Origin of the sequence: Sphingomonas sp. PL20 (genome assembly GCF_017875905.1) — a bacterium.
Taxonomy (GTDB): domain Bacteria; phylum Pseudomonadota; class Alphaproteobacteria; order Sphingomonadales; family Sphingomonadaceae; genus Sphingomonas; species Sphingomonas echinoides.
The window spans coordinates 2,501-233,186 of record NZ_JAGINH010000002.1; the positions used below are offsets into that span (position 1 = coordinate 2,501).

The following is a 230,686-nucleotide window of genomic DNA, read 5'->3' on the forward strand; positions in this document are numbered from 1 at the left end:
GCACCAAGATACTGTGACTTTGCTGCTCTGCCGAGTTTTGGTCAGCCTTCGGGCTGTCCCAGCATTGTCATTGGTGGTGCGGACTCTCAAGCGTGAGGTAAGGGCAATTCGTGGATGCCTTGGCGCATACAGGCGATGAAGGACGTGGCACGCTGCGATAAGCTGCGGTGAGGTGTGAGCAACCTTTGACCCGCAGATTTCCGAATGGGGAAACCCACCTATCCCGTTTAACTTCGTATCGAGGCAACTCGGTACGACGCTAAATGGGGCTAGGTATCACATAGCTGAATACATAGGCTTCGTGAAGCGAACCCGGCGAACTGAAACATCTCAGTAGCTGGAGGAAAAGACATCAACCGAGATTCCGTTAGTAGTGGCGAGCGAACGCGGACCAGGCCAGTGCCTGAATTTCAACTAGCAGAAGCCTTTGGAAAGAGGTGCCATAGCGGGTGACAGCCCCGTATGCGAAAGTGAGAATTCAGGACTTGAGTAGGGCGGGACACGTGTAATCCTGTCTGAACATAGGGGGACCACCCTCTAAGCCTAAATACTCGTATGCGACCGATAGTGAACTAGTACCGTGAGGGAAAGGTGAAAAGCACCCCGATGAGGGGAGTGAAACAGTACCTGAAACGGATTGCCTACAAGCAGTTGGAGGGTCCTTGAGGCCTGACAGCGTACCTCTTGCATAATGGGTCTGTGACTTAATGTATCAAGCAAGCTTAAGCCGTTAGGTGTAGGCGCAGCGAAAGCGAGTCTGAATAGGGCGCCAGAGTTTGATGTATTAGACCCGAAACCCGGCGATCTAGGCATGACCAGGATGAAGGTGCGGTAACACGCACTGGAGGTCCGAACCGATTAACGTTGAAAAGTTACCGGATGAGTTGTGTTTAGGGGTGAAAGGCCAATCAAGCCGGGAAATAGCTGGTTCTCCGCGAAAACTATTGAGGTAGTGCCTCGAGCGAATACCGTAGGGGGTAGAGCACTGGATGGATGCGGGGGTCGCGAGACCTACCAACTCTAACCAAACTCCGAATACCTACGAGTACTACTCGGGAGACAGACGGCGGGTGCTAAGGTCCGTCGTCAAAAGGGAAACAGCCCTGACCTACAGCTAAGGTCCCCAAGTCATCACTAAGTGGGAAAGCATGTGGAACTTCCAAAACAACCAGGAGGTTGGCTTAGAAGCAGCCATCCTTTAAAGAAAGCGTAACAGCTCACTGGTCTAAATAAGAGGTTCTGCGGCGAAGATGTAACGGGGCTAAAGTGATGCACCGAAGCTTAGGGTGTGGCGTAAGCCACGCGGTAGCGGAGCGTTCCGTAAGCCTGTGAAGCGATCTGGTAATGGGTCGTGGAGGTATCGGAAGTGCGAATGCAGACATGAGTAGCGATAAAAAGGGTGAGATGCCCTTTCGCCGAAAGACCAAGGGTTCCTGCGCAAGGCTAATCCGCGCAGGGTGAGCCGGCCCCTAAGACGAGCCCGAAGGGGGTAGTCGATGGGAACCACGTTAATATTCGTGGGCCTGGTGGTGTGTGACGGATCTCGTGTGTTGTTCTCCCTTATTGGATTGGGAGGGCTTCGAAGAGGTTCCAGGAAATAGCCCCACCGTATAGACCGTACCCGAAACCGACACAGGTGGTCAGGTAGAGTATACCAAGGCGCTTGAGAGAAGTGTCCTGAAGGAACTCGGCAAATTGCCTCCGTACCTTCGGAAGAAGGAGGCCCTCATCGTGCGCAAGCATTTTGAGGGGGCACAGGCCAGGGGGTAGCGACTGTTTAGCAAAAACACAGGGCTCTGCTAAGTCGGCTTCAAGACGACGTATAGGGCCTGACGCCTGCCCGGTGCCTGAAGGTTAAGTGGAGGGGTGCAAGCTCTGAAATGAAGCCCAGGTAAACGGCGGCCGTAACTATAACGGTCCTAAGGTAGCGAAATTCCTTGTCGGGTAAGTTCCGACCTGCACGAATGGCGTAACGACTTCCCCACTGTCTCCAGGACATGCTCAGCGAAATTGAATTCCCCGTGAAGATGCGGGGTTCCCGCGGTTAGACGGAAAGACCCCGTGCACCTTTACTGCAGCTTCAGAGTGGCATTAGGAAAGAACTGTGTAGCATAGGTGGGAGGCTTTGAAGCGTTGGCGCCAGCTGACGTGGAGCCATAGGTGAAATACCACCCTGTTGTTTTCTGATGTCTAACCTCGATCCATGAAACTGGATCAGGGACCCTCTGTGGCGGGTAGTTTGACTGGGGCGGTCGCCTCCTAAAGAGTAACGGAGGCGCGCAATGGTGGGCTCAGGACGGTTGGAAACCGTCTGTTAGAGTGCAATGGCATAAGCCCGCCTGACTGCGAGACTGACAAGTCGAGCAGAGACGAAAGTCGGTCATAGTGATCCGGTGGTCCCTCGTGGAAGGGCCATCGCTCAACGGATAAAAGGTACGCCGGGGATAACAGGCTGATAACCCCCAAGAGCTCATATCGACGGGGTTGTTTGGCACCTCGATGTCGGCTCATCACATCCTGGGGCTGGAGCAGGTCCCAAGGGTTTGGCTGTTCGCCAATTAAAGTGGTACGTGAGCTGGGTTCAGAACGTCGCGAGACAGTTTGGTCCCTATCTGCCGTGGGCGTCGAAATTTGAGAGGAGTTGACCCTAGTACGAGAGGACCGGGTTGAACATACCTCTGGTGTACCTGTCGTTCTGCCAAGAGCGCAGCAGGGTAGCTATGTATGGACGGGATAACCGCTGAAAGCATCTAAGCGGGAAGCCTCCCTCGAGATAAGATTTCATAGAGCCGTCAGAGACCATGACGTTGATAGATCGGATGTAGAAGCGCGGTAACGCGTGGAGCTAACCGATACTAATTGCTCTATTCGCGCTTGAGAGTCCCACCATCAATGACAATCCTGGGTAAAACCAGCATGTCGCAGATGGCGGATGATCAATTGCAACGCCTGATTGAACAAACACCATCATCACACAGGTAAAGCGTGCATCGATTTTAAGATCATAGAACCCCTTTGCTGTTCACCGGCTCCATTGCTTGGTGGCTATAGCGTCAGTGCCCCACCCGATCCCATCCCGAACTCGGCCGTGAAACCTGACTGCGCCGATGGTACTATCACTTAAGTGATGGAAGAGTAGGTCGTCGCCAGGCATTGAAGCCGGTGAGCAGCGTAGCGGTCCCCTGATCCACAAGAACCCATTCACATGTCACCTACCCTTTCGTTCCGCGGCCCCGCGGAACTGGCGCGGGGTGGAGCAGCCCGGTAGCTCGTCAGGCTCATAACCTGAAGGTCACAGGTTCAAATCCTGTCCCCGCAACCAAACTCACATATACCAAACCGTCTCAGGTCCGCCCGGGGCGGTTTTTTTGTGCCTTTTTTCTATGGCTTACGCCCGAGTCGCGCGCCACCAAGTCGGCTCACCAGATCCCCCGGAATGCCACTACGTCGATTTGCATTTGGGGGTATTTTGGGGGGTAATCTCCGCACACCTCAGCGGAGTACCCCCAGATGGCGCTCAAGGAACTCGAAGTCCGCTACGCGACCAAGCGGCAGAAGGACTATAAACTCGCCGACGGCGAAGGCCTGTATTTGCTCGTCCGGCCCAATGGCTCGAAGCTCTGGCGGATGAAGTATCGGTTCGACGGCAAGGAAAAGCTGCTGTCGCTTGGCCGCTATCCCGATCTTAGCCTGGCAGAGGCGCGGCTACGCCGCGCTGAAGCCAAGGTTGCGCTTGGGCAGGGCAGGGATCCCGGCGCTCGGGCTGCGTTTGCGCCGATCACGACGTTCGAAGCCGCGGCGCGCGCCTGGCATGAGAACCGGGAGGCCGTTCTCGATCCGGGCCATGCTTCTCGGTTGCTGACCAGGCTCGAACGCGACGCATTCCCTGCGTTTGGGGCTCGCGATCTGCGCTCGATTACCAGCGCCGACGTGCTGGCGATGGTGCGCACGGTCGAAGCGCGCGGCGCGCTCGACGTCAGTCGCCGGCTCAAGCAGCACGTCAGCCAGATCTACCGGTTCGCGATTCCGCACGGTTGGGCCGATGTCGATCCGGCCGCGCATCTCTCCGATCTGCTCAAGCCCAAGCCGCGCGTGCGGCACATGGCCCGGATCGGCATGGATGAACTGCCTGAACTCGTCCGAGCCGTCGAAAACTATGATGGCGAGGAAAACCCCAAGCGTCGCGCCGTGACGCGCGCCGCGCTCATGTTCACGCTGCTCACCTGGGCGCGCACCAACGAAACCCGGCTCGCAACCTGGGACGAGTTCGAGGGGCTCGATGGCCCTGAGCCGCTCTGGCGGGTGCCCGCCGACAGGATGAAGATGGAGCGCGAGCATCTCGTGCCGCTTTCGAAGCAGGCGATTGCGGTTCTGACGGGGCTAGGCGCTGTCAGTCGATCCGGGTTCTTGTTCCCCGGCGACAAACTCGGCCAACCGATCTCGCAGAACACCATGATCTATGGTTGCTATCGCATGGGCTATCGTGGCCGTCAGACCGTTCACGGGTTCCGCGGTATCGCGTCCACCTGGGCGAACGAAGCCGAATGCTATCGGCCCGACTGGATCGAACTCGCGCTTGCGCATGCCGAGCGGGACGAGGTGAGGGGTGCGTATAACAGCGCGCTGTATCTCACGCCACGTCGGCGCATGCTTGCGGACTGGGGGGGCTTCATCGCCGCGCTTACGACGCCTACCGCGACCGGTGAGTGCGTCGCCGATATATGGCCTGAGGTGGCGTAAGGTTAATGCTTGGGATTCCCGGGATTTTGCATGACAGGGCTGCTTTTGTAGGCCCAGTCAACACCCGGACTTATTCCGGCTATAGTCTGTCGGGTTCTGGGCAAAAAAAGCTCGAATATGGCTCACTAAGCGAACCCGGGCGATCGGCAACTGGCGACCAACTTGAGCCATTCCAATGCCACCACATGGCGTCCGGATCCCTGGCGGAAGCGGTCATTTTCTTGCTATCGAGCGGCGCGGCGGTAATGGTATCGACCGCGTTGGTCCGCAAAAGTGATCGGTGGACTCCGCGTTGCTGGATTGATCTTGCGCCCCGAGCGAAAAATGCCAACACTCAGGGATGGCGAACGGGCAAGTGAACGACACAGAGGGCACTGGGACGAATCCGCGCTTAGCAATTTTGCGCCGTGATGTTGACCGTAAGATCATTCAGCCGTTGCAACAGCACGGCTGGACCGCAGTCATCGATCAGGAAGTCGAACACGGCGAATATCTGATCCTGTCGGCTGAGCGAGCCAGCACCAGTCACCGGATTGCAGTCTTCTATACCTCGGCCACGGACAATGCCTCATATCGGCGAGCAGCGGCGGTGGTCGAGCATATCTTCTTCAACGGCGCGCCGTACATGGTCGAGTCCTTTGCTGGCGGCATCAACAGACCAGTGGAGCCGATCGACGCATTTCCGGCTCTGATGTTTGGGTGGAATGCAGCCACCACTCAGGGAAAATTTGCGCCGTCCAACGAGCAACTGGCGAACACGTCAAGGCCCGTGACACGGCGTGCGTTTCGAATGCTGGTATCGGAACAGCCGATAGATTCGATTTGGCTTCGGCTGCGTCAGCTGCAAAGTGTGACTCTTGCAAAGCGTCTGATCGAGGATCGCGCTCTCCGCGCCGGGCTCGAATTGGATTCCAATACGATTAAATCAAAGGCAGACGGGTTGGCCTATGCACTGCGCAACGCAAGTGATTATTTTCAGGCCTCGGACCACCGCAACGTCAGCCAGCGCGTTCTCAATCTCTACTATGGCACCTTGGCGTTCGCGTTCGCTGAGATGCTTGCTTTGCCAAACGGCGCGATTAGTGTCGCCGACCTTGAGAAGAGCACGAAGCAGGGGCACGGCCTTTATACTGCCGACGGCCAAGCAGACGGGTTAGAGGATCTTGTTGTTGGCATCATCTCGAGCGGTTTCTTTCCAGTATGGATGCGAGCCATGGGCATGGACATGGCGCATGTGCCCGCCAAAAAGCCTCGCCAATATTCAGATCTCTCTGCCATGGCGGAAGCACCTTGGACGACCACGGAACGCTTGTTCGCGGTCATTCCGGAGATAGGCGACCTTTACGCCGACATCTTTCCTGGCGCGGCAGCTTGGTTAGAGCCGCGCGGCGACATGGAGGCCAACATTGCGGGCGGAGCATTGGCGTCGGCCAAACTCGGCCGCAGCTACATCCGGCTCGTCGATGAGTTTGGTAGGCTAAGCCTTAGCGATATTGCGGAATTTTCCGGTCCCATTAGCGAGATCAGCGAAGTGGATTCGAAAGGGGACGGACGTCACTTCCGGGTGCTGGTCGACCATGTCGGCAAACCGAATGCGTGGGAGGCACTCGATCTTCATAATAGCCCATTCAAGCGCTCAGCACTCATCAAGCCGGTCCTTGCCGGCGTTACGGCGTACCGTGCGAATTGCCTTGTACTCCTATACACTCTCTCAATCGTGGTTCGCTATCGCCCCGGATTGTGGCGGCGGGTGCAAGAGGGCGATCTCGATCATCTCCGCGTCTTGATTGAAGCCTTTTTGGTGGTAGTGGAACGAATCCTGCCAGAGCAGTTCCTGGAGAGCGTGTTGGGTCAACGCATCTACGCGAAGCAGCCGGGTGGTTTTTGAGCCCGACCTACGTCCGGCTACGACCATCATGCGCCGTTCCGATGCGGATTCGGGAATGTCGGCTCTCGCAGGAACCGGCCATTCGAAGGTTTGATAGCCGGCGGGCAGCAAAGCGCCCCATAATTCGGTTGTTCTCGACAAACAGCTTAATCACCGGAAGCGGTCGGCGCCTCCCAAGGTTACGGTGAAGTTCCAGCTGTGACCTGTTGCCGGGTGGGTGACAGGAAGAATCAGCGCCGCTGCTGGCTTTTTGTCCGGTCCGTCGGCAATGACGGTTGGCGATGCCGCGACCCACTCCCCCAGCGCCCAACTCGACCGACGACGCCATCCTCGACGATCTGGCGGACGCGATGCTCGCGGAGGCAACCTCGGAAGCATCCAATCGCATCTTGTCCGCCACCGGGTTCGCCTCGGAGAACATCTCGATCGTCCATCAGCAGACGCGGACCGCCAACCTCGCCTGGGCGCTGACGCGCCGTGGGAAGGTGAGGGCCGGCGACGTCGTGGCCGTAGTCGGCGGATCGTTCTCGGGCATGATGGCCGCTGTAGCGCTGGCGCTTACCACGGGCGCGATCGTCTACATCTTCGAGAAGGGCCCACACCTGCTCCCCCGTTTCCGTGATAAGGGCCACCGCCACTTATCGCCGCTGCTAAATTCCCGTGGCCTGGGCGAACATTACGACCCGAGCTACGCGCGCCCGACATTCCGTTCACCGATCTTCGCTTGGGACAAGGGGCCGGCGAGCGAGGTTGCCGCACAGTGGCTGCGGGAGTTCGCAGACTACGACCGGGCGCTACCGATCTTCACCGTCTGCAACACGCCCGTCGGCCGGGAGAACCTGAAGCCGCACGCCACAGCCGTCGAGATCGCGTGGAATCCCGCGACGTCGGTGCGTGTGCCGATCACGGTGGACTTGGTCATCGACGCCACCGGCTTCGGCGAGGAGGCGAACCCGCACGGCCTGATCGACTTCAGCTACTGGGAGTCCGGCCACCGTCTGATCTACGACCACGTCGGTGCGCCGGCCGAGGTGCTCATCTCAGGATGCGGCGACAGTGGCGTGATCGAGGCGCTGCACTACGCGCTACGGGACTTCAAGCACGAGGAGGTGGAGGCGTTCTGGCCGCCTTATCAGAGCTTCGGTCTGGTTTTGGACCAACTGGTCGACCGCGCCCGGCTACCTGACATTCTTCAGGCCGAACCTAACACTGACTTCGACGATCCGCTCGTCTCAGAGGTCTGCTGGTGGCTGGACATCAGCTACCACCTTAGGGCGAATCCCGATCCGGTTTGGCCGCTCGACAGCGAACCGCACATCAGGCCAATCTTCGAGGCAATCGGCAAGGCGCTAATAGGTGATCTCGAAACGGCCTTTCCAGGCCGACGGGTCGCCGATCTGACATACGAGGAACTTGAGGATTTCGCGAAGGAGCTTCCCCGCGACCGCCAGTTCTACGTGCGTGACGCGGCCCGGCCGGTGATCGAGAATTGGATCAGCCGCAGGCTGGAGCAGGAGATCGGCAACATCGATCTGCCTTCCAACATGCCACAAATCCACGCGCTTGAGCGAAAGGGAGTGACCCTGACTCTCAACGGATTGACGCCGACACCCTACACGCGCCAGCTTTCGCCGTACAACGTCTGGGTGATGCGCATCCTGATGAGTTTCCCGAACGTGCGCTACCTTCAGGGCGCGATCACATCGGTCGCATTGCGGCCCGACCGGCGATCCGGAAAGACTAAATCAGCGACTGACGGCCCATGTGCCTGCGGCGACCAACTGGCGCGCCGCTACGGGCGGACGCTAATGAGCGTTCCTGTTGTAAGCCGTCTGCGCAGCATCTTCACCTGGATGACTTTCAGCTTCGGACGTCGTCTCGTCGCAGGATTTGCGGACGGCAACCGGCGCGGCTTCGACCGGCTGTTGACCCGTTACGGCGCAGGCGGTGGCGTTGCTGTTACGACCGCGGCGCGGCGCGACACGCTCGCCGGCGACGTCCTGCTGACCACCCCGCACTACACTGCGATCGATCCTCGGGACGGCAAGGGGAAGTACTGGTTCCCGGTGCGGGAAAGTCTGCTCGCCGGGCTTGACGCGCTCGTGCCAGTGCAATCGTCCGGCTTGGACATCTCCAAGCGCCATTATATCCAGAGACTTGTCTACGGAGCGGACGCCGTTCCCGCGGCCGCCGGCCTGCCGGCCGACCCTCAGGCGGCGCTCGTCGCTCATCTGCGCAGCGGCAAGCGCCCGACCTACGGGACGGATGCACTGACGCAGCGCGCGATACTCTAAGAAGTTCGCGCTGCCCGCGGCAGCGTGCCAATTGCGACCAAGTGGGTCCGCAACCACCCGCCGTGCAGATGGCCTGGTTTTAGACAGTCTACGATGCCGGTCGGGTTGAGCGTTGAACGTCAGCTTATGGAGGAACAAGCCCTTCGACCCGTCACATGCGAATGACGGCTTCGTCCCACGAACGGCCGGCAGCAGTCGACCAGAGCCGGTCATTCAAATCAGCTTCGGTCAACGTCTGGTGCTGACGGAAGCTGCCGATCGGGCTGCGCGGAGCGGCCGGTCGGCAGTCCGCCCGGTATCGCCGCTCCCATGTCATATTTGAAGTCCCAGAAGCTGTCGTAGTAAGCGCTCACGGTACTGCCGGATCATCCGCTCAATCAGCTTTGGTCTGTCGGAACCTCGGTCTATGGACGCTGGCGGAGGGCACGCATTTGAGAATTGCGATTGTCGATGAAAGTGCTGCGCGCGCAGCCGTGATCGAGGAAGGTCTGCGCGATGCTGGCCTCAGCGATGTCACGATCTTCGTCGATCGCCGCGGCATAGCCGCACGGCTCGAGTCGTTGTCGCCCGACGTCGTGCTGATCAACCTGGCGAATCCGCACCGCGACGAGCTCGAGGAATCGTTCGCCTTGTCGAAGGCCATGGCGCGGCCGGTCGCGATGTTTGTCGACCAGAGCGACGTCGCCGGGATCGAGGCGGCGATCGATGCGGGCGTGTCGGCCTATGTGGTCGACGGGCTGAAGAAGGAGCGGATCCGTCCGATCCTCGAACTCGCGATCCGGCGATTCCGGGCTTTTTCGCGGCTGCGCACCGAACTCGACGAGGCGCGCAGCGCGCTCGCGGAGCGCAAAGCGATCGACGAGGCCAAAGCGCTGCTGATGAAGAAGCGTGGGATTGACGAGCCGGCGGCTTATGCCGCGCTGCGCAAGGCGGCGATGGATAGCGGGCGGCGGATCGGTGATGTCGCAGACGCGATCGTCACTGCCAACCGGCTGATGGGGGACCTATGACGACCACGCCGTTCCGCATCGGTTTCCTGCCGCTGGTCGACGCCGCCTTGCCGATTCTCGCGCGCGAGCTTGGCTTTGCCGAGGCCGAGGGGATCGCGCTCGAGCTCGTGCGCGACATGAGCTGGGCGACGGTCAACGACCGGCTGCTTTATGGCCATAGCGATGCCGCGCATCTGCTGGCGCCGCTGGCGATTGCCACGACGCTAGGGCTGGGGCGGCCGGCGACGCCGCTGTCGGTGCCGTTCGTGCTGGGGCTCAACGGCAATGCGATCACGCTGCGGCCCGATCTTGCGGCGCAGATTACGGCAGTCGGCGCGCCGGGCGATGTTGCGGCGATCGGCGCGCGGCTGGCCGAGGTTGCGCGCGCGGCGCGGGAGCGTGGAGCGCCGCTGCGCTTCGGTGTCGTGCACCGCTATTCGAGCCACAATTACATGCTGCGCTATTGGCTGATCGGTTGCGGGATCGACCCCGATCGCGACGTCTCGATCGTCACCGTCGCGCCGCCCTTTGCTGCGGACGCGCTCGCTGCAGGCGAAATCGACGGGATCTGCGTTGGCGAGCCGTGGAACAGCGTCGCGGTCGACCGCGGTGTCGGGGTGATCGTCGCGGTAACCTCGCAAATCTGGCTGCGCGGCGTCGAGAAAGTGCTGGCGATGCGCACCGCGCGGATGGAGGAGCATCCCGAGCTCACGCATCGGCTGCTGCGCGCGCTGTACCGGGCTGGCGTTGCTTTCGTCGATCCGGCGCGGCGCGAGGAGATTGCCGCGATCCTGGCCGGCCCCGACTATCTCGACGGGTCAGCGACGCTGATCGGCCATGCCATTTCGGACCGCATCGTCTTCGCGCAGGGCGCTGCGCCCATCGACGTGCCCGACTTCATGTTCCAGCATCGCGAGGCGGCCAATTTCCCCTGGGTCAGCCAGGCGGCGTGGCTCTATGCACAGATGTGCATCGCGCATCACGCGACCCCGAACCCGACCGATTATGATGCGGCGCAACGCGTTTTCCGTCCCGACGTTTATCGCGCCGCGCTGCGGCCGCTGGGCGTGCCTCTGCCGGGGGCAAGCTCGAAGCTTGAGGGTGGCATCGTCGAAGCGCTTGGCGTCGGCACCACGCAGGGGCGCTTGATTCTGGGTGCCGACCGATTCTTCGATGCGCGAAGCTTCGATCCGGCTGACCTAACGGGCTATCTGGGCGGATTCGAAGCATAGACCACCGCGCTGCAAAAAATTGTTGCGTTGCGGCGCAAATCGAGGCAGCTTTCGGTCATCGCCGAGACGCTGCAACGGGGTAGCATCTTCGGCATCACCAAAAATCTGGCAAAGTCGCCGTCGCGTCTCGCATGATCGAGCGCCGCGGCGGCTTTTTTGCGTTTGCTCGAGGGGAATCGGGACGATGGCGCAACTGCAGACAGAGTTTGACGCGGGGCTGGTGGGGACCAGCGCGCGACCCAAGGCCAAGCCCAGCGTAGCGGGCGGCACCGGCTTCTGGCAGAGCGGGCACCGCCCGACGCTGATCGCTGCCTTCCTCTATTTTGATCTCGCCTTCATGGTGTGGGTGCTGCTCGGTCCGCTCGCGCCGATCATCGCCAAGGAGCTATCGCTGTCGCCCGCCGAGAAGGGGCTGATGGTCGCCGTGCCGACGCTCGCCGGCGCGGTGCTGCGGCTCGTCAACGGGCTGCTGGTCGACAAGATCGGACCGAAGAAGACCGGTGCGATCGCGCAGATCATCGTCATCGTTGGCCTGTCGATCGGCTGGCTGTTCGGGGTCAACAGCTTCGCGGGCACACTCGCGCTGGGCGTCGTGCTCGGTTTTGCTGGTGCAAGCTTTGCGGTCGCGCTGCCATTGGCCTCGCGCTGGTATCCGGCCGAGCATCAGGGCAAGGCAATGGGCATCGCCGGCATGGGCAATTCGGGCACCGTACTCGCCTCATTGTTCGCGCCGCTGCTAGCCAAGGCGTTCGGGTGGAACGCGGTGCTGGGGCTCGCGGTGATCCCACTGGCGATCGTGTTCGTGCTCTACATGGTGATGGCGAAGGATTCGCCGAGCCAGCCCGCGCCCAAGCCGTTCACCGCCTATCTGTCGGTGCTCAAGGAAGCCGACACCTGGTGGTTCATGCTGTTCTACGGCGTCACCTTTGGCGGGTTCGTCGGGCTTGCCGCCAGCCTGCCGGTCTATTTCACCGACCGGTTCGCACTGACCCCAGTGATGGCGGGCTATTGCACCGCGGCATGCGTCTTCACAGGATCGCTAGTGCGGCCGATCGGCGGCGCGGTAGCGGACAAGATCGGCGGGATCAGCACGCTGACCGCGGTCTATCTGCTGGCGGCGCTCACGCTCGTCGCGATCAGCACCGCGCCGGCTTCGCTGGCCGTCTCGCTCGGGCTGTTCCTGCTGGTGATGGCGACGCTCGGCTTCGGCAACGGCGCGGTGTTCCAGCTCGTGCCGCAGCGCTTCCGCAGCGAAATCGGCGTGATGACCGGGCTGGTCGGCTTTGGCGGCGGGATCGGCGGCTTTTACCTCGCTTCCTCGCTTGGCTTTGCCAAGCAATGGACCGGCAGCACCTCGCCCGGCTTCCTGATCTTCGCCGGGCTCGCGGTCGTCGCCTTGCTCGGGATCCTCAAGGTCAAAAGCCACTGGCGCGGCAGCTGGACCGCGGCGAACGGAGCGCGGATCTGATGCGCGCGCTGTCGCTCCTCGCACTGGGAGGGCTGGTGGCGACACCGGCCCTCGCCGACCCGCTCGAACTTACCCCGCTGATCGATGCGCGGCTGCGCTACGAACATGTCGAGCAGGCACCGCTCGCCAAGGATGCCGACGCGGTCACGCTCAGGCTCCGCAGCGGGTTTGAGGCGAAGCTCAGCGATTTCAGCTTTCTAGCCGAAACCGAGGCAACGCTGGCGATCAACCCGGCATACAATAGCGGGGTCAACGGCAAGACCGCTTACCCGATCGTGCCCGATCCGCAAAATGTCGAGCTCAACCGGCTGCAGTTGCAATATCGCGGGCTCAAGCAGACCGTCGTCACCGTCGGGCGGCAGGCGATCAATCTCGACGACCAGCGCTTCGTCGGCGCGGTCGCGTGGCGCGACAATGAGCAGACCTTCGATGCGGTGCGCGTCGAATGGGCGGCGATCAAGAACCTCAAGGCCGATGTCACCTATGCGAACAACGTCCGCACAATCTGGGGCATCGACGGCGGCAATCGCTTTGGTCCGGCGCGGTTGGGCGAGATCGGCGGCGACAACGTCTTTGCCAATCTGGCTTACAAGAGCAGCATCGGTACGCTGACGGGCTTTGCCTATCTGGTCGATCAGGACCAGCGGCAGGTGTTGGTCAATTCGAGCCAGAGCTATGGGGGCCGTTTCGTCGGTGCCTATCCGCTCAGCAAGACGGTCAAGCTGAGCTACCTCGCGAGCTTTGCGTCGCAGCGCGACTATCACCGCAACCCCAACCGCTATCATGCAGACTATTATGCCGGCGAACTCGGCATCGCCGTCAGGGCGCTGTCGCTAACCGGCGGGTATGAAGTGCTCGGCGCGGACAAGGGTGTTGCGGTCACCAGCTTCCAGACCCCGCTCGCCACGCTCCACAAGTTCAACGGCTGGGCCGACAAGTTCCTCGTCACCCCGCCCAACGGTCTGCGCGATGCGTATGGCTCGGTCGGCTATGGCTGGAAGAAGGTCGCCGGGCTAGACGCGATCGGCCTGATCGCGAGCTACCATCGCTTCGACAGCGACCGGCTCGGCCAGCATTATGGCAATGAGGTCGACGCGCAGCTCAGCGTCAAGAAGGGCAAATACACCGCGCTCCTCAAATATGCCGACTATCGCGCCGATCGCTTCGCGACCGACACCAGGAAACTCTGGCTCTCGCTGGATTGGGCCTTTTCATGACCAAACCGCATCTTATCGTTATCGGCAACGGCATGGCAGGCTGCCGCGCAGTCGAGGAAATCCTCGCGCGCGATGCGGACCGCTATCGCATCACGATCTTCGGCGCCGAGCCGCATGTGAACTACAACCGCATCATGCTCTCGCCGCTGCTCGCCGGCGACAAGGCGTTCGATGACATCGTGATCAACGATCTCGCCTGGTATGCCGACAATGCGATCGAACTGGTGGCAAGCGACCCCGTCGTCGCTATCGACCGCAAGATCCAGACCGTCACCGCGCGCTCGGGCCGGGTCGAAGCCTATGACAAGCTGATCCTCGCGACCGGTTCGGACCCGTTCATCATTCCGGTGCCAGGGCATGACCTGCAAGGCGTCGTCACCTTTCGCGACATGGACGATGTCGGCGCTATGCTGCGCGCGGCGGATGCCGGCGGAGACGCGGTGGTGATCGGTGGCGGGCTCCTCGGGCTCGAGGCCGCGCATGGCCTGTCGCTGCGCGGTATGAAGGTCACCGTGCTTCATATCATGCCGACGCTGATGGAGCGCCAACTCGACGAAGCGGCCGGGTGGCTGCTCAAGGAAGCGCTCGAGGCGCGCGGCCAGACGATCCTGACCGGTGCCGACACCTCCGAAATCTACGGTCAGGGCAAGGTCGAGGGTGTGCGCCTCAAGGACGGACGCGACATCCCCGCATCGCTGGTGGTAATGGCGGTCGGCATCCGTCCCAACGTCAAGCTCGCACGTGCCGCCGGGCTGGCGATCGGGCGCGGCATTCATGTCGACGATCATCTCGTCACCTCGGACGCCAACATTCTCGCGGTCGGCGAGTGCGTCGAGCATAATGGGCTCGTCTATGGCCTCGTCGCGCCGCTGTGGGAGATGTGCCGCAGCCTTGCCGACGGACTCGTGGCGACGCCCTCGGGCTATACCGGCTCGGTTACCTCGACCAAATTGAAGGTCTCGGGGATCGACGTCTTCTCGGCGGGCGATTTCTCGGGCGGCGAAGGGTGCGAGGACATCGTCATGCGCGATGCGGCGCGCGGCATCTACAAGCGCGTCGTGGTCAAAGACGACCGCGTCATCGGCGCGGTGCTCTATGGCGATACGCAGGACGGAAACTGGTATTTCGACCTGCTCAGGAAGCAGCAGGACGTCGCCGAAATCCGTGACGCGCTAATCTTCGGCCAGGCGTTTGCCAGCGGAGGAGCGGCATCGGCAAACCCTAATGCGGCAGTCGCGGCTTTGGCGGACGACGCCGAGATCTGCGGCTGCAACGGCGTCAGCAAGGGCAAGGTGGTCAGCGCGATTGTGGACGGTGCCTGCACCCTCGATGCAGTGCGCGCCTGTACCAAGGCCTCGGCCTCGTGCGGGTCGTGCACCAATCTGGTCGAAGGGCTGCTCGCGGTCACCTTGGGCGACGCGTTCGACGGCGAGCGGGCCGCGCCGACCGTGTGTAAATGCACCAGTTTCACGCATGAAGACGTCCGTCGACTGATCCTCGAGAAAGAGCTCAAGGCGATCCCGCAGGTGATGCAGGCGCTGCACTGGACGACCCCCGACGGCTGCTCGTCATGCCGCCCCGCGCTCAATTACTATCTGCTGTGTGCGTGGCCAGGCGAGTTCGTCGACGACAACCAGTCGCGCTTCGTCAATGAACGGATGCACGCCAACATCCAGAAGGACGGCACCTATTCGGTCGTCCCGCGGATGTGGGGCGGGGTCACCAACCCCAAGGAACTCCGCGCGATCGCCGACGTCGCCGAGAAATACGAGGCGCGGATGGTCAAGGTGACCGGCGGCCAGCGGCTCGACATCTTCGGGATCAAGAAGGAGGATTTGCCCGCGGTGTGGGCTGATCTCAACGCGGCCGGAATGGTCAGCGGCCATGCCTATGCCAAGGCGCTGCGCACCGTGAAGACCTGCGTCGGATCCGAATGGTGCCGCTTCGGGACGCAGGATTCGACCGGTCTCGGGATCAAGACCGAGCAGATGACCTGGGGCAGCTTCATGCCGCACAAGTTCAAGATCGCGGTGTCGGGCTGTCCGCGCAATTGCGCCGAGGCGACGATCAAGGATTTCGGCGTGATCTGCGTCGACAGCGGATACGAACTGTCGATCGGCGGCAATGGCGGGATCAAGCTGCGCGGCACCGATTTCCTGTGCAAGGTTGCGACCGAGCAAGAGGCGCTCGATTATTGCGCGGCGTTCATCCAGCTCTACCGTGAGGAAGCACGCTATCTCGACCGCACCGCGCCGTGGGTCGAGCGCGTCGGGCTCGACTATATCAAGCAGCGCATCGTCGAGGATGTGGAGGGCCGCGTGGCGCTGACTGCCCGCTTCCACCATTCGCAGCGCTTCATGCAGGACGACCCGTGGGCGAAGCGCGCGGCGGGCGACGACTACAAACTCCACCAGCATCTCGCCGAAATCCGCCCTCTCGCGACGCCTTCGCTGGTGGCCGCGTGAGCGCGGTCGGCGAATGGCTGGACATCGGTCCGGTCGACCAGCTTCCCGCGCTCGGTGCGCGGACGCTGCCAGTGCGTGGCGGGCGCGAGATTGCGATCTTCCACACCGCCACGGGCGAGGTCTATGCGCTCGCCAACCAGTGTCCGCACAAGCAGGGGCCGCTCAGCCAGGGAATCGTCCACGACACCACGGTGACCTGCCCGTTGCATAACTGGCGAATCTCGCTGGTGACGGGCGAGGCGCTGGGCGAGGACAAGGGCTGCGTGCCGGTGATCCCGGTCAAGATCGACGGCGGCCGCATCCTGATCGGCCGCGCAGCCGCGCTGGAAGGCGTGGCTTGACCACGGTCAAGACCACTTGCGCCTATTGCGGCGTCGGTTGCGGCGTGCTCGCCACGCCCACCGGCGCACGCTCTGCGACGATCGCGGGCGACCCGGCCCATCCGGCGAATTTCGGCAAGCTGTGCTCCAAAGGCACGCATCTCGGCGAGACGATCGGCCTCGAAGGCCGCTTGCTCCACCCGATGATCGGCACCCGCCAGGCCAGCTGGGACGATGCGCTGGACCACGTCGCGCAGCGCTTCGCCGCGACGATCGCCGAATATGGCCCCGATAGCGTGGCGTTCTACGCCTCGGGCCAGATGCTGACCGAGGATTATTACGTCGCCAACAAGCTGATGAAGGGCTTCATCGGTACCGCCAATATCGACACCAATTCGCGCCTGTGCATGGCGAGCGCGGTGGCGGCGCATGTCCGCGCGTTCGGCGAGGATGTCGTGCCGTGCAGCTATGATGATCTCGATGCCGCCGATCTGATCGTGCTGGTCGGATCGAACACCGCCTGGTGCCATCCCGTGATCTGGCAGCGGATTGAGGCGGCGCGGGCGGCGCGCGGCACCAAACTCGTGGTGATCGACCCGCGCCGCACCGAGACCGCCGAGCGCGCCGACCTCCATCTCGCGATCGCCCCCGATAGCGACGTCGCACTGTTCACCGGACTGCTCGCACACATGCGTTCGAGCTGGCGGCTCGACGGCAAGGCGCTGGCGGAGCGCGTGCACGTTCCCGACGGCTTCTGGAAGTCGCTGCCGAAGCCAGATGTCGCGCGAGTCTGCGACATCACCCCCGCCGACCTGCAGGCGTTCTACGATCTGTTCGCGGATCACCCGCGCACGATCACTCTGTTCAGCCAGGGCGTGAACCAGTCGACCAGCGGGACCGACAAGGCGAACGCGATCATCAACCTTCATCTCGCCACCGGCCGTATCGGGAAACCCGGCGCGGGGCCGTTCAGCATCACCGGCCAGCCCAATGCGATGGGCGGTCGCGAGGTCGGCGGACTCGCCTCGACGCTCGCCGCGCATATGGGATTCTCGGATGCCGAGCGCGACCGCGCGCAACGCTTCTGGCACTCGCCGACGATTTGCCCCGGTCCCGGTCTGAAGGCGGTCGACATGTTCGAGGCGATGGCCCAAGGCAAGATCAAGGCGGTGTGGATCATGGCGACCAACCCCGCTGTGTCGATGCCCGATGCGCGCATGGCGCGCGTTGCGCTCGCCAACTGCCCGTTCGTCGTCGTGTCGGACTGCATCACCGAGACCGATACGCTGCGCTTTGCGCAGGTGAAGCTTCCCGCGCTCGGCTGGGGCGAGAAGGACGGTACGGTTACCAATTCCGAGCGCCGCGTGTCGCGCCAGCGCGCGTTCCTGCCCGATCCGGGCGAGGCGCGCGCCGACTGGTGGCAAATCGCCGAGGTTGCGCGGCGCATGGGCTTTGCCGGCTTCGATTTTCCGAGCGCCGCGAGCGTCTTCCGCGAATTTGCCGCGCAGACCGGGTTCGAGAATGATGGCGCGCGGCTGCTCGACATTTCCGGCCAGGCGGCGATCTCCGACGCCGACTATGCCGGCATGGCACCGTTCCAATGGGGCGGCGCCTCGCCTTTCGCCGGGCGCGCTTTCCCGACCCCCGACGGCAAGGCGCGGCTCGTTCCCGTCGTCCACAACCCGCGCGACGATGCCAGCCGCGCCTATCCCTTGCGGCTCAACACCGGCCGCTACCGCGACCAGTGGCATACGATGACGCGCACCGGGCTGTCGCCCAAGCTGTCGCAGCACCGCCGCGAGCCGCTGGTCGAGGTCCATCCCGATACCGCGCAACGTCTCGGCCTAGCCGACGGAGCGCTCGCCCGGGTCGAGACGCCGAACGGCGCGAGCATCTTTCGCGTGTCGATCACGCCTGAGCAGCGCCGCCGCGAACTGTTCGTGCCGATCCACTGGACCGACCAGACCAGCGCCGGCGGCCGCGCGGGGCTGCTGCCGGGACAGGATCGTGATCCGATCTCGGGCCAGCCCGGCTTCAAGAACACCCCCGCACGCGCCGGATCATACAAGCCCGACTGGACCGGCTTCCTCGTCTCGCGCGAGCGGCCGGGCATCCCGGATTGCGCATATTGGACACGAATCCGCACCGCGCACGGTTGGCTGGTCGAACTGGCGGGCGAAGGCGATCCAGCGGCGATGACCGCGCTGATACCCACGGGCGAGCGCGCCGAGATGATCGATGCGCGCCGGGGCGTGGTGCGCTCGGCGGTGATGGCGGAGGGACAGTTGCAGGCGGCGTTGTTCGTCTCGCGCAGCGCCGGCCTGCCGCCACGCGACTGGTTGCTCGATCAACTTGGCGTGCACGATGCGTCGTCGTTCGAAGTGCTTGCCGGGCGCCCGGCTACGCCGGTGCCCGATCGCGGGCCAATCGTCTGCGTGTGTTTCGACGTCGGACTCAACACGCTGCTCGGTGCGATCAAAGGGCAGCGGCTGGTGAGTGTCGAAGCGGTCGGCGCGGCGATCAACGCCGGCACCAATTGCGGGTCGTGCCGTCCTGCCATCGCGAAACTACTGTCCGTCCAGGAGAGTGTCCATGTCTGAACTGATCGCACCCGGCGACGTCTGGCTGGTCGGCGCCGGCCCGGGCGACCCCGATCTGCTCACGCGCAAGGCCGAGCGGCTGATCGGTGCGGCGAGCATTGTCTTCTACGACGCTCTGGTCGGGCCGGGGGTGCTCGACCTGATCCCGCCGCACGTCCGGCGCGTCTCGGTCGGCAAGCGCTCGGGCCGCCATTCCAAGACCCAGCCGGCGATCGACGCACTGCTGGTCGCCGCGGCGCGCGCCGGGGAGCGGGTGGTGCGGCTGAAGGGCGGTGATCCGTCGATCTTCGGCCGCTCGACCGAGGAAATTGACGCGCTTGCCCGCCACGGCCTTCGCGTGCGGATCTGCCCCGGCATCACCGCGGCGAGCGCCGCAGCGGCCAGCGCCGGCGTGTCGCTGACGCTGCGCGGATCGGCGCGTGAACTGCGTTTCGTAACCGCCCACGCGCGTGCTGGCGAGCCGCTGGATCTTGACTGGGCGGGGCTTTCGGATTCCTCCGTGACCCTAGCCTTTTACATGGGGCGAGGTGCGGCGGCAGATATCGCCAGCCAGCTTATTGCAAACGGCCTCGCGCCGGTCACCCCGGTGCTCATCGCAAGCGATGTCAGCCTTCCGTCGGAACGTCTCGTCCATACCCGACTCGATTTGCTGGCGCTGGTGATCGATCGTGCCTCGGGTGCCGGCCCCGCGTTAATCTTGGTCGGAGAAGCAATGCGCGCCCAAACCGTGCCGAGACTTGTCCGGGCTGCGTACGAGGCTAGCGGCAGCGGCACTCTCGCCGTCGGTATGCTCGCAGTGTCGTCAGCAGCGATTTGATCACTCGATGGCTAGCGGTCACTCATTTCTTTGCCATGCCGTGGGTTGCATGCAGCTTTGATGTCCGGTGTGGTTTGAAGCTGCCGTTCGCGGGGCGAGCAGCGAATGGCGGCAAAGTCCCAGGTCCGGACCTTCTCTGGCGTGTGGCGACGTCCAATGAGCAGCAAGATCTGGGGAAACCGCTCGACGTGCCGAACAGTGGGAATAAAGGCAGCTTAACTGCCGTACTTGCTGGAATGCGGAACAAGAACGGCCAGTGTCACGTCACAGCACCGGTGGCTCGACACCCGTCGCGTTCTGCGGCACCTTCGGGGCCATGGCCGACCCTGATCCGTATCTGCGCCGCTTTGTCGCCGATACCGCTCTGCGGGGCTTCGACGTCGTCTCGACTGGGAAGAGCTGACGATGTGCAACCTTTACCGCCTGCGCCCGTCGCGTGCCGAGTATCAGGACTATTTCGCCGCGAGCGACGACGACTGCAACGAGCTGCTCGTCGAGAAGGATTATGCCGCGCCTGGAAAACCGGGATATGTCGTGCGGGACGAAGAGGGGCAGCGCGTCGTGTCGACGATGAAGTGGGGTTTTCCGACCCGCAAACCGCGCAAGCGCCCCGCCAAAGCAGGCGAGCTTCCCTTTCTGTACGACTGGTGGACCAACTGCCGCAATCTCGGCAACTCGATGTGGAAGCCGTCGCTGCTCAAGCCGGAACAGCGTTGCCTGGTGCCGTTCACGCAGTTCTCGGAGCCAAAGGCGGCGGCGGATCGCAGCGGTCCTGGTGACACCGCCTGGTGGTTTAGCGTTGAGAACCAGGACGTGCCGTGCTTTGCCGGGGTGTGGAAGGTCGATCAGGACCACAACCGCGTGTACGCCTTCTGCACCACCGAGCCGAACCCGCTGGTGGCACCGAAGCATCCCAAGGCGATGCCGGTAATCCTGCTGCGCGAGGATCACGATCGGTGGCTGCAGGGATCGTTCGAAGACGTGCTGGCGTTGCAGGCGGCCTATCCGTCGCAGCTGATGAGCGTCGCCTAGCTCCTGAATCGGTTCACCGCGCGCGACCACTCCTGCGGCGGCGGCAGCGTCAGGCAGATATCGGCCGCGCTCTCTGCCACAAGCTCGAGGAGTCGCGGGCGCACGCGCTGTCCGATCGCTTTTCCACACTGCCGACACCAGAACCGCGCCCGCGCGTCACGCAGATTGTCGCTCCAGCCCTTGCGCTGGAAATGCCACCATAGCGCATGCGGATGAAAGGTCGCCGTATGCGGGCATCGGCTGCAGACCGGTTTGACCGCATAGTGCCAGGCGGCCGCCTCGAAGATCGTCGTCGCAATCCGGCCGCCGTCTCTGTCGAAACGCGCCATAGTCAGTCCTTGCGGCTGATATCCACTGGCAAGGGCGGATCGCTATATGCTGCGCGCGAGAACAGATCGATGTCCTCTGGCAAGGGCGTATCCGACAGGACCTGATAGCGCGCAAGTGCGGCGACGATCTCCTGTGACACGATCTGCTCCGCCACGTCGCGCTTGCCGCGCTCGTTCGAGGCCAGGTCCTTTTTGCGCGTCGTGCTCGCGCGCCGCAGCGCATATTTGACGTTCCAGACCATCTCTGCCTCGTTCACCTGTCGCATCTCGTCCTCCGAATCGCATGAGGCTGGTGCCTGCATCTGGCGACACCATGAGCGCGAGCAGGCTCGATCGACAAGAACATTATAGGAACAAACAGATGGCATATAACAGTTCGGTCGCCGACGCTTCCCGAACGACAACATAGCAAAAGCCGGTTTCTTCGATAGAAACTGAGCGCCGATCACAGAGGGTGAGCGCCGCAACGTGGCCGCCCGCCTCACGTTTTCCGCGATGGCGCGATCACCGCGCTGGTACACATCTCGGCGTGCTCGAACACTTTGGGCACACCGCTGACCAACCGCTCTTGCTCTCAGTCTTTGGCCTCATAGAACATTGGATTGCGCATCCAGTCATTGACGGCCGACTCCCGCCAACCGGCGCAGCGAGCTGCGATGCGGATTTGCTTCGGAAAGGTGCCCGCCTGCACTTTTCGATACAGCGTTGCCCGGCTGAGGCCAGTGCGGTCGAGCACAGTGTTGAGGCGGAGAATACGGTCGGGGGTATCGGTGGTCATGGCATGATCCTGTCTCGCGTGTGATCCAATGGCGTGCTGCGATCAGGATTGAGATGGCCTGGGCGCAGGACAAGGGGGCGGGGGCCGAGGTGCACTAGGCTGCACCAGACAGGCCCGAACAGCCCCCATAAAGTCAGGGAGCATTCCGGCTTGTGGCGTCCCGCACCGACGCGCGGTCGAGTTCTATGGCGCTGTCCGCCACCGAGTCGCCTTTGGCGTTTCGGCCCCGGGTGGGTGACGATCTTTGTCGGAGGATCGATCGCGCGCGATCGATCGGAGCCGGGCAGGTCGCCCGGCCTGCGGTCATCGCGCTTTGGGCGCGATGGCGTTTGCGCCTCCGGCGTCGATCTGGCGGGGGAGCGTCGCTGTCCCTTAGGCCCGTCGCGGCAGGCCGCAACTCAGGCTGTGCCTGAGTGCTCCATTACATTCCGCCCCGTTCGGGTGCGGCCTGCCTCTGCCGACGGGCCTGCCGGTCCGCTCCTGCCGCTCCCCCGCCATTCCGGCACCGGGTGCGGTGTTTGAAGGAGTGGTACCCATGGAACTCAAGCATATCGACATCGCCAACCTGTCCGTCTCGTCCGCCAACATGCGGGTGAAGGGCAAACCCATCGATCTGGCCAGCATCCTGCCATCGGTGCGCGCACGCGGCGTGCTGGTGCCGCTGATCGTGCGGGCCAAACCCAGTGCTGAACCCGTGGAAGGCGGCAGTCCCGACACCTATGAGATCGTGGCGGGCAAGCGGCGCTATCATGCAGCGCTCGCGGTCGCGCAGGAAAGCGGTGAAGCCGAGCCGCTGCCGTGCGCGGTGATGGCGGCGGGCGATGATGCCGCCGCGCTCGAAGCCTCGCTGATCGAGAATATCGCACGGGTCGATCCCGATGAGGTGGCGCGCTGGGAGAGCTTTACCCGGCTGGTGCGCGAAGGCCGAACACCGGAGGAGATCGCGCTGACCTTTGGCCTGACCGAGCTACAGGTGAAACGCACGCTGGCGCTCGGCAATCTGCTGCCCCGCATTCGGGGGCTCTACCGCAAAGGGGAGATCGATGCCGCGACCGTGCGGCATCTGACGCTGGTCTCAAAGGCACGGCAGCGGGAATGGCTGGATTTGTTCGACGATCCAGCAGCCTATTGCCCGACCGGCCATAATGTGAAGGCGTGGGCATGTGGAGGCGCGTCGATCCCGGTACGGGCCGCGCTGTTCGACCTTGACCGCTACACCGGCCAAATCGTGTCCGACCTTTTCGGCGAGGATCGCTATTTCGCCGACCCGCAGGCGTTCTGGGCTTCGCAAGAAGCAGCGATAGCCGAACGCGCCGAGGCCTACACCCAGGCAGGCTGGTCCGATGTCGTAATTCTGCCGACCGGCGACCCCTTCCACGCATGGGAGCACGAGCGCACACCCAAGCGCAAGGGCGGCAAGGTGTTCGTGGCGGTTGGACCACGCGGCGATGTCGCGTTCCACGAAGGCTATCTGACCACCAAGGAAGCGCGCAAGCTGACACGCAGCGAAACTCCCATGGCGCAGCCCGTTCGCCCCGAGATCGGTTCGGCGATCCAGAACTATGTCGATCTTCACCGGCACGCCGCCGTTCGGTCGGCGGTGGTGGCAAATCCATCGGTGGCGCTGCGTCTGATGGTAGCGCACGCGATTGCCGTATCATCGCTATGGCGCGTGTCGGTCGAGCCGCAGCGTTCGGCGAACGATGCCATCGCCGAGAGCGTCGAGAATTGCGCCTCCGAAGCCGCGTTCGATGTACGACGGCGCGCCGTGCTGGCGTTGCTTGGCTTCGATCCCGACACCCCCACCGTCACCGGCGGCTATGACGGTGATCACGGCATTGCGGGCCTGTTCGTCCGGTTGCTGGAACTGACCGATAGTGCGGTGCGCGATGTGCTTGCCATCGTCATGGCCGAGACGCTGGAGGCGGGCAGTGCGCTGATCGAACTGCTCGGTGTCCATCTTGGTGTCGAGATGCGCGGCGTGTGGGAAGCCGACGACGCGTTGCTCGACCTGATCCGCGACCGCGAAGTGCTGGGCTGCGTCCTGAGCGATGTCGCGGGTGCGGGCGTTGCCACCGCCAATGCGGGGGCGACGGGCAAGGTAAAGCGGCAGATCATCCGGGATTGCCTGACCGGTGCCAATGGTCGCGCCAAGGTCGAAGGCTGGGTGCCGCGCTGGATGGCGTTTCCGCCTGCTGCCTATACGCTGCGCGGCGGGGTGCAGACGGTCAGTCGCAGCATGGCGTTGGGCGGCCTCGTTGAAGCGGTGACCCCGCACATCACGCCGATCGCGCGTGCTGCATGAGCCGATGACCGGCGGTGCCTATCGGTGCCCCCGGTCATCTTCCAGCCTAAGAAACGGTGGCATCGTACCGGTTGGCGATGACTCAGGTGCGACGCCCAACAGCGGAAAGTTATAGATCAAATCCGGGGTCCCGAAGGACATCTCGCACGAATGTGGCGGGATCGATGCCGAGGGCCGTAAGCCACTCAACGACTTCAACAAAATCGAGGCGCCGCTCGCCATTTTCCGATTTGGAGATGAAGGACTGAGCTCTGACGAGGCGAGCGGCCAAGTCGGTTTGGGTCAGCCCCGCTTGCTTTCGTCGATCAACGATATGGCGCAAGAACACTCGATACCGATCAGAGAAAACCGACTTCGACATGTGCTTTCTTTCGGTAAAGCACAGTCTGCTAAATCCGCTTTTGGAATAACCCATATTGGGATATTATGCTGTCGGTGCAGCCTGATCGCGGATCGCTCTGCACCACGTCGTGGGATTTGACGGAGCTGTCGTGGTGAGGCTCGTAAAAGATTTTGATGCCCAAATGACGAAATCGCGGGAACGCGAGACCTCCGGAGTCGATGATTTATTTCGACTGCATGGAAGTTGGCTCCGCATGTATCTTCTGCGACGGCTTCGTGCGCAGCCAGCCGATGTGGAGGACATTGTGCAGGAAACGTACCTTCGCGCAGCAAGCCAGCCCGGCAGGATGATCGTTCATCCTAAGGCGTTTTTATCGCAGACAGCACTCAATCTTTTCCGGGACGGAAAACGTCGCGAGTCGGTTCGGGCGCGGCATCGGAATTCGGTTGAGCAGTTGAGAGCAGGGGCTGGCGCAGGACCGCCGGGCTTATTGGAGCAGGAGGCGACGGTCGAGCTGGAGCGGATCGTGCTCGACTTGCCCGAGAAGATGCGCGACGTTTTCGTGCTCAGCCGTTTCCGGCATATGAGCAATGTCGAGATTGCGGCGGCACTCGGGATTTCGGTCAAGACCGTCGAATGGCGGATGGGCAAGGCGTTGGCATTGTGCATGAGCAGTTTGCGCGACTAGACGGCGGCACAGTCTCATGAATGACAATGAGGTGGACGGCGATGACGCCGCTGCGCAAGCCGCGCATTGGTATGCGCGGTTGCAGACGCTTCCCGTGTCCGCGCGAATGCTCGAACAGTTTTTCGAATGGCGCAAGATCCCCGGCAATCGCGAGGCGTTCGACGCGGTCGATCTTTTCTATCGCGAGACCGGCACGCTTGCTGGTCGGCCCGCTATTGCCGCCGCGACAGCGCAAGCGCTGACGCGATCTGCTCCATCCAACAGGCAATCGCTCCGCGTTGGCGCAATGGCGGCGGTAGGGATTGCGGCGGTTGTCGCAAGCCTCACGATCTTCGGCGCATGGCCCTTAAGCGGCGACCGATACGCAACCGCGATCGGCGAGCAGCGCACGATCCGGCTGGCCGATGGGTCGAAGGTCATGCTCGACACCGATACAGTGCTGACGGTGGCTTTTGAGGAAAAAGCGCGCCGCATTTCGCTGGCGCGCGGACAGGCGTATTTCACAGTCGCGCACGATGCCGCGCGACCGTTCACCGTCGAGGCTGGCGATGCGCGCGTTCTGGCGACGGGCACGCAGTTCGATGTCCAGCGCAGCGGCGACCGTATCGACGTGACGCTGGTTGAGGGAAGGGTGCGGGTCAGCTCGGGCGAGCAGCCCATTGCACAGTTGCGGGCAGGGCAGGGACTGACCCTCGACGGCGCGCAGCGGAGCGCCGTTCGTACAGTGGAGACCACACCTGCGCTCGCATGGACCCAAGGGCGCATCGTGCTCGACGGCATGACGCTCGAACACGCGATCGCCGAGGTCAATCGCTACGTCAAAACGCCGGTCCGGCTCGACGCGCCGGACTTTGCCCGGGCGCGGATCAGCGGATCGGTCGAAACCGGCGATGTCGGCAGTTTCACAGCAGCCGTCACCACGGTGCTGCCGCTGAAGGCGCAGACCAATAGCGACGGCTCGATCACGCTGCATTCGTGACGTTCACGCCCGCGCGATCTCGGATCGCGCGGGCGCAGACTTTCCATCACGCAGCTTGCGTGGCCTTCGGCCGTCCGCGCTTTGCGGGCGTCGCCACTGGCGCGGCGGGGGGTGCCTTGGCCTGGCGGCCCTTTGCGCCAAGGCCAATCTTCACCGCCATGGCGCGACGCGCTTCCGAATAGGTTTCGGCGACCATCGGATAGTCGGCCTTGAGATTATAGCGTTGGCGATATTGCTCTGGCGTCATCCCGTGCGTCGAAAGATGACGGCGCAGCGTCTTGTACGGTTTGCCGTCGATCATCGAGAGGATGTGGTCTTTCGACGCCAGCGATTTGCGCACCGTGACGGCCCGGGAGAACTGTTCAGCCTCTTCTGCTTCGTCGCTCGTGGTGTCTGCCGCCCCGCTGCTTGCGCCGAGGTCAGTGATCGTCGCGTGCATGGTGCGCAGGAAGGCCGGAACATCGTCTGCAGCAGCGCGATTGTTGGTATTGCCGAGCCAGGCGATGGTCAGTTCAGTGGCGAGTTCGACGGCATTCAGTGTTGCTTCGTCAGTCATTCGAGTCCTGTCCAATGGAAGTTTGCGCTGGCGTCAGTAGCAAGCTGGCGGTGCAATAGCCATTCCGGGCAATTACGCGCGCGTTTGAGGGACATTCTTATCGGCGGCTGATGTCTCGAACATGTCTCCAAAGGCGCGTATCCCGCGTCGTCGCCACAGCACTAGAATCTGTTCTTGATCGTCGCACCGCAGACGCGCGGCGGCTTCGATCAATAGGCCGAAGATCGCCGCACGATCGTCATCGGTCAGCTCGATCAGTCCTGCTTTGGCGATCAGACCACCAAGCTCGATCAACTGGCGCGTGCGTTCGCGGCGTTTCACTTGCCAATCGCGCATGTCATGCCGGGCGCGCATCAACAGCAGACGATTGCGCGCCGCCATTGTCCGCCGCAGCGCCACCTGCATCCCGATCAGCGTTGATCGCAGCGCTGCGTGGCGTCCGTTGAAAGAAGGCCGCGCCGCTTTTCCGCCACGCCTCCTGTGTCGCGCCGTCGTTCGCCTTTACAGCGGCGAGCAGCGCGCCTGCCAGGGTTTCGATCGGCAAGGTATCGGCACCGGTTGCCACGACCAGCTCGCCCAATTGTACCAGCTTGCGGTCGCGCAGCAGCTTTGCTTTGCTGCTTAGCGCTTTCAGTTCAGCATCGAAATCGCGGGGTTTGCGCATCACACAGTCCTCTGCTTGTATGTGGAGGACGAACCAAATATCGCTGCAGTCGATCAGCGGCAATGCGTTGAAATGTCTTGAGACTTCGGCGTCCCGAAATACATGAAATGTTTTGAGGGCGCGCTTATACGTCGTGCCGACGTCGCTTCTGAAGTGTAAGTGGGCTGCCGTCATGGCGATTTACCACTTCTCGGCGAAAGTCATATCCCGCGCCTCAGGATCGAGCGCGGTTGCTTCCGCTGCCTATCGTTCGGCTTCGCGGCTGCACGACCAGCGGCTCGACCGCCATCACGACTTCTCGAACAAGGCCGGCGTCGTTCACTCCGAAGTGCTGCTGCCCGAGGGCGCGCCGGAGCATTTGTCCGACCGCGAAAAGCTGTGGAACGAGGTCGAAGCGGCCGAGAAGCGGATCGACGCGCAACTCGCCCGCGAGATCGAGTTCGCGATTCCCAGAGAAATGACCCAGGAACAAGGCATCGCGCTCGCCCGCGACTTCGTGCGCGACGAGTTTGTCGACCGCGGCATGATCGCCGATTTGAACGTGCATTGGGATGTCGGTGCCGACGGCATGGCGAAGCCGCACGCGCATGTCATGCTGACGATGCGCGAGGTCGGCGAGGACGGGTTCGGCAAGAAGAACCGCGACTGGAACCGCACCGACCTGCTGGAGAAATGGCGCGAGCGTTGGAGCGAGCACGTCAACACGCGTTTGGCCGAACTGGATATCGATGCACGGATCGATCACCGCTCGTTTGAGGCGCAGGGCATCGACTTGGAGCCACAGCACAAGATCGGCCCAGCGGCATCGCGCAGGGCGGCGCAGGGTCTGGCATCCGAACGGCTCGACGAGCATCACGAGATCGCCCGCGCGAATGGCGAGAAAATCATCGCGCAGCCTGGCATCGCGATTGATGCGATCACCCGCACGCAAGCGACCTTCACCAATCGTGATCTCGCGATGTTCGTCCACCGGCATAGCGATGACAAGGACCAGTTCGACCGGGTGATGGCGGCGGTAAAGGCCGCGCGCGAGCTGGTCGCGCTCGGCAAGGACGGGCGCGGCGAAGCGCGCTTCACGTCACGCGCGATGATCGAGACGGAGGAGCGGCTAGAGCGTGGAACCAGCGTCATCGCCAATCGTGAGCGGCATGGAGTGTCGGAGCGACAACGCGATGTCGCGCTGGCGCGCGCTGCGGCGCGCGGCATGTTCCTGTCACCCGAGCAACGCAGCGCGTTCGATCACGTCACCGAGGCGAAAGGACTTGGTGTCGTGATCGGCTATGCCGGTACCGGCAAGTCGGCGATGCTCGGTGTTGCCCGTGAGGCATGGGAAGGGAATGGTTACGCGGTTCGCGGCGTTGCGCTGTCCGGCATCGCTGCTGAAAATCTCGAAAGCGGATCAGGCATCGCGTCGCGCACGATCGCCAGCCTCGAACATCAATGGGAACAGGGGAGGGAGCTCCTCACCAACCGCGATGTGCTGGTGATCGACGAGGCCGGGATGATCGGTACGCGCCAGATGGAACGAGTCATATCCGAGGCCGAAAAGCGCGGCGCGAAGGTCGTGCTGGTCGGTGACCCAGAACAGCTTCAGGCGATCGAAGCTGGCGCGGCGTTCCGGTCGATTGCCGAGCGACACGGAGGTGTCGAGATCACCCAAATCCGCCGCCAGCGCGAAGACTGGCAGCGTGATGCGACGCGCCAACTTGCCACCCGCCGGACCGCTGAAGCCGTTCGCGCCTATGACGACGCTGGGCATGTGCACGCGGCCCAAACGCGAGAGCGGGCCAGCGCCGATCTGATCGACCGCTGGGACCGTGATCGTCAGGCGCATCCCGACGCCAGCAGGATCATCCTCACCCACACCAATGACGCCGTGCATGACCTTAACCTTGCAGCGCGCGACCGGCTGCGCGCGGCGGGCCAACTGGGCGAGGCCATCACGATTGCAGCAGAACGCGGTCGCCGTGCATTCGCGCCCGGCGACCGGATCATGTTCCTGAAAAACGAGCGCAGCATGGGCGTGAAGAATGGATCGCTCGGCACCGTCCAGACCCTCACGCAAACACGCATGGCGGTGATGCTCGACGATGGGCGCTCGGTCGCGTTCGACATCAAGAACTATAACCAGATCGATCACGGCTACGCCGCCACGATCCACAAGGCGCAGGGGGTAACCGTCGACCGCGTCCATGTGCTCGCGACGCCGGGGCTCGATCGCCATGCTGCCTATGTCGCGCTGTCACGGCACCGCGACCAGGTCGACCTTCACTATGGTCGCGATGACTTCGCCGATCCGGGCAAGCTGGTCCGCACGCTCAGTCGAGAGCGTGGTAAGGATATGGCTTCGGATTATGCCCGAGCGCCCGCTCACGAAGCCGCGCAGCCAACGCCACCCCGCAGTCGGTTCGCCGGGCTGAAGCTCAAGCCGATGGCCGTCGAGCCACAGACGACGCCGCTCGAAAAGGCGGTCGAGCGCTATGGGCGCGCCGCCGCTGACATCGTTCGGATGCGCCGGATGGACCTCGGGCCGCTGGAGCACCAGAAGACCGCATTTGCCGAAGCCGGCAAGGCGCTCAATGCGCTGAGGCCAGAGGGCGCACGTGATCTGCTCAATGCGATGAACGCCGACCCGGCGCTGATCGACCAGGCGGCCAGTGGCAAGACCGCCGCCGCCATCCGCGCGATGACGCTGGAGGGGGAAATCCGCGTGGACATGGCGCAGCGCGCCGACCGGTTCGTCGCCGAATGGCAGCAGAAGAGCAGGCAGCTGCAATCGCTCAATCGCACCGGCGATTACGACGCCATCCACCGCGTCCAGGACAGCATGGTCGGCATGGCGAAGAGCCTCCACCGTGACCCGCAGCTCGAGTCGCTGCTTCGAAATCGGCTCAAGGACCTCGGAATCGGCAGTTCGACCGGAGCATCATTGTCTCATGACCTCCAGCAACTACCCAGCCTCTGGCGTGGTCGGGGATTGGGGAGATAGGCTTCGATTCATGACCGAAAATCTCAACCCAACTGCTCCAGCAGAGGACATCGATCAGGCCTTCGAAGCGCTGCGCGGCGAGATCAGTCTCACGCGCCGCGCGGTCGAAGGGCTGACGGCGGCACGCGAGCGCATACCGGACTACAGCGCAACGCTCGGCCAGATGGCGGAGACGTTGAAGCGATCAGCCGAAAGCATCGACCGTGTCGAGCAAAGTCCGGCCGTCCGACTGACGCCAGCGGCGCTGACCGATGAAATCGTCAAGGCGAGCGCAGACGCTCGAGCCGAGGATCGCGCGCTGTTGCGGGAAACGCGCGACGCGTTGACGCGATCGATCGGCCGTATCGACGGGATCGTCGAGCGCGGGCAGGCGGCGGATGTCCAGATCCGGTGGCTTATCTGGACCGGCGCTGGCGGCGCACTCGGCGGAATGTTGCTGATGGCAATCTTGCCTGGCGCCGTTGCACGGTCGCTTCCTGCCAGCTGGCATGTTCCTGAGTGGATGGCTGCCCGCACCATCGGATTGGATCAGCGCGCGGCGGGCGAGCGGATGATCGCTACTTATGCTCCGAAGCCACCATCTGACGCCGAGTAAGCGATTCAATTTCTGCCGGTCGCGGTCAGCCGACCAGACCAAAATGTCTCTATCGCTTTCAGTATCGACGACTTAACCGCGCCGTTGCCGCCGATGAACGCTGTATGCCCGCCGAAGCCGACTTCGATATCTCGAAGCGATCTAAAGTTTTTGATCCGCGCGCGCTCGAGCTGCATCGGCCCCCTCTTCCAGTACCCCAACTTTCAGCTTCGATCGATCGAATGAAAGGGCAATCAGACCATCCGGACCGGCACTTCACAAAGTGGCGTGGCCGATGCACGCGCATTGGTCGTGTGCAACCTTAGACCCGCTAGGCCCCTCCTTCGACGACCGTACCGAGCAGCGGTCCTCGACGACTAAAGCGCTGTGCACGCCGCCTCCAACACGCCTGGGGTTGTCGCATTGCGCGCCGCGCTAAAATTTCAGCCGCGTTATTTCCGCGCGCGAAGCGAATTTCCCCTCATGAAACGATCCGCATCGAATGGTGCGGGAACGCACGTCGACGGCGATGCCACGACCATGTGGCACCCATTTTCTGCTCTTTTGAAATACGACGCTGTCCATTTCTCCGAGATAGAAATCGCAGTCGAGATCCGGTTCGGCCACAGGCGCGGAACTCCGATTCAGAAATTCCCGATAGCCGAGCGAGGGGCGAGCCTCTACCCAATGCCCGGCGATATCCGCAGTGTCTGGGAAGCTGTAGACACCCCTCGGGCCGAAGGAACGATCATCGCTCCGGCCACACCAAAGGGCAAGCGATGCAGGGGTAAGATCCCGGTCTTCGGGATAGATTTTGTAGATGCCCAGTCCCGTTTCGATGCCTTGCCGAGCTTCGCCAAGATATTCGTCTCCTGTCGACCACAGTCGAGCCATGACGCTTCGGCCGGAATAGCTGAACTGCAATTTTATCTCGGTTCGATGTTTTGTTTGGCCAACAGTCCGCTTCTTTGGCTTCAATCGCTCGTCGACCAGCTTCTCTCCGAGCCTCTGCTCGACCTCTTTGGCCAACCTCTCGGCTGACTCACAGTCCTGATATCCCTCCATCGCCGCGTTATATGCGAGCTCGAAGCTTCTCGAAAAATGAGGCGCTTCCCGCTCAATAATCGCGCCGATCTCCTTAACGAGGCCGCTAGAGTTCCGACGCATGCGCCAATTTGCTGCGGCGGCGACGGTGTGTTTCTCTTCTGCTGGCGCTCCGCGCGCGCTCATGCGCCCCACCAGAAATCGTTCCAACACCTCCGCCGACGCCTTTGCCGCGAACGGCTTGAAGCGATCGTCCTTCTTTGGGTCCGCGTGATCCATCACGCCCTTGATCACCACCCACTCAGGGACTTCCTGCGTGCGCGACACGACGCCGATTGTCGCCGCCTCCATCTCGAGCCCGATGACGGTTCGAATACCTCCCGCCTTCAACATATCCCATGTGAGGCCGTCCTTGACGACAATGTCGCCGCTCGCCATCGGACCCGCAAGCACGTCGAAGGGAAGCTGCTCAGGCGGATCGACATTATAGACCATCGACCTCTCGACAGTGTCCCGTCCGACGTCGGTCAACTCGAGTGTGGTTCCGGTCCTTTTTACGAAGTTACTGGTTTCGAGGCGGGCGAGGGTACTTTCCCAAGAGCCCGACCGTTCAGGAAAATAGCGTTGGCGAGCGGGGTGGCGCCGCGGATCAGCGCCATTGTATAGTCGCTCCATAAGCCAAAAGGCTGCGTCATCTTCGGAGGGCGCTCCATAGCTTGGAAGGCCTTGGGGGGTGAGCGTTTGAGCTGCGCGTTGCCAAATCGGGGACAGATCCCGAGGATGCAGATCGCGCTGGAAATCTGCGGTCGTGGTCTTCCCTTCGTGATAATTAAAGGTTCGATCGGCGATCAAGACATCGCCAAGCGCGGCGTCGTCTGGGTTTCCGGCACAGACGCCGCACATGACGAGCGCGAATGGCTTGAGCTTCTCCGTCAATGCCGAAGCGACGGAGCCGGTCTCGTCACCGCCCATCCGGTTCGGACGGGCGAAGGCAATCCGAAAGCTCTGAGAATCATCCATCTGATAGACCCCCCAGATGTAGGGGTTCGGCTTGTCTTGGTCGACAGAATGCCATTCGGCGACACCACCCGGGCGTGTATCCGACGCGCTGAACACCTGTTGAGCCGCATCAAGCTCCATCTTCAATGCCGCGATAAGAAGCACGTCAATTTTGACGGTCACAAAAACAATCTCCCGTTCGCCCTATGTACCGAGGGCGTGCCGCTAACTAGCGAAGATGGATATTGCAACCGTGAGCCGCAGCCCATTGGGGAGTCGGTCGGCCGACCGATCGTCATGCCGGTGCGGAGCCGTTGACCGCCCTTGCTCACCGCACCCGTGAGCTTGAGCAGCAAACGATATGGCCGTGCGACGCCGACATGAGCCGGCGCGAGGATCTCCTTGCTGCGGTCGCCGATCGCGCTGGAGGAGAAGAGGATCACCGCCTCCTCGGCCACCGGCGGCAGGATACCCGAATAGGCGTCGTTCTTTATATCCGTGCAGTGCTGAGGCCCGAACGGCTGCTTCTGCCATAAGCGGCCATCCATAGTTTGATGCGCGAGTGTCCGGGCCTGTGAAGGATATCGGATGCCGGCAGGCGAACGATATCCTCCAAAGCAGGAAGCCGCGGACCACGAGCGCTTACCTATGGGGATTTCGGTTTTCGCCCTGTCGTGCGGTGGTCGCATCGGCGTGCGGGACTCGCATCGGCGGTCGGAACGTAGGGTGCAGGGGCGATGTACCGCGTAGCTGGTAACCAGGGTTGGGGCTTGAGATCGGCGCCGGCTCGGCTGGCGTTGTTGCCAGCGCGAGCGACATCGCCGCCGGAAGCACGGGACTTTCGGAGCACGGTTGGGCTGAGCCATGCCGGGTCATGGCGCGGTGGTCCCGGTCGATGCGGTGGAGTGTGGCGGTGCGCGCGGCTGGCGCCAGCGCTCGAAGGTCTCGATGATGACCATGTGCCCGCCACAGCAGGGGCATGGTGGGCGGACATCGGTCGGCTCGTCGGGCGTCTCGTTATCGAGCGGCGGCGCGACGCCGAGCAACTGGCGGGCGTGTTCGAGATGCGCCTTGCGGGTGGCGCCGGCGAGCAGGCCGTAATGGCGGATGCGGTGGAACCCGCGCGGCAGGACATGGAGCAGGAAGCGGCGGATGAACTCGTCCGTCGCCAGCGTCATCACCTGCTGCCGATCGGCACCGTCGCGGCGATAGTCTTTGTAGCGCATGGTGACGCCGGCCCCGTCGAAGGCGAGCAGCCGACTGTTCGAGATCGCGACCCGGTGGGTGTAGCGCGACAGATAGGCGAGCACTGCTTGCGGCCCAGCGAACGGCGGCTTGGCGTAGACCACCCAGTTCTTTTTGCGGATCGGAGACAGGTGGCGAAGGAACGCACGCCTATCGGCCAGCTGCGCGAGGGTGCCGTAGAACGCGAGCCGCCCCGCCGCGTGCAGCGCCATCAGCCGGGTCAGGAACAGGCGGCGGAACAGCTTGCCCAACACCTTGACCGGCAGCAGGAACGCCGGCCGTGAGGATATCCAGCGCGTGCCGTCCCGCGCGATGCCGCCGCCGGGCACGATCATGTGGACATGCGGATGGTGGGTCATCGCGGACCCCCAGGTGTGCAGCACCGCGGTGATGCCGATGCGGGCGCCGAGATGCTTCGGGTCGGCGGCGATCGTCAGCATCGTCTCGGACGCGGCCTTGAACAGCAGGTCGTAGACCAGCGCCTTGTTGTGGAACGCGATGTCAGCGACCTCGGCGGGCAGCGTGAACACGACATGGAAGTATCCGACCGGCAGCAGGTCGGCCTCGCGCTCTGCGAGCCAGGCGCGCGCGGCGGCACCCTGGCACCTGGGACAATGCCGGTTACGACAACTGTTATAGGCAACCCGCCAATGCCCGCAGTCGGTGCAGGCCTCGACGTGCCCGCCCATGACGGCGGTGCGACAATGCTCGATCGCCGACATGACCTTGAGCTGGTGCAGGCTCAGATGCCCGGCATGGGTTGCCCGGTACGCAGGCCCGGCAGCACGGAAGATGTCGGCGACCTCGAGCGAGGCGCGCACCGGTTCAACCGGCCGGTGTCTTGCCCTCCATCAGCGCCATCAGCCGATCGAGCGGACTGGTGACCGCGCGGATCGTGCGGGTGGCGACCTTGGTGTAGAGCGCGGTCGTCTCGAGCTTGCTGTGCCCGAGCAACACCTGGATCACGCGGATATCGACATCCTGTTCGAGCAGGTGGGTGGCGAAGCTGTGCCTCAGCGTGTGCGGGCTCACGCGCTTGCGGATCCCGGCCGCCTCAGCTGCCTCGCAGACGGCGCGGTGGAGCTGCCGCGTCGAGATCGGATCGGTGTAGCTGCGCCCGGGGAACAGCCAGCCGTGCGGCAGCAGGACGCTGCGCCGCTTGCCCTCGCGCCACCACAGCCGCAGCAGCTCGAGCAGTTGCGGCGACAGCATCGCGTTGCGGTCCTTGCGCCCCTTGCCCTCCTCGATCCGGATCAGCATCCGCTTGCTGTCGATATCGTCGGCCTTGAGATGCGCGACTTCCGACACGCGCAGGCCGGCGCCATAGGCAACGCCCAGCGCCGCGCGGTACTTGATGCCCGGTGCCGCCTCGAGCAGCTTGGCCACCTCATCAACGCTCAGCACGTCGGGGAGCTTCCTGGGACGACGCGCCAGCACCAGCCGCCGCGACAGATCAGGTCGCTCGAGTGTCACCTCGAACAGGAAGCGCAGCGCCGACACCGAGCCGTTGATCGAGCCTTCCCCGACACCATGCTCGCGCTGGTGAAGCTGGAAGCGGCGTACATCCTCGGCGGTCGCGGTGTCGGGCGAACGTCCGAGGAAGGCCGCGAAGGCGCGGACGTGACGGACATAGTCGTGCTGGGTCCGCGCGCGCATGGCACGCATCGCCATATCGTCGAGCATGCGCTGACGCAGCGGGGTGAAGGGTCGCTTGGTCGGTTGAGGCGTCATAGCGAAGTTCCTCTTGTTGAAGGAACTCCATCGTCCGCCACCGCTCCCGCGCGGCCAAACCTCAGCGCCGGCGCGCTACCTCACCGCCAACACCACTGCCGCGCAGCGGCTTCGTGCATTGGGCCGGGAGCAGCCGGTCCGCTAAGTGGCCCAAGTCGGGTCGTTCGCGCCGCTGACCGGCGAGCCCGAAACAAGCCGTTCATTAATTTTCATGGGCGACATGGTCGGAACAGCCGCCATTGGACTAAAGTCGATATTCCCATTAGCATGGTTCAACCGTCACTTCTGCCGGAAGCGGTCGTAGCGATAGTGGGCGGTGAGACTCGTGGTCCAGCTTCACGAGCTGACAGGCGAGCGAGCCACTGATTTTGCCGGATCCTTTGGTTCAATCTTCATTTTCAGATTTTTTATAGTCGGCGCCGACGCTTGAAGACGCCGGCGCCGGGATGGTTTCGGCGCACTGACCCGCTCAAAGCCGGTAGGGCCAACCGAAGACCCAGATTTGCGAACTTTTCACCGTTCACGAATGCTGATATCTCGCGAACCATCCTTGGCTCGAGGATAGTCCGGCATGGATTAAGATCTCGCGAGAGGATACGATGCTTCTTCGGCTAAGGGTTCTGCAAGTCGGCGACGTCCATCTTCCTTCCGCGATGAAGAGCGGAAGGAACATTGATCAGAAGGACGCCGCTTTTTCGGTCGAGCTCCGAAACTTGATTTCTTCTTTGCCGATCAAAGTTGTTTTTCGACAAATCTATAAAATTCTCGAGGAAGGCGATGTCGGTGGCATCGTTTTCATGGGCGACCTCACCGATGCGGGAGATCTCGAGGGTTACGACAGGACTTGCCAGTTCATTGCGAATTCCCTGCAGTTAGGCGAAGGTCGTCGCCATGCCGCCATTCCCGTCGGTGTCGTTCCGGGCAACCACGACATCAATCGGCCCCTGGCCCTTGAGCCTGGGATCACCACAAAATTTGATCCCTTGAACGCGGCGCTTAAGCGAGCGTCTCTCCCACCTTTGCCGGTCGAGCAAAGCTTAACCCTCCCGATCGTCAGTGGTTCGGCGAAGGTCTCGATCAATCTTATGAACAGTTGCTGGGGCTGCGGCGCGCGCGAATACATTCCGGAGGATTTCCGCGAGGGCATTGGCAGGGCGATCGAAGAAACCTTGGAAAAAGGCGGCGAAAAGGCTCTCAAGACCTATTACGATCGCCAGTTTGACACCCCAGCTTTTTCAGAGCCTAGCATCACGCATCTCGTTCAATCCGGGCGGATGACAGATGCCTCGACCCTTTTGGTGGTGGCGGCACACCACAACCTTCTTCCCCAGCGGCAACCCCGGATCGCTCAATATACTGAGTTGGTAAACTCAGGCGCGATTCGTGGCTCGCTTGGTGAGCTTGATCGGCCGGTCGTATATCTGCACGGCCATATCCATGTTGATCCGGTTGAAACCATAACAGCCCCGAAAGCTTCACCGCTAATTTGCATCTCGGCGCCGGCGGCCGAGGACGGCTTCAATGTGTTGGATTTTGTGTTCACGCGCTCCGGGATGCCACTCTCCTGTCAGATCACGCCCTGGCGCTTCGACGCCTCAGGCATTCTCCATCCGGCTGAGAGGGTGGCGGTGTCGCTCCTCGGCAAACGCCGCCGCTCTCACGACGCCACGCTGAACAAGATCTATTCGTACATGCTCGAAAAGCGAGAACTCTACTGGAACGAGCTGATAAATGTCGCCCCGCCTATCTTCACCACTGATGTCGAAGAACAAACTCGAGAGGCGATCGAGCTTCTAATCGCAGACGAATCCGTTCTAGTGGAAAATTACGATTCCTCACCGAGCGCTTGGATCATCAGGGCCAACATCTAATGACCGACGTCACAAACCCATTCCGCCCGACACGGTGGGAACATCATCGAGACGGCAAGCCACTTTTGTGGTTTACGAATGCTGCCAAGGAACTCGCAGCGCCTAAATCGGTGTTTATATATGGCAGCCGCGGTAGCGGAAAAACCTCTCTCCTCAAGAGCATATGTTGGGAAGATCTGGCCGGAAACGATTCCCTTCGGCTGCAGCGCGATATTGCCGACTTTGAGCATATCGGAATTTACATTCGCTTTCCTGACCACATCTCGCAGTCTCTGAACTACGATGAATGGCGAGTTCAGTTCCCTCAGGTCGCCAATCCGGCGCTACTCTATCATCGCTTTTTCTCTCTCGCTGTCGAACTGGTCTGTGCCGAGAGAACGCTGGAAGCACTACATGCACTTCGCGTGCAAGACATGGTCACCTATGCACCCGGCCAAGAACTGGAGATGGTCGAAGATTTTCTCGCAGAGTATGAGGCCCTCAACCATTTCGCCAGCAGGCCTCCCCGTACGTTTCTCGAGCTTGCCAGGCTCCTCCGAAACATAGTCCCCCGAATGAGTGAGGCCTGCACCAGCGGCACCGCCGTCGCCCTGATGGAACGTCTCCCTCCCCGCGAACCCAACCAACTGCTTGCGTATCTTTCTGAGCGCCTGATTTCGGTAGTCCGTGTTAAAGGCGACGACGAGCCTCGACAGACCAGCCTCAAGTTCTGTCTCGACGACTGCGAGGTATTGAGCGAGGTTCAACGCCGCAGCTTGAACACATTGGTTCGGTTGTCAAAGAGCCCCGTCTCCTGGGTCATCAGCTCCGTCGGTGAGGCGGCCGAGGCGAGCGAGACTTTTCTGGAAGCTCAGCCGCTCACCGATGCCGACCGCCTCGTTCGCTCCCTCAACGATCGAAACGACAAAGACTTCTTCGAGCTCTGCCAGTCTGTGGTCAGCTTGCGGCTGTATTTCGCGCTGCCCGTCGAACAGCGGCCAGATACCTCGGAGGATCCCAAAGCGATATTCGAGTTGGTCGAGCGCCTAGGGGAAGCAAGCGTAAACAGTCTCATCCAGCAACTCCTACGACGCTCGAAGAACCCAGCGGCAAGATTAGTCGAGGAGGGCGCCAAGGAGTTGCATCGAGCAATGGGAAAGGTAGGCCGGTCTATTTCGATCCCACGCCGTTACACTTCGGAGGCAGTCCCTCCCTATTATGAAGCCTATCTGCTCATGCACTGGCAAGGCATTGAAGACGCGTTTAAGACCGACATCGGGCCCGACGACGTTAAACGCATCGGCACTTTCGCGAGCCAGGTTCTGGATGACTCTTTCAACGCTTGGCTGCGCCGCAAGCAGTTGGGCAGCCTCCTTCACCTCGCGCAGTCGCTTCGAATGAGGAAAATCCCCCTGTTCGGCAGCAACACCATCATCTCACTCGCCGACAGCTCGATCCGAGATTTCCTTGAGATCATGGCTGAGGTGTTCGATCGCTTCCAGACCAGCACTCAAGGGAGCGGCAAAAGTGTGATTGAGCGCTTCGCGACCGCGCGTACGCAGCTCGCGCTGCCGCACCAAAGCGAAGCAATTCACTCCGCAAGCCAAGACTACTACAACGGCGTCGCTAACAACGCCGAGTCGGATGCCGACACTATGTCTCGACTGGTCAGCGGCCTCGGTGCCTTGACCTCGCTCCTTCAGTCCAATCCTGCCGATCCTCGTGTGTTTGCGACGCCCGAGCGCGGTGTGTTCGTCATCGAATTCGAAACGGGTGATGCGAACGTCAATGATGAGGCGGCGTTCGTGAGCAGTATAGTACAGCAAGGTCTTCTCGCCGGATATTTAAGGAATGAACGGGTACCCAAGGCAATGCGATCGCAGGCTGATGCGAATGCACGTCTGATAGCCTTCAGACTCCATCGACGGTTCGCTCCTCATTTCACCTTTTCATACCGCGGCGCATATGCGCCCGTTCGGATTACCCAAGCTCACATTTCAGCTCTCTGCCGGCGGGTCGACGAGCAGAGTCCGTTCGCTTGGGCAAAGACGCTCGCCGGCATCGTTGGAAAGGTTGGTGACCGCCAGATCAAACTGCCATTAGGGGGGAGCAACAATGGGTGAACCCGTTGCGATCGGCCCTCTCGCCGTCCGTCAGAGTATCATTGATGCGTCTTGGCGGCCTGAGCGCAAATACGACCTCTTCTTCACCGCCTTGAGTTGGGAAACTCGTGGAACAACGTTCCTCGAGCAATCGGCTGAACACCTCCCCCCGGTCACGATTTTGAGATTTGCCTCCAGCGATCAGAAGATTGATGACGCTAAGGACGCCTGCCTCGCTAAGGTCCGAGCTCAAGGGGAGATCTCCGAGATCGTGCGCCTGCAAACATCGACTAGCCTACTGGATAACTATAAAATCATCGAGGCGCTGCTGCGCGATAGAGCTTCCAAAACCGCTCGCCCGTTGCGCGTTTTAGTGGACATAAGCTGCATTCCAAAAGCCTACGTCATGTTCTTCGTCGGGGCCGGCTTCTCGCGCGATTATCTCGCTGTCATGGACTGCGTCTACGTGGCTGGGACTTATGATCATACAGATGCCGATGTCGCAAAGAGCACATCTGCGAACGGAAATCGAACGCTTGTTTCCGCCGGCGACTGGCGGCCAGAGCTGATCCCTTATCTCAAGGCAGCGGAGCTCATGCCGGCCAGCAATGACCTCTTGGTGGCCCTAGGCGGAGAGCTCGGCATGGCGCGTTCCTTCATGGATCGTATCGAGCCGGATCGCACGATGCTGATCTTCATTGCGGAGGATGCTCCTGGGCCCGAGCGCGACATGGTCCCCAGCGAGCGCATCGCATTCAAACATCTGGTGAGCGACACCCAGTCACAGACCCGTGAGATTTCTCTTGGAGATGTGATCGGCGTCGCCGAACAGGCGATCTCATTCGTAAGGTCGTCGAACTGCGGGGGCGTTTCGGGTATGGCGCTAGGTGCAAAATCTCACGCCCTTGCGCTCGCCATCGCCTCCCTATCCGAGAGTCGTCTGGAGGTGGTTGTTAGGGTACCTACAAGCTACAAAGGCCTCGACGTTCGGCCGTCAGGACCAATACATCTTTTCGAACTGTCAGACAGGTTCGAGCCCTGCAGCTACATCGAAACGTAGATCATGCGTTGGCTGACTCCGGCAGCTGATCGTCTGATCGCAATGTGGGACGCGTTTGCAGAGCTAGTTGTGCATTGTCTCAACGAGTTGTGCCCAAGTGCAATTTGGCTCGCCTTTTCAAGTTGGGGCTGGATTGTCGCTTTGGTAGCGCGAGAATAGCGCCGTAGATCTTCACTAACGCGGTTGCCGTGGTGACAATGAGGCTGGCGAGATGGAGGTCGAAGCCGACATCGACGTTCGCCATATTTGCCATTCGGATGATCGCGGCGGCTGCCTCGAGGAACTTGACTAAAGCCTTCATGTGGAACTCCTGTGGTGCGCTCCGATTGCGCCAGAAGTGTCCCTCAAAGGCGGTTTGCTGATATGCGGTTGACGGGCGGTAGCTGCGCGGAACAGATGCGGAATCATGACCAATGACAGCTTCGGTAAGGCGCTCGGCGCGTTGATTTTGGAGAAGCGGCGCGTCCAAGGGCTGTCGCAGCTACAATTGTCGGAAGATGCCTTCGGCACTTCGGCCAAGGTGCGCCGTATCAGCGAGCTTGAGACGGGGCAGGTGAACAGCCCCCATCCAAAGACGATCGACCCGATCATCGCCACCCTCGGTATCACCGACGAAGAGATCGAGGCGTGCGCCCGCGCCACGAATACCAACGTCGATCCCGATCTCGATCGCGCCTACCGGGAGGCTCGTAACCTGATTGATGCGCTCGCCTATCAATTCGATCACGCGCGGCCTGATGCTTCGCTCTCTGAACTTGAGGATTTCCTGCGGTCGAAGGCGAAGGAATGGAGGCAATTGCAGGCGCGGGTCGAACAGATCGGTGCGGCCGATGCCGAGATTGAACGTCTGAAAACCGAGGCAAATGCCGCGCTGGGGGACGGCGAATTTGAAAAGGTCGATGGGCTCCTGGCCCGCATCGAAGAGAGCTTCCAGCAACAGCATACTCTTGCCGAAATATCGAAGCAGGCGGAGATTCGCATAATGCGCGGTGACACATGCATGATGCGTGAGGATCCGGACGGGGCGCTCGCGCATTATTTGCAGGCAGCTCGATTCTTTCAGCCCTTCGACGAAGAAGAGACCGTGCGCATCCTCTATGACAATGCGCACAAGATGTATGAGTCAGGGCTACGAACGCTTCGACCCCGATTCCAGGTTGGAGTTCGCTTGCTGGAGGAGATGCTCCAGCTCGATCCCGTAAAAGCCGATCCAGTTCGAGAAACCCGGACCCATTATCAACTCGGGCTCATCCTGCGAAACGCGGCAGGCCAGCAATCCGGTGGCGAAAAGAGAAGCCTCCTCGAACGCGGGCTGGAACATGCACGAAGGGCCGCCTCGCAAATCGTCAGTGCGGGAGACGCATTTCAACTGGTCTCGTCGAAGATCGCGCTTGCAAATTGCCTGCTTGATAAAGGCACTTCCTATGGCGATCGCAGCGATTTGGACGAGGCGCTAGCGACACTGGCATCGGCCAGAGTGATTGCGCTCGAAGAGCCAGACGCGAACTCGCTGCTGTGCCACGCCAGCAATGGCCTTGGTTCAACGACGTTGGCCGTCGAGCAGCTGACAGGCGTCAGGCTCTCGGATGCGAGGGTCCGCGACATACTCGCCCATTTCAACGAGGCGATTGAAAATGCCGAGAAGCATTTCAATCTCGATGTCTGGGGTGGAACCAGGATCAATCGGGCCCGCTTGTTCGAGCGGCAAGCGCGCCAACCGGAGCGGCCAATGGGTGAGCGCATTTTTCTGCGCATCCAGGCGATCTCCGATTATCAGGCGAGCATCGAGACTTACCCGGAAACCATCTTTCCGTTGCGTTTCGCCCAGGCTCATTTCGAACTCGCGAACATCCTGTTCCAACACGGATTGACCGTCGATCGCTCGCAAGATGAGGTTTATTTGGTGCGGGCCATTCAATCCTACGAAATCGCGAGCGTGATTCTTGAGTCGGAGGCCGCGCTAGGCCGCTGGGCGGAATGCCAGATGTATATTGGATCTGTGTTTGCGCATCACGCCCGCTTGGACGGGATCCAGACGAAGCAACATGACTTCAACGAGGCGTTGCAGCGCTTCGAGGCTGCGTTGAAGGTGTTCAGGCAAGAGGGCAGGCGAAAAGAGTGCCGTTCGTGCGAGCGGTCGATTGCTCGACTCCGCGATGAGTTGGGCCAATCTTTGGATTCCGCGCCCTAGACGTGAGAAATACACTCCAATTGCGGCCTCCCTTAATTGAATCGTGCACAGTTTTTTCGTCGCCCGCCTCTGCGGAGCACATTGACGGCAGAAATAGACGTACCGCTCAGATCATGCTGGCGTCTGGAGTAATAATTATGTCGTCATCGACGATGTTTGAATTCAGTGTCGGCGTCAGCTGATCGTTGGCGGCGCGATCAGCAACGTCGAGACGCGGACTAGAAAGTTGTAGCCAAGTTCTTCCCTCGCGCGCGATCAATGCGGAAACCACGACCGCGCGAGCGAAGGTTGTCTGCGTTGCGATCCTACACCATAGATCTGCTGGCACAACGAATGACGGTCGTTCTCGGCTCGTTACCCTAGAGCGGAAAAGCTGCTTCCGGCCCGGCTCAAGCGAAATCAGGTGTGAATAGGCGTCCGGTTTCGGTGAGCAATTCAGTCAACTTGAGGACCGCGTAAAGGTCAATGCCTTCATGATGGCGGACGTCCTAACACGGTTGAAACTGCCGCTCTCGACCTGTCCCAAAATACCCCCACTTTGCCGCAATGAACGGTGGGTGGGGTATCGATGGGGGTATCTGAGAATTTTCGTAGGAAAAAGTGTCTTTAAGTCAACAGGTTGAGATTATGCGGTGAGGGGAATGGTTCCTGTCCCCGCAACCAAACCCACATACACCAAACCGTCTCAGGTCCGCCCGAGGCGGTTTTTTTGTGCCGTTTTTCTGGGGCTTACGCTCGAGTCGCGAGGTACGCGCCCCCCGCCTTTCAACCAGCGGCAACCAGAGACCGACCTTTGTTGTCGCGCAGGAGCGCCGCTGAAGCGCCGGGCGGGTTTAAACCCGCCCGGCGCTTTTCGAGTTGGGCGGCGAATGCCGCTGGTGTGGCGTAGCAGAGCGAGGAATGCGGCCGCTCGGTGTTATAGTCATCAACCCAGCGCGCGATGATCGAGCGCGCCTGACGGACGGTGAAGAACAGCGTCTCGTTGAGCAGCTCGTCATTCATGCGATCATTAAAGCTCTCGACGAACGCGTTCTGCGCCGGTTTGCCCGGCGCGATATAGTGCCACTCAACGCCGACATCGCCCGACCATGTTAGCACCGCGTTCGAGGTCTGCTCGGTCCCGTTGTCGCTGACGATCATCTTCGGCCTGCCACGCTCGGCGATCAGATCGCTCAACTCGCGCACCACCCGTTTGCCCGAGATCGACGTGTCGAGCACCGCCCGCAAGCACTCGCGTGTCACGTCGTCGACGAGGTTGAGGATGCGGAACCGCCGGCCAGTGGCCATCTGGTCGTGGACGAAGTCCAGGCTCCAGCGCTGGTTGGGCAGCGCCCACACTGGTGCGGGCACCCGCGCGCTGACGGCACGCTTGCGTCCCTTGCGACGACGCACCGTCGAACCTTCTTCGCGGCAGAGCCGCTGGGTCTTCTTGCGGTGGATCGTGATGCCGTGTCCCCGCAACAGGATATGCAGCCGTCGATAGCCGAAGCGCCGGCGCTGCTGCGCCAGCGCGCGCAAACGCGACCGCAGGTCGCCATCATCCGCCCGGCACGAGCGATACCGCATGCTCGTGCGATCCGCCCCTACGACCATACACGCCCGCAGCTCGCTCATCCCCAGCGCCGTCTGGAGATGCGCGACCGCTTCCCGCTTCCCGGCGGGCGTCACCATTTTTGAAAGCTGGTCCTTCAGACCCGCGTTGTCGAGCATCGTGTTCGTCAGCAGCCGCTTAAGCCGGGCGTTCTCCTCCTCAAGCGCCCGCAGCCGCTTCGCATCGGACACCTCCAGCCCCCCCGAACTTAGCCTTCCATGCATAATAGGTCGCGCTCGACATCCCGTGCCGCCGGCACAGATCCGTCACTACCGCACCCGCCTTGGCCTCCTTCAGGGTGCCGATGATCTGCTCTTCCGAAAACTGCTTCCGCTTCATCTGTCCGTCCCTTCTTCGGGGGCGGACTCTAGCTCCAACTGCAGGAAAAAATGGGGGGCACGTCATTCACGTCATAGTAGCCGAAGACGCCAGCGCAGGCCGTCGACCGATAGAGGTTGGGGGCCGAATCTACCGGCCCCCACCATTTATTTAAGTGGCAATCAAACCATGATCGCGAAGTGCCGTGAGAATGGCGTTGATCTTAGTCACCTCGTCACCACCAACGCTATTCGCGATCGATGGGCGTTGCGACATCACCACTTGGACGTTATCCACTTTGATGACGCCTCCGACCTCGGCATCGCTTTCAACCACTAGCTTACTCAGCTGCCCGAACTGTCGCACCAGATCAGGACCGCTGGCACCACCTTCAAGACTGATAATACCAGGAGCACCGACTTTATAGGACGTCGTCGCGCCATTCACCAACCATAGCGACTGTTCCGTATTTTTCAGCGTGGTGTTTTCCCCAAACTGAATAAACGCTGCCTGCACAACGCCAGTCGGTATCTCGAATACAGGTTTGTCCGCATCGTCATCCCGGAAGAGATTGTTGGACAGTGTCAGATAGCTGATATTTCCATTCGATCCACCCAGCCGAACACCACAGCGGGTGTAACTATCCAATATGTTGGCGATAACCTGCACGCCGCCAAGATCCCCATAGATAGCAATGCCAACCGGACAATCTTTGACGATATTGGATGCGACCGAAATGGCACGCGGTTCACCATTGATACGGTTTATTTGTATACCCGACATACTGCAGGCTTCCACGACGTTATTGGCCACTACACCAAAGGCCGACGTCTCAGGAAAAATCCCGCACAGTCCATCCTTCACATTGTTGTTCACAATCTCAAAGCGACCAGTGGTGATCGTTGTGCTCCCATTATTGTTATAAATGTCAATGCAGTTGTCCGCCGTTCTATGAACGACGTTACCAGCGATCACCAGATCATCGCAAAGGCTGGCTTGAATTCCGATACGGTTGCAGTCCGACACGGCGCAGTTCGAGATTACTACGTCACTGGAACTCTGAAGATCGCTTCCCTTGACCTGGATACCGTCGTCCGTAGCTTCATAGGCCGTAATGCGTTCAACAACGACGTTGTAACAGTATTTGCGGAAGTCCACCGATCCTGCATGATAGTTTTCGCCCAGCACAATCAGCCCACCGTTGGTAGCGGTAGCAAACTCTCCCTGGCCGGCGCGGTTGCCATCGATCGAAAAGTTTCTCAGGGCGACGCTATTTGTCGGATTTTGCATCGTGCAGATAAGCCGCAAATAGGTGCCTCTCCCCAACTGGCTATCAGCCAACTTCAACACCGAACTACCGTTTGACTGACCGACGATCTCGACATTCGATTTTAGTATCAGAGCGGATGCACCGACCCCGTCTCCAGTAAGCGCCAGACGGTGGATGCCATTGGCGAGTTCAACCGTTCCACCGCCGACACCGTATTGAAAGTCGATAGCGGCTTGCACGGCCACCCTGTCGTCAGCAAAATCATCCGCCAGCACCGAACCATTTCACACAAACAACGGTCTCATTGACGCGCTTCCAAGCACCAGAAGCGCCCGTTGTATCAACAGTCGGCGCAATATAAATCCCCTGCTGGGCATCAATCGACACGAATGTTGAAACATTAGAAGATACCCAGACAAAATTACCCGCCCTACCGCCTTCGGAAAGAAAAGTAATATCATCATCAGAGGGTGCGGAAATTGCGGCCATTGCGGAACGTGTATTTGAAGCGCAAAATCTAGTCATCTTTCATCCTTCGAATCGCTCGGCGTTCCAAATATGCTAGAGGGTATCGGTAGGAAAGAAGAAATGTTCGATATATGTTCTCTTTTGGCTGTTTGCTACGCCGTCTGAGAAATCGAAACTTCCAACATTCTATTTTTGACAATGGCTTACATTTAATTTGGTGGCGGAGCTTTGCCAAAACCTGTTTGCAGAACGCTGCGCCGACAACCAAGGCTCGAGCCGACGAAATGATAAACAACGCTGGCGAAATCCCGTGACAACTCGCCTCTCGATCCGTCAATAGCAGGGCACCCGATACGAGAAGTTCGCCAACAGCTTCCTCCGGATCCTCCACATCGCCGCTTCGAGATTCTCGCTCAGATTTGTCTACCGTTCAGATGCCGCTGTGGCCGGCTAGTACACCTCTGGCGAAGCCGATTCCGATGAACGTTCCGAGGGGGTTGGCAATGGCACTGGACTCGTGGGCGGACGCAAATGGCATTGGGCTAGCTATGTCACCCGACCGACCATGACCCTTTATCGGCCGAAGGGGCGCAATGTCGGACCCGCCATGATGATCCTGCCGGGTGATTGCGACCGATCTGGAAGGCACCGAAATCGGCGATTGGGTGGTGCAGCAGGGAATGACCTGTGCGGTGCTGAAATATCGGGTGCCGCAAGCCTAGCCCGGCGGAGAGCGGCCCAAGGTGCTATTGGGATTGGAACACGCGCAGCGCTCCATGTGGCTACTGCGACAACAGGCCCCGTCCTATGGGGCCGATCCGCATAAGACCGGCGTCATCGGCTTTTCGGTGGGTGCCTGTCTCGCGGCCAATATGAGCAACACGGAAGAGTGCACATATCCGTTCGAGGACACGGCTGACAGGCAATCGCCTTGGCCTGACTTCGCGATCGTTGCCTACACGGCCCGCATGCTGGATAATAGCAAGAGCAGGAACAGCCTCGAACTCAAGCCGTGAGTAACCATCAATCCCAAAGCACCGCCAACGCTGATCCTTCATGCCATAAACGATCCCATGGATGCGATTCGGCAGCCGCTGGCCTATGCTCTGGCACTCAGCGACGCGGGGTGTGCCCGTCGACGTAGGGCTCTACGCCAAGGGCTGCCATGCCTTCGGGATGCGACCAACGGCCGATCCGATTACGCGGGAATGGCCAAAACAGGTCAAACCATGGCTGCACAACATCGGCATGTTGTAACGCCAAAGGTACCGTGCGGCGGGCCTACCGGCTGAAGGGACGGGGCTTTCCAGATACAATCCCTATCGGGAAAGACGGCAGTGTCGCACAGTTCAGCTTCGCCACCTGCCATTCCCAAAGCTAATGGCCCGCGCTTCACTATGTCATGTCGTTGCGACGAGAGATCGAACCCGCTGAAACGAACACTCTCGCGACATTAATGAGCGACCGGAGTTGGGTAGCGGATAAGCGCCGCTGAACGGCCGGGAATGGGTCGACACACCGGTATTGTGCCTGTGGCAAGAGGTTCGGTCGGATCTGAAAGAGAGTGGAACTGGCCGGACCCATCAAATCATAGGCCCCTAAGGACCTGCGATCCCTTTCGCGTACCGCTGCGGCGACGTCCCAACGATCCGCTGGAAATGTCGGGTGAAATGGCTCTGGTCCGCAAAGCCGAGATCGAGTGCTACCTCGATTGGGGGATACCCATCGGCAAGCAAACGCCGTGCCGCCGACAGCCGCTGCTGATTGCGGTAGGCTAGAGGGCTGACGCCTACGACCCTCTTGAACAAACGAATGAGGTGAAACGGGCTTAAACCACAGATGTCGCTTAGATCGCGTAGACTGAAATCGTTGGCAAGGTGAGCATCGATAAAGGTGCGAACCTGCTCGATTGTGCGGGATGCTTGGTACGGCATCTCCAGACCTTTACCACGGCCGACGTGAACTGCCTCAGCCACATTGCTCAGTGCAGTTTCCTGTTCAAGCGGCCCGGTCGTTTGGGAACCCAAGACAGCGTGCGCAGCGCAGACCAGCGCATGAAGTCTCACATCGCGAACAACTGGAGCCGAAAAAACGACGTTGGTATCGTCGTCGCCATCGAGAAACCGCGAGAAAACCGGCGCTGGTATGTACAATACCGCGTAGCGCAACGTCTCCTCCCCAATCGTCGCATTGCTGTGCGCTTCGCCTGGCCGCAGGCATAAGACGCTGCCGACGTCTGCGACATGAGCTGTGCGTCCCACGGTCAACGTCTCAGCACCCGCGGTAATTGCGCCGATCACGACCTCGTCGTGGCGATGTTCTGGAAAGCGGCGGTCGCGATACGCAACGGAAACGAGCTCGACCCCCGGCAAGTGCCGCGATCGGCGAAACTCAACATGGTCAGAGGGCGATGTTGCATTCACTCGCTCAGAATACAGATGCAGGCGTAACAAGCGAGTGGTTCCCGCCCCAAATCAGCCGGCGCGGCGTCACGCTGAGCAATAACGTTCAAGCGTCTGCTCGTCTCGTTCCCCTATGGCGAGCCGGGTCAGCGTCGCCGTGAGGCGGGCGCAATATTGGAGTGCCGTGCAATGGCTATCATTGAACGTACCAGGGTGCCGATCCTCGCTGCCGCGGTCCTGCTCAGTTCCGTTTCAGGCCAGCCCCTATGCGCAGCGACCGCACCTCTGAGTGCGTCGGACTTCCGCGCTGACGCTAACGCACTCGCGGGGCTGATCCAGAGCAATTACGCGTATCTCGACGAGCTCCCGGGCGGAATCGTGCCGACGTCCCCTCAGCTCAACGATGAACGCGATGCGGTGCACGATGCGGATTCGCTGCTTCGCTACGCAGAGGACATGATCACCGCGCTAGCCGACCATCACGCCTTAACCGGCAAATCGTTTGGCGACGATTGGGCGATTGTCCCAAGCTACGCCGATCTGTGGATCACCAGGTCTGGAACCGCCTATGTCGTTGAAGCCGTGAAGGAGGGCAGCATCGCCGACCGGGCGGGGATACGGCCCGGCTTCACGCTGAGCATGGTTGATCGACAGCCGATTGACCAAGCGGTTGCGGCGTTTTGGTCCCGGATCGGTCTGCAGCCGACGGCTGAGCGCCAAGCCTATGCCGCCCTTGTCATGGCGGCGGGGCGGCGCGACCGTCAGCGCGTGCTGACTTTCGGCACACCTGCTGGAGACCGCACCTTTCTTCTCGACAACCTTTACCAGCAGCGTGCAGATCGCCCAGCGCTGACCGTAACGTCTTCCAATGACTTGACTACGATACGCTTCAATAATTCCATCGGCGATCTTTCCACGATTGCAGCTTTCGACCGCGCCATGTCGGCGCTCCCGCGAAACGCGCCCATCACCCTCGATCTGACGGACACGCCGTCTGGCGGCACGACGGCGATTGCGCGTGCGATCATGAGCTGGTTCATACGCCGACCCATGCCCTACCAGATGCATCAACTTCCCGCCGAAGAGCGCGAGACCGGCGTCGTTCGGCAATGGGTCGAGTACGTCCTTCCGCGCGCTGGCAAATACCACCCGGGGCGGGTGGAGGTGCGGGTCGGACGGTGGACCGGCAGTATGGGGGAGGGGCTCGCGGTCGGGTTCATGGCGATCGGCAAGCCCGTCTGCGGAACGCGGATGTCAGGCCTCAAAGGCGCAGTTGACGATTTTGACCTGCCCAAGACAGGGCTGCGCGTGAAGTTTCCGGCCGAGCGGCTCTACACGGTGGGGGGCGTCCCACGCCATCAGGTGGTGCCGCCGCAGTGTAGGCGTGTTCGACAGGCAACGCACTAATCGATGCTGCTCTGGCAGCTCGAGCAAAGCATCGATCGAACGCGGCTTTCAGGGCGAGGTCCGCGCACTGAGACAACCGACCGACTTGAACCAGTGTCCGATGCTGAAAGCGGACGCCACGGCGTTCCACGTCCGCAAGTGGGTCTCAAGCGTCTTGCCAGCGAAGCCTGTCGATCAAGGCACGGAGAGCGGGGCCGACACGGCGATCGGGATAATAAAGCTGGCAACCTGGATAGGGCGTGCAAAACTCCGCGAGCACTTGGACCAGCCGACCGTCCGCGATCTCGTCAGTTACGTCATGTTCCATCATGTACCCGAGACCTGCGCCAGCGCGTGTTGCAGCCGCAGCCAACACTTCGTCGTTGACGATCAGCTGGCCTGACACCCTCGCCTTGATGTCGCGGCCATTAGCGGTGAACTCCCACGGCAGCAGGCCACCGCCACCCAGAAGGCGGTAATTGATGCAGACATGATCTGCGAGATCGTCGGGTGTTTGCGGGGGATCGCGATGCGCGAAGTATTCCGGCGTTCCTACCACGACCGTTCGCAGCGGCGGCCCGACCGGTACTGCGATCATGTCACGCTGAACGGTCTCGCCAAGCCTGATGCCGGCGTCGAAGCCGCCAGAGACCAAATCGATCAGGCGATCTTCCACAATGACCTCAACCGACACGCCGGGATTGTCGAGCAGGAAGCGCGGCAGGCGTGGTGCCAGGATGGTACGCGCCGCATAGCCGAAGGTCGTGAGCCGTATCGTGCCCGACGGTGCGTCGCGCCAGTCGGCAAGCGCGGCCAGTCCGTTTGTGACCTGGGCTAAAGCGGGATCGACCGAGCGCAGGAGCAGTTCGCCCGCAGCAGTGGCCGCCACGGAGCGCGTCGTTCTCGCCAGCAGGCGCACGCCGAGCCGCGTTTCCAGCGCCTTCATCGTGTGGCTGAGCGCCGATGGTGAAACGCCCAGTTCTGCCGCCGCTCGCGTGAAGCTGCGCGCTCGCGCCACAGTCGCGAACGCCGCCAGATCGTCAAGGTCGCCGCGCCGCATTGCTGCACGATGCTCACAAGTCCTTGCGGTCCGCAATGGCTAATCGAGGCGCAGCTTCGCGCCTATTTCCTTTATCGAACAAGGAGACGCCGACCATGGACCTTACCCACTATCGCACGCTTGGCCGATCCGGTCTGGTTGTGAGCCCATTGGCGCTGGGCACGATGACCTTCGGCGCAGGCCGCTGGGGCGCGGACGAAGCGACTTCGCGCCGCATCTTCGATGCGTATGTCGACGTGGGAGGCAATTTCCTGGACACGGCCGACGTCTATTCGGGGGGTGAGAGCGAGGCGATGCTGGGGCGCTTCCTGCGCGAAAGTGGCCGGCGCGACAGGATGGTGGTCGCGACCAAGTCGGGTTTTTCGCGGGTGGAGGGCAATCCGCTGGCTGCGGGCAATTCCGCGCGCAACATCCGCGACGGGCTGGAAGGGTCGCTCCGGCGGCTCGGAACCGACCATATCGACCTGTACTGGACGCATGTCTGGGATCGCACGACCCCGCCTGAGGAAGTGCTCCGCGCCCTTAGCGACGCGGTACGACGCGGGGATATCCTCTACTACGGCTTCTCTAATGCACCGGCGTGGTACACGGCGCAGATCGCGACGCTGGCGCGCGCCCATGGTCTGCCGGAGCCGATTGGCCTCCAATACAGCTATTCGCTTATCGACCGGGGAGTGGAACTGGACATTCTGCCGGCCGGGCAGGCGCTGGGCATGGGGCTGGTTGCATGGAGTCCGCTCGGCTTCGGCATGCTGACGGGCAAGTATGGCCGCGAAAAGCTCGCGGACTTCGGTCCCGCTGGCAGCGTGCCGAACAAAGGCGGCGAATCGGCCGTCGACGGCAGTGACGGCCGCCTGAACGGCGATAACCCGTATGGCGGCATGCTGTTCACGGAAGAAAACTTCCACAGTGTTGATGAGCTGCGTGCCGTCGCCGAAGATCTTGGCAGGCCGATGGCGCAAGTCGCGTTGGCTTGGGTCACCACGCGGCCGGGCGTGTCGTCTGTGCTGATGGGGGCAAGTCGGCCTGAGCAGGTCACTCAAAACGCGGCCTCTCTCGACATCCTGCTCTCGCCTGAGCAGCTTGCTCGGTTGGATGCGGCGGGGCCGCCCCCGACACTCAATCCCTACTTCATCTTCCAGATGCCGCGACAGCAGATCTTTGGCGTCAGCCATATCCGAGCATGGACGGACAAGGTGAACGCATGATTTGCGGAGAGAAGGAGTGCAGCCGCGCCGGACGCGTCTGAGCCGACGTCCGCTTTTGCACGAAGATCGAACCTGAACTGGAGGCGAGGTCCGGGAAGCAGGAAAGGCGGAGGGTGTGTCGTTTATTGGGTCAGTATTCTCAGTAATGGGCATCTTTCGTAAGCACCATGGTATCCGGAACAGACACGTCGTTCGCAGCACTGGCTGCCGCCGATGTCGGCGTGGCGATGGGTACCGGCACCGATGTCGCGATCGAGAGCGCGGGCATAACGCTGACCAGGGGCGATCTGGCCGCGATGGTCAGGGCGCGACGGCTGGCAAGAGCGACAATGCGTAACATCCGGCAGAACCTGCTCTTCTCGTTCCTGTTCAACGGCATCGGCGTGCCGGTGGCGGCGGGCGTGCTCTATCCGGTCGCGGGCATCCTCTTGTCGCCGATGCTTGCGGGGGCGGCGATGGCGTTGTCGTCGTTCACCGTCGTTACCAACGCGCTGCGATTGAACGGAGTGCGCCTCTAGCAACAGTCTTTAACGTTACCGCTCACAACCCGCTGTGTGATGCCGCACGAACAAGCGTCGCCCTCTGGGGCGTCTCGGGCGGATCGTTGCTTAAGAAAACTACAGCGGTGCTGTCTAGCGATCGTCGGCCTCAGATTGGCAGAAAATGAAGCAAGGCTGTCCTATGGGCTTCGCTCACTCTGGAGGAGAAAAGGGAGGCATAACAGACCGGACCTCATCATGTTTCACGTTACCCTTGCACGAAATCGCCTCGGCCTTGTTGCGGCGGCCTTCCTTGTTGCCAGCTGCGGCCCGGTTGCCGCTGGCCAATCCGCTAACCCACCAAAGCTTCCGATGTCCGGCGCAGCTCAGACGCCGATCGAACACATCTTGCCGTATCAGGCGCGCTTTGGCCGACAGCGGCCGGTTATCGCCATCATCGGCATAAACGCCGGTACCGAACTTACCGACTATGTCATTCCGTACGGCATCTTGCAGCAGGCGGCCGTCGGCGAGGTCATTACCGTTGCGACCGGAGAGGGGGTGATGACGATGCGTCCAGCACTCCATATTCAACCGCAGGCTTCGGTTGCAGAGTTCGACAGGCGATTTCCCGAAGGCGCAGATTATATCGTGGTGCCAGCGGTGGTGAAGCACGACGATCCAGTGTTGCTGTCCTGGGTCAAGCAGCAGGCAGCAAAGGGCGGCACGCTCGTCAGCATCTGCGACGGCGCGTTGGTGCTTGCCAGCAGCGGCGTGCTCGACGGGCATCGCGCGACCGCGCATTGGGCAACGGCGGGGTATCGTCGCAAGACATATCCGCAAGTTCATTGGGTCGACGACCGTCGCTATGTCGCCGATGGACGGATCGTTTCCAGTGCGGGAATCAGTGCGGCAGTCCCGACATCGCTGGCTTTGGTGGAAGCGATCGCGGGTCGCGACCGCGCTGTGGCGACCGCGGCAATCGTTGGCGCGCGCGACTGGAGCGCAGCCCATGACAGTCACCAGTTTACCCCCAAGTTCGGCCGCAATCTCTCGGCGTTTGCGGCCACGGAATACTTTAATGGCTGGTTCCATCGTCCCCAGTCGATTGGCGTCTCCATTGCATCGGGGGTAGATGAGATGGCGGTCGCCTTCACGGCAGATGCATACGCCCGCACGGGCCGGGCAAAGGCGTATGCCTTTGCGCGCAATGCGGCTCCGGTCACGACCTTGCACGGCCTGACCCTGCTGCCCGATCGTACCGATCCGAATGCGCTCACGCGCATCGTCACGCCCGCGTCCGACACTTCGGCGTTCACCCTCGATCGTGTTCTCGCCGAGATCGCGCGTCTGTACGGCAGGCAGACTGCCTATGGCGTGGCGCTCGGCTTTGAGTATCCGGGTTATCATGGTTGAAAAACGCATCGTCTCGCCCGCGCCGCCACATACGCTCCGCGTGGTCCTGCTCGCCTATGACGGCATGAACCTGCTCGACCTCGCCGGACCATTGCAGGCGCTGACGACTGCCAATCGCGGTGCGTCGGCGGGGGCACCAGCGCGCTACGAGACGATTGTCGCCTCTGCGCTGGGCGGGGCAATCCTGACCAGCGCGGGCCTGCCTGTTGTGACCGTGTCGACGGCGTCGCTCGGCGACACGCCGATCGACACCCTCATTGCGCCCGGCGGGTGCGTGGGCGAGGACTATGACGTCGAGCCCGCGCTGCGCGACTTCATCGCCTTGCGCGCCAGATCGGTGCGGCGGCTTTGCTCGGTCTGCACGGGTGCGTTCCTGCTGGCGGCGGCGGGGCAACTCGACGGTCGGCGAGTCGCGACGCATTGGGCGTGGCTCGACAAGCTCAAACACCGGCATCCAACGCTCGACATCGACTCGGACAGCATCTTCATCCGTGACGGTAATTTGTGGACCTCGGCCGGGGTGAGCTCCGGGATCGATCTTACGCTGGCCTTGATCGAGCAGGATTACGGGCCGCGCGTCGCGATCGATGCCGCGCGGCAGATGGTCGTGTTCATGAAACGCGCCGGTGGCCAATCGCAGTTCAGCGTGCCTTTGGCTGCGCAGACGCGCGACCATGGCTTCGTTGAACTTCATGCGTGGATCGCGGTGAACCTTACGGCGGACCTGTCCGTTGACCGGCTAGCTGGGCAGGCGGGCATGGCACCGCGGACCTTTGCGCGAACCTATGCGGCAAAGGTCGGCCGGACGCCTGCGAAGACCGTCGAACTGATGCGGCTTGAAGCAGCCTGCCGCGAGCTCGAGGAAACCGACTTGCCGCTGAAGGCGGTCGCTGTCCGCGCGGGCTACAATGATGAGCAAGCGCTCCGGCGCGCGTTTCAGCGTCAATTGATCACCAATCCGGCGACCCATCGTTTGCGATTTTCCAGTCTTCTGTAGCAGCGTTCGGCGTCAGATTGAGGCGGCCAAAAGCTGACATAATTGAACGGCACCATGCCAGCTATGTCGATAGCGACGTTCATCGCCATGCTTCTGCAAGGGGCCTCGACCAACGCCGTCGCGGTTCCCGTGCCAGCAGGTGCGCCGCAGTTGCCGACACGTCTCTCTGTTACACAAGCGGCTTGCGCGCCAAATGATGACCCGAATGATATCGTCGTTTGTGGTCGAACGAACCGACGCAACAGCCAACGCCTTGAGCGGCTCGATCCCCGGTTTGAAAGGGTGAGCAGTTCGAACGGACTTGTCGAGAGACGTTTATCGGACACCGCCACAATGACCGGCGGTGGTCCGAAAGGCTCAGTTGGGATGACTGTCAAAGTGGGTTTCAAATAATCCGACCTTCAAGGACCGCTGTAGACCAACACGAAACTTCTCAAAACTCGATCGTTTTCGGGAGATCCGGCGGCGCTCGGCGATGCCAGCTATCCGCATCCGCTTGCCCGAAAGCGGAGGGACGGCTTCCCACTACTACCGCCCTTCCGCGTACAAAGGGCTCGCATCCAAACAGGTAGTTCGATGGACAATAACGAATGGCTGAAGTTGTGAAGCGCTGGAGACGGTACCAAAGACCGGGATTGGGTCTTTGTCGGCTGTAAAGCGGTCGGATCCTTAACGACAAAGATTGACCGTTTGGCGATCCGAAGCGCTTTCCTTATTGCGACCGTGGTGCTTTTGAGCGCGAAACTCGTATAAGCGGCCCTTTATTCAAGCTCCGTTGACTGCTTATGTCTCTCATTGCTTGTTCGAGTGAAGAACCGTCACCGGGCCAAGCAACCCGGATGGCAGGAGCGGGGTATCCTTGTCTATGATCCCTCCCAGCGCCGCGAACCCACCGCCAGCGGCCGCATTGGTGAAGGTAACCGGCGTCGCGCCGGGCTGCTTGTCGCCGACGAGGCGGTTGCGCCAGACATTGGCCACGCGCACCTCCAGCTGATTGCGTCCCTGCCGGACGGCATCGGTGATATCGACGCGATAGGGTGGTTTCCAAGCGACGCCGACGGAGCGACCATTGATCCACACGTCCGCGACATTGCCAACCGCGCCCAGATCGAGCAGCAACCGTCCGCCACCGCGGAACCATGCCGCCGGTGCATCGATTGTTTTGCGATACGTGCCGGTTCCGGAAAAATAGCGCACCGCCGTGCTCGTGCTATCGGTCCAGGACGTAAGCGCGGGCAGCGCCATTTCGGCCGGTGCACCCGGGCCGGTCGGAAAGCCCAACGTCCAAGGGCCGGACAACGTCGTGATCGGCGTTTCGACGATCGCGGGAACGGTTCGTTGCGACGCAGAAGTCTGTTCTCGGAACACGACGAACACCGCTTCATAAGGATCCAGACGCAACGGCACCTGCGTCACGCCGCCGGTCGTCGTGTAGCTGACGGGTTCGCTTTTCCCGGTGTCGGCATGCCAGAGTTCGGGCACCCGCCCGGCGACGCGGAAGCGCGCTTTCACCATGCCGCTCGCCGCGCTTTGGTTCGTAACGAAATACAGGTCGCCCTCGGCCAGGCGGCGGTGCGCGAAACGCAAGTCCAGTGCTGGATCGAGCGCGCTGTAATCGAAATCGCGTCCGATTTTCGCTTGTTCCAGCACTTGCTCGGGGCTCGGGCCCCACAGTATCTGTCCGGCACCGATCGCGTGGCGTACCAGAATGCGACCATCGGTATCGCCCCACAAGGCATCGGCTGCCGAACGGACAGCGGCACTATCCGACGAGAGGCTTGGCGATCCGGTTGGCTTGGGACCGACGATGGTCGCACCTTGCGTGGCAAGATCGCGCAACTTTTCGATCATCGGGAGGGTCATGCGGTCCAGGTGCTCTGGCAAGGCAAGCACGGCGTAGCTCGCGCCGCCGGGGAAATGGATCCGGCCATCGATGACGGTCGCCAAGCGCAGCAGCGCATCGGCGTTCACATAGTCGAAGCGATAGCCCTTGGGATCGGCTGGCGTGTCATCGTCGCGATACGGAACCCCCGAAGTAGCGCCTTCGCCGTAGAAATACAGAATGTCGGCGACCGGAGTGCCTTGCTGCAGCATAAAGGAACTGCGCGAAAGATAGTCGATCCATGGCCGCGCCATGCCGCTCCAGGTTTCGTTGCGCGTGAACGCCTGGCCGAACGGCCCGAGCGTGAGCCCCGGCTTGTGCCCGTCATCTGGCTGGTGCGGCGAAGTGTGAATGACGAGCCGGTTGACGCCCATCGCCATATATTTGTCGGCCACCCATTTCAGCGCCCAGGGCGTCGCGGTCCATTGCGGCTGAGACGACGTCAGCGATTCGGCAGCGACCAGCGGCTTGCCATAGACATGGGCGGTTGAGGCGGTTTCGATGATGTCGGCGGGGAATTCATCGGCGCGCACCCCCTGATATGCGGCGGGCTTGCCACCGAACGGCATCGCCCAGAATTCGCCCATCGGGATATCGGTCTTGCTTTTGGCGAGCATCCCGTCGGCGATCGTCGGCATGGCGGCACCTACCGCTTCGCCGTAATAGCCAAGCCCATGTTGCTTGGCGAAGCGCGTGATTGTGCCGTAATGGTTTTCGGCGAGCAGATCGGCGATCGTGCGGCGGAAATCCCACAGGAAGGCGTCGCTTTGCGCGGCGCTGCCGACCACCCGGCCGACAAGCACCGGTAACCACGGTGCGATGTCATAGCCTCGCAACCGCTTGAACTCGGACGGCATTGCCTCAGTCCAGTTCTGCACGCCGGCTTCCCAGCTATCGGTGACCATATAGCCAAGGCCACGCTTTCCGATCAGCGGGCCAAGCTCCTTGATCACAGGTGCCATATAGGCATCGAGATGGGCCTGGACGTGGACAGCGTTGAGCTTGTCGACTTCAGGTCCGGTCGCTTCGGGTGTTGCAGGGTGGTTAACCTCGCCGGTCGGCGAATAACCGCCGCGCAGCACGATCCAGTTGCCCGCTGGCGCGGTCCAGTCGAGCGTGCCGTCCGCGCGCAGTTTGTCAGTCAGGTTGAGCACGCCGCTGACGGGAATGGCGGCATCGGATACGGGCGAGGCGGTGATGTCGGCATCGGGCAGTACGCCGAATGCCGCTTTGTCTTCGAACAGGTCGAGCCGGGCACCGGGCACGAACGCCAGTTCGGCAAGCGCGATGCCGGGTGCGTGCGGATACGGTTCACGCGAGATTTCGGGCGTCTCGAACACGACGCGAAAGGCACGTGCGGTCGTTGCGGAAAAGGCGAACGTCCGTTCAGGGGCAGGGTTGTGCGCCGCGCCGACCAGGGTACGGATCGAGCGCCAATGGACGCCGTCGTCGCTTGCCTCGATCCGGCCGGTGGGCCCGTCGGCGAAGCGACCACCGAACGGGCCGACCATCGTCAGCGCGCGTATCGTCTGCGGCCTATCGAAGGTATAGGCAACCCAGGCCGGTTTATCGGGCGATGGGGTGTCGAGCATGATCGGGTCGGACAGATCACCATCGGCGAGCTTCGCCAGCGCAAGTCCGGGCTGGCTGGCAGTCACCTGCGGCTTCAGGCTCGCCAGCGGCACATCGCCTTCCGGCACGCAATAGGCGACGACCAGCGCGTCGCGATAATAGCCCGCGACGCCGTCCGACAGCTTGCCCATCTGGTCGCGCTTCTGAATGCCCTGGAACGGACCCGCGATCGCGGGTGGCGCGGCGAGGTGCCCGGCGCGCCGTCCGCCCGCAACGCGCGTTTCCGACCATGTAAACTTCTTCATCCCTGCTTCTGGCTTGACCCAAGGGCCGCCAGTCTCACTCCAGCCGGGGGCCGCCGCCATGGCGAATTCAAGGCCGAGCCGATCGGCTTCGGACGCGGCAAAGCGTAGATCGTCGAGCCATTCGGGCGACAAGGCCTTTACGCGATGCGGGACGATTTGCGGGGCGCCCATCTCGCCATCGAACATCTGGACGCCGGCAAGACCCGTGCGCTTCATCCATTCGAGGTCGAGCGTGATGCCGGGCTTTGCGACGTTGCCGCTCAGCCAGTGCCACCAGATGCGCGGGCGCGCGCTGTCGGGTGGCGACTGGAAGCCGGCCGCCAGCGGATCGGCAGTGTGCGCAGGTGCCGGGGTTGAAGCGGGGGCGGGGGCATCGCGATCCGCCGCCCCCGCCATGATCGGTATCCCGAGCATCGTGCCAGCGAGCATCAAATGGCGCGCTGTGCGAGCGAATGTATGATGACCGATCATGAGCGCATCCCTGCTTTGATAGATTTCTGGTTAAGTGTTGGCACAGGCTCAGCCGCCGATGCGGTTGCCATAGCCGATGATGATGGTGGCGAGCACGAGCAGGCCGACGCCCGAGAACACCATGGCGCGAACGCGCGGTGCCGCATCCTTCCATTCGCGGAAGATGAAGCCCCAGATCGTGCCAAAAATGATGATCGACGCCATGTGGAGGGTCCAGGATGAGAAGCCGTAAGCCCCCATCTGGCTCTCGCCCATGGTGTAGAAGAAGAACTGGAAATACCACAAAGTGCCGGCAATCGCGCACAGCAGGAAATTGGCAAACAGGGGAGGACGAGCTGTTTCAGCGCCAGGCGCGGCGCGCCCCAGCCATTGCCCGGCCGAGCGATTGCGCACGATCAGATAGCCGCACCATACCGCGTTGGTCAGCAATCCGCCGAACATCACGAAGCAGAGCGTGGGCAGGCCGGTCCACAGCGGGCCGGTGCCGGCGGCGGCGGAAAGCGCCTTGATCCGTTCTCCGGCCGCGAGACCAAAAGCGAAGCAGGATGACATGATGCCGGAGAACAACGCGACGGCGATCCCCTTGCGGAAATCGAACTCGGCGACGACCGCGTTCTTCTGCGCGGTGGTTAGCGCGGCGTCCTTGCGCGCGCCGGCGAGCGCGACGACGATGATACCGGCAAGCGTCACGATGAGCCCGAGCAGGATCGTCCGCCCCGACTGGGTCGCCAGCAGTTTCGCGTGGAAATCACCGTTGAAGATCGGTGGGATCAGCGTGCCGAATACGGTGCAGAGTCCCAGCACCACCGCCATGCCGAGCGAAAGCCCGAGATAGCGCATCGTGAGGCCATAGGTCAGTCCGCCCAAACCCCAGAGCATCCCGAACAGGATGCAATACCCCGCGACCGATCCCGGCACCCGCGCGACGACGCCCAACAGATCGTTGGTCTGAACAGCCGCGAAGAACCACGGCGCGATCAACCAGGAGAAGATGCCGCCGGTTAGCCAGAAAATCTCCCAGCTCCAGCGCTTCACGCCCCGATATGGCACGTAGAAGCTCGCGGAGGACAGCCCGCCGAGCCAGTGGAACAGCACGCCGATCAGCGGATTGGGGGGCATCGTCGTCTCCTTGAAGGGGGGCGGCTCTGGCGGCCGATTGGGGTCATGCGGGGCGGAATAACGTTTCGAGCGGAACCGAGACCGGCGACCCGTCCGGCTCGGTTTGCATCCAGGGAGCCATCCATGCGCACCACCGCTCAAGCAGGGGTGACTCGAGCATTATGCGAAAGGCGATCTTTTCCATCACAGATCGAGCCCGAGCCGATACACGCGATTGGCGTTGCGGCCGAACAGCGCGCGGCGTTCGTCGTCCGAGAAACCCGCGGTGATCGCGTGATAGGCTTCCAAGTGCCGATCAAACGGAGCGAACAATTTGTCGGTTGGGAAATCGCTGGCAAACAGGCAGCGCTCCACGCCGAACACGTCGATTGCTTCGAGCAGATACGGCCGGATGCTTTCGGTCGTCCAAGCGCGGTCGATGAAGCCGACGCCGGACAGCTTGATGTTGACGTGCGGCGATTCAGCGAGCGCGCGGATGCCGTAGCGCCAGCGCGTGAGCCCTTCGCGATCGGCCGGGATCGGCATGCCGACATGGTTGATGATGACCGGCACGTCGGGGTGGCGCTGCACCAGCGGCGCTAGCGCCGCCATCTGCCCGGCATAGCATTGCAGGTCGAACGACAAACCATAACGGCCGAGCAGTCCGAAGCCGCGCCACCAATCGTCATTCTGAGTCAGGTCCATCCGGCTGTAGGTGCGGACTGGGTTGACATGCCAGTTGACGATTTGGCGGATCCCTCGGACGCGGGGGTGCGCAGCCTGCGCCTCGAGCAAAGGCTCAACTGCGGGATCGTCAAGCGGGGCGAACGCGACGATGCCGTTGGGCATTCCGCCGTGGTCAGCAATCCGTTCCAGCCACCTCGTCTCGTCCAGTGCTTGCGCCGGATCGGCACCGGCGTCGATATGAACGAGGCCAACGACGTTCCAACGGGCCGCATCGGCGAGGTAATCCCCGAGCAAATAATCGTGCGCGATGGGCTTGGTCACCCCGGCCGGCCCCTCGACGAAAGGAGGCATCAGCCATGGGTAGCGGATATGCCCAAGATCCCACAAATGGACGTGTGCGTCGACGAAGGGAATCGGGGTTGGCGGGGCGGCGTCCATGCAGGCGGTCTCTCCGGGGCGCGACGTGCCTCCTCGTGCGGGAGGCTTGGCGTCGGAAGGTTCAGAAGGTTGTGCGGCCACCCGAGGTGTCGAAGGTCGAAGCGGTGGTGAAGCTGCATTCCTCCGACGCCATGAAGCAGATCATCGCGGCGGATTCGTCGATCTCGCCCAGGCGCCCCATCGGAATTTTGGAGCGCATGTAATCGACCTGGCTTTGCGGGAGCTGCTCGAGGATCGGGCTCTCGAACGTCGCGGGCGTAATTGCATTAGCGATGACGCCTTTGCCTGCGAGTTCTTTGCCAAGGCTCTTGGTGAAACCGATCACCGCTGCCTTCGATGTCGAATAAGCGGATGCGTTAGGATTGCCCTCCTTGCCCGCAACCGAGGACACGTTGACGATCCGGCCATAGCCGTTGGCCAGCAGATGCGGGACGATCGCGCGATTGCAGTAGAACAACCCGTTGACGTTGATGTCGATGACACGCAGCCAACTGTCGATCGGGAAATCCTGCACCGGTACCGTCGCGCCGGTGATGCCCGCTGAACAGACGAGGATATCAACCTTGCCCAGCGCGGCCAGGCTGTCGTTTGCCGCCTGGGCCACGGCCGCCGAATCGGCGACGTCGAGCGCGACGACGAAAGCGGCGCCGGTCTCCGTCCGTGCGGCGTCCAGCGCGTCGGCGTTCAAATCCCACAGCGCGACCGTGCCGCCCTCGGAGACAATGCGCGCCGCGACGGCCTTGCCGAGCCCCGACGCGCCGCCGGTGACGATTGCGCTGCGACCGGCGTAACGGCCTGCGTATAGGCTCACGCCGCCGAATCCAGCGTAAAGGCGATCACGGTCTGGCGCTGCTCGCCGAGCTTCTCAATGCCGAGATGCATTGTGTCGCCGGCCTTCAGGAATATCGCTGTTGGCTTCTGTCCTTCGCCGACGCCTGGGGGCGTGCCGGTGATGAGCAAATCACCCGGATGGAGCGTGATGAAGCGGCTGACATAAGCGATGCACTCGGCGACAGGGAAGATCATCGTCCGCGTGTTGCCGGTCTGGCGACGCGTGCCGTTGACGTCGAGGAACATGTCGAGCGCCTGGACATCGCCGACCTCGTCGGGCGTGACCAGCCACGGGCCAGTCGGGCCGAACGTATCGCAACCCTTGCCCTTGTCCCACTGGCTGCCGAGTTCCTTCTGGAAGGCGCGCTCGGACACGTCGTTAACAAGCACGTAGCCCGCGACATGGTTGAGCGCATCGGCCTGCTCGACATAGCGGCAGGTCTTGCCAATGACGACGCCGAGTTCGACTTCCCAATCGGTCTTCAACGCACCCTTCGGGATCATCACGTCGTCATCGGGGCCAACCAGGCAGGAGATCGCCTTGGTGAAGAAGATCGGCTCCGGCGGCACGGGCAGTCCGGATTCGGCGGCGTGATCGGCATAATTGAGGCCGACCGCGATGAACTTTCCGATCCCGGCGACCGGTACGCCATAGCGGGGGGAGCCTTCGACCAATGGCAGCGTCGTCGGATCAAGGCCCTTCAGCTTGTCGATTGCGGAAAGCGTCACCTCGGCTGGCGTGAGATCGCTGATCACGCCCGACAGGTCGCGGATTCGCCCATCGGCGTCGATCAGGCCGGGCTTCTCGGCCCCGACGGGGCCATAGCGGCAGAGCTTCATCTGGATATCCTCAGTGCGTGTAGGGGCGGTGCATCGGCACCGCGGGATTGAGCTCAACGCCGAACCCTGGCCTGTCGAGCGCGGACGCTTTGATCCGACCATTGACGGGCACCGGCTCGCCCAGCAGTTGCGGCGCGAACATCGGCACCACCTCCGTCGGTCCGGGGTGCATCATCAGGAATTCGGCGAACGGCGAATTGTGGCGCGTGACGACGAAGTGATAGGAATAAACCGATGATCCATGCGGGACGACCATCTTGCCATGCGCATCGGCGAGTGCCGAGATCTTGAGCAATTCGGTGACGCCACCACACCAGCCGACATCGGGCTGGATGATGTCGCAACAGTCCATCTCGAGCAGCATCCGGAAGCCCCAGCGCGTCGCCTCATGTTCGCCGGTCGTGACCAGCATGCCTTTGGGAACGTTGCGCTTCAATTCGGCATAGCCCCAATAATCGTCGGGACTGAGTGCTTCCTCGATCCATTTCAGGCCATGCTCTTGCGCGGCGAGCGCAAGCCGCGTCGCATACTCGACATCGAGCGCCATCCAGCAATCGAGCATCAGCCAGAAATCGGGGCCGACCTTCTCGCGCATGTCGGCGAGCGTCGCGATATTCGCGTGCAGTCCTTCCAGCCCTTCGGCCGGGCCGTGGTGCAACGCCATCTTGCCGCCGATGAAGCCAAGCTCCTTGGCGATGTCGGGCCGCGCGCCAGTCGCGTAGAATTGTAGTTCATCGCGCACCGCACCACCGAGCAAATGATAGACCGGCTCCTGGCGCAATTTCCCCAGCAAATCCCACAGCGCCAGATCGACGCCGGAGATCGCGTTGATCACCAGCCCCTTGCGGCCATAATATTGGGTCGAGAAATACATCTGGTCCCAGATCTTCTCGTAATCGGTCGGGCTCGCGCCTTCGAGGAAGCGGGCGAGGTGTTTCTCGACGATGTACGCCGCCGGTTCGCCACCGGTCGTAACGGCAAAACCGATCGTGCCATCGTCGGCCTCGAGTTCGACCACCAGCGTGCCGAGTACATTGATGCCGAAGCTCTGGCGTGATTGGCGGTACTCGGGATAGCGACTCATCGGCGTCGCGATGTGATCGTCGATCCAGTGGCCTGTACCCTGATCGTGATAATCAGCGCCGCCGCCACGGACGACGAATGCGCGTACATGCTTGATCTTAGGTAGCGCCATCGCGCGTCCTGCCCCTATCTTGGTGTCTTCCACAGCTTTGAATTGGCTGTGCAGTGTTGCCATATTGTGAGAGCATGTCTTAAGGAGTGGAAATGAAGTCGTCAACAGAGACACGCCCGGCAACCCCGGCGGAACCGTCGATCGGGGCCGGCAGCCAGACGTTGATGCGCGGTCTCGACGTGATCGAAGCGATTGCGCACGAGCCACTGGCGCTCAGCGATTTGGCCGAACGGCTCGATTTGACCAAGAGCACCACGCACCGACTGGCCAGCGCGCTGGTCGATCGCGGATTCCTGGCCTTCACCCCACGCGCAGGCTATCGGCTTGGTCCGAAGTTGCTCGAACTCGGCTTTCTGGCGCAGGCGCAAGCCGATGTAATCCAGGTTGCGCGACTGCATCTCGAAGCACTTGCAGGCACGACCGAAGACACGGTGCATCTCGGTATCCTCGATGGCGATCGTGCGCTGTATCTCGACAAGATGCCCGGACGGCGCCGAATCAACATTTCGAGCCGCGTCGGCGATCGTCAGCCGCTGACGTCCACGGGCCTCGGCAAGGCGCTGATGCTCGATCATCCGGAGGATTATTGGGCGGAGCGGTTGGCTGCCGATATGGCGGACGGCGGGCATCCGGTCGATGCGACGCTGTGGACCGAACGGATGAGGGCCTATGCCGCCGCCGGACGCGCCTTCGATCTCGAGGAAAACGAGGACCAGATCCGCTGCGTCGCGGCACCGATCCGTGATGCGCGCGGCGCAATCGTCGCCGCGATCAGCGTGTCGAGTGCCGCGCAATATATGAGCGACGAGCGGATGGACGCACTCTCGATCGAAGTCGGCGATACCGCGCGGGCGATCAGCCACGACCTCGGCTGGGTGCCGAAGACCTGACGCATTTACTGTAACCGACGACGAGAAGAGGACCGGCGATGCTACTTGAAGGAAAGACGGTGCTGATTACCGGTGCCTCGGCCGGGATCGGGCGTGCTGCTGCCGTCGGTGCGGCGCGTGAAGGTGCGGACGTCGCGATCAACTTCAATTCGGACGATGCCGGTGCCGCCGCGTGCATCGCGGAGATCGAGGCGCTCGGGCGCAAGGGCGTGGCGATCAAGGGCGACGTCGCCGAAGCCGAGACGGCCAAAGCCTTTGTCGCGCAAGCAACCGAAGCGCTTGGCCGGGTCGACGTGTTCGTCAACAATGCCGGCATCTGCCCATTCCATGCCTTTCTCGACATGCCGGCCGAGACCTTCGAGCGCACGATGCGAGTCAATCTCCACGGTGCCTATTACATGGTGCAGGCCGCCGCCAACCAGATGGTGGCGCAAGGCGATGGCGGCGCGATCGTCGCGGTTTCGTCGATTTCGGCGCTGGTGGGCGGCGAGTTCCAGACGCATTACACGCCAACCAAGGCCGGTGTGCATTCGCTGATGCAGTCCGCTGCAATCGCGCTCGGCCGTCATGGTATTCGCTGCAATTCGGTGCTGCCCGGTACGATCCTGACCGACATCAACAAGGAGGATCTCGCTGACGCCGACAAGCGCGCGTATATGGAAAACCGCATTCCGCTCGGTCGGCTTGGCCGGCCCGACGATGTCGCCGGGCCAATCGTGTTCCTCGCGTCGGACATGGCCAGATACGTCACAGGTGCTGCGCTGCTGGTCGATGGCGGCATGTTCGTGAACCTCCAGTGAGGGCCGCGTCCGCGCTCGACTATCGCGAGCTCGCGCGGCGTCGACTGCCCCATTTCCTGTTCGAATATATCGACGGCGGTTCCTATGCCGAGGTCACGTTGCGGCGGAACATTGCCGATCTGGAGGATATCGCGCTGCGCCAGCGCGTGCTGACCGATGTCTCGCGACTCGATCTGTCGACCGAGCTGTTCGGGCAGAAGATGCGCCTGCCGGTCGCGCTCGCGCCGATCGGGCTGGCGGGGCTCAACGCGCGCCGCGGCGAAGTGCAGGCCGCGCGCGCCGCCGAAAAGGCCGGGATTCCGTTCTGCCTTTCAACCGTCTCGGCCTGTCCGCTTGACGAGGTTGCGCGCGGGACCGACGCGCCCTTCTGGTTCCAGCTCTACATGATCCGCGACCGCGGTTTCATGAAAGACTTGCTTGCCCAAGCGAAGGCTGCGCGCTGCTCTGCTTTGGTCTTTACGGTCGACATGCCTGTTCCGGGATCGCGGTATCGTGACTATCGTTCCGGCCTCGCAGGTGCCGCAGGCCCGGTCGGGTCGCTGCGCCGTACGTGGCAAGCAATGACCAAGCCCGGGTGGGCGTGGGACGTCGGCGTGCGCGGTCGGCCGCATCAACTCGGCAATGTCGCGCCGGTGCTTGGCAAGAATACCGGGCTCGAAGATTTCTTTGCGTGGATGCGTAACAATTTCGATCCGAGCGTCAGCTGGAGCGACCTCGATTTCATTCGTGCCGAGTGGGATGGGCCGCTGATCATCAAAGGCATCCTCGATGCCGACGATGCCCGCAGCGCGGCGTTGCTCGGTGCCGATGGAATCGTCGTGTCGAACCATGGCGGCCGCCAACTCGATGGCGTTCCCTCGACTGCGCGGGCGCTGCCGCCAATCGTCGATGCGGTCGGTGACCGGCTCACGGTCCTGGTCGACGGCGGCGTACGGTCAGGCCTCGACGTGGTGCGTCTGCTGGCGCTCGGGGCGAAGGGCGTGCTGCTCGGCCGTGCCTGGGTCTACGCACTGGCGGCGGCAGGCGAAGCTGGGGTGGCCCATATGCTCGACCTGGTCGAAGCGGAAATGCGCGTCGCTATGGCGCTGACGGGGCGCGCCGATATCGCCGCGATAGACCGAAGCGCGCTGGTAGGCTTTGCGTCCTAACCATGTTATTCCCATAATATGGAACACACTTACGATAAATGGATTTTCGCTTGCAAGGCATCGGGTGACGGGGTAGAAAACATTCGCAGCACAAGAACTGCAGGAATCGTGCACAGCCAAGTCGCACGTCACCGCCAAGGGAGATGATGATGCCAAGGTCGAGTATTCGGGCCGTCTGAGGACGGCCGCGGCGCAACGCACGCCATCTACCAAAACATATAATCGTTTTCGTGCACCGGATTCGTCCGCCGACGAGTCCTGCGCGAGATCCGAGAAAAGAGGGGATCATTCATGTCGTCCAAGACCTTGTCCATTCTGCTTGCCGGCACCGCAATGGCACTGGCGGGCCCGGCCGCAGCGCAGCAGGCGAACCCAGCATCGCAGACGTCGCCTGACAGCGGGGCAGGGGCCACTGGGCCGCAGACCGATGTTACGCCATCGACGTCGGCAAGCCAGGCGCAGCCGATCGGTGCGGCCGCCACTCCGGACGCGCAGCAAGCCGAAAATACCGGCCAAGACATCATCGTAACCGGCAGCAGCATCCGCGGCGTGGCACCGACCGGCTCCGCGCTCACCAGCGTGACGCGGCAGGATATTCTGGCAACCGGTGCTACCACCACCACCGAATTGCTGCGTTCGATTCCCCAACTCGGCAGCTTCGGTGCCTCCGGGGGCAACACCGGGCAGAACTCCGCCAATTTCGTCGATCAGCCCGCCATCCACGGCGTCGGCGTCGGCAATGGCGGCGGTGGCCTGACGCTGGTGCTGGTCGATGGGCTGCGTCTGCCCGGGGCCGGCATCAACCAGACCGCGCCAGATCCGAGTGCGATCCCGCCTTCCGCAATCGAGCGTGTTGAAATCGTCACCGACGGTGCCTCGTCGATCTACGGCTCGGACGCCGTCGCAGGCGTCGTCAACTTCATCCTGCGCCGTAACTTCAACGGCGTAGAAACCAACGGCAAGCTCGGTTTTGGTGACGGTTATCGCAGCTATAACGGCAGCATCCTCGCGGGGAAGACGTGGGGCACCGGGTCGGTTCTGTTCGACTACGAATATTCGGAGAACACAGCCGTCAACGGTCGCGAGCGCGACTATTATTTTCAGCGCACGCCCTCGACGCTCTGCAGCCCCGGCAACGTCACGGTTGGCGGCGTGAACTATGCATTGTCCGGCACAAAAGCGACGCGCGGCGCAAGCAACACCTGCGATAACATCAAGGCCAACGATCTTTTCCCCGCGCAGCACCGACATCAGGGGTTGATCTCGATCCGTCAGGAACTCGGCAGTTCCCTGACGCTGCGCGCGCGGACGCTGTATTCGAAGCGCGAGGTAACGTCGCTGCCCGCTATTTCGGGTAATAACGATCCAAGCGGTGGCCTGAGCGTCAATGTCTCATCCGGCCCGTTCTACAATTATGTCGTCGGCCTCGGCGTGCCGGCCGGCACGCACAGCGTAACCTATGACGGCACGGGCGATTTCGGTGCGACGGTGACCAACCATATCAAGACCGAGACATGGTCGTCGAACATCGGGCTCGATGCCAATCTGTTCGGCGATTTCAAAGGTTCGATCGATCTCAATTACGGGCGCGAGCGGGACAACATCACACAAGGGGGGCTCAATCAGGCGTTGCTGACGTCCCTCGTCGCGGCGGGCCGCTTCAATCCGTACGGCGTCGGTGCTGCCAACGATCCGACGCTCGTTGCGCAGGTCGGCGATTATCACACGCATTATTACGGTCAGCAGACGGTGAAGGAGGCGCTCGCCAAAATCGACGGGTCGATCCTGCAACTGCCGGGAGGCGCGCTCCGGGCCGCAGTCGGTACCGACGTTCGCGAGGAACGCTTTTTCTCGACGGTAGACGTCGGCCCCAACGGCACGCCGGTGCAGACGTCGGCGCTGGGCGACCGCAAGAGCTACTCCTTCTACGGCGAACTGTTCGTGCCGATCTTCGGCGACGCCAATGCGATCGGCGGCATCCAGAAGCTCGATCTGTCGCTCTCGGCGCGCTATGATCATTATAACGATGTCGGCGGCACGACGAACCCGAAGATCGGTATCAACTATACGCCGGTTCGCGGGCTCGTGTTCCACGGAAGCTTTGGCAAGTCGTTCCACGCGCCGAGCCTGGCCGATGCCGGAACAGCTATCGACACGCGCGTGATCCGCTTCGCCGATTTTACCGGGGCGGGCTCGAGCGCCTATTCGATCATCCTCGCCGGTGGCAACAAGCTGGAGCCGGAAAAGGCGACGACTTGGTCGCTCGGTGCCGAGTTCAAGCCGCTCGCGCTGCCGGGCTTCAAGGCGACGGCGAGCTATTTCAACATCGATTACAAGAACGTCATCACGTTCCCCGGCTTCAACGTCGTGACCGAACCGAACAATCCGATCTACAATCGCTATCGTACCTATGCGCCGACTGCGGCGCAGGTGCTGGCGGCGACAGCCGGGTTGCGGCACGACGGGCTGTCCTATCCCGACGTCGGCCCGTTGCCGACCGCGATCTACGATTTGCGCCGTCAGAATTTCGCCGAGCAGAAGATCGGCGGCATCGACTTCGACGTGTCCTATGCCTTCACCGCGCCTTATGGTTCGCTCAACGTCGGCGCGGGCGGAACGTGGCTGTTGCAGTTCGACCAGAAGATCAACGGCGATACCGTCGTCACCGATCGACTGCGCACCAATTATGCGGTCAATCTGAAAATGCGCGGCCATCTCGGCTGGGCACAAGGGCCGCTCGATGCGACAGTCTTCGTTAATTACACCAATGGCTATGTCAACACGATCGACAAGAGCAAGGTCGATGCACAGGCGACGATCGACTTGCACACCGGCTGGAAGCTCCCATTCAGTGGCCTTGCCAGCGGCACGCAGGTGACCGTCGATGTGACCAACCTGTTCGACAAGAACCCTCCCTATTTCTACGACGCCGGCAACGGTGCCTATGGGTTCGATCCGACGGTTGCATCGCCGCTTGGGCGCATCGTCACGGTCGGTTTGCGCAAGACGTTCTGAGTTCCTCCCACCGGACGGGGCGGCAATTGGGTTGCCGCCCCGCGCTTTTGCTGACGACTGGAGCCGCAATGAAGACCGCGCTTGCCACCATCATGATTGCTTTGCTGGCGGTGCCGGCCTGGGCCCAGTCGCGCGACGACGCCGATGCCCGCGCCGCGGCGACCGAAAAGCGCATGACCGATGCCGAGCGTTTCCAGCTGCTGCATGGGATCATGCCGCTCAACCTTCCCGGGCTCCCCCCGGTCCCGCCGGGCCTGAAGGCGACGGCGGGCTATATCGCCGGGATTCCGCGCCTTGGCATTCCCGACCTTTATGAAACCGACGCGAGCCTCGGCGTCGTCAATCCGTTGCAACTCCGCAAGGGCGACGTCTCGACGGCCTTACCCTCGAGCCAGTTGCTTGCCGCAACGTTCGATCGGAAGCTCGCTTTTCGCAGCGGCGCGATCGCCGGCAACGAAGCACGCTCCAAGGGTTTCAACGTGCTGCTCGCCGGCGGCATCAACCTCGCGCGGGATCCGCGCGGCGGCCGAAATTTCGAATATATGGGCGAGGATCCCTTGCTCGCTGGCGTACTCGCGGGCGAGGCCATCCGCGGCGTGCAAAGCGAACATGTCGTCTCCACGATCAAGCATTTTGCGCTGAACGATCAGGAAACGCTGCGCAATTCGATCGATGCACGTATCGCCGAAGGGCCGTTCCGTGAAAGCGACTTGCTCGCTTTTCAAATCGCGATCGAACGCGGCCAGCCGGGCTCCGTCATGTGTAGCTACAATCAGGTCAACGGTGCCTATGCCTGCGGCAACGATTTCCTGCTCAACCGTGTGCTGAAGAAGGACTGGGATTATCGCGGTTGGGTGATGTCGGATTGGTCCGCGGTGCACGACGTGTCGTATTTCTCCGCCGGGCTCGACCAGCAATCGGGGGCGCAACTCGACAACCAAATCTGGTTCGACGTGCCGCTCAAGGGCGAAGTGGCAGCGGGCCGTGTCACCATGCAACAGATCTCGACCGCGGTGCGGCGGATCCTGCGCTCGCTGTACGCGGTCGGGGCCGATGCCCCCTTGCGCGAGACGCCGATCGATTTCGCCGCGCATGCGAAGGAGGTGCGCGAGGTCGCCGCGAACGGAATCGTGCTGCTCAAGAACGAGGGCAGTCTGTTGCCGTTGCTCGCCTCGGCAAAGTCGATCGCCGTGATCGGCGGCCATGCCGATATCGGCGTGATGTCGGGTGCCGGATCAAGCCAGGTCACACCTGCCGGGCCAGTCGCGCTGATTCCGGTCGGCGGTCGCGGACTTATGGGGAATTGGGGGCGTCAGTTGATCATGCCGTCGTCGCCCCTGAAAGCACTCGTCGCCGCGCTACCGGGCACGAAAGTCGAATTTGATGGCGGCTATGTTCCCGAGGAAGCGGCGGCGTTTGCCGCACAGGCCGAGTTCGCGATCGTCTTCGCAACGCAGTGGCAGGCCGAAGGTGCCGATGGTAGCATGACGCTGCCCGAGGGGCAGGACGCGCTGATCGCTGCGGTCGCCGCCGCAAACCCGAACACCATTGTGGTGCTCGAAACGGGCAATCCCGTGAAGATGCCGTGGATCGACAAGGTCAGGGCTGTGGTCGAGGCGTGGTATCCGGGGCAGGAAGGTGGTGCGGCAATCGCCGACGTGCTGACCGGCGCGGTCAACCCGTCGGGTCACCTGCCGGTGAGTTTCCCGGTCGATCAAAGCCAGCTTGCGCATCCGATCATCCCGGGCCTCGGCCTGCCCGAGGGATCGGCAATGTCGATCGATTATACAGAGGGTGCCGACATCGGCTACAAATGGCATTTCGCCAAGGGGGCCAGGCCGCTCTTCGCCTTTGGCCACGGGTTGAGCTACACGCATTTCCGGCATGAGGGATTGCGCGTGTCGGGCGGCGAGATCCCGCGTGCAACGTTCACCGTGACCAACGACGGCACCCGCGCGGGGCGCGATGCGCCCCAGCTTTATCTAACTTCGATCAATGGCAAACCGGTTAGACGTTTGGTTGGGTTCGACACCCTGACGCTGGCCCCGGGCGAGACGCGGACAATGAGCTTCGATGTCGATCCGCGTTTGCTGGCGGGCTGGGCAGATGGCGGCTGGAGGATCGCGCCGGGTCGCTACGGGTTCGCCCTTGGATATAGCGCGACTACGCTCGAACCAACGGTGGAACGCGTGCTTTCCGGTCGGCACCTTGCTGCTGCGACTGTGCGGCAATCTTAGGGTCGGGACTCACTGATCGTAGCCAGAGCCTGAACCGGATCCCGACGCTCATATCAATGGGTCCTGCCCCTAAGCGGCGGTTCGAAAAAAGCGCGTTGTAGGAAGTGGTTGCCGCATCAAACCGTATCGTCAGCATATGGTTGTCGGGCCGGTACAAGTATCGTTGGTTGCGGGTCCCCGCAACCAACGCTATCACAACAGCCCCATCTCGAAGGAGATGGGGCTGTTGTGCGTTTGCAGCCCGGACGGTGAAACGTCCCTCCAAATCGAAGGGTAAGTCGCTCGGCTCAGTCGGTGACGCAGGGCACTCGACCGATCCAGTCCGTCCAGCCGCCGGTTTGGTGTTTCCGCTGGCCCCGCGATGCGCTAGCGAAAGAAAATGCCCGCCAAGCGAAAGATCCTGGTCGTGGGAGGTGGCACGGCCGGGTGCCTTGCCGCGGCCTATCTCGCGCGCTTCTTCGATGGGCGGATCGAGATCACGCTGCTGGAATCACCCGATATCGGGATCATCGGGGTCGGTGAAGGCGCGTTTCCGACGATTCGCGCGACGCTGCAATTCCTGGGCATAGACGAGGCGCGTTTCCTGCGGGCGACATCGGGTACCTTCAAACAGGGAATCCGCTTCGACGATTGGTTGCACGCGCCGACCGCCGACGGGCGGCGGCACCGTTACCTGCATCCGTTCGAAGCGCCGTTCCAGACCGAACGCACCAGCCTGGTGCCTTATTGGCTGCTGCAGGATGCCGCGACCCGCGCGCCCTTTGCCGAAGCCGTGACGATCCAGAATCGTGTCGCCGAAAGCGGCCGCGCGCCCAAGCGGGCCGATGAAGGCGCGTTTTCCGGGCCGCTCAACTATGCCTATCATTTCGATGCGGCAAAATTCGTCGAGATCATCGAGCAGCGCGCGGTCGAGCTGGGGGTGCGGCACCTCAAAGGGTTGCTCACCGATGTCGCGCTGGCCGAGGATGGCAGCATCGCCCATGTCGCCACGCGCGAGCATGGCGCGCTGCAGGCCGATCTCTATATCGACTGTTCGGGCTTTCGCGCCGAGTTGATCGGCAAGGCGCTGGGCGCGCCGTTCCAGTCGGTGCAGGACCAGTTGTTCACCGACCGCGCGCTGGCCTGCAAGATCGGTTATGATCGTGCCGATGCGCCGATCGAGAGCTTCACGATCGCGACCGCACATGCGGCGGGGTGGACGTGGGACATCGCGCTGGAGGGCGCGCGCGGCATCGGGTGCGTCTATTCCTCGGCGCATATGACCGACGATCGCGCGGCGGAGGTGTTGCACCGCTATATCGGGCACGATCGCTTTACCGCGCGCACCATTCCGTTCGAATCCGGCTATCGCACACAGCAATGGATCGGGAATTGTGTCGCGGTGGGTTTGTCGGGCGGCTTTCTGGAGCCGCTCGAATCGACCGGCGTGGTGCTGGTCGAGGCAGCGGTGGCGATGATTGCCGAACTGTTCCCGCATACCGGGCCGATCGATGCGCCCGCGCGGCGTTTCAACACGCTGATGGCGGCGCGCTATGACCGGATCATCACCTTCCTGAAGCTGCATTATTGTCTCAGCCGACGCGAGGAGCCGTTCTGGCGCGACAATGCGGCACCGGATTCGATCCCCGAAGCGCTGCGCGATCTGTTGGACCAATGGCGGTACCGCCCGCCCAACCGCTTCGATTTCCTGATCGATGTCGAGAGCTTCGCCTATTTCAACTATCAGTACATCCTCTACGGCATGGATTTCCCGACCGATCTCGCGGCGGGCCGGGGCGATTTTCCGGACGGGGCGGCGGCGGAAACGATGTTCGCGCGCATTCGCCGCTTTGGCGAGCGCGCCGTTGCCGATTTGCCGACCAACCGTGCGTTGTTGCACGACATCTACGCCGGACGGACGCTCCGCTAAAGGCTCCAGTCGATCTGCAACCACGCTTTGTCCGTATCTGTCGCGAAGGTCTTTGCTCGATACCGCGCAAAGCGTGCCGACAGCGTAGAGTGTTTGCGCCGGGCCGAAGCGATCAGGTCGAGTTCGTCGCCATAATGCTGATCGAGCCGGTCGCTGGCAAAGCGATGCAACGTCGACCCCAGAGTGATGGCGTCGAGCGGACCGATGTTTTTCCAGCCATAGCCGATCGTCGCATAAGCGTCGTGCAGCCCGTTTGGGGGCGTGTTCGCGAACTTGCTGGCCCAGCCGTTGAATTTGAAGAAGGAGGCGAGCGGCGTCTGCACGCTGGTCAGCGCGACGCCTTTGTCCGCGCCCAGCACTTCATAGCCGATCGTTGCGGTGAACGTCTTTATGCCTAGCGTGGCTTCGCCCAGCCAATAGCTCGCGGTATAACGATTGGGGTTGCGATGCCAGTTGCTTTGCCGCGCCCAGCTCGCACTATAGCCAAGCGAGATGTCGCGGGTGAGCGCGGCCTTGCCGGCAAAGCGCACGCCATAGGTCTGGCTCGACAGGCGAAAGCCCTGCACGGCGCTGGCATCCTGGTCGACGAGATAGGCAAAGCCGCTGGCCGTGCCGAGGCGGGTCGCATAACCGAGCACCGCGAACAGGTTATTGCCGCCAATGTTGCGCGGTCGCGCGCCCGTCCCCCGGTTGCCGTTCACGGTCTGCACGTTCCAGCTATAGGCGATATCGGCATTCAGGCCGGTGCCCTTGCCCCATTGGAAGCGCGCGGCGTCGAAAGTCTGCTCGCTCTGCCGCCATCCGGCCGGACCGACGAAGCGCTCGTCGACAAAAGCGAGGCGTTGCCGTCCTGTCGTCAGCGCCAGGCCATCCTTGTCCGCATAGCGCAATTGCGCGCGGTTGAGCTCGATATTCTCCGGATCAGCCACCAGCGGGTAGAGCGCCTTGCCGTTCAGTCCGTCATTATAGCCGTCGGCCAGCGCCAGCACGCCCTCGCCCTCGACAAGCGCCGACCAGCCGTTCCAGCTTGCGGTGACACCAGGGCGTATGCGCAGCGTCACCGCATCGGCATCGCGGGGCAAACCATCCTGGTCGATATGCTCATAGCGCAGGCGCACATCGGCGCTGGGGGTCACCGTAACCTTCTGGGCATGGGCGACACCCCCCACCAGCAGGCCGGCCGCTATCGCAAGCGCGGTCTTCATAGCGTTCTCCGGAAAAGAAAAGCGTTGGCCCCGCCACCCGTGGCGGCGGGGCGCAGGATCAGACGGCGGCGAGCGGTGCGTCGACCGCGCGCAGTTCGCCGCGCGCGCGCGCCTTGCGGCCATAGACCGCCTCGAACAACGGCGTCGCCATGACGGTCGTGACGATCGCCATCAGCACCAGCATCGAGAATAGCGTCGGCCCGATAATGCCCTTTTGCAGGCCGATATTGATGATGATCAACTCCATCAGCCCGCGCGAGTTCATCAACGCCCCGATGCCGAGCGCGGTGCGATTGTCCTCCCCCGACAGGCGCGCGGCGGCGTAGCAGGCACCGAATTTGGCGAGGATCGACACGATCAGGATGCCCAGCGCGATCAGCAGCAGCGCGGCGGAATTGACCATGTCCAGGCGCGTGTTGAGCCCCGAATAGGTGAAGAACATCGGCAGCAGTAGCACCACCGCAAGCGGTTCCACCTTGCGCTTCAGCTCCTCGACGAAAACCCCGCGCGGCATACACACGCCCATCAGGAAGCCGCCGAAAATGGCATGAATCCCGATGGCGTCCATCACGAAGGCGGACAGGCAGAAGAGCAGCATGGCGGTCGCCAGCATCTGGCTGCTCATCGCGCCCTCGCGTTCGACGATGCGACCGAGCGGGGCGAGCAAGCGCCGCCCGAACAGCAGCATGAAGCCGGTATAGAGGATGGCACCCCCGATCGCGAGCACCGCCACCCCGGCTCCCGCGCCAAAGGTCGCCAGCACGATCGCCAACACGCACCACGACGCGGCATCGTCGAACGCGCCGGCCGTCAGCGACAGCGTTCCCAGCGCCGAATTGGCCAGCCCGCGCTCATTGATGATGCGCGCCAGCATCGGAAACGCGGTCAGCGCGATGCACGCGCCCATGAACAGCGTTGCGCTCGCCCGGTCGATGCCGGGCGCGAACAGGCCGGGCACGGTCAACAGGAACGGCGTGATCAGCACCGCGAACAGGAACGGTGCCGCGATCCCCGCCGCCGACACCATCGCCGCGCTGCGCGCCTTGGATTTGAAATGGTCGAGGTTGAGCGTCAGCCCGACGATGAACATGTACAGGCCAACACCCAGTTGCGCGCCGACATACAGCACGTTGCGCGTTTCCTTGGGGAAGATGGCGAGTTGCAGATCGGGCAGCAGCAATCCGAACAGCGACGGCCCGAGCAGGACACCCGCGATCATTTCGCCGACGACCTGTGGCTGACGCAGCAACTTTTTGCCCAGCCATCCGACCACACGACAGGTGAGGATAATGACGGCAAGCTGCAGAAAGAAGTGGATGCTGAAGTCGCCGGGAACATAGCTTTTCGCCGCATTCACCGCCGGACCGTGCGGCCCTAACACCCCGGTCAGCGCGTGCCACGCGCTGGTCAACAGTTCAAACATGCACCCTCCCCAATCGTCTCGCGCAGCTGCGTCTCCGCCATCGCGATCGTTAGAAAAGCGCCATTATTCCGAGGTGTGCAACACCATTGGTAGTAGCGAGCGCGCTTTTTCGTTGGCGGCGCGTCCGGTGTTGCGCAGGCTCAACATTGTAGTAACATCGCTACATGGTAGCGCGATCCAAATAGCAACATAGGCACATATGAAAGTCATTGGCAGCCGCGAGTTCAACCAGGATGTCAGTGCCGCCAAGCGGCTGGCACGAGTCGAACCCGTGTTCATCACTGACCGCGGACGCCCGACGCATGTGCTGATGAGCATCCAGACCTTTCGCCAGATGAGTGGGCAGCGCGATACGATTGTCGATTTGCTCGCTATCCCCGGTGGACCTGTGGGCGATCTGCCGCCGCCGGAACCCTGGGCCATGCGAGAGCGGCCATAATGTTCCTGCTGGATACTGCGATCGTGTTCGACCTGCGCCGAGCGCGAAGCCCGGACGCAGAGCAGGGTCTTGTGCTGTGGGCTGCCGGGGTTGCGCGTGAGCGCTTGTTCCTATCCGCGCTCAGCGTGCTCGAACTGGACGCGGCAGCGACGCAGGCGGCGCGACGCGACAAGGCGGCGGGCGGCGCGTTGCGCAGTTGGATCGACGAGCGCGTGATCCCGGCGTTTGATGGCAACATCCTGCCGCTCGACACTGCGGTTGCGCGGCGTCGCGGTCAGGTTGCGCTTGCGGATATGCGCGACGCCCTGTTTGTGGCGACCGCGCTGGAACATCGGCTGACGCTGGTGACCCGCACGACCGCGAAGTTCAAGGGCGCGCGGATCAAGCTGTTCGATCCGACCGGCTATCGGCCGGACGAGGTGGCGGACGATGCCGATTGGCGCACCGCCGGGCGTGACGGCGCGGTGTGGCTACGGAATTTGTTCGTGCGATCGTGAGCGCCGGGCGGTGCGCTCCGGCTCAGCCGCCCAATTTCCCGAAGGCCGCCTCATAGCCTGCGCGATCGTCGGCGCTGAGCAGCTCGGCCTGTTCGACCCAGCGGTCGCGCGTCATCCGTCCCTTGAAGCTGCCGAGCTTTGCGTCGAGCTCGGCGGCGTCGGCTGGGCTGAGCGCCGCAATCTGCTCGATGCGGGTGATGCCGTGCTCGCCAAGCGTGGCCGCCAGTTTCGGACCGAGCCCCTTGATCTGGGTGAGGTTGGTGGCAACCGGTGGGGCTGCGGGGCCTGGCTCAGGTGCTGGCGTTGGCGCTGGTACGGGCACCGGCGGCGCGACGTCCTCGGGCTGCGACGGGAGATCCGCCAGCGGCGTTTCATCCATGCCTTGCACAGTGGCGGGTGTGGTTGCGCCATGTTCCTCTGCAATTGCGAAATCCTCGTCGACTTGGCTTTCCGCCTCGGCCCGGCGGCGGCGCAGCACCGTTCCCCACCAGATCGCCAACACCGCCGCAATCGCCAGCGCGGCCATCAGCACGATATGCGCGGTGGTGATCGGTCCCATGATGTCGATCGCTTGGTTGGGGTTTTGCGGGCCACTAGCCATCGGGGTCTCCTGTGTTGGGGTGAGGGTAGCGGAAGTGATCAGCCCGCGTCGCGCGCAATCTCGCGCCAGCCAATGTCGCGCCGGTGAAAGCCGGTCGGGAAGGCGATCGCATCGACCGCGCGGTAAGCGGCGGCCTGCGCCTCGGCAATGTCGGCCCCCAGCGCGGTAACCGCCAGCACGCGCCCGCCGCTTGCCACGATCTGCCCGTCCTGCAGCCGCGTCCCCGCCTGGAACACCGTCGCGCCGGTCGCTTCTGCGTCGGCGATACCATCGATCTTCCCGCCACTCTCGGGCGTGCCGGGATAGCCATTGGCGGCGAGCACCACGGTCAGCGCGGTGTGCGCGACCCATTTGGCGGGCCCGCGCTGCCCCAGCGTACCATTGGCCACCGCCAGCAGCAGCTCGAGCAGATCCTCGTCGAGCCGCGCCATCAGCACCTGGCATTCGGGGTCGCCGAAGCGGGCATTATATTCGATCAGCTTGGGGCCATCGGCGGTCAGCATCAGCCCGGCATAGAGCACCCCCGAAAACGGCGTGCCGGCCTCCGCCAGCGCCGCCACGGTCGGGCGGACGATCTCGTCGATCGCGCGCTGTTCGAGCTCAGGGGTGAGCACGCGCGCCGGGCTGTACGCGCCCATGCCGCCGGTATTGGGGCCAGTGTCGCCCTCGCCGACGCGCTTGTGATCCTGCGCTGAGCCGAAGGAGAGAATGTCGGTGCCGTCGGTCAGCACGAACAGGCTGGCTTCCTCGCCCTCGAGAAACTCCTCGATCACCGCTTCGCCGCCGCGCGCGCCGAACAGATCGGCCAGCGCCGCCTCGGCCTCCTCGCGCGTCGTCGCCACGGTCACGCCCTTGCCGGCGGCGAGGCCATCGGCCTTGACCACCACCGGCACGCCGAAGCGATCGAGCGCAAAGCGCGCCTCGGCGCGGCTCGTCGCATGGACATAGCCTGCGGTCGGGATGCCCGCGCGGTCACACAGCGCCTTGGTAAAGGCTTTCGACCCTTCGAGTTGGGCGGCGGCCTGGTTCGGCCCGAACACAGCGATCCCGGCGGCGCGCAGGCTGTCGCCCAGGCCATCGACCAGCGGTGCTTCCGGGCCGATCACCACCAGCTCGACCGCATTTTCCTGCGCGAAGGCGATGACGGCGGCATGATCGGTCACGTCCAGCCCTGCGATTTCGGCATGCGCTGCAATGCCCGGATTGCCGGGTGCGGCGAACAGTGTACCGAGGCGCGGTGATTGCGCGAGCTTCCATGCCAGCGCATGTTCGCGACCACCCGAGCCGATCAACAGGACATTCAATGGCGGACCCTTTTCTAGAGATTGCCCGGCGAGAGGGCGTAGGCGCGCTCCTAGACGAGCCGGTCGCAGGGGACAACGCCGCCCCGATGAGCGTGGGCGAACTCGCGGGAAAGCTCAAGCGCGTGGTCGAAAGCGAGTTCGGCTTCGTCCGGCTGCGCGGCGAGATTTCGGGCTATAAGCGCGTCGCTTCGGGCCATGCCTATCTCAGCCTCAAGGACGATAGCGCCGTGATCGACGGCGTCATCTGGAAGGGCAATGTCGCGCAATTGGGCTTCACTCCGCAGGATGGGGCCGAGGTGATCGCGACCGGCAAGATCACCACCTATCCCGGCCGTTCCAAATATCAGATCGTGATCGATCGCATGGAGCTGGCGGGCGAGGGCGCGCTGATGGCGCTGCTCGAGAAATTGAAGGCAAAGCTGGCAGGCGAGGGGCTGTTCGCTGCGTCCGCCAAAAAGCGCCTGCCGTTCCTGCCGCGCCGAATCGGCGTGGTCACTTCGCCGACCGGCGCCGTCATCCGCGACATCCTCCACCGGCTCGAGGATCGCTGCCCGACGCATGTGCTGGTGTGGCCGGTCAAGGTGCAGGGCGCGGGATCGGCGGACGAGGTCGCCGCTGCGGTGCGCGGCTTCGACGCGATGTCGCCCGAAACGCGGCCCGACCTCGTCATCGTCGCGCGCGGCGGTGGTTCGATCGAGGATCTGTGGTCGTTCAACGAGGAAGTGGTGGTTCGCGCGATTGCGGCGTGCAGCATCCCGATCATCTCCGCGGTCGGCCACGAAACCGACACCACGCTCGCCGATTTCGCCGCCGATCTGCGCGCGCCGACCCCGACGGCGGCGGCCGAGATGGCGGTGCCGGTGCTCGCCGATCTGCGCCTGACGCTCGCCGGCTATGGCACCCGCACCGAGAAATGCGCGCGGCGCTATGCCGATCGCGGACGCGAGCAGCTCACCGCATTGGTGCGCGTGCTGCCGCGCCGCGACGCGCTGCTCGGGCCGCAACGGCAGAAAGCGGATGATCTGGGCGCGCGGCTCGATCGCGGGCTGGAACGCCGCGTGGTGGTGGCGCGCGGCCAGCTTGATCGCTCGGCGGGCGCGCTGCGCCTGGCGACGCTCGACCGCCAATTGGAGCGCGCGCGCGATCGGCTGGCGGCGACGTGGCGGCTGGTGGAATCGCTCGGCCCCAATGCCATTCTCGATCGCGGCTATGCCTTCGTCTCGGCGCGGCCCTCGGGCGCGGTGGTCGGCTCGGCCGATGCGGCGCGCGCCGCCGCCACCGTGACGCTCCATTTTCGGGACGGTCAGGTTGACGCCAAGGTTGAGCGCACCGGCACCAAAGCCTATGGTGCGCCCAAGCCCGAGCAGCCGACGCTGCTCTGATCCGCTCCTATTTTCGAAAAGCCTGCGCTTATGCTGATGTCCAATTCCGATCGCCCGGCGCGGCTGCATTTCATGGCGAACGGCTTTCGCGTGCTGGCCCCGGGCGATCATGTCGTGTGTGCGGTGAGCGGCGCGCGGATCGCGCTCGACGATTTGCGCTATTGGAGCGTTGCGCGGCAGGAAGCCTATGCCAGCGCGGAGATCGCGACCGAGGCGATGGCATCGGAATGACGCGTCGCGGGGGGCTGGTGCGAACAGGATGGGGGGCGGTCGCGGCGGTGGCCCTGGTAACCTTGGGCAGTTGTGCGACCGCGCCCGAACGCCCGACCGTTCAACCGGTCAGCACCCCGCCGGTCGCGCGCCGGGCCACCCCGCAGCCGCAGCGCGAACCGCAGCGGATCAGCTTCAGCTATTCGGGCAGCTTGATCCAGGGCGGGCTGGTCATCGGTATTGCGCCATCCAACACCAGTCTGCTGTCCTTCAACGGCGAAACCATCCCGGTCGCGCCTGACGGGCGTTTCCTGATCGCCTTTGATCGCGACGCCAAGCCCACCGCCAGCCTGATCGCGACGCTTGATGACGGGCGCGTGGTGCGCGATACCCTCACCATCGCACCGCGTGGCTGGGACATTTCGCGACTCAATTCCTTGCCCAAAATCCCGCTGCCGCAACCCGAATTCGACCGGCTGCGCCCGGCCGAACTGGCGCAGATCAACGCCGCGCGGCGCGTTTCCTCGGACTCGCAGGGCTGGCGGCAGCCCTTTTTGTGGCCAACCACCGGCCGCATCTCCACGCTGTTCGGATCGCAGCGCATCTACAAAAATGGTGAGGCGGGATCGTATCATTCTGGTGTCGATATCGCCAAGCCGCAGGGTTCGGTCATCCTTGCGCCAGCCGATGGCGTGGTCATCCTCGCGGCGGATCACCCCTTCACGCTGGAGGGCAATCTGCTGATGATCGATCACGGCATGGGGCTTAACACCGCCTTCCTGCATTTGTCGCGAATCGACGTGCGCGTGGGGGAACGGGTGCGCCGTGGGCAGCCGGTTGCGCTGTCGGGCATGACCGGGCGCGCGACGGGTCCGCATCTGCATTGGAGCCTGAAATGGCACGATGCGAAGATCGATCCACTGCTGGTCGCAGGGCCGATGCCGCGCAGCGAATGAGCGGTTTCCGGGCCGGGCGGGGCGGGTAACGCAAGAGTGTTGCACCGCAGCGACACTTGGCGAAAGTTCCGTGTCGGCCTCTTTACAATGCTGTGGGATCGTTACAGTCTAGCAGCATTGCGGTGATCTCGGGGGTTCGGGATCGCCGACACAACGCTGCGCCATTGCGCACCATCTGGGGGTTTTTCATTGATGCAGACCACGCAAGCTCGCGCTTTTGCGCGCCTTCGTTCCAGTGCAGCGCCGGTCGCGCTGCTGATCGCGCTGTCGGCCGGTCCAGCCTTTGCGCAGACGGCGACGTTGCCTGCCGATCCCGCGCCAGCCGCCGCCTCCGAAGACAGGGACATCGTGGTCACCGGGTCGATCTTCCGCCGGGGCGCGGCCGAGACGGCACTGCCGATCACCGTGGTCACCGCGCAGAACATTGAGCGCGCCGGCATCACCAACGTTACCGATGCAGTCCGCTCCATCTCAGCCGATGGCGCTGGCTCGATCGGCAACGGCTTCACCAGCGGCTTTTCGGCCGGCGGTGCTGCGATCTCGCTGCGCAACCTCGGCGTTTCCTCGACACTGGTGTTGATCGACGGGCTGCGTTCGACCAACTTCCCGCTCAACGACGACGGCCATAATGCTTACGTCGATCTGAACAGCATCCCACTGGTTAATGTCGAGCAGGTCAAGGTGCTCAAGGACGGCGCTTCGTCGACCTACGGCGCAGACGCAATTGGCGGCGTGGTTAACATTATCACGCGCAAGCACGTCACCGGCATCGAAGCCGGCGTCCAGGGCGGTGCGACCGAAAAGGGTGACGGGCAGAAGTATCGTGCCCATCTGCTCGCTGGCTATGGTGATTACGACCGTCAGGGCTTCAACGTCTATGTCGGCGGCGATTACGAATTTGGCGGCCGCATCACCGCCGCATCGCGCGGCTTCCCCTTCAACACGCTCGACCTGCGGCGGATCAACGGCCAGGACAACAATCGCGCGGACGACACGCTGACCCAGGCGACCCCCAATGCGGTCGTCACCCGCGTGACCCAGACCGACCTTAACAATCCGCTTGCGGGCTCGGTCGCCAATGCGACCACGCCGGCTGTGTTCACCTCGTTGACGCCGCTTGCAAATTGTCCGTTCGGCACGTTCTCGGAGAACACGAGTTCGCGCGTCGGTACAGCCTGCGCACACGATATCACCAATGAATATGCCCAGATCCTGCCACGCCAGGAGCGAATGGATGCCGTTGCGCGCCTGAGCCTCCGTATCAGCGACAACATCGAGGGATATCTCGCGGGGAGCTATGCGCGCGACCGTGTCGATATCATCAACCCGCCGCGTGCGATCCGCCAAACGCAGGCGTTCGGCGGCCAGCCTTCGACCGCGACGAGCAACCCGGGTATCGTCCTTCCCGTCTACATCTGCTCGTCGGGCATCAACTGCTCGACCGCTGCCGACCGGCAGTTGAACCCGAACAACCCCTATGCCGCCGCTTATGCCGCTAATCCTGCCGCAGGCGCGGCGCGCATCTATTATCTGTTCGGCGACGTCGACTCCGGCAGCAAGCGCATCAACGAAGTGTATCGCGTTTCCGGCGGCCTGAGCGGCCATTTCGGCGACAGCTGGGACTGGAGCGTTCAGGCGGCCTATTCGCAGGACAATCTGCGTTACACCGTTTACGGTTGGGCGAATGAAGCTGCGCTGATCAAAGCGATCAACACGGGCTCTTACAATTTCGTCAATCCGAGCCTGAACTCGCAGGCGGTGCGGGATGCGGTTCTGCCGCCGATCACTGCGCTGTCGAAGTCCAGCGAAGCGACTGTCGATGCGTCGCTCAGCCGCACCTTGTTCACCTTGCCGGGCGGCGATGCGAAGTTGGGCGTGGGCGGCCAGTTCCGTCGCGAAACGCTGACCAATAACAGCCTCAACCCGAACCTCGACGTGCCCGGTCTCTCGACCGCGCAGGCTTATGGCAAACGCTCGGTCTGGGCTGGCTTCTTCGAATTTGACGTGCCCGTGCTGAGCGTGCTCAACGTCAATCTGTCGGGTCGCTACGATCATTATTCGACCGGGATCGGTCGTTTCTCGCCAAAGGCGACGGCGAAGTTCCAGCCGATCAAGGAGATCGCGCTGCGCGGTTCCTATTCGGAAGGCTTCCGCGCACCGACCTTTGCCGAATCGGATCCGCGCAGCTCGTATTCGGGCTTCGTCGGCCAGACGCCAGACGCCGGGTTCAAGGCCGCGCATCCCAACAACGCCGCTTACACCGTGGCCTACAGCCTTGGCCGGGGCTATGTCGGTAACCCCAACATCCAACCGGAAAAGTCGAAGAGCTTTACCGTCGGCACCGTCGTTGAGCCGGTGCGCTGGCTGACGCTGACCGCCGACTATTTCAACGTGAAGAAGTCGAATCTGATCGTCACCGGTCCACAGACGTCGGATGCGATCAACGCTTATTACTCGGTTGAATCGAAGACCTTCGCCTCGGCCGCTGCCGCTGCTGCGGCGGCCTGCGCTGCGGTCGCCGCGGTGGGCACCGGTTATTCGTGCAACGTGATCGATGCGGCGGATCCGTTCTCGCTCAATGCACTGCCGCGTCTCCTGGTGCTCAACGCGCCTTATGTGAATGCGTCGTACGAGGTGATCGCCGGCCTGCAATTCGGTGCCAGCGCACGGGTTCCGATCACGTCCGGTCTGCATTTCGAGACCCGCCTCGACGTGCAGGAGACCATGAAATACGACCTCCATCCGGCCGGTGGCGCGGTGCAGCATTATGCCGGCACGGTTGGTCCGGAAGATCTGTCGTCGGGCGGTGGCACGCCGCGTTGGCGCGGCAACTGGCAGAATACGCTGATCTTGGGTCAGGTCGCGCTCACCACCACGACCTATTATGTCGGACGGATGAAGGCGGTCGCCGCCGATCAGTCGACCTCGGTTAATGGCGATACGTCGTGCGCGGCTGTTGTTTACAAGGATGCGAGCGGGGGCACCTCCTTCTGCAACATCAACAGCTTCATCTACACAGACGTAAACGTCGACTTTACCGTGAACGACAAGTTCAAGTTCTTCTTCACAGTGGGTAACGCGTTCAACGCACGCGCGCCGATCTTCGCGAACAACGCTTATACCACGCAACCGAACTATCTGACCTCGTGGCACAACGCTGGCATCGTCGGCCGTACTTTCCAGGCAGGCGCAAACTTCAAGTTCTAAAACCTGCGCTATAGCTTCGGTCTTAAGGGCGGTCTCTGTGAAGGGGCCGCCCTTTTTTGTTCAATTGCTACGCGCACGCAACGAAGTTGTTGTTTTTATGTAACAGAGTGAAATGAAAGCGTAACGAGGGGTGCGCGGCTGGCTTTACAGCGTGCCTTGAGCGCTTCATCCCATGCGCATGTCTCGGGGGGCCGGGCACATGTTCGGTCACGAGACTTGCAAACAACGCCGCGGTGCGAATGCTTCGTAGATGCGTGCGGTCAGCAAGGGAAATGACGTGATCGGAACAGATTTTATCGCGCGCAAGGCACGGCTGCTGACGGGGGCCGCATCCACTGCGCTGCTCCTCACCGCAGTTCCCGCGGTTGCGCAGGACCAGCAAGCCGCCGCCGCCCCGGCCGCGACGGCACCCGAGCAAGCGCAGCCCGACACGGGCAGCCAGGGCCAGGACATTGTCGTCACCGGCTCGTTGATCCGCAACAGCGCCGCCGCCGGTGCCGCACCGATCAACACGCTGACCGCGCAAGACTTTGCCAATCGCGGTCAGAACACCATCGCTGAAGCGCTGCAGACCATTCCGGCCAACGGTGCCGGCACGATGACGCGCGCGTGGAACAGCTTCGGCTTCGCCACCGGCGCGACCGCGGTGTCGCTTCGCGGCCTCACCACCGGCAACACGCTGACGGTGTTCGACGGTCTGCGCTCCGCAATCTATCCGCTCGGGGATGACGGCCAGCGCAGCTTTGTCGATCTCAACACGATTCCGCAGGCGATTGTCGAGAAGGTCGACGTCCTGCAGGACGGCGCTTCGGCAACTTATGGTGCCGACGCGGTTGCAGGCGTGGTCAACGTTGTCGTGAAGAAGCAAATTGTCGGGCTTCACGCCAACGCGTCGGCTGGCATCTCGCAGCGCGGCGACGGTGGCGAAACGCGCGCCGACGTGACCTATGGTTATGGCAAGCTGAGCGAGCAGGGCTTCAACGTCTACGTCAATGCCGAATTCCAGCATGACAACCCGATCTTCGCACGCGATCGCGGCTATCCGTGGAACACCAACAATTACAGCGCGATCTGTAAGGCGGGTGGCACTTGCTTGCCCAACGAGACGATCAACGGCATTCAGGGCGATGGCAGCTTTGGCGGTCTGGGTGCGACGCGCGTTCCGGTCGTGCGGCCCTATCTGAACGGCAGCGCCGTTCCCGGCTCGCAATTCCAGTTGCTCAATCCGGCGGCTGGTTGCCGCGACCTGACCTCCATCACCTTGACGCCGGCGCAGCAGGCGCTGGCAGCGGGGGCGGGTACGCCGACCGGCGCGCAGGTCTGCTCGCAGGACAACGTCAAAGATTATTTGATGGAAATCCCCGAGGAGCAGCGCTTCGGGGCGACCGCGCATCTGACCGTTAATGTCGGCAGCCAGGCGCAGGCCTATTTGATGGGCAATTTCTACGAAACGCAAACCAACAGCAGCATTTCGCCGCTGACGTTCAACGGCCAGACTGCGGCGGGCGGCACGCAATTCACGCTCAGCCCGGTTCTCCTGCCGGTCTATGTTTGCCCGCGCGGCACGACGGTCGCCTGCACTGCGGCCAATGGCACGCTCAATCCGAACAATCCGTTCGCATCGCTGGGCCAGCAGGCGCGGGTGAACTATCGCTACGATCAGCCGCGTATCTCGTTGACCGATGCCAAGACCTATCGCTTCGCAGGCGGGATCCAGGGCACGTTCGGCCAGGGTTGGAAATACAATGCCGATGCGACCTATTCCGAGGTCGATCTGAAGGTCACCAATAAGAACTATCTCAACGCGCAGCGCCTGATCAACGTGATCAACGACGGCTCGTTCAACTTCGTCGACCCGTCGCTCAACACGCAGGCAACACGCGACTATATCGCGCCGACCAACAACAACCTGTCGACGTCGAAGTTGTGGCAAGTCCAGGCATCGCTTTCCAAGTCGTTCTTCACCTTGCCTGGTGGGGATCTGACTGTGGCAGTTGGTGGTGCGTACCGGTATGAATCGGTCAACAATCCGAGTGCGAACGCGCCGAACGAGGTCAACCCGGCCGACCGCTATTACAGCATCAACTCGGTCAGCACAGCGGGCAGCCGCAACGTGAAATCGGGCTTCTTCGAAATCGAAGCGCCGCTCTTCAACATGCTGACGTTGAGCGGTGCCGGTCGCTATGACGATTATTCATCGGGCCAAAGCAACTTCTCGCCGAAGGTCACCGCGATCTTCAAGCCGATCGAGCAGCTGAAGATCCGCGGGACCTGGTCGCGTGGTTTCCGCATCCCGAGCTTCCAGGAAGCCTATGGCCAGCCGACGACCGGTTATGTCACGGCGACGGTTTCGCCGACCCAGGCCGGCGGTGCGGCCTATATCGCGGCGCACGGGGGCGACACCTATGCGACGCAGGCGTACACTTATGGTCTGACCTCGGCGGGCAATCCCAATCTGAAGCCCGAAAAGTCGACGAGCATCACTGGGGGCATCGTCTTCGAGCCGACGCGTCGTCTCAGCTTCACGCTCGATTACTACCACATCAAGATCAAGGGCCTGATCGGGGCACCGGATTATTCGGGTGTGGCTGCGGCCTATTATGCCAATAACGGCGTCGTGAATGTCCCAGGCATCACCGTGAAGCCGGGCGTGGCGGATCCGAACTTCCCGACCGCGCTGCCGCAGCTGGGCTTCATCCAGTACAGCTTCATCAACACGACCTCGGAAACGACGTCGGGGCTCGACATGTCGGGTACGGCACGGATCCCGCTGGGCCACGGCATCAACCTCACCAGCCGCGTCGATGCGACGTATCTGATCGATCTTAAGCAGGTTCAGCCGAACGGTACGATCCAGCGCTTCGACGGATCGCTCAGCCCGTGCAACATCACGTCGTGCTCGGGTGCGCCGAAGTGGCGCGGCAGCTGGCAGAACACGCTCGACTTCAACGGCAAGGGTACGTTGAGCGCGACGGCCTATTACACCAGCGGCTATGACATGGCGTCGGTCGATTACGGCGGCGTTCCGGGCGATTGCGCCAATAATGGCGGTGTATCGGTCTACACCTACTCGGACGGCTCGCCGTACAAGTGCCGCGCGCGCCGCTTCATTGATGTGGATATGAGCGCGAGCGTCAAGGTGGGCAGCCGCTTCACCTTCTACGCAAACGTCCTCAACGTGTTCGACGTGAAGCCTGACTTCAACCCGGGCCAGACCTATGACACGGGCTTCGGCTATAACGTGGCATGGGAAAGCCAGGGCTTTATCGGCCGCTTCGTCCGCTTCGGCGCGAAGGTCGACTGGTAAGCCAACCGTATCATAGCAACGCGAAGGGGCGGTTCCTGTAAGGGAACCGCCCCTTTTCATATCAGTCGACGGTCAACTCCAGTTTCCCGTCGCCTTCATCCACCCGCACCGTCGCGCCATCCTTCACGCTGCCGCGCAGGATCAGGTCGGCGAGCGGGTCTTGCAGATAGCGCTGCACCGCGCGCTTCAGGGGGCGCGCGCCGTACACCGGATCATAGCCAACGCGGCCCAACCACGCCCGCGCGGCATCGGTCAGCTCCAAGGCAACCTTGCGTTCGCCCAGCAGCTTGGCGATGCGCGCCACCTGGATATCGACGATCGGCGCCATCTCCGCCTGGCCCAGCCGGTGGAACAGCACGATCTCGTCCAAGCGGTTCAGGAATTCGGGGCGGAAATGCCCGCGCACGATTTCCATCACTTGCGGCTCCACGCTCGCCACATCCTCGCCTTCGCCGAGCGTCGTCAGCACTTGGCTGCCAAGGTTGGAGGTCAGCACGATGATCGTGTTGGTGAAGTCGACCGTGCGGCCCTGGCCGTCGGTCAACCGCCCATCGTCTAGCACTTGCAGCAGGATGTTGAACACATCGCCATGCGCCTTCTCGACCTCGTCGAACAACACGACCTGATAGGGCCGTCGCCGCACCGCCTCGGTCAGCACGCCGCCTTCCTCATAACCGACATAGCCGGGAGGCGCGCCGATCAGCCGCGCGACCGCATGCTTTTCCATGAACTCGCTCATGTCGATGCGCACCATTGCGGTGGGATCATCGAACAGGAATTCGGCGAGTGCCTTGGTCAGCTCGGTCTTGCCGACGCCCGTCGGCCCGAGGAACAGGAACGAACCGAGCGGCCGGTTCGGGTCCTGCAGCCCCGCACGCGCGCGCCGCACGGCGGTTGAGACGGCGCGGATCGCATTTTGCTGGCCGATCACGCGCTTGCCGATCGTCGCTTCCATCTGCAGTAATTTGTCGCGCTCGCCTTCCAGCATCCGCTCGACCGGAATCCCGGTCCAGCGTGCGACCACCCCGGCAATGTCCTCGCCCGTCACTTCCTCGCGTAGCATCGCACCCTTGGTCGCGCCGGCCGCCGCATCCAATTGCCGCTGCAATTCGGGGATGCGCCCGTAGGACAGCTCGCCCGCCTTGGCGAGGTCGCCGGCGCGTTGCGCCTGTTCCAGTTCGAGCCGCGCGGCGTCGATCTGTTCCTTCAGCTTGGCCTCGGCCGAGATCTTGTCCTTCTCACCCTGCCAGCGCGTGGTCAGTTCGGAGGATTGCTGTTCGAGATTGGCCAGCTCGCCGTCGAGCTTCACCAGCCGGTCGCGCGAGGCTTCGTCGCTCTCGCGCTTCAACGCCTCGCGCTCGATCTTGAGCTGGATGATCCGCCGGTCGAGGATTTCGATCTCCTCGGGCTTGCTCTCCACCTCCATGCGGATGCGGCTGGCGGCCTCGTCCATCAGATCAATCGCCTTGTCGGGGAGGAAGCGGTCGGTGATGTAGCGGTTGGAGAGCGTCGCTGCTGCCACGATTGCCGCATCGGTGATGCGCACGCCGTGGTGCAGCTCGTACTTTTCCTTGAGGCCGCGCAGGATCGAGATCGTGTCGGGCACGGTCGGCTCGCCGACGAACACCGGCTGGAAACGGCGCTGGAGCGCGGCGTCCTTCTCGACATACTTCCGATATTCATCGAGCGTGGTCGCACCGACGCAGTGCAGCTCGCCGCGTGCGAGCGCCGGTTTCAGCAAATTGCCCGCATCCATCGCGCCTTCGGATTTGCCCGCGCCGATAAGCTGATGCATCTCGTCGATGAACAAAACGATGTCGCCCTCGGCGGCTTTCACTTCGTCGAGCACGCCCTTGAGGCGTTCCTCAAACTCGCCGCGATATTTGGCCCCAGCGATCAGCGACCCCATGTCGAGCGACATCAGGCGACGGTCCTTCAGCGTATCGGGCACGTCGCCATTGGCGATGCGCAAAGCCAAGCCCTCGGCGATCGCGGTTTTGCCCACGCCGGGTTCCCCGATCAGCACCGGGTTGTTCTTGGTACGGCGCGCCAGAATCTGGATCGTGCGGCGGATTTCCTCGTCGCGGCCGATCACGGGGTCGAGCTTGCCGTCGCGCGCCGCTTGCGTCAGGTCGCGCGCGAATTTCTTGAGCGCGTCGAATTTGTCCTCGGCGCCCGCACTGTCGGCGACGCGGCCGTTGCGCACCTTTTCGATCGCCGCATTCAAGGCTTCGGGTGTGACGCCCGCGGTCTTGAGCGCCTTGCCCGCCACGGTGTTGAGCGACAGCGCCAGCGCAACCAGCAGCCGCTCGACCGTCACGAAGCTGTCGCCCGATTTGGTCGCGATCTGCTCGGCCTGGTCGAGCACGCGCACCGCATCATTGTCGAGCCCCGGGGTCGCTTGTGCGCCGCTGCCCGACACGGCGGGGATTTTGGAGAGCGCGAGGTCGGTCTCGGTCACTGCGCGCTTGGCGTCACCACCGGCCGCCGAAATCAGGCCCGAGGCCATGCCTTGCTCATCCTCGAGCAGCGCCTTCAAAATATGTTCGGGCGCGATGCGTTGATGGCTCATCCGGATCGCGACGGTTTGCGCGGATTGCAGAAAGCCTTTCGCGCGGTCGGTGAATTTTTCGATGTTCATTGGGAAGTGTCCCTCCTTCTTCCGGCCCGATGTAGTGTTGCACTTATGCAACACAAGAGCGACTCGCGCAGGATTCTCAAGGGGACGATCTACCAGCAGAAATCGTCATCCGCTTGACGCGGGATTTACGTATTTCCGCAACGCAGCATGGCTAGGTCCGGCACTGGGCGCGGGGAGTAGTGCCTGCAAAAAAAAACACTTTTCAGGGGATCGACCATGCGTCGTTTTACGCTTTGCCTCCTCGCGGGTGCCGCCCTGGCGTGGCCGCTCGCTGCCTCCGCCCGAGACACGTCGGCCGTTCCGGCACCCGATGCCCCGGTCCCGGAGGCTCCTCCCGTCACTGATGACGCGGGCAACGACATCATCATCGTCGGCAAGGGCCAGACGCGCCAGGTGCAGCAGCTCAACCAGGCCGACATTGCGATCCTCGCCGCCGGCACCAGCCCGCTGAAAGCAATCGCCAAGCTCCCCAACGTCAACTTCCAGTCGGCCGATGCCTTCGGTGCCTATGAATGGTCCGAACGCGTTTCGATCCGCAGCTTCAACCAGAACCAGATCGGCTTCACGCTCGACGGCATTCCGCTCGGCGACGGGTCGTATGGCAACACCAACGGTCTGCACATCAGCCGCGCGATCTCGTCCGAGAATATCGGCCGCACCGAAGTGTCGCAGGGGTCGGGCTCGATCGGCACGCAAGCCACCAACAATCTCGGCGGCACCGTCGAATTCTTCTCGAGCGACCCCAAGCCGACCTTCGGGCTGACGCTCAACGGCACTTATGGCAGCGCCAACACCGTGCGCGCCTTCGGTCGCCTCGACACCGGCGTGCTCGGCGAAAACGGGCCGAGCGCGTATGTCTCCTACGGCTTCCTCGATACCGACAAATGGAAGGGCTATGGCGTCCAGCGCCAGAACCAGGTCAACGCCAAGTTCATCGCCCCCGTCGGCCCGGTGCGCTTGGTCGGCACCTTCGATTTCTCCGATCGCCGCGAGAATGATTATCAGGATCTGTCGCTCGACATGATCAAGCGCCTGGGCCTGCGCAACGACAATATCTCCAACAACTTCCCGCTGGCGGTGCTGATCGCGGATACCGGCGCGAACAGCGGCTACACCGGTGCCCCCAAACTCAATCCGGCGGCGGGCACGGTTACACCCGCCCCTTATGCCAATGCCGACGATGTCTATTATGACGCTGCAGGCCTGCGACAGGATTATCTCGCCTCGCTTGGCGTCGAGACCGCCAAGGGCGCGACCGTCCACGGCGAATTGAAGGCCTATTATCATGCGAACCACGGCCAGGGCATCTGGTTCACGCCGTATGTCCCCTCGCCGTCGGGCGTGCCGATTTCGGTGCGCACCACTGAATATGACATTCATCGCAAGGGTGTGTTCGGCTCGCTGGGCACCAAGCTCGCCTTTAACGATTTTACCGTCGGCGGCTGGTATGAAGTCAACGATTTCCGCCAAGCCCGGCGCTATTACGGGCTCGACAGTCGCACCACGCCGACACGCGATGCCCTGCACTTCCAGTATCTTCCATTCGCCACGCAGTGGTACAACACCTACGAAACCGACACCGTGCAATATTATGTGCAGGACAAGATCGCGCTCGGCGATCTGACGGTCGATCTTGGCTGGAAGGGCTTTTCGGTCACCAACAAGGCCACGCCGATCGTGTCGGGCGGCCTTGCCTCGGGCCGGATCCAAGTGAAGGATTTCTTCCAGCCGCACGCAGGGCTCAACTACAAGCTGGGCAATCAGGTCGAATTGTTCGGCGATTTCACCGAAGTGACGCGCGCGTTCGTCGCAGCGGCAACGAGCGGACCGTTCGCTACCACGCAGGCCGGGTTTAATGCGCTGCTGACGACCAACAAGCTGAAGCCTGAAACATCTGACACCTATGAAGTCGGCGCGCGCTATCATCATAGCGGCATAAACGCCTCGGTCGCTGGCTATTATATCGATTTCCAGAACCGCACGCTGGCGCAGACGGTCGGTGCCGGGATCGTCGGCAACCCGCCGATCCTCTCCAACGTCGGTTCGGTGCGCGCCTACGGCATCGAGACCGCGCTGGAAGCCAAGATCGGCTACGGCTTCGGCGTCTACGCTTCGTACAGCTACAACGACTCGACCTATCGCGACAACGTAACGGTCGGCGGCGTGGTGCAGAACATCCGGGGCAAGCAAACCGTCGACACGCCCAAGCATCTTGCCAAGGCCGAGCTGACCTATGACAAGGGCATGTTCTTCGGTCGCGTCGGCGCGGATTATATGAGCCGCCGTTACTTCACCTATACCAACGACCAGTCGGTGCCCGACCGTGTCCTGGTCGACGCAACGATCGGTGCCCGCGTCACGATCGGCGACCGCAAGTTCGAAATCCAGGGCAACGCGACCAACCTGTTCGACAAGAAATATATCTCGACGATCGGGTCGAACGGTTTTGGCTATTCGGGCGACAACCAGACGCTGCTGGCGGGTGCGCCCGCCCAGTATTTCGTGACGATCAAGGCGGGGTTCTAAGCCAAGCCCGCCGGGGTGTGATTATCCCCTCGTCGTACCGCCGCCGCCCCGCTACACCCTGACGCAAACGATAAAAGGTCAGGGTGGATGCGGGGATTGCGGCGGGCGGCGGTCGGCTTGGGCGTGTTGCTATTGGGGCTCGGCCTCGCTCTTGCGGTGTGGGAGCCGCTGGTGGCGATCCGTGTAACGCCACCGCCCGCCCATCATTACGATAGCGTCATCGCCCGCGATCGCTTCGGCGTGCCGCATATCTTCGGCAAGACCGATCCCGATGTCGCGTACGGCGTGGCCTATGCCCATGCCGAAGATGATTTCGCGACGCTGCAGGAAGCGGTGGCGATGGCGCGCGGGCGGCTCGGTGCGCTGCAGGGCGCGGACGGGGCCAAGGTCGATTACACCTTGCGCCTGCTCGGCGCGCGCGAGACCGCGCACCGCGATTATGCGAAGCAGCCGGCCGATGTACGCGCCTTGCTCGATGCCTATGCCAGCGGGCTCAACGCTTATGCGCGGCGGCATCCGGGCGAGATCCGCCTCGCGCGGTTGTTCCCGGCCAATGGCGAGGACATTGCGACCGGCTTCGTGCTGCGCACCCCGTTCTTCTTCGGGCTCGACCAGACGCTCGGCGCATTGTCGGGCGACACCGCCTTGCCGCGGGAAAGCGCCGGGTCCGTGCCCGACAGCCCCGATCCGGCGGCGTTACCGGCGACGGGTGAAGCCATGCCCAACGGCTCGAACGCCTTTGTTGTCGGCCCGAAGCGCTCGGCCGATGGCTTCACCCGCGTCATCGCCAATTCGCATCAGCCGTGGAGCGGCCCGGTCGCCTGGTATGAACTGAGCGTGCAATCGGGCAGCGGCTGGCATTTTTCCGGCGCGACCTTTCCCGGCGTGCCCTTCCCGGTGCTCGGCCATAACGAACATCTCGGCTGGACCAACACCGTCAACCGCCCCGATCTGACCGATGTCTACAAATTGACGCTCGATGCCGATCGCACCCACTATCGTCTCGACGGTGCGTGGCGGCCGCTGCAGGCGCAGCGCGTGTGGCTGAAGGTGCGCTTCGGCCCGTTCGTGCTGCCGATCCCCAAAATGGCGTATCGCGCGGTGCAGGGGCCGGTGATCGTCAACAAAAGCGGCGCCTATGCGATCCGTTATGCCGGGGCCGACCAGCTCCGCATGATCGAGGAATATTACCGACTCACCCGCGCGCGCGACTTTGCCGAATGGCAGAAGGCGCTGGCGATCCAGGGCGTGCCCGCGACCAATTTTCTGTACGGCGATGCGCACGGTACTATCGCCTATTTTTACAATGCCAGCTTCCCCAATCGCAAACCGGGGTTCGATTACCGTCACGTTCTGCCCGGCGACACTTCGCGTGATCTGGCGTGGGGTACGGTGCCGTTCGCGCAGGTGCCGCGCAACGTGAACCCGGCCTCGGGCTTCCTCGTCAACGCCAACAACACGCCGTACCAAGCGGCAGGGGCGGGGTCCGAGCTCAATCCCGCGGCCTATTCACCGCTGCTCGGCATCGAGACCGACACCACCAATCGCGGCACGCGCGCGGTCGAGCTGATGGGCGCGCATCCCTCGATCAGCGCCGACGATCTGCGGCGCATCAAATATGATACCGGCATCAGCCGCATGAGCTGGGCGGCGCGCTGGTATGGCGACATCGCCCGCGTCGATCCGCATGGCGATGCGCAACTGGTACAGGCACAGGCGCTGCTCAAGCGGTGGAACTGGGATTTCGATGGCCAACATAGCGGGCAGGCGCTCGCCGCCATCCTGCTGCGCACGGGCCAGAAATGGCACTATCCGCGTCGCCCCGAGCTCGACCCGCGCGATTCGCTGGCCAAGGCGGCGGGGTATCTGCAACGGCATTTCGGCACGCTCGATCCGCCGCTCGGCACCGTGTTGCGCTTGCGGCATGGCGCGGTGGACTTACCGCTCGACGGTGGCCCTGACGTGCTGCGCGCCGCCTCGACCTGGGATGAAGCCGATGACGGGCGACTGGTGGTGAAGCATGGCGACAGCTTCATCATGTTCATGACCTGGGATAAGGCAGGCCGCGTCAGCTCGGACTCGGTGCAGCCTTATGGTGCGGCCACGACTCGGCCGCAGTCACCGCATTATGCCGATCAGGCCCCGCTGTTCGTCGCGCACAAAACCAAGCCGGTATTGTTCTGGCGCGAAGACCTCCGCAAGAAGATCGAGCGCGTCTATCGCCCGTGATCGCCGCCTCGCTCCCCAGGTCGACAGGAGAGAGTGCTGCCAGCCCCACGCTCCTCCCCTCCCTGAAAGGGAGGGGACTGAGGGGTGGGTCGGCCCGTGGTCGAACGTGACCTCCGCCATTGGCCGACCCACCCCCGACCCCTCCCTTGCAGGGAGGGGAGGAAGAAGCGCCTCAACGCGCGCCAGCAAGCACGCCCCACCGCCACCCCCTCAACGCAGCGATTGCTACGGCCAGAACAGTGCGATAGCCTGCTGACACAGTCCTATATTCACACACCATTTCCCAGGGGATCCATCGATGACCGTCAAGCTGTTCGCGCTCTCCGGCGTGGCGCTCGCCACGCTCGCCGTGCCCGCCGTCGCGCAGACTACGCCCAAGCCCGTGCCGGTCGCGGAATTGGTCAAGCAAGTCGATATTCCCTACAGCGAATTCCGCCTGGCCAATGGCCTGCGCGTCATCGTCAATACCGATCGCAAAGCCCCGGTCGTCGCGATCAGTGTGTGGTACAATGTCGGCTCGAAGTTCGAGCCCAAGGGTAAGACCGGCTTTGCCCATCTGTTCGAGCATCTGATGTTCAACGGCTCCGAGAATGCGCCGAAGGACTATTTCACCTATACCAAGGCGATCGGCGCGACCGATCTCAACGGCACGACCTATTTCGATCGCACCAATTATTTCGAGACGGTGCCGGTCGCAGCACTCGATCGCGCGCTGTTCCTGGAAAGCGACCGCATGGGCTATCTGCTCGGGGCGATCACGCCCGGTGTGGTCGATGAGCAGCGCGGCGTCGTGCAGAATGAAAAGCGGCAGGGCGACAATCAGCCGTTTGGCCTGATCGAATATAAGCAAGTCGAGACGCTGTTCCCCGCGACGCACCCTTATGGCCACACCACGATCGGATCGATGGCCGATCTCGATTCGGCGAGCGTCGAGGATGTGAAGACCTGGTTCCGCGGCCATTATGGCCCCAACAATGCCGTGCTGGTGCTGTCGGGCGATATTGACGAAGCCAAGGCCAAGCTGCTGGTCGAGAAATATTTCGGCGCGATCCCCAAGGGCCCGGAAAGCGTCGTCCCCGCCGCCGACGTGCCGACTTTGGCCGCGCCCAAGGTGGAAACGATCAAGGACCGCGTTGCCACCACGCGCATCTACCGCATGTGGGCGGTGCCGGGCCTCAACAACCCCGAAGCAGTGTCGCTGGACGTGACGGCCGGGGTGCTGGGCGGCCTCGCCAGCAGCCGTCTCGACAATGCGCTGGTGCGCAAGGAAAAGCTCGCGGTGCGCGTTTCGGCCAACAATGAGAGCTTCGCGCAGGTCGGCATGTTCGTGGTCAGCGCCGATGTGCGCCCGGGCGTCGATCCGGCGCTGGTCGCCAAGCGGCTCGACGAGATCATTGCCGATGTCATCGCCAACGGTCCGACTGCGGATGAAGTGCAGCGCGTTGCGACGCGCGACGCGGCGGCGCGCATTGCCGGGCTTGAATCGACCGGTGGTTTCGGCGGCAAGGCGGTCGCGCTCGCCGAAGGCGCGCTGTATGAAAACGATCCCGGCTTCTACAAGAAGCAACTGGCCGAACTCGCCGCGCAGACGCCCGCGCAAGTCAAAGCGGCCAGCGCCAAATGGCTGACGCGTCCGGTCTACGCGCTGACCGTCGTGCCCGGCGCGCGCGACGCGTATGTCGAGGCGACCCCGCCGACCAAGGTCGCCGCTGCGCCCGAGCCTGAATTTAAGGGCACGCGCGGCGCGCTCCCCGCGGTCGGCACCTTGTCGAGCCTGGTCTTCCCCAAGGTCGAGCATGCCAAGCTCAAGAACGGCATCGAACTGGTCTATGCCTATCGCAACGCCGTGCCGATCACCCAGGCGTCGATCAGCTTCGACGCGGGTGTCGCCGCCGATGTGCCGGGCAAGCTCGGCACGCAGGCGCTGACGCTCGACATGCTCGACGAAGGCACGCTCACGCGCGATTCGATCGCGATTGCCGAAGCCAAGGAGCGGCTGGGCGCGAACATCACCAGCGGATCGGGGCCCGATCGCACCGTTGTCGGCCTGTTCACGCCGAGCGCCAACCTTGCCGCTTCGACCGAATTGCTCGCCGATATCGTGCGGCATCCGAAATTCGACCCGGCGGAAGTCGCCCGCGTCAAGAACCAGCAGCTTTCGCGAATCTCCGCCGAGCTGACCAGCCCGCAGGGCCTGGCAACGCGCGTCTATCCCAAGCTGATCTACGGCGCGGCCTATCCCTACGCGAAGTCGTTCGGCAGCGGCGATGCGAAGGCGGTGGCCGCGCTGACGCGCGACGATCTGATTGCCTTCCAGCAAGCCTGGATCCGGCCCGACAAGGCCAAGATCTTCGTCGTCAGCGATCGTCCGCTGGCCGAAGTGAAGGCGGCGTTCGACGCGCGCTTTGGCGACTGGACGCCGACCGGCCCGGCGGGCGTCAAGGATTTCAGCGTCAAGGCCGCTCCGTCTGCGCCCAAGATCGTGCTGATCGACCGGCCCGATTCGCCGCAGTCGTTCCTCATCGCCGGGATTCCTACAAGCCTGGTCGGCACCGACGATCTGCTGCCGGTGATCACCGCCAACGACACGCTCGGCGGCGATTTCCTGTCGCGCGTCAACATGGACCTGCGCGAGGCGCGGCATTGGTCATACGGCGTCAACGGGTCGTTCCGCCGTGCCCAGCACGACACGCCCTATCTGCTCGGCACCGGGGTGCAGGCCGACAAGACCGGTGAATCGATCAAATCGCTGCGGACCGATTTTGCGGAGTTCCTGACCACCAAGGGCATTACTCAGGAAGAGTTTGATCGCACCATCACCGATGCGATCAGCTCGCTGCCGGGCAATTTCGAAACGTCGGGTGCCGTGCTTGGCGCTTTGCAGCAAAACGACCTCTACAAGCGTCCCGACAATTATTATGCGACGCTCCCGCAAAAATATCGTGCGATGACGGCAGCCGAGCTTGACGCTGCGGCACGCACGGCAATCGACCCGGCCAAAACCGTCTGGATCGTCGTCGGCGACGCGGCGAAGGTCCGTGGCCAGCTTGACAGCATCGGGTTGCCGGTTGAGGTGGTGCCCGCCGCATCCGTCGCGGATGCGCGCTGAAGATTCTTTGTCAGGAGAGAGATCATGGCTGCAATCGACGGAACCTGGGATACCATCGTCAAGTCGCCGCTGGGCGACCAGAAGGCCGTGCTGACGGTCAAGACCGACGGCGCTAGCTGGACCGGAAGCCAAGTCGGCGCGCAGGGCAGCGCCGAAATCACCGACGGCATCGTCGAGGGCGAGACGATCAAGTGGACGATGTCGATCGTCGTGCCGATGCCGATGACGCTGACCTGCGAAGCGACCGCCGATGGCGACACGCTGACCGGTTCGGTCGGCGCCGGCGCGTTCGGCAGCTTCCCGATGACGGGCACTCGCGCGGCCTGAGCCGTTCGCTTAACCGACACGAAAAAGGCCCGCGTTCCTTTCGGAGCGCGGGCCTTTTTTTGTTCCTCCCCGGCACGGGGAGGGGGACCATGAGCATTTAGCGAATGGTGGAGGGGGCTCGCCCCGCGCGCGGCATCCGTTGGATGTTAAATCACCGCCCCAGCCGCGTCACATGCCCCATCTTGCGCCCCGGCCGCGTCTCCTTGCCGTACAGGTGCAGATGCGCGCCCGGCTCGGCCAGGATCTCGGCCCAGCGGTCGGCGTCATGGCCGATCAGATTCTCCATCGCCACGGTCGGCGCGGTCAGGCCGGTGTCGCCCAGCGGCAGCCCGCAAATCGCGCGGATATGGTTCTCGAATTGCGAGCACACCGCGCCCTCAATCGTCCAATGCCCCGAATTGTGGACGCGCGGTGCCATTTCGTTGAACACCGGCCCATCGACGCCCGCAAAGAATTCGCACGCCAGCACCCCGACATAATCGAGCCGGTCGGCAATCCGCCCGGCCAGCGCCGCCGCCTCGCCCCAGCTCGCCGCCACTTCGGCCGGGGCAGGCAAGGTCGATCGTGCCAGCACGCCATCCTTGTGTTCGTTCCACGGCGGCGGATAGCTCACCATCTGCCCATCGCCGCGCCGCGCCAGGATGATCGAGAATTCATGGCTGAAGGCGACGAAGCCTTCCAGGATCGCCGGGCGCCGCCCGATCGCCTCCCACGCCGCCGCCACATCGCCGGGCGCGGTCAGGCGCACCTGGCCCTTGCCGTCATAGCCCATGCGCAGCGTCTTCAGGATCGCAGGCGTGCCGATTTCGGCCACCGCCGCCTCCAGCTCGGCGAGCGTCTCGACCTTGGCCCAAGGTGCGGTGCGCCCCCCAAGGTCGCGCACGAACGCCTTTTCGGTCGCGCGGTCCTGCGCCACGCCCAGCGCGGCGGGGGCGGGGTGGACCGGCACCTTGCCCGCCAAATAGTCGACCGGATCGAGCGCGATATTCTCGAACTCATAAGTGATGACATCGGCGGCCGCGGCGAATTCATCGAGCACGATGCGGCTGTGATAATCGGCGCGGGTGAAGCTGGACGCGGTCTGCGCCGCGACGGCTTCCTCATCGGGCGCGAGGATGCGGGTGTTGTAGCCAAGCTGCGCCGCCGCCACCGCGAGCATCCGCCCAAGCTGGCCGCCGCCCAGAATGCCGATGGTCGAACCGGGGGGAAGGGGGGTCATGAACGCGTCCTAATCCGTTCGGGCTGAGCCTGTCGAAGCCCAGCCTTTCTTGTCGGCGATTGACCAGAAGAACTGTCCTTCGACAAGCTCAGGACGAACGGAATTTATAAAATGCTCACGCCGGGTCGGTCGCCACGCTTTCGGTCTGTCGCGCGCGCCACGCCTGCAAGCGCTCGCTCAACCCCGCATCCGACAGCGCCAGGATCGCCGCCGCCAGCAGCGCCGCATTCTTTGCGCCCGCCTTGCCGATTGCGAGCGTCCCCACCGGAATCCCCGCTGGCATCTGGACGATCGAATAGAGGCTGTCGACGCCCTTCAGCGTCTTGCTTTCCACCGGCACGCCCAGCACCGGCAGATGCGTCAGCGCCGCCGCCATGCCCGGCAGATGCGCAGCACCACCCGCGCCCGCGATAATCACCTGGATCCCGCGCTCCGCCGCACCCCCGGCATAGTCATACAGACGCTGCGGCGTGCGGTGCGCCGACACCACCTTGCTTTCATGCGCCACCCCCAATTCGGCGAGCAGTTCGGCGGCATGGTGCATCGTCTCCCAATCGGAGGTGCTTCCCATGATGATGCCGACGACAGGGCGCGCGGCGGAGGTTTCGGGCGTGGCCATGCCGTTCGACTAGCGGTCCGCGCTGGGCAGGGCAACTCTCGCAAACGGTCCGTCGCGGAACTTGTGCGTCTCGGCGGGGGTTGGGGGCCCACTAGAACAGATCCCAAGGAGACCCCCCATGCACCGCAAGACCCAAGCGTCGATCGCCGCCCTCGCCGCCATGCTCGCTTTCGCCACCCCCGCTTTCGCCGAAGGCAAGCACGAGCGCGCCGAGGCCGCCATCGCCGAAGCCCGCGCCAAGATCGACGCCTCGGCCAAGGTCGGTGCGACTGCCGAGACCCCGCGCCTCCAGGCCGAAGCGCAGGCCGCCTTGCGCACCGCGCAGGAAGATCTCGCCAGCGGCCACAAGGAAGAGGCGATCGCCGCCGCGCACCACGCCAGCCAGCTCGCCGACACCGCGCTGGGTGAAGCGCAGCGCGCCCGCACCCAGAACGCCCGCGCCGTGACCGAAACTGCGCGCGATGCCGCCGCCGATGCGCAAGCGCAGGCCGCTGCCGCCAATGCCCGCGCCAACGCTGCCGAACAGGCCGCCGCCTCGGCATCGGCCGATGCCGCCGCCGCGCGCGCCACGCCCGTGGTCATCGCCGCCCCCGCAGCGCCTGCGCCGACCATGACGGTCACCACCGAAACCACCAAGACTGCGACCCCGGCCCCGGTTGCCGCCACCACGCACAAGGTAGTGCGCAAGACCGTGCGCCACGCCGCCAAGCACCCCGCACCGCGCGCGACCGAGAAGACCACCACCACCGTCACCACCGGCCAATAAGCCGGGGGCGGCCCGCCGCTATCGCTCGTTCAGATAGTAACGATCGGTGGCGGCAAGGCTGTCGTCCAGTTCATAAACGATCGGCTGCCCGGTCGGGATTTCCAGCGTGGTGATCTCGTCATCGGGAATGCCCGACAGATGCTTGACCAAAGCGCGCAGCGAATTGCCATGCGCCGAAATCAGCACGCGCTGCCCGGCGCGCAAGGCCGGCGCGATCCGCCCCTCCCAATAGGGCAGCACGCGCGCGATCGTATCCTTCAGGCTCTCGGTCGCGGGCACGGCGATCCCGGCATAGCGGCGGTCCTGCGATAGATCATAGGCGCTGCCCGGTGCCATTGGCGGCGGCGGCACGTCGAAGCTGCGGCGCCAGATATGGACTTGCGCATCGCCATATTCGGCGGCGGTCTCGGCCTTGTTGAGGCCGGTCAGCCCGCCATAATGGCGCTCGTTCAGCCGCCAGTCCTTTTCGACCGGCAGCCACAACCGCTGCATCTCCTCCAGCGCCAGGTTGAGCGTCTTGATCGCGCGCGTCTGCAGCGAGGTGAAGCAGAGGTCGAAATCGAGCCCCTTCTCCGCCATCAACCGCCCCGCCGCACGCGCTTCCTCGGCGCCCTTGGCGGTCACATCGACATCCCACCAGCCGGTGAAGCGGTTCTCGAGGTTCCAGTCGGACTGGCCGTGGCGGATCAGGACGAGGCTAGGCATAAGGCGCGGTCTCCTTTCCCGGCATCAGGCCGGGCGCAATGCCTCGCCGGGTATCCGCTCGCGGCGGCGCGATCAACAGGCGGGTTTGATGTCCCCGCGCAGAAGGGCGTTGAAGGTTTGCGCGCGACTTTATACGCGCACCCGATTGGTGCCTTCCATCGCCGCGCGCTCGGCCACTGCGCCCGGCACGTTGGATAAAAGGCAGATCGCCGGGATTTTGACTCGCCATGAATTATCGCCATTCCTTCCATGCCGGCAACAGCGCCGACGTCGTGAAGCACAGCCTGCTGATCGCGCTGGTGCGGGCCTTGCAGCAAAAACCGGGCGCGCTGACGCTGATCGACACCCATGCCGGCTGCGGTCTGTATGATCTTGGCGGCGCGGATGCCGGGCGCACCGGCGAAGCCCTGCAGGGCGTGCTGCGCGCCTTTGCCGACGCGAACCCCGTGCTGGACGATTATCGCGCCGCCGTGCAGGCGGTGAATGTCGGGGCCGAGCCGCATTTCTACCCCGGCTCGCCGCGCATTCTGGCGCAACTCCTGCGCCCGCAGGATTTTCTGATCCTGAACGAAAAACATCCCGAGGACGCCTATACCCTGCGCGGCGTGATGCGCGGCACCTCGGCTGCCGTGCATCAGCGCGACGCCTATGAACTGTGGCTGGCGCTGCTGCCACCGCGCACCGCGCGCGGCGTGGTGCTGGTCGATCCGCCGTTCGAGCAGACCGATGAACGCGACCGCATCACCGCCACTCTTGCGGCGGCACACCGCAAATGGGCGCATGGCGTGACGGTGATCTGGTATCCGCTGAAAGACCGCGCCACGCATTGGCAGTGGCGCGAGCAGGTCCGCAAGCTCGGCATCCCGAAATTGCTGCGGGTGGAGCATTGGCTGTACGATAGCGATCAGCCCGGAATCTATAATGGCGCGGGCCTGTATATCGTCAATCCGCCCTACGCCTTCACGCAAGCGCTCCCGCCGCTGCTGGAAGCCCTGCGCGCCGCGCTGGCGCCCGAGGGGCATGAAGGCGAGATCATCACCGATTGGCTGGGCGGGTAAAACAAACCCGCAGCGGCGCTTTCTTGCAATGGAGGAATGGCCGCACTGCAAGTGCCGCCGCCGTCAGTCCTCGGCGCGGCCGCGCAGGTAGCGCTGGAAATTATATCCGGACGTGACCAGAATATGCGCAAACTGTCGGCATAGCAGCCGGAAGTCCGCATCGAGCAGGCGGCTCTCATAATGATATCCGGGCGGTGGCGGCGGCATCGCGTCGGTGTCGGGTGCCTGGAAGCTGGCGACCAGCGCATAGCGATCGCCGTCGTCCCCCACCAGCTCCACCAGCGTGCCACCGGCCAGCAACGTCGTCTCGGTGCGGCGCTCGATCAATCCCCGCGACCAGCTTGTCGACGATTGCGAGGCATCGTCGCCCCCGGTTTCGTCGGCCGGGATCGGCTGGATCCAGAGGATGCGCGCGATCAGCAGGCAATCGATCGTCTGCTTCCCGGCGAGCAGCGTGAAGCGCCACGGAAACCCGGCGGGCGGCGTGCCGGGATAGGGAAAGAGTACCGCGGTCTGCGGCACGCCGTTCGTCCCGGGCTCGTCCTTTTGCAGATCGCTGGGCAGCTCGTGCGTCGAGAACGACACGCGGCTCGGCAACAGCGGATAGATATGATCCATATACGCCTGATAATTGTCGCCGGTATGGCTGTAGATATAACCACCAGGAAAACTCGGGTGCTGACGAAACTCCTGGTTGAAGCCGCCTTGTGGTACAGTCATCGGTAGCAGCATCCGGATTTCTCCCAAAAATTGTTTTGAGATCACAGTGCTTCATGCACGACCATTCTGTCTCGGTCGCGGGATAGACAATATCTGGTTATTCTTTACAGGATCAGAACTATTCGATCAAGTCGATACGCGTGGAGATCGAACGCGACGCGTGACGCCGGTCACTCTGTCCGGCGAAAAGAGCGGCTGTCGGTTATGGCACGATCATGCCTAGCGCTGGCCGGCCAGCCCGGCGAACAGGCATCTGACCTGGCGCTGGCGGTGCCTGCCGATCGGTGTCAGATCGCCCGAGGTCAGCTCGACGCGCAGGCGGTGGAGACAATAACAAGGTGCTCCCCAACCCAACGCCTGGCCACTGGGCCCTCGCGTTCGCTAGTGACGCGCCAAGGTCGGGGCCTCAAATCCCGTCAATCATCCCCGCCAGCACCTCCAAACACGCATGCGCCAAGGTCTTCGATCGCTTGCCCGACCAGCCGAATTCGGCATCGGCATTGGCGTCATGGTCCTTGAACGGCATTTCCAGCGTCATCGACACCGCGCCAAAGCGCTCGGCCGATTGGTTGGTCGACATCGACAGGTTGGCGCGGCCGGGGGCTGCCTTTTCGTACCCGCGCTCGGTCTGGAAATCGGGCGTGTGCGCGGCCAGCCGTTTGCCGAAATCATAGAATTTCGCGCCCAGCGCATCACTCCAGGAGGGGATGCCCTCAAACCCTGCCAGGAAATTGGCGGGGATCGCTTCGTCGCCATGCACGTCCATCGCAAAGGCGACGCCGGTTTCGTCCATTGCGCTGCGCACACACAGCACTTCGGGGCTGCGCGCAGGGGTCGGCGTGTCCCATTCGCGGTTGAGGTTCACGCCTGCCGCATTGGTGCGCAAATGGCCGCGAAAGCTGCCATCGGGGTTCATATTGGGCACGCAGTGGAAGGTCGCCTTGTCGCGCAGTGCTTGCGCGGTCGCGTTGGCCGGGTCGGTCAGCCATTCCAGCGCGCCTTCCATCCACCATTCGGCCATGCTCTCGCCGGGGTGCTGGCGGGCATAGAGCCAGACATGCTTGGGGCCGGTGCCAAGCTCCAGGCAATCGATCGCGCGCCCGTCGAGCGACTGGCCGAGCTCACGGTGGGTGACACCCGGCTGGAGCGCGATCCGCGCGACCAGCGCGTCATGCTGCTCCAGCGTATAGGGCTGAAAGTAGGCGAACCACACCAGCTCGCTCGTCCCCGTCCATTCGAATTCCAGCACGCCGTCGACATAGCGCGTCGGGATCATCCGCCAGTTCTGCCGGTCGGTGCTGGCGCGCACCTTGTAGCCCGGCCAGCCGAACGGATAGGCCGATTCGCTGGCATTCAGGATGCGCAAGGTGACGGTCCGCCCCTTGGCTCCGGCCACGCGGAAGTGGAACCATTGGAAGAAGTCGGACAGGTGATCCCGCGCGATGGTGAGGTTCACCTGGTCGCCGTCGATGCCGGCGACCAGGATGTTTCCGCTGTCAAAGGCGGCGTTGACGGAGATGCTCATTTCACCGTGATAGTGCGCCCCGATTCTCCGGGGAAGCCCAGGAACAGCGCGCGCGCCAATTTCGTGGCGGCGGGGCCGGTCTGCGCATCGGGTGCGGCACCGTCGGCGGTCGTCTGGGCGTGGCCTTCCCAGATCACCGTGCCATCGCTGCGGCGGCGGATCTGCACGGCGAGGTCGGTCAGCACGATCGTGCGATAGCGCGGCTTGCCGATCGGGAAGGAGATCGCGCCGCCCAGCCCGACGCCACCGCCATAGCCACCACCGCCACCGCCCAGGCCGACGCTGACACCGCTGCGGCTGCCACCCGGCGACGGGGCGGGGCGGTTGGTGCGCGTGAAGCTGACGACCGCAGCATATTGCGGCGCGGCCCCGGTCGCGGGCACGGTGAAGCCGTGGGTCAGCGCCTCGGTTTCGACGGCGGCGGCATAGGTCTTATATTCCAGGCTGTCCTGATCGCGACCGGGCATCGCCTCGACCGTCAATGTGCCGGTTTCGAGCGGCGCGCCGAGGTGGAAGCGCGTCACTTCGACGGGCCCGCTCTTGCCGGTCGTCGTGCAGCCTGCCAGCGCGCCCGCTCCGACGACCATCGTCGCCAATGCCAAACCCATAGTCCGCTTCATGCCAGTTTTCCTCGTACGCGCTTGTTGCAGGGGTGTAACGCTTCGACCCGGCCCCCGTGTCCGTTGTATCGATGTTCCGCAGCGGTGTCCCGCATATGTCCGGCGCGCTCTATACTTGACTTGGGGGCATCCCGACCATATGCGCAGCCGCTCTTTTCCACATTCCAGAATTTGCAAAGCGAATCGATCATGAAGATCCGCAATTCCCTGAAGTCGCTCAAGGGCCGTCACCGCGATAACCGCGTGATTCGTCGTCGTGGGCGGACCTATGTCATCAACAAGACCAACCGTCGCTTCAAGGCACGCCAGGGCTGATCGCCCGCCATGGGTAGCACGAAGGCCGTCATTTTCGATGTCGGCAATGTGCTGTTCCACTGGGATCGCCACGCGATCTATGAGCGCCTGATCGAGGATGATCAGGCGCTTCGTGCATTCGTGGACGATGTTGTCTCGCTCGACTGGCATGCCCAGCACGATCTCGGCGTTTCCTTTGCCGAGACGTCGGCAGAGCTGCGCGCGCGTTTCCCGCAGCATGCCGCGCTGATCGACGTTTACGGTCCGCGCTTCAACGATTCGCTGCAACGCGAAGTGCCCGGCGTCGTCGCGATTCTCAAATCGCTGGATGCAGCGGGCGTACCGCTGTTCGCGATCACCAATTTCCACGATGATTTCTTCGCCGCCTTCCGCGCGACCCGGCCCGACGTGTTCGGCCGCTTCCGCGACATCGTCGTGTCGGGCGAGGAAAAGCTGATCAAGCCCGATCCGGCCATCTACACGCTCGCGCTCGATCGCTTCGGCGTTGCGGCAGCGGATGCGGTGTTCATCGATGACAGCGCCGCCAATATCGACGCGGCCAATGCGCTCGGCATCACCGCTTTGCTGTTCATCGATGCCGCGACGTTGCGCGGCGATCTCGCAAAGCTCGGCCTGTCGGCCTGATTGCACGGCACCGCGCGGTTCGCGTGTACCCTCGGCCCCCCGCTTTCGCGGGGGCCCGGTCGAACGTTAAATATAGTCCTTCAATTCATCGCCGATGATCCGCACGACGTGCAGCACATTGGTCGATCCCGGCGTCTTGAACGGCACGCCCGCGATGATGATGACGCGGTCGCCCGCCACCGCCAGCCCGTGGCGCAGCGCCATGCGCTTGGCCTTGGCCACCATTTCCTCGAACGATTCGACGTCCTTGGTGTGGACGGCATAGGCCCCCCACAGCAGCCCGGCGCGACGCGCGGTTTCGAGGTTGGGGGTCAGCACCATCAGCGGCACGCCGGGCCGCTCGCGCGCGACGCGGCGCGCGGTCGAGCCCGAGGCGGTGAAGCAGATGATCGCGGCGGCATCGACCGTGTGCGCGATGTTCTTGGCGGCTTCCGACAAAGCGTCGGCGGTGGTCGGGTCGGAGCGGATAACGGTGAAATGGATGCGCTCGCCATGCGTAGGGTCGCGTTCGACCGCCTCGCCGATCGCGTTCATCATCGCGACCGATTCGGTCGGCCATGCGCCCGCGGCGCTTTCCGCCGACAGCATGATCGCGTCGGCCCCGTCGTAAATCGCCGTCGCGACGTCGGACACTTCGGCGCGGGTGGGGGAGGGCGAGGTGATCATCGATTCGAGCATCTGCGTCGCCACCACCACCGGGCGGCCGAGACGGCGCGAAACTTCGATGATGCGCTTCTGCAAAGGCGGCACGCTCTCGGGCGGCAGCTCGACGCCAAGGTCGCCGCGCGCGACCATAACCCCGTCACATGCCTCGACAATTTCCTCGAGCCGGTCGATCGCCGAGGGCTTTTCGATCTTGGCGAGAAGGGCTGTCTTGCCGCCGATCAGCTTGCGCGCCTCGGCCAGATCCTCGGGCCGCTGCACGAAGCTCAAGGCGATCCAGTCGACGCCCTGGTCGACCGCAAAGGCCAGGTCGCTGCGGTCCTTTTCGGTCAGTGCCGCCATTGGCAGCACCACGTCGGGCACGTTCAGCCCCTTGCTGTTGGACAGCGCGCCGCCGACCACCACTTCGGTAACGATCGTGTCGGCGGTGTGGCTGGTCACGCGCAGCACCAATTTGCCGTCGTCGAGCAGCAGCCGCGCGCCCGGTTCGATCGCCGCAAAGATTTCCTTGTGCGGCAGTTCGACGCGGGTCGCGTCGCCCGGCGTGGGGTCGCGGTCGAGCGTGAAGGTCTTGCCTTTTTCCAGCGTGACTCGACCGCCTTCAAACTTGCCGACGCGCAGTTTTGGCCCCTGCAGATCGGCGAGGATGGTCGACGGGCGGCCGTATTTTTCTTCCAAGGCGCGGATCGCCTGGATCACCGCGACCTTCGATTGCTGGTCGCCATGGCTCATATTGACGCGAAACGCATCGGCGCCCGCTTCGAACAGCGCGGCGATCATTTCGGGGGTGCTGCTTGCGGGACCGAGCGTCGCGAGGATGCGGACCTTGCGCGAACGCGGGGCTATTGCCTGTGTCATGAAATCATTCTCGCCCTGGGGATGGCTTGTGCGCGTGATGCTCTAACCCCTATTTCCGCCCGATCAACCGTGGAGCGATGATAATGGCCGATTTGGAGACTCTTGATGATGCCGTGGCGGCGGCGGCGTTCCGGCGGCTGGTGCGGCATCTGCGCCACCGCGAGGATGCGCAAAACATTGATTTGATGGGGCTTGCCGGCTTCTGCCGCAACTGCCTGTCGGACTGGGTGGAGGAAGCCGACGGCACGATCACCAAGGACGCCGCGCGCGAAGTGATTTACGGCATGCCCTATGCGCAGTGGAAAGCCGCGCATCAGAGCGAGGCGACCCCCGCGCAGTTGGAGCGGATGCGCCAAAGCGTCGCGAAGAATGCGTGACGGCGCGCGCGCGCTGTCCTAAAGCGCGCCCCTTTCAGTGATTCACATTCAGGGAACAACGCCGTGAGCGACATCATCGCCGCCGACCAACTCCGCCTGCTGATCGAGCGCATCGAGCGCCTCGAAGAGGAAAAGAAGGGCATCGCCGACGACATTAAGGACGTGTACGGCGAAGCCAAATCGACCGGCTTCGACGTCAAGACCATCCGCACCATCGTCCGCCTGCGCAAGATGGAAAAGCATCACCGCGACGAGGCCGAGGCGCTGCTCGAGACGTACAAGCAGGCGCTCGGGCTAGACTGAGGCACCACCAACATTGAGCGGGGACCACAAACGCCTTAAGGGGTCCCCGCAAAGTACCACTTTGCGGGGTAAGCATGGCAGGCCATTCCAAATATAAGAACATCATGTACCGCAAGGGCGCGCAAGATAAGAAGCGCTCGGGCATGTTTTCCAAGCTCAGCCGCGAAATCACCGTCGCCGCCAAGATGGGCTTGCCCGATCCGGACATGAACCCGCGCCTGCGCATGGCGATCAACGCCGCCAAGGCGCAGTCGATGCCCAAGGACAATATCCAGCGCGCGATCGACAAGGCGTCGAAGGGCGACACCGAGAATTACGAGGAAATCCGCTACGAAGGCTTCGGCCCCGGCGGCGTTTCGCTGATCATCGAGGCGCTCACCGACAACCGCAACCGCACCGCCACCAACGTGCGCACCGGCATGGCCAAGAATGGCGGCAACCTCGGCGCATCGGGCTCGGTCAGCCATGCGTTCGACCGGATGGGCCTGATCTCCTATCCGGCGTCCGCGGGCGATGCCGAAAAGGTGTTCGAGGCAGCGCTTGAGGCCGGTGCCGAGGACGTGCAGTCGAGCGAGGAGGGCCATGAAATCTGGACCTCGAACGAATCGCTGCACGAAGTCGTGACGGCGCTCACCCCGGTGCTGGGCGAACCCGAAGGCGCCAAGCTCGCCTGGCGGCCGCAGACCATGGTCGAAGTCAGCGAGGAGGACGCGGTAACGTTGTTCAAGCTGATCGACGTGCTCGACGACGATGATGACGTGCAGACCGTGTGGGGCAATTACGAAGTGTCCGACGCGATCCTCGAGAAACTCGGCTGACCGTCTTTCCCCTCCCGCTTGCGGGAGGGGCTAGGGGAGGGCATGGCTTCCCCGTGTTGCAATGGTCCCTCCTCTCGCTGAGCCTGTGCTCACGCGAAGCCGCAAAGCCGCGAAGCGGGATCCGGTTCGCGCGGAGCCGCGGAGGCGCGGAGACGGTGCAACCAGCATCCACAGACAGTTCCCTCCCGTCATGCCGGGCTCGTGCCGGCATCCACCGTGCCGCTTATCCTGTGGGCGATGGTCTCGGCGATCGGTGGACCCCGGGACAAGCCCGGGGTGACGCCGCGCGCGCGGTCCGTGAACCCTCTCCGCGTCTCCGCGCCTCCGCGCGAACACCCTTCTTTGCGCCTTCGCGGCTTCGCGTGGAGTCTTCCCAAATGCTGACCCTGAACAGTCGCCCGATCTGTTCACGCGAAGGCGCGAAGACGCGAAGTGAAAATAGGTTCGCGCCGAGGCGCGGAGGCGCGGAGATGCTGCGCCGCGTGTCGACCGCCAGTCCCCTCCCGTCATGCCGGGCTCGTCCCGGCATCCACCGCGCCGCTTATCCTGCGGCCGATGGTCTCGGCGATCGGTGGACCCCGGGACAAGCCCGGGGTGACGGGGAGTGCGTCGCAAACGCACTTTCTCCTCTTTCCTCTCCGCGCCTCCGCGTCTCCGCGCGAACACCCTTCTTCGCGGCTTCGCGCCTTCGCGTGGACCCAAAACCATGCTGATCCTCGGCCTCGACCCAGGCCTCGGCATCACCGGCTGGGGCCTGATCCGCGCCGAGGGCAACCGGCTCAGCCATGTCGCCAATGGCAAGCTCAAGACCGACACCGCCGCGCCGCTCCCGCGCCGCCTCGCGCATCTCGACGCGATGTTGAGCGCGCTGCTGATCGATCACGCGCCCGATGCGTGCGCGGTCGAGGAAGTGTTCGTCAACGCCAACCCGCAATCCACGCTGAAGCTCGGCCAGGCGCGCGGCGTGGTGCTGTGCGCGGGCGCGCGCGCCGGGCTCGATGTCGGCGAATATGCCACGCGGCTCATCAAGAAGGCGGTGGTCGGCGTCGGCGGCGCGGAAAAGGTGCAAGTCCATGCGATGGTCAGCCGCTTGCTGCCCGGCGTAAAGATCGACGGCCCCGATGCGGCGGACGCGCTGGCGGTGGCGATCTGCCACGCGCACCATCTGGCGAGCGCGCGGCGCATGCCCTGATTGCGCCCTCCGATTTCGCTTTCCTACCCCGTCCTGTTCCGGTTACGTACCACGCGTGCCCGTTCCTTTCGCCTCCCACTCCGCACCCGCCCGGTCGCCGTCCGCCGCCTGCCCTGCAAAAGCGTTTGCGGGGGCAAAAAGGCGGGGACGTAGTGTGGACTTTGTGGACTTCCGCGGCGATTCTGGCACCGCTTATGCCAGGAACGGGCGGCCGCGATGATCGCGCATTTGAAGGGCCGCCTCGATGCGACCGGGCTCGATCATGCCGTGGTCGATGTCGGCGGCGTCGGCTATCTCGTCGGCTGCTCGTCGCGCACGCTGAGCGCGATCGGCCCGGTCGGCGAGGCGGTGATGCTCCACACCGAAATGCTGGTCGCCGAAGACTTTATCCGCCTGGTCGGCTTCGCGACCGCCTCGGAGCGCGACTGGTTCCGCTTGCTCACCGGCGTGCAGGGCGTGGGCGCACGCGTCGCGCTGGCGATCCTGTCGGCGCTCGACCCCGCCGATCTGTCGCGCGCGATCGCCGCGCAGGACAAGGCGATGGTCGCCCGCGCCAATGGCGTGGGGCCAAAACTCGCCGAACGCATCGTGCGCGAATTGAAGGACAAGATCGGCGGCGTCGCCATCGGCAGCGCGGGCGTAACGGTGGCCCCGGTCGGCGCGGGCGCGGATGCGGTCTCGGCGCTGCTCAACCTCGGTTTCCGCCCCGCCGAAGCCAGCGGCGCTGTCGCCGCGGCGGAGGAGGAACTGGGCGCTGGCGCGACGCTGGATGCGCTGGTGCGCCTCGCCCTGCGCAAGGCGGCGAAGTGACCAGCCGCCGGTGCGGGCGCTACACGATCGCCGTCGGCAAGGCCTTGCCCGCAAAGTGCGCGTCGAGATTGGCCAGCACCAGCGCCTCCATCGCGGCGCGGCCCTCGATCGTGGCGCTGCCCTGATGCGGGGCGAGCACGACCTGCGGCATCGCTTTCAGGGCGTCCGGCACCCGCGGTTCGTCGGCGAACACGTCCAGGCCTGCGCCGGCGATCACGCCCTGCTCCAGCGCGGCGATCAGCGCGGCTTCGTCCACCAGACTGCCGCGCGCGATATTGATCAAAACGCCACCGCGCCCCAGCCGTTCGAGCACCCCCGCATCGACAATGCCCTCCGTCGCGGCCCCGCCCGGCGCGGCGAGGATCAGCACGTCGCTCGCCTCGGCCAGCGCAGCGATGTCGGGCACGAAACGCCACGGCAGCTCCGGCTTGGCGTGGCGCGCGGTATAGAGGATTTCGCCCCCGAACGGCGCGGCCCGCCGCGCGATCGCCTGGCCGATCATGCCCAGCCCGAAGATGCCGATCGCGCGCCCGCTTGCGCGCCGGCCGAGCGGCACGCCCCAGCCGCCACCGCGCACCACCGCATCGTTGGCGGCCACCCGCCGCTCGACCGCCAGCCACAAGGCGATGGCGAGATCGGCGACATCCTCGGTCAGCACGTCGGGCGTGGTGGTCACGCGCACGCCGCGCGCCTTAGCTGCCGCCAGATCGATGCGATCATGCCCGACACCATGGATCGCGACGATTTCGAGTGCGGGCAACGTGGCGATCATCGCAGCGTCGAGCCGCGTCATCCCGCCACCGACGATCGCGCGCGTCGTAACCGGCGGCGCATCGCGGTGCAGCGTGAAGCGCGCCTCCAGCGCGGCGATCAGGCTGGGTGCCAGCGGCGAGGCGACGAACAGATCGGGCAGGGCAGTCATGTCGCTCCCTTAGCCGCTGTGCCTTGCCGCGCCCAGCCACCGCACGCTATCGCCCTATCATGACCGACGACCGCCTCCTCACCCCCGCCCGCACGGCCGAGGACGTCGACGCCGCGCTGCGCCCGAAGTCGCTCGATGATTTCGTGGGACAAAAGGCGGCGCGCGAGAATCTGCGGATCTTCATCAGCGCGGCGCGTGCGCGCGGCGATGCGCTGGATCATGTCCTGTTCTTCGGCCCGCCGGGCCTGGGCAAGACCACGCTGGCGCAGATCGTCGCGCGCGAAATGGGCGTTGGCTTCCGCGCCACTTCGGGCCCGGTGATCGCCAAATCGGGGGATCTCGCCGCCTTGCTCACCAATCTCGAAGATGGCGACGTGCTGTTCATCGACGAGATCCACCGTCTGCAACCGGCGGTCGAGGAGGTGCTTTATCCCGCAATGGAGGACCGCGCGCTCGATCTGATGATCGGCGAGGGGCCGAGCGCGCGCTCGGTACGGATCGATTTGCCGCGCTTCACGCTGATCGGCGCGACGACGCGGCAGGGCTTGCTCACCACGCCGCTTCGCGATCGTTTCGGCATTCCGGTGCGGCTGTCTTTCTACACGGTCGAGGAATTGACCAGCGTGGTCACGCGCGCGGCGGGGTTGCTCGGCCTCGCCATCTCGCCCGATGGCGCGACCGAGGTGGCGCGGCGTTCGCGCGGCACGCCGCGCATCGCCGGGCGGCTGTTGCGGCGGGTGCGCGATTTTGCCCATGCCGCCGGGCAGACCCAAGTCGATGCGCGCGCCGCCGATGCCGCGCTCAACCGGCTGGAAGTGGATCGGCTCGGGCTCGACGCGATGGACCGGCGCTATCTGATGATGATCGCCGACATTTATCGCGGTGGCCCGGTCGGCGTGGAGACACTCGCGGCCGGCCTCAGCGAACCGCGCGACACGGTCGAGGAAGTGATCGAGCCCTATCTCATCCAACTCGGCCTGATCGCGCGCACCGCGCGCGGGCGCTGCCTCAATGCAGGCGGGTGGAAGCATCTCGGCCTCACCCCGCCAGAAGGCGCGCAGGAAAGCCTGTTCGACGTTTAAAACTCCCCTCCCACTTGTGGGAGGGGCTGGGGGAGGGCAGCGTGAACGGGGAAACGGCACGTACACAAAGCCCCCCCCCTAACCCCTCCCGCACGCGGGAGGGGGATAAGAAAGCGTCCCCCAAACAAATCTTGTGCGGCGCACGATAGCCAAGCCCTGCACCAATCTGTTAGCCGGGTACCATGCCAAGCGCCGCCGCCTCCGCCCGCGAAATTCTCCGTCGTCTGCACGACGTGATGGCGTCGCGCACGCCCGCGCAGGCCAAGCTCAATGCAGTGGTCAACATCGTCGGTGAGGCGATGGTGAGCGAGGTCTGCTCGATCTACCTGCTGCGCGAGGGCGTGCTCGAACTCTATGCCACGCGCGGGCTGGCGCAGGAGGCGGTGCATGTCACCAAGCTGGCGCTCGGCGAAGGCCTGGTCGGCACGATCGCGCAGACCGTCGAGATGCTCAATCTCGACGAAGCGGCGAGCCATCCTGATTTCGTTCACAATCCCGAAACCGGCGAGGAAAAGTTCCGCAGCTTTGCCGGCGTACCGATCATCCGGCGCGAACGCGCGGTGGGGGTGCTGTCGGTCCAGCATGTCGACCCGCGCAAATATGACGAGGTCGAGATCGAAGCGTTGCAGACCGTGGCGATGGTGCTGAGCGAACTGATCGCCAATGCCGAACTGGTCGACGCCAGCGGTGCCGCGACGATGCGCCCGCAATCGACCGCGCCGATGCGCATCGCCGGGCTGAAGCTCGTCGACGGCATGGCGAGCGGGTATGCCGTGTTCCATCAGCCGCGCGTCCATGTCGAACATATCGTCGCCGAGGATACCGAGGCCGAGCGCCACCGCGTCTATGCCGCGTTCGACAAGATGCGCGAGCAGATTGAGCGCATCGCCGCGCAAGCCGAGTTCGGCGTCGGCGGCGAGCATGAAGAGGTGCTCGAGACCTATAAGATGTTCGCTTATGATGAGGGCTGGGCGCGGCGCATCAACGAAGCGATCGATTCCGGGCTGACGGCGGAAGCCGCGATCGAGCGCGTGCAGCAGCGCACCCGGATGCGGATGCGCCAGATCGACGATCCCTTGCTGGCCGACCGGATGCACGATCTTGAGGATCTCTCGAACCGGCTGTTGCGGATCGTCTCGGGGCAAATGGGCACCGCCGCGCAAATGGGCTTGCGGCAGGACACCATCCTGATCGCGCGCAATCTGGGGCCGGCCGAACTGCTCGAATATGATCGGCGGCGGCTGAAGGGCGTGCTGCTCGAAGAAGGGTCGCTGACGGCGCACGTCACCATCGTCGCCCGTGCGATGGGCGTGCCGGTGCTTGGCCGGGTGCGCGACGTGCGGCGGCTGATCGGCGAGGGCGATCTGCTGTTGCTCGACGTGACTGCGGGCAATGTGTTCGCGCGCCCCTCGGCAGCGATGGAGGAAGCGTTCGAGACCGCCCTCGAACTGCGCCAGAAACGCCGTGCGGTGTTCGCTGCGCTGAAGAGCGAGGCGCCGGTCACCAAGGACGGGCACCGGCTGACGGTGATGGTCAATGCGGGCTTGCGCGATGACGTGTCGGCGCTCGACGTGACCGGTGCCGACGGCATCGGCCTGTTCCGCACCGAATTCCAGTTCCTCGTCTCCGCCACCTTGCCCTCGCGCGAACGCCAGCAGCGGCTGTACCGCGACGTGCTCGATGCAGCGGGCGATCGACCCGTGGTGTTCCGCACGGTCGATATCGGCGGCGACAAGGCGCTGCCCTATCTCAACAAGGAAGATGCCGACGAGGAGAATCCGGCGATGGGCTGGCGCGCGCTGCGCCTCGCGCTCGAACGCGGCGGTTTGATGAAGGTCCAGGCGCGCGCGCTGCTGGAGGCCGCTGCCGGGCGCACGCTCAACGTGATGTTCCCGATGGTCAGCGAACCGTGGGAGTTTGACGAGGCGCGCGCTTTGTTCGAGGCGCAGCGCGACTGGCTGGGTGCGCGTGGCAAGAAGCTGCCGACCGAGATCCGCTATGGCGCGATGCTGGAAGTGCCGGCGCTCGCCGAACAGCTCGACTTGCTGCTGCCCAACATCGCGTTCCTCTCGGTCGGCACCAATGATCTGACGCAATTCCTGTTCGCCGCCGATCGCGCCAACCCAAAGCTCGCCGAACGTTATGATTGGCTGAGCGCCGCGATCCTGCGCTTCCTGCTCAAGCTGGTCGAGCCAACGCGGGCGGCGGGCGTGCAGTTGACCGTCTGCGGCGAAATGGGCGGCCGTCCGTTGGAAGCGATGGCGCTGATCGGGCTCGGGATCGACCGCCTGTCGATCACCCCCGCCGCGGTCGGCCCGATCAAGGCAATGGTGCGCTCGCTCGATCGCGCGGCGTTGACGGCGCATATGGTGGCGCTGCTCAAGGCCCCTCCGCGCGATATGCGCGGCGCGCTTTTGGCCTGGGCGACCGAAAACGGCGTTGAACTGGCGTGATCGGGCGATGGAGGATGCGACAGGGCGTTGACTTGTCTGCCCCCCTTTGTGAGACACGATTGCAGGGCAGGACAGAGATTGGGCCGCACCCATCCTGCCGGAGAGACGCATGACCGATCCGTTACCGTCCGAAGAGGCGACGCTGTTCCCCAAGACTGCCGGGGAAAAGCTGCGCGAAGCGCGCGAGGCGCAGGGCTTGTCCCTCGCCGAGATTGCGGCGCGGACGCGCGTGCCGGTGCGCCAGCTCGAGGCGATCGAACTCGGCAATTATGCGACCTTGCCCTCGATCACCTATTCGGTCGGTTTCGCCAAGGCCTATGCCCGCGCGGTCGGGATCGACGAAGTTGCGATCGCGCGCGAGGTGCGCGGTGCCAGCGATCAGCCCAATGCGGTGCGCCGCACCGAATATGAAGCCTATCAGATCGACGAACCCTCGCGCGTGCCGACGCGGGGACTGGCCATCGCGACCTTGTTGGTGGCGATCGTGCTGCTGGTTGGGGTCGGGGTGTTTTACGGCACCAACCTGTTTCACGGTGAGGAGAGCGTTCTGCCAGCCCCCGCTGCGGAACCAAGCACGGCGGTTGCGACTGCGCCGACGGCAACGCCCGTCGCTGCCGCACCGTCGGGCGCAGTGGTGCTGACCGCGACCGACGAAGTCTGGCTGAAAGTGTATGACAAGGCTGGAAAGACCTTGTTCATCGGCACGATGAAGGCCGGGGACACCTATGCGGTGCCCGGCGATGCTGTCGGCCCGATGATCAATGTCGGGCGGCCGGATAAAGTGCAGGTGACGGTGGGCGGAACGCAGGTCGCGCCGCTTGGCGATGGCAAGGTTGCGATCAAGGACGTCCCGATCGATGCGGCGACGCTCGGTGCGCGCGGCGCGGCACAGCCTGATCAGGGTGCGGCGGCATCCCCGTCGCCCACCGCGCCAACGCGTGCGGCGTCGCGGAGCACGGCAAGCCCCGCCGCGCATCGCGATCGTGCGGGTTCGGCCTCGGTCGAGCCGCCGCTCAATATCGCTGCACCCGCACCCGTCGCCCCGGAGCCGACCGGGCCCACGCCGGGCGCGACGCCGAAACCATGATCGTCTGCGCAATGGCGATGTTCGTTGCGCGATTTTTATTTACACCGGGGGGTGTCGAATGCGCACGTATCTGATCTCTGCACTGGTCGTGGCTGGAACCGCCCTGGCCCCCCAACCCGCGTTTGCCCAGCGCACGACCGGCGCTGCAATTGAGGGTCGGGTGGACCGGCTCGAAGGCGAGATGCGCGCGGTGCAGCGCAAGGTCTTTCCGGGCGGAAGCGGGCAATATGTCCAGCCCGAGAACCAGCCGACCAACCCGGACACGATCCTGTCGGGCTCGCCCACCAGCCCGGTCGCGGACCTGACCGCGCGCGTCGATTCGCTGGAAACGCAGTTGCGCGGCATGACCGCGCAAATCGAGACCAATCAGCATCGCCTGCAACTGGTCGAGGGGCGACTGAAGACGCTTGAAGCCAATGCAGCGGCTGCCGCTGCCGCAGCGGCGGCCGCAGCAGAGCCCGCACCGATCCAGTCGCCCGGTGCGGACGATCGCCCCACTCCGGTACGCCCCGCAGCGGACCGCCCCTCCGACAAACCGACGGCGGCCAGGCCAGCCCCGACCAAGGGCGGTGTGACCCCGCCGCCGGTCGTGCGCACGGTTGTTGCGAAGGATCCCGAACGCGGGGCGAAGCTCGCCGCGATCGATCGGCCGGACACGGGGGACGCTGCCGAAGACACCTATCTCTACGGCTATCGGCTGTGGGCGGCCAAGCTGTATCCTGAGGCTGAGGCGCAGTTCACCATCGTCACCACCAAATTCCCGACCCACAAGCGCGCGAGCTATGCGCAGAATCTGCTGGGTCGGTCGTATCTGGAAGATGGCAAGCCGTCGCTCGCCAGCCTTGCCTTTTACGACAATTACAAGAAGTGGCCCGATGGCGACCGCGCGCCCGAAAGCCTTTATTATCTGGCTCAGGCACTGGTGAAACTCGACAAGCCCGCCGCACAAGTGTGCAAGGTCTATACCGAGCTGACGCGGACTTACGGTGCCAAGGTCGATGCCGACCCCAAGATGAAGGCCGGCGTCGCCAAGGGCCGCGCGGCGGCCAATTGTTCGTGAGATGAGCATGCTCGACCGGGCAGCGGTCGAGCGGTTCGGCGGTGATCTTGCGCAGGTGCTGGGCGGTGTCGTCCCGCCCGGTGCGCCGATCGCGCTGGCGGTGTCGGGCGGGCCCGACAGCATGGCGATGCTCGCGCTCGCGGCGGCGGCCTTTCCGGGGCAAGTCCATGCCGCCACGGTCGATCACCGCTTGCGCGCCGCCGCTGCTGCGGAGGCGCGGATGGTTGCCGATTGGTGTGCCGACGCTGGCGTGCCGCACACCACGCTGGTGGTGGCAGAGCTGATCGGCCCAGCTTCGGTACAGGCGCACGCGAGGGCGGTACGCTATGATTTGCTGGTACGTTGGGCGGTTGAGATCGGCGCGCGCTGCCTTGCCACCGCGCACCATGCCGATGATCAGGCCGAAACCTTCCTGATGCGCGCCGCACGCGGGTCGGGTGTCGCCGGGCTGGCGGGCATCCGTGTCCGACACCGCCGCGAAATCGACCTTGTTCGCCCCTTGCTCGGCTGGCGCGTATCCGAGTTGCGGGCGTTGGCGGTGGCGGCGGCGGTGCCCTTCGTCGATGACCCCAGCAATGCCGACCCGCATTATGACCGCACGCGGTTTCGCGCGCTGCTGCGGGACACGCCGTGGCTTGATGCCGCGCAGGTCGCACGCTCGGCTGCGTATGTCGCCGAGGCCGATGCGACGCTGCGCGAGATCGAGGCGTGGCTATGGACGACGCGCAAGGTCACGCCCGAACGGATTGACGATCCCGACCTGCAAAGCTGGCTGGACCTGTCCGATCTGCCGCGTGAGGTGCAACGCCGGATGTGCCGTTCCGCGATCCATTCGGTGCGCGCGGCCAACGGTATCCTCCGCCCAATCTTCGACGACTCGACCAATATCGAACCGCTGCTGGACGCGCTCTTGGCGGGCACGACCGCGACTCAGGGGGGAATCATGGTGTCGGTGCGGGGAAAAGTGTGGCGTTTTGCCCCGCAACCACCGCGTCGCGCGCTCTGATCGACGAATTTGCTTGGCACATTCCATTGCCATTAATCCGCACGCGCCTATCTTGAGAGATCGAGAAAGGTACGTTTCCGCATGAACGACAACGACAAGCAGCCCGGCTCCGACACTGGCGGGCCCAACCCGTGGATGAAGTCGCTGCTCATCTGGGTTGGCATCCTCGTCGCGCTGGCACTGTTCGTCGCGCTGATCGGCAATCGCGAGCCCGGCGCGGCTGCGGCGCAGATCCCCTATTCGGCCTTCCTCGACAAGGTCGAGAGCGGCGCGGTGCACGATGTGAACATCGCCGGCGAAGTCGTCACGGGCACGTATAACGACACCACCAAATTCCGCACCTTCGCGCCGCAGGACCCGCGCCTGACCGATCGCCTGCGCGAAAAGGGCGTGGTGATCAGTGCCAAGCCCGAAGAGGGCGCGCCGATCTGGCAGATCCTGTTGGTCAATTCGCTGCCCTTCTTCCTGTTCCTCGGTCTTGGCTATTTCGTGCTGCGCCAGATGCAGAAGAACACCGGCTCGGGCGCGATGGGCTTTGGCAAGAGCCGCGCCAAGATGCTGACGCAGAAGGAAGGCCGCGTGACCTTCGATGATGTCGCTGGCATCGATGAAGCGCGTGAGGAACTGCAGGAGATCGTCGAGTTCCTCAAGGACCCGACCAAATTTGCGCGCCTCGGCGGCAAGATCCCCAAGGGCGCGCTGCTGGTCGGCTCGCCTGGCACCGGCAAGACGCTGCTCGCCCGCGCGATCGCGGGTGAGGCGGGCGTGCCGTTCTTCACCATTTCGGGTTCGGATTTCGTCGAGATGTTCGTCGGTGTCGGCGCCAGCCGGGTGCGCGACATGTTCGAACAGGCCAAGAAGTCGGCCCCGTGCATCGTCTTCATCGACGAAATCGACGCGGTTGGTCGCCATCGTGGTGCTGGCCTCGGCAATGGCAATGACGAGCGCGAACAGACGCTCAACCAGTTGCTGGTCGAGATGGACGGGTTCGAGGCGAACGAAGGCATCATCATCATTGCCGCCACCAACCGACCGGACGTGCTCGACCCAGCCTTGCTGCGTCCGGGCCGGTTCGATCGCCAAGTGGTCGTGCCCCGGCCCGATATCGAAGGCCGCGTGAAGATCCTCGAAGTGCATATGAAGAAGGTGCCGCTGGCACCCGACGTCGATGCGCGCGTCATCGCCCGCGGTACGCCCGGCTTCTCGGGTGCCGATCTTGCCAATCTGGTCAACGAAGCTGCTCTGCTGGCCGCCCGCAAGGGCAAGCGGCTGGTCGCGATGAGCGAGTTTGAGGAAGCCAAGGACAAGGTCATGATGGGTGCCGAACGGCGCTCGATGGTGATGACCGACGAAGAAAAGCGGATGACGGCCTATCACGAGGCCGGCCACGCGATCGTCTCGATCCACGAAGCGGCATCTGATCCGATCCACAAGGCGACGATCATCCCGCGCGGCCGCGCGCTGGGCATGGTGATGCGCCTGCCGGAGCGCGATTCGTACAGCTATCACCGCGACAAGATGTACGCCAACCTTGCCGTGTCGATGGGCGGGCGCGTCGCCGAGGAAGTGATCTTCGGCTATGACAAGGTGTCGTCTGGTGCTTCGTCGGACATTCAATATGCCACCGGCCTGGCGCGCGACATGGTCACCAAATGGGGCATGTCCGACAAGGTCGGCCCGGTCGAATATGCTCAGCCCGAAGGCGAATCCTTCCTTGGCTATTCGAATTCGCAGCCGGTGCGCATGTCCAACCAGACCGCGCAACTGATCGACGATGAGATCAAGGCGATCGTCCAGGGCGGGCTCGACCGCGCCAAGCATCTCCTGACGGAGCATATCGACCAGCTGCACCTGCTGGCAGGGGCCTTGCTCGAATATGAGACGCTGTCGGGCGATGAGATCCTGAAGCTCGTCGCCGAGGGCAGCATCAGCCGCGACGATGGCCCCAAATCGCCATCGGTGCCCGGCGCGGGTACCTCGATCCCCAAGACGCGCAAGCCCAAGGGCGGCAGCGGCTTCGGTAATCCGGCACCCGCCGGGGCCTGACGTTCCGCTCTCCGAGGCAAGAAAAGGCCGCGTCCGACATATCGGACGCGGCCTTTTTCCTGTGCTGCGGGGATCGGGTGGCGACGGGGCGGAGGGCTATTCCATCAGCCCCATCACAAGCAGCATCGCGACGAAGGCGAGCAACGCAACCCAGGCGAAGATCAGCAACGCAACCGTGCGCCACAGCGCCGATCGCTTGCGCAGGCTATAAGCACCGCGCAATTGCGCGAACATATGGACAGGAGGGATGATCAGCGCCGCGCGCTCGATCAGCCAATACGATACACCAGCGCTCGACAGCAGCGTCAGCGCCACCACCAACATCATCATGAAGGCGATCGAATAGGTCACGAAGATCGCGTGATCATACATCTGGAAGCGCCGCCGCCACAGAAACAGCAAGGCCACGAACGGCGTTGAGATCGGGATCAGCGCCCAGCTATATTTATACGCGCTCGATTGCAGCTTGTAGAGCACCAGCCCCGGATTCTCCCTCGCCTTGGCCAGCCCCTTGTCGAGCGCGTGCCAGCTGGTGTGGACGTCGTCGAAGCTGAGCGGAATGTCCTGCGCGGCCTTGCCCGACATCACATTGCGCGCTGCGGTGAGCGAGGTCATATCGTCCTTCACCTCAGCGATTTTCTCAGCCGCGCCGGGGGCATTGGGCGTCGCTTGCAGCTCGGCGAGCTGCGCTTTGCCCTTGGCGAGGTTCGCGTCGATGTTCTCGACTGCCTTGGTCCGCGCCTCGGGTGGCATGCCGACGCCGCCTTCCCCGGCAAGCGCGTGGATCGTCGCGAACATCAGGAACACCGAAAACAGGAACAGCGCGAGCGGCGAGACGAAGCGCGCGCGCTCGCCGGCAATGTAGCGCCGCGTCAGTGCACCGGGGTGGAACGCCAGCATCGGCAAGGTGCGCCAGATCTTGCCTTCGAAGTGGAAGACCCCGTGGAGCAGATCATGGCCGATGGAATGGAGCGAGCGGTGGACATGCCCCGCCTGACCGCAGGCGTGGCAGAAATCGCCCTGCAGCGACGTTCCGCAATTCAGGCAAAGCCCATGCTCATGGGCGCGGTGGACGATCTCGCCAGCATGCGGCTCGGCCACACGGCCAATCAGCATGCCCGTTGCGATATCGCCCGCTGCCCCGATTTCCCCCGACATGGGGCCAAGCATAGCAGCGGCTTTTGCGAATGCGATAGCTTTTGCGGGAGGCCATATGCTCGTGATACCGCCTGTGTCATGACCGATGCCACGACTCTGCTCGCCGACATGACCAACCGCGCCCGCGTCGCCGCCCGTACGCTGGCGACGCTGCCGACCGCGACCAAGGCGGCAGCGCTCCGCGCGGCCGCACAGGCGCTGCGCGATGCCGCGCCGCAGATCCTCGCCGCCAATGCCACCGATATGGCCAAGGCGACGGAAGCGGGGCTGTCGAACGCGATGCTCGACCGGCTGAAGCTCGATGCCGGGCGCGTGGCGGCGATGGCGGACGGCGTTGCCGCCGTTGCGGGCCTGGCCGATCCGGTCGGCGCGATCATCGATGAGCGCGAGCGCCCCAACGGCTTGCGTCTGCGCCGCGTACGCGTGCCGATCGGGGTGATCGGCATCATCTATGAGAGCCGCCCGAACGTGACCGCCGATGCCGCCGCACTCGCGGTGATGGCGGGCAACGCCGTCATCCTGCGCGGGGGCTCCGAAGCGATTGAGAGCAACCGCGCGATCCACGCCGCGCTCGTGTCGGGCCTGGTGGCCAAAGGCATTCCCGCCGATGCCGCGCAATTGGTGCCGACCACTGACCGCGCCGCCGTCGGTGCGATGCTGGCGGCGGACGGAGCATCGGGCACCGGTGCGATCGACTTGATCGTTCCGCGCGGCGGCAAGGGGCTGGTCGCGCGCGTCCAGGCGGAAGCGCGCGTGCCCGTGCTCGCGCATCTCGACGGCATCAACCACATCTATGTCGATGCCTCGGCCGATCCCGCGATGGCGCGCGCGATTGTCGTTGATGCCAAGATGCGGCGCACCGGCGTGTGCGGCGCGATGGAGACTTTGCTGATCGATCGCGCCTATCCCGATCCGGTGGGGCTGGTCTCCGCGTTGCGCGACGCCGGGTGCGAGGTGCGCGGTGGCCCCGGCTTGCGCGCACTGATACCCGATCTCGTGCCGACGACCGATATGGATTGGGACACCGAATATCTCGAGGCGATCGCGTCGGCGGGTCTGGTCGACGGGCTGGAAGGGGCATTGCGCTTCATCGCGCGGCACAGCTCGCACCACACCGACGCGATCGTCGCGGCGGATGAAAGCGTCGCGACGCGCTTCCTGGCCGAAGTGGACAGCGCGATCGTGCTATGGAACGCCTCCACGCAATTTGCCGATGGCGGGGAGTTTGGGCTCGGTGCTGAAATCGGCATTGCCACCGGACGGTTGCACGCACGCGGCCCGGTCGCACTGGAAGGGCTGACCACCTACAAATGGGTTGGCTATGGCACCGGGCAGGTGCGCGGTTGAAGACGCCGACACGGACGCGCATCGGCATTCTCGGCGGTTCGTTCAATCCAGCGCATGCGGGGCACCGCGCGATCAGCCTAGCGGCGCTCGACGCGCTCGCGCTCGATGAAGTGTGGTGGCTGGTGTCGCCGGGCAATCCGTTGAAGGAGAAGAGCGGCGACATGGCCCCGTTCGCCGCGCGCTTCGCCTCGGCCACGCGCGTCGCGCGGCACGCGCCGATCCGGGTGAGCGCGATCGAACAGCATCTCGGCACGCGCTACACCGTCGACACCGTCACCAAATTGAGGCGAATCTATCCCAAGAAGCAGTTCATCTGGCTGATGGGATCGGACAATCTCGCGCAGTTTGACCAGTGGAAAGGGTGGCGCCGGATCGCGCGTGAGGTTCCGATTGCGGTTATCGCGCGTCCGGGGTATGAACATGCTGCTCTCGCGGCTCCCGCGATGGGCTGGTTGCGGCGCGCACGTCGGCCCGCACACCAGGCGAAGAACTGGACGCAGTGGAGATTGCCGGCACTCGTGCTGTTGCGCTTCCGCCCCGACCCGCACTCCGCGACGCAGCTTCGTGCTGCCGACCCCGCCTGGCAGCGGCATTTCCTGCCAGATGAACCGTCTCCACCTTCTGCATAGGAATCGTCTTGGCCTCATCTTCTCCTGTTTATCGCGCGTCCGAACCCGATGAGGTCGAGGCGCTGCATCGGCTCGTGCTCGCGTCGCTCGACGACGATCAGGCGGTCGACACCATCTCGATTCCGCTTGCGGGCAAATCGAGCATCGCGGATTATATGGTCATCGCCAGCGGGCGGTCGACCCGTCAGGTCGCGTCGATGGCGCAGAAGCTCGCCGAAAAGATCAAGGGCGAGCTTGGCCGCCCGACCCGCATCGAAGGTTTGCCGACCGCCGATTGGGTGCTGCTCGATGCCGGTGACGTGATCGTGCATCTGTTCCGCCCCGAAGTGCGCACCTTCTACAATCTGGAACGGATGTGGGCGTTTGGCGATGCGCCGACGCCGCCGGTCGTGCCGACGGCCGAGGGTTGATCGCAATATCTTCTGCCTCCCCCGGCCTTCGCCGGGGACGTCGTGGGCTAAGACATCTCGCAACGGAGTAACCAATGCTGCTCCACATCGTCGCCCGTGGTCGGATCGGGCGCGGGCCGGAGGCCGAATTGGTCGAGCGCTATGTCAAACGGCTGGCCTGGCCGTTTAAGATGACCGAACTGCCCGATACCGGCGGCAAGATGCCCCCGGTCGAGCCTGGCACCCGCGTGGTGATGCTTGATGAGACGGGGCAGGTGCTGCCCTCGCGCGACCTTGCCGCGACGCTGGAGAAGTGGCGCGATGGCGGGGTGCGCGAGGCGCGCTTCCTGATCGGGGCGGCGGATGGCTTTGACGATGCGCAGCGCGCCGAGGCCGATGTGCTGCTGAGCTTCGGGCGGGCGACTTGGCCGCATTTGCTGGCGCGCGCGATGCTGGCGGAGCAATTGTACCGTGCAATCAGCATTCTCGCCAACCATCCTTATCACCGCGAGGGGTAAGATGCGCGGGCGGGGTTTTTTGATCGGAGCGGTGGCACTGGCGGGTGCGAGTGTGGCACCGGCGCAGGATACCGCCGACCAACGCCAGCGACTGGCCGAGGCCAAGGCGCAATCGGCCGCCGCTGCCGCGCGGTCGGCCGGGCTGGAACGCGCCGCCGCCATCGAGCGTGACCAGGCTGCCCAAGCCCGCGCCCAAGAAGCCGCCGTCGCGGCCCGCATTCAACAGGCCGAGGCCGATATCGCCGCCGGGCAAGCACGGATCGCGATCATCGACACGTTGCTGGCCGACCAGCGCGCGCGCCTCGCCGTGAAACAAGCGCCGGTCGCGCGGCTGATGGCGGCGCTGCAGTCGCTCGCGCGGCGTCCCGCCGTCATCAGTATGGTCCAGCCTGGCTCGGTCGATGATCTGGTCCATGTCCGCGCGGTGCTGTCCAGCACGCTGCCAGTCATCCGCGCGCGCACCGCCGATGTCCGCGCCGATCTGGCCCAGACGCGTGCGCTGCAGGAGCAAGCCGCGCTGGCGACGCGGGCGCTGGCCGAAAGTCGCGCGCGGCTGGAGGCACAACGGCTCGCGCTGACGCGGTTGGAGGCGGAGCACCGTTTGCGTTCGCGCACCCTTGGGCGCGACGCGCTGTTCGAATCCGATCGGGCGATCGCGCTCGGCGAAAAGGCGCGCGACATCGTCGATTTGATGGATACGATCGGCAATCAGGCGGCGACGCGCGAGAGCCTGCAATCGCTGCCGGGGCCGTTGCCGCGCCCGCCACGGCCGGGCGAAGCCGCCGCGCCGATTGACCCGATGCATTGGTCGAACGCCGCCCCGCCCTATCGCCTGCCGGTCCAGGGCAAAATCGTGACCGGGCTGGGCGAAGTGTCGGCGGCGGGGGTGCGGTCGCGCGGGCTGACGCTGGCACCGCTCGCGGGTGCGCAAGTCGTCGCGCCCGCCGCCGGACGCATCGCCTTTGCCGGGCCGTTTCGCGATTATGGGGCGATCGTCATCATCGATCATGGCGGCGGCTGGACCTCGCTGGTGGCCGGGCTCGCCAGCGTCAGCGTGCGGATCGGCGAGGCGGTCGGGCAGGGCGCGCCGATCGGTCAGGCCCAGCGCGGCGAAGCGCCGCGCGTGACGGTCGAGCTAAGGCGGCGCGATCGCGCGGTGGACATGACCGCGCTGATCGGCTGAGTCACGCTGCGTTCAGGGCGACCATGCTTTGCTCTGCGACGAAACCCCGCTACGGTGCGGCGATACCCTCTTGCTCGTACGAGTATCGAAACGATGTCGCGCTTCACCACCTCGCTGTTTCAGGCCTCCGCGATTGCTGCGGTGCTGGCCATTGTGCCGATCGGCACCAGCGCAATGGCGGCGGTTGACACCGGCACGTACCGCGAAATGTCGGTGTTTCTCGACGTGTTCAACCGCGTGAAGGCGGAATATGTCGACAAGGTCGACGATAAGGTGCTGGTCAAGGGCGCGATCCAGGGAATGCTCGCCGCGCTCGATCCGCACAGCGCGTATGAGACCGGGCTCGATTACGACAATCTCAAGATCCAGACGATGGGCAGCTATGGCGGCCTTGGCCTCACCGTCACGATGGAGGATGGCGCGGTCAAGGTGATGTCGCCACAGCCCGATGCGCCGGGCGCGCGCGCCGGGATCAAGTCGGGCGACTATATCACCCATATCGACGGCAAATTGATCTTTGGCGATTCACTGGATGAATCGATCCAGAAGATGCGCGGCGCGCCGGGCACCAAGGTCGCGCTGACGCTGCTGCGTCCAGGCCGCGACAAGCCGATTCAGGTGACGCTGGTGCGCGAGAAGATCGTGCAGAAGCCCGTCAAATGGAGCGTCAAGGACGGCGTTGGGGTCATCACCATCACTGCCTTTTCGGAACATACCGGCGAAGCGGTGACGGGCGCGATCCGCGGCATCGTCAAGCAGCTCGGCCACGATCCGCTCGGCTACATCATTGATCTGCGCGACAATGGCGGGGGGCTCCGCGACGAATCGATCGCGGTTGCCGACAATTTCCTCAGCAGCGGTGAAATCGTCTCGCAGCGCGGGCGCGACAAGGCCGATATCGAACCGTTCTACGCCGAATCTTATGTGAAGGGCGATCTCGCGCATGGCGTACCGATCATCGTGCTGACCAACGCAGGCACCGCATCGGCCTCCGAAATCGTCGCGGGCGCGCTGCAGGATCATCACCGCGCGCTGGTGATGGGCGAACGCTCGTTCGGCAAGGGATCGGTGCAGACGGTGATCGATCTTGGCGACAATGCCGCGCTGCGCTTGACCACCTCGCGTTATTATACCCCGTCCGGCCGATCGGTGCAGGAGGGCGGGATCGAGCCCGATATCGCGGTGCCGCAGCTTTCCGACCCCGATTACAAATCGCGGCCCGTGTTCCGCGAGGATGATTTGCGGCGGCATCTCATCAACGAAGTGAAGGCCAATAACGGCGCGCTGGAGGAAGACGGCAAGGTCGATCCGCGCTTTGCCGCGACCGCAGACGAGTTGAAAGCCAAGGGGGTCGATGACTTTCAGCTGAGCTATGCGCTGAAGACGCTCGCGCGGCTGTCGTCCACCCAATCCGTGACGGCGGCGAAGTAAGCGATGATCCGGGACCGTTTTCGCGCCGCGCGTTTGCTGGCATTGCTCATCCCGCTGGCGTTGCTCGGCGGGGCGCTGGCCTTTCAATATATCGGCAAGCTCTATCCGTGCGAGATGTGCTGGTGGCAGCGTTATCCGCACATCGCGGCGCTGGTGCTGGCGGCGCTTGCGTTTGTCGTGCCGGGACGCGTGGCGCGGACCGCGCTCGTCGGGCTGGCGGCGTTGGCGATTCTGGTCAGCGGCCTGATCGGGGTTTATCATGCCGGGGTCGAATATCATTGGTGGGCGGGCGTCACGGCTTGCACTTCGACGGTTTCGGGCCCGATCACGCTCGACAGCATCATGAACGCGCCGATCATCCGCTGCGACGTGGCGCAGTGGACGTTGTTCCATGTCTCGCTCGCCGGGTACAATGCGCTCTTTTCGAGTGTCGGTGCGTTCACCATCTTCGCGCTGATGCGGAGGAAGGCAGCATGACCCGCTGGAAACCCGGCGACCCGAAGCGCGCGACCGCAGCGATGGTGCGGGTCGATCAAGCTGGCGAATATGGTGCGACGCGCATCTACGCGGGGCAGCTAGCGGTGCTGGGCGATCGCAGCCCGGCGGCACGCGCGGTTGCGGGCATGGCCAATCAGGAGGAGCGCCACCGCGCGTTCTTCGATTCGATGATGGCGCGGCGCAGTGTGCGGCCAACCGTGCTGCAGCCGTTCTGGGATGTGGCGGGTTTTGCGCTCGGTGCGGTGACAGCGGCGATGGGCCCTGAAGCCGCGATGGCGTGCACCGCTGCCGTAGAAACCGAGATCGACAAGCATTATGCCGAGCAACTCGATGTGCTAGGGGATAGCGATCCGGAGCTTTCCGCCGCCATCCGCGATTTTCAGGCCGAAGAGGTCGAACATCGCGAAACGGCGCTGGCGGCGGGTGCGGAAAACGCTGTTGGATATCCGCTGCTCAGCGCGGTCATCCGGCTGGGCTGCAAGGTCGCCATCGCGACCGCGAAACGGATTTGACGGGAGACAGGATCATGGCGAACCTGACGACGAAGACAGTGTTGGCGGCGGCGGTGCTAAGTGGATTTGGCCTCGGGGGCGTCGCGCCCGCGCCGCTTGCCGCGCAGAATGTGCCGGTGCCGACACTGGTGATCTACGGCACGCAAAAGTGCCCGACCGATGCCGATGGCAATGAAATCGTGGTGTGCGTTCGCCGCAAGCCGGGCGAGCAGTTCCGTATCCCCAAGGAATTGCGCGAACTGAAGGTCACGCCCGAAAATGAAAGCTGGGCATCGCGGGCGGCGGCCAGTGACCGGGTCGGCGCATCGGGCATCGGCAGTTGCTCGACGGTCGGTGCCGGCGGGTCGACCGGCTGCTTCGCGCAGGCCGGGCGCACCTACAAGCGGGAAAAGCAGGAAGCCAAAGCCGACCAACGCGCCATCGAAGCCTCGCTGCCGTGATCGTTTGAGCGTGCAAGGGGGTGGCATGGCGCGCGGGAACGTCCTGACACGCGACAAGACGATAAAGCCGCTCGCGGCCGATGCTTATGAGAAAGTTCTCGCCATCGCTGCGTTGGTGTTGTTCGGGACCATCATGGTCGCGCTCGCCAAGGGATATCCAAGGTGGGGCGGGGTGCCGCTCGTCATCTGGGGCCATCTCGCCACGGTGATGCTGGCGCTGGTGCTGACGCCGGTGATGATGCTGCGGCCCCGCGGGGACAGGCCGCACCGGATCCTGGGCATGATTTGGGTCGTCGCCATGGTCCTGACGGCGGTTGAATCCTTCTTCGTGCGCTCCACCAATCACGGGCGTTTCAGCGTCATCCATATCATTTCGGCCTATGTCGTGATCGCCGCACCCTTGCTCTGGTGGAGCGCGCGCAACCACCGTATCGCCTCGCACCGACGGCAAGTGCGCGGGATGGTGACGGGTGCACTGCTGATTGCGGGCTTTTTCACCCTCCCGTTCGGGCGCTTGCTTGGCCAATGGCTGTTTGCCTGATTTCATGAGCGAGCCTGACACGACCGTTCGCGCTCCGCATGCGGCGGCGCTCCTGCTGTTCGCGCTCGTGTGGCTGTCGTGCGTGTGGTTCGGTTCGTTCGAACTCAACCCCAATAACGCCACGCGCCTGTTTGGCGCGCTCGCGCTGGTCGAGCGCGGCGAGGCGACGATCGATCGTTACGAGACGCTGACGATCGACAAGGCGCAGTTCGAAACCAAGACCGGCACCCATTATTATATGGATAAAGCGCCGGGCATGACGCTGATGGCGGCCCCGGTGGTTTGGGCGGCCGATCGCCTGGCGGGTGCGCAATCCTATGATGAAGTGATCGACATCACCAATCTCCGGCTCGCCAATTTCCTGCGGCTGCGCTTGTGGCTGGCGGTGGCATTCGGGTCGGCGCTGTTGACGGCCTTTGCGACGGTGCTGCTGTTCGATTTCGGCACTGGCCTCACCGGCAGCCCGGCCGCCGGGCTGTTTGCGGCGCTGGGGTATGCCTTGGGGTCGGTGATATGGGGCTGGTCGACCACGATGTTCGGCCATGCCTCGGTCGCGGCGCTGTTTCTGATCGCGACCTGGGCGATCTGGCGTGGCACGTCGGGCGCGACGGAGCTTGGCCGCTGGCGCTATCCGGTGATGGCCGGGTTGGCGCTTGGCTGGGGGGTTGCGGTGGAATTTCAGGCGGCCTTGGGCGGCCTTGCCATCGGGCTATGGGCCTTGTGGCGCAGCCGGGGGGTGGTGTGGCCGATGCGGTGGCGATTGTATGCGCTGGCGGTTGCGTCTGCGGTGGTCGCGGTGCTGCCGATGCTGGCCTATAATCAGTTCGCGTTCGGGACGCCGTTCATGACCGGCTATCGCGGCGTGGTCGGGTTTAGCGGGATGAATCAGGGGCTGTTCGGGCTGACCTACCCAAAACCGGAAGCGCTGCTCGGCATCACGCTTGGCCTGCGGCGCGGCCTGGTGTGGGTGGCACCGGCGCTCGTGATGGGCGGGGTGGGTGTGGTCTATTGGCTGCGCGACCGGCGGACTCGCGACTTCGGCATCTTGGCGGTTTGTGTGATCGGCATCGTGCTCTTGCTCAATGCCTCCTACGCCTATTGGGATGGCGGTGCCTCAACCGGGCCGCGCCATTCGGTGCCGGCGATTCCCTTTCTGGCGCTTGGTCTCGCCCCGTTCTGGGCCTCGCTGCGATCGCGCGCGGCGAAGCGTGCGGCGGTGGCGCTGCTCGGGCTGTCGATGATCCTCAATCTGGTGATCGCATCGACCGACATCTTCGCGCCGGAAAACATGGCGACGCCGGTATGGACGCGCAATTTTGTCGGCCTGTTCGCGCACGGCAAGTTCAACACGTTGGCCAATGTCTATTGGGGCTGGCAGCCTTGGTTTGGCTTTGCCTTATATCTCGACGTGGCGTTGCCGATGCTGGGGCTGATCCTGTGGTGGACACGGGCCGCGGAGCGCGACCGGCGGCTCGCGCCGTCAGTATAAACGCCCGCCATTGGGCACGGGGAGGGTGGGTTGCACCAGCACGACCTCGCCCTCCGCATCGGGAAAGCCCAGCGTCAGCACTTCGGACAGGACCGGGCCGATCTGGCGCGGCGGAAAGTTCACCACCGCCGCCACCTGCTGCCCCGGCAATTCCTCCAGCGTGTAGCGCTTGGTGATTTGCGCCGAGGAGCGTTTGATCCCGATCTCCGGCCCGAAATCGATCTTCAACCGATAGGCCGGTTTGCGCGCCTCCGGGAAGGGCAAGGCCTCGACGATCGTCCCGACGCGAATGTCGAGCTTCAGGAATTCGTCGAAGGTGACGCGCTCAGAAATCGACATCGTCATAGTGTTTTGGAGGAACGATCCCTTCCATCCGCTCGGACAGCAACGGGCGGAAGCTCGGGCGGCTCTTGAACCCGCGATACCATTTCGCGGTCTGTTCGTGATTCTTCCAGTCGATACCGCCGAGATAATCGGCGACCGAAATCTGCGCGGCGGCGGCGAGGTCGGCCAGGCTCATCGTCGATCCTGCCATCCAATTATGATGGTCGAGCAGATAATCGGTATAATCGAGGTGCCGCACCGCCGCCTTCATCGCGTCGCGCAGCTTGCGCGCGTCGGGCGGCTCCTTGGTGACCAGCCGCTTTTCCATGCGTTCGTGCAGCAGCGGTGCCACGATATCGGCGAAGAATTGCGAATCGAACCAAGCCACGAGACGGCGGATTTCGGCGCGGTTGACGGCGGTGCCGTTGAGCATCGCGTTCTTCTCGACGGTTTCCTCAAGATATTCGCAAATCGCCATCGAATCCATCAGGCGGATGCTGCGCTGCTTGTCCGTCATCACCGGCACCTGGCCCGCCGGATTCATGTCGAGGAATTCGTCGCGCTGCTCCCACGGGTTTTCGCGGATGAGCTCGCAGCCGACGCCCTTTTCCCCCAGCAGCAGGCGCACCTTGCGCGAAAACGGGCAGAGCGGGAATTGAAAGAGTTGCCACATAGGCCCGTCGTAGAAGCTGCGCGGCGGCGGGGGAAGATGGCTTGACGCGGGATTCGGTCGATCGACCCCTTTGCGCCATGCCCGACGCCACTCGAGATATTAGCGGAGCGACTCCATCTCCGCCCGCGTCTGGTCGAGCAGGTGGCGGATCCGGTCGGAGGTGCGCTTGAGCTCGGCGCTCATGCTGGCAACGTCCTGCATCGCCCGACCGGTAGCCGCGACCGCGCCGCGCGCGCTTTCGTGCAGATCGCGGCGGTAATTGGGGTTGGAACGGGCCGCGAGATCGCCGAGCGTATTGTCCGGTCGCACATTGGCGCGCGGATCGGCATAATGCGCCAGCGGGCCGACATGGGTCTGGAGCAGGGCATCTGCGAATTCATCGACGGTGGCGCCAAGGCCTTCCTGAACCAGCGGCGTCGACAGCGCCGAGCCGATTTGCTGCGCATCCAGAGCGGGCGCGCGGTCCTGCGCAAAAACGGGCGAGGCCAGCCCGAGCGCGAAAACACTGACGAGAAGAAACCGCATCACAAACCTCGAATAGAAACCGAGCGCGCGCACCGTTAGCACGATTCGCGCGCTCGGTCGATCATTCGGCGGCGATCTGCTCCACCTGGTCGTCGAGCGGATGCGACAGGCGGGTCAGCATTTCCTTGGGCACCACTTGCCAGAAGCGGTCGACCACGCGGCCCCAATCGTCGAGCAACGCGCCCGACCATTTGCTGTCGGTCGCCGCATGGTGCGCGCGGACGAGGCCGAGCAGCACCGCTTCCCAATGCAGCGAGGACAGGCGGTTCCAGGTGATGTTCTCGGGGTTGGCGCGCCGCGCGAAGCTGCCATCCGCATCATAGATGAACGCCATGCCGCCGGTCATGCCTGCGCCGAAATTGGCCCCGACCGGGCCGAGCACGACGGCGGTGCCGCCGGTCATATATTCACAGCCATTGGCACCGCAGCCCTCGACCACCACGGTCGCGCCCGAATTGCGCACCGCGAAGCGCTCGCCCGCCTGGCCCGCCGCATAGAGGCTGCCCGAGGTCGCGCCGTAGAGCACGGTGTTGCCGATGATGGTGTTGTCCTGGCTGGCGAGCGGGGAACTGACCACCGGGCGGACCACGATGTTCCCGCCCGACAGGCCCTTGCCAACATAGTCATTGGCGTCGCCGAACACTTCGAGCGTAATGCCCTTGCACAGGAACGCGCCGAGGCTTTGCCCGGCCGAACCGCGCAGACGGACATGGACATGCCCGTCGGCCAGCGCCGACATGCCGAAGGTGCGCGTGATCTCGCTCGACAGCCGCGTGCCGACCGCGCGGTGCGTGTTGCGCACCGAATAGGTCAATTGCATCTTCTCGCGCCGGGTGAATACCGCTGCGGCATCCTTGATCATCTGCGCATCGAGGCTGTCGGGCACTTCGTTGCGGCGCGTTTTCAGGCTGAAGCGACGCTGATCGTCCGGCGCATCGACCTTGGCGAGGATCGGGTTGAGATCGAGGTCATCGAGATGCTCGGCCCCACGGCTGACCTGACGTAGCAATTCGGTGCGGCCGATCACTTCGTCGAGGCTGCGGAACCCCAGCCGGGCGAGAATGTCGCGCACTTCCTCGGCGATGAAGGTCATCAGATTGATGACCTTTTCGGGCGTGCCGCCGAACTTGGCGCGCAACGCCTCGTCCTGCGTGCACACGCCGACCGGGCAGGTGTTGGAATGGCATTGGCGCACCATGATGCAGCCCATCGCCACCAGCGACAGCGTGCCGATGCCGAACTCTTCCGCGCCCAGGATCGCGGCGATGACGATATCGCGTCCGGTCTTGAGGCCGCCGTCGGTGCGCAGCTTGATGCGCCCGCGCAGGCCGTTGAGCGTCAGCGTCTGATTGACCTCGCTCAGGCCCATTTCCCACGGGGTCCCCGCATATTTGATGCTGGTCTGCGGGGAGGCTCCGGTGCCGCCGACATGCCCTGCGATCAGGATGACGTCGGCATGGGCCTTGGCCACGCCTGCTGCCACCGTGCCGATCCCGGCCGAGGAGACGAGCTTGACGCACACCCGCGCGACCGGATTGATCTGCTTCAGGTCATAGATGAGCTGCGCCAGATCCTCGATCGAATAGATGTCATGGTGCGGCGGCGGCGAGATCAGCGTCACGCCCGGCGTCGCATGGCGCAGCTTGGCGATGAACTCGGTCACCTTGAAGCCGGGCAATTGCCCGCCTTCGCCGGGCTTTGCGCCTTGCGCGACCTTGATTTCGATCTCGTCGCAGGCGTTGAGATATTCCGCCGTCACGCCAAAGCGACCGCTGGCGATTTGCTTCACCCCGGAATTGGCGTTGTCGCCATTGGCATAGGGTTGATAGCGCGCGCTGTCCTCGCCGCCTTCGCCCGACACCGCCTTGGCACCGATGCGGTTCATCGCGATGGCGAGCGTTTCATGCGCTTCGGGGCTGAGCGCGCCCAACGACATGCCCGGCGTCACGAAACGCTTGCGGATCTCGGTGATCGCCTCGACCTGATCGACCGGCACGCCCTCGGCGGGGAAATTGAACTGCAGCAGATCGCGCAGATAGATCGGCGGCAGCCCCTCCACCCCGCGCGAGAATTGCAGATAGGTCGAATAGCTGTCGGTCGCGACCGAGGTTTGCAGCAAGTGCATGAGTTGTGCGGAATATGCGTGCGTTTCGCCGGTGTGACGCTGGCGATAGAAACCCCCGATCGGCAGCGATGCCACCGCCGCATCATAGGCCTTGTCGTGCCGCAACTGCGCGTTGAGGTGGAGCGAGGCATAGCCCTCGCCCGAAATCTTCGCGGGCATCCCCGGGAACAGGTCGTTCACCAAAGCGCGGCTGAGGCCGACCGCCTCGAAATTATAGCCACCGCGATAGCTGGAGATCACGGCGATCCCCATCTTCGACATGATCTTGAGCAGGCCCTCGTCGATCGCCGTGCGATGCCGTTCAAGACATTGTTCCAGCGTCAAATTTCCAAACAGGCCGCGCGCATGGCGATCGACGATCGCGGCCTCGGCCAGATAGGCGTGGACCGTGGTCGCGCCGACGCCGATCAGCACCGCATAATAATGCGTGTCGAGGCATTCGGCGGTCTGGATGTTGATGCTGGCATAAGAGCGCAGGCCCATGCGCACGAGATGGGTGTGCACGGCGGCGGCAGCGAGGACGCCGGCGATGCCGATGCGGTCCGGGCCGATCGCCATGTCGGTCAGGAACAATTCGCTCTTGCCCTGGCGCACGGCGGTCACCGCTTCGGCGCGAATGCGCGCAATTGCGCCACGAAGGGTCTCGGCACCGCCTCCAGAATCGAACGTGCAGTCGATTTCTGCCGCTTGTGCGCCGAAATGCGTCTTCAATTGCGCCCAGGTGGTGCCGTCGAGCACGGGCGATTGCAGCACCAGCACGCCATCGCGCCGATCCTCGGTGTCGAGGATGTTGGCAAGGTTGCCGAAGCGCGTCTTGAGCGACATCACATGGCGTTCGCGTAAAGGGTCGATCGGCGGGTTGGTGACCTGGCTGAAATTCTGCCGGAAGAATTGGCTGATCAGGCGCGGCTTGTCGGAAATGACCGCGAGCGGGGTATCGTCGCCCATCGAGCCGATCGCTTCCTTGGCGCTTTCCACCATCGGCGCGAGGATCAGCTCCATATCTTCGAGCGTCTGCCCGGCGGCGATCTGGCGGCGCGTCAGCTCGGCACGCTCGAAGCGCGTGATCGGGTCGTGGTCGGGCTGCGGCAGCGCTTCGATCCGCTGGAACGCCTCGATCATCCCGGCATAATCGGCTTCACCGGCAATGCGGTCCTTGATCGCGCGGTCGTGCAGCAGCACGCCTTCGTCGAGATCAATCGCGAGCATCTGGCCCGGCCCGAGCCGACCTTTCTCGACCACGGTCGATTCTGGCACGACGACCATGCCGCTTTCCGAGCCAACGATCACCAGACCGTCGATCGTGCGGACATAGCGCAAGGGACGCAGCGCGTTGCGGTCCATGCCCGCCACTGCCCAGCGGCCATCGGTCATCGCCAGCGCGGCGGGGCCGTCCCACGGCTCCATCACGCTCGCCAGATATTGATACATCGCGAGGTGATCGGCCGGCATGTCGGAATTGTCCGACACGGCTTCGGGCACCAGCATCAGCTTGGCGGTGGGCGCATCGCGGCCCGAGCGGCAGATCGCCTCGAACACCGCGTCGAGCGCGGCGGTGTCCGACGCGCCCGCCGGGATCACCGGCTTGATGTCTTCCGATTGCTCGCCGAACGAGAGGCTCGCCATCTTGATTTCGTGGCTGAGCATCCAGTTCTTGTTGCCGCGAATGGTGTTGATCTCACCATTGTGCGCCAGCGTGCGGAACGGTTGCGCCAGCCACCATTGCGGGAAGGTGTTGGTCGAATAGCGCTGATGAAAGATCGCGACGCGGCTCTCGAAACGCGGATCGCGCAGATCGGGATAGAAGATCGACAGCGATTCGGCGAGGAACAGCCCCTTATAGATGATCGAGCGGCACGACAGCGAGCAGACGTAAAAGCCCTGAATCTGCGCGGCGATGACACGCTTCTCGATCCGGCGACGGACGAGATACAGGTTCTTTTCAAACTCGGCGGCACTCTGCTCCTCGGGCAGCGGGCCGGCGATCATGATCTGTTCGATCTCGGGGCGCGTGGCGAGGCCCTTTTGCCCGATCACCGACACATCGACGGGCACCTGGCGCCAGCCATAGATGGTATAGCCTTCCTCGATGATCGCGCTTTCGACGATCGTGCGGCAATCCTCCTGCGCGCCAAGATCGGTGCGCGGCAGGAAGATCATGCCGACCGCGAGCCGGTTGGGCAGCGGGCGATGGCCCGAGGCGGCGATCGCATCGTCGAAGAATTTGAGCGGAAGGTCGATGTGCAAGCCAGCACCATCGCCGGTCTTGCCATCGGCATCGACCGCACCGCGATGCCATACGGCCTTCAGCGCATCGATCGCGGATTGCACGACCCGGCGCGACGGCGTGCCATCGGTCGCCGCGACGAGGCCGACGCCGCACGCATCGCCCTCAAATTCGGGGCGGTACATGCCGTGTTCGGCGAGGCGGAGGCGTTCGGATTCCATCGTCATGGCTTGGCCTTTTTCGCGGCGGTATCTGCTAAGAAGGGGGCAAGCGCCGCACCGACTGCTTCAGTGACGCGCTTTTCGGATATTTCATCCCGCTCATTGCTCCAATCTGCTCCGATTATGAGCAATTCTGGGTTGAGTTGGCGGATCTTCAGGCCCAGCGGGGTGAAAACAAAGTTGTACAGCGCAGTGCGATCTTCAGATGTCGCATTTGTTGCGGCTTTAGTCGCAGACGCTGTAACTGTCGCTCCAAGTTCGGCTGCCTCGACCTTGCGATCCGGAGCCGCGATTTGTTTTTGTATCAGCGCCGAGGGATCGATCCCTTTCAAGGTCGCCTGGATGAGCCGCTTTCCGGCTTCGCTCTGGTAAAATCGTAATGTTTGGCCCAATTCCGCTTCGGACAGGCTGCGGGCATACGCTGCTCCAAGACGAGACCAAAGGATCGGCAAGCGTTCCTTCAAGATCGCCAAGGTCGTCGACTGAATCGCCTCAGATCCCGCCGCGATGAACCCGGGATGCTCTTTTTCCATCGTCGTCACATTCGGGTCGGCAGCGAACATCTTTTGTAGTGTTGCAACGATGGCCGCGCGGCTGCCCTCCAGAACTTCATTTTCAGGATTAAGCAATTTTGCGATTTCCACCCCGCTCGCGAGCGCTGCTGGGGCTGGTTCGACGGATGCGGTAGCAATTTGTGGTGCCGCCGTAGGCGATGCCGCTTGCGTATCGCCTGCCAGGACAAGTACGGCAAATGAGAGCGCAGCGATCACGCCGATTTCCTCCCCGCGCTCGCCTTTGCCTTCAGATATTTGTGCATGCTCGCCGCGACATCGCGGCCGTCGCGGATCGCCCAGACCACGAGGCTCGCGCCGCGCACGATATCGCCCGCCGCGAACACGCCGTCGAGCGAGGTCATCAGCGTCTTATTGTCGACCAGCACCGTGCCCCAGCGCGTGGTGCCGAGTTCAGGCGCGCCGAACAGTTTGGGCAGATCCTCGGCATCGAAGCCGAGCGCCTTGATGACGAGATCGGCGGGCAGATCGAAGCCGCCCTCGGGGTCGATCTCAGGCGCGCGGCGGCCCGAGGCGTCGGGCGCGCCGAGGCGCATGCCGCTCGCCTTCACGCCGCCGACCGAGTCACTGCCGGTGAAGCTTTCGGGGGCGGAGAGCCAGACGAACTCGACGCCTTCCTCCTCGGCATTGTTCACTTCGCGTTGCGAGCCGGGCATGTTGGCACGGTCGCGGCGATAGAGGCACTTTACCGACGCCGCATTCTGGCGGATCGCGGTGCGCACGCAGTCCATCGCGGTATCGCCGCCGCCAATGACGACGACATGCTTGCCCGCCGCATTGAGGCGACCATCGTCGAACGCCGGCACGGCATCGCCGAAATTCTTGCGGTTGGAGGCGGTGAGGAAAGCGAGCGCGTCGACGACGCCCTTCTTGTCCACGCCCGGCGCCTTGATCGCGCGCGCGCGGTACACGCCGGTCGCAATCAGCACCGCATCATGACGCTGGCGCAATTCGTCGAGCGTGGCATCACGGCCAACCTCGAAATTTTCGTGGAAGACGATGCCGCCCGCCTTCAGCCGATCGACCCGGCGCATGACGACGGGCTTTTCCAGCTTGAAGCCGGGGATGCCATAGGTCAGCAGCCCGCCTGCACGATCGTAACGATCATAGACGTGTACGTCATAGCCGCCCGCGCGCAGATATTCGGCGGCGCTGAGGCCTGCGGGGCCTGCGCCGATCACGCCGACCGACTGGCCGCGCGGCGCGCCGGGCACGAGCGGCTCGACCCAGCCTTCTTCCCAGGCGGTATCGGTGATGAACTTTTCGACCGATCCGATCGTCACCGCGCCATGGCCGGAAAATTCGATGACGCAATTGCCTTCGCACAGCCGGTCCTGCGGGCAGATGCGGCCGCAAATCTCGGGCATGGTCGAGGTGGAATTGCTCAGCTCATAGGCTTCGCGCAGGCGGCCTTCGGCGGTGAGGCGCAGCCAGTCGGGGATGTGATTGTGCAGCGGGCAATGCACCGAGCAATAAGGCACGCCGCATTGCGAGCAGCGCCCGGCCTGATCCTCTGCCTCGGGCGCGGCATAGCGCTCGGCGATTTCGCGGAAATCCTCGGCACGGATCTCGGGTTCGCGCTTGGCTGGGTAAGCCTGCTCGCGATCGACGAACTTCAGTAGCGACGTGTCGGCCATCTGCGCCCCTTTCAAGGGCGCAGATACCGTGTGTTACGCGGATTGTCACGATCAAAACGGCATTTAGGACAGCATAGGTGACCTATAAAATGTGGCGTCTGATGTGAGGAGTGTCAAAACCGGGTTGTGTTGGGATTATATAATACCGAACCGGACCTAAATGCTTAAAAGCCATGCGAGGGCAATGCTTCCCGCAACAATCCGATACCACGCAAAGGGCACGAACCCGAATCGGGTAACGATGCCGACAAAGGCTTTCACCACGATCAGCGCGACGACGAAGGCGACCGCAAAGCCGAGCGCGATCGCCGCCAGCCCGACGCCGTGCCCGCTGACCAGTTCATGCCGGTTCTTGACCAGTTCGAGCGTGGTCGCCCCGAGCATGGTCGGGATGGCGAGGAAGAAGCTGAACTCGGCGGCGGTGCGGCGTTCGACCCCCAATGCCAGCGCGCCGAGGATGGTCGCGCCCGAGCGGCTGACGCCGGGCACCATCGCCAGGCATTGCAGAAAGCCGATGCCGACCACCTTGGGCAACGGAATATCCGCCACGCCGACGATGTTGCTCTTGGGCGCGAAGCGCTCGACCGCGATGATCGCAAAGCCGCCGACGATCAGCGCGATCGACACGACCTCGGCATTGCCGAGCAGCGCTTCGATCTGCTTGTGGATGGCAAGGCCGATGACGGCGGCGGGGATGAACGCCACCAGCACATTGCGCACGAAGCGGATCGACACCGGATCGCGCCGCAGCAGCCCCATGCCGACCGCCCAGAAGGTGCGCCAGTACAAGACGACGATTGCCAGGATCGCGCCGAGCTGGATGACGATGTTGAACACCTCCCAGCGCGCCGCATCATAGCCCAGCAGCTTGGTTGCCAGGATCAAATGGCCGGTCGAGGAGACGGGCAGGAACTCGGTCACCCCCTCGACAATGCCGAGCAGGATGATGTTGATAATCTCGTTCACGAAAATCCCCCTGTTAGTCGGCGCTCAGGCTGACGCCGGCACCGCGAACCGTCCGCCCTTGCGATATTGCACCAGCCATCCCGCTGCCACCGCGTCTAGCGGCGTTGGCGTGATTCCGAGCGCGGTTAGCCCGTTCTTGCCGGACACGACATTATCGTTTGCCAACATCTTCCACTGATCGGCCGTGATCGGCGCGCCGGGCAGAAAGCCGAAGGCAGCGATCGCCCCGCCAACCGCATCGGGCAGTTCGACGATAGGCGGCGTGCGACGGACCGCCTTGGCGATCCAGCGCACCAATGCCCCCATCGACAGCACATCGGGGCCGCCCAGCTCGAATGTTTTGCCGGAAGCAAGCGCCGGATGCTCCAGCGCAGCGACGACCGCGTCGGCGACGTCGCCAACATAGACCGGCTGGAATTTCGTGCCCGCGCGCAGCACGGGCACGATCGGCGCGCTGGCAACCATCTTGGCGAAGCGGTTGATGAACTGGTCCTCGCGGCCGAACACGATCGATGGGCGCAGAATGGTGGCACCGGGGAAAGCCGCGCGCACCGCCGCTTCGCCCTCGCCCTTGGAACGACCATAAGCCGAGGGCGATGCAGGGTCGGCACCGATCGCCGAGATATGCACCAGATGGGTAACGCCCGCAGTTTTCGCGGCTTCGGCGACGATCCGCGCGCCCTCGACCTGGATGCGCTGGAAATCCCCGGCGAGGATGCCGACCAGATTCACCACCAGGTCCGACCCGGCGACCGCGCGCGCGATCGATTCGGGCTTGGTGAGATCGGCAGCGACAAACTGCGTTTGGCCGAGCCCGCCCTGCGGCTTCAGAAAAAACGCCTGGCGCGGGTCGCGCTGGGCGATTCGCACGCGGGCACCGCGTGCGAGCAAGGCTTGCGCGACATAGCGGCCGAGGAAACCCCCGCCGCCAATCAGCGTAACCAGTGTGTCTTTCATGGGGTGCGCCTCGTAAATGCCGTCTGGATCGGTGATTTGTCCCTTGCCCCAGCAACGCCCGTGTTGACAAGGCCGACTCCGCTCCCCTAAGGGCCGCTCCCTACCCAGTGCCCGGATGGCGGAATTGGTAGACGCACCAGCTTCAGGTGCTGGCGCTCGCAAGGGCGTGGAGGTTCGAGTCCTCTTCCGGGCACCATTTGTTCTTCTCAGAACATCCGACAACCATCGGCAAAACGGCATATGTCTGCCGTTTTATCGTTAATTTTGTCTGATAAGGTTCGAGCAGATCTCAGTCGATTTCAGCCAAAAACGGGTGATGGCCCGGCGGGCCATTTCGACGCGATTTCACCGGGTGTTCGGCCAGGATCGATCAGATCGGGATGTTTCGTCATGCCCTTGAGAGATTTGGAAATTCGCGCTCTTCCGCCGCAGGATCGTGTCGACAAACGAACGGATGATCGCGGACTATACCTTTAGGTGTATCCCAGCGGCCCGAGGCAGCCTCCCGCCACTCCCACAGCGCAATCCAATTTTACGCCCTTCTGCGGGCGAACGGCGCATGGTAGCGATATCATGAGGGCCCGCGTTCTGGAACGAGTCCCACAAGACCGGACAGGAGAGTAAGATGCGTCGACGCGCAGGACCGGCTTTGACGCGGCGAAGGCTGATGGGGGGTGCCGCCTGCGCGAGCGCGCTCGCTCTTCTTGCACCGCCGTCGCTTGCCCTGGGCCGGCTGGACCGGTCCGGGCACCGCGGCGCTTTCGCTCTGGTTACGCACGGTTATCCCGCAGCCGTCCTCGTCGATTCCCAAGCCGATTCGGCTGTGTTGCATGCAGCGAGGAGCTTCGCGGCAGACCTCGAACGCGTTAGCGGAAACCGCGCGCGACTGATTGAAGGGGGAGTCGACGACCTACGGGGTGCCGTTGTCGTGATCGGCGTCCTCGGACACAGCATCCTTATCGACGCGCTCGCCGCGGCAGGAAAGATCGATATCACCGATCTTCAGGGCGAATGGGAGGCCTTTCGCCAGATCGTCGTCGACAATCCCTTCCCGGGTGTACCGCGCGCGCTCGTTGTCGTCGGTTCGGACCGGCGCGGTGCCGTGTTTGGCACCTACGACTTGTCCGAACGCATCGGCGTTTCGCCTTGGCACTGGTTCGCCGACGTGCCCGTGCGCCGCCAGCCTGAGGTCCACATCCCGGCGGGCTCCCGGCGGGACCAGCCGAGGGTCCGTTACAGGGGCTTCTTCATCAACGACGAAGCCCCCTGCCTGAGCGGCTGGGCCGAGAAGAAGTTCGGCGGCGTCAACGCCGCGATGTACGCGCATGTCTTCGAACTGTTGCTGCGTATGAAGGGCAATTATCTCTGGCCCGCAATGTGGTCGCCAAGAGCCTTTGCCGCCGATGATCCGCAGAACATGGTGCTCGCCGACGCCATGGGGGTGGTGATCGGAAATTCCCATCACGAGCCGATGCTTCGCGCGCATGACGAATGGCATCGCAACCCGGACCAGGGCGTGACCGGTGGACCATGGGACTATACGAAAAACTCCGCGAACCTGCGCAGTTTCTGGCGCGGCGGCATCGCACGAATGATGTCGAAGGGCGACGGCAAGGGGTATGAGTCGGTCGTCACGGTCGGCATGCGCGGGGACGGCGACGAAGCCATGGCGGAAGGCACTGCTGTGCCATTGCTCGAGCGGGTCGTGCGCGATCAGCGTTCGATCATCGCCGATGTTACAGGGCGGCCTGCCAGCGAAACGCCGCAGGTCTGGGCGCTCTACAAGGAAGTGCAGGACTATTACGACCATGGCATGCAGGTGCCGGACGATGTGATCCTGCTCTTCGCCGACGACAATTGGGGGCAGATCCGGCGGCTGCCCGGCCCAGGCGCTCAGCCGCGCCGCGGCGGCTACGGTGTCTATTACCACTTCGATTATGTCGGCGCGCCCCGAAACTATAAATGGATCAACACCAACCAGATTGAAAAGGTCTGGCAGCAGATGGATCTCGCCTATCGCCGCGACGCGCGGTCGATGTGGATCGTCAATGTCGGCGACATCAAGCCGATGGAATATCCGTTGAGCTTCTTCCTGGCGATGGCGTGGAACCCCGAGGCGATGACGCCCGACGCGCTCGCCGCGTATCCGCAAGCCTGGGCGGAGGCGACCTTCGGTGCCGAGCATGCCAGCGCGATCGGCGAGATGATAACCGCCTACAGCAAATATGCCGCGCGCCGCAAACCCGAGCTGATCGAACAGGACAGTTTTCCGCTCGGCGGCATCACGCCCGAGGGGCTGGATGGCGGCGAATTCGGTGCGATGGTGGCCGAGTGGGAGGTGCTCGAGGCCCGCATGCTCGACACGCGCGCCAAGCTGCTGCCCGAGCAGCTCGAAGCCTATTACCAACTGCTGGAATTCCCCGTTGCGGCGATGGCCAACCTCTACCGCCTTTATTACGGCGCGGCCTGGAACACGGTGCTGGCCTCGCGCAATGATGCCCGCGCCAATTATTTCGCGGATCAGGTCGAAACGGCCTTCCGGCGCGATGGCGAGCTGACCGAGCATTACCATTCGATCAACGGCGGCAAGTGGGACGGCATGGTGGCGCAGGTCCATATGAGCTACGTCATCTGGAACGACCCCACTCGGCAGAACATGCCCAGCATCACGCGCGTGGGCGGCGATACGCCGAGCGAGCAGCGCAGTCCCCGGCCCAAGTTTGTCGACAGCCGCCCAACGCCAGACGGGATCCTCGCAATCGAGGCACTTGCATTCAGCCGCGCGCGCCACGCGAGCGACTTGCGCTGGACGAAAATACCGCACCTGGGCCGAACCGAAGGCGCGGTGATCGCGCTTCCGCAGGGCAGGCCTGCAACGGTGCCGGACGACGGTGTCCGTCTCGAATATGATGTGACCGTCACGAAGGCTGGGTCGGGGCTACTGACCCTCTACCTAGCACCCACCCTCGACACGATCGGCAAGACCGGTGGGGTGCGCATCGGCGTTTCGATCGACGAAGGCGCGGTTCAGACGCTGCAGTCACAACTCGAAGCCACCGGCGGGACCCAAGATACGCCGGGAAAGAAGCGCTGGGCCAAGGCCGTGTGCGATAACGCCGTGCAGCTTTCGTCGGAACTGGGCTACCTCGCTGTCGGGAGGCATACGATCAAGATCTGGAGGGTTGACGACAATGTAGTGCTCGAGAAGTTGGTGCTGAGCACGGAGACTTTGCCGCCGACTTATCTCGGCCCGAGGACCAGCAAGGTCTAACGTTCCGCACTGGCGACCGGTCAGACAGGCGAAATGCATCGTTGGCTGCGGCCGACCCGAACCGCAATGCTGCATAAGCTCTCGCTCCTGCTGCTTGTGCTGATCGCGTCATCGCTGGTGGCGATGGCGACCAGTCGCAGGGTGATTCCGACAAGATGGTTCCGCACCATCATCGCTCCCGCCATCGCCCGACGGAGAATGTGCGCAAGGCGATTGACGCCAGCCACCGCCTATCCAGAGGTACCAGCAGCGCTGCTGAAGGCGGCCTACAGCCCGGCCGATATCGGCAAGGTGTGGCGCGGAAATGCGGTGCGCGTACTGCGGGAGGCCCGGGCTTTGGCCGATCCCGCCGCTGTCCCTAAGGTGCCGGTAAAGGGATAGGGCCGCCCCGCAGCCGCCCCCGCCCGCCATCGTCGGCTCCCCGCCTAATGTGCGCCCCGATCCGAGCGGGATCGCTTGATCGATGCGCGGTTGGTGGAGGTGGGCCTGGCTGGGTAGCGGCGCTCCCGTTCGCCCGGCGGTCAGGACGGAATGAGGTGGGAGGGCCAGCCGATGCGAATCAGCATCCCGTCAGGCCCGGAAATGCCGACTTCGTACAAACCCCACGGGCGGTGACGGAGAATGCCGCCAGGTCGAATGATCAGGTCATCAACGCGCGCCGCGATCTCATCGACATCGGGCGTGCGAACGAAGACGCCGAACGGGTTGTGCTCGGCGGGGACTTGCCAGGGTCCGGGCCCAGCCTGGGTCAAATGGACCTCGCAATGCCACCCCGTCATGATCGCATATTGAGCATCCCCGCCGGTCCGTGCGAAGCCAAGTCGTTCCCAGAAGGGGATGGCGGCGGACAGATCGTTATGGGGGACGATTGCGAACGCCCCGATCGTCTCAGGAATTGGCATCGTGCGCTCCGTGCAATTCTCGCCCATCTTTTAACGCCGCGGACGTCGCGCCGCTATCGATATGTGAGGGCAGCACCACTCGAGGACTTGTTTCCAGAGGTTCAACACGTCTCTTGCGCGTGCCGGATAGGTTAAAAGCGCGCGCCGTCGATCAAACGGCGTGGCAGAGCAGACCATAGTGCCGGATCGAACATCCTCAGGTTGACGCCCATGCGCTGATAGGCGGGGTCCGTTGCAGTCCAGTGCGTTGTGCAGCCACATTTCGGGCAATGCCATAGATCGAGCGCGCGATCGCCCTGCTGATACGCAGCGCCTTCACCTGCCACCGTTACGGCATCGGGAGCGCAATAGTGCCAAAGCCCGGCGATGCGCCGACATATGGAGCAGTTGCACTCGGCGACCTCGAGCGGTGTATCGCGAAGCAGGAGTTGAACCTGCCCGCAATGGCAGCTTCCGCGATGTTCTTTCACGCTCGCGTCCTCCTCCCGGCTCGATGCCTTGTTGCATGCGAAACAAGCGATCGCAAAGGAGTGATTGCCACCGGCCGACCCGAGACCGCGTCGTCTTTTCTGCCGCGATTGGAGGAGCATCTTTGTGAGAGGTATTTCGCGCGCGCGGCGACCTTGCGCGGGAAAACGATGCGGGGTCTTCAGTCAGCGACGACGACGATTTTTCTCAGGGTGTCCCGCTTGCCAAGGGCGGCAAGCGCGTGGGGCGCTTGGCCAAGCGTGTATTGTTGCAAAGGCCGTGGCCGCAGTCGCCCGTCGACGGCCTGGACGAACAGCGCGTTCCAGATCCGCATGGCGCGATCGGGATCGCTTTCGAAAAGGTACCGCGCATCGACGCCGATCAGCGCGCCGTTTTTGAGCAATGGGAGGTTCGCGGGAAGGCTCGGGATCGTCCCGGCGGCAAACCCCAAGACGAGATGACGGCCCCCCTTGGCGAGTGATCGAAACGCGGGTTCGAAGCTTGCCCCGCCGACCGGATCAACCACGACATCGACTCCCCCGCCGAGGATGCGTCGCAGGTCGTCTCGCCAATCGGCCGCGCGATAATCGATCGCGGCTTCTGCCCCCAGTTCCAGGGCATAGTCCCGCTTGGCTGGCGTAGCGGCCGCGGCGATCACGCGCGCGCCGCTGTTCGCGGCCAATTGCACCGCAGCGCTGCCGATCCCGCCACCAGCCCCCAAAACGAGCACGCTCTCGCCCGCGCGCAGGCCGCCGCGATCGAACAGCGCATACCATCCGGTAAGGTGATCGAGCAGCATGGACGCGGCCGTTGCCGAGGCAAGGGCGTCGGGGACCCGGATCAGCGATCGCGCGGGCGCGAGCGCGAATTCGGCCAATCCGCCGCCCGCGATGAGCTGCCAACTCGCCACGCGCGCGCCGATCTCAACCCCGAACGTGTTGGCACCAACCCGGTCGACCACGCCGACGATCTCGGCCCCTGGGACATAAGGCGTCGTCGGTTTGTGCTGATATCCCCCCGCCGCCATTAGCGAATCGACATAGCCGAGCGCGACGGCCTCGATGCGCAGCCGCACGTCCCCCTCGGCCGGTTCGGGCACGGCGACACGCCGAAGCGCATATCCTTCGACTGGGCCCAACGCGTCGCTGGTCAACGCGATCATCGTCGCCGCGCCCATCGGCGCTAGCCCCAGTGCGCTTCGAGCCGGGTCAACCCGCGGAACAGGAAGTTCGCCCGCCACGCCGCCCCGTGCAGATCGACCCTCATAGCCGGAAGTGTGCACGCGAGATGTTCGAACGCGATGCGCCCCTCGATCCGCGCAAGCTCGGCACCGACGCAGAAATGGATGCCGCCGCCGAACGACATATGGTCGGCCGCGCCGCGCGCGATGTCGAAGCGATCGGGGTCGGCGAATTTGCGACCGTCACGGTTTGCGGCTCCAACCAGGGTGAGCACGCGCTCGCCCGCCTTCACCGGATGCTCGGCGATCGTCGTGTCGCTCAGCGCGGTGCGATAGGCCGCGACCAGCGAACTTTCGTAGCGCAGCACTTCTTCGTTGGTCGACGCGGCAAGCCCGGTCGGATCAGCCACGAGGCGATCCCATTGGTCGCGGTGCCGGTGCAGCCGGTAGAGGCCGTTGCCGATGATATTGGCGGTCGTCTCGAAGCCTGCGCCGAACAGCGCGATGGCGACGGTGGTCGCCTCCTGCATCGTCAGCCCGTCGGGCGCGGCCCCGGTCTGTGCCAGCGACGTCAACAGATCGTCGCGCGGATGGGCCAGGCGGTTTTCGAACTCGGCCCGGAAGAAGCGTTCGAGCTGGTCGATCCGGCGATTGGCCGTGGTCAGTTCGGGCTCGGTCAATTTTCGCGCTTCGAAGACGACAAAGGCTTCGGGGATGGCGGCGATCAATGCGGCCATCTCCGGCGTCTCGTAATCGATCCCCATCAACTCGCAGATGACCATCACCGGCAATTGGTAGGCGAATTGGGTGATCAGATCGGCATGGCCATCGGCGAGGAAGGCGTCGGTCAGCTCCTGGCAAATCTCGCGGATCCGCGGCTCGAGCGCGCGAACCCGTTTTGCGGTCAGCGAACCCGTGACGAGGCTGCGGATGCGCGTGTGCTGCGGCGGATCCTGCATGATGAAAACGTCGGACAGCCAGCGATAACCCGAATTGGCCATCACGTCGAAATCGGGGCCGTAAAACAGCTTCAGATTTTCGACGAAATCGCCCGTGCCGAAGTCCTTCCGGTTCATCAGCACTTCGCGCACATGATCGTAGCGCGATACCACCCAATAGCCCGGTTTCGACCGATGAAACGGATCGCTCTCGCGGATGTGCGCGAACATGGGATAGGGATCGGTGATCAGGTCGGGATGCGCCGGATCGAACGGCTCGAGCTGAGCGACTCCAGTCATGGCAAATTCTCTCCCTTGCCCCAGCCTTGTGGCTGTGGGTCGATTGCAGCTAGGCATGTTCGAACGTCAGATCGTCGGGGTTGGCTTCGCGCGTCATTCGCCAGAAGGCGTCGTTGCGCCACGGCGTGATCGCGATGATCCGACCACGCGCGTTGCGGTACCAATTTTCGGCACCCGGGTGCGTCCACACCAATTTCTCATGCGCCGCGTCGAGCTTTGCGACATAGGCGCGGTACACGTCCTCGCGGACTTCCACCGCAGACGCATCGCGCGCAATCATCGCATCGATGATGCGCAGCGCATAATGCGCTTGATTCTCGATATTGCGGATCATGCTCCCGCCATGTCCGGCACCGACATTGGGGCCGAGCAGGATGAAGAAATTGGGGAATCCGGGCACCAGCGTGCCGAGATAGGCGGCGGCATTGTCGCCATCCCAAACGTCGCGCAAGACACGCCCGTCGCGTCCGATGACGTCGTAGGATCCAAGCACATTGGTGGTCTGGAACCCCGTTGCCAGGATCAGGACGTCGGCTTGCACCTCTTCGCCGGACGCGGCGACGAGGGTGCTGCCACGAACCTCCGCCAAATGTTCGGGGATCAGCCGCACATGCGGTTTGCGCAGCGCGCGGAACCACCCATTGTCGAGCAGCATGCGTTTGAGGAACGGCGGATAATCGGGCAGCAGCAACGGCAGCAAGTCCTGCCGGTCGCCGAGTTGCTCTTCATAATAGGTCGTGAAGAATTGCCGGTGGCCATCGTTGATCTTGTTGATCGACCGCTTCGAGTCCGCCCAGTCGGGATCGCGGAACAAGGTGCCATGGACTCGATCGTTGAAAGTCCACGACAGCCGTTGCTCGACCCAGTGGCGATAGAGCGGGAAGGTGCGCATCAAATAGCGAACGCCGTCGGGGACGACCTTGCGAAACTGCGGGAAGGGCGCGATCCATTGTTTCGATCGCGCGAAAATCGTCATCTCCGCCACGTCGTCGGCAATCGCCGGCACCACTTGCATGCCCGACGCGCCATTGCCGATCACCGCGACGCGTTTGCCGACAAGGTCGACCTCATCACGCCACGCGGACGTGTGCAGCACCTCGCCGGTAAACGTGTCCAGTCCGGGGATTTGCGGGATTTTGGGGATGTTAAGCAGCCCGACCGCGCTCATCACGATATCGGCGCGATGCGTTTCGCGGTTGCCATCCCGGTCGGTGACGGTGACCGCCCACTTGGCGTCCTCGGCGATCCACTCCGCGCGGTCGACCTTGGTGCCGAAACGCGCTTTGTCATAGAGACCGAAAGCGCGCGCGGTTTCCAGCAGATAGCGCTCGATCTCACCCTGCAGCGGAAAATGATGCGACCAGTCGGTCGGTCGGCACGAAAAGGTGTAGGTGAGATTGGGTGTATCGACGCCGCAGCCGGGATAGTGATTTTCCCACCACGTCCCGCCGAAATCCTCGTTCTTTTCAAAAAGCGTATAGTCGATGCCGGCCCGCTGCAGCTCGATTCCAGCGCAGATCCCCGAAATGCCCCCGCCGATCACGATCGCCGTGAGCGGACGCTTGGACCGGGTTGGGGCGGCTGGCTGTTCGAACTGCATCGAGAAGGCGACGACATCGCCATAGTCCTCCGGCACCGGTTCGCTCATCGCGACGCTCAGCATGGCGGCCAATTGAGCATTGCTCGGGCGCGGCAGGTGCAGCGGTGCGCCTTCGGCCCAGCCAAGGATCGCGTCATAGGCCGCATCGCGGATCGTGCGCTGAACCTCGTCGCTCAGGCCACCCGTATCGTTATCGTCCAACCCGCGACCGCGCCGTGGTGCGAACGGTGCCTCCAGCCACGCTTGATCCCCGGTCAGCTGGACCAGGCACAGCAGGAGGGCGGGAATGTTGGCTTGGTCGACGCCTTGGCGCAGCAACCCGCGATCGAGGGACATGCCTTGGAGTTGGTCGCTGGCTTGCATTGCCGTCATGTGCCTCTCGATGATGGTGCGTCACGCGCCCACATTACTGATGATATGCAATATCTACTCACTGGTATATCGAGTCAACGTATTACGCCGCTGTCATAACGTATTACGCCGCTGTCATTAGGTCGAACGAGAAACATCGGGGCGGTAAGGTCACGCCGTCAGGCGGAAAACACCTCGCGCCGCACGCGCATTCCGGCCTTCTCGCGATCCCAGGTGTCGTGCGTGATCCCCTCCTGGCGCAGATCGACCTTGAGCACCTTGGCCGACGGCGTCTTGGGCAATTCGTCCATGATCCGGATATAGCGCGGCACCATGAAGTACGGCATTTGGCGGATCAGGAAGGCGGCGAGATCTTCATGCGTGATGGTCCGCCCCGGCACCGGGGCCACGACCACCATCACCTCGTCCTCCGAATATTCGCTCGGCACGGCGATTGCGGCGGCCTCGCGCACGTCGGGGTGCGCGCAAACCTCCACTTCGACCTCGAACGACGAAATGTTCTCGCCGCGCCGCCGGATCGCGTCCTTCACCCGGTCGACAAAATAGAAATAGCCATCCGCGTCGCGGCGGAAGGCGTCGCCGGTATGGAACCAGCCATTGGCCCAAGCCGCAGCGGTTGCTTCGGGGTTGCGATTATAGCCGCTGTTCATCGCCCAGGGACGGTCCGTCCGCACCAGCATTTCGCCGATCGCGCCGACGGGCACTTCGCAGTCGTTGTGGTCCACCAGCCGCACCTCGACGTTCGGCCTGACCTTGCCGCACGTACCGCGCTTGACCGGGTTGGCTTCGGATACCACGGGCGACGAGATTTCGGTCATGTTGAAGATCGTGTAGATGTCGACGCCAAACCGCTCGGTGAAGGCTGCGGCGTCATCGGTCAGCGGCACCATGAAGGCGGCGCGCACGCAGTGATCGCGATCTTCGGGCGCGGGCGGGCGCTTCATCAGGAATGTCGCCATCACGCCCAGCAGGAAAACGACTGTCGCCTGCGTCGTGCGGGCAATGTCCCAAAAGCGGTCGGTCGAGAAGGATTCGATCAGCGCGACCGATGCCCCGCGCGCCAGCATGACGAAAGGCGGGCCCATGCCGCCAATGTGAAAGATCGGGGCGACGCACATATAGCGATCGTCTTCCCCCACCATCGGCCAGGATTCCGGTCCGGCGTTGGAAAACATGTGCAGATAGGACGACAGCACCCCTTTGGACGGGCCCGTCGTCCCGGAGGTGTAAATGATCGACTGGATATCCCATGGCTCGATCGGACGGTCCAGCGGATCAAGCGTTTCCCCGCCGACCTCGTCGAAGCGCACCGCCGGCAGACCGATATCGGGTGCTGGCGCATCCGAGACGATCACGAGCTGGGCAAGCTCGGCGCGATCGATTTCGGCCAGGCGCTCGACCAGATCGGGGTGCACGATCATCACGGTCGCGCCCGAATTGCGCACCACATGACCCAGCATCTTGCCGCGATAGGCCGTGTTGAACGGCACGAAGACCGCGCCGATATAATTGATCGCGTAAAAGGCGATCAGGGCATCGCGCCCGCTCGGAAGCCATGCCGCAACGTGGTCCCCCTGACGGACGCCCAGCCGCTGCAGACCTGCCGCTTTGGAGACCACGCGACGGCGGAGCTCGGCATAGCTCCACTCCTCGCCATCTTCGAAAATAACATGGGTCTTGTCGGGGCGCTCGTCGGCCCAGCGATCGACCAGATAGCGCAGGACGCATTCGTTGCGATTGGGGATTCGCGGATCGGCAAAGTCGCGGCTTCCGCTCGCCACAGTCATAGTCATAACACCTTCACCTCGAAAATGTTGAGCGAGGGCAGTCGTCAATCCACGGCGATAAGGCGCAGACAGGCCGCGACCGCCTGATCGACCACCATTTCCGCCGACCGTTTGCTGCCCGGCCGATAGCAATGGATGATCCAGCTCAGCAGGCCGCCGATCCAGATCGACATGCCGGCCGCATTGGCGACGGTGACCGCGCCATCCTGGACACAATCATCGATCAACTTCCCGATGCGCAGATCGAATTCGTGCCGCAGGCGCAAAATGCGCTGCGCGTCGGCGCGGTCGAGGTTCATCATCTCGCGCTGGTAGATCACGAGATATTCGTGTCGTGCGACGATGATTTCCGCGACTTCGCGTAACGACGCCTTGAGTTTGTCGATCGGCCGCCGCTCGATTTCCTCGATCCGGTCGAGCGCCGCGAGCGACTCCTTGACGCCCGCTTCGCAGATCGCGCTCAGGATCGCGCTCTTACCCTTGAAATAGGTGTACAGAAACGGCTTGGTGGCGCTCAGACGGTCGGCGAGCATTTCGAGCGTCGCCGATTCATACCCCTTCTCGTAAAACAGCGCGCTCGCTTCCGCGAGAATGCGCGCGCGCTTATAGGCGACAACGCCCGGCTTGATTTCCCGCAAGCTCGATTCGTAACCGGCCGGGTTTTTCGCGGCGGCGCTGGATTTGGTCATGCGGCCCTTCTGAGAATTTCCAAGATATCCGACGGCGACGTCACGGGGCGCGGATTGGTCCGTCCCCATATATCAAGCATGGTATATTCCGCCACCTGCTGGAAGCGGTCTGCGGTGACGCCCACTTCGCCCAACGTCCGCGGCATTCCGAGCGATCGGATCAGCGCATCGAGGCTCGCTGCCGCCGTCGGGTGCGTAGCGCCAAGACAGGCATTGATGCGATGCTGCCGACTGTCGTCATATTCGGCATTCCAGTCGAGGACATAGGGCGACATCACGCAGGAACAATGGCCGTGCGGGACGCCGCAGGTGCCACCAAGAATATGCCCGATCGCATGGCTGGCCCCCATCGGGACCCCGCCGATGATCGAGATCATCGATTGCCAGGCACCGATCTGGCACTTGAGGCGGGCTTCCAGGTCCGTGGGATCGGCCTTGGCGCGCGTCAGCCCCTCGACGAGCAGGCGGAGCGCATTGTCCGCCAAGCCATTGGCGAAGTCGTTCGACTTGTCGGAGGCGAGCGTTTCCACCGCATGATCGACCGACCGGACGCCGGTCGACAACCACAGCCATTCGGGCGTGTGCAGCGTGATGGCGGGATCGAGCACCACCATGACCGGGGCCATGTTGCGATGCTCATAGCCCTGCTTGTGCGCCGTGACCTCGTCGGTCGAGCCCGACAGGGCGTTGAACTCTCCGCCGGACAAGGTGGTGGGGACGCAAATCGTCCGAATGTCGGGTCCGATCTTTATCGGATTGATCACAGTGCCGTCGCCATCGACGAAGGTGCGCAGCGGCTCGAAATCCTCGACCGTCCGCACGTCGTGCTTGAGCAACAACGGCACGATCTTGCCCGCGTCGATGACCGAGCCACCCCCGATGCCGACGATCAGGTCCGCTCCGGCGGCGCGTGCGGCCTCGGCTGCGGCGAGAACGTCCGCGCGCGGCGCGTGCGAGGCGATCCCGCTATGCGTGGCGGCGTGACGATCGCCCAACGCGATCTCAATCTGTGCGATTTCGTCGGTATTGCGGCGCAGACTGTCGGAGGTCAGCAGGAACACCTTGCGTGCGCCCATCGCCTCGGCTTGTGCGCGAAGCGCGTCGCGCGCGGGCTGCCCCATCGTGACGCGCTCGGTCGTCGTAAAAGTCATCTGGGTCGGAATGACGCTCGTCACGGCCTTATCCTCTCTCGCATATCTTTGCGCTTGTGATGAGCAGTATGCACGCCACTGGTGATACTGACTAGTATATTTTCATACCATTATTCAAAAATCACCGGGTGGCGGCTTGACCCTCTCTCTACCCCTCGGTAGCCGGTAGGCACATTGCCGGGCGCATCGCCGGTCGCCACCACGAAGACAGAGATAGCCTGGATGGATCAACGATTAGTCTCTCTTGATCCCGCGCGCCGCGCGAAAAGAGCCGTCGGGCACCGCTGCGCACGGTCTGCGGCGGTCGTTCAATGAGCGGCCCTCTCTCTGGTATCCGCGTCGTCGAATTTGCCGGCCTGGGCCCGACCCCGTTCGGGGCGATGGTGCTTGCCGATCTGGGCGCGGAGGTGGTGCGCATTGACCGTCGCCGAACCGAGACGTTTGGGGGCGGGGACGATCGCGCCGATTTCCTCAACCGGGGTCGGCCCTCGGTCGTGGTGGACCTGAAGTCCGATCCCGGTCGCGCGCTGGCGCTCGAATTGGCCAGTCGGGCCGATGTTTTGATCGAAGGGTTTCGGCCGGGCGTCATGGAACGTCTGATGCTGGGGCCGGATCCGCTGCTCGCGGCAAATCCCCGTCTCATCTACGCCCGCATGACCGGATGGGGCCAGACGGGCCCGATGACGCACAAAGCCGGGCACGATATCAACTACCTGTCGATGACGGGTGGGCTCGACCTGATTGGGCCGTTCGACGGGCCACCGGTGCCGCCGATCAATTATGTCGCCAATTTCGGCGGCGGCGGCATGCTCCTGGTCGTTGGCGTGCTCAGCGCTCTGCTCGAACGATCCGTCAGCGGGCGCGGGCAGATCGTCGATGCCGCCATGGTTGATGGTGCATCGTTGCTGGCGACGCAAATCTTCGCATGGACCGCAATGGGGCGATGGCATCCGGGGCGCGGGGGCAATTTGCTGGACGGCAGCGCGTATTTCTATCGGTGCTACCGAACCGCCGACGACAAGTTTATCGCGGTCGGGGCGCTTGAGCCGCAATTTCATGCAGAGCTGATCCGCGGTCTCGGGCTGGATCCTGCCGACTTTGGCGATCACCTCAATCCGTCCTGTTGGGCCACGCGCGCCGCGCAGTTGGAAGCGATCTTTGCCACGCGCACGCGCGATGGATGGATCGAGCATTTCGCGCCGTTCGATGCGTGCCTCAGTCCCGTGCTCAGCCCGCAGGAGGCGACGGAGCACCCGGCAAACGTCGCGCGCGGCGTGCATGTCGCGGTGTCTGGCGTGCTGCAGCCGGCACCGGCACCGCGTTTCGATCGCACCCCGCCAACCCTTCCGACCGCACCGGTTGAGCCTGGCGAAGGCGGCGAGGATCGGTTGCGGGCATGGGGCATCGACCCGGCCCACTTCGCGCCAGATACTGGGGGATAGGACCGGCCAAGCGCCCTTCGCTTCGCACATCACCCCCGGCCGATGCGCGCTCCCCCGTCATGCGACGGGATCAGCGGCGCGTGGCGATGCCGCAGCGTCGCCACGCGCCGGTCTACCCCGGTCGCACCAGCGCTGCCGTCAGGCAGGCTTCAGAAATTGATGCCAAGCGTAGCGCCGTACGTCCTTGGCGGCATCAACGAGCCGACACGCGGGAATTGATAGGTGGCCGCCGCAATGATGTTGTTCGCGATCACGAACTCATCACCGATATTCTTGACCCATACGCCGAGTGACCAGCGATCCTTGGCGGCGTGATAGGTCAGACCGGCATTGGCCATCGCATATGCGCCCTGTTCGGCGTCGCGATTGTTGAACTCGGTGAAGTAGACCTTGGACTGCCACTTCGCGTCGCCGTTCAGCGTGATCTTTCCACTGCCGACCGGCACATCCCAGGTGAAACCACCGCCGAACGACGTTCGCGGCGCATTGGGAAGACTGTTGCCGCTCAAATCGACCAGGCCCGGCTGGTTGGGACATGGCGCATAAGAGATGCCCGCGCGCGCCGGAAAGGCGGCACCGTAATAGGCGTTGCAGAACTTCGTGAACTTGGCATTCAGATACGACGCATTGGCATTGATCGAGAGGCCGCCGACGATCCGCGCTTCCAGCTCGAGTTCGCCGCCATAGTTGCGCGCGGTCGCCGCGTTGATCGTTTGGACGATGCTGTTCGCGTTGACGAAGCTAACCTGCAAGTTTTTGTAATCATAATAGAAAATCGCACCGCTCAGCAGTACGCGATTGTTGGCAAAGCGCTGCTTGAAGCCGCCCTCATAGCTCCATACCGTTTCAGGATCGATCGCCGGGTCGGTGCTCCCGACATTGATCACGCCCGATTTGAAACCCTTAGTGACGCTGGCGTACAGCATCGTCGTCGTGGTGGGATGATATTCGATCAGCGCCTTGGGCGTAACCGACGACCATCCTTTCGCGACGTTGGTTGGAATGTTCAGCCCAATCGCATCGAACCGAAAATAGCCATCGCCGCTGCGATGCTCATAATTGTAGCGACCGCCGAGCGTGACCTTCACCGCCGGGCTGAGCTCATAACTGGCCTGCAGATAGACGCCGACGGCATCGATCTTGACGACGCCCTTTTGCTCATAGGCACCATTGTCGAACGTGCTCGCCGGCAGGCCGAACAGCAAGGCCAGGTTCGTGGTCGGCACGAGCACCTGGCCCGACAGCTTCTCGTGCAGATACATCGCGCCGCCGAGCAGCGATAAGCCGCCACGCTGGTAATTGACCGTGACTTCCTGGCTGAACGACCTGCTTTTTTCGACGTAATTGTTCTGGCCGGCCAAATTGACTTGCGACGAATCCAGATCGTCGCGCTGAAAACGGTCGAAGCTGCGATAGGCGGTGATTGTTTTGATCGTGGCCGCGCCGAGATTGAAGTCGAGCGTTCCGGTCGCGCCATAGCCTTTGCGACGATTGATCGCTTCCTGATCGGAATAGATATTGCGCAGGTTGGGGGTTTGACCGATCGACGCATAATAGCCGATCACCGTTTTGCCGCCGAGCAGCGTATGCGGCAGCTGGTTTTCCGGAACGACCGACGGCCCGAAATAGTGAAACGCGTAATTGTGATCGTCCTCGTTGAAATGATCGAGGACCAGCGTTGCGCGCACCGACGGATTGAAGTTGGCGATGATCGTGCCGCGCAGCGCGTACGCGTCGCGATCGTCGACGTCGCCGCCTGTAAACAAATTCTTGCCGTAGCCGTCGCGTTTTTCATATTTGCCGGCGATCCGCGCGAGCAGGCGGTCGTCCCCGGACACGCTGCCACCAACCGCGCCCTCGATGATCTTGGCGTTATAGTCCCCGTAGGTCGCGCGGATAAAGCCTTGCAGCTCCTCCTTCGGACGCGCGGTGACGAGATTGATCGCGCCTGCGGTTGCGCCGCGTCCGTAGAGAATCGACTGCGGCCCGCGCAGCACTTCGATCTGCTCGAGATCGAAGAAACCGCTCAACTGCTGCGCCGGGCGGGGCAGAATGGCACCGTTCTGCAAGAAGGCGACCGCGCCTTCGCCACCGACATCGAAATTGTTGAGCCCGACGCCGCGGATGAAGGTCCGGTTGACGCCGAACTGATCGCCGATCGACACGTTGGGGACGACAACCTGAAGGTCACCGATATTGGAGACCCCGCCCGGCCCGAGATCGGCACCGGTGATTGCGCTGACTGCCCCGGGGACTCGGCTTAGCGAGGTGTTTTGGCGCGTCGCCGTGACGATGATATCCTGGATCCCGTCCTGATCGGCGGAGGCGGGCGGGGAGGGAGGCGTAACGGGTGCCGTTTGCGCATGGGCAAGGGCGGGCACCATCAGCATGGCCAAAGGCGCGTAACGCGCCAGCAAAAAGCGTCGCAGCATCCGAACTCCCCTATTTTTCGGCCACGCTTGATCACGCGGCATCTTTTGATACTGACGGGTATATCTTTCTTTACATCGGTATTCAAGCGGATGTTGCGCTCGGTTTTTGGTGTCCCGGCAGTCTCTCGCAGCGTCGCCGCACCGCGTCATCCCGACGGACGGTCGCGAGCATAAGGTCGGGGGGAGGGCGACGGCGCTACGGCAGCTATGGTCGCGGTGGTGGCAGAGCCGCAGGGCCAGAGACGGGCCGTGCCGCGCTATTTAGCGCATCTCAGGCCGGTGTGGCGCGCTTCACTCGAGTGGGCCGAAGATGTCCGCCAGGCAATCGACCAGGGTGTCGGGGCTATACGGCTTCTGCAAAAAACAATGCGCACCGTTGTCCAGCGCGCGGGTGAGCAGGTCGTCGGTGGGATAAGCGGTCATCAAGATCAGCGGCACCGCAATGCCGCGCGTGCGAAGCGCGTCCTGAAACTCCAGGCCTGACATTTCGGGCATGTTGATGTCGGAGATGATGCAGCCGAACTGGTCAGGGTCGGCCGCGAGGCATTCGGGCGCAGAGGGAAATTGCGCCGCCTCCAGGCCGAGCGAACGGATCAGGCTAGCTGTCGCCGAGCGTACGAGGTCGTCATCCTCGACAATCGCCACCGTCCGCTGCTGCAAGGTCATCGAAATTCCTGGTCATGGCCGACTTTGGCGACCGCTTCCCTGCTAGAGCGTTCGCGGGGCGCGCAAAACCATACACAAGTTTAGGATGGGACGCCGCGCCGCCCGATCGCTTCGGAAAGCCGTACCAGATCGGCGACCGTGCGCACGCCCATTTTGCGCATCATACTGCCGCGGTGCAGCTTCACGGTGATTTCGCTGAGGCCAAGGTCGGCGGCGATCTGCTTGTTCATCAGCCCGGCCACGACGCGTTCCATGACTTCGCGTTCGCGAGGTGTCAGCGAGGCTTGGCGCTGTGCGGCCGCGGCGATCGCATCTTCGTCCTCCAGCCGCTTTCGGTCGCGATCGAGTGCGGTTTCGACGGCATCGATAATATCCTGATCGCGAAATGGCTTTGCGAGAAAGTCGATCGCGCCCGCCTTCATGGCGCGCACGCTCATCGGAATGTCGCCATGCCCGGTGATGAAAACGATCGGCGCGCGGTCACCGCGTTCCATCAGTTTCGCCTGGATTTCCAACCCGTTCATGCGCGGCAGGCGGACATCCATCACCAGGCAGCTGGGCCCTTTTGGCAACGCGTGTTCGAACAGCGTCTGCGCTGAATCGAAGGTGAGCGTTCGCAGGCCGATCGAGCGAAACAGCGAATCCATCGCGGAGCGCACCAGTGCGTCATCATCGACGATGATGACCGTCGGTTCGCCGTGATGATCGCTGCCGTCTGTCTCCTGCGTCCGTCGTGCCACCCGATCTCCCTTCCTTCCCGTCTCCCGACCATCGCCGCGATCGGGCTTTGCGCTTTACCGCGTCTCGCCGGGCTGGCCTATGGCTGGGGCAGGTTTCGCAAGGTGCGGACCATGGCGGCGGCGTGTTCGGCGCATTTCTGGATATCGCGCAGGCTGCTCTCCACTTCCTCAAGATCGGGGTGATCGCGCTTGAGCCAGCGCAGCGCGGCACCGGCATTGGAGAGGATACTGGAAAGCGGCTGGTTGATCTCGTGTATGATCGAAGCGGCCTGGATTTCTCCTTTGCCGCCTTCGGTGCCGTTGGCATCGCTTGGTGTCATTCGATTTCACCAGTCCATTGCGGTTGGAGGGGAGCCGTGAAGCGGTAAGCGCGAAGAAAAATGCGTGGCCGCATGCGACGTTACGATACCAGCGGCGGCGGACGATTATTGTCGAAATCGCACACAATAACCAAAGCTTGTCCCATATTGCGCCCAGCTTTGCTGAGCGCCGCGCGCGTGCCTGTTCGGATCGGTCGAATGTCCCAGTGGCGACGCAAAACGTCTTTTGCCGTCCCTGTAAGATCGCGCGCGCCGACATCGAAAAGCGCGGCGGTCCACATCAAGACAGGATGATGTTCGCGGGGACGGATGCCCTTGTGCGGCGCGCTTGGCGCGGTTGGAAAATGCCGACCATGTTCCAAGCCCACCGAATATACGATTGTATGATTACTGCGCAGAATGCCGGCTAATACACGGTGCCCATCCGAAACCTCAGGATGTGACCCATGAATGCCATAGCGACCGGCCCGCTGTTGCGGTCCGTTATGATAGCGCTGGCGTCCCGCACGGACGGGAAGGGCGCGTGATGCGGATTGCAATTGTCGGAGGCTCGCTCGGCGGGCTCTTTGCGGCGGCGTTGCTGCAACAGGCCGGGCACACGGTCCATGTCTATGAGCGGTCGCGCGCGGGCCTCGCCGGGCGCGGTGCCGGGCTGGTGCCGCAGGAGGATGTCTTCGCGACCTTGCGTCTGCTCGGGCTCAACCATTTGGCGAGTGTCGGCGTGGTCGCGCGGGAGCGGATTTTTCTCGACCTCGCCGGTCGCATCGTTGATCGCGCCGCCACGCCGCAACTGCACGTGTCGTGGGATCATCTCTACACCGGCCTGCGCGGCCTTGTGGGGGAGGAAAATTACAGCGTCGGGCGGCTGGTCCAGCGCGCGGGCCAGGACGACGGCTTGGCCTGGATCGAGTTCGCCGACGGTGCGCGCGCGGAGGCGGAACTCGTGATCGGTGCCGACGGGATCGGGTCGGCGGTGCGGTCGGCCGTCATCGGCGGCACGCAAAATGCGCGCTATACCGGCTATGTCGCGTGGCGTGGCCTGATCCCGGAAAGCGCCTTGTCGGCATCGGCGGCGAGCACCTTGCTCGACCGTTTCGCCTTCTACACAGCGCAGCGGACGCAGGCGCTGGGCTATGTCGTGCCGGGGCCGCGCGGCGAGATCGATCAAGGCCATCGGCGGTACAATTGGGTGTGGTATCGACGCGAAGCCGATCTGAGCGCCACGCTGACGGACCGCGAGGGGCGGGTGCACCCCTTCTCCCTTGCGCCAAAGCAACTATCGAACGCGGCCAGGTCCACCTTGCGCCACGACGCCGAAACGCAGTTGCCACCGCAATTCAGGGATGCGTTGCACGCCGAGCCGGAGCCGTTTGTGCAAGCGATCTTCGATTATGAGACCCCGCAGATGGTCCGTGGCCGTTTGGCGCTGCTTGGTGACAGTGCCTTCGTCGCGCGTCCGCACACTGCGATGGGGGTGGCCAAGGCGGCGGCGGATTCGCTCGCACTGGCCGAGGCACTGGCGGCCGCGCCCGTCGAACAGGCCTTGCTGCACTATCAACGCGAGCGGCTGCCGGTCGGGCGCGCGATCACGCAATATGGCCGGCGACTGGGGGACTTCATGGCCTGATCGGCCACGCGCGCCGGGCTTAGAGGGACGGGTGTTGGGACGCCTAGAACGGCACCGGTGCGGCGAAGCGGGCCGCGCTTTCTTCGCGCGCGCCGAGCACTTCCGCCATGCGCACCAGGTCGGCAAGCGATTGCGCGCGCATCTTGCGCATCATGTTTCCGCGGTGAATCTTGACGGTGATTTCGCTGACACCAAGGCGCGATGCCACCTGCTTGTTGAGCAGGCCGGCTGTCACCAGGCTCATCACCTCGCGCTCGCGCGGCGTCAGCGTCTCGTAAAGCGGGCGCGCCGTGTCACTTTTGCGCGTCTCGGCCCGGCGGACGGCGTTGAGGCGGACCGCCTCGTCGACTGCCGCGAGGATCTTGTCATCGGCGCACGGCTTGGTCAGGAAATCGACCGCGCCCGCTCTCATGCCCTGCACCGTCATCGGGATGTCGCCATATCCGGTCATCAGGATGACCGGAACCTTGGCATCGCGCTCGCGCAGCTCCCGTTGGAAGTCGAGACCGCTCGCCCCGTTCAGACGGACATCCAGCAAAAGGCACGCCGCATCCTTTGCGCGGGGGCAGGCCAGATAGTCGGCGGGCGCGGTGAAGGTGCGCACCATGAACCCCGCCGCGCGCAACAGGTTGTCGATCGCGCTGCAAACGTCGCGATCGTCATCGATCACACAGATGAGGGCGGGGGGGCTTGCTGTTTCCGAAATGCTCATCGCGTGTCTCCCACTTGCTCGTCAAAGGCAGCCGCAGCCGCTCGACCGAGGGGAATATGCCATCCGCCGCTTGGGACGGGCTACCATCCAAGCGAGCAGCAGCCCTACACCAAGGTATGGTGGCGCGAACGACCATGTCCGGCACAGAGGCGGAGGCTGTGGTACCGCGCGCTTTTGCCGGGCGCGCGGAAAGGGAGCGGGCCGCAGACGCTGCAGAAATGCTTCCGCGACCCGAGACGATGGACGCCGCTTTCAAACGCTAAGTATCTTTAAACGAAAGTATAAATTTAACGGCTGCATCGAATTTCTAGATGAGACCCGAGGCCTGGTGCCTCCTGGGGCGATTTTGTCCTGGTCAGGAAACAGTGCCGGTGTGGCGCTGGTCGAATCGGAGGAGAAAGTTAATGAGCAACGGAAACAGCTATGCGCGCCCATTCGCCGCCCTGACGGCGGTTGGTCTGTTGGTGGTGGGCCTGTCTGCGCCGGCAATGGCGGCTTCGACCAAGAGCATTCAGAAAACCGAAGACGCGTTGCTCGCTGCCGGTTTCGTCGATCGCCCGGCCAGCACGCCCGAGCGCGTCGCGATGATCGCCCAACTCCCCAAGAACAGATTCATCCGCCGGGTGAAGGGGCAGATGGTGCATTACGTCTATGCCGATACCAAGAATTGCAACTGCATCTATGTCGGCACCCAACAGGCTTACGGGGCGTATGTGAAGGCGATGCAGGCCCAGAAGCTGGCCGACACGCAGCAGATGGCGGCGGAGGATTACGCGAATCCGGCCTGGAACTGGGGTGCCTGGGGCGGCTTCAACCGCGGCTGGGGCTTCGGGCGCTATCGCGGCTGGTAACGGCGAGCAGGCGCGCCGCTCGACTGGAGCATCCGATGCTTGCGGCGCGCCATTTTGATTTTTGAAGGGGAGGGCCAATGCCAGACACGGATCCAAGCGGCCTAGCCTTGCCAGGCCCGATGCCGCCGTTCGCCGCCCTCGGAACCCCCAATTTTCGACGGTTCGTCACGGGCCAGGGCATCAGCCTGGTCGGGTCGTGGACGGAAACCGTCGCACAGGCATTGCTCGTCCTGCAATTGACCAATTCGGCGGTCGCGGTGGGCCTCGCCACCGCCGCGCGGTATCTGCCGGTGCTGTTGCTGACGCCCTATGCCGGCCTGATCGTCGATCGCCACGACAAGCGCCGCATCCTGATCCTCACCGCCTGTTCGCTGGCGCTGTTGTCGGTGCTGCAGGGCGCTCTCGTCCTGTCGCATCACATGCAGATGTGGGTGGTGTTCGTCGTGGCGCTGGTCTTTGGCACGCTGTCGGCACTCGACAACCCTGCCCGCCAGGCGTTCATCCCCGAAATGGTCGGCAAAGGTCTGATCCGCAACGCCGTCACCATCAACAGCACGATGGTCAATGTCGGGCGGGCGCTTGGGCCGCTGGTCGCCGCCGGGCTGGTCAGCACGGTCGGCATCGGATGGTGCTTTCTCATCAACGCCATCAGCTTTGCAGCCGTGCTGTTCGCGCTCGCTACGATGGACACCCGCGCGCTGTTCCCGGTAAAACGCGTAGCGGTGGCGCGCGGTCAGGTGCTGCAGGGCCTGCGATATGCCGCGACCGTGCCCGAGATTATTGGGCCGATCGCGATGATGGCGCTGATCGGCACTTTTACCTACGAGTTTGAGGTCAGCCTGCCGATCTTCGCGAAGATGGAGCTGAACCCCGCACCTGTGACCTATAGCTGGCTGCTCGGCGCGTTCGGCGCGGGGTCGGTGCTGGGTGGTTTCTATTGCATGGTCCGTCCGGCAACGGGCTTGCCCCGCCTGGTACGCGCCGCCGCGCTTTATGCGGCGGCGATGCTGGCGCTGTCCTTTGCGCCGTCCTTGCCGGTGGCGGTACCGGTGCTGATCGTGGTGGGCCTGGCCAGCATCACCTTCATCACGACCGGAAATTCCACGATCCAGCTTGCCGCCGCGCCCGAATATCGGGGTCGGGTTACGGGTTTGTGGTCGACCGCCTTTGTCGGATCCACGCCGATCGGCGCAACGATCATCGGCTTTGTTGCAGCGCTCAGTCCGCGCTGGGCGATCGTGGTGGGTGCGCTGGCGTGCATCGTCGCGGCATGGGTCGGGTGGCATTTCCTGGGCCTGCACCCGGCCCCGAACGGCGATGCAGAGGATTCCGGGGCACCCCGCTCAATGCGATACGGAAAGCGCTGTGCATAAACTTCCGTATGATAGCATCCGCAGTGGTTCCAAGAGATCAGAGTGACACGTTTGCACCGGAGAATTGGAAGGAAAGTGCGATGATCGCAACAGAAAGTCCGAAGCCGGGTTTCGCGCCCCAGATCACAGTGTTGCCGCCGATGCCCGAACCGAGCGCGGCCGACGAGGTCAATCATCGCGTCGCCAACAGCTTGCAATTACTTGCTGCCATGGTTTCGATCGAGGCGCGCGGGATCGTCGATCCGCTGGCGCTGGCCGCGCTGGACATGACGCAGCGCCGGATCGGCGCGATCGCGGGCGTTCACCGCCTGTTGTATCAAGTGCGCGATGCCCGCTCGGTCGACATGGCGGCCTATCTCGGCGAGTTGGCCGGCGATCTGGAGCAGAGCTGCGCCGATGCAGCGGGCGGACGGCATGTCCGCATCGACGCGGAGGCGCTGCATCTGTCGGCGGACAACGCGACCGCAATCGGCATCATCGTGTCGGAACTGGTCGGAAACGCCTGTAAATACGCCTATGATCCGGGCCAATCCGGGGACATCCAGATCTCGCTGCGGGCGATGCCGTTCGGTGGCTATCAGCTCGAAGTCTCGGATCGCGGGCGCGGCATGGCGGGCGGCGTCGCCCCACAGGGCACCGGGCTTGGCAGTCGGCTGATCGCAATGATGGCGGACCGGCTGCGCGCGCGCTATGCGTGGCGCGACATGCGGCCGGGGACTTGCTTCACCTTGCTGGTCGATCGGTGCTGACCGGCTTTATTGAGGCAATATCTGATCGATCTGTGCGCGGAATTGGGCGATCCGGGCGCGATCGGCGCTGGCATCATGGTCCGGCCGTGCGACCGCCAGGGGGCAATCCGCCGCGATCAGCACGTTGGTCATGGCGTCGGGGCTGATGGCAGGGTCCATTCGCCGCATCTCCTTGACCGCCTCTTCGACGACATTTTCACGGTTGCCGCCGCCCAGCCGTCCGGTCAATCCCGCGACATAACCGGCACCGCCGATGGAGGCCGGGGCGACCGCGGCTGCATCCGGGCACCCCACGACCGTAACGGGTTTGCTGGACGAGCAGCCGCCCAGGAAGAGGGCAAGCGAGCCGAGGAAAATGCGTCCGTCCATATCGATCTCCCGTGGAACACGATCGTCATGGCGGCGCACCCGGGGGGCAGGGGAGGTGCGCCGCCATCGCCGAGATCCCTTCCGCGATGGCGGACGGGCGGCACGTCTCGCAGGCACACCACGCGCATCATCGCGGGTGGCACTGCTCGAACATCCTCGAAATATGGGGGCGCTGGCGCGATCCAAGTCATACCAAGGTTTGTATGGCCGAGGCCTGCTGGTGGCGCGGTTTTCCTGCGGCTGCCCGCCCCGACGACCGCTCCAAACCGCGTCTCCAAACCATTGTATAATTTCGGGGGCGCGGCCCGAAACCTAGATAGGCAGTGCCGGTCATATTCGGGACCAGTGGTCACACACGATCAACCGCCGAATCCCTATGCCCTGGCACCGACCGGACGTTCCTTCGGGCAGCGTCTCCCTTCCTTCCCACCAAAAAGGGCAAATGCGGATGTCAAACCTTAAGCGTGAACCGTCCCGGCGCGCGGTTCTTGTCGGGACCGCCAGCGTCGCTGCCGCGACGTTGCTGCCCACAGCAACTTTTGCGCGCCCCCTTCCCCCCACGCACACCGGAGATACCAAGATGGCCAGCGGATTCATCAAGACCAAGGACGGCACCGAGATCTTCTACAAGGATTGGGGTCCCAAGGACGCCCAGCCGATCGTGTTCCACCACGGCTGGCCGCTCTCGGCGGACGATTGGGACGCGCAGATGCTGTTCTTCCTTGCCAACGGGTATCGCACCGTGGCGCATGACCGCCGCGGTCATGGGCATTCCACCCAGGTCGATACCGGCAACGATATGGATCATTATGCCGCAGACGCTTCGGCGGTGGTGGAGCATCTGGACCTGCGCAATGCCGTCCATATCGGTCATTCGACTGGCGGGGGCGAAGTCGCCCGTTATGTCGCGCGGTACGGCCAGCCGCAGGGACGCGTGGCCAAGGCCGTGCTGGTCAGCTCGGTTCCGCCGTTGATGCTGAAGACGCCGAACAACCCCGGCGGCACGCCGCTATCGGTCTTTGACGGCTTTCGCGCCGCTCTCGCCGCCAATCGTGCGCAATTCTATCGCGATGTTGCCTCCGGCCCGTTTTACGGCTTCAACCGACCCGACGCGAAGGTTTCGCAAGGGGTGATCGACAATTGGTGGCGCCAGGGCATGATGGGCGGCGCGATCGCCCAATATGAGGGCATCAAGGCCTTTTCGGAAACCGACCAGACCGATGACCTGAAGGCAATGGCGGTGCCAACCCTGATCCTGCAGGGCGATGACGATCAGATCGTGCCGTATAAGGACGCGTCGATGCTGCAGGTCAAGCTCGTGCAGAACGGCACGCTCAAGATCTACAAGGGGTATCCGCATGGGATGCTGACCACCCATGCCGACGTCATCAACCCGGATCTGCTGGCGTTCGTGAAGGGCTGAGCCCCGGATCCGCACGACGACAAAAAGGGGAGGGTGGAGAAATCCACCCTCCCTTCTTGGTATCTGCTGGTGGAAATGCGTCTCTTTCCGGTGGGCGCGATACTAGGCCGCCAAAAAGAGGGCGGGCCCTGCGGCCCGCCCCCCGGGTATCAGCGCTTGTAGATGACGGTGCTGATGGTGTCGTGCAGCGAACCCTTGGGGTGCGACTTGCACGTGCTGACAATGACCGGGGTGAGCGTGTCGACAGCGCTGATGTCGATGGCCTTCACGCTGGGATTGCGGGCCTTATTGTAGCCGATGATATAGGAAATCGCCTGCGGCTTGTACTTGTTCTCGATGTCGAGAAAGTCTTCGCAGCTGATTTCCTGGCCGCCTTTGCGCGTTTTTACGAATTGATCGGTGGTGACGACGCCGTTCTTGACCTGAATGTTCTTGGCCGTGCTCTGCGAGCAGGCCGGCGTCGCCAAAGCGGCCATCAGGATGCTGGCTGCGAAGAAGGAGGAGCTGCGCATGGGAAGAACCTTTCGTGTTACGCTCGCAAGCGTGGGTCATGGGACGATCTGACACTCCGGCCGGTACTGTGCGGCCAAAGCGATTTCGATCGCCGCCAAAGTAACGGCGCGACGGGCGCATTTTGATAATACGTTGATATGAGTCGGTGGCGCGATCGGTATCCGCTGGCCAGCGATGACACCGTTATTGCCCGTGTTGGTCGCGACGCTGTGTGTCGGCATCTGTCTGCGGACATGCGGCGACGTCAACGGGAAGAACTCGAAACGATCGTATAGGTATCACCACCAAAGCGGCTCGTCATACCGTGAAACAGCCCGGACGGATCTTGGTTCGGCGTCAGGATCACCATAAAAGTCGAGGTATCGTCATGACTGACCCGCGCGCTGCGCAGCTTTCACCGCATCATGAGGCCCCTGCTTTTGGCAATCCGGATATGCCGGCCGAGGGTCGTGTGAACATTACCGATGACGCCAAAAGCGGCCGCATGACCGGCCCGCGCAATCCAGTGATCGAAAGCCAGTTCCCGTCGCAGATCGATGCGCCGGCGACCGACATCAGCACCCAGCCGTTCTTCTGGTCGTCGTTCAACATCTCACCGCGCCGCCAACAGCTTGGGGGCTGGGCACGCGAGCTGACACAGGCCGATTTCGCGATCTCCGACGAAATTTCGGGCGTGAACATGTATCTCGAAGCGGGCGGCATCCGCGAGCTGCACTGGCACCAGACGGCGGAATGGGCGATCATGACGCGCGGGCGCTGCCGCGTCACCACGCTCGATCGCCACGGCCGCCCGAGCATTGAAGATGTGGAGGCGGGCGACCTGTGGTACTTCCCGCCGGGCCTGCCGCACTCGCTGCAGGGGCTCGGTCCGGACGGTGCCGAATTCGTCATCGTTTTCGACGACGGGTCCCAGTCCGAAAGCAACACCCTCCTCATCACGGATTGGTTCGCGCACACGCCGCCCGAGGTGCTCGCCAAGAATTTCGGCATGCCGATCGAGACGTTCAAGGATATCCCGCTCCACAACCTCTGGATCTTCGCGGCGAACGAACCCGGCGATCTCGACGCCGATCGCAAGGCGGCCAGGGTCGTGGAAGGGACCGAGCCGGTGATCTTTCGCCTGTCGCGCTCGCCCGCCATCAAGAGCAATAGCGGCGGCAGCATCCAGACCGCGGACAGCCGCAACTTTCCAATCGCGAAGACCGTGGCGACCGCGCTCGTCACGATCGAGCCGGGCGGGATGCGCGAAATGCATTGGCACCCCAATGCCGACGAATGGCAATATTACCTGCGCGGAAGCGCACGCATGACGGTGTTCAACACCGGCCCCAAGGCGACCACGACCGATTTTCGCCCCGGCGACGTTGGCGTCGTGCGGCGCAATTACGGCCATTATGTCGAAAATACCGGCGATGACGTGCTGCAGTTCGTCGAGGTGTTCCGCTCGGATCGTTATGAGGAGGTCTCGCTCGCCAATTGGCTCAGCCATTTGCCCCCGGCGCTGGTCACCCAGCACCTCAATATCGACGCTGAGACGCTGGCGAAATTTCCGGTCGGAACGCAGGGCATCGTCCCCCTCCCGACCAATCGACCGTCCCCTTAGGCTTGGCACCTTTGGCGGGTACCCTGTCGTTCGGCGGCCCGCCTCCGATCGTGTGCAGATTATACAATCCTCGGTGCTCGGGTCACCCTAAGCCTTCTTCATCGGGGTCGCGTCACTGCGTGGGCGTCGATCCGGGATGAGCTTGGCGTGCGGCTACGGGCGCGTGCAACATTTCTACGCGGTATGGGATTGATATGACCTCGATCGATCACAGGCCTTCGTCGAGCGTCGTATTTGGCACTGTCGATGCCGCAGAGTTCACAGGCCAGGGTTCATCGGACGGCAGCTTCACGCGACGGCTGTTTGGCCGGATCACCGAAAGTGCCGCGCTGGCCGACGCGCTCGCGCGCGTGCGGGCCAGCGGTCGTTCCGAAATCGTGTTGCTGTCGGGCGTGTCCGGGGTCGGAAAGTCGGCGCTGGTCCGCAGATTTCGCATGTTGATGGCGGCATCGCCGCACCGCTTCACGGCGGGCAAATGCGACCAGCTTCACCATAATGCGCCGTTCGTGCCGATAGCGCAGGCATTGAAACATCTGGCGCATGGCTTGCTCGGCGAAAGCGATGCCATGCTCGAAAGCTTGCGCGCGTCCCTTTTGCCGGAATTGGGAAACGATACCCGCTTGGTCGTCGATCTCGTGCCGGACATGGAGATCGTGCTAGGAACCGGTGGTGCGCGGACCGACATGTCCCCCGCACTTGCAAAGGTCAGGCTTCACAAAGCACTGTTGGCGACGATTGCAGCGCTGGCGACGCGGGAAGCGCCGCTGATCCTGTTCCTGGACGATATTCAGTGGGCTGACCCCTTCTCGCTTGAAATGCTGATGAGTCTGGCCGCCGATCCTCCGGCCAACACGCTCGTCATCCTGGCCTATCGTGAAGACGAAGCGCATGTGTATTTAAAGCCCGTCGGCTTCCTCGACGGAATCGGCGCGTGCGCGCTTCCGGTGACACCGATCGCGTTGGCGGCGTTAGCGCCGGATTCGATCGTCGAGATGCTGGAGCACACCTTTGGCGGCTCGGATCGTGATCTGAGGGCGTTGGGGCACGCCATTCACGCGAAAACCGGCGGAAATCCGTTCTTCGTGCAGCAGGTTCTCGGCAGCCTGCGCGAGGAAGGGGTGATCCGCTATGACGAGCCGCGGCAGTGCTGGATTTGGACCGCCCAAAACCTCGAAACGTCGGTGCACGCCGGCAATGTGGTCGACTTTACCGGTAGCCGGGTCGAGCGTCTGCCGGGCGAGCAACGCGAAGTCCTCCAATCGCTTGCGTTGATCGGCAGCCGTGCGGATGGCGGTTTGCTTGGGGCGTTCATGGATCTTGACCGCGATCCGTTGGAGGCGCGGACACGCCCGCTGGTCGAAGCCGGGTTCCTCCACCGCGATGCCACGCACTATGCGTTTGCGCATGACCGCATCATGGAAGTTTCCATCGCCTTGACCCCGGAGGCCGACCGGCCCGTTCGACATGCCGCGCTTGCGCGCCTGATGCTCGAGCAGCGCGGTACCACCGGCGTCACCGAATTCGATATCGCCGACCATGTCGTCGGGGCGATGGTGAGCGATGTTGCCATAATCGACCGGCCGCTGTTCGCGCGCGCGCTTGTCGACGCGGCGGATCGCGCGTTGCAGACGGCCGCGGTTGACCAGGTCACGCGCTACATGGAGGGCGCGAAGCGCCTGTCGTCCGACGAATGGTGGCAAACCCATTATACCTTGGCGTTCGACATCGATTTTCGCAGGATCGAAAATCTGTTGCAGATTGGTGCTGTGGACGTTGCCGAACGCACGATCGACGCCTTGTTGGGCCATGCCGCCAAACCGATCGACAAGGCGCGGGTGTATCGCCTGAAGGCGGTCACGCGGACGCTCCATTCCGATTATGACGGCTCGATCGCGGCGGGGCTGGCCGGGCTGGCGCTGCTCGGCGTCGATCTTCACCGCTTTCCCGCGCAGGCCGAATGCGACGCCGCCTATGAGCGGGTTCGGATCGCGCTTGGCGATGCCCCGATCGCCAGCCTGGCCGATCTGCCCAAAACCGATGATCCCGAAATCGAGGCGATCATGGCTTTGTTGACGACGATGGTCGCTGCGATTTTCGCAGATGACGGGCTGCGTTTCATCCACGTCGCCAAGATCGTCGAACTCACGCTGGCCCATGGGGCCACTGCGGGGTCGGCTTATGGCCTGGCCTGGTTCGGGGTGTTCGTGTGCGATTTCTACGGACAATATGCCGACGGTTTCGAATATGGCCTGGCCGCGCTCGCGCTGGTCGACCGGCATGGATTTGAGACGCAGCGAACGGGTACGCTTGTCGCGCTCGATCAGCTCAGTCCGTGGACGCAGCCCTTTTCCTACGCCGTCCTGCGGATCCGCGAAGCGATTGCGGCGGGGCATGCGGCGGGTGATCTTGGTATGACCTGTTATGCGCGCAACCACCTGGTGACGGACCTGCTGATGATGGGGGCACCGCTGGCGCTGGTCGAAGAAGAGGCCGAACGCGGGCTGCAGTTGACTCGCCGCATCAATTTTCGCGACATCGAGTTGCTGATCGGCGGCCAATATGGGCTGGTGCGTCAGCTGAGCCGGAACGAAACGATGCCGCCGTTCGAATCCGCGGGCGACATCACCTCGGCCTCGACCCGGTTCTGGGTTCGCCTGAATGCCGGCATGGCCGCCTATTTCTTCAAGGATTATGCGCGGGCATCGCAGGTGCTCGACGAAGCGGAGCTCCTGTCCTGGGCGCTTCCGGCCAATATCGATCTGGCCTATCTCGCCTTGTTCTCCGCCCTCACCGCCGCCCAATACGGGGAAGGTGCAGACGCCTTGCGCAAGATTGAGGTCCATCGCGCCCGGCTGGCGACCTGGGCCCAGCTCAATCCTCGCAATTTCGAGAATAAGCGCTTGCTCGTCGAAGCGGAAATGGCGCGCCTGCGTGGCGAGGGGCTGGGGGCCCTGCAGCTTTACGATCGCGCGATCGAGGCGAGCGGGGACTTTGGCCACGAACGCGCGATGGCCCACGAACTGGCCGCGCGCCATTGCAGCGCAATCGGGCTGGGCGTGACCGCTGCCTATCATGGCCGCGCGGCGCGCACCGGCTATCGCGATTGGGGTGCCACCGCCAAGGCTACCCTGCTTGAAACGGATCATCCCGAATGGTTTGGCAGCCAGCAAGGCGATCAGACTCGCGACGTCGATACGGTGCTCGATCTCGCGCTGTCCTTCTCTCAGGAACTCGCCCCTGACCGGCTGACCGAGCTGCTGACCAGCACGATGATCGAGCGCTCCGGCGCACAGCGTGGCTTGCTGATGATTTTGCGCGACGGCGAGCCCGTCATCGAATCCATGGGGGTTCGCACGCCGGGCGGGATCGAGGTCAGCGTGGCGGCGGTGATCCCCACCGCCGAGCGCATAGACCCAACGATCCTGAACACGGTGATGCGCACGCAGACATCGGTTGTCACTGCCGATCGGCAGCAGGGGCAAGTCCTGTCGATTCCCCTGCTCCAGCGCAATCGGTTGCTCGGCATCGTGCATCTCGAACACTGTCCTGCAGAGAGCTGCTCGCCGTCCGGCGTCGCCTTAATGGAGCGGATCGCTGCGGTGGCCAGTATCGCGCTTGGCACCGCGCACCGGCACGCCGCGCTGATGGAGGAGGATGCGCGTCGCGCGCAGACCGAAAATGCGCTGCGTGCCGCTCGGGCAGAATTGGCGCAGACCTCGCATCTTTCGGTGATGGGCGGGCTCGCCGCATCGATCGCGCATGAAATCGGCCAGCCACTCGCCGCGATCGTTTCGCATGCCGGGGCCAGCATCCGGTGGTTGAAGCGGGTCGAGCCCAATATTCCGGAAGCCGTGACGGGCCTGCAGCAGATCAAGGACGGCGGTTTGCGCGCGGCCGACATCGTCCGCGGCCTTCGCGCGCTGGCCCGGCAGGAACCCGCATCCCGCAAACCCGTCGTCCTGAATGCCGTGGTGCGCGACGTGCTGGAGCTGACGGCGGCGGAAATCGACGAGCGCGCGGTCGTGCTGATTCTGCACCTGGACGAAGCCGAATCCGTCGTCATCGGGGACTATGTGCAATTGCAGCAGGTCGTGCTCAACCTGGTGATGAACGCGATTGACGCGATGGGGGCCGTTCCGGAGGCGGAGCGTGCTTTGACGGTTACGACACACCGGGAAGAGGGCAGCGCCGTCGTGCGGGTGGAGGATTCGGGCACCGGCATTTCGCCGGAACATCTCGCGCGCATCTTCACGCCGCTGTTCACCACCAAATCGAAGGGGATGGGCATGGGGCTGGCGATCTGCAAATCGATCGTCGAGGCTCATGGCGGACGATTGACGGCACGCCATGCCGACAAACGCGGTACGGTTTTCACCTTCGAGCTGCCGAGCACCACCGAAGGTGCCGTGCCGGGAGAGGGCGCTTAGCCGGCCGAGCCCCGGCTAAGCCGGTCTTGACCATGCCACTGCATGGGAAACGCGATGGCTCTGGCGGGCATGGCTGGGCCTAATTCGTTACAAGCACTTGCACCTGTCCGCCATTATAGTCGGTCAGGAAAAGTGTCTGTCCGTCGTCGCCGACGCTGACCGAGCGCGGAAAGTGTGTGGCCGGAATGGACGCCGTCAGTTTGGGCGCACTTGGCACAGCGTCGAGCAAGGCGAGGTTTCCCGTGGCCGTCGCTCCGCCAAACCTATTGGAGTTCGCAACGGCCAGGCGCTTTCCGCCAGCGAACACCGCAAGCCCGACCGGTGCCTGCCCGCCGCTGTCGCTTTCCCCCAAAAACGCCTGTGCCGGATCGGTTTCAAGCCGGTCTGTTGAGAAGGCGAGGACCTTGTCGTCGCCCCGCGCCGCCACCCACACCGTTTGCCCATCGGGTGACACCGCCGCCCGCACCGGCGAGCACCCCGCCGCTGTCGCTGAAATCACCGAGCGGGCATCGCCAGCTTCGGCCCGGGCGACGTCGATCACCGACAACAAGCCGAACGGCTGCGCGGGACCATCGCCCTGTCGGCAACCGCCATGCGCGAGCTTTGGCACGGTCGCATTGGCCAACCGCGCACCGGGCCGCGCCACTTCGCTGGTCACGTAGAGCCTGCGTCCGTCGCGCGACAGCACCACGCTGGTGACCGCGGCGGCACCCGTTGCGACGCGGCCCACCACCCTGCCGCCGGTCGGTGCTCCCTTATCGTCATAGGAAAGCGCGACGATGGCGACGTGACCGCGCAGGTCGTGCCCCGCAGCATCGGTCGACACGACGCCATATTCGTTCGCGACGAAGGCATAGCGACCGTCTGGCGAGATCGTAACATCGATGCTGCCTTGCCGCGACGCCGCGCTTCCGAGCGAGACCGTTACCGGGCTCGCGTGGCAGCCATCGATTACGGCGGCACGGCTAAACAGTTGCAGGCCAGCATCCCCCGCCGCCACGACCAGCGTGTTCCGGTCCGCCGAGATCGCGATCGCATGCACCTGCTTCGCATCCACCGCTTGAAAGCAGTCGAACTTCAGCGCGGCAGGCGAGGTGCCCGTAAAGACTCGCAGCCCTGTTGCGCTATCAGGCCGTCCATTTGCTGTGACCGTCACGATCACCGCGCCTGGTAGCGGCAGTGCCGCAAACGGGTGCCCCTGGGTCGGCAGGGCCGCGATCTCTTGCGCCCGTACGGGCGTGGCGAGTGCCAGCACAGCTAGAATCAGGAAACGCATGGAGTGCCTTTTTGAAGATCAGACAAAAACGCCGCGTGCGACAGTGTGCGCTTGCGCGCAGCACATCGCAACGCCTGCCAACGCTGGATAAGCCACCGTATGTCGAGGGAAATGGTGAGGCACCAACGCTGAAAGCGACGCTGGTGCCGACCCGATCACGGGGCCTGACGCTCAGCGCACGGTACGGTTGATCAGAACGCGCTTGCGGATCCAGTCTGCCATCGTGTCGAGCGCGACCGGTGCCACGGTCTCCTCGATATCGGCATATTCGCCCAAAGCGCCTGTCTTTGCCGTCTGGAACAGATGATTGAGACCCGGCAGCTCGACAATTGTGACATCGGGATTGCCCTTGGTCGCCGTCCGGATTGGCGGCAGGTTCTGCTCGGGCAGCACCTGGCCGTCCTTCGAGCCGTTCAGTGCCAGGATCGGGCATTTTACCTTTTCGAGCGTCGGGCCCGGATCATAGTCGAACAGATCGCGCATCCATTTCGAGCTCAGCGTAGTTGCCATCGCTTCGGCTTGCTCGTGCGAGCGGATCAGATCGGCACCCTCGCCCGTGATAACCTTCATCGCCCGCGCGTGGGCCTCGGCCTCGTCTTTCGATCCGCGCATCGCCAACACCATGCGGTCGGTCAGCGCCTGTGTCTGACGGACCTGCTTGGGCGTCTGACCCATTGCCGGGGCAAGCCTGGCGCGCTGCGCCGCGAGCACCTGCGACAGCGGCACGCCGGGCCCCGCCATCAGGACGATGAACGCGATCCTCGGATCCTTCGCGGCAACCTTCGGTGCCACGATCCCGCCCTCGCTATGGCCGATCAGGCCGATCCGCGCCGGATCAATATCGGCGCGGGTGCGCAGGAACGCCACGTCGGCGGCGGTATCCACCGCGAAGTCGTCGTCGATCGCGGCGGCAAAGTCGCCGGTCGACTTTGCGACGCCTCGGTCGTCCATGCGCAGCACCGCGATGCCGTCGCGCGTCAGCCGATCGGCGATGACCGCGAAGGGCTTATGGCCGAAGATCGTTTCGTCGCGGTCCTGGGGCCCCGAACCCGTGATCAACACCACCGCCGGGAACGGGCCCTTGCCCGCAGGCAGGGTGAGCGTGCCCGCGAGCTTCACCCCCGGGGCGCTCTCCACGGCCACGTCCTCGGTGCGATAGGGAAAGGGTGGCTGCGGGGTCTGCGGGCGCTTCGGCACCGCAGCCTGCTTCGCTTGCGGGGTAAAGACCAGCGGACCCTTATAGTTTGGCCCTTCCCATGTGCCGTCGATCGTGCGGCCGTCCGCCGATAGCGTCCCTTCGAAGCGGCTGCCGTTGACGGTGAAGCGGACCTTCTGGCCCTCGCGCGTGAGCGTGGGCAGCGGCAGGCCGAAGGCGAGCTGGTCGGGCGAATCCAGGCTCACTACCGTGCCCCGGGCATCGGTCGTGACATGGAGCACCAGGCGGATCGTCGCGCCCGCCGGGGTGATGGTCCCGGCCCAGTCGCCGTCCAAGCCGGTGATCACCGGACGCGCATCGGGCTTGCCGGCGGTCAGCACCAGCGGCAGCGCCTTGCCCTGCCGCCATTCGCCGACCCACGCCTTGCGCGCCGCATCCCAGCGAGCGGCATAGCTGGCGTGGATCGCGTCGACGGCGAAGCTGAGCGCGTCGCCCTCCACCTTCACCGCGTCCAGCGGGATTAGTGCGGGGGTCTGGTCGGGGCTCTGCATCACGCCCTGATAGCCGCCGTCAGCCTTGGGGCTGATCGTCACGCCGATCCGCAGCACGACGCCGGGAGGAATGCTGAGCGTGCCGTGCCACTCGCCTGCGGCTTGCTGGGCATGCGCCGCGCCGGGGGCGATGGCGGCCATTGCAACCGATGCCGCAAGGGCCGCGCTCGTTCGGATGATTCCGTACATTCCGTGTTTCCCCCTCAATAATGGTTGAACTAGGCGGCGCGTGCCCTGCCGCGCAGCGACAGGCAGTAGCCCAGCGTCACCGCAATCCCAGTGATAACGGCAGCGCTGCCGAGCGGCAGCGCCATGGAGAGCGGAGCGAACGCCATCCGCGCCGTATAGACCACGCCGCTCCCGCTGTCGTGTGTCGAACGATGTCTGGCAGGTCGCCGGGGCCTCACACCGCCGCAGCGAGGGTGATGGAGACGATGTGTGCCGGTGCGGTGACGCTAAGGGCCGCGTCGGGCCCGGTATCGAAGCGGAAAGCGTCGCACGCCTGCATCGGGATGGCGCGGGTGCCGATGTGAAGCGCCATGTCGGCTGTCGCGACAAGGATCGCTCCAGCACCGACGCCGAAGATGGGACCGGCCGACACCATTCGCATCTCGCCTACGCCCGCAGTGCGCCGCACCATCAAGTTTAGATCGAGCACGGGGCCGTTTTCGGGGGTGCCGAAAGCAGCGACATCGCCTGCGAAAGTGTAGGGCGCGCTGTGCGGTGTGAGCGTGATCGGTGCCGCGCCCGCCACGTTCAGCAGCAACCGCCCGGAAAGGATCGCAAGGGTGCGATCCACCCCCGCAAAATGCGAAAAGGGCCCGGGCACGTCGACGCGCGCCGCACTCAACCGCCAGGCGAAGCTCTCCATCCCGGCATCGTCGGGAAAGCTGGCGAGCGCGCGCGTCACGCCCCCGCCATTTTTCCACGCCACTTGCGGACGTGCGTCCGCCCGGATCAGCACGCCGTCGCTCACCCCAGGATGGCGGGCAAGTCGAGCCCCTTCTCGCGAGCGCAGTCCAGCGCAATGTCATACCCCGCATCGGCATGGCGCATCACGCCGGTCGCCGGGTCGTTCCACAAAACGCGTTCCAACCGCGCCGCCGCTTCCGGCGTGCCATCGGCGACGATCACCATCCCCGAATGTTGTGAATAGCCCATGCCAACCCCGCCGCCATGGTGCAGCGACACCCAGGTCGCGCCGCTCGCCGTGTTGAGCAACGCATTGAGCAGCGGCCAGTCGCTCACCGCGTCGCTGCCGTCGCGCATCGCTTCGGTTTCGCGGTTGGGCGACGCGACCGAACCTGAGTCGAGGTGATCGCGTCCGATCACCACCGGGGCCTTCAATTCGCCGCTGGCGACCATTGCGTTGAAGGCGAGGCCAAGGCGGTGGCGGTCGCCAAGGCCAACCCAGCAAATCCGCGCCGGGAGGCCCTGAAACTGGATCTTCTCACGCGCCATGTCGAGCCAGTGATGCAGGTGCGTATCGTCGGGCAGCAACTCCTTCACCTTGGCATCCGTCTTGTAGATATCCTCGGGATCCCCCGACAAGGCGACCCAGCGAAACGGCCCGACGCCGCGGCAGAAGAGCGGGCGGATATAGGCCGGTACGAACCCTGGAAAATCGAACGCATTGGTGACGCCTGCGTCGAAGGCGACCTGGCGGATGTTGTTGCCGTAATCGGTGGTCGGCACGCCGGCTGCCTGGAAATCAAGCATTGACCGGACATGCACCGCCATCGATTGCTTGGCGGCGGCTGCCACCGCCTGCGGGTCGCGCTCGCGGCCCTCGGCCCACTTCGCCACGCTCCAGCCGATCGGGAGATAGCCGTTGATCGGATCGTGCGCGCTGGTCTGGTCGGTCAGCAGATCGGGGCGGATGCCACGGCGATACAGCTCGGGCAGGATTTCCGCCGCATTGCCGACCAGGCCGACCGAGACCGGCGTCTTGTCGGCACAACTCTGTTCGATGATCGCCATCGCCTCCTCGATCGTCGCGGCGGCGACGTCGAGATAGCCGGTGCGCAGCCGCATATCGATGCGGCTCTGCTGGCATTCGATCGCGAGGCACGATGCGCCCGCCATCACCGCCGCAAGCGGCTGCGCGCCGCCCATGCCGCCGAGACCGGCGGTGAGCAGCCATCTGCCCGACAGGTCACCACCATAATGCTGGCGACCCATCTCGACGAAGGTCTCATAGGTGCCCTGCACGATGCCCTGCGTGCCGATATAGATCCACGATCCGGCGGTCATCTGGCCGTACATCGCCAGCCCCTTGCGATCGAGTTCGTTGAAATGCTCCCACGTCGCCCAATGCGGCACGAGGTTGGAATTGGCGATCAGCACGCGCGGCGCATCGGCATGGGTGCGGAACACGCCGACCGGCTTGCCCGACTGGACGAGCAGCGTCTCATTGGCCTCCAGTCGGCGCAGCGTCTCGACGATCTTATCGTAACTTTCCCAATCGCGCGCGGCGCGACCGATGCCGCCATAGACGACCAGTTCCTCGGGCCGTTCGGCGACGTCGGGGTGGAGATTGTTCATCAGCATGCGCAAGGGGGCTTCGGTCAGCCAGCTCTTGGCGGTGAGGTCGGTGCCGGTCGCCGCGCGGATGTCGCGGCTGTTGTCGAGGCGAGTCATGGCGAGTCCTTAGGCTTGGGCGAAGGCGAGACAGGCCTTCAAGATGTCGGAAAGCGTGGTCGCGAGCGGTGCGGCGCGCGCGGCGTCATAGGGTGGCGGCCACATGCCGGGCGCGGGCTCATCGGATTCGTCCAGATAGCCGCGCATCGCGAGCTCCATCTGGATCGCGTGCACGCCCGTTTCCGGCCGACCATAATGTCGGGTGGTCCAGCCACCGCGAAAGCGACCATCGAGCACATGACCAAGGCCGCTCGCCGCGCACAGGCCCGCAACCGCCTCGGCCAGCGCGGGTGCGCAGCTCGCGCCGTCATGGGTGCCGATGTTGAACTGGGGCAGTTCGCCCTCGAACAGGCGCGGGATGCGGCTGCGGATCGAATGCGCGTCGTACAGCACGACGGCGGGGTATGCGTCGCGCAGCCGTGCGATCTCGGCCGCCAGCGCGGCATGGTACGGATCGAACCACAGCGTCCGCCGCCGCGCAATGTCCGCCGCATCGGGCACGGCCCCGCGATAGAGCGGCGTGCCGTCAAAGGTTGTCGTCGGACACAATTCGGTCGTTGCCATGCCGGGATAGAGCGACGCGCCCGACGGATCGCGATTCACGTCGATCACGCTGCGCGAAATCGTGGTGCGCACCGTCGTCGCGCCGAGGTCGCGCGCGAAGGCATAGAGCCGATCGATCCACCAATCCGCATCGCGCTGTGCACGCCACGACGAAACGAAGCTGTCGCTCACATCGGCGAGATCGGTACCGGTATGGGGAAAGGCGACGATCAGCGGCGCGTCGCCGCGATCGACGTGCAGCCAGTCGCTCATGCCACCCCCGGCAGCAGGTCACCCGCGATCGCGACCAGCGCGCCTGAGCGCACCAGCCGGTTGGCGGCTTCCATATCGGGATGGAAATGCCGGTCGTCCGATAGATGCGGCACGTCTGCCCGCAGGCAGGCATGGGCGGCCTGCAACACCGTGCTGCTGGCGAGCGGCGCATGGAAATCGATCGCTTGCGCTGCCGCCAGATATTCGATGCCGATCACTGCGCTCGCATTCTCGGCCATTTCCAGCAGGCGCCGTGCGCCGTGCGCGGCCATCGAGACATGGTCCTCCTGGTTGGCGGAGGTCGGGATCGAATCGACGCTGGCGGGATAGGCGCGTTGCTTATTCTCCGAAACGAGCGCGGCGGCGGTGACTTGCGGGATCATGAAGCCCGAGTTGAGGCCGGGCTTGGGCGTCAGGAACGCTGGCAGGCCGGAGAGGGCGGGGTCGACCAGCATGGCAATCCGCCGCTCCGAAATCGAACCGATCTCGCAAATCGCGAGCGCGATCATATCGGCGGCAAAGGCGACCGGTTCGGCATGGAAATTCCCGCCCGACAGCGCTTCGTCGGTCTCGGGAAAGATCAGCGGATTGTCGGACACGCAATTCGCTTCGATCGCCAATGTCGTCGCGGCTTGGCGCAGGATGTCGAGCGCCGCGCCCATCACCTGCGGCTGGCAGCGCAGGCAATAGGGATCCTGCACGCGCGCATCGTTTTCGAGATGGCTCGCGCGGATCGCAGAGCCATCCATCAGCGTCCGCAACGCGGCAGCGGTTTCGATCTGTCCGGCATGGCGACGCAGCGCGTGGATGCGCGGGTCGAACGGCGTGTCCGATCCCTTGGCCGCCTCGGTCGACAGCGCGCCGGTCATCAGCGCCGATTTGAACAGCAATTCCGCCTCGAACAGCCCGGCCAGCGCATTGGCATTGGAGAATTGCGTGCCGTTGAGCAGCGCCAGTCCTTCCTTCGGGCCAAGCTCGAGGACCGCGAGCCCTGCCTGATCGAGCGCGGCGCGCGCCGGAACGCGCTTGTCGCCCACCCAGATTTCGCCGACCCCGATCATCGTCGCCGCCATGTGCGACAGCGGCGCGAGATCGCCGCTCGCGCCGACCGAGCCCTGGCACGGGACGACCGGGGTCAAGCCCTGGTCGAGCATCGCCTCGAGCAAGGCGATCGTCTGCGGCTGCACGCCCGATGCCCCTTGCCCCAGGCTCGCCAGCTTCAGTGCCATCATCAGCCGGACGATCGGCACGGGCGACGGCGCGCCGGTGCCGGCCGCATGGCTCAGCACGATGTTGCGCTGGAGCGTTGCGAGATCGTCATCGCCGATCCGCACGCTCGCCAGTTTCCCAAAGCCGGTGTTGATCCCATAGACCGGCGCGCCCTTGGCGAGGATGCGCGCGACCGCAGCGGCGCTCTCGGCGATGCGCGGTGCGCACGCCGGGTCGAGCCGCGCCGGGGCTCCACGATATAAGGCACGCCACTGCGCCAGCGTGACCGCACCCGGCTTTAGCAAAATCGTGTTCATTGACCCCTCCAGATACGGGCATGGAGCGGGTTGAACCCCATGCGATAGACCAGTTCTGCGGGACGCTCGATATCCCAGATTGCGAGGTCGCACGCCATTCCGGCTGCGAGCGTACCGACCGTGTCGGCCAAGCCGAGCGCGCGGGCGGCGTTGCGCGTGACGCCGAGCAAGCATTCCTCGACCGTCAGCCCGAACACGGTCGCCCCCATGTTCATCGCCAGCAACAGCGACGTCAGCGGCGATGTCCCCGGATTGCAGTCGGTCGCCAGAGCGATCGGCACGCCAGCCGAGCGCAGCGCGGCGATCGGCGGCCGCTTGGTTTCGCGCACGAAGTAATAGGCACCGGGGAGCAGCGTTGCGACCGTACCGGCCTGCGCCATCGCCGCGACACCGGCATCGTCGAGATATTCGAGATGATCCGCCGAAAGCGCGTGATAGCGCGCGGCGAGGGCGGCACCCTGCAAGTTGGAGAGCTGCTCGGCGTGCAGTTTGATCGGCAGGCCGTGCGCCGCCGCCGCTTGGAAAACCCGCTCGGTCTGGGCGAGCGAAAAGCCGATTTCCTCGCAAAAGGCATCGACCGCATCGGCAAGGCCAGCCGCCGCGACCAGCGGCAGCAGCGTGTCGCACAGCATGGCGATATAGCCATCGGCGTCACCCGCGAATTCGGGCGGCAGCGCGTGCGCCCCGAGGAAGGTCGTCGCAACCCGTACGCGCCGCTCTACGCCCAGCCGACGCGCGGCGCGTAGCATCCGCAGCTCGGTTGGCCCGTCGAGGCCATAGCCCGACTTGATCTCGACCGTCGTCACGCCCTCGGCGATCAGCGCATCGAGCCGGGGCAGCGCGCTGCCCACCAGCGCGTCCTCGCTCGCCGCGCGCGTTGCGCGCATCGTCGAGACGATACCGCCACCGGCGCGGGCGATTTCCTCATACGATGCCCCCGCCAGCCGCAACTCGAATTCCTGCGAGCGGTCGCCGCCATGGACGAGATGGGTATGGCAATCGATCAGGCCGGGCGTGATCCAGCGCCCGTCACAGTCGATCGTGCTGGTCGCTTCGAAGGGCGGCGCGTCAAGGGTGGCGCCGGCATAGAGGATCTTGCCGTCAAGCGCCGCGACGCAGCCGCGCTCGACCAACCCGAGGCCCTCGCCCCCGCCCGTCACCAAGCGCGCGTTGCTCCAAAGCGAATCGCATCGCACAGTCCTTTACTCCCGCGCATCACCGTTTGTGGGCAGAGTGATTGCACCCTTCGTGTTTAATGTATAGACAAAAAGTGCAGCTTTTGGCAGGGATCGAGACGATGCAAACGACCGTCGGCGCACCGCAGTCTTCGCTGTTTTTCGAGCAAGCGTTGCTGCCCGAGGGCTGGGCGCGCGATGTGCGGATTACCATCGTAGACGGGCGCGTCGCCACGCTGGATGCCGGCTGTGCCGCGATGCCCGATGACGACCGGCATGGCTGCGCGCTGCCCGGCCTGCCCAATCTCCACAGTCACGCCTTTCAGCGCGGTATGGCCGGGCTGGCCGAGATTCGCGGCCCCGCGCAGGACAGTTTCTGGACGTGGCGCGACGTGATGTACCGCTTCGTTGCGCGGATGACCCCAGATGACGTGCAGGCGATCGCCGCGCTCGCTTATGTCGAGATGCTGGAGGGCGGCTTCACCCGCGTCGGCGAATTTCACTACCTGCACCATAATCGCGATGGCGCGCGCTTCGCCGACCCGGCGCAGATGAGCGCCGCGATCATCGCGGCTGCGGCGGAGAGCGGGATCGGGCTGACGTTGCTGCCGGTGTTCTACGCTTATGCCGGCTTTGGCGCGCAGGCTCCGCGAGCGGACCAGACGCGCTTCCTGCATGATATAGACGGCTATGCCCGCCTCATCGCGCGCGCGGCGGATATTGCGGCGACGGCGCTGCCCGATGCGATCGTGGGGGTCGCGCCACACAGTTTGCGCGCGGTATCGCCCGAGCAACTGGGGCTGCTCACCGCGCTTGCCGCCGACCGCCCGATCCACATCCACATTGCCGAGCAAACCGGCGAAGTCGATGCGTGCCGCGCCTGGAGCGGGCAGCGGCCGGTCGAATGGCTGCTCGACCACGCAGCGGTCGATGCGCGCTGGTGCCTCGTCCACGCCACGCACATGACCGATGCCGAAGCCACGGCAATGGCGCGCTCGGGTGCGGTTGCCGGTCTATGTCCGATCACCGAAGCCAATCTGGGTGACGGCATCTTCCCGACCGCGCCGTTCCTCGCCGCCGGTGGCCTGTATGGGCTGGGCAGCGATTCCAATGTGCTGATCGACGCGACCGAAGAGATGCGCCTGCTCGAATATGGCCAGCGGCTCGCGCATCGCGGTCGCAATCTGCTGGCGCGCGCGACCGGGCGGTCGACCGGCGGGGACATTTACACAGCGGCGCTTGCCGGTGGCGCGGCGGCGCTGGGCGTGCCGTCCGGGCTCGCGGTCGGGTTGCCAGCGGATATCGTCAGCCTCGATCTCGACCATCCTTCGCTTGCCGGGCGGACCGGCGACGGATTGATCGACGCGCTGACCTTCGCGGCGGGCCGCGCGGGAATCGATTGCGTCTGGCGATATGGCACAAAGTTGGTTAGCCATGGTCGACATTATGCGCGCGCGCGCATCGTCGCACGCTATCGCACTGTGCTGGAGACGCTTTCCGGATGAGACAGCCCCTCCACGAACGCATTCGCTCGGACTTTGAGGCGCGCATCCTGTCGGGCGAGCTCGCGCCCGGCGATCGCTTGCCGATCGAGCAGGAGCTGATGCAGCATTATGGCTGCGCGCGCATGACCGTGAACAAGGCGCTGTCGGCGTTGCTCGCGGCCGGGCTGATCGACCGGCGCAAGCGCGCGGGCACGTTCGTCGCGCGGCCGCGGATGCATTCGATGGTGCTCGACGTGCCCGATCTGCCCTCGCAGATTCGCGAGCGCGGCCAGACCTATGCCTATGAACCGATCGGCCACCGCTCGCGCCCTCCCATGCCCGGCGTCGAAGACGAGGTTCAACTGGCCGGCGGTGGCGATTTGTTCGAGTTGGAAGGGCTGCACCTCGCCGACGGCATCCCGCTCGCGCTGGAGTTTCGCCTGATCAGCGTGGCGGCGGTGCCTGATATCGGCGATGCGGCGGACATCGAGGCGATCTCGCCGGGCAGTTGGCTGTTGAAGCACGTGCCGTGGACCGAGGCGGAGACGCGCATCTCGGCGCTGGATGCGACCCCTGAGGAAGCGCGTCTGCTGGGGATTCCGCAGCGTTCCGCCTGTCTTTGCGTCGAACGTCGCACCTGGCGCGGGAGCGACCGCATCACCTATGTGCGGCAGCTCTTTGTCGGCAACAGCTATGATCTGGTCGCGCGGTTCGGTGCCACTAACGGCGCGACGCGCTAGCCGCTCCGGTCCGCCGCAAGGACCGGAGCGGAGCGTGGCTTACTGGCTCGGGTAGAGCGTGTTGAACACCAATTTGTAGGTGCCGTGCGACTGGGCGCGCCACTGCGGTTTGAAGCCGTAGAGGTAGATTGTGCCTTTGCCGTAGCGGACCGACACTGCAGCTGCCTTGCCCTGGATCTTCTCGGGGTGAAGCAGCACGCCGCTGCGCAGCGGATTTCCGGTTGCGGGATAGGATGCAAGGATCTCACCCTGGAAGCCGGGCTTGGGCGCGAAGGCTGGCCCGCGTTCGAACATCACGATCGGGTCGGTCGGCATCCCGGCGGTCGCCGCGAGGCCAGGGGTCAGATCGACCGCGAGCAGCGCGCCCGAACAGAAGAACTGTTCACTCTTCACATCCTTGAGGATATTGGTGACGGGCAAACCGAACAGGTCGATGATGGCATCGGACGCGTTGTTGAGCGCGACCAGCGTACCGCCCTCGCGGACGAACGCCATCAGCTTGGCCGCACCCTCCTTGCCGATCCCGCCAGCATAGGGGGCGGGCATCTGGCTGGCGGCGAAGCCGTCCATCAGCGTGCCGAGCGGGCCCTTATACGACGACATCACGTCAGGCGCGGGCGCAGTATCGCCGGGACGCCCTTTGCTGGGTGAGCCCATGTCGGGAATGACGATCGTATCGAACTTGCCGCTGAGGCCCGCCTTCACGTCGGCATTGTAGACGCTTTTCGGCTGAAAATCATACTGTTCGAGCAGCCAGCGCGTCCACCCTTCGTCAATGTTCGAACCCCATGGCCGATACAGCGCGACGCGACCTTTGTGCACAGGCACCCCGCTGGCCTTGCCCGCCATGGCCGTGACGCCCACGCTGAAGTCCGCCGCGATCTTGCTCATGGTCGGGGCGCTTACGCCGGAAATCGCGATCGCCTCTTCGGGTGCCGCTCCGGTCTTGAGCGCGGCACTGGTCCACACCGCCTTGCCCCCGGCGGCGAGTGCTGCATTGAGGACACGGTAGCTGTTGTTGATGCGGCGGCTCACCAGATAAGTCGTGCCCGCGCCGCTGACGAGGCCGACAGGCGGCGCGGCCTTGGCGATCTTGTGCATGTCGCCGCGCACCTCCGCTGCGATCGGCTGAACGACGCGGTCGACCTTGACCCCCATCTGCATCGGCAAGGTCCACCCGGTTACGTCATAGGGCAGGTCCACGGGCTTGCCATTGCCGTCGAGGATCGCATCCGGATAGGTCTGCTTTTCAAACAATTCGCGCGCGAGGCCGGCAAAGGGCTGGTCGGTCGGCACGACGAAGCTGCCGGCGGCATAGCTCTGCCCGCCGATCAGCGTCGGCTTGTCGGTCTGCAGCACATCGAGCCCGTGCGCGATCATCAACTGCGCCAGCGATGCCGCCTCGGGCATGTCGGTCTGGCCAGCGGGGATGACATAAGCGGCGGGACCGTCCTTGGCGGAGGCCGCAACCATGTCGCGCCCGGCCTGGTAGCGGTTGTACAACAAGGTCTCGCTATACTTTTGCGCGGTATCGAGCACCGCCATCGACGCGGTTACCATATAATCGACCGAGTTCTTGAGGTGCCATTCGCCACCGCGCCACGGATCGGGATACATGATCTGCGGCTTGAGATCGCGCATATTGGCGGGGAAATCGGAGACTTTGCTCGTCATCGGCGTCGCGCTGTCATGCGCCGTTTCGGTGAAGAACGAGATCGTGTTGCGGAACACGTGAATGTAATCGAGGAAACCGGCATACCAATTGTCGAACCGTGCCTGGGCGATCGCGCCGGGCTTCTGCTCGGCCTGCATCCGTGTCATGATGTTGGTGCCGAGCGCGTTGGTCCAGATCCGCATATACGGGCTGATGTTCGGCGACACCGGATCGGCAAACGGCGGCACCCAGATGCGCGCGGGCCACGGCGCGGTCTGGTGCTGCGAATACCAGATGACGGGTGAATAGGTCTGCTCGGTCGCGACGACGACCTGGCTTTCCTTCATGTTGAGCATGTAGCCGTCGCGATTGTTATCGTGGCCGACATATTCCTGGTACAGCCACGGCGTGCGGCTGGTTTCCCATTTGGTGCCGCGCTGCTTGCGATACCAGTCGACGACCATGTCCTGCCCGTCGGGATTGAGCGTCGGCCACAGCACCAGGATGACCTTGTCGAGGATCGCGTCGATTTCGCGGTCATCCTTCGCCGACAGCAATTTGTAGGCGAGCGCCAGGGGCAGTTGGTGGTCGGACACTTCGCTCGCATGCATTCCGCCATCGATATGGACGATGATCTTGCCGTCGCGCGCCAGTGTGTGTGCGATGTCGTCGGTCAGCCCGCGCGGGTCGGCCAACTGCTTTGAGATCGCCTTGTATTTCTCGAAATTGGCGAGGTTGGAGGCCGAGGAAATGACCGCATAGGTCATCGTCCGCCCTTGCGTGGTCTTGCCCGCATCGAACAGCTTGATCCGGTCCGACACGGCGGCGAGCGCGCGGAAATAGCGGATCGAGTCCTCGTAATTGGCGAGGTAATAATCGTCGCCGGGGTCATGCTCCAGCACTGCCTTGGGGCTGGGGACGGTTTGCGCCATGGCGGGGGCGCACAGCCCCAGCGCCGAGGTCAGGAACAGCACGCGTATCGCGCGCGAAAGCGATCTGGTCATGAAGGTCTGCCTTTGTCTGGAGAAAGCGTTCAGAAGCTCTTGCGGACGTTGATCCCGATCGTGCGCGGGGCTGCCGAGGTGGCCGAGTAGGAGTTCGCGGTTGAGGATTGCGACGCGCGATTGATCGCCACTGCGTCGAACAGATTGTTGACGAAGAGGTAGACCCCTGCATCCTTGTGCTTGAGGTCGATGCCGACCCGCAGGTTGGTCAGCGAATAGGCACCGATCTTGACGCGATAGACGTTGGTTGGCCGGAATTCCGAATAAGACGATCCGACATAGTTGAAGTCGGCGCGCGCGAAGAAATCGAGCGTGGGGCTGATCGGCGCGGTATATTCGGCACCGGCAGCTCCGGTCCAGTTCGGGATGTAGGGGATGCGATCACCGGCGCGGCCCGCCGCGACGACCGAGGCGTTGACCTGATCCTGGGTCAGCCGCGGATCGATGTAATTGCCCGAGAAGGTGAACTGCAGCCCCCGCATCGGCCGCACGAACGCCTCGGCTTCGACACCGCGAATGCGCGCCGCGCCAGCGTTGGAGAGGAAGCTGAACGCGCCATTGGTGGTGCGGCCGCTGACCTGGATGTTGCTCCAGTCGATCTGATAAGCTGCGAGATTGAGCGTCAGCTTGCGGTCGAGCAGGCCGAGCTTGGTGCCGATCTCATAATTCCACAGACTGTCCGACTTATACGGCGTCAAATCCGCCGAAAGGCCGATCACCTGATTGGCGCCGCCCGGCCGGTAACCCTGCGAGGCGGTTGCGTAGAACAGGATGTCGGGGTTCGCCTGCCACGATGCGTTGAACTTGAGCAACGTCCCGTTTTCCGACGAGTTCACCGTCGACAGCGGGCGCGCCGGCGCGCCGATCAGCGTCCAGGCGATGTCGGTGAAACCCGACACGGTCTTGTTGTAGCTGAAATAGCGAATGCCTGCGGTCAAGCCGATCGTGGGCGTCGGGTGGAACGTCCCCTCGCCAAAGCCTGCATATTGCTCGAGCTTGTCGAAGATCTCACGACGATAGAAAATCTGGTTGGGCGTGATGATATCGCCGGTGGTTGCGTCGGCGCGCGCATCCTCCGATGTCACGTTGTTCTTGCGGTTCTGGTAAAAGCCACCGATCGTCCAATCGAACAGATGCGTGCCGTCGGAGCTGATCCGCACCTCCTGCGTAAAGTCCTTGGTCGAGCCGGGATAATAGATCGCGGCGGGGCTCAGACTGTCGATATAGCCATAATAATTGGTGAGCTGATCGCTCGAACAGGCGGCACCGGTGCTGGCATTGACATAGCCCGCGCATTTCGCAGCGGTGCGATAGCTGGCGATGTAATAGCTGTCGTCGGCTGCATAAGCCGAGCGGCGATGCTGATAGGAGGTGATCGAGGTGACCGTAGCAGGGCCGAGATCGAGCTTGCCGGTCAAATTGTAGAGCTGCGACCGGTCGGTATAGGGCAGCATCACCTTGGTCGCGGATTTGTAGGTACCGACCGCGGGGTTCCAGTTCGACGAGAAAGCGTCGGTATTTTCGATCATCGCCATGCCGTCGATCGTCAGGTTGGACGACGGCGTCAGGCGTGCCATCAGGCGACCGCCTGTCGCGGTATAATCGTTGACGTTCTGGCGCTTGAGGTAGGTGTTGTCGATATAGCCATCGCTGTCGCGGCGATACAACACCGCGCGCACGGCCAGCAGGTCTTTGACCAGCGGCACGTTGACCATGCCCTGGACGAAATAGTTCAAGCCCCCGCCATTGGTGCCAGCCACCTGCGATTCGATCTTGCCCTCATAATCCTGGGTCGGTTTGTTGAGGAGGACGCGGATCGCGCCGCCCATCGAACTCGCGCCGTACAAGGTGCCCTGCGGTCCGCGCAGCACCTCGATGCGGTTGACGTCGAACAAGGTGAAATCGGCGGTGCGGCCGGCGGCGTCGCTCGATACGCCGACCGAGCCGGTGACCGGCGTGTCGTCATAATAAACGCCGACCGTCGCTTCCCCTGAGGTCTGCACGCCCCGCAAGCTGACGCGACGCTGCCCCGGACCATTGTCCTGGATGCGCAGGCTGGGGACGAACTTGGCATAATCGGCGATGTTGGTGACACCGGCATTGGTCAAGGTCTGGCCGGTCAGGACGGTGATCGCCAGCGGCGTCTTTTGCAGCGATGTGTCGCGGCGGGTGGCGGTGACGACAATATCGCCATCTGGCGCGTTCTTGTCGGGTGCCGCTGAAGCGGTTGTGGGCGCAGTGGTGCTTTGCGCGCAGGCGGCGCTGGCAAAGGCGGACGAAAGAGCGAAAGCGGCAGTGCAACCAAGCAGCCGAGACGTTACCGAGATGATACGCATAAAAGTCCCCTTGTTTGTCGTTGCTCCTCCCTCCTGCGACCTTGCCTCTCCGGGCGTATTTCGACTCGGATCATGATGCAAAAATAATGTCTAGACAAGAAATTTTATTGCCGAAATTGTAGGCAGAACAATGGATGATTGCTCATTTTTTAGGCAAAGACTTTTATCCTTCTCCGATGGAGTTGCGGCCCGCCGCAGTGGCCGTTCTGCCCCTTCCAGGCGCGCGAATAACGGGGTGATGTCCGGAAAACGGATTGCCGTTCTGTGAGGCCTGACCCACCGGTTATGGCTTCGGTGTGAGGGAATGGACCATTCCGCCGCTCGTCGCGTTGTGATGGTAGAGACCAGCTTGCGATAGAGTGTTCCGTGACGACCCATGACAAGGCGGATGTGACCGCGCCCGGCGACCGCGTCGCCAATACCCTTTCTCCAATGAGCGCGGATGCTCAGCGCATTGCCGCGGAGGTGACCGGGACGGACCTTGGTACCGATCCGTTCGTGGCGGCGGTGCGCGCGACGCGCATGCCGATGATCATAACCAATCCGCGCCTGCCCGATAATCCGGTGGTGTTCGCCAACAACGCCTTTTGTCGTTTGAGCGGCTATCCCCGCGACGAGATTCTCGGACGCAATTGTCGCTTCCTGCAAGGCCCAAAGAGCAACCCAGCAACGGTGCGGCGCATTCGCGAGGCGGTCGAGCGGGTCGAGCCGCTCGAGATCGACATTCTCAACCACCGCAAGGACGGTGAGACCTTCTGGAACCGGCTGCTGATGGCCCCGGTGTTCGATACCGAGGGCGTGCTGGCCTATTTCTTCGCCAGCCAGGTCGATGTCACGATCGAGCGCGAGCGGTTGAAGGGGCTGGAGGACGATAACGCTTCGCTGATGGCCGAATTGACCGACCGGCTGCGGCTGCAGGAAGAGCATGAGCGCGAACTCGCCTTTACGCTGCGGGCGGCACGGTTCGGCACGTGGAGCCTCGACATTGCCAGCAAGCGCCTGACCGCGTCGGAAACCTGCAAGGAGATTTTCGGGCTGCGCGGAGATCAGCCCTTCACCTACCAGGATCGGCTGGAGGCGATCCACCCCGACGACCGCGGCAAAAGCGTGGCCGAGGTCGAGCGCTGCATCGCGGAGGGCAATGACTATGACATCGTCTACCGCATTCATCGGTCGGATGGTGAATTGCGCTGGCTGGCATCGCGCGGGCAGCCGTTCTTTGATGCGCAGGGCCGCGCGTTGCGGATCGCGGGGGTGTCGACCGATATCACCGATCAACGCCGTGCCGAGCGCATGCGATCGGCGCTGGTCGATCTGTCCGATGTGTTCCGCGATACCGAAGAGCCGGACGATATTTCCTTTGCCGCGGCGGCGATCATTGGGCGAACGCTCGATGTCAGCCGGGCTGGGTACGGCGAGGTCGATACGCGCGCCGAGACGATCACGATCGCGCGCGACTGGAATGCGCCGGGGGTAAAAACGCTGGCCGGGGTGCTGCAGTTTCGCGACTATGGCAGCTATATCGATGATCTGAAACGCGGGGAAACCGTGATCGTCGAGGATGCGCGTACCGACCCGCGCACCGCCGAAACCGCCGCGCAGCTGGAGGGGATTTCGGCGCGTGCCTTCGTCAACATGCCGCTGACCGAACATGGCGGCCTGGTGGCGTTGCTCTACCTCAATCACGCGACCCGGCGGACATGGCATGCCGATGAGATCGCGTTTATGCGCGAGGTGGCCGAGCGGACCCGCATCGCGACCGAGCGGCGTCGCGCCGAGCAGGAACTGGCGCTGCTCGCCGCCTCGCTTGAACAGCAAGTCGCCGAGCGGACCAGCGCGCTGCAGACCGCCGAAGACGCGCTGCGCCAATCACAGAAGATGGAAGCGGTCGGGCAATTGACGGGCGGTGTGGCGCACGATTTCAACAATCTGTTGACCGTCATCCAGTCGGCGACCGATTTGCTGAAGCGCCCCGGCCTAAGCGACGAGCGGCGAGAGCGCTATATCGATGCCATTTCCGATACCGCCGAACGCGCCGCCAAATTGACCGGGCAGTTGCTGGCCTTTGCGCGGCGGCAGGCGTTGAAGCCGGAGGTGATCGATGTCGGGCAAAGCCTGTATGTGATTTCCGACATGCTGCGCACGCTGACCGGATCGCGCATCGATATTACGATCGACGTGCCCGACAGCCCGTGTTTCACCAATGTCGACCCCAGCCAGCTTGACACCGCGCTGGTCAACATGGCGGTCAATGCGCGCGACGCGATGAACGGTGCCGGGCATATCGATATTGCGGTGCGCGCGGTGCCGGGCATTCCGGCGGTGCGCGCGCATCCGGCGGTTGCCGGCCGCTATGTCGCGATCTCGATCCGCGACAGCGGGACCGGCATCGAGTCCGACCAGATCGAACGCATTTTCGAGCCGTTTTTCACGACCAAGAGCGTCGGGCAAGGGACCGGGCTCGGGCTGAGCCAGGTGTTCGGCTTTGCCAAACAATCGGGCGGGGATATCACGGTCGAGAGCAGCCCCGGCGAGGGAGCAACCTTCACGCTCTATCTGCCACAGGCCGACGCGCCGAAGGTACGCACGACCGATGCGCCGGTCGAAGGCGTTGCCGATGGGCACGGCGCGTGCGTGCTGGTCGTCGAGGACAATATCGAAGTCGGGACCTTCACCACCCAGTCGCTGGCCGAGCTTGGCTATGTGACAGTCTGGGCCGCCAATGCCCAGGAAGCGCTCGCGGAGCTGGAGCATGACGCCGCACGCTTTGACGTGGTCTTTTCGGACGTGGTGATGCCCGGAATGAACGGCGTGGCTCTGGCCAAGCTGATCCGGCAGGAATATCCCGATCTGCCCGTGGTGCTGACCTCCGGCTATAGCAGCGTGCTGGTCGAAAGCGTGCCCGATGGCTTCGAGCTGCTGCACAAACCCTATTCGGTCGAACAACTCTCGCGCATGTTGCACAAGACGCTTCGATGAGGGCGTATGTGGGGCGGTGTTAGGCCGTAAAGTAAATGCATTACTCTTACCCGTTCGTTTCGAGCGACGTCGAGAAATCTGGAACAGCAATTGTTGCTGTTTATCGACTTCGTTCGAAACGAACGGTTGGGATGCTAATCGTCCTCATCCTCAAAGCCCAGCAACGCCAGCGCGCGCGCCTTGATCTGGTGTGTCTGGCACCAATGCACCAGCGCATCCTCGCGGCCATGCGTGACCCACACTTCGCGCGGGGCGATTTCGGTGAGGGTGTCGGTCAATTCGTCCCAATCGGCATGATCGGACAGGATCAGCGGCAGTTCCACACCGCGCTGCACCGCGCGCTGGCGCACGCGCATCCAGCCGCTCGCCATCGCAGTGATCGGATCGGGCAGCCGGCGCGACCAGCGATCGGCGAGCGCACCGGGCGGGGCGAGCACGATATGGCCCATCATTTCGGCCTTGCTCGCGCTGGTGGCGGGGCGCAGTTCGCCGAGCGCCACGCCGTGCTCTTCATACACCGCGCACAGCCGTTCGAGCGCGCCGTGAATGTAGATCGGCGCATCATGCCCGCGCGCGCGCAATTCGGCGATCACGCGCTGCGCCTTGCCCAGCGCATAGGCCCCGACCAGCACGCAGCGCGTCGGGTTGGCGTGCAGCGCGCTGGTCAATTTGTCGATTTCGTCGCCGGTATCGGGATGGCGGAAGACGGGCAGGCCGAAGGTCGCCTCGGTGATGAACACGTCGCACTGGACCGGTTCGAACGGCGCGCAAGTGGGGTCGGCGCGGCGCTTGTAATCGCCCGAGACGACGATGCGTTCGCCGCGATGTTCGAGCAGGATCTGCGCCGATCCCAAAACGTGCCCGGCGGGGATGAAGGTGGCGGTGACATCGCCGAAGCTTTGGCTTTGCCCATAAGCGATCGGATGCCCGGCTTGCGGGCCATAGCGCGTTTCCATGATCGCGAGGGTCTCGGGCGTCGCCCACACCGCGCCGTGGCCGCCGCGCGCATGATCGGCATGGCCGTGCGTCACCAGCGCCACCGGCGACGGGCGCGCCGGATCGACCCACAGATCGGCGGGTTTTACATAGAGACCGTGCGGGTGCGGTTCGACCCAGTCGCCGAGCTTTGCCATCGTGCCTATATGGGCGGGATGGCCGATGGTTCCCAGTTTGTTAAATCTATGCGGGGTGCGCCAATCTCCCTCTCCCATCGGGAGAGGAGTTTCGGGTCGCTCGTGCCCCCGGCACGACCTGAACAGCGCGGGGCGCTGTTCACCCGAAACTGGGCCCGCGCCGCAGGCGTGGGAAGGGTGAGGGTGACAGGTTTTGCCGTTGCGCGACCTGTCACCCTCACCCTTCCGCCGCTTTGCGGCTCCCTCCCTCTCCCAAAGGGAGAGGGATTTTGGGGCACGGTTTGAACCTCGCTCTTCCTCCCGCCATCACCGAATGGTTCGCCGCCAAGGGCTGGGTGCCGCGCGCGCATCAGCTGGCGATGCTGGATGTCGCGCGCACGGGGGATCATGGCTTGCTCGTCGCCACCACCGGTGCGGGCAAGACGCTCGCGGGGTTTCTGCCGACGCTCGCCGATCTGGTCGAGGCCCCGAGCGAGGGACTGCACACGCTCTATGTCTCGCCGCTAAAGGCACTGGCGGTGGATGTGCAGCGCAACCTGCTCACCCCGATCGCCGAGATGGGGCTCGATATCCGGGTCGAGACGCGCACTGGCGACACGCCCTCTGACCGCAAGGCGCGGCAGCGCATCCGCCCGCCGCAGATCCTGCTGACCACGCCCGAATCGCTCAGCCTGTTGCTCAGCTATCCCGATAGCAGCCTGATGTTCGAAGGGCTGAAGACGATCGTGGTCGACGAAGTCCACGCCTTTGCCACCGGCAAGCGCGGCGATTTGCTGAGCCTGTGCATGGCGCGGCTGCAACGCCTCGCGCCCGGTCTGCGGCGCGTCGCGCTGTCGGCGACGGTGGCCGATCCCGATGCCTATCGCGCCTGGCTTGCGCCCGATGGCGATATCGATGCGGTGCGGCTGGTGCGGGGGGCGGCGGGCGCGCCGCCCAATGTGACGATCCTGCTGCCGCAGGGGCGGGTGCCGTGGTCGGGCCATTCGGGGCGCTATGCCGCCGAACAGGTGATCGCCGAGATCGAGACGCACAAGACCACGATCGTGTTCTGCAACACCCGCGCGCTGGCCGAATTGATCTTCCAGGATCTGTGGAAGGTCAATGCGATGAACTTGCCGCTGGGCGTGCATCACGGCTCGCTTAGCCTGGAGGCGCGGCGCAAGGTCGAAGGCGCGATGGCCGATGGGCGGTTGCGCGGGCTGGTGGCGACCTCCTCGCTCGACCTGGGGGTCGATTGGGGCGATGTCGATTGCGTGATCCAGATGGGGGCACCCAAGGGATCGTCGCGGCTGTTGCAGCGCATCGGGCGCTCCAACCACCGGCTCGACGAACCCTCCGAGGCGATCGTCGTGCCGGGCAATCGCTTCGAATATCTGGAGGCGCGCGCGGCGCTCGACGCAATCGAGGCGGGCGAACTGGATGCTGATGTGTTCCGAATGGGCGCGCTCGACGTGCTGGCGCAGCATGTCATGGCCTGCGCCTGTGCCGCGCCGTTCCGCGAAGAGGCGCTGCTCGACGAAGTGCGCTCGGCCTTGCCCTACTCCGCGCTGACGGCGGACACCTTCGCGCAAGTGCTCGGCTTCGTGCGCGACGGGGGCTATGCGCTGAAGGCCTATGACAAGTTCAAGCGGCTGACGCAGGAGCCCGACGGAAGCTGGCGCGTCAGCCATCCGCGCTTCATCGCGCAGCACCGCTTGAACGCCGGGATCATCGTCGAGGCGACGATGCTGAGCGTGCGTTTCGGCAATGGCCGCACATTGGGGCGCGTCGAGGAGGGGTTCGCCGCGACGCTGTCGCCGCGCGACACCTTCTTCTTTGCCGGGCTGAGCCTGGAGGTCGAGCGGATTGATACCGAGGCGGTGGTGGTGCGCGCGACCTCGCGCCCCGCGCGCATCCCAAGCTATGGCGGCGCGCGGATGCCGCTGTCGACCCATCTCGCCGAGCGCGTGCGCGGGTTTCTGGCGAGCCCCACGGGGTGGCACCGCTTCCCCGACGATGTGCGCGAATGGCTGGAGGTGCAGCAGCAACGCTCGGTGTTGCCAAGGCCGGGGCAATTGCTGGTCGAGACCTTCCCGCGCGAGGGGCGGCATTATCTGGTCGCGTACAGTTTCGAAGGCTGGAACGCGCATCAGTCGCTGGGGATGCTGGTCACGCGGCGGATGGAGACGCAGGGGCTGAAGCCGATCGGCTTCGTCGCCAATGATTATGCGCTGGCGTGCTTCGGGCTTGATCCGATCACCGATCCGGCGGCGTTGTTCTCGCGCGATATCCTGGAGGATGAATTCGTCGATTGGGTGCAGCAATCCTCGCTCCTGAAGCGCGCCTTTCGCGAGGTCGCGGTGATTGGCGGGCTGGTCGAGCGGCAGATTCCGGGCAAGCGCAAGACCGGCAAGCAAGTCAGCTTCTCGACCGATCTGATCTATGATGTGCTGCGCAAATATGAGCCCGGCCATTTGCTGTTGCAGGCGGCCTGGGCCGATGCGCGCGCGCGGATGACCGATGTCGGGCGCTTGGCCGATCTGCTCGATCGCGCACAGGACACGATGCTGCACGTGCCGCTGGAGCGGATTTCGCCGCTGGCGGTGCCGGTACTGACGCTGATCGGGCGCGAGCATATCGCGCAAGGGCTGGCGGACGATGCGCTGCTGATGGAGGCCGAAGTGCTGGCGGCGGAGGCGATGCGGCTCGATTGATCGGGCTTGTTACGGGCCGGATGCGGGCGTAGCTTTGTGCAAATGGCCCCGGCGCTCCTCTTGATCGTGCCGTTGGCAACGGTGCTTGCCGCCGCGCCGCCCCAGACCCGCGTGCCACCCCCGCCGCCTGCTGCGACGCAGCAAGAGACACCGGGTGCGACCGCCGACGCGCTTGGCTTTACCGATGATGGGCTGCGCCTGTCGGTGCCGGTGATGATCGGCCAGAACGGCCCGTTTCGCTTCATCGTCGATACCGGTGCCGAACGCACCGTCATCGCGCGCGACCTCGCGACGACGCTGGCTCTGGCACCGGGCAAGCGCGTTCGCATCAGCGCGATGGCGGGTTCGACCGGGGCAGACACGTATGTGCTGCCCGAAATCAGCATCGGCGCGGAGACGCTGGCCGAGGGCGTGCGGCTGCGCGGATCGGGGATTGAGGCGCCGGCGCTGCTCGCGGGAAATCTGGGCGGGCAGGGTCTGGTCGGGATCGATACGCTGCAGGGCCGTGCGGTGACGATCGATTTTGCCGCGCGTACGATGACGGTGGTGCCGGCGACCAAGCGCACCAAGCGCGAGGTGTTCGGCCCGGGCGACATCGTGGTCCGTGCGCGCAATCGCGCGGGCCAGCTCGTCGTCACCGATGCCAGCTATGAAGGGCATAAGGTGCGGGTGGTGATCGATACCGGTGCAGTCGTCAGCATGGGCAATCTCGCGTTGAAGCGACTGGTCGGGGATGATCTGGCGCAAGCGCAACCGATGACCTTGCTCAGCGTAACCGGCGGCAAGCTCGAGACACAGTTTGGGCTGGTCCCGCGTTTCGCGATCGGCGACACCGGCTTTGCCAATTTGCCGGTCGCCTTTTCGGATGCGGCACCCTTTGCCCGGCTTGGGCTGACAGCGCGCCCGGCGCTGTTCCTCGGCATGGATGCGCTGCGCCTGTTCGGGCAGGTGCGGATCGATTTCGCCAATCACGAACTGCGCTTCGCCAAACCCAAAGCCAAGGCCGTGCGCTAGAGTCGGAAGGCGTCTCCCCCGGGAATCTCCCCGTCCAAGGACAGGCATCACGCGCTAACGGTTGCGTTACGCCCAAGCTGCGTTAGCCTCCTCCCGACATACTTTTGGGGGCTTTGCCATGCGCGCGATCAGCACATTTTTGGGGGCGACGATTTTGGGAATGGCGGGGCTGGCCAGCGCGGCCTCGGCGCAGGATCGGCCCGACCAGCAGGCGTATCTCGGCCTCTACAAACAACTGGTCGAAACCAACACCACGCTGTCGAGCGGCAGTTGCACGACGGCGGCGGCGCAAATCGGCGCGCGGTTGAAGGCGGCGGGCTATGCCGACCAGGACATCACCTATTTTGCGGTTCCCGATCATCCCAAGGATGGCGGGCTGGTCGCGGTGCTGAAGGGCAGCGATGCCAAGGCCAAGCCGATCCTGCTGCTCGCGCATCTCGACGTGGTCGAGGCCAAGCGTGCCGACTGGGTGCGCGATCCGTTCACGCTGATCGACGAGGGCGGCTATTATTACGGGCGCGGCACGGTTGACGACAAGGCGATGGCGGCGGTGTGGGCCGACAGCATGATCCGCTTCAAGGCCGAAGGGTATCACCTCAAGCGCACGATCAAGCTGGCGCTGACCTGCGGCGAGGAAACCACCTTTGCCTTTAACGGCGCGGAATGGCTGTCCAAGAACAAGCGCGATCTGATCGATGCCGAATTCGCGCTCAACGAAGGCGGGGGCGGGCGCTATGGCCCCGATGGCAAGCCGCAGTTGATCGCGCTGCAAGTCGGCGAAAAGGCCGCGCAAAACTACACCTTCGAGACGACCAACCCCGGCGGGCACAGTTCGCAGCCAGTGCCCGACAATGCCATATATCAGCTCGCGGATGCATTGAAGGCGGTGCAGGGCTATGAGTTCCCGATAAAGTTCACCGAGACGACGCGCGCGTTCTTCAGCATGGCCGCGCTCGGCTCGCCAGCGCCGCTCCGCACAGGGATCACCGCCTTGCTCGCCAATCCGCAAGATGCGGCGGCGGACAAGGTCGTCAGCAGCGACAAGATGATGCACTCGACGCTGCGCACGACCTGCGTCGCGACGATGGTGAGTGCAGGCCACGCCGAAAACGCGCTGCCGCAGCGCGCCACCGCCAACGTCAATTGCCGCATCTTCCCCGGCGAAACGGTGGAAGGCACGCTCGCCAAATTGCAGGAACTCGCTGGCCCCAAGGTAAAGGTGACCGCCAATCCGCCGATCCGCCCGACCGCCATCCCGCCCGCGCTCGATCCCAAGGTGGTCGGCCCGGTCAAGGCGGTGGCGGCGAAGCATTTTCCAGGCCTGCCGCTGCTGCCGCTCATGTCGACCGGCGCGACCGATGGCGTGTTCCTCGAGGCGGTTGGCATCCCGGTATACGGCGTGCCGGGCTTCTTCCTGGATAATGACGGCAACGGCATGCACGGCCTGAACGAACGGATGCGCAAGGATTCGCTCTATCAAGGGCGCGACTATCTGTTTGATTTGGTGAAGACTTTCGCAGGGTAAGCGCGAACGGTGGGGGAAGGCGCAGGCCTGCCCCCACCGGGCAACGGCAACAGCCGAGCCACGTTTTCTGCATAATTGCTATTGATAATCGATCGCAAAAGAGACATTGCGCAGCCCTCGATAAAAAAGGGATTCGCAGTGAAGCAGCATTTGGTATCGGCCCTCCTCCTTGGCACCGCGGTGATCGGCAGCCCGGCTTTGGCGCAGAATCAGGCCGATTTGGAGGACGGCACGATTGTGGTGACCGGCCAGCGTCCGCGCACCGAGGCGTCCGCAGGCACCAAGAGCGCCGCCCCGATCGCCGAGACGCCGCAGTCGATCAGCGTCATCAGTGCAGCCGACATTGCCGATCTCGGGCTGCAGAACCTCAACCAGGCGCTGCGCTTCGTGGCGGGTGCAACCACCGAACAGCGCGGATCGAGCGCCGAGGTCTATGACCAGTTCAAGCTGCGCGGTTTCGACGCGCCGCAATTTCTCGATGGATTGAAACTGATCGAGGGCGCGGGGTATCTTGCGCCGCAGATCGACGTGTCGCGGCTCGACCGGATCGAGGTGGTGAAGGGCCCGGCATCGGTGCTTTATGGGCAGTCGGGCCCCGGCGGGCTGGTCGCGATGTCGAGCAAGCTGCCGCTCGACCGTGACTTTTACGGCGCGGTGTCGGGCAGCTACGGCAGCTATGACCAGTACCGTGCCGATGCCGATGTTGGCGGGCGCGCCGGAGCGTCGATCCTGTGGCGCGTCAACGGCACGGTCAACGGCGCACACACGCAGCAGGATTTCGGCAAGCGCGAGCGCGAGGCGATCTCGGGCGCGGTGACGATCGGCGCGGGCCACGCGACCAGCTTGACGCTGCTCGGTGCCTATTCGCATGATCCGTATAACGGCACGTACGGCGTGTTCCCGGCATCGGGCACCTTCCTCGCCAATCCCAATGGCCAGATCCCGACCACGCGCGATTTCGGCGAGCCGGGCAATGTCTTCAAGCGCGAGCAGGTGGCGGGCACTTATATCCTCAACCATGATTTCGGATCGGGCTGGAGCTTCCGCGCGTCGGGCCGCTATCAGCACGCCACCTCCAATCTTGGCATCGTCTACGCCAGTGGATCGCTGACCAACAGCGCGACCAGCACCACGCTGTATGACCGCGCTTCCTATGCGACGCGCGAACGCAGCGATTCCTGGGTGTTCGACCATCAGGTGCGTGGCAGTTTCACGACCGGGCCGCTGACGCATGCGGTGCTGCTGGGGGTCGACCATCAAGCCGGGCACGCGCGCGAAGTCTATGCCTTTGGCACGGCGACGCCGCTTGATGGGTATCGTCCGGTGTATGGCACGATGGCGGTGCCGCTAACGCCCGAGACGGTGCCCGGCGGCACGGTCGGGGTGCTTGCGCCGCGCAAGACGCAGACCGGCCTTTACGCGCAGGACGAGATTTCAACGGGCGGGCTGCGCGTGGTGCTGAGCGGTCGGCAGGATTGGGCGCGGACGACTTCGGGCAGCGCCGCGCCGGAGACGTCGCAGAAATTCACCTATCGCGCGGGCGTCCTGTACACCACCGCGTTCGGGCTGGCACCGTATGCCAGTTATTCGACCTCGTTCGAACCGCAGAGCGGAACCGTGCAGAATGCCGATGGCACGCTCCGCCAGGCCAAGCCGTCGCTTGGCAAGCAGATCGAGCTTGGCGCGAAATACACCGTGCCGGGCACCAAGATCCTCGTTACGGCGGCCTGGTTCCAGATCGACCAGACCAATTTGCTGACCGCGATCCCCAACTCGCTGTTCGCGCTGCAAAGCGGCAAGGTGCGCTCGACCGGCTTCGAAGTGGAGGCCAATGCGCCGCTGCCCTACGATTTCAATGCCAAGCTTGCTTATAGTCGGCAGAAGGTGCGCACGATTGCCGATGCCGATCCCGCCAATATCGGTAATGGCATTCTCGGCGTCGGGCGCGGCGGGGTTTCCGCCAATCTCGAATGGGCACCGCGCCACGGTGCGTGGCAAGGCTTCGCCATTGGCGGGGCGGTGCGGCACGTCGACAGCATCTATGCCGGGACGGCCGCGCGCGTCAGCACACCGGGCTTCACGCTGTTCGATGGGCAAGTGCGCTATGATCTCGGTCGGCTTGCGCCGCGGCTCGAGGGGCTGACCTTGGGGGTGAACGCCGCCAACATCTTCGACAAAAAGTATGTGACGACGTGCTATCTCGATTATGCCTGGTGCTGGTATGGCAACCGCCGCACCGTGCAAGGCACGATCGCCTATCGCTGGTGAGGGCGGCAGTGTCGCAACGTCCGACTTTTCCCAAGCGAGACGCCGCCCGCGCCTGGCGGCGACGGGGTGATACGGCACTCCGCGTCGTGGCCGCGATCCCGGGCGGCTATGCCGTCGCCAGCCTGTGGGCGATGGCGCTGGCGCGGGTGCTGCCCTTTGGCCCCGCGCAGGCGACCTTCGCCGCCACGATCGTCGCCTTCGCGATTTGCGCCGTCACCGCAATGTGGGCCTTTGCCGCGCGCAGTGGCTGGCGCGCGCTGTGGACGATCGTGCTGGCGGGGATCGTTGCGGCCGCGATCACCGCTGTGTCGATCCACGCATGGGGCCGGGTGTGAAGACGGGGTTCCGCCAGAGCCAGGCGACGCTGCACACATGGTCCGGCTTGCTGGTCGGCTGGGTGTTGTTCGTCGTGTTCCTCACCGGCACCACGGCCTATTGGCGTGAGGCGCTGAACCGCTGGGCGCAACCCGAGCTGCCCGCGATTACCGATCCTTTGACGGTCGTGCGGGGCGCGCAAGCCTTTCTCATGCGGGAAGCGCCCGGTGCCGACTCCTGGTTCATCACCGTGCCGACCACACGCTCGGCGAGCGGAAGCGTCTATTGGGTGCCGGGGCCGGGCACGCCGCCCAAGCGCGACGGTGGCGAGACCTTTGCGACGATTGACGGTGCTGGCCACCCGGTGGTTGCACGCGCGACACGCGGCGGGGACTTTTTCTACCGCTTCCATTTCGACCTCTTCTATTTGCCGGTGCTGTGGTCGCGCTGGATCGTCGGTACGTGTGCGATGTTCATGCTGGTTGCGATTTTGACGGGGATCATCACGCACAAGAAAATCTTCCGCGATTTCTTCACGTTGCGGCGGGGCAAGGGGCAGCGATCATGGCTGGACGGGCACAATGCCGCCGCCGTGCTTGGCCTGCCGTTTCATGTGATGATTACCTATACCGGGCTGGTCACGCTGGCGACGATGCTGATGCCGTGGGCAGTGGTCGCCAATTATAGCGATACCGGCACCTTCGCCGGGATTCTTTACCCGCAGGCTCCGGTGGAGGCGCAGACTGGGCGGGCGGCGCCGCTGGTCGATCTGGCGCGGGTGGTACGCGATGGAGAAGCGCGGTTGGGTGGGCCCGTCGATGCGATCCTGGTGACCTTTGCCGGGGATGCGGCGGCGCGAGTCACGCTGGCGAGAAGCAGCCAGGCGTCACTGTCCAACTTCACCCCAAAGCTTGGCTATGATGGCGTCAGCGGTCGCCTGATCTGGGCGTCGCCGCCACCGGGTGGCGCGCAAGTTACGGCGGGCGCGATGATCGGGCTGCACGCCGGGCGCTTCGCCGATACCGCGATCCGCTGGGTGTATTTCCTGTGCGGCATCGGTGGCACGCTGATGGTGGCGAGCGGGCTGGTGCTGTGGACGGTCAAGCGGCGCGAGAAGCTGCCCGATCCCGCGCGGCCGCATTTCGGTTTTCGGCTGGTCGAGCGGTTGAATGTCGGGTTCATCGCGGGGTTTCCGGCGGCGATGGTCGGCTTTCTCTGGGCCAATCGCCTGTTGCCGCCGCTGCTGCCGCAGCGTGCGGATGCGGAAGTGAATGTCCTGTTCGCTATATGGGGCGTGCTGCTGCTTTACGCCTTCCTGCGCAAACCGACGCGGGCGTGGGTTGACCTGCTGGGGTTGACGGCGGGCTTGCTGCTCGCCCTGCCCGTCTTCGACATGCTGGCGACCGACAGGGGTTTGCCTCGGACGATCGCCAGCGGGGACTGGACGCTGGCCGGGGTCGATCTGACCTTCCTTGCCGTGGGCGCTGGCTTCGGCTGGGCGGCGCGCGCCGTCGCGCGGTATCGCGCGCACCCTCGTCGCACACGATCCCGCGCCGCCGCCACGGTGCTCGCAGGATGAAGGCCGTGGCGTTCCTGCTCGGGCTCATCGCCTTCATGCTGTTTGCGCTCTCGACCAATCGCCATCACGAGCGCGGCTGGGGCCGACGGTGTTCGCCGCGCGCCGCGACCGGTTTGCGCATCGCGGCGTGGGTCTGCGTCGGGGTCGATTTCGTGATGGCGATCGCGGCGTGGGGCGCCGTGTTCGGGCCGATCGGCTGGGTAGCAAGCTGCATGGTCGGCGCGGCCGCGACCTTTCTGTTGCTCAACCTGCTGCCTGCGCCGCCCCCGCACCGCAAAGCGAGGCCTTAGCCCTTATGCGGCGGGGCGTTCGCCCGCTTCGATCCGACGGGCGATGGTTTCGAGCACGGGCCACAGATCGGCCACGCTGTCGATGACATAATCCGCGCCTGCTGCGTGCAGATCGGCGGCAGCGGCGGCGATGCGGCGGGCGCGCTCTTCGGGTTCGAGCGCGAGCAAGGCATCATGGCTGAGGCCGACGCCATTGCCGGACGCGGCGAGCCCGACCGTCCAGGCTCCGGCTGCCTTGCCCTCGCCAATGCCGACCGTGGCATCATCGACCTTCACGCACGCCGCGGCGGGCCATACGCCGAGTTCGACCAGGCCCTTCCACAGCATCAGCGGGGAGGGGCGGCCCTCCAGCGTCTCGCCCGAACAAACCACGACATCGGGGGTATAGCCTTGTTCGGCGGCGAGCGGCAGGATGTCGGCCATCATCGGGCGCGTATAGCCGGTGCAGGAGGCGATCTTCACGCCGTGCGCGCGCAGCGTGGCGGTGAGCTCGGCCGCACCCGGGATCAGTGCCGCGCAATCCTTGGCCGCGCCGCGCATCATCGGTTCGACCGCATCGTGCAAAGTGGTGACGTCGCTTTCGGCGGGGGACGTCGCGTGCGCCGCCTGCCACGCCTCGGCCACGCGGGGTTTGGCCAGGATCGCACGGATATGGTCGCGCTTGGCGCGGCCCATATCGGCGCGGGCTTCGTCTTCGGAGATGGCCACGCCCGCATCGGCGAAGACGCGCTGGAGCGCGATGACGGGGGCGCAGCAGCCATGATCGATCATCGTGCCCGCCCAATCGAGCACCACGGCCTTGATCGGAAAACTCATGCAACGGCTCCTTGGTGTTGCGCCGCAATCGCCGCGATCGTTTCCTCGGCGAGGGCAAAGGCAGTGGAGGCACCGGTGCCGCTGGTTACCGTCACCACCTGCACGCCGGGCAGCGGGCGCGTGACGCGGCTGTGGCTGGCGGCGGAGGCATAGGTGCCGGTCCAACGTTCGAGCACGGGTGGGACATGGCCGAATACTGCACGGAATTCGTCGAGGATCAGGGCGTCGACAGCGTCCTTGCTGAACGGATCGGGTGTGGCGGCATAATGATGGCTGTCGCCGACGACCAAGCTGCCATCGGCGCTTTGCACGACGATCAGATGGATACCGTTGGCAAGATGATCGGCCTGTTCGGCCTCCAGCCGCTGCCGCAGCGCCGCCGCCTCGGGCAAGGCGGCATAGCCAAGATAGCGCACCATGCCGAGATCGGACATGATCGCCCCCGGCAAGCGATAGCCCGGGTCGGCGAGACGCAGCATCTGCAATTTGCAGCGCGTGATTCCGGCCAGAGAGTCGGGGAAGAGCGTGGCAAGATCGTCACCGGGGCACACGATGATCGCGCGCGCGGGGATCGTGCCGACAGAAGTCTCGAGCTGCCCGGTCTCGACACCGTGGACCGCGACGCCACGCCAGAATTCGACGCCGTGATGCGCGGCGAGCCATGCCGCCAGCTTGGGGATGGCGGTGCGCGATTCGACGCGGATGTCGATCGCGCTGGTCAGCACGCCTTCGAGTGTCGCCGGGCGGATCGGGCCGAGCAGCGTTTGCGCGGCGGCTGCGTCGTGCCAGGCGCACCCTTCCGCCATGTCGGTTTGCAGGAAGGCCTCGCACACTGCGCGTGCCTCAGGCCGCTGGGCGACCATTGTCAGGCCGCGATGCTCGACCGCGATTCCGGCGGGCCCTGCCACCTCCATCCACACATCGCGCGACCGGCGTGCGCGCCGCCAGACGGCACCCTGTTCCTGGCCGGTAACGGTGACGAAGCCGAAATTGCGGATCGACGCGCCATTGGCCTGCGCATCGCGGTCAATCACCAGCACGCGCCGTCCGCCCCGCGCGGCGGCGAGCGCATGGGCGAGGCCGACGATCCCGGCACCGACGATGGCGACGTCGTAGGAGTCGATTTCGCTCATGCCGGCACCGCTGCCAAGGTCTCAGCGGCACGCTGTTCCGGCGCGCGGCGGAAGAAATACAGCGCGGCGAACAGCGTCAGCACCGTGCCGACCACGCTGGTGACATAGGCCCCGCCCATGAAGAAGCTCAGCCAGTCGAGCGAGCGCTGCCCGAAATTGCGCCACAGCAGCAGGGCCACGCTGCCCAGATAGCCGAACGAATCGGCGACATAGATCAAAAAACCGGCATTCGCGATCCGGCCGCTGGCCGCCACCATCCGGTCGAACAGCACCGCATTGATCGGGCTATAGGCGATATAGAGCCCCGACCCCGACAGCACCACCCACACAAAGGGCGAGATCAAATGCGCCTGAAACGCGAGCGTTGAGACCCCAAGCAGCGCGAAACCGCTCGCAATCATGATGTGGATGACGAGCAAGGCACGGCGGTTGTCGCGCACCAGGATCACCAGCGCCATGCCCGCGAGCGCGATCAGCGCGACGGGCAGTTCGCTTGCCGAGAAGATCGCAGCCTTCCCGCCATAACCGAGCGCCGCCCAGATCTCGGCGGCGAAATTGTCGCGGAAATCGCGAAAGGCGGTGAGCAGGACATATGCGACGACGATCGCAATCAGCCCCGGCGCATAGGCTTTGAGGAAGCTGCGGCGTTCGGCCCCGGTCATCGGCGCGCGTTTGATGCGCTCGGCTTCGTCGCGCGCGCTGGGCGGCGGCAGCGCGCTCAGCACCCAGACCGAAACGAACAGCAGCGGCATGAACAACAGGCCGGTCGCGGCGGGCATCCAGAAGCGGTCGACATGCTCGCTTTGCATCAGCCAGGTGCCGACCGATTTGACCACGCCAGAGGACAGGATGAAGCTCGCGCACAGCATCGAGGCAAGCACCTCGGATACGCGCCGCCCCTCCATGAAACCAAAGACCAGCCCCCAGATCATGCCAAGCGGCACGCCGTTTAGGAACAACGCGGCGACGTTCCAGGGGGCCGGGATGATCGCGAAGGCGACCAGCGCCAGCCACGACAGCCCGATCAGGGCGAGGATGGCGGCGGCGCGGTGGCGCGGCGCGATTTCCGACACGACCTTTATGCCGATGAACTTTGACAGCGCATAGCCCGCCACCTGTGCGACGATCAGCGCGATCTTGTAATCGAGCACCCAATGCCAGCCGGGCACCAGCTCGAAGGTCGCCGCCGTGAAGGGCTTGCGAAAGGCGTACATCGCGAAATAGGCGCAGAAACCTGCGGTCCCGGCGACCGCCGTGAACACCGCAGGATGGGCCTGCCCCAAAGCGCGTCGAAAACGACTTTCCACCTCTGTACCCCGGCCCGATCCCACTGCGACTGGCCCTAAGCGCGCTGTATGACAGTCTCGCGTCGGCTGTTCGGCTCAGGCCGATCGACCCGCCAGCGCATCGAGTACCGCCGCCGGGGTGATCGGCAAATGCCGCACCCGCGCGCCCACAGCCGCGAAGATCGCATTGCCGATTGCGGGCGCGACCACCGTCGTCGCAGGCTCGCCCAGGCCGACGGGGACGTGCTCGCTTTCGACAAAGCTAATGTCGAGCTCGGGCACATCGGCCATGCGCAGCGGCAGATAGGTGTCGAGATTGGTGTCCTTGACCAAGCCATTGGCGAACTCGGTGCCTTCATGCAGCGCCATGCTGAGGCCCCACAAAGCGGCCCCTTGCGTCTGTGCGAGCGCGCCATCGGGATCGACGATCGTCCCGGCATCGGTGACCAAAGTCAGCTTCTCGACGCGCACCACGCCGGTCTTGCGATCGACATGGACGCGCGCGACGCAGGCGACCCAGGTCGGCATATCGCGCTCCTGCCCAAAGCTGGTGGCGATGCCGAGCGCGGTATCGGGCGGCAGTTTCTCGCCCCAGCCTGCACGGGCGGCGGCGCGGCGTACCACTTCGGCCTGGCGCAGCGCCCCGCCAATGGCGCTGGGAGCCGACCCGGCATTGCGACCGGCCCCGGTCAGCAATTTCAGGCGGAAGGCAACGGGGTCGCTTTTCACCTGCAGCGCGGCTTCATCGATGAAGCTTTCGACGGCCCAATTGGTCCAGCCCGGCCCGACCGAGCGCAGCCAGCCCGAGCGGAAGGTGGTGTTGGCAAGATCGTTGGGGATGGCGTGGACGGTCTGGTGGCCGACCTCATACCAATGGTCCGCGCCCGAAATGGCGAAGGGATCATAGGCCCCGCCGCTCTTAGTCTTGGCGAGCAGGGCGGGCGCGTTCATTTGCGTCGGCCAGCCGGCGGCCGCGTGATGCTCCATCGCGATCACCGCATTGTTCTTGTCGAAGCTCATGCGCACGCGCTGCACCGAGGGCGAGCGTACCGAATCGAACAGCGCATCATCCTGCCGCGTCAGCACCATTTTGACCGGACGACCCAGCGCCTTGGCGGCGAGCACGGCGGGGACGGCATAATCGCCGTTGAGCCGCCGCCCGAAGCCGCCACCCAGCATATAGGTGCGCAGGATAATCTTTGTCTCGGGCACGCCGAGCGCCTTGGCCAATGTCGGCAGGATCAGGCTTTGCCATTGGTTGCCGGTGTGGATTTCGAAGCGGCCGTCCTTCTCGAAGGCGAGCGCGTTGAGTGGTTCCAACTGGAAATGCAGCACGGTGCTGGTGGTGTAGACGCGCTCCAGCGTGCTGGCGGCATTGGCGGGTTTGGCACCAGCGTTGACGATGTCGAGCGCGACGCCGCTCTCGGCCTTGCCTGCCAGGTCGGCGGCATGGGCTTGCAGGTCCTTTTCAGACGTGGTCGCGCCCGGCCCGGCGGTCCAGGTGACCTGAAGCAGGTCGGCGGCGCGGATCGCGGCGGGATAATTTTGCGCGATCACCATCACCCAGCCAGGCACCGTGTCCGACGGGTCCTCGATGACGAGGTAGCGCAAATAGCCGCGCACCGTCTTGGCCTTGCTGTCATCGACCGACACCACCTTGGAGCCGAAGCGCGTTGGCGGCAGTTTGGGCCGGGCATAGACCATGTTGGGTACCTTGGCGTCGATGCCATATAGAGCGGTGCCATCGGTCTTGGTCGCGATGTCGAGCGCGGCGACTTGCTTGCCGATCAGGCGACGGTCTTTGACCGGCTTGATCGGCAGCGCCTTCAGTTCGTCAGGGGTGAATTGGCGGGCGACGCCGCCGCGCTTGGCAATGTCACCATAGGAAATCGAGCGGCCACCTGCATGGACCGCGCCACCGCGCGCGGTGCAATTGGCCGCACTGGTGCCGAGCAGCGTCGCGCCCGCCTCGATCAAGGCGATGCGACCGGCGGCACCCGCCTGGCTGAACACCGGGAAGGTCTGCCACACCGACCAGCTCCCGCCGGTGACCATCAGGCCCCATTTGGGGTCGGTATCGACATGGACGATGCGGACCTTGTCCCAATCGGCCTCTAGCTCATCGGCGAGGATGCGGGCGAGCGCGGTGCCGACATGCTGGCCCATTTCGGCGCGGATGATGTTGACGGTGACGATGCCGGCGGCGTCGATGCCGAACCAGATCGACGGTTCAAACTGCGGCCCCGTGAGGGCCGCGGGGGTGCCGCCGGGCACGGCGGGATCGATCGCCGCCAGCACGTGCGAAAAGCCGAAGGCGAGTCCTGCGGCGCCGCTGGCAACGAGAAAACCCCGGCGCGAGAGCGGGGTGCGGGCGGCTTCCGCCGTCGAGACGAGGCGGCTCATGCCTTTGGTCCTTCCGCGAGCGTGCCCGCCGCCTGCCGGATCGCGGCGCGGATGCGGACATAGGTCATGCAGCGGCACAGATTGCCGGTCATCACCGCATCGATGTCTTCATCGCTCGGCGCGGGGAAATCCTTGAGCATCGCGGCGGCCTGCATGATCTGGCCCGATTGGCAGTAACCGCATTGCGGCACCTGGATCGCGCGCCAGGCTTGTTGCAGCGGATGCTCGCCCTTCGGGTCGAGCCCTTCGATCGTGGTGACATCGGCACCGTCGACTGCAGAGACCGGCGTGATGCACGACCGCGTTGCCCGCCCGCCGACATGCACCGTGCACGCCCCGCACATGCCAATGCCGCAGCCGAATTTGGTACCGGTCAGCCCGATTTCATCGCGGATCACCCACAAGAGCGGGGTGTCATCCTCAAGCGTGGTGGAAACGGGGCGACCGTTGATCGTGAAACTGGTCATCACTCCTGGCCTTTGCCCTGCGCGCGGATCGCCGCGACTTTCTGTTCGAGATCGGGCCACGCGGCCTTGGTCGTGCGCGTCGCGCGCAGATAGGCGGCGATGCGGGCGACATCGGCGTTGCTGAACCCGGTGCCAAAGCCCGGCATCACCACGCCCGGCGCGCCGTCCTTCGCGTCGATGCCGTAGAGGATGACGCGGATCAGATTGGTCGGATCATCGAGATGGACCGTGCTGTTGAGTGCCAGATCGGGGCGCAACGGGTTGAGGCCCTTGCCGCCATTATAATGGCACGATGCGCAGGCGGCGGTGAACAGCCGTGTCCCCGCATCATATTGCAGGCCGGTGCCGATACGGTCGGTGGCGAGCGCCTTCTGGATCAGCGCGGCGTCCTGCCCGGCGCGCGCGGCGGAGCCATTGAAGCTGGTGAAATAGGTGGCGATCGCCGCCACATCGGCGGCGGGCAGACGGGAAAGCCCGCGCGGCACCGCCGCCATCGGCCCCGCCGCCGTGCCATGATATAGGCTGACCCCGGTGCCGAGATAGGCGACCAGTTCGGCCTGGCTCCACGCGATCGGCGCGGGGTTGGTCTTGTCGAGCGGCGGCGCAATCCAATTGTCGATCGCGGCCCCGGCATACGCCTTGTCCTTACGCTCGGCCCCCAGCGCCCCGCGCGGCGTGTGGCACGCTGCGCAATGGCTGATCCCTTCGGCGAGATAGGCACCACGATTCCAGGTCGCATCCTTGGTCGCGACGGGCTCATAGCGGCCAGGTTTGAAGAACAGCAGTTTCCACCCCGCCTGCAACAGGCGGATGTTGAGCGGGAAGGGCAGGCCATTGGCCTTGTCCTCGGCGCGCACCGCAGGCTGCGTCATCAGATAGGCATAGAGCGCCGCGACATCGGCATCGGTCAGCTTGGTGAAATGATCATAGGGGAAAGCGGGGAAGAGATGTGCGCCGTCGCGCCGCACGCCTTCATGCATAGCGCGGCGGAAGGCGGTTTCGGACCAGCCGCCAATGCCGGTGTCGACATCGGGGGTGATGTTGGTCGAATAGATCGTGCCGAAGGTGGTGGCCATCGCATAGCCGCCCGCCAGCGCAGCACCACCCTTGGCGGTATGGCACGATGCGCAATAGCCGGCACTCGCCAGCACTGCGCCCTTGGCGACGAGGGCGGGCGCGAAGGACGTGGCAGCCGGGCGAGCAATCGGGGAAATCGCAGGCCGCCAGGCAAAGCCCGTAAAGATCGCCAGGCCAACAAGAAGGGCGAGGACGCCACCGAGAAAAATGCGTTTCACCACGCCGTGCCCGCCGCCATCATATTCACCCTGTGCTTCGCGTGCTTCTGACAGGGCAATCGCGCTTTCCGCGCCCGACGTCCAGAAACAAATCGCGCTTATCCCGCCGACACGCGCGCGCGGCGCTTGCGTCGTGCAAATGTTAGCGCTACCTCTCTCATCATAGCGCGGTTACGCGCATCGGGAGAGGAATGATGGCGTATCGCGTGATTGGGGCAGTGATGATGTGTGGCGTGGCCACGCTGGCGCTTGCCCAGGATCGGATTCCGGATCGGGCCCCGGATGGCCGGAAATATCTGTCGCAGCCGCTGGTGACATCGATCTACACGGCAGACCCGTCCGCGCATGTCTTTGCGGGCAAGATTTACGTCTACCCAAGCCACGATGTGCCGACCGCCATTCCCGACGATGATCTGGGCAACGAATATGCGATGCACGATTACCGTGTGCTGCGGATGGATCGCATTGGCGGCCCCGTCACGGTCGGTCCGGTCGCGCTCGATGTGAAGCAGGTGCCATGGGCGTCGCAGCAAATGTGGGCACCCGATGCCGCTTATAAGAACGGCACTTATTATCTGTATTTCCCGGCGCGCGACAAAGCCCGTGACAAAAACGGGCTGGGCACGTTCCGCATCGGTGTGGCCACCTCAAAGAGCCCGATGGGCCCGTTCAAGGCCGAGCCCAGGCCGATTGCGGGCAGCTTCTCGATGGATCCGGCGGTGTTCACTGACCTGGACGGCAAGAGCTACATGTATTTTGGCGGCATCTGGGGCGGGCAGCTCCAGCGCTGGAAGAATGGCACCTTCGATCCCAATGGCAGCGATACCGATTTGCACCAGGATGATCAGCCGGCGCTGACCGGCAAGGTCGTGCGGATGAATGCCGATATGAAGAGCTTTGCCGAGACGCCGCGCGATGCGGTGATCCTCGACGAACAGGGTAAGCCGATCCTGGGCGGCGACCATGACCGGCGCTTCTTCGAGGCATCGTGGGTGTTCAAGCGCGGCGGGCACTATTATTACACCTATTCGACCGGCGACACGCATTTCCTGAACTATGCGACCGGCACCAATCCCTACGGGCCCTTTACCTATCGCGGGCACTTCCTGCTGCCAGTGCAGGGCTGGACGACGCATCATTCGATCATCCAGACCGGCGGCAAATGGTGGCTGTTCTATGCGGACACGCAGCTGAGCAACAAGAACCACCTGCGCAACGTCAAGGTGACCGAGCTTTCCTTCAACGCCGACGGGACGATCAAGCCGATCGATCCGTTCGTCAAATAAGGCCCGCAATGTTTCTCGGAATCGATATCGGTACGTCGGGCGTCAAGGCGGTCGTGCTCGACACGCACGGCGTGGTCGTCGGGCAGGGCACTGCTGCGCTCAGCGTGCAGCGCCCGCACCCCTTATGGTCCGAACAGGACCCGGAGGATTGGTGGAAGGCGACCAGTGCCGCGGTGCTGGCGATCGACCCGGCGGTCCGCCGTGCGGTGCGCGGCATCGGGCTTGCCGGGCAAATGCACGGTGCGACCTTGCTTGGTGCCGACGATCGGCCGTTGCGCCCCGCGATCCTGTGGAATGACGGGCGTTCGTTCGCGGAATGCGCCGCACTGGAAGCGACGACGCCCGAGTTCCGCACGCTCGGCGGCAATATCGTGATGCCGGGCTTCACCGCGCCCAAGCTCGAATGGGTGCGGCGGCATGAACCCGAGGTTTTTGCACAGGTCGCCACCGTCTTGTTGCCAAAGGATTATGTCCGGCTGCGCATGACCGGCGAGAAGGCGTCCGACATGTCGGATTCCGCCGGCACCTTGTGGCTTGACGTCGCCGGGCGGCGGTGGAGTGATACGCTGCTGGCGGCCTGCGGGCTGACGCAAGCGCAGATGCCGCGCCTGGTCGAGGGCACCGATGTCGCCGGGATGCTCCGTGCGGACATCGCCGAGGCCTGGGGCATATCGCAGGTTCCTGTCGCGGGCGGGGCTGGCGACAATGCCGGTGGGGCCGCGGGCGTCGGCGTCGTAACCGATGGCAAGGCATTGCTGTCGCTCGGTACGTCGGGCGTGATCTTCGTTGCCAATGATCGCTTCAGGCCCAATCCGGCGCGCGCGGTGCATGCGTTCTGCCACTGCCTGCCCGACATGTGGCACCAGATGTCGGTGCACCTCAGCGCAGCGTCGTGCATCGACTGGGTCGCGCGGCTGACCGGGGCCAGTGGTGCCGCCGAAGTGTTCCAGCGCGCCGAAGCGGCGGGCGTGGCGAACGGCCCCGAGATTTTCCTCCCCTATCTCTCGGGCGAGCGCACCCCGCATAACGATGCGCAGGTGCGCGGCGCGTTCGTCGGGCTCGATAATGACAGCGACCCCAACCGGCTCGCGCAAGCGGTACTCGAAGGCGTGGCGTTCGCGCTCGCTGACGGGCTCGACGTGCTGCGCGAGGCGGGGACCGAAGTCGCCGAACTCGCCGTGATCGGCGGCGGTGCGCGGTCGCGTTACTGGGGCGAGACGCTCGCCGCCGCGATGGAGGTGCCCTTGGTGTATCTCCAGGGCGGCGAGGTCGGCCCCGCGCTCGGGGCCGCGCGGCTGGCGCAGATTGCGGTCGATGGCGGCACCCCGGCTGAGGTGTGCGTTGCTCCGCCAGTGTCGCACCGCATTGCCCCCAATGCCGAGCTGGCGGCGCGGCTCGCGCCCAAGAAAGCGGTGTTTCGCGCCGCTTACGCCCAGATTTCTCCCCTTACTCACTCCAATTGACCCTAAGGAGCGCCCGATGGCCACCGATTTCTTCGCCGATATTCCCCAGATCACCTTCAAGGGCCCAGGCACCGACGACGAGCTTGCATACCGTTTCTACGACAAGGACCGGGTCGTGCTCGGCAAGCGGATGGAAGACCATCTGCGCTTCGCCGCCTGCTTCTGGCACACCTTCTGCTGGCCGGGGTCGGACGTGTTCGGCGGGGGTACGTTCAACCGTCCGTGGCATGCCGGTGCCAATGATGCCGCCGCCGCCGAGCATAAACGCCGCGTTGCGTTCGAGTTCTTCACCAAGCTCGATATTCCCTATTACTGCTTCCACGATGTCGACGTGATGGCCGATGCGACCACTGTCGCCGAGCATCGCCGCAATTTCGCCGAAGCCGTCGATCATCTCGAGCAGCTTCAGGCGGCGTCGGGCCGCAAGCTGTTGTGGGGCACCGCCAACCTGTTCAGCCATCCACGCTTTGCCGCCGGTGGCGCGACCAACCCCAATCCGGAAGTGTTCGCGTTCGGCGCGATGCAGGTGCGCGACGCGCTCGAAGCCACGCACCGGCTGGGCGGGGCCAACTATGTGCTGTGGGGCGGTCGTGAGGGCTATGAGACGCTGCTCAACACCGATCTTAAGCGCGAGCTCGACAATCTCGGCCGCTTCCTGTCGCTCGTCGTCGAGCACAAGCACAAGATCGGTTTCACCGGCACGATCCTGATCGAACCCAAGCCGTTCGAGCCGACCAAGCACCAGTACGACTTTGACACCGCGACAGTGTACGGCTTCCTCAAGCGTTACGGCCTCGAGAATGAAGTGAAGGTCAATATCGAGGCGAACCACGCAACCCTCGCCAGCCACACCTTCGAGCATGAGATCGCCACCGCAGCGGCGCTCGGCATCTTCGGGTCGATCGATGCCAATCGCGGCGATCCGCAAAATGGCTGGGACACCGACCAATTCCCCAATTCGGTCGAGGAACTGACGCTCGCCAATCTCGAAATCCTGCGCGCGGGCGGGTTCACTACCGGCGGCTTCAATTTCGATGCCAAGGTGCGGCGCCAGTCGATGGACGCGATCGACCTGTTCTATGGCCATGTTGGCGCAATCGACGTGGTGGCGAAGGGGCTGCTCAATGCCGCCGCGCTGATCGAAGACGGTCGTCTCGACGCGATCAAGGCCGAACGCTATGCCGGATGGGAGGGCGATCTTGGCCAGCAGATCGGCACGCTCGATCTCGCCGCTATCGCCGATCTGGCGGTCGAACAGGCGATCGACCCCAAGCCGCGTTCGGGCCGCCAGGAGCGAATCGAAAATTTGATCAACCGCTTCATTTAACAGCGGTTAGGATATGAGTATCGGCGTCACCAGCCGACCGCCCCGGTGCTTGACAGCGTCGGGGCGGTCGTCAAGGTAACGCTATCAAGGATGAGGGTCGCGTGGAGGGGTTAATGGCGGGCGAGAACGACGCGAGCGCGTCGGCGCTACCGGTGGATTGGCAAGACGGCGTGTTTGTCGGTCGTATTGCGACCGATGCCGGGCCGAGCCCGATTTTGGTTGTGCGCGGCGAAGCGTTCGACATGTCCGCGCGCGCGCCGACGGTCGCCGATTTGGTCGAATCGGGGGATTTCAGCGTGGCGGGCGGGGTGTCGCTGGGCGCGTTTGGAGCGGATCTGTCGCGGCTGCTGGCACCGGTCGATCTGCAATGCGTGAAGGCGTGCGGGGTCACCTTCGCGCTTTCGGCGATCGAACGCGTGATCGAGGAGCGCGCGCGCGGGGATTCCTCCGCTGCCGCCGACATCCGCGCGCGGCTCGAATCGCGCGTCGGCGGGTCGATCCGCGCGGTCGTTCCCGGCACGCCGGAAGCGGCTGAGCTCAAACGGGCGCTGATCGAGGACGGCCTGTGGTCGCAATATCTCGAAGTCGCGATCGGCCCCGATGCCGAAGTGTTCACCAAGGCCCCGGTGCTTTCCAGCGTCGGGCCCGATGCCGAGATCGGTATCCGGTCGGACTCGACCTGGAACAATCCCGAGCCGGAAATCGCCTTGCTGGTGGACAGCCGTGGCAAAGCGGTCGGCGCGACGCTTGGCAATGACGTCAATCTGCGCGATTTCGAAGGCCGCTCGGCGCTGCTGCTGGGCAAGGCCAAGGACAATAATGCGTCGTGCGCGCTCGGGCCGCTGGTGCGCGTGTTCGACGCTGGCTTTACCATCGATGACGTGCGCCGCGCCGAAGTACGGCTGCGGATCGAGGGCGAGGATGGCTATGTGCTGGAGGGCACCAGCAGCATGAGCCAGATCAGCCGTGACCCGCTCGATCTGGTACGCCAGACGCTGAGTGAACACCAATATCCCGATGGCTTTGCGCTGTTCCTCGGCACGCTGTTCGCGCCGGTGCAGGACCGCGATGAACCGGGCCGAGGCTTCACCCACAAGATTGGCGACCGGGTGACGATCGCGAGCGATCGGCTCGGCCGGCTGACCAATCGCGTGGTTACCTCGCGCGATGCGGCACCGTGGGATTTCGGGATCCGTGCGCTGATCGCAAATCTGGCCGGGCGCGGGCTGTTGGAGACGAGCAAGTGACCGGCACGCGTGCGATTTACCCGAGCCTTGTTGGCAAGCGGGTGCTGGTGACGGGCGGTGCCAGCGGCATTGGCGCAGGCCTGGTCCAGGCCTTTGCCGAGCAACAGGCCAACGTTGCCTTTATCGATGTCGACCAGTCTGCGGGCGCGGACATTGCCGAACGCTTTGCCCCCGGTCGCTTCCACTTTTGCGATCTGCGTGATCCAGCGGCGTTGGGTGCGGCGATCGCCGCGATTGCTGAGGATCTCGGCGGGATCGACATTCTCATCAACAATGCCGCGAGCGACGATCGCCATAGCGTTGACGAGGTGACCCCCGCATATTGGGACGAGCGGATGGCGACCAATTTGCGCCATCTGTTCTTCGCCGCACAAGCCGTGGTGCCGGGCATGCGCGCGGCGGGCGGCGGTGTGATCATCAATTTCGGGTCGATCAGCTGGCATTTGGGCTTGCCCGATCTCGTGCTGTACCAGACCGCCAAGGCCGCGATCGAAGGCATGACGCGCGGCCTCGCGCGTGATCTCGGGCGCGACGGCATCCGCGTCACCACGATCGTGCCCGGCAATGTGCAGACGCCGCGCCAGCAGCGCTGGTACACACCCGAAGGCGAGGCCGAGATCGTCGCGGCGCAGTGCCTGTCGGGGCGGATCCAGCCGGTCGATGTTGCGGCGCTTGCCTTGTTCCTGGCCTCGGACGACGCGCATATGTGCACGGGTCACGATTATTTCGTCGACGCGGGCTGGCGCTGATGGCGAGCGCACCCGTCACGATCGCGCCGCTCGGCGCAACGCTCGGCGAAGGGCCGATGTGGGACGTCGCCACGCAGACATTGTGGTGTGTCGATATCAAACGGCATCTGGTGTTCCGGTTCGATCCCGCGACTGAAGCGCTGTCATCCTGGACCGCGCCGGGCGAAGTCGGCTGGGTACTGCCGCGTGTGGGCGGCGGAATGGTCGTCGGGGTGCAATCGGGCCTGCACGGCTTCGATCCGGTCGAGGGCAGCTTTACGCCGCTGATCGACCCCGAGCCTCACATGCCGGGCAACCGCCTGAACGATGCGACGACCGATGCCGCCGGACGGATCTGGTTCGGCAGCATGGACAATGGCGAGCAAGCGGAGAGCGGTCGGCTGTACCGGCACGATCACCGTGGGTGTGCCGATGCGGGTCTCGCGCCGGTTGCGATTACCAACGGCCCGGCGATCTCGCCCGATGGCACCACGCTCTATCATACCGATACGCTGGGGCGGACGGTGTGGCGCGTGCCGATAAGGGACGACGGCACGCTGGGCGATCCCACGCCGTTCGTCGAGATTGCGGCGGGCGAAGGCCATCCCGATGGATCGACCACCGATGCCGAGGGCGGCGTGTGGGTTGCGCTGTTCGGCGGCTGGGGTGTGCGGCATTATGATCCGGCGGGCACGCTGATCGAGACCGTGCGCTTTCCGGTCGCCAACATTACCAAGGTCGCCTTTGGCGGCGCGGATCTGCGCACGGCTTATGCGACCACTGCGCGCAAGGGCCTGAGTGCCGCCGAATTGGCGGCGCAGCCCGAGGCGGGCAATCTGTTCGCCTTCGACCCCGGCGTGGCTGGCATGGCGACACATTCGGCAAAAATATAACAATCGATAGGGAGCGGAAGACGGACAATGGCAACGCTGGCGCAACCGGACCTGCAACGGGTCAATATAGGTTTCATTGCCTCGATCGTCGTGGTGGCGACGATCGGCGGCTTCATGTTCGGCTATGATTCGGGCGTTATCAACGGCACCCAAAAGGGGCTGGAGGCCGCGTTCGAGCTGGGCAAGCTCGGCATCGGCATCAATGTCGGCGCGATCCTGGTCGGTTCGTCGATCGGTGCCTTCGGCGCGGGGCGTTTGTCGGATGCCTATGGCCGCCGCACGGTGATGATGGGGGCCGCCGTGCTGTTCCTGGTCAGCGCGCTGCTCGCGGGCGGTGCCAGCAGCTCGATCCTGTTCATCGTCGCGCGCATCATCGGCGGCTTGGGCGTCGGTGCCGCCAGCGTGATTTCGCCAGTGTACATCTCCGAAGTGACCCCGGCGTCGATCCGCGGGCGCTTGTCGAGCGTACAGCAAGTGATGATCATCACCGGCCTGACCGGCGCGTTCGTCGCCAATTTCGCGCTTGCACGCTATGCGGGCGGCTCGACCGCGCATTTCTGGCTCGGCTTTCCGGCATGGCGCTGGATGTTCTGGCTGCAGGCGCTGCCCGCCGCGATCTATTTTCTGGCTCTCCTCACCATCCCGGAAAGCCCGCGCTACCTTGTCGTCAAAGGCCATACCGAGCGCGCCCGCGCGGTGCTGACCAAGCTGTTCGGATCCGACGAGGCCGATCGCAAGGTCGCCGAGATTGCCGCGAGCCTTGCCGCCGACCATCACAAGCCGCGCCTGTCCGACCTGATCGACAAGACCACGGGCAAGATTCGCCCGATCCTGTGGGCCGGCATCGGGCTCGCCGTGTTCCAGCAGCTCGTCGGCATCAATGTCGTCTTTTATTATGGCGCGACGCTGTGGGAGGCGGTCGGCTTCTCCGAGGATTATGCGCTGCAGACCAACATCCTGTCGGGCGTGCTGTCGATCGGCGCGTGCGTCTTCACGATCGCGTTCGTCGACAAGATCGGGCGCAAGCCGCTGCTGTTGATCGGTTCGGCCGGCATGGCGGTAACGCTGGCGACGGTGGCGTATGCCTTTTCGACCGCTGTCACCGCGCCCGGCGGCGGGGTCTCGCTGCCGGGTAATAACGGCGTGATCGCGCTGGTCGCGGCCAACCTCTACGTCGTGTTCTTCAACTTCAGCTGGGGCCCGATCATGTGGGTCATGCTGGGCGAAATGTTCCCGAACCAGATTCGCGGGTCGGGTCTGGCGGTGTCGGGCTTTGCACAGTGGATCGCCAATGCAGCGATCTCGGTCAGCTTCCCGTCGCTGGCGGTGTCGCCCGGCTTGGCGGTCACCTATACTGGGTACGCGGTGTTCGCTGGCATCTCGTTCTTCTTCGTCCAGGCGATGGTCAAGGAAACGCGCGGTCGCGAACTGGAAGCGATGGAAGGATAAGCGCCTTCACCTGGCGGGTAAAACGTATGGCTCGCCCCGTCGGCAAGCGGTTTGTGTCTGATGTTCTGAGCAGTCTGCGAAAACGTATCCGGCCTTTCGACGCGAGGTCGTTGGCCAAGATGGAGATCCGCGCGTCCTGGTCCTCATAAAGGGGCCGGCATCGAGTGCCATTTTAAGCCATAGGGTTCCAGGTCACCGGTCGACTGTCAGGCCATCTTTCACTTACCTCCCGCAGACATCATCCAGCCGGTGCAAGGTGCATCGGCTGATCTCGTTCACGCCGCTTGTGCGGCTGGATCGTAAGTACGCTCATGACGCAGCAGCGCCCAGACGATGCGCGCCATCTTGGCCGCTAGCGCCACCACGACGGTGTTGTGATGGGAACGCGACAAAAGGCCGCGTAGCCAGGCGCCAAGTCGTGTGTCGCTCTTGCTCATCGTCGGTAGTGATGCCCGGGCACCCTGGATCAGGTTTTTCCGCAGATAGCGGCTTCCGCGCTTGGTAATGCCGAGCAATCGCGGTTTACCCCCGGTCGTTGCTTGACGCGGCACGAGCCCAAGCCACGCGGCAAGATCCCTGCCCCGTCCGAATGTTCGAGCGTCGCCAACTGCAGCTACCAGCGCCGTCGCGTTCAGCGCGCCGATACCAGGAATAGTCAGGAGGCGCCGCGTTCGCTCATCCGAGCGGGCAGCCTCGGTAAACTCGGCATTGAGATCTGCGATCCGGTCATCAAGGGCAATCCAGCGCAGACGCATATCACTGACGAGCCGGTGGATACGAGAGCCCAGCACTGGCTCGTCACCATCGAGCATCTCACCCAGCCGGACGGCAAGCTTTGCGCGTCCTTGCGGGACTATGTAGCCGCGCTCCAGAAGAAGACTTCTGATCTGGTTCATCAACGAGGTGCGATCACCGACAAGCTGGTCACGGATGCGATGCAGCGTTTGCATGTCGAGTTGTTCCTCGGTTTTCAACTCGACGAACCGCATGGTCGGCCGTGTTGCCGCTTCCGCGATCGCCTCAGCGTCGCGGTCGTCGTTCTTCTGCGCCTTAACGTATGGACGGACATATTCCGGCGACATCAGCCGAACGGCATGGCCTTGTCGTGCCAGCGCCCGTCCCATGTGATGAGCTCCGCAGCAGGCCTCCATCGCCACGACGCAAGCCGGCAGACCTGCGGCGTATGTGATGACCGTGTCGCGGCGCATCCGTCGGCGGACGACGACCTTGCCGGTCGCATCCAGCCCAACCACGCTGCAGCTGTTCTTGCCTAGATCAATTCCCAGAACCGATACGTCCATGACCTTCGCTCCTTCCTCAAACGACCTGCTGTCGTAGGATGACAACGATTCGGATAAGGGGCGAGCCATCCATAAAGGGGGCGCTGATTTCGGTCAGCGCCCTTTTTTACGATTTCGGCGGCGCATCCGATTCGCGCCGGATCAGCGCATAGTCTGCCAGTACATGCGGATGATCGACGCTGCTGTCATTGGCATTGCGCGTACGGATTTCGCGCACCAGCAGCTCGATCGCGGTGCGCGACATCTCGGTCACCGGCTGGCGGATGGTGGTGAGTTCGGGCCAGATCGTCGTCGCCAGCACGGTATCGTCAAACCCGCACACCGTCAGATCGGTCGGCACGTCGAGCCCCTTGCGGTGCGCGATCGCCACGGCGGCGGCGGCCATGTCGTCATTTGAGGCAAAGATCGCGGTCGGCCGCTCGGTCAGATCCAGCAGACGTTCGGCAGCGTCGAGCCCCGAGCGATAGGTAAACAGCCCCTGGCCGACGAGCTCGGGCGCGAAGGCCAGCCCAAGGTCGGACAGCGCGGCACGGTATCCCGCCAGCCGCTCGCCACTGGCGGTCTGCTTCGGGTCGCCCGTAATAAAGCCGATCCGCTTGTGCCCAAGCGCCCCCAGATGCCGCGTCATGTCATAGGCCGCGCGACGATCATCGATGCTGACCGACAAGGCCCAATCGGGCGCGCGACCGGTTGCCACCGCCACCACCGGGATGCCGTGGCCTTCAAGCGCCGCCAGCACCACCGGCGAATCGCTCAGCGGCGGGGGGAGCGCTATGCCGTCGATCCGCCCTTGCAACAGCCGTTCGATCGTCGCCGCCTCGTGGCCGTCCTCTTCGCATTTCTCGATCACGAGCTGCACGTTGCTGCGGCTCGCCTGATCGAGCCCACCGACCAGGAAGTCGCTAAAATAGGTCAATGACGGGTTGGTGTGCAGCAGGCAAATGCGGATTTCCTCGCCACCCGCCAGCGCGCGCGCGGCGGCGTTCGGCGCATAGCCGAGCGCCGCGATCGCGGATTCGACGCTCGCCCGCGTGGCCGGGCGAACGCTGCCCTTGCCATTTACGACACGTGACACCGTCATCGGCGAAACCCCGGCGTGCGCCGCGACATCGGTGATGGTGGGAACATTATGCTGACGACGCGAGCCCCGAATTTGCTTCATGCACGTCCTTTCTTCGCCACTTCTATGGCGGAGTGGTGCGCCACGGCAAGTCGGCGTCGCGATGGTGCTTGCCCATGCCCCCCCGCATCGGCCATGTGGCCGCGATGACGTTTCAAGTCGACATGGGCCTCGACGCGGGCGGCGCGCCCGTCCCGATCGATCTCGAAGAATTGCTGGCGACGCGGTTGCTCGTGCAGGGCAATTCGGGTTCGGGAAAATCGCATCTGCTGCGTCGCCTGCTCGAACGCAGCGCTGGGCAGGTACAGCAAATCATCATCGATCCCGAGGGCGATTTCGTCACGCTCGGCGAACGCTACGGCCATGTCGCCATTACGGCGGCGGATTATTCGGTGACGGAAGTCGCCCGGTTTGCCGCGCGCATCCGCGAACATCGCACCTCGGTCGTGCTCGATCTCGAAGGCCTGGAAATGGAAGGGCAGATGCGCTGTGCCGCCGCCTTTCTGTCGGCGCTGTTCGATGCGCCGCGCGACCATTGGTTTCCGGCATTGGTCGTCGTCGACGAAGCGCAGGTGTTCGCGCCGTCAATGGGGGCGGAGGTGACAGAGGAGGTCCGCCGTGCCTCGCTTGGCGCGATGACCAATTTGATGTGCCGTGGCCGCAAGCGCGGGCTCGCCGGGATTATCGCGACGCAGCGCCTGGCCAAGCTGGCCAAGAACGTCGCCGCCGAGGCGTCCAATTTCCTGATGGGGCGCACCTTCCTCGACATCGACATGGCGCGTGCGGCGGATTTGCTGGGGATGGAGCGGCGGCAGGCGGAGCAGATCCGCGATCTCGCGCGCGGCACCTTCCTCGCGCTGGGGCCTGCCGTGTCGCGCCGCCCGGTGGCGATCCGGATCGGGGCGGTCGAAACCGGCTCGCGTGGCGGCGGCCCCGTGCTGATCCCGCTGCCCGACGCGCAAGCCAGCGACATGCGGCAATTCCTGTTTGCGGAAATGGAAGAGCCGGTGCGCCCGGCACCGCCGCCGCCACGCGCGGCCCCGGCCGAATCGGTGTTCGCGCAGATTGAAACCGTCGCCGCGCTCGATCCCGTTCCCGAGGTGCCGCAACGCGACCCCGAGGAACTCGCGCAGATCGTGTGTGACGTGCTGCGCGCGATCGTCGCGGATGCCGATTCGACCGCGCGCCCGGCGGCGGTGCTGTATCAGGATTTCCAGGTGCGCTGCCGTATGGTCGGCGTGCATCCCGCGCCGCTCGACCCGTCCGCCTTTTCGCGGCGGCTGGCGGCGGGGCGCGCGGGGATCTTCGAAGGGCTTGATGGCGATTGGGGCGAGGCGCTGGCGCTGGCGCGCGATCTGCCGGACGAAATGCTTGGCTGCTTCCTGTTGGTGGCGAAGGCCGCGCGCGAGGGGCTGCCATGCCCGAGCGATGAGGCGGTGGCGCAGACCTATGGCACCAGTTCGTTGGGGCGTGCGCGGCGCGTGATCGGCTATATTGAGGGCCGCAACCTGCTGGTGACGCGGACCGATCTGTCGGGCAAACGATCGATGACGATCCCCGCTTTGGGATGGACCACCGCGCCCGCCGACGCTGGATGACAAAGCGTTCAGGTTACGCCGAACTGGTTGCAGTGCGGCACGGCGCACTCTAGGCGCGGCACGATGTCTGCCATGTCCTATCGATCCGAGTCGGGTAAAGGACGATTCCGCGGCATCGCGCTGGCACTTGTTGTCGAGGCGCTGGTGGCATTGCTGCTATTGCAGCTTGGCACGGGCATCTTTCACAAGACCGAGAAGCAGAAGCCGCTCATCACCTTCGACGTGAAGCCAATCGGCCCGGTCGTTTCCAAACAGGCGCAGAAGACCCAGGTCGCGCACAAGCAGAAGCAGACGACCACCGCCTCGGCCGCACCGCCGCCGCCCGTCGCGCCGCCGCCGGTGAAAAGCCCCGTGCCCTCCAAGCTGATTCAGTTGAGCTCCGAGGAATTCGCTGCTTCTGACATTGGCAAAATTCCGGCGCATCAGGGCGAGGGCGACGATTCTGGAAGCGGCAAGGATAGCGTCGCAGCCTATGGCCCGGGCCAGGGGCCGGGCGGGGCGGCGCTGTACAATGCCGAATGGTTACACGGGCAGCCGAGCAGGGCCGAGATGGCACCATATCTCCGCGATTATGCGAAGGCGGATTCGGGTTCGGCGCTGATCGCCTGCAAGACCGCGCCCGATTATCGGGTCGAGAATTGCCGCGCGCTGGATGAATCACCGCCAGGCGGCGGGCTGGCGCGCGCGCTGCGGCTGGCGGCGTGGCAATTCCGGGTGCGGCCGCCGCGAATCGGCGGCAAGCCGATGATCGGTGCGTGGGTGCGGATCCGCTTCGATTTGACCGTCGGCTTCCAGAAGTAGCGCGGGCTTAGCCTGTCGGCAGCGTGTCCAGATAGGCACGAACCGCATCGCTGATCGGCAGCGGCTTGCCGGTGGGCAAGTGGACGTTGACGATCACCATGTCGATCACGGTGTGCAACGCACCGGTCTCCGCATGGCACAGCTCGAAGCGTTGCGTCAGGCTCGAGCCGCCGACCCGCGCGATGCGGACGAACGCTTCGATCGTATCGCCCCACACGAAGGGCTTCAGATAATCGATCTCGGTGCGGCGGACATGAAATTCGGTGTGCGTCCAAGCATCACCGAGCGCCGCGCCAATGCCGGTCCATTCCCAGAAGTCGCTGACCGCGACATCGGCATATTCGAGATAGCGCGAGTTGAAGACAACCTTCTGCCCGTCAATTTCAGCGTAGCGCACCTTGAAACGAGTCGAAAAAGCGAAACCGGGACGCGTCATCAAAACAGCAGCCTTAAACCGACAAGGGCGAGCACCGCCGCAAGGATCGGGCTCAGAATGCGGTCGGATATGCGCGATGCGATCAAGCTGCCAACGATGATTCCGGGGATAGACCCAAGCAATAGCGAGAACAGCAAGGTGCCGTTGACCGAGCCGAGCAGCCAGTGGCCAAAGCCGCCGAGCAGCGTCAGCGGTACGGCATGGGCGATGTCGGAGCCGACCAGGCGGTTGATCGGCAAGCTTGGGTAGAGGATCAGCAAGGCGGTCATGCCGAGCGCCCCCGCGCCGACCGAGGTGATCGATACGAGCACCCCCAGCACCACACCCAGCAACACCGTCAGCCAGGCGAGCCGCGCCGTTCCGATCTTGCCGAACAGCCGTGTCAGCGATCCGACGATGCGCATCCGGAACACCGTCGCGACCGCCGACAGGACCAGCGTAACGCCAAGGATGGCGGAGATCGCCTGCCCCATATCCTGTTTCTCGGCGGCATAATGCAGCGCGATGATGGTAACGATGGTGGCGGGCACACTGCCCGCCGCCAGCCGCGCGACCACGCGCCAGTCGACGGTGCCGCGCCAGCCATGCACCACGGTGCCGACACTCTTGGTGGCAGAGGCATAGAGCAAGTCGGTGCCGACCGCAGTCGCCGGGTGGAAACCGAAGGCGAGCACGAGCAGCGGGGTCATCAACGATCCCCCGCCGACTCCGGTCAGCCCGACGAGTAGCCCGACGAGCACGCCGGCCAGCGAATACAGCGGGGTGATGATCATCCGGGGCGGCGGTCAGCCGGCCTTTGCGCTGGGAATATTAACCCCCATCGACACCAGATATTTCTTCACGTTGCGCGCCGCCTGGCGGAGCCTCTGTTCGTTTTCGACCATCGCGATGCGCACAAAGCCTTCCCCGTTTTCACCGTATCCCACCCCTGGCGCAACCGCGACCTTGGCGTGAGTCAGTAATTGTTTGGAGAACTCAAGGCTGCCTAGGTGCGCGAGCGCGGGCGGCAAGGGTGCCCAGGCGAACATCGAGGCAGGCGGAGCGGGAATATCCCACCCGGCGCGCCCGAAACTCTCGACCAGCACGTCGCGGCGCTTGTGGTAGAGTTGGCGATTGGTCTCGACAATGTCCTGCGGGCCGTTGAGTGCTGCGCAGGCGGCCGCCTGGATCGGGGTGAAGGCCCCGTAATCGAGGTACGACTTCACCCGGCTCATCGCCGCGATCAGCGTCTTGTTGCCGACCGCAAAGCCGATCCGCCAGCCCGCCATCGAATAGGTCTTGCTGAGCGAGGTGAACTCGATCGCAATGTCTTTGGCACCGGGCACCTGCAGGATCGACGGCGTCGGCTTGCCGTCGAAATACAGCTCGGAATAGGCGAGATCGGAGATGATCCAGACCTTATTCTCCTTCGCCCAGGCGACGAGCCGTTCGTAGAACGCCAGATCGACCGCTTCCGCCGTGGGGTTGGAAGGATAATTGACGACGAGGATCGACGGGCGCGGGACGGTGAAGGCCATCGCGCGTTCCAACGACTCGAAATAGGTATCGTCGGGCGTGGTCGGCACCGCGCGGATCGTGGCCCCCGCGATGATGAAGCCGAAGGTATGGATCGGGTAGGACGGGTTGGGGGCAAGCACGACATCGCCCGGCGCGGTGATCGCGGTGGCGAGGCTGGCGAGCCCTTCCTTCGAGCCCATTGTCACGACCACTTCGGTCTCGGGATCGACATCGACGCCAAAGCGGCGACCGTAATAATTGGCTTGCGCACGGCGCAGCCCCGGAATGCCCTTCGACTGCGAATAGCCATGCGCATCAGGCTTGCGCGCCACCTCGATCAATTTCTCGATCACATGCGGCGGCGGCGGCAAATCCGGGTTGCCCATGCCGAGATCGATAATGTCCTCGCCCGTCGCGCGCGCTTCCGCTCGCATCGCGTTCACTTCGGCGATGACGTAAGGCGGGAGGCGCTTCATGCGATAGAATTCGTCGGACATTGCAGGGATTCCGGCTGGAGGGAGGCCTTCCTTACGCCATTATGTGTCGCGCCGTCACCCCGCCGCACACCAATATGACCGGGTGGGGGTGTTTTGCGCCAAGGCGATGATGTGCGCTTTCATGAACGGGGCTCGTCGGGGTAAGGATGGCAGGCACGAGAAGAGGATGTCATGGCCGAATCCACCAAAGCCACCACCGCTGCCATGCCCAGCCTTGCCGAGTTGCAGCATTGGACCTGGGTGCTTGGGCGCGCGCAGCAAATGCTGCTGGAACAGGGCCTGGCCACCTTGGGCGCGGCGGAAACGCCGTTGCCGCCGATCCCCGGCCTGACCGACCCGGAAACGTTGACGCGTGCGCGGGATTTCTGGACCGACAGCCTTACCTTGTGGCAGCGGATGCTCGCCCCCGGTGAGGCACCACCGCCCGTCGATGAGCCGGCCGAGCGCGCGCGCGACAAGCGCTTCAAGGACCCGCGCTGGCATGACGATCCGGTGTTCGCCTGGATTCGCCAAAGCTACTTCCTGTTCTCGGACCAGTTGCTCGCTCAGGTCGACGCGCTGCAGGGCGTCGACGACAAGCAGCGCGAGCAGATGCGCTTTGCCACGCGCGGTTTTCTGGATGCGATCAGCCCGTCCAATTTCCCCGCGACCAACCCCGAAGTGCTCGAAAAGACGATCGAGACCGGCGGCGAAAACCTGCTCAAGGGCCTGCAGAACATGCTCGCCGATCTCGCCAAGGGGCAAGTGACGCATACCGACCAGACCGCGTTCGAACTGGGGCGCAATCTGGCGACGACGCCGGGCAAGGTGATCCACCGCACCGATCTCTACGAGCTGATCCAATATGCCCCGGCCACGCCCAACGTGCTGGCGGTGCCGCTGGTGATCTTCCCGCCGTGGATCAACCGCTTCTACATCCTAGACCTGACCCCTGAGAAAAGCTTCATTCGCTGGGCGGTCGAACAGGGCATCACCGTGTTCATGGTCTCGTGGCGATCGGCCGACGCCAGCATGAAGGATGTGGTGTGGGACGATTATATCGCCGCGCAAATCGACGCGATCGAAACCGTGCGGCGCGTGCTGAAGGTGCCGGCGGTGCACACCATCGGCTATTGCGTGGCGGGTACGACGCTCGCCGCGACGCTCGCGGTGCTGGCAGCGCGCGGGGAAGCGGACACGGTCAAGAGCGCGACTTTCTTCACCGCGCAAGTCGATTTCGAGAAAGCGGGGGAATTGCTGTATTTCGTCGCCGACGATCAGCTCGAGCTGCTCAAGACGCTGACCCCCGATGGCTTTCTCGACGGGCGCTATATGGCGGCGGTGTTCAACCAATTGCGCGGGCGCGACCTGATCTGGAATTACGTCACCAACAACTATCTGCTGGGCAAGGATTATGCCCCGTTCGACCTGCTCCACTGGAATGGCGACACCACCAATCTGCCCGCGCAGTGGCATATGCGCTATCTGGTGGATCTGTACCGCGACAATCTGCTGAGCAAGGCCGGTGCGCTCAGCGCGCTGGGCACGCCGATCGACCTCGGGCTGGTGAAGACGCCGAGCTATATTCAGGCCGGGCGCGAGGACCATATCGCACCGGCCGAAAGCGTGT

Annotated in this window: 184 protein-coding genes, 2 tRNA genes, 2 rRNA genes and 1 pseudogene (1 of these 189 only partly in view); 105 read left to right on the top strand and 84 right to left on the bottom strand. The window is 63.9% G+C overall.

All coding sequences use genetic code 11. The features are described from left to right. The first annotated feature begins 87 nt into the window (after nucleotides 1-87). From H4W01_RS00365 to H4W01_RS00440, 16 genes are all read left to right on the top strand, one after another. Nucleotides 88-2,879 (top strand): 23S ribosomal RNA (locus H4W01_RS00365). Between the two features lie 158 nt (nucleotides 2,880-3,037). Next, a 5S ribosomal RNA gene (gene rrf / locus H4W01_RS00370) occupies nucleotides 3,038-3,152 on the top strand. Nucleotides 3,153-3,245: 93 nt separating this feature from the next. Continuing rightward, a tRNA-Met gene (locus H4W01_RS00375) sits at nucleotides 3,246-3,322 on the top strand. Nucleotides 3,323-3,510: 188 nt separating this feature from the next. Continuing rightward, the gene (locus H4W01_RS00380; protein WP_209609364.1) at nucleotides 3,511-4,740 is read left to right on the top strand and encodes a tyrosine-type recombinase/integrase; all 1,230 of its coding nucleotides are present in this window, start codon (nucleotides 3,511-3,513) and stop codon (nucleotides 4,738-4,740) included. A 355-nt stretch (nucleotides 4,741-5,095) separates the two neighbouring features. Then, entirely contained in the window at nucleotides 5,096-6,628 is a 1,533-nt protein-coding gene (locus H4W01_RS00385; RefSeq protein ID WP_209609366.1) for a YaaC family protein, read from the top strand. Nucleotides 6,629-6,909: 281 nt separating this feature from the next. Continuing rightward, entirely contained in the window at nucleotides 6,910-8,922 is a 2,013-nt protein-coding gene (locus H4W01_RS00390) for an FAD/NAD(P)-binding oxidoreductase (RefSeq protein ID WP_209609368.1), read from the top strand. A 431-nt stretch (nucleotides 8,923-9,353) separates the two neighbouring features. Then, entirely contained in the window at nucleotides 9,354-9,932 is a 579-nt protein-coding gene (locus H4W01_RS00395) for an ANTAR domain-containing response regulator (RefSeq protein WP_209609369.1), read from the top strand. Next, entirely contained in the window at nucleotides 9,929-11,143 is a 1,215-nt protein-coding gene (locus H4W01_RS00400) for an ABC transporter substrate-binding protein (protein WP_209609371.1), read from the top strand. Before H4W01_RS00395 ends, H4W01_RS00400 begins: the two co-directional genes overlap by 4 nt. A gap of 184 nt (nucleotides 11,144-11,327) precedes the next feature. Then, nucleotides 11,328-12,611, top strand: coding sequence for a nitrate/nitrite transporter (locus H4W01_RS00405; protein WP_209609372.1), 1,284 nt, complete (start codon nucleotides 11,328-11,330; stop codon nucleotides 12,609-12,611). Beyond that, nucleotides 12,611-13,828, top strand: coding sequence for an alginate export family protein (locus H4W01_RS00410; protein WP_209609375.1), 1,218 nt, complete (start codon nucleotides 12,611-12,613; stop codon nucleotides 13,826-13,828). The genes H4W01_RS00405 and H4W01_RS00410 overlap by 1 nt, the downstream gene beginning before the upstream one ends. Then, complete coding sequence (gene nirB, locus H4W01_RS00415; RefSeq protein WP_209609377.1) at nucleotides 13,825-16,293, top strand: nitrite reductase large subunit NirB; 2,469 nt, start codon at nucleotides 13,825-13,827, stop codon at nucleotides 16,291-16,293. Before H4W01_RS00410 ends, nirB begins: the two co-directional genes overlap by 4 nt. Next, nucleotides 16,290-16,634, top strand: coding sequence for a nitrite reductase small subunit NirD (gene nirD, locus H4W01_RS00420; RefSeq protein ID WP_209609379.1), 345 nt, complete (start codon nucleotides 16,290-16,292; stop codon nucleotides 16,632-16,634). The genes nirB and nirD overlap by 4 nt, the downstream gene beginning before the upstream one ends. Further along, nucleotides 16,631-19,213, top strand: coding sequence for a molybdopterin-dependent oxidoreductase (locus H4W01_RS00425; protein WP_209609381.1), 2,583 nt, complete (start codon nucleotides 16,631-16,633; stop codon nucleotides 19,211-19,213). Before nirD ends, H4W01_RS00425 begins: the two co-directional genes overlap by 4 nt. Beyond that, on the top strand, nucleotides 19,200-20,030 hold the full coding sequence (cobA, locus tag H4W01_RS00430; RefSeq protein WP_209609383.1) for a uroporphyrinogen-III C-methyltransferase: 831 nt from the start codon (nucleotides 19,200-19,202) through the stop codon (nucleotides 20,028-20,030). Before H4W01_RS00425 ends, cobA begins: the two co-directional genes overlap by 14 nt. Before the next feature lie 256 nt (nucleotides 20,031-20,286). Continuing rightward, nucleotides 20,287-20,433: a hypothetical protein gene (locus H4W01_RS00435; protein ID WP_209609385.1), complete on the top strand. Its 147-nt coding sequence runs from the start codon at nucleotides 20,287-20,289 to the stop codon at nucleotides 20,431-20,433. Between the two features lie 2 nt (nucleotides 20,434-20,435). Next, a complete protein-coding gene (locus H4W01_RS00440) occupies nucleotides 20,436-21,062 on the top strand; it encodes an SOS response-associated peptidase family protein (RefSeq protein ID WP_209609387.1) in 627 nt (208 codons plus the stop codon). Here H4W01_RS00440 and H4W01_RS00445 read toward each other — a convergent pair. The 3 genes from H4W01_RS00445 to H4W01_RS00455 form a co-directional block, all read right to left on the bottom strand. After that, nucleotides 21,059-21,391 carry a hypothetical protein gene (locus H4W01_RS00445; protein ID WP_209609389.1) on the bottom strand — a complete coding sequence of 111 codons (333 nt, stop codon included), beginning with the start codon at nucleotides 21,389-21,391 and terminating at the stop codon, nucleotides 21,059-21,061. The two genes, H4W01_RS00440 and H4W01_RS00445, sit on opposite strands and share 4 nt — an antisense overlap. A gap of 2 nt (nucleotides 21,392-21,393) precedes the next feature. Next, nucleotides 21,394-21,657, bottom strand: coding sequence for a hypothetical protein (locus tag H4W01_RS00450; protein ID WP_209609391.1), 264 nt, complete (start codon nucleotides 21,655-21,657; stop codon nucleotides 21,394-21,396). 308 nt (nucleotides 21,658-21,965) lie between these two features. Further along, on the bottom strand, nucleotides 21,966-22,169 hold the full coding sequence (locus H4W01_RS00455; RefSeq protein ID WP_209609393.1) for a helix-turn-helix transcriptional regulator: 204 nt from the start codon (nucleotides 22,167-22,169) through the stop codon (nucleotides 21,966-21,968). 535 nt (nucleotides 22,170-22,704) lie between these two features. Here H4W01_RS00455 and H4W01_RS00460 point away from each other — a divergent pair. Then, the gene (locus H4W01_RS00460) at nucleotides 22,705-24,474 is read left to right on the top strand and encodes a ParB/RepB/Spo0J family partition protein (RefSeq protein WP_209609395.1); all 1,770 of its coding nucleotides are present in this window, start codon (nucleotides 22,705-22,707) and stop codon (nucleotides 24,472-24,474) included. A gap of 109 nt (nucleotides 24,475-24,583) precedes the next feature. Here the strand turns inward: H4W01_RS00460 and H4W01_RS00465 are convergent, their stop codons facing one another. After that, nucleotides 24,584-24,835 carry a helix-turn-helix domain-containing protein gene (locus H4W01_RS00465; RefSeq protein ID WP_209609397.1) on the bottom strand — a complete coding sequence of 84 codons (252 nt, stop codon included), beginning with the start codon at nucleotides 24,833-24,835 and terminating at the stop codon, nucleotides 24,584-24,586. A gap of 130 nt (nucleotides 24,836-24,965) precedes the next feature. On the opposite strand from H4W01_RS00465, the gene H4W01_RS00470 reads away from it, so the two are divergent. After that, a complete protein-coding gene (locus H4W01_RS00470; protein WP_209609399.1) occupies nucleotides 24,966-25,505 on the top strand; it encodes an RNA polymerase sigma factor in 540 nt (179 codons plus the stop codon). 16 nt (nucleotides 25,506-25,521) lie between these two features. Further along, the gene (locus tag H4W01_RS00475) at nucleotides 25,522-26,484 is read left to right on the top strand and encodes a FecR family protein (RefSeq protein ID WP_209609401.1); all 963 of its coding nucleotides are present in this window, start codon (nucleotides 25,522-25,524) and stop codon (nucleotides 26,482-26,484) included. 46 nt (nucleotides 26,485-26,530) lie between these two features. Here H4W01_RS00475 and H4W01_RS00480 read toward each other — a convergent pair whose 3' ends face one another. From H4W01_RS00480 to H4W01_RS00490, 3 genes are all read right to left on the bottom strand, one after another. Further along, a complete protein-coding gene (locus tag H4W01_RS00480) occupies nucleotides 26,531-27,040 on the bottom strand; it encodes a MucR family transcriptional regulator (RefSeq protein ID WP_209609403.1) in 510 nt (169 codons plus the stop codon). Nucleotides 27,041-27,112: 72 nt separating this feature from the next. Further along, complete coding sequence (locus H4W01_RS00485; RefSeq protein ID WP_209609405.1) at nucleotides 27,113-27,421, bottom strand: conjugal transfer protein TraD; 309 nt, start codon at nucleotides 27,419-27,421, stop codon at nucleotides 27,113-27,115. Further along, a complete protein-coding gene (locus H4W01_RS00490; RefSeq protein ID WP_334685093.1) occupies nucleotides 27,378-27,878 on the bottom strand; it encodes a conjugal transfer protein TraD in 501 nt (166 codons plus the stop codon). Before H4W01_RS00490 ends, H4W01_RS00485 begins: the two co-directional genes overlap by 44 nt. Between H4W01_RS00490 and traA the strand changes: the two genes are divergently transcribed. Together traA and H4W01_RS00500 are read left to right on the top strand one after the other, a co-directional pair. Further along, nucleotides 27,877-30,693 (top strand): Ti-type conjugative transfer relaxase TraA, encoded by a 2,817-nt coding sequence (gene traA / locus H4W01_RS00495; protein WP_209609407.1) that lies wholly within the window; start codon nucleotides 27,877-27,879, stop codon nucleotides 30,691-30,693. The genes H4W01_RS00490 and traA overlap by 2 nt on opposite strands. A 10-nt stretch (nucleotides 30,694-30,703) precedes the next feature. Continuing rightward, complete coding sequence (locus H4W01_RS00500) at nucleotides 30,704-31,288, top strand: DUF6118 family protein (protein ID WP_209609409.1); 585 nt, start codon at nucleotides 30,704-30,706, stop codon at nucleotides 31,286-31,288. A gap of 5 nt (nucleotides 31,289-31,293) precedes the next feature. Here H4W01_RS00500 and H4W01_RS00505 read toward each other — a convergent pair whose 3' ends face one another. The 5 genes from H4W01_RS00505 to H4W01_RS00525 all read right to left on the bottom strand — a co-directional run bounded on the left by H4W01_RS00505 (nucleotide 31,294) and on the right by H4W01_RS00525 (nucleotide 36,286). Next, nucleotides 31,294-31,464 (bottom strand): AAA family ATPase, encoded by a 171-nt coding sequence (locus H4W01_RS00505; RefSeq protein ID WP_240406814.1) that lies wholly within the window; start codon nucleotides 31,462-31,464, stop codon nucleotides 31,294-31,296. 238 nt (nucleotides 31,465-31,702) lie between these two features. After that, a complete protein-coding gene (locus H4W01_RS00510; protein WP_209609410.1) occupies nucleotides 31,703-33,493 on the bottom strand; it encodes a hypothetical protein in 1,791 nt (596 codons plus the stop codon). Beyond that, nucleotides 33,490-33,858, bottom strand: coding sequence for a hypothetical protein (locus H4W01_RS00515; protein ID WP_209609412.1), 369 nt, complete (start codon nucleotides 33,856-33,858; stop codon nucleotides 33,490-33,492). Before H4W01_RS00515 ends, H4W01_RS00510 begins: the two co-directional genes overlap by 4 nt. Nucleotides 33,859-34,182: 324 nt before the next feature. Then, nucleotides 34,183-35,376, bottom strand: a complete 1,194-nt coding sequence (locus H4W01_RS00520; protein WP_209609414.1) for an IS91 family transposase — start codon at nucleotides 35,374-35,376, stop codon at nucleotides 34,183-34,185. Nucleotides 35,377-35,380: 4 nt separating this feature from the next. Continuing rightward, the gene (locus H4W01_RS00525; protein WP_209609416.1) at nucleotides 35,381-36,286 is read right to left on the bottom strand and encodes a tyrosine-type recombinase/integrase; all 906 of its coding nucleotides are present in this window, start codon (nucleotides 36,284-36,286) and stop codon (nucleotides 35,381-35,383) included. 599 nt (nucleotides 36,287-36,885) lie between these two features. Here H4W01_RS00525 and H4W01_RS00530 point away from each other — a divergent pair. The 3 genes from H4W01_RS00530 to H4W01_RS00540 are packed head-to-tail and all read left to right on the top strand — an operon-like array spanning nucleotide 36,886 to nucleotide 41,298. Beyond that, nucleotides 36,886-38,157 (top strand): metallophosphoesterase family protein, encoded by a 1,272-nt coding sequence (locus H4W01_RS00530; RefSeq protein WP_209609418.1) that lies wholly within the window; start codon nucleotides 36,886-36,888, stop codon nucleotides 38,155-38,157. After that, nucleotides 38,157-40,259 carry an ATP-binding protein gene (locus H4W01_RS00535; RefSeq protein ID WP_209609419.1) on the top strand — a complete coding sequence of 701 codons (2,103 nt, stop codon included), beginning with the start codon at nucleotides 38,157-38,159 and terminating at the stop codon, nucleotides 40,257-40,259. The genes H4W01_RS00530 and H4W01_RS00535 overlap by 1 nt, the downstream gene beginning before the upstream one ends. After that, the gene (locus H4W01_RS00540; protein ID WP_209609421.1) at nucleotides 40,252-41,298 is read left to right on the top strand and encodes a hypothetical protein; all 1,047 of its coding nucleotides are present in this window, start codon (nucleotides 40,252-40,254) and stop codon (nucleotides 41,296-41,298) included. The genes H4W01_RS00535 and H4W01_RS00540 overlap by 8 nt, the downstream gene beginning before the upstream one ends. A gap of 79 nt (nucleotides 41,299-41,377) precedes the next feature. Here H4W01_RS00540 and H4W01_RS00545 read toward each other — a convergent pair whose 3' ends face one another. Further along, nucleotides 41,378-41,599, bottom strand: a complete 222-nt coding sequence (locus H4W01_RS00545; protein ID WP_209609423.1) for a hypothetical protein — start codon at nucleotides 41,597-41,599, stop codon at nucleotides 41,378-41,380. Between the two features lie 105 nt (nucleotides 41,600-41,704). Between H4W01_RS00545 and H4W01_RS00550 the strand changes: the two genes are divergently transcribed. Then, nucleotides 41,705-43,489 (top strand): helix-turn-helix transcriptional regulator, encoded by a 1,785-nt coding sequence (locus tag H4W01_RS00550; protein ID WP_209609425.1) that lies wholly within the window; start codon nucleotides 41,705-41,707, stop codon nucleotides 43,487-43,489. 765 nt (nucleotides 43,490-44,254) lie between these two features. Here H4W01_RS00550 and H4W01_RS00555 read toward each other — a convergent pair. The 3 genes from H4W01_RS00555 to H4W01_RS00565 form a co-directional block, all read right to left on the bottom strand. Continuing rightward, a protein-coding gene (locus H4W01_RS00555) for an IS3 family transposase (protein WP_209609427.1) occupies nucleotides 44,255-45,419 on the bottom strand; the annotation gives its coding sequence in 2 pieces (ribosomal slippage) (nucleotides 44,255-45,283 and nucleotides 45,285-45,419; 1,164 coding nt in all). Nucleotides 45,420-45,569: 150 nt separating this feature from the next. Further along, nucleotides 45,570-46,943 carry a right-handed parallel beta-helix repeat-containing protein gene (locus H4W01_RS00560; RefSeq protein WP_209609429.1) on the bottom strand — a complete coding sequence of 458 codons (1,374 nt, stop codon included), beginning with the start codon at nucleotides 46,941-46,943 and terminating at the stop codon, nucleotides 45,570-45,572. Continuing rightward, nucleotides 46,930-47,193, bottom strand: a complete 264-nt coding sequence (locus H4W01_RS00565) for a hypothetical protein (RefSeq protein WP_209609431.1) — start codon at nucleotides 47,191-47,193, stop codon at nucleotides 46,930-46,932. Before H4W01_RS00565 ends, H4W01_RS00560 begins: the two co-directional genes overlap by 14 nt. A 686-nt stretch (nucleotides 47,194-47,879) precedes the next feature. Between H4W01_RS00565 and H4W01_RS22750 the strand changes: the two genes are divergently transcribed. Then, nucleotides 47,880-48,152 carry a hypothetical protein gene (locus tag H4W01_RS22750; RefSeq protein WP_334685094.1) on the top strand — a complete coding sequence of 91 codons (273 nt, stop codon included), beginning with the start codon at nucleotides 47,880-47,882 and terminating at the stop codon, nucleotides 48,150-48,152. A 582-nt stretch (nucleotides 48,153-48,734) separates the two neighbouring features. Here H4W01_RS22750 and H4W01_RS00575 read toward each other — a convergent pair. Continuing rightward, the gene (locus H4W01_RS00575) at nucleotides 48,735-49,589 is read right to left on the bottom strand and encodes a helix-turn-helix transcriptional regulator (protein WP_209609433.1); all 855 of its coding nucleotides are present in this window, start codon (nucleotides 49,587-49,589) and stop codon (nucleotides 48,735-48,737) included. 138 nt (nucleotides 49,590-49,727) lie between these two features. Here H4W01_RS00575 and H4W01_RS00580 point away from each other — a divergent pair, with 138 nt between their 5' ends. Then, a complete protein-coding gene (locus tag H4W01_RS00580) occupies nucleotides 49,728-50,945 on the top strand; it encodes a hypothetical protein (RefSeq protein WP_209609435.1) in 1,218 nt (405 codons plus the stop codon). 145 nt (nucleotides 50,946-51,090) lie between these two features. Here H4W01_RS00580 and H4W01_RS00585 read toward each other — a convergent pair whose 3' ends face one another. Further along, nucleotides 51,091-51,984 (bottom strand): LysR family transcriptional regulator, encoded by an 894-nt coding sequence (locus H4W01_RS00585; protein WP_209609437.1) that lies wholly within the window; start codon nucleotides 51,982-51,984, stop codon nucleotides 51,091-51,093. 95 nt (nucleotides 51,985-52,079) lie between these two features. Here H4W01_RS00585 and H4W01_RS00590 point away from each other — a divergent pair, with 95 nt between their 5' ends. From H4W01_RS00590 to H4W01_RS00605, 4 genes and pseudogenes are all read left to right on the top strand, one after another. Beyond that, nucleotides 52,080-53,192, top strand: a complete 1,113-nt coding sequence (locus H4W01_RS00590; protein ID WP_209609439.1) for an aldo/keto reductase — start codon at nucleotides 52,080-52,082, stop codon at nucleotides 53,190-53,192. Nucleotides 53,193-53,389: 197 nt separating this feature from the next. Further along, a pseudogene (locus H4W01_RS00595) lies at nucleotides 53,390-53,710 on the top strand (haloacid dehalogenase); the annotation flags it as partial. A gap of 135 nt (nucleotides 53,711-53,845) precedes the next feature. Then, entirely contained in the window at nucleotides 53,846-55,087 is a 1,242-nt protein-coding gene (locus H4W01_RS00600; protein ID WP_334685095.1) for a DJ-1/PfpI family protein, read from the top strand. Next, nucleotides 55,080-56,084, top strand: coding sequence for a GlxA family transcriptional regulator (locus tag H4W01_RS00605; protein ID WP_209609443.1), 1,005 nt, complete (start codon nucleotides 55,080-55,082; stop codon nucleotides 56,082-56,084). Before H4W01_RS00600 ends, H4W01_RS00605 begins: the two co-directional genes overlap by 8 nt. A 792-nt stretch (nucleotides 56,085-56,876) precedes the next feature. On the opposite strand, the gene H4W01_RS00610 is transcribed toward H4W01_RS00605, so the two are convergent. The 6 genes from H4W01_RS00610 to rhmD all read right to left on the bottom strand — a co-directional run bounded on the left by H4W01_RS00610 (nucleotide 56,877) and on the right by rhmD (nucleotide 65,403). Beyond that, on the bottom strand, nucleotides 56,877-60,314 hold the full coding sequence (locus H4W01_RS00610; protein ID WP_209609445.1) for a glycosyl hydrolase: 3,438 nt from the start codon (nucleotides 60,312-60,314) through the stop codon (nucleotides 56,877-56,879). 48 nt (nucleotides 60,315-60,362) lie between these two features. Beyond that, nucleotides 60,363-61,433 (bottom strand): L-rhamnose/proton symporter RhaT, encoded by a 1,071-nt coding sequence (gene rhaT / locus H4W01_RS00615; RefSeq protein WP_209609447.1) that lies wholly within the window; start codon nucleotides 61,431-61,433, stop codon nucleotides 60,363-60,365. Nucleotides 61,434-61,616: 183 nt separating this feature from the next. Then, nucleotides 61,617-62,537, bottom strand: a complete 921-nt coding sequence (locus tag H4W01_RS00620; RefSeq protein ID WP_209609449.1) for an amidohydrolase family protein — start codon at nucleotides 62,535-62,537, stop codon at nucleotides 61,617-61,619. A 61-nt stretch (nucleotides 62,538-62,598) separates the two neighbouring features. After that, nucleotides 62,599-63,348: an SDR family NAD(P)-dependent oxidoreductase gene (locus H4W01_RS00625; protein ID WP_209609451.1), complete on the bottom strand. Its 750-nt coding sequence runs from the start codon at nucleotides 63,346-63,348 to the stop codon at nucleotides 62,599-62,601. Continuing rightward, a complete protein-coding gene (locus tag H4W01_RS00630) occupies nucleotides 63,345-64,208 on the bottom strand; it encodes a fumarylacetoacetate hydrolase family protein (RefSeq protein ID WP_209609453.1) in 864 nt (287 codons plus the stop codon). The genes H4W01_RS00625 and H4W01_RS00630 overlap by 4 nt, the downstream gene beginning before the upstream one ends. A gap of 10 nt (nucleotides 64,209-64,218) precedes the next feature. Next, nucleotides 64,219-65,403: an L-rhamnonate dehydratase gene (gene rhmD, locus H4W01_RS00635; protein WP_209609455.1), complete on the bottom strand. Its 1,185-nt coding sequence runs from the start codon at nucleotides 65,401-65,403 to the stop codon at nucleotides 64,219-64,221. 92 nt (nucleotides 65,404-65,495) lie between these two features. On the opposite strand from rhmD, the gene H4W01_RS00640 reads away from it, so the two are divergent. The 6 genes from H4W01_RS00640 (at nucleotide 65,496) to H4W01_RS00665 (ending at nucleotide 75,402) form a co-directional block, all read left to right on the top strand. Next, on the top strand, nucleotides 65,496-66,293 hold the full coding sequence (locus tag H4W01_RS00640; protein ID WP_209609457.1) for an IclR family transcriptional regulator: 798 nt from the start codon (nucleotides 65,496-65,498) through the stop codon (nucleotides 66,291-66,293). A gap of 38 nt (nucleotides 66,294-66,331) precedes the next feature. Continuing rightward, on the top strand, nucleotides 66,332-67,093 hold the full coding sequence (locus H4W01_RS00645; protein ID WP_209609459.1) for an SDR family NAD(P)-dependent oxidoreductase: 762 nt from the start codon (nucleotides 66,332-66,334) through the stop codon (nucleotides 67,091-67,093). Further along, nucleotides 67,090-68,241, top strand: coding sequence for an FMN-dependent L-lactate dehydrogenase LldD (lldD, locus tag H4W01_RS00650; protein ID WP_209609461.1), 1,152 nt, complete (start codon nucleotides 67,090-67,092; stop codon nucleotides 68,239-68,241). Before H4W01_RS00645 ends, lldD begins: the two co-directional genes overlap by 4 nt. Before the next feature lie 291 nt (nucleotides 68,242-68,532). Next, nucleotides 68,533-71,256, top strand: a complete 2,724-nt coding sequence (locus H4W01_RS00655; protein WP_209609463.1) for a TonB-dependent receptor domain-containing protein — start codon at nucleotides 68,533-68,535, stop codon at nucleotides 71,254-71,256. Nucleotides 71,257-71,324: 68 nt separating this feature from the next. Further along, entirely contained in the window at nucleotides 71,325-73,493 is a 2,169-nt protein-coding gene (locus tag H4W01_RS00660; protein ID WP_209609465.1) for a beta-glucosidase, read from the top strand. Nucleotides 73,494-73,872: 379 nt separating this feature from the next. Further along, nucleotides 73,873-75,402: a tryptophan halogenase family protein gene (locus H4W01_RS00665; protein WP_209609466.1), complete on the top strand. Its 1,530-nt coding sequence runs from the start codon at nucleotides 73,873-73,875 to the stop codon at nucleotides 75,400-75,402. Here H4W01_RS00665 and H4W01_RS00670 read toward each other — a convergent pair. Next, nucleotides 75,399-76,607 carry an alginate export family protein gene (locus tag H4W01_RS00670; RefSeq protein WP_209609468.1) on the bottom strand — a complete coding sequence of 403 codons (1,209 nt, stop codon included), beginning with the start codon at nucleotides 76,605-76,607 and terminating at the stop codon, nucleotides 75,399-75,401. The genes H4W01_RS00665 and H4W01_RS00670 overlap by 4 nt on opposite strands. Before the next feature lie 58 nt (nucleotides 76,608-76,665). Then, nucleotides 76,666-78,030, bottom strand: a complete 1,365-nt coding sequence (locus H4W01_RS00675) for a cation:proton antiporter (RefSeq protein WP_209609469.1) — start codon at nucleotides 78,028-78,030, stop codon at nucleotides 76,666-76,668. 199 nt (nucleotides 78,031-78,229) lie between these two features. Here H4W01_RS00675 and H4W01_RS00680 point away from each other — a divergent pair, with 199 nt between their 5' ends. Both H4W01_RS00680 and H4W01_RS00685 read left to right on the top strand, forming a co-directional pair. Beyond that, the gene (locus tag H4W01_RS00680) at nucleotides 78,230-78,469 is read left to right on the top strand and encodes a type II toxin-antitoxin system Phd/YefM family antitoxin (protein WP_209609470.1); all 240 of its coding nucleotides are present in this window, start codon (nucleotides 78,230-78,232) and stop codon (nucleotides 78,467-78,469) included. Beyond that, the gene (locus H4W01_RS00685) at nucleotides 78,469-78,966 is read left to right on the top strand and encodes a PIN domain-containing protein (protein ID WP_209609471.1); all 498 of its coding nucleotides are present in this window, start codon (nucleotides 78,469-78,471) and stop codon (nucleotides 78,964-78,966) included. The genes H4W01_RS00680 and H4W01_RS00685 overlap by 1 nt, the downstream gene beginning before the upstream one ends. Before the next feature lie 22 nt (nucleotides 78,967-78,988). Here H4W01_RS00685 and H4W01_RS00690 read toward each other — a convergent pair whose 3' ends face one another. Further along, on the bottom strand, nucleotides 78,989-79,567 hold the full coding sequence (locus H4W01_RS00690; RefSeq protein WP_209609472.1) for a helix-hairpin-helix domain-containing protein: 579 nt from the start codon (nucleotides 79,565-79,567) through the stop codon (nucleotides 78,989-78,991). Nucleotides 79,568-79,605: 38 nt separating this feature from the next. Then, nucleotides 79,606-80,871 carry a phosphoribosylamine--glycine ligase gene (gene purD, locus H4W01_RS00695; protein WP_209609473.1) on the bottom strand — a complete coding sequence of 422 codons (1,266 nt, stop codon included), beginning with the start codon at nucleotides 80,869-80,871 and terminating at the stop codon, nucleotides 79,606-79,608. Here purD and xseA point away from each other — a divergent pair. From xseA to H4W01_RS00720, 5 genes are all read left to right on the top strand, one after another. Beyond that, nucleotides 80,871-82,253: an exodeoxyribonuclease VII large subunit gene (xseA, locus tag H4W01_RS00700; protein WP_209609474.1), complete on the top strand. Its 1,383-nt coding sequence runs from the start codon at nucleotides 80,871-80,873 to the stop codon at nucleotides 82,251-82,253. The genes purD and xseA overlap by 1 nt on opposite strands. Before the next feature lie 30 nt (nucleotides 82,254-82,283). Next, nucleotides 82,284-82,484: a DUF2093 domain-containing protein gene (locus H4W01_RS00705; protein WP_209609475.1), complete on the top strand. Its 201-nt coding sequence runs from the start codon at nucleotides 82,284-82,286 to the stop codon at nucleotides 82,482-82,484. Continuing rightward, nucleotides 82,481-83,419 (top strand): M23 family metallopeptidase, encoded by a 939-nt coding sequence (locus H4W01_RS00710; protein ID WP_209609476.1) that lies wholly within the window; start codon nucleotides 82,481-82,483, stop codon nucleotides 83,417-83,419. The genes H4W01_RS00705 and H4W01_RS00710 overlap by 4 nt, the downstream gene beginning before the upstream one ends. 192 nt (nucleotides 83,420-83,611) lie before the next feature. After that, on the top strand, nucleotides 83,612-86,626 hold the full coding sequence (locus tag H4W01_RS00715; RefSeq protein ID WP_209609477.1) for a TonB-dependent receptor plug domain-containing protein: 3,015 nt from the start codon (nucleotides 83,612-83,614) through the stop codon (nucleotides 86,624-86,626). A gap of 277 nt (nucleotides 86,627-86,903) precedes the next feature. Continuing rightward, complete coding sequence (locus tag H4W01_RS00720) at nucleotides 86,904-89,933, top strand: TonB-dependent receptor domain-containing protein (protein ID WP_209609478.1); 3,030 nt, start codon at nucleotides 86,904-86,906, stop codon at nucleotides 89,931-89,933. A gap of 61 nt (nucleotides 89,934-89,994) precedes the next feature. Here the strand turns inward: H4W01_RS00720 and clpB are convergent, their stop codons facing one another. Further along, nucleotides 89,995-92,574, bottom strand: a complete 2,580-nt coding sequence (gene clpB, locus H4W01_RS00725; protein ID WP_209609479.1) for an ATP-dependent chaperone ClpB — start codon at nucleotides 92,572-92,574, stop codon at nucleotides 89,995-89,997. A 216-nt stretch (nucleotides 92,575-92,790) separates the two neighbouring features. Between clpB and H4W01_RS00730 the strand changes: the two genes are divergently transcribed. From H4W01_RS00730 to H4W01_RS00745, 4 genes are all read left to right on the top strand, one after another. Then, nucleotides 92,791-95,100: a TonB-dependent receptor gene (locus H4W01_RS00730; RefSeq protein WP_209609480.1), complete on the top strand. Its 2,310-nt coding sequence runs from the start codon at nucleotides 92,791-92,793 to the stop codon at nucleotides 95,098-95,100. 87 nt (nucleotides 95,101-95,187) lie between these two features. After that, nucleotides 95,188-97,329: a penicillin acylase family protein gene (locus H4W01_RS00735; protein ID WP_209609481.1), complete on the top strand. Its 2,142-nt coding sequence runs from the start codon at nucleotides 95,188-95,190 to the stop codon at nucleotides 97,327-97,329. A gap of 298 nt (nucleotides 97,330-97,627) precedes the next feature. Next, entirely contained in the window at nucleotides 97,628-100,438 is a 2,811-nt protein-coding gene (locus H4W01_RS00740; protein ID WP_209609482.1) for a M16 family metallopeptidase, read from the top strand. Between the two features lie 24 nt (nucleotides 100,439-100,462). Further along, nucleotides 100,463-100,765: a hypothetical protein gene (locus H4W01_RS00745; RefSeq protein WP_010406463.1), complete on the top strand. Its 303-nt coding sequence runs from the start codon at nucleotides 100,463-100,465 to the stop codon at nucleotides 100,763-100,765. A gap of 151 nt (nucleotides 100,766-100,916) precedes the next feature. Here the strand turns inward: H4W01_RS00745 and H4W01_RS00750 are convergent, their stop codons facing one another. Then, the gene (locus tag H4W01_RS00750; RefSeq protein ID WP_209609483.1) at nucleotides 100,917-101,984 is read right to left on the bottom strand and encodes a 5-(carboxyamino)imidazole ribonucleotide synthase; all 1,068 of its coding nucleotides are present in this window, start codon (nucleotides 101,982-101,984) and stop codon (nucleotides 100,917-100,919) included. Between the two features lie 115 nt (nucleotides 101,985-102,099). After that, nucleotides 102,100-102,603, bottom strand: a complete 504-nt coding sequence (purE, locus tag H4W01_RS00755) for a 5-(carboxyamino)imidazole ribonucleotide mutase (protein ID WP_010406466.1) — start codon at nucleotides 102,601-102,603, stop codon at nucleotides 102,100-102,102. 118 nt (nucleotides 102,604-102,721) lie between these two features. Between purE and H4W01_RS00760 the strand changes: the two genes are divergently transcribed. Beyond that, nucleotides 102,722-103,369: a hypothetical protein gene (locus H4W01_RS00760; RefSeq protein WP_209609484.1), complete on the top strand. Its 648-nt coding sequence runs from the start codon at nucleotides 102,722-102,724 to the stop codon at nucleotides 103,367-103,369. Nucleotides 103,370-103,387: 18 nt separating this feature from the next. Here H4W01_RS00760 and gpmA read toward each other — a convergent pair whose 3' ends face one another. Beyond that, nucleotides 103,388-104,074: a 2,3-diphosphoglycerate-dependent phosphoglycerate mutase gene (gpmA, locus tag H4W01_RS00765; protein WP_010406468.1), complete on the bottom strand. Its 687-nt coding sequence runs from the start codon at nucleotides 104,072-104,074 to the stop codon at nucleotides 103,388-103,390. 227 nt (nucleotides 104,075-104,301) lie between these two features. Here gpmA and H4W01_RS00770 point away from each other — a divergent pair, with 227 nt between their 5' ends. Further along, nucleotides 104,302-105,132 (top strand): 23S rRNA (adenine(2030)-N(6))-methyltransferase RlmJ, encoded by an 831-nt coding sequence (locus tag H4W01_RS00770; protein ID WP_209609485.1) that lies wholly within the window; start codon nucleotides 104,302-104,304, stop codon nucleotides 105,130-105,132. Between the two features lie 63 nt (nucleotides 105,133-105,195). Here the strand turns inward: H4W01_RS00770 and H4W01_RS00775 are convergent, their stop codons facing one another. From H4W01_RS00775 to H4W01_RS00785, 3 genes are all read right to left on the bottom strand, one after another. Beyond that, nucleotides 105,196-105,852 carry a hypothetical protein gene (locus H4W01_RS00775; protein ID WP_334685096.1) on the bottom strand — a complete coding sequence of 219 codons (657 nt, stop codon included), beginning with the start codon at nucleotides 105,850-105,852 and terminating at the stop codon, nucleotides 105,196-105,198. Nucleotides 105,853-106,258: 406 nt separating this feature from the next. After that, nucleotides 106,259-107,377 (bottom strand): M14 family metallopeptidase, encoded by a 1,119-nt coding sequence (locus H4W01_RS00780; protein ID WP_209609487.1) that lies wholly within the window; start codon nucleotides 107,375-107,377, stop codon nucleotides 106,259-106,261. Next, the gene (locus H4W01_RS00785) at nucleotides 107,374-107,997 is read right to left on the bottom strand and encodes a DUF4136 domain-containing protein (protein WP_334685097.1); all 624 of its coding nucleotides are present in this window, start codon (nucleotides 107,995-107,997) and stop codon (nucleotides 107,374-107,376) included. The genes H4W01_RS00780 and H4W01_RS00785 overlap by 4 nt, the downstream gene beginning before the upstream one ends. 189 nt (nucleotides 107,998-108,186) lie before the next feature. Here H4W01_RS00785 and ykgO point away from each other — a divergent pair, with 189 nt between their 5' ends. Together ykgO and H4W01_RS00795 are read left to right on the top strand one after the other, a co-directional pair. Next, on the top strand, nucleotides 108,187-108,312 hold the full coding sequence (gene ykgO / locus H4W01_RS00790) for a type B 50S ribosomal protein L36 (RefSeq protein ID WP_004210176.1): 126 nt from the start codon (nucleotides 108,187-108,189) through the stop codon (nucleotides 108,310-108,312). A gap of 9 nt (nucleotides 108,313-108,321) precedes the next feature. Next, on the top strand, nucleotides 108,322-108,936 hold the full coding sequence (locus H4W01_RS00795) for an HAD family hydrolase (RefSeq protein WP_209609488.1): 615 nt from the start codon (nucleotides 108,322-108,324) through the stop codon (nucleotides 108,934-108,936). Between the two features lie 66 nt (nucleotides 108,937-109,002). Here the strand turns inward: H4W01_RS00795 and pyk are convergent, their stop codons facing one another. Next, nucleotides 109,003-110,457 (bottom strand): pyruvate kinase, encoded by a 1,455-nt coding sequence (gene pyk / locus H4W01_RS00800; RefSeq protein ID WP_209609489.1) that lies wholly within the window; start codon nucleotides 110,455-110,457, stop codon nucleotides 109,003-109,005. An 83-nt stretch (nucleotides 110,458-110,540) separates the two neighbouring features. On the opposite strand from pyk, the gene H4W01_RS00805 reads away from it, so the two are divergent. The 5 genes from H4W01_RS00805 (at nucleotide 110,541) to ruvA (ending at nucleotide 113,957) form a co-directional block, all read left to right on the top strand. Next, a complete protein-coding gene (locus H4W01_RS00805; RefSeq protein WP_209609490.1) occupies nucleotides 110,541-110,834 on the top strand; it encodes a DUF1244 domain-containing protein in 294 nt (97 codons plus the stop codon). A 63-nt stretch (nucleotides 110,835-110,897) separates the two neighbouring features. Continuing rightward, nucleotides 110,898-111,137 (top strand): DUF2312 domain-containing protein, encoded by a 240-nt coding sequence (locus tag H4W01_RS00810; RefSeq protein ID WP_126845419.1) that lies wholly within the window; start codon nucleotides 110,898-110,900, stop codon nucleotides 111,135-111,137. A gap of 74 nt (nucleotides 111,138-111,211) precedes the next feature. After that, nucleotides 111,212-111,955 (top strand): YebC/PmpR family DNA-binding transcriptional regulator, encoded by a 744-nt coding sequence (locus tag H4W01_RS00815; protein WP_010406479.1) that lies wholly within the window; start codon nucleotides 111,212-111,214, stop codon nucleotides 111,953-111,955. Nucleotides 111,956-112,661: 706 nt separating this feature from the next. Continuing rightward, complete coding sequence (gene ruvC / locus H4W01_RS00820) at nucleotides 112,662-113,147, top strand: crossover junction endodeoxyribonuclease RuvC (protein ID WP_209609491.1); 486 nt, start codon at nucleotides 112,662-112,664, stop codon at nucleotides 113,145-113,147. 216 nt (nucleotides 113,148-113,363) lie between these two features. Continuing rightward, complete coding sequence (gene ruvA, locus H4W01_RS00825; RefSeq protein ID WP_209609492.1) at nucleotides 113,364-113,957, top strand: Holliday junction branch migration protein RuvA; 594 nt, start codon at nucleotides 113,364-113,366, stop codon at nucleotides 113,955-113,957. Between the two features lie 19 nt (nucleotides 113,958-113,976). Here the strand turns inward: ruvA and H4W01_RS00830 are convergent, their stop codons facing one another. After that, complete coding sequence (locus H4W01_RS00830; protein WP_209609493.1) at nucleotides 113,977-114,879, bottom strand: 2-hydroxyacid dehydrogenase; 903 nt, start codon at nucleotides 114,877-114,879, stop codon at nucleotides 113,977-113,979. Between the two features lie 59 nt (nucleotides 114,880-114,938). Between H4W01_RS00830 and ruvB the strand changes: the two genes are divergently transcribed. The 6 genes from ruvB (at nucleotide 114,939) to ftsH (ending at nucleotide 123,613) form a co-directional block, all read left to right on the top strand. Then, the gene (gene ruvB, locus H4W01_RS00835; RefSeq protein ID WP_209609494.1) at nucleotides 114,939-115,961 is read left to right on the top strand and encodes a Holliday junction branch migration DNA helicase RuvB; all 1,023 of its coding nucleotides are present in this window, start codon (nucleotides 114,939-114,941) and stop codon (nucleotides 115,959-115,961) included. Between the two features lie 182 nt (nucleotides 115,962-116,143). After that, nucleotides 116,144-118,414, top strand: a complete 2,271-nt coding sequence (gene ptsP / locus H4W01_RS00840; protein WP_209609495.1) for a phosphoenolpyruvate--protein phosphotransferase — start codon at nucleotides 116,144-116,146, stop codon at nucleotides 118,412-118,414. 109 nt (nucleotides 118,415-118,523) lie between these two features. Continuing rightward, complete coding sequence (locus H4W01_RS00845; RefSeq protein WP_209609496.1) at nucleotides 118,524-119,501, top strand: helix-turn-helix domain-containing protein; 978 nt, start codon at nucleotides 118,524-118,526, stop codon at nucleotides 119,499-119,501. A gap of 58 nt (nucleotides 119,502-119,559) precedes the next feature. Further along, a complete protein-coding gene (locus H4W01_RS00850) occupies nucleotides 119,560-120,561 on the top strand; it encodes a tetratricopeptide repeat protein (RefSeq protein WP_209609497.1) in 1,002 nt (333 codons plus the stop codon). Between the two features lie 7 nt (nucleotides 120,562-120,568). Next, a complete protein-coding gene (gene tilS, locus H4W01_RS00855; protein WP_209609498.1) occupies nucleotides 120,569-121,567 on the top strand; it encodes a tRNA lysidine(34) synthetase TilS in 999 nt (332 codons plus the stop codon). 81 nt (nucleotides 121,568-121,648) lie between these two features. Beyond that, nucleotides 121,649-123,613 (top strand): ATP-dependent zinc metalloprotease FtsH, encoded by a 1,965-nt coding sequence (gene ftsH, locus H4W01_RS00860; protein WP_010406494.1) that lies wholly within the window; start codon nucleotides 121,649-121,651, stop codon nucleotides 123,611-123,613. A gap of 96 nt (nucleotides 123,614-123,709) precedes the next feature. Here the strand turns inward: ftsH and H4W01_RS00865 are convergent, their stop codons facing one another. Further along, entirely contained in the window at nucleotides 123,710-124,771 is a 1,062-nt protein-coding gene (locus tag H4W01_RS00865; RefSeq protein WP_334685098.1) for a DUF3667 domain-containing protein, read from the bottom strand. Nucleotides 124,772-124,849: 78 nt separating this feature from the next. On the opposite strand from H4W01_RS00865, the gene H4W01_RS00870 reads away from it, so the two are divergent. From H4W01_RS00870 to H4W01_RS00920, 11 genes are all read left to right on the top strand, one after another. Then, nucleotides 124,850-126,118 carry a glutamate-5-semialdehyde dehydrogenase gene (locus tag H4W01_RS00870; protein ID WP_209609500.1) on the top strand — a complete coding sequence of 423 codons (1,269 nt, stop codon included), beginning with the start codon at nucleotides 124,850-124,852 and terminating at the stop codon, nucleotides 126,116-126,118. Next, entirely contained in the window at nucleotides 126,082-126,747 is a 666-nt protein-coding gene (locus H4W01_RS00875) for a nicotinate-nucleotide adenylyltransferase (RefSeq protein WP_209609501.1), read from the top strand. The genes H4W01_RS00870 and H4W01_RS00875 overlap by 37 nt, the downstream gene beginning before the upstream one ends. An 8-nt stretch (nucleotides 126,748-126,755) precedes the next feature. Further along, nucleotides 126,756-127,157: a ribosome silencing factor gene (gene rsfS / locus H4W01_RS00880; RefSeq protein WP_209609502.1), complete on the top strand. Its 402-nt coding sequence runs from the start codon at nucleotides 126,756-126,758 to the stop codon at nucleotides 127,155-127,157. 74 nt (nucleotides 127,158-127,231) lie between these two features. Then, entirely contained in the window at nucleotides 127,232-127,654 is a 423-nt protein-coding gene (locus H4W01_RS00885; RefSeq protein ID WP_209609503.1) for a 23S rRNA (pseudouridine(1915)-N(3))-methyltransferase RlmH, read from the top strand. A gap of 1 nt (nucleotide 127,655) precedes the next feature. Further along, complete coding sequence (locus tag H4W01_RS00890; RefSeq protein WP_209609504.1) at nucleotides 127,656-128,837, top strand: murein hydrolase activator EnvC family protein; 1,182 nt, start codon at nucleotides 127,656-127,658, stop codon at nucleotides 128,835-128,837. Nucleotides 128,838-128,930: 93 nt separating this feature from the next. Beyond that, nucleotides 128,931-130,268, top strand: coding sequence for a S41 family peptidase (locus tag H4W01_RS00895; RefSeq protein WP_010406502.1), 1,338 nt, complete (start codon nucleotides 128,931-128,933; stop codon nucleotides 130,266-130,268). Nucleotides 130,269-130,271: 3 nt separating this feature from the next. After that, nucleotides 130,272-130,745, top strand: a complete 474-nt coding sequence (locus tag H4W01_RS00900; protein ID WP_209609505.1) for a disulfide bond formation protein B — start codon at nucleotides 130,272-130,274, stop codon at nucleotides 130,743-130,745. Beyond that, nucleotides 130,742-131,278, top strand: coding sequence for a demethoxyubiquinone hydroxylase family protein (locus H4W01_RS00905; RefSeq protein WP_010406504.1), 537 nt, complete (start codon nucleotides 130,742-130,744; stop codon nucleotides 131,276-131,278). The genes H4W01_RS00900 and H4W01_RS00905 overlap by 4 nt, the downstream gene beginning before the upstream one ends. 14 nt (nucleotides 131,279-131,292) lie before the next feature. Beyond that, nucleotides 131,293-131,718, top strand: a complete 426-nt coding sequence (locus H4W01_RS00910) for a hypothetical protein (protein ID WP_209609506.1) — start codon at nucleotides 131,293-131,295, stop codon at nucleotides 131,716-131,718. A gap of 25 nt (nucleotides 131,719-131,743) precedes the next feature. After that, nucleotides 131,744-132,259 (top strand): DUF2306 domain-containing protein, encoded by a 516-nt coding sequence (locus H4W01_RS00915; RefSeq protein WP_209609507.1) that lies wholly within the window; start codon nucleotides 131,744-131,746, stop codon nucleotides 132,257-132,259. Between the two features lie 4 nt (nucleotides 132,260-132,263). Further along, a complete protein-coding gene (locus H4W01_RS00920) occupies nucleotides 132,264-133,748 on the top strand; it encodes a hypothetical protein (RefSeq protein ID WP_209609508.1) in 1,485 nt (494 codons plus the stop codon). On the opposite strand, the gene H4W01_RS00925 is transcribed toward H4W01_RS00920, so the two are convergent. The 8 genes from H4W01_RS00925 to H4W01_RS00960 all read right to left on the bottom strand — a co-directional run bounded on the left by H4W01_RS00925 (nucleotide 133,740) and on the right by H4W01_RS00960 (nucleotide 143,975). Further along, nucleotides 133,740-134,087 carry a tRNA-binding protein gene (locus H4W01_RS00925; protein WP_209609509.1) on the bottom strand — a complete coding sequence of 116 codons (348 nt, stop codon included), beginning with the start codon at nucleotides 134,085-134,087 and terminating at the stop codon, nucleotides 133,740-133,742. The two genes, H4W01_RS00920 and H4W01_RS00925, sit on opposite strands and share 9 nt — an antisense overlap. Further along, on the bottom strand, nucleotides 134,074-134,745 hold the full coding sequence (locus H4W01_RS00930) for a glutathione S-transferase family protein (protein ID WP_209609510.1): 672 nt from the start codon (nucleotides 134,743-134,745) through the stop codon (nucleotides 134,074-134,076). The genes H4W01_RS00925 and H4W01_RS00930 overlap by 14 nt, the downstream gene beginning before the upstream one ends. A gap of 99 nt (nucleotides 134,746-134,844) precedes the next feature. Next, a complete protein-coding gene (locus H4W01_RS00935; RefSeq protein WP_209609511.1) occupies nucleotides 134,845-135,270 on the bottom strand; it encodes a hypothetical protein in 426 nt (141 codons plus the stop codon). Nucleotides 135,271-135,331: 61 nt separating this feature from the next. Continuing rightward, nucleotides 135,332-139,849 carry a glutamate synthase large subunit gene (gltB, locus tag H4W01_RS00940; protein WP_209609512.1) on the bottom strand — a complete coding sequence of 1,506 codons (4,518 nt, stop codon included), beginning with the start codon at nucleotides 139,847-139,849 and terminating at the stop codon, nucleotides 135,332-135,334. Beyond that, nucleotides 139,846-140,613: a DUF2059 domain-containing protein gene (locus H4W01_RS00945; protein WP_209609513.1), complete on the bottom strand. Its 768-nt coding sequence runs from the start codon at nucleotides 140,611-140,613 to the stop codon at nucleotides 139,846-139,848. Before H4W01_RS00945 ends, gltB begins: the two co-directional genes overlap by 4 nt. Next, entirely contained in the window at nucleotides 140,610-142,052 is a 1,443-nt protein-coding gene (locus H4W01_RS00950) for an NAD(P)-dependent oxidoreductase (RefSeq protein ID WP_209609514.1), read from the bottom strand. The genes H4W01_RS00945 and H4W01_RS00950 overlap by 4 nt, the downstream gene beginning before the upstream one ends. 156 nt (nucleotides 142,053-142,208) lie before the next feature. Continuing rightward, the gene (locus tag H4W01_RS00955) at nucleotides 142,209-143,018 is read right to left on the bottom strand and encodes an undecaprenyl-diphosphate phosphatase (protein ID WP_209609515.1); all 810 of its coding nucleotides are present in this window, start codon (nucleotides 143,016-143,018) and stop codon (nucleotides 142,209-142,211) included. A gap of 24 nt (nucleotides 143,019-143,042) precedes the next feature. Next, nucleotides 143,043-143,975, bottom strand: a complete 933-nt coding sequence (locus H4W01_RS00960; protein WP_209609516.1) for a complex I NDUFA9 subunit family protein — start codon at nucleotides 143,973-143,975, stop codon at nucleotides 143,043-143,045. Nucleotides 143,976-144,084: 109 nt separating this feature from the next. Here H4W01_RS00960 and H4W01_RS00965 point away from each other — a divergent pair. From H4W01_RS00965 to H4W01_RS00975, 3 genes are all read left to right on the top strand, one after another. Then, nucleotides 144,085-144,171 (top strand) — tRNA-Leu (locus H4W01_RS00965). A 732-nt stretch (nucleotides 144,172-144,903) separates the two neighbouring features. Continuing rightward, nucleotides 144,904-147,246 carry a glycosyl hydrolase 115 family protein gene (locus tag H4W01_RS00970; RefSeq protein ID WP_334685099.1) on the top strand — a complete coding sequence of 781 codons (2,343 nt, stop codon included), beginning with the start codon at nucleotides 144,904-144,906 and terminating at the stop codon, nucleotides 147,244-147,246. Nucleotides 147,247-147,312: 66 nt separating this feature from the next. Then, nucleotides 147,313-147,627 carry a hypothetical protein gene (locus tag H4W01_RS00975; RefSeq protein ID WP_334685100.1) on the top strand — a complete coding sequence of 105 codons (315 nt, stop codon included), beginning with the start codon at nucleotides 147,313-147,315 and terminating at the stop codon, nucleotides 147,625-147,627. A gap of 140 nt (nucleotides 147,628-147,767) precedes the next feature. Here the strand turns inward: H4W01_RS00975 and H4W01_RS00980 are convergent, their stop codons facing one another. From H4W01_RS00980 to H4W01_RS01015, 8 genes are all read right to left on the bottom strand, one after another. Next, nucleotides 147,768-148,148: a VOC family protein gene (locus tag H4W01_RS00980; RefSeq protein WP_029622865.1), complete on the bottom strand. Its 381-nt coding sequence runs from the start codon at nucleotides 148,146-148,148 to the stop codon at nucleotides 147,768-147,770. A gap of 131 nt (nucleotides 148,149-148,279) precedes the next feature. Continuing rightward, the gene (locus H4W01_RS00985; protein ID WP_209609518.1) at nucleotides 148,280-148,618 is read right to left on the bottom strand and encodes a GFA family protein; all 339 of its coding nucleotides are present in this window, start codon (nucleotides 148,616-148,618) and stop codon (nucleotides 148,280-148,282) included. A 179-nt stretch (nucleotides 148,619-148,797) separates the two neighbouring features. Next, nucleotides 148,798-149,793, bottom strand: a complete 996-nt coding sequence (locus H4W01_RS00990; protein ID WP_209609519.1) for an NADPH:quinone oxidoreductase family protein — start codon at nucleotides 149,791-149,793, stop codon at nucleotides 148,798-148,800. Between the two features lie 5 nt (nucleotides 149,794-149,798). After that, nucleotides 149,799-151,034, bottom strand: coding sequence for a cytochrome P450 (locus H4W01_RS00995; RefSeq protein ID WP_209609520.1), 1,236 nt, complete (start codon nucleotides 151,032-151,034; stop codon nucleotides 149,799-149,801). 49 nt (nucleotides 151,035-151,083) lie between these two features. Then, on the bottom strand, nucleotides 151,084-153,006 hold the full coding sequence (locus H4W01_RS01000; RefSeq protein WP_334685101.1) for a flavin-containing monooxygenase: 1,923 nt from the start codon (nucleotides 153,004-153,006) through the stop codon (nucleotides 151,084-151,086). Nucleotides 153,007-153,164: 158 nt separating this feature from the next. Next, the gene (locus tag H4W01_RS01005; protein WP_334685102.1) at nucleotides 153,165-154,799 is read right to left on the bottom strand and encodes an AMP-binding protein; all 1,635 of its coding nucleotides are present in this window, start codon (nucleotides 154,797-154,799) and stop codon (nucleotides 153,165-153,167) included. Between the two features lie 38 nt (nucleotides 154,800-154,837). Continuing rightward, nucleotides 154,838-155,482, bottom strand: a complete 645-nt coding sequence (locus H4W01_RS01010) for a TetR/AcrR family transcriptional regulator (RefSeq protein ID WP_010406541.1) — start codon at nucleotides 155,480-155,482, stop codon at nucleotides 154,838-154,840. Then, nucleotides 155,479-156,657, bottom strand: coding sequence for an iron-containing alcohol dehydrogenase (locus H4W01_RS01015; protein WP_209609521.1), 1,179 nt, complete (start codon nucleotides 156,655-156,657; stop codon nucleotides 155,479-155,481). Before H4W01_RS01015 ends, H4W01_RS01010 begins: the two co-directional genes overlap by 4 nt. A 287-nt stretch (nucleotides 156,658-156,944) precedes the next feature. Between H4W01_RS01015 and H4W01_RS01020 the strand changes: the two genes are divergently transcribed. Next, nucleotides 156,945-158,075, top strand: coding sequence for a CaiB/BaiF CoA transferase family protein (locus H4W01_RS01020; RefSeq protein ID WP_209609522.1), 1,131 nt, complete (start codon nucleotides 156,945-156,947; stop codon nucleotides 158,073-158,075). A 149-nt stretch (nucleotides 158,076-158,224) separates the two neighbouring features. Here H4W01_RS01020 and H4W01_RS01025 read toward each other — a convergent pair whose 3' ends face one another. From H4W01_RS01025 to H4W01_RS01045, 5 genes are all read right to left on the bottom strand, one after another. Further along, nucleotides 158,225-160,507, bottom strand: a complete 2,283-nt coding sequence (locus H4W01_RS01025; protein ID WP_209609523.1) for a TonB-dependent receptor — start codon at nucleotides 160,505-160,507, stop codon at nucleotides 158,225-158,227. Between the two features lie 291 nt (nucleotides 160,508-160,798). Next, nucleotides 160,799-161,173: a response regulator transcription factor gene (locus tag H4W01_RS01030; RefSeq protein ID WP_209609524.1), complete on the bottom strand. Its 375-nt coding sequence runs from the start codon at nucleotides 161,171-161,173 to the stop codon at nucleotides 160,799-160,801. A gap of 80 nt (nucleotides 161,174-161,253) precedes the next feature. Continuing rightward, on the bottom strand, nucleotides 161,254-161,913 hold the full coding sequence (locus H4W01_RS01035) for a response regulator transcription factor (RefSeq protein ID WP_209609525.1): 660 nt from the start codon (nucleotides 161,911-161,913) through the stop codon (nucleotides 161,254-161,256). Nucleotides 161,914-161,990: 77 nt separating this feature from the next. Next, nucleotides 161,991-162,233 carry a histidine kinase dimerization/phospho-acceptor domain-containing protein gene (locus tag H4W01_RS01040; RefSeq protein ID WP_209609526.1) on the bottom strand — a complete coding sequence of 81 codons (243 nt, stop codon included), beginning with the start codon at nucleotides 162,231-162,233 and terminating at the stop codon, nucleotides 161,991-161,993. Between the two features lie 80 nt (nucleotides 162,234-162,313). Further along, a complete protein-coding gene (locus H4W01_RS01045) occupies nucleotides 162,314-162,601 on the bottom strand; it encodes a hypothetical protein (protein ID WP_209609527.1) in 288 nt (95 codons plus the stop codon). Nucleotides 162,602-162,759: 158 nt separating this feature from the next. On the opposite strand from H4W01_RS01045, the gene H4W01_RS01050 reads away from it, so the two are divergent. After that, nucleotides 162,760-163,860, top strand: a complete 1,101-nt coding sequence (locus H4W01_RS01050; protein ID WP_209609528.1) for an FAD binding domain-containing protein — start codon at nucleotides 162,760-162,762, stop codon at nucleotides 163,858-163,860. 43 nt (nucleotides 163,861-163,903) lie between these two features. Here the strand turns inward: H4W01_RS01050 and H4W01_RS01055 are convergent, their stop codons facing one another. After that, nucleotides 163,904-164,572, bottom strand: a complete 669-nt coding sequence (locus tag H4W01_RS01055) for a response regulator transcription factor (protein WP_209609529.1) — start codon at nucleotides 164,570-164,572, stop codon at nucleotides 163,904-163,906. 404 nt (nucleotides 164,573-164,976) lie between these two features. On the opposite strand from H4W01_RS01055, the gene H4W01_RS01060 reads away from it, so the two are divergent. The 3 genes from H4W01_RS01060 (at nucleotide 164,977) to H4W01_RS01070 (ending at nucleotide 167,545) form a co-directional block, all read left to right on the top strand. Further along, nucleotides 164,977-165,423, top strand: a complete 447-nt coding sequence (locus H4W01_RS01060; protein WP_010406552.1) for a hypothetical protein — start codon at nucleotides 164,977-164,979, stop codon at nucleotides 165,421-165,423. A 77-nt stretch (nucleotides 165,424-165,500) separates the two neighbouring features. After that, nucleotides 165,501-166,796, top strand: coding sequence for an MFS transporter (locus H4W01_RS01065; RefSeq protein WP_209609530.1), 1,296 nt, complete (start codon nucleotides 165,501-165,503; stop codon nucleotides 166,794-166,796). Between the two features lie 80 nt (nucleotides 166,797-166,876). Further along, a complete protein-coding gene (locus H4W01_RS01070; RefSeq protein WP_209609531.1) occupies nucleotides 166,877-167,545 on the top strand; it encodes a sensor histidine kinase in 669 nt (222 codons plus the stop codon). A 6-nt stretch (nucleotides 167,546-167,551) separates the two neighbouring features. Here H4W01_RS01070 and H4W01_RS01075 read toward each other — a convergent pair whose 3' ends face one another. Continuing rightward, a complete protein-coding gene (locus H4W01_RS01075) occupies nucleotides 167,552-167,914 on the bottom strand; it encodes a hypothetical protein (protein WP_209609532.1) in 363 nt (120 codons plus the stop codon). A gap of 580 nt (nucleotides 167,915-168,494) precedes the next feature. Here H4W01_RS01075 and H4W01_RS01080 point away from each other — a divergent pair. Further along, entirely contained in the window at nucleotides 168,495-169,337 is an 843-nt protein-coding gene (locus H4W01_RS01080; RefSeq protein WP_209609533.1) for an alpha/beta fold hydrolase, read from the top strand. A 149-nt stretch (nucleotides 169,338-169,486) separates the two neighbouring features. Here the strand turns inward: H4W01_RS01080 and H4W01_RS01085 are convergent, their stop codons facing one another. Next, nucleotides 169,487-169,849, bottom strand: coding sequence for an HdeA/HdeB family chaperone (locus H4W01_RS01085; protein ID WP_209609534.1), 363 nt, complete (start codon nucleotides 169,847-169,849; stop codon nucleotides 169,487-169,489). 368 nt (nucleotides 169,850-170,217) lie between these two features. Between H4W01_RS01085 and H4W01_RS01090 the strand changes: the two genes are divergently transcribed. Beyond that, nucleotides 170,218-171,453, top strand: a complete 1,236-nt coding sequence (locus tag H4W01_RS01090; protein ID WP_209609535.1) for a cupin domain-containing protein — start codon at nucleotides 170,218-170,220, stop codon at nucleotides 171,451-171,453. 194 nt (nucleotides 171,454-171,647) lie between these two features. After that, nucleotides 171,648-175,880, top strand: coding sequence for a trifunctional serine/threonine-protein kinase/ATP-binding protein/sensor histidine kinase (locus H4W01_RS01095; protein ID WP_209609536.1), 4,233 nt, complete (start codon nucleotides 171,648-171,650; stop codon nucleotides 175,878-175,880). A 79-nt stretch (nucleotides 175,881-175,959) separates the two neighbouring features. On the opposite strand, the gene H4W01_RS01100 is transcribed toward H4W01_RS01095, so the two are convergent. The 8 genes from H4W01_RS01100 to hutI all read right to left on the bottom strand — a co-directional run bounded on the left by H4W01_RS01100 (nucleotide 175,960) and on the right by hutI (nucleotide 185,041). After that, nucleotides 175,960-177,156, bottom strand: coding sequence for a hypothetical protein (locus tag H4W01_RS01100; RefSeq protein ID WP_209609537.1), 1,197 nt, complete (start codon nucleotides 177,154-177,156; stop codon nucleotides 175,960-175,962). Nucleotides 177,157-177,327: 171 nt separating this feature from the next. Next, nucleotides 177,328-179,052 (bottom strand): alpha/beta hydrolase family protein, encoded by a 1,725-nt coding sequence (locus H4W01_RS01105; RefSeq protein WP_209609538.1) that lies wholly within the window; start codon nucleotides 179,050-179,052, stop codon nucleotides 177,328-177,330. 29 nt (nucleotides 179,053-179,081) lie between these two features. Next, entirely contained in the window at nucleotides 179,082-179,216 is a 135-nt protein-coding gene (locus tag H4W01_RS22755; protein ID WP_334685103.1) for a hypothetical protein, read from the bottom strand. A gap of 50 nt (nucleotides 179,217-179,266) precedes the next feature. Next, nucleotides 179,267-179,827 carry a HutD/Ves family protein gene (locus tag H4W01_RS01110; protein WP_209609539.1) on the bottom strand — a complete coding sequence of 187 codons (561 nt, stop codon included), beginning with the start codon at nucleotides 179,825-179,827 and terminating at the stop codon, nucleotides 179,267-179,269. Between the two features lie 8 nt (nucleotides 179,828-179,835). Beyond that, nucleotides 179,836-181,503: a urocanate hydratase gene (hutU, locus tag H4W01_RS01115; protein ID WP_209609540.1), complete on the bottom strand. Its 1,668-nt coding sequence runs from the start codon at nucleotides 181,501-181,503 to the stop codon at nucleotides 179,836-179,838. Between the two features lie 9 nt (nucleotides 181,504-181,512). Further along, a complete protein-coding gene (gene hutG, locus H4W01_RS01120; RefSeq protein ID WP_209609541.1) occupies nucleotides 181,513-182,319 on the bottom strand; it encodes an N-formylglutamate deformylase in 807 nt (268 codons plus the stop codon). Then, nucleotides 182,316-183,845 (bottom strand): histidine ammonia-lyase, encoded by a 1,530-nt coding sequence (hutH, locus tag H4W01_RS01125; protein WP_209609542.1) that lies wholly within the window; start codon nucleotides 183,843-183,845, stop codon nucleotides 182,316-182,318. The genes hutG and hutH overlap by 4 nt, the downstream gene beginning before the upstream one ends. Continuing rightward, nucleotides 183,842-185,041 (bottom strand): imidazolonepropionase, encoded by a 1,200-nt coding sequence (hutI, locus tag H4W01_RS01130; RefSeq protein WP_209609543.1) that lies wholly within the window; start codon nucleotides 185,039-185,041, stop codon nucleotides 183,842-183,844. Before hutI ends, hutH begins: the two co-directional genes overlap by 4 nt. Nucleotides 185,042-185,142: 101 nt before the next feature. Between hutI and H4W01_RS01135 the strand changes: the two genes are divergently transcribed. Then, nucleotides 185,143-186,525, top strand: coding sequence for a formimidoylglutamate deiminase (locus tag H4W01_RS01135; protein WP_209609544.1), 1,383 nt, complete (start codon nucleotides 185,143-185,145; stop codon nucleotides 186,523-186,525). Beyond that, nucleotides 186,522-187,244 carry a histidine utilization repressor gene (gene hutC, locus H4W01_RS01140; protein ID WP_209609545.1) on the top strand — a complete coding sequence of 241 codons (723 nt, stop codon included), beginning with the start codon at nucleotides 186,522-186,524 and terminating at the stop codon, nucleotides 187,242-187,244. The genes H4W01_RS01135 and hutC overlap by 4 nt, the downstream gene beginning before the upstream one ends. A gap of 39 nt (nucleotides 187,245-187,283) precedes the next feature. Here the strand turns inward: hutC and H4W01_RS01145 are convergent, their stop codons facing one another. Together H4W01_RS01145 and H4W01_RS01150 are read right to left on the bottom strand one after the other, a co-directional pair. After that, nucleotides 187,284-189,902 carry a M14 family metallopeptidase gene (locus H4W01_RS01145; protein ID WP_209609546.1) on the bottom strand — a complete coding sequence of 873 codons (2,619 nt, stop codon included), beginning with the start codon at nucleotides 189,900-189,902 and terminating at the stop codon, nucleotides 187,284-187,286. A 29-nt stretch (nucleotides 189,903-189,931) separates the two neighbouring features. Continuing rightward, nucleotides 189,932-192,238 carry a TonB-dependent receptor gene (locus H4W01_RS01150; protein WP_209609547.1) on the bottom strand — a complete coding sequence of 769 codons (2,307 nt, stop codon included), beginning with the start codon at nucleotides 192,236-192,238 and terminating at the stop codon, nucleotides 189,932-189,934. 366 nt (nucleotides 192,239-192,604) lie between these two features. Between H4W01_RS01150 and H4W01_RS01155 the strand changes: the two genes are divergently transcribed. Beyond that, nucleotides 192,605-195,217 carry a PAS domain-containing protein gene (locus H4W01_RS01155; RefSeq protein WP_010406583.1) on the top strand — a complete coding sequence of 871 codons (2,613 nt, stop codon included), beginning with the start codon at nucleotides 192,605-192,607 and terminating at the stop codon, nucleotides 195,215-195,217. Between the two features lie 134 nt (nucleotides 195,218-195,351). On the opposite strand, the gene H4W01_RS01160 is transcribed toward H4W01_RS01155, so the two are convergent. Next, a complete protein-coding gene (locus tag H4W01_RS01160) occupies nucleotides 195,352-196,350 on the bottom strand; it encodes a ligase-associated DNA damage response exonuclease (RefSeq protein ID WP_209609548.1) in 999 nt (332 codons plus the stop codon). Nucleotides 196,351-196,631: 281 nt separating this feature from the next. On the opposite strand from H4W01_RS01160, the gene H4W01_RS01165 reads away from it, so the two are divergent. From H4W01_RS01165 to H4W01_RS01195, 7 genes are all read left to right on the top strand, one after another. Next, nucleotides 196,632-199,043, top strand: coding sequence for a ligase-associated DNA damage response DEXH box helicase (locus H4W01_RS01165; RefSeq protein WP_209609549.1), 2,412 nt, complete (start codon nucleotides 196,632-196,634; stop codon nucleotides 199,041-199,043). Nucleotides 199,044-199,085: 42 nt separating this feature from the next. Beyond that, nucleotides 199,086-200,057 (top strand): aspartyl protease family protein, encoded by a 972-nt coding sequence (locus tag H4W01_RS01170; RefSeq protein WP_209609550.1) that lies wholly within the window; start codon nucleotides 199,086-199,088, stop codon nucleotides 200,055-200,057. A gap of 118 nt (nucleotides 200,058-200,175) precedes the next feature. After that, complete coding sequence (locus H4W01_RS01175; protein ID WP_209609551.1) at nucleotides 200,176-201,582, top strand: M20/M25/M40 family metallo-hydrolase; 1,407 nt, start codon at nucleotides 200,176-200,178, stop codon at nucleotides 201,580-201,582. A gap of 138 nt (nucleotides 201,583-201,720) precedes the next feature. Beyond that, complete coding sequence (locus H4W01_RS01180) at nucleotides 201,721-203,850, top strand: TonB-dependent siderophore receptor (protein ID WP_209609552.1); 2,130 nt, start codon at nucleotides 201,721-201,723, stop codon at nucleotides 203,848-203,850. Nucleotides 203,851-203,936: 86 nt separating this feature from the next. Continuing rightward, entirely contained in the window at nucleotides 203,937-204,185 is a 249-nt protein-coding gene (locus H4W01_RS01185; protein WP_334685104.1) for a hypothetical protein, read from the top strand. After that, nucleotides 204,182-205,744: a PepSY-associated TM helix domain-containing protein gene (locus H4W01_RS01190; RefSeq protein WP_209609554.1), complete on the top strand. Its 1,563-nt coding sequence runs from the start codon at nucleotides 204,182-204,184 to the stop codon at nucleotides 205,742-205,744. Before H4W01_RS01185 ends, H4W01_RS01190 begins: the two co-directional genes overlap by 4 nt. A gap of 5 nt (nucleotides 205,745-205,749) precedes the next feature. Further along, nucleotides 205,750-206,034, top strand: coding sequence for a DUF3325 domain-containing protein (locus H4W01_RS01195; RefSeq protein WP_209609555.1), 285 nt, complete (start codon nucleotides 205,750-205,752; stop codon nucleotides 206,032-206,034). Between the two features lie 3 nt (nucleotides 206,035-206,037). Here the strand turns inward: H4W01_RS01195 and phnX are convergent, their stop codons facing one another. The 6 genes from phnX to H4W01_RS01225 all read right to left on the bottom strand — a co-directional run bounded on the left by phnX (nucleotide 206,038) and on the right by H4W01_RS01225 (nucleotide 213,434). Beyond that, the gene (gene phnX, locus H4W01_RS01200) at nucleotides 206,038-206,850 is read right to left on the bottom strand and encodes a phosphonoacetaldehyde hydrolase (protein WP_209609556.1); all 813 of its coding nucleotides are present in this window, start codon (nucleotides 206,848-206,850) and stop codon (nucleotides 206,038-206,040) included. Next, on the bottom strand, nucleotides 206,847-207,983 hold the full coding sequence (locus H4W01_RS01205) for a TIGR03364 family FAD-dependent oxidoreductase (RefSeq protein WP_209609557.1): 1,137 nt from the start codon (nucleotides 207,981-207,983) through the stop codon (nucleotides 206,847-206,849). Before H4W01_RS01205 ends, phnX begins: the two co-directional genes overlap by 4 nt. After that, nucleotides 207,980-209,290, bottom strand: a complete 1,311-nt coding sequence (locus H4W01_RS01210; protein WP_334685105.1) for a DUF5690 family protein — start codon at nucleotides 209,288-209,290, stop codon at nucleotides 207,980-207,982. Before H4W01_RS01210 ends, H4W01_RS01205 begins: the two co-directional genes overlap by 4 nt. A gap of 75 nt (nucleotides 209,291-209,365) precedes the next feature. Next, nucleotides 209,366-211,672, bottom strand: coding sequence for a xanthine dehydrogenase family protein molybdopterin-binding subunit (locus H4W01_RS01215; RefSeq protein ID WP_209609558.1), 2,307 nt, complete (start codon nucleotides 211,670-211,672; stop codon nucleotides 209,366-209,368). Next, nucleotides 211,669-212,139 (bottom strand): (2Fe-2S)-binding protein, encoded by a 471-nt coding sequence (locus tag H4W01_RS01220; protein ID WP_334685106.1) that lies wholly within the window; start codon nucleotides 212,137-212,139, stop codon nucleotides 211,669-211,671. The genes H4W01_RS01215 and H4W01_RS01220 overlap by 4 nt, the downstream gene beginning before the upstream one ends. After that, nucleotides 212,139-213,434 carry a c-type cytochrome gene (locus H4W01_RS01225; protein WP_334685107.1) on the bottom strand — a complete coding sequence of 432 codons (1,296 nt, stop codon included), beginning with the start codon at nucleotides 213,432-213,434 and terminating at the stop codon, nucleotides 212,139-212,141. The genes H4W01_RS01220 and H4W01_RS01225 overlap by 1 nt, the downstream gene beginning before the upstream one ends. Before the next feature lie 194 nt (nucleotides 213,435-213,628). Here H4W01_RS01225 and H4W01_RS01230 point away from each other — a divergent pair, with 194 nt between their 5' ends. The 7 genes from H4W01_RS01230 (at nucleotide 213,629) to H4W01_RS01260 (ending at nucleotide 221,827) form a co-directional block, all read left to right on the top strand. Continuing rightward, nucleotides 213,629-214,720 (top strand): glycoside hydrolase family 43 protein, encoded by a 1,092-nt coding sequence (locus tag H4W01_RS01230; RefSeq protein WP_209609561.1) that lies wholly within the window; start codon nucleotides 213,629-213,631, stop codon nucleotides 214,718-214,720. A gap of 8 nt (nucleotides 214,721-214,728) precedes the next feature. Continuing rightward, complete coding sequence (gene xylB, locus H4W01_RS01235) at nucleotides 214,729-216,183, top strand: xylulokinase (RefSeq protein WP_209609562.1); 1,455 nt, start codon at nucleotides 214,729-214,731, stop codon at nucleotides 216,181-216,183. A gap of 16 nt (nucleotides 216,184-216,199) precedes the next feature. Beyond that, nucleotides 216,200-217,510, top strand: a complete 1,311-nt coding sequence (gene xylA / locus H4W01_RS01240; RefSeq protein WP_010406610.1) for a xylose isomerase — start codon at nucleotides 216,200-216,202, stop codon at nucleotides 217,508-217,510. Between the two features lie 113 nt (nucleotides 217,511-217,623). Next, entirely contained in the window at nucleotides 217,624-218,757 is a 1,134-nt protein-coding gene (locus H4W01_RS01245; protein ID WP_209609563.1) for a fumarylacetoacetate hydrolase family protein, read from the top strand. Beyond that, a complete protein-coding gene (locus tag H4W01_RS01250) occupies nucleotides 218,754-219,506 on the top strand; it encodes an SDR family NAD(P)-dependent oxidoreductase (RefSeq protein WP_209609564.1) in 753 nt (250 codons plus the stop codon). Before H4W01_RS01245 ends, H4W01_RS01250 begins: the two co-directional genes overlap by 4 nt. After that, nucleotides 219,506-220,378, top strand: coding sequence for an SMP-30/gluconolactonase/LRE family protein (locus tag H4W01_RS01255; RefSeq protein ID WP_209609565.1), 873 nt, complete (start codon nucleotides 219,506-219,508; stop codon nucleotides 220,376-220,378). The genes H4W01_RS01250 and H4W01_RS01255 overlap by 1 nt, the downstream gene beginning before the upstream one ends. Nucleotides 220,379-220,405: 27 nt before the next feature. Then, the gene (locus H4W01_RS01260) at nucleotides 220,406-221,827 is read left to right on the top strand and encodes a sugar porter family MFS transporter (RefSeq protein WP_435804048.1); all 1,422 of its coding nucleotides are present in this window, start codon (nucleotides 220,406-220,408) and stop codon (nucleotides 221,825-221,827) included. Between the two features lie 275 nt (nucleotides 221,828-222,102). Here H4W01_RS01260 and H4W01_RS01265 read toward each other — a convergent pair whose 3' ends face one another. Beyond that, a complete protein-coding gene (locus tag H4W01_RS01265) occupies nucleotides 222,103-223,128 on the bottom strand; it encodes an IS110 family transposase (RefSeq protein ID WP_159513066.1) in 1,026 nt (341 codons plus the stop codon). 106 nt (nucleotides 223,129-223,234) lie between these two features. Further along, nucleotides 223,235-224,290 carry a LacI family DNA-binding transcriptional regulator gene (locus H4W01_RS01270; RefSeq protein ID WP_209609566.1) on the bottom strand — a complete coding sequence of 352 codons (1,056 nt, stop codon included), beginning with the start codon at nucleotides 224,288-224,290 and terminating at the stop codon, nucleotides 223,235-223,237. Nucleotides 224,291-224,394: 104 nt separating this feature from the next. On the opposite strand from H4W01_RS01270, the gene H4W01_RS01275 reads away from it, so the two are divergent. Together H4W01_RS01275 and H4W01_RS01280 are read left to right on the top strand one after the other, a co-directional pair. Further along, on the top strand, nucleotides 224,395-225,846 hold the full coding sequence (locus H4W01_RS01275; protein ID WP_209613197.1) for a helicase HerA domain-containing protein: 1,452 nt from the start codon (nucleotides 224,395-224,397) through the stop codon (nucleotides 225,844-225,846). 72 nt (nucleotides 225,847-225,918) lie between these two features. Next, entirely contained in the window at nucleotides 225,919-226,647 is a 729-nt protein-coding gene (locus H4W01_RS01280) for a hypothetical protein (RefSeq protein WP_010406622.1), read from the top strand. 7 nt (nucleotides 226,648-226,654) lie between these two features. Here H4W01_RS01280 and H4W01_RS01285 read toward each other — a convergent pair whose 3' ends face one another. From H4W01_RS01285 to H4W01_RS01295, 3 genes are read right to left on the bottom strand one after another with little or no spacing between them, the layout of a single operon-like run. Further along, nucleotides 226,655-227,083, bottom strand: coding sequence for an acyl-CoA thioesterase (locus H4W01_RS01285; RefSeq protein ID WP_209609567.1), 429 nt, complete (start codon nucleotides 227,081-227,083; stop codon nucleotides 226,655-226,657). Then, nucleotides 227,083-227,856 (bottom strand): sulfite exporter TauE/SafE family protein, encoded by a 774-nt coding sequence (locus H4W01_RS01290; RefSeq protein WP_010406625.1) that lies wholly within the window; start codon nucleotides 227,854-227,856, stop codon nucleotides 227,083-227,085. The genes H4W01_RS01285 and H4W01_RS01290 overlap by 1 nt, the downstream gene beginning before the upstream one ends. A 12-nt stretch (nucleotides 227,857-227,868) precedes the next feature. After that, nucleotides 227,869-229,077: an LL-diaminopimelate aminotransferase gene (locus H4W01_RS01295; protein ID WP_209609568.1), complete on the bottom strand. Its 1,209-nt coding sequence runs from the start codon at nucleotides 229,075-229,077 to the stop codon at nucleotides 227,869-227,871. Between the two features lie 171 nt (nucleotides 229,078-229,248). Between H4W01_RS01295 and H4W01_RS01300 the strand changes: the two genes are divergently transcribed. Then, nucleotides 229,249-230,686 carry the 5' portion of a PHA/PHB synthase family protein gene (locus H4W01_RS01300; RefSeq protein ID WP_209609569.1) on the top strand. 308 nt of this gene lie beyond the right edge of the window, so only the first 1,438 of its 1,746 coding nucleotides appear in the window; the start codon lies at nucleotides 229,249-229,251; the stop codon falls past the right edge of the window.

Coding starts and splice junctions, on each gene's coding strand:
- gpmA (WP_010406468.1), bottom strand. CDS start 104,074: ATGCCTAGCCTCGTCCTGATCCGCCACGGCCAGTCCGACTGGAACCTC.
- H4W01_RS00885 (WP_209609503.1), top strand. CDS start 127,232: ATGCTGCTCCACATCGTCGCCCGTGGTCGGATCGGGCGCGGGCCGGAG.
- pyk (WP_209609489.1), bottom strand. CDS start 110,457: ATGACACAGGCAATAGCCCCGCGTTCGCGCAAGGTCCGCATCCTCGCG.
- H4W01_RS00450 (WP_209609391.1), bottom strand. CDS start 21,657: ATGCGACAGGTGAACGAGGCAGAGATGGTCTGGAACGTCAAATATGCG.
- clpB (WP_209609479.1), bottom strand. CDS start 92,574: ATGAACATCGAAAAATTCACCGACCGCGCGAAAGGCTTTCTGCAATCC.
- H4W01_RS00830 (WP_209609493.1), bottom strand. CDS start 114,879: ATGACTGCCCTGCCCGATCTGTTCGTCGCCTCGCCGCTGGCACCCAGC.
- H4W01_RS00440 (WP_209609387.1), top strand. CDS start 20,436: ATGTGCAACCTTTACCGCCTGCGCCCGTCGCGTGCCGAGTATCAGGAC.
- H4W01_RS00925 (WP_209609509.1), bottom strand. CDS start 134,087: ATGTCGATTTCTGAGCGCGTCACCTTCGACGAATTCCTGAAGCTCGAC.
- H4W01_RS00910 (WP_209609506.1), top strand. CDS start 131,293: ATGGCGAACCTGACGACGAAGACAGTGTTGGCGGCGGCGGTGCTAAGT.
- H4W01_RS00735 (WP_209609481.1), top strand. CDS start 95,188: ATGCGGGGATTGCGGCGGGCGGCGGTCGGCTTGGGCGTGTTGCTATTG.
- H4W01_RS01105 (WP_209609538.1), bottom strand. CDS start 179,052: ATGTACGGAATCATCCGAACGAGCGCGGCCCTTGCGGCATCGGTTGCA.
- xylB (WP_209609562.1), top strand. CDS start 214,729: ATGTTTCTCGGAATCGATATCGGTACGTCGGGCGTCAAGGCGGTCGTG.
- H4W01_RS01030 (WP_209609524.1), bottom strand. CDS start 161,173: ATGACCTTGCAGCAGCGGACGGTGGCGATTGTCGAGGATGACGACCTC.
- H4W01_RS00525 (WP_209609416.1), bottom strand. CDS start 36,286: ATGACGCCTCAACCGACCAAGCGACCCTTCACCCCGCTGCGTCAGCGC.
- H4W01_RS00465 (WP_209609397.1), bottom strand. CDS start 24,835: ATGTCGAAGTCGGTTTTCTCTGATCGGTATCGAGTGTTCTTGCGCCAT.
- gltB (WP_209609512.1), bottom strand. CDS start 139,849: ATGACGATGGAATCCGAACGCCTCCGCCTCGCCGAACACGGCATGTAC.
- H4W01_RS01100 (WP_209609537.1), bottom strand. CDS start 177,156: ATGCGTTTCCTGATTCTAGCTGTGCTGGCACTCGCCACGCCCGTACGG.
- hutU (WP_209609540.1), bottom strand. CDS start 181,503: ATGACTCGCCTCGACAACAGCCGCGACATCCGCGCGGCGACCGGCACC.
- ruvB (WP_209609494.1), top strand. CDS start 114,939: ATGACCGACGACCGCCTCCTCACCCCCGCCCGCACGGCCGAGGACGTC.
- H4W01_RS00550 (WP_209609425.1), top strand. CDS start 41,705: ATGACCAATGACAGCTTCGGTAAGGCGCTCGGCGCGTTGATTTTGGAG.
- xseA (WP_209609474.1), top strand. CDS start 80,871: ATGGCGGACCCTTTTCTAGAGATTGCCCGGCGAGAGGGCGTAGGCGCG.
- H4W01_RS00930 (WP_209609510.1), bottom strand. CDS start 134,745: ATGTGGCAACTCTTTCAATTCCCGCTCTGCCCGTTTTCGCGCAAGGTG.
- H4W01_RS00875 (WP_209609501.1), top strand. CDS start 126,082: ATGGGTTGGCTATGGCACCGGGCAGGTGCGCGGTTGAAGACGCCGACA.
- H4W01_RS01040 (WP_209609526.1), bottom strand. CDS start 162,233: ATGACACCAAGCGATGCCAACGGCACCGAAGGCGGCAAAGGAGAAATC.
- H4W01_RS00980 (WP_029622865.1), bottom strand. CDS start 148,148: ATGCCAATTCCTGAGACGATCGGGGCGTTCGCAATCGTCCCCCATAAC.
- H4W01_RS00490 (WP_334685093.1), bottom strand. CDS start 27,878: ATGACGGCAGCCCACTTACACTTCAGAAGCGACGTCGGCACGACGTAT.
- H4W01_RS00455 (WP_209609393.1), bottom strand. CDS start 22,169: ATGACCACCGATACCCCCGACCGTATTCTCCGCCTCAACACTGTGCTC.
- H4W01_RS00750 (WP_209609483.1), bottom strand. CDS start 101,984: ATGACCCCCCTTCCCCCCGGTTCGACCATCGGCATTCTGGGCGGCGGC.
- rhmD (WP_209609455.1), bottom strand. CDS start 65,403: ATGGCGCTACCTAAGATCAAGCATGTACGCGCATTCGTCGTCCGTGGC.
- H4W01_RS01085 (WP_209609534.1), bottom strand. CDS start 169,849: ATGCGCAGCTCCTCCTTCTTCGCAGCCAGCATCCTGATGGCCGCTTTG.
- H4W01_RS01055 (WP_209609529.1), bottom strand. CDS start 164,572: ATGAGCATTTCGGAAACAGCAAGCCCCCCCGCCCTCATCTGTGTGATC.
- H4W01_RS00795 (WP_209609488.1), top strand. CDS start 108,322: ATGGGTAGCACGAAGGCCGTCATTTTCGATGTCGGCAATGTGCTGTTC.
- H4W01_RS00405 (WP_209609372.1), top strand. CDS start 11,328: ATGGCGCAACTGCAGACAGAGTTTGACGCGGGGCTGGTGGGGACCAGC.
- H4W01_RS00915 (WP_209609507.1), top strand. CDS start 131,744: ATGGCGCGCGGGAACGTCCTGACACGCGACAAGACGATAAAGCCGCTC.
- H4W01_RS01150 (WP_209609547.1), bottom strand. CDS start 192,238: ATGCGTATCATCTCGGTAACGTCTCGGCTGCTTGGTTGCACTGCCGCT.
- purE (WP_010406466.1), bottom strand. CDS start 102,603: ATGGCCACGCCCGAAACCTCCGCCGCGCGCCCTGTCGTCGGCATCATC.
- hutC (WP_209609545.1), top strand. CDS start 186,522: ATGAGACAGCCCCTCCACGAACGCATTCGCTCGGACTTTGAGGCGCGC.
- H4W01_RS01160 (WP_209609548.1), bottom strand. CDS start 196,350: ATGGCAAAGCTCGGCGACTGGGTCGAACCGCACCCGCACGGTCTCTAT.
- H4W01_RS00920 (WP_209609508.1), top strand. CDS start 132,264: ATGAGCGAGCCTGACACGACCGTTCGCGCTCCGCATGCGGCGGCGCTC.
- H4W01_RS00950 (WP_209609514.1), bottom strand. CDS start 142,052: ATGGCCGACACGTCGCTACTGAAGTTCGTCGATCGCGAGCAGGCTTAC.
- H4W01_RS00670 (WP_209609468.1), bottom strand. CDS start 76,607: ATGAAGACCGCGCTTGCGATAGCGGCCGGCCTGCTGGTGGGGGGTGTC.
- H4W01_RS00515 (WP_209609412.1), bottom strand. CDS start 33,858: ATGGATGGCCGCTTATGGCAGAAGCAGCCGTTCGGGCCTCAGCACTGC.
- H4W01_RS01020 (WP_209609522.1), top strand. CDS start 156,945: ATGAGCGGCCCTCTCTCTGGTATCCGCGTCGTCGAATTTGCCGGCCTG.
- H4W01_RS00530 (WP_209609418.1), top strand. CDS start 36,886: ATGCTTCTTCGGCTAAGGGTTCTGCAAGTCGGCGACGTCCATCTTCCT.
- H4W01_RS01135 (WP_209609544.1), top strand. CDS start 185,143: ATGCAAACGACCGTCGGCGCACCGCAGTCTTCGCTGTTTTTCGAGCAA.
- H4W01_RS00710 (WP_209609476.1), top strand. CDS start 82,481: ATGACGCGTCGCGGGGGGCTGGTGCGAACAGGATGGGGGGCGGTCGCG.
- phnX (WP_209609556.1), bottom strand. CDS start 206,850: ATGAGTTTTCCGATCAAGGCCGTGGTGCTCGATTGGGCGGGCACGATG.
- H4W01_RS00685 (WP_209609471.1), top strand. CDS start 78,469: ATGTTCCTGCTGGATACTGCGATCGTGTTCGACCTGCGCCGAGCGCGA.
- ruvA (WP_209609492.1), top strand. CDS start 113,364: ATGATCGCGCATTTGAAGGGCCGCCTCGATGCGACCGGGCTCGATCAT.
- H4W01_RS00680 (WP_209609470.1), top strand. CDS start 78,230: ATGAAAGTCATTGGCAGCCGCGAGTTCAACCAGGATGTCAGTGCCGCC.
- H4W01_RS00715 (WP_209609477.1), top strand. CDS start 83,612: ATGCAGACCACGCAAGCTCGCGCTTTTGCGCGCCTTCGTTCCAGTGCA.
- H4W01_RS00485 (WP_209609405.1), bottom strand. CDS start 27,421: ATGGCGGCGCGCAATCGTCTGCTGTTGATGCGCGCCCGGCATGACATG.
- rhaT (WP_209609447.1), bottom strand. CDS start 61,433: ATGCCCCCCAATCCGCTGATCGGCGTGCTGTTCCACTGGCTCGGCGGG.
- H4W01_RS00895 (WP_010406502.1), top strand. CDS start 128,931: ATGTCGCGCTTCACCACCTCGCTGTTTCAGGCCTCCGCGATTGCTGCG.
- H4W01_RS00445 (WP_209609389.1), bottom strand. CDS start 21,391: ATGGCGCGTTTCGACAGAGACGGCGGCCGGATTGCGACGACGATCTTC.
- H4W01_RS01025 (WP_209609523.1), bottom strand. CDS start 160,507: ATGCTGCGACGCTTTTTGCTGGCGCGTTACGCGCCTTTGGCCATGCTG.
- H4W01_RS01080 (WP_209609533.1), top strand. CDS start 168,495: ATGGCCAGCGGATTCATCAAGACCAAGGACGGCACCGAGATCTTCTAC.
- H4W01_RS00630 (WP_209609453.1), bottom strand. CDS start 64,208: ATGAAGCTCTGCCGCTATGGCCCCGTCGGGGCCGAGAAGCCCGGCCTG.
- H4W01_RS00845 (WP_209609496.1), top strand. CDS start 118,524: ATGACCGATCCGTTACCGTCCGAAGAGGCGACGCTGTTCCCCAAGACT.
- H4W01_RS00400 (WP_209609371.1), top strand. CDS start 9,929: ATGACGACCACGCCGTTCCGCATCGGTTTCCTGCCGCTGGTCGACGCC.
- H4W01_RS00960 (WP_209609516.1), bottom strand. CDS start 143,975: ATGAAAGACACACTGGTTACGCTGATTGGCGGCGGGGGTTTCCTCGGC.
- H4W01_RS00390 (WP_209609368.1), top strand. CDS start 6,910: ATGCCGCGACCCACTCCCCCAGCGCCCAACTCGACCGACGACGCCATC.
- H4W01_RS00975 (WP_334685100.1), top strand. CDS start 147,313: ATGCTGCATAAGCTCTCGCTCCTGCTGCTTGTGCTGATCGCGTCATCG.
- H4W01_RS01010 (WP_010406541.1), bottom strand. CDS start 155,482: ATGACCAAATCCAGCGCCGCCGCGAAAAACCCGGCCGGTTACGAATCG.
- H4W01_RS00640 (WP_209609457.1), top strand. CDS start 65,496: ATGAAGTCGTCAACAGAGACACGCCCGGCAACCCCGGCGGAACCGTCG.
- H4W01_RS01260 (WP_435804048.1), top strand. CDS start 220,406: ATGGCAACGCTGGCGCAACCGGACCTGCAACGGGTCAATATAGGTTTC.
- H4W01_RS00585 (WP_209609437.1), bottom strand. CDS start 51,984: ATGCGGCGCGGCGACCTTGACGATCTGGCGGCGTTCGCGACTGTGGCG.
- H4W01_RS00660 (WP_209609465.1), top strand. CDS start 71,325: ATGAAGACCGCGCTTGCCACCATCATGATTGCTTTGCTGGCGGTGCCG.
- H4W01_RS00590 (WP_209609439.1), top strand. CDS start 52,080: ATGGACCTTACCCACTATCGCACGCTTGGCCGATCCGGTCTGGTTGTG.
- H4W01_RS00460 (WP_209609395.1), top strand. CDS start 22,705: ATGGAACTCAAGCATATCGACATCGCCAACCTGTCCGTCTCGTCCGCC.
- H4W01_RS01295 (WP_209609568.1), bottom strand. CDS start 229,077: ATGTCCGACGAATTCTATCGCATGAAGCGCCTCCCGCCTTACGTCATC.
- H4W01_RS00475 (WP_209609401.1), top strand. CDS start 25,522: ATGAATGACAATGAGGTGGACGGCGATGACGCCGCTGCGCAAGCCGCG.
- H4W01_RS00995 (WP_209609520.1), bottom strand. CDS start 151,034: ATGACTGGAGTCGCTCAGCTCGAGCCGTTCGATCCGGCGCATCCCGAC.
- H4W01_RS01065 (WP_209609530.1), top strand. CDS start 165,501: ATGCCAGACACGGATCCAAGCGGCCTAGCCTTGCCAGGCCCGATGCCG.
- H4W01_RS00770 (WP_209609485.1), top strand. CDS start 104,302: ATGAATTATCGCCATTCCTTCCATGCCGGCAACAGCGCCGACGTCGTG.
- H4W01_RS01170 (WP_209609550.1), top strand. CDS start 199,086: ATGGCCCCGGCGCTCCTCTTGATCGTGCCGTTGGCAACGGTGCTTGCC.
- H4W01_RS00535 (WP_209609419.1), top strand. CDS start 38,157: ATGACCGACGTCACAAACCCATTCCGCCCGACACGGTGGGAACATCAT.
- H4W01_RS00480 (WP_209609403.1), bottom strand. CDS start 27,040: ATGACTGACGAAGCAACACTGAATGCCGTCGAACTCGCCACTGAACTG.
- H4W01_RS01230 (WP_209609561.1), top strand. CDS start 213,629: ATGGCGTATCGCGTGATTGGGGCAGTGATGATGTGTGGCGTGGCCACG.
- H4W01_RS00760 (WP_209609484.1), top strand. CDS start 102,722: ATGCACCGCAAGACCCAAGCGTCGATCGCCGCCCTCGCCGCCATGCTC.
- H4W01_RS01275 (WP_209613197.1), top strand. CDS start 224,395: ATGACGTTTCAAGTCGACATGGGCCTCGACGCGGGCGGCGCGCCCGTC.
- H4W01_RS00565 (WP_209609431.1), bottom strand. CDS start 47,193: ATGACTAGATTTTGCGCTTCAAATACACGTTCCGCAATGGCCGCAATT.
- ruvC (WP_209609491.1), top strand. CDS start 112,662: ATGCTGATCCTCGGCCTCGACCCAGGCCTCGGCATCACCGGCTGGGGC.
- H4W01_RS00890 (WP_209609504.1), top strand. CDS start 127,656: ATGCGCGGGCGGGGTTTTTTGATCGGAGCGGTGGCACTGGCGGGTGCG.
- H4W01_RS01090 (WP_209609535.1), top strand. CDS start 170,218: ATGACTGACCCGCGCGCTGCGCAGCTTTCACCGCATCATGAGGCCCCT.
- tilS (WP_209609498.1), top strand. CDS start 120,569: ATGCTCGACCGGGCAGCGGTCGAGCGGTTCGGCGGTGATCTTGCGCAG.
- H4W01_RS00705 (WP_209609475.1), top strand. CDS start 82,284: ATGCTGATGTCCAATTCCGATCGCCCGGCGCGGCTGCATTTCATGGCG.
- H4W01_RS00740 (WP_209609482.1), top strand. CDS start 97,628: ATGACCGTCAAGCTGTTCGCGCTCTCCGGCGTGGCGCTCGCCACGCTC.
- H4W01_RS01005 (WP_334685102.1), bottom strand. CDS start 154,799: ATGACTATGACTGTGGCGAGCGGAAGCCGCGACTTTGCCGATCCGCGA.
- H4W01_RS00990 (WP_209609519.1), bottom strand. CDS start 149,793: ATGGGCGCGGCGACGATGATCGCGTTGACCAGCGACGCGTTGGGCCCA.
- H4W01_RS01205 (WP_209609557.1), bottom strand. CDS start 207,983: ATGAGCGAAATCGACTCCTACGACGTCGCCATCGTCGGTGCCGGGATC.
- H4W01_RS01270 (WP_209609566.1), bottom strand. CDS start 224,290: ATGAAGCAAATTCGGGGCTCGCGTCGTCAGCATAATGTTCCCACCATC.
- H4W01_RS01000 (WP_334685101.1), bottom strand. CDS start 153,006: ATGACGGCAATGCAAGCCAGCGACCAACTCCAAGGCATGTCCCTCGAT.
- H4W01_RS00610 (WP_209609445.1), bottom strand. CDS start 60,314: ATGATCGGTCATCATACATTCGCTCGCACAGCGCGCCATTTGATGCTC.
- H4W01_RS00580 (WP_209609435.1), top strand. CDS start 49,728: ATGGCTATCATTGAACGTACCAGGGTGCCGATCCTCGCTGCCGCGGTC.
- ykgO (WP_004210176.1), top strand. CDS start 108,187: ATGAAGATCCGCAATTCCCTGAAGTCGCTCAAGGGCCGTCACCGCGAT.
- H4W01_RS01285 (WP_209609567.1), bottom strand. CDS start 227,083: ATGACGCGTCCCGGTTTCGCTTTTTCGACTCGTTTCAAGGTGCGCTAC.
- H4W01_RS01280 (WP_010406622.1), top strand. CDS start 225,919: ATGTCCTATCGATCCGAGTCGGGTAAAGGACGATTCCGCGGCATCGCG.
- H4W01_RS01215 (WP_209609558.1), bottom strand. CDS start 211,672: ATGAGCCGCCTCGTCTCGACGGCGGAAGCCGCCCGCACCCCGCTCTCG.
- H4W01_RS00900 (WP_209609505.1), top strand. CDS start 130,272: ATGATCCGGGACCGTTTTCGCGCCGCGCGTTTGCTGGCATTGCTCATC.
- H4W01_RS00775 (WP_334685096.1), bottom strand. CDS start 105,852: ATGACTGTACCACAAGGCGGCTTCAACCAGGAGTTTCGTCAGCACCCG.
- H4W01_RS00540 (WP_209609421.1), top strand. CDS start 40,252: ATGGGTGAACCCGTTGCGATCGGCCCTCTCGCCGTCCGTCAGAGTATC.
- H4W01_RS00665 (WP_209609466.1), top strand. CDS start 73,873: ATGCCCGCCAAGCGAAAGATCCTGGTCGTGGGAGGTGGCACGGCCGGG.
- H4W01_RS01245 (WP_209609563.1), top strand. CDS start 217,624: ATGGCGGGCGAGAACGACGCGAGCGCGTCGGCGCTACCGGTGGATTGG.
- hutH (WP_209609542.1), bottom strand. CDS start 183,845: ATGAACACGATTTTGCTAAAGCCGGGTGCGGTCACGCTGGCGCAGTGG.
- H4W01_RS00745 (WP_010406463.1), top strand. CDS start 100,463: ATGGCTGCAATCGACGGAACCTGGGATACCATCGTCAAGTCGCCGCTG.
- H4W01_RS00785 (WP_334685097.1), bottom strand. CDS start 107,997: ATGAAGCGGACTATGGGTTTGGCATTGGCGACGATGGTCGTCGGAGCG.
- H4W01_RS00815 (WP_010406479.1), top strand. CDS start 111,212: ATGGCAGGCCATTCCAAATATAAGAACATCATGTACCGCAAGGGCGCG.
- ptsP (WP_209609495.1), top strand. CDS start 116,144: ATGCCAAGCGCCGCCGCCTCCGCCCGCGAAATTCTCCGTCGTCTGCAC.
- H4W01_RS00780 (WP_209609487.1), bottom strand. CDS start 107,377: ATGAGCATCTCCGTCAACGCCGCCTTTGACAGCGGAAACATCCTGGTC.
- H4W01_RS00605 (WP_209609443.1), top strand. CDS start 55,080: ATGGTTGAAAAACGCATCGTCTCGCCCGCGCCGCCACATACGCTCCGC.
- H4W01_RS01255 (WP_209609565.1), top strand. CDS start 219,506: ATGGCGAGCGCACCCGTCACGATCGCGCCGCTCGGCGCAACGCTCGGC.
- H4W01_RS00850 (WP_209609497.1), top strand. CDS start 119,560: ATGCGCACGTATCTGATCTCTGCACTGGTCGTGGCTGGAACCGCCCTG.
- H4W01_RS00410 (WP_209609375.1), top strand. CDS start 12,611: ATGCGCGCGCTGTCGCTCCTCGCACTGGGAGGGCTGGTGGCGACACCG.
- H4W01_RS00805 (WP_209609490.1), top strand. CDS start 110,541: ATGGCCGATTTGGAGACTCTTGATGATGCCGTGGCGGCGGCGGCGTTC.
- traA (WP_209609407.1), top strand. CDS start 27,877: ATGGCGATTTACCACTTCTCGGCGAAAGTCATATCCCGCGCCTCAGGA.
- H4W01_RS01175 (WP_209609551.1), top strand. CDS start 200,176: ATGCGCGCGATCAGCACATTTTTGGGGGCGACGATTTTGGGAATGGCG.
- H4W01_RS01075 (WP_209609532.1), bottom strand. CDS start 167,914: ATGGACGGACGCATTTTCCTCGGCTCGCTTGCCCTCTTCCTGGGCGGC.
- H4W01_RS00675 (WP_209609469.1), bottom strand. CDS start 78,030: ATGTTTGAACTGTTGACCAGCGCGTGGCACGCGCTGACCGGGGTGTTA.
- H4W01_RS00655 (WP_209609463.1), top strand. CDS start 68,533: ATGTCGTCCAAGACCTTGTCCATTCTGCTTGCCGGCACCGCAATGGCA.
- H4W01_RS01265 (WP_159513066.1), bottom strand. CDS start 223,128: ATGGACGTATCGGTTCTGGGAATTGATCTAGGCAAGAACAGCTGCAGC.
- H4W01_RS00545 (WP_209609423.1), bottom strand. CDS start 41,599: ATGAAGGCTTTAGTCAAGTTCCTCGAGGCAGCCGCCGCGATCATCCGA.
- H4W01_RS01095 (WP_209609536.1), top strand. CDS start 171,648: ATGACCTCGATCGATCACAGGCCTTCGTCGAGCGTCGTATTTGGCACT.
- xylA (WP_010406610.1), top strand. CDS start 216,200: ATGGCCACCGATTTCTTCGCCGATATTCCCCAGATCACCTTCAAGGGC.
- H4W01_RS00690 (WP_209609472.1), bottom strand. CDS start 79,567: ATGGCTAGTGGCCCGCAAAACCCCAACCAAGCGATCGACATCATGGGA.
- H4W01_RS00620 (WP_209609449.1), bottom strand. CDS start 62,537: ATGGACGCCGCCCCGCCAACCCCGATTCCCTTCGTCGACGCACACGTC.
- H4W01_RS01220 (WP_334685106.1), bottom strand. CDS start 212,139: ATGACCAGTTTCACGATCAACGGTCGCCCCGTTTCCACCACGCTTGAG.
- H4W01_RS00500 (WP_209609409.1), top strand. CDS start 30,704: ATGACCGAAAATCTCAACCCAACTGCTCCAGCAGAGGACATCGATCAG.
- H4W01_RS01060 (WP_010406552.1), top strand. CDS start 164,977: ATGAGCAACGGAAACAGCTATGCGCGCCCATTCGCCGCCCTGACGGCG.
- H4W01_RS01070 (WP_209609531.1), top strand. CDS start 166,877: ATGATCGCAACAGAAAGTCCGAAGCCGGGTTTCGCGCCCCAGATCACA.
- H4W01_RS00645 (WP_209609459.1), top strand. CDS start 66,332: ATGCTACTTGAAGGAAAGACGGTGCTGATTACCGGTGCCTCGGCCGGG.
- H4W01_RS00905 (WP_010406504.1), top strand. CDS start 130,742: ATGACCCGCTGGAAACCCGGCGACCCGAAGCGCGCGACCGCAGCGATG.
- nirB (WP_209609377.1), top strand. CDS start 13,825: ATGACCAAACCGCATCTTATCGTTATCGGCAACGGCATGGCAGGCTGC.
- H4W01_RS00730 (WP_209609480.1), top strand. CDS start 92,791: ATGCGTCGTTTTACGCTTTGCCTCCTCGCGGGTGCCGCCCTGGCGTGG.
- H4W01_RS01145 (WP_209609546.1), bottom strand. CDS start 189,902: ATGACCAGATCGCTTTCGCGCGCGATACGCGTGCTGTTCCTGACCTCG.
- H4W01_RS00870 (WP_209609500.1), top strand. CDS start 124,850: ATGACCGATGCCACGACTCTGCTCGCCGACATGACCAACCGCGCCCGC.
- H4W01_RS01290 (WP_010406625.1), bottom strand. CDS start 227,856: ATGATCATCACCCCGCTGTATTCGCTGGCCGGCGTGCTCGTCGGGCTA.
- H4W01_RS00380 (WP_209609364.1), top strand. CDS start 3,511: ATGGCGCTCAAGGAACTCGAAGTCCGCTACGCGACCAAGCGGCAGAAG.
- hutG (WP_209609541.1), bottom strand. CDS start 182,319: ATGAGCGACTGGCTGCACGTCGATCGCGGCGACGCGCCGCTGATCGTC.
- H4W01_RS00865 (WP_334685098.1), bottom strand. CDS start 124,771: ATGTCGGGGGAAATCGGGGCAGCGGGCGATATCGCAACGGGCATGCTG.
- H4W01_RS00935 (WP_209609511.1), bottom strand. CDS start 135,270: ATGCGGTTTCTTCTCGTCAGTGTTTTCGCGCTCGGGCTGGCCTCGCCC.
- H4W01_RS00505 (WP_240406814.1), bottom strand. CDS start 31,464: ATGCAGCTCGAGCGCGCGCGGATCAAAAACTTTAGATCGCTTCGAGAT.
- ftsH (WP_010406494.1), top strand. CDS start 121,649: ATGAACGACAACGACAAGCAGCCCGGCTCCGACACTGGCGGGCCCAAC.
- H4W01_RS01050 (WP_209609528.1), top strand. CDS start 162,760: ATGCGGATTGCAATTGTCGGAGGCTCGCTCGGCGGGCTCTTTGCGGCG.